The sequence below is a fragment of the Xanthomonas sp. NCPPB 1826 genome, from assembly GCF_056725285.1.
This window is the reverse complement of sequence record NZ_CM161521.1, coordinates 2,813,932-3,044,617: the sequence shown is the minus strand read 5'-3', so window position 1 is coordinate 3,044,617 and position 230,686 is coordinate 2,813,932. Positions and strand designations below refer to the sequence as shown.

Sequence of the window (230,686 nt, the reverse complement as noted above, 5' to 3'; positions counted from 1 at the left end):
TGAGATAGCTCATCAGCCACTCGTCGATGCGGTCGGTGAGCAGCAGCACTTCGATGCCCTTCTTGCGGAAGACTTCCAGGTGCGGGCTGTCCTTGATCTGCGCGTAGCTTTCGCCGGTGAGGTAGTACAGCTTGTCCTGGCCTTCGGCCAGACGACCCACGTAATCGGCCAGGCCCACGCTCTGCGCGCCGGTGGTGTCATGCGTGGAGGAGAAGCGCAGCAGGCCGGCGATCTTTTCGCGGTTGGCGTAATCCTCGGCCGGGCCTTCCTTCAGCGCCTGGCCGAAGTTGCGCCAGAACGTTGCATAGTCGTCCGGCTTGTCCTTGGCCAGCTTCTCCAGCATGTCCAGCGAGCGCTTGGTCAGCGCCGACTTCATCGAGTCGACCACCGGGCCGGACTGCAGGATCTCGCGCGACACGTTGAGCGACAGGTCGGACGAATCCACCACGCCCTTGATGAAACGCAGGTACAGCGGCAGGAACTGCTCGGCCTGGTCCATGATGAAAACGCGCTGCACGTACAGCTTCAGGCCCTTGGCCGAATCGCGGTGATACAGGTCGAACGGGGCGCGGCCGGGCACGAACAGCAGCGAGGTGTACTCCAGCTTGCCTTCGACCTTGTTGTGGCTCCACGCCAGCGGGTTGCCGGCGTCGTGCGCGACGTGCTTGTAGAACTCCTGGTATTCCTCGTCCTTGATCTCGGACTTGGGCCGCGTCCACAGCGCGCTGGCGCGGTTGACCGCTTCCCACTCCGGCTCGGCGGGCGCGTCGGCCTGTTCGCCGTGGTGCTCCTTGCGCATCTCGATCGGCAGGCCGATATGGTCGGAGTATTTCTTGAGGATGCCGCGCAGCGTCCAGCCGTCGGCAAAGCTGTCTTCGCCGTCCTTCAGGTGCAGCACGATGCGGGTGCCACGCTCGGGCTTGTCGACGCTGGCGACCTCGAACTCGCCTTCGCCACGCGAAGACCAGTGCACGCCCTCGTTGGCGGGCAGGCCGGCGCGACGCGAGTACACGTCCACCTGGTCGGCGACGATGAAGGCGCTGTAGAAGCCCACGCCGAACTGGCCGATCAGGTTGGCGTCCTTCTTCTGGTCGCCGCTGAGGTGCTTGAGGAAGTCGGCGGTGCCGGACTTGGCGATGGTGCCCAGATGCGAGACCGCATCCTCGCGGCTCATGCCGATGCCGTTGTCGTCGATGGTGACGGTGCGCGCGTCCTTGTCGTAGTCCACGCGGATGCGCAGCTCGCCGCCGCCTTCCAGCAGCTCCGGCTTCACCAGTGCCTCGAAACGCAGCTTGTCGGCGGCGTCGGCGGCATTGGAGACCAGCTCGCGCAGGAAGATTTCCTTGTTCGAGTACAACGAGTGGATCATCAGCTGCAGCAGCTGCTTGACCTCGGTCTGGAAGCCAAGCGTCTGCTTGTCGGTATCAACGGTCATTGGGGTCGTGCTCCATGGTGGCCCAGGCCGCAACGCGGCCGATGGCCTGGGGGATGAGGCCGTGTGGGGATTTTTCAAGGCGGGCGTGCGCCAGATCGCCTGCGTCCGTGCCGGTCGGGCAGGGTGGTTGCGGCGATCGCGGCGGTATCATGGCCGGCCAACCGTCCTGCCTTGAGCCATGTCGCCATTTGCGCTGCCGCCGTCCTGCACCCGTTCGTTCGCACCCGGCGCGTGGCGATGAGCCGCCCCGCACGGCCGGCGCCACGCGGCGCGGAAGGGCAGGTGCGCATCGTCGGCGGGCGCTGGCGCAATACCAAGCTGGCGGTGCCGGACCTGCCCGGCCTGCGCCCGAGCAGCGACCGCGTCCGCGAGACGGTGTTCAACTGGCTGATGCCGCGCCTGCCCGGCGCGCGCGTGCTGGACCTGTTCGCCGGGTCGGGCGCGCTGGGCCTGGAGGCGGTGTCGCGCGGCGCCGCGCACGCGACCCTGATCGAACGCGACCCTGGCCTGGTGCAGCGCTTGCGCCAGCACGTGACCAGGCTGGATGCGGCCGATCAGGTGCAGGTGCTGCAGGAGGATGCGCTGCGCTGGCTGGAGCGTGCGCCGGTGGCGCAGGCCAGCATCGCGTTCGTCGACCCGCCGTTTGCCGCCGGGCTGTGGCCCAGCGTGCTGGAACGCCTGCCCGCGCACCTGAGCGCCGATGCCTGGCTGTACCTGGAAGGCCCGGCCGAGGTCCCGCCGCAGGTGCCGGCCGGCTGGCATCTGCACCGCGAAGGCGCCACCCAGCAGGTGCGCTATGCGCTGTACCGCCGGGCCGCTGCTACACTGAACGGCGATCCGACCCCGGTAGTTTCCGTATGAGCGTGGCCAATAGCCGCACCGCCGTCTATCCCGGTACCTTCGACCCGATCACCAACGGGCATATCGATCTGGTGAACCGCGCCGCGCCGTTGTTCGAGCGCGTGGTGGTCGGCGTGGCCTACAGCCCCTCCAAGGGTCCGGCCCTGCCGCTGGAGCGCCGCGTGGAGCTGGCCCAGGAAGCACTGGCCGCGCACGCCAATGTGGAAGTGCGCGGCTTCGACACGCTGCTGGCCCACTTCGTGCGCGACATGGGCGCCGGGGTGCTGTTGCGCGGCCTGCGCGCGGTGTCCGACTTCGAATACGAATTCCAGATGGCCAGCATGAACCGCCATCTGATCCCGGAGGTGGAGACGCTGTTCCTCACCCCGGCCGAGCAGTACAGCTTCATCTCGTCCTCGCTGGTGCGCGAAATCGCGCGGCTGGGCGGGGACGTGTCCGGTTTCGTTCCGGCTTCGGTCGTCGAAGCCTTGCGGCAGGTGCGGCAATCCCGCGCGCAGGCCTGATTCTCTAGCAGTCACATCACCACATGCTTTTCAAAGGGAGGAGTTTCATGAAACACACAATGCGCGCGCTGGTGCTCGCTTCGATCGCTGCTCTGGCCGTCACCGCCTGCAAGAAGGAAGAGCCGGCACCGACCGCCGCCGCCGCTCCGGCTGCGCTGACCGCGCCGGCCAAGGACGACAACGCCGGCTGGAAGAAGTACCTGCAGGAAGTGGTCGGCCAGAACCTGGGCACCACCACCAACAGCCCGTTCCTGTATTACTTGCCGCCGGAGTCCGATGCCGAGTTCGCCGGCAGCTACGAGCGTCAGCTGGAAAGCGTCAAGACCGCACTCGCGCGTGGCGTGCAGCCGGGCAACATGCTGGCCTTCGGTTCCTCCGCCTCGACCAAGATGGCCGACCTGATCGACGCCGCGTTCAAGGACGTGCCGGCCGATTCGATGAAGGGCGTGCGCGTGCTGTTCATTGGCAATGCGGCCGAGAATGCGCGGGTGCAGGGCATCGTCCAGCCCAAGGGCGTGGAATACACCTTCGTTGAAGCCAAGTAATGCCGTACCAGGCTGGAGGCGCGGGAGGGCGCGTCCGGCCGCCGTGCGGGATCGCAGCATGCTGCTGATCCCGCTCGCCGTCGGCGCCGGTCCGCTCGGACCGGTTGCCGGCCACACGCATGGCGTTGTCCGTGCATCGCGCTACGCCCCGTGCGTCCGCTTCCGGCAGTACGTTGCGTTCCAGCGCCTGGCGTTGCATCGCGCCGCGCCACATCGCATGGTGGTGCCGATATGTCGCTGAAGATCAACGAGCTCTGTGTCAACTGCGATGTCTGCGAGCCGGCGTGCCCGAACCAGGCCATCTCGATGGGCGAAACCATCTACGTGATCGACCCGGCACGTTGCACCGAGTGCGTGGGCCATTTCGACGAAGCGCAATGCGTGGTGGTGTGCCCGGTCGAATGCATCGACCCGGATCCGGCAATACCGGAAACCCACGATCAACTGCTCGCCAAGCTCATGCAGCTGCAGCGCGACCACCCCGAACTGTACGAACAGGAGCCTCCCGCCCCGTGAGCATCTTTTCCCGACGTTTCTCTTCGCGCGGCCTGTTGCTGCTGGCCCTGGTGCTGGCACCGCCGGCCTGGGCTGCCGATGGCGCCAAGTCTGCAGCAGCCACGACCTCGCCGGTGGCGGGGCACCCGCCCGGTGCGGCGATTGCCAGCGGTCATGCACTGGCCACCGACGCTGGCCTGCAGATCCTGCGCGAGGGCGGCAATGCGTTCGATGCGGCGATTGCGGTGTCGTCCACGCTGGCGGTGGTCGAGCCGATCAGCTCGGGGCTGGGTGGCGGCGGCTTCTTCCTGCTGCACGATGCCAAGACCGGCAAGGACGTGATGCTGGACGCGCGCGAGACCGCGCCCGAGTCGGCCAGTGAGGCGCAGTTCCTCGACAAGCAGGGCGCGCTGGATCGCGACCGCTCGGTCAACGGCCCCTGGTCGGCCGGTATTCCCGGGCTGCCTGCAGCGCTGGTGGAACTGGCCACCAAGCACGGCCGGCTGCCGTTGAAGCAGTCGCTGGCGCCGTCGATCCGCATCGCCAGCGAAGGTTTCCCGGTCTACGCGCGCATGGCCAAGGGCTATGCCTCGCGGCGCGAGGTGATGGAGCGTTACCCCGGCACGCGTGAGGTGTATCTGCGCGGCGGCAAGCCGATTGCCGAAGGCGACATCTTCAAGCAGCCCGAGCTGGCGCATACCCTGCAGCTGCTCGGCGACAAGGGCTTCGATGGCTTCTACAAGGGCGAAACCGCCAGGAAACTGCTGGCCGGCGTCAAGCAGGCCGGCGGGCAGTGGAAGGCCGCCGAGCTCTCCGGGTACCGGGTCAAGCAGCGCACGCCGATCCAGTTCGATTACCGCGGCTGGAAGATCACCACCGCGCCGCCACCATCCTCCGGCGGGATCGCCCTTGCCGCCATGCTGCAGATCCTGGAAGGCTGGGAGCTGGACACGCTGGACGATGCGCACCGCACCCATCTGGTGGTGGAAGCGATGCGCCGCGCCTACCGCGACCGCACCTTCTTCCTGGGCGACCCGGACTTTGTCGCCGTGCCGCAGCGCGTGCTGACCAGCAAGGATTACGCACAAGGCCTGCGCGCCACGATCAACCCGGACAAGGCCACCCCCAGCGATCTGCTGTCGGGCAACCCGACCCCGCTGGAAGACGACGAGACCACGCACTTTTCCATCATCGACGGCGAAGGCAACCGCGTCGGCGCCACCCAGACCGTCAACCTGCTGTACGGCTCGGGCCTGATCCCCAAGGGCACCGGCGTGCTGCTCAACGACGAGATGGACGACTTCGCGCTCAAGCCAGGCACGCCCAATGCCTTCGGCGTGATGGGCTACGCGGCCAACGCACCCAAGCCGGGCAAGCGTATGCTCAGCTCGATGACGCCGACCTTCATGGAATCAGCCGACAAGGTCGCGGTGATCGGCACCCCGGGTGGCAGCCGCATCATCACCATGGTGCTGCTCGGCATCCTGGGCTACGACGCCGGCCTGGACGCGCAGCAGGTCAGCGCCTTGCCGCGCTATCACCACCAGTGGCTGCCGGACGTGATCGAGGCCGAAACCAACGCGTTCTCGCCGCAGACCGCCAAGGCGCTGCAGGCGATGGGCCACGCGCTCAAGCTACCCGGCGACACCGCCGAAGGCGGCCGCGGTTCCAGCCACGTCTGGGGCAACCTGCAGACGGTGGAATGGGACAAGCGCAGCAACGTGCTCACCGGCGGGAGCGATCCGCGCAACCCGGTGGGCAAGGCGCAGGTGCAGCTGGATGCGGCGGCGCGCTGATCGCTGATTGATCGAGATATGCCTGTCCTCGTAGGCGAGGGCAGGCGTGGCCGCAAGGCAGCGGGTGTTGCCTGTCGCATCTGCCGCGCCGTGTCATGGCATGGCATGGCATGGCCTGCGCGATGACCGGTTGGCCGCAGGTACTCGCCACCATCGATGCAGGCACGCGACCGCAGCGATGCATTTCCACGCGGTTGGCTATGCCTGGATTGGACTTGTCGCCCTGCGCCAATGCAGCGACCATCGCGGCATGAACATTTTCCAGACTCTGCTCACCGGCATGGTGATCGCATCGCCCATCGCCGCTTGCGCGGCCGACACCACCGGCGACCAGACCGCAGCGGCAACGGGCGCTGCCATCCACGTCAATCAGCTCGGTTATCTGCCGGGTTCGGCCAAGCTTGCGGTGCTCGGATTGCCGCAAGGCGCGGCGCCCACTGCGGACCGTTTCACGGTCGAGGATGCGCAGGGCCGCCAGGTGCTGGAGGGCAGGCTGCAGGCCGCCGCGCTGTGGGCGCCGGCCGGGCAGCAGGCGCGGGTGGCGGATTTTTCCAGCGTGCGTACAGCCGGCACGTATCGGTTGAAGGTCGATGGGCTGCCGGCATCGGATCCGTTCCCGATTGCGGCCAGCGCGTACCGTCCGGTGCTCGATGCATCGCTGAGGGCGTTCTACTTCAATCGCGCCAGTACCGCGCTGCCGGCGCAGTTCGCCGGGCGCTATGCGCGTGCGGCCGGGCATCCGGATACGCAGGTGCGCATCCACCCTTCGGCGGCATCGGCCACGCGCCCGGCCGACAGCGTGATCAGTGCGCCCAAGGGCTGGTACGACGCCGGTGACTACAACAAGTACATCGTCAATTCCGGCATCAGCACCTACACCTTGCTGGCCGCCTATGAGCAGTACCCGGCGCTGTTCAAGGCGCAGGCCCTGACCATCCCCGACGACGCGCCCGGCGTGCCCGGCATCCTGCAGGAGACCTGGTGGAATCTGGAATGGATGCTGGCCATGCAGGACCCGGCCGACGGTGGCGTGTACCACAAGCTCACCGACAAGCAGTTCGATGGACTGGTGATGCCCGCGCAGACCACGCAACAACGCTATGTGGTGATGAAGGCCACCGCCGCCACGCTGGATTTCGCTGCGGTGATGGCGGCAGCCAGCCGCGTCTATGCGCCATTCGACAAGCAATATCCAGGCGTATCGGCGCGCATGTTGAACGCTGCGCGCAGTGCCTGGGCGTGGGCGCAGCAGCACCCGGATGTGATCTATCGCCAGCCCGACGACGTGCGTACCGGCGGCTACGACGACGCACAGGTGGACGACGAATTCGCCTGGGCTGCGGCCGAGCTGTACGTGAGCACGCGCGAGGACGGCTTCTACGACGCAATGATTGCGCGCAACGTACCGGCCAGCGTGCCGGGCTGGAGCAACGTCGGCGGCCTGGCCTGGATGTCGCTGGCCGAACATCGCGACCGGCTCACCCCGCATGCCGATCGCGCACGCATTACGCGCGAGATTACCGACCTGGCGCAGCGTCTTGCCGATGAGTGGCAGGCCTCGCCCTGGCGTCTGGCGATGACCGACAAAGACTTCGTGTGGGGCAGCAATGCGGTGGTGCTCAACCGCGCGATGATGCTGATGCAGGGCTATCGGCTGACCCGGCAGCGGCCGTATCTGGATGCCGCGCAGTCGCAGCTGGATTACATCCTGGGGCGCAATCCGTTGGGCTTGTCGTTCGTCACCGGCGTGGGGCTGCGCAGCCCGATGCATATCCACCATCGCCCCTCCGAGGCAGACGGCATCGACGCACCGGTGCCGGGCTGGCTGGCCGGTGGTCCGCAACCGGGCCAGCAGGACGCCAAGGACTGCAAGGTGGCGTACCCCTCCAGGCTGCCGGCACTGTCGTACCTGGACAACACCTGCAGTTACGCCAGCAACGAGGTGGCCATCAACTGGAACGCGCCGCTGGTGTATGTGAGTGCGGCGATCCAGGCGTCGACGCGCTGAGGTGGGCGTTTTTCAACGCAATGCCCGATGCCGCCGCCGTTCCTTCTCCCATCGGGAGAAGGTGGCGCGTAGCGCCGGATGAGGGTGCGCCTCAGGGGAGCTACCAATGCCGGCAATGACAAACGCGTCGCCACGTTCCGTCAGAAGTGACTCACCGACTGCTTCGCTCGACGGACCTTCACGCCAATCCCCACTGAGCGCCCCCGGCCCGTGCTCGCGGCGCGGGCGCTTCAAGGCACGCGCGCCAATGGCGCGCAAGCGGAGTCTTCTCGCCCCGCAGGCAGAGGGGCTTCAAGCCACCGCAGCTCACTCCACCCGCGTCCCGAAGATCCGGTCGCCTGCATCGCCCAGGCCGGGCAGGATGTAGCCCTTGTCGTTGAGGTGGTCGTCGATCGCGGCGGTGTAGACCTCCACGTCCGGATGCACGGCTTCCAGTGCCTTGAGGCCTTCCGGTGCGGCGACCAGGAAGATGCCCTTGATCCGCCGCGCGCCGGCGCGCTTGAGCATGTCGATGGTGGCGATCAGCGTGCCGCCGGTGGCCAGCATCGGGTCCAGGATCAGTGCATCGCGCTCTTCCAGGCGGCCGGTGAGGCGTTCGAAGTAGGGCACCGGCTGCAGGGTTTCTTCGTCGCGCTGCAGGCCGACCACGCTCACGCGCGCGGCCGGGATCAGCGCCAGCACGCCGGGCAGCATGCCCAACCCTGCGCGCAGGATCGGCACCAGGGTGATTTTTGCGCCGGCTATCCGCTGCACGGTCACCGGGCCGGCCCAGCCGGGTTGCACGTGCGATTCGGTGTCCAGATTGGCGGTGGCCTCGTAGGCCAGCAGGGTGCCCAGCTCGGTGACCAGTTCGCGGAAGCCCTTGGTGCTCAAGGCGGCATCGCGCAGCAGACCGATCTTGTGCTGGACGAGGGGGTGACGCACTTCGACGATTTTCATGGGCAGCGACAGGCGGGAGAGACCCACAGTGTGCCGCAGCCAGCGGCAGCGTCGCCACACATTGCGCGTGATCGCGCTTGCATATGTCATGTCAGTGAAACGTCGTAGACATAGTGTGCCCACCCATTCTTAACCGATTGGGGAAGCACCCGTGTTGAACAAGACTCCGCTGTGCCTGGCGATCACGCTGACGTTGGCGGCGGCCGCGTGGAGCCCGCTTGCGCAGGCGGCCGAGGGTGCGGCAGCTGCAACCGGTGCGTCCGGCGCGGCGGCCATCGATCTGGAGCGCCTGGAAGTGCGCCCGCAGGTGGAATCGCAGGTGCGCGCAGTCGATCTCAAGCGGGGCTCCGATGCCATCCAGGATGCCGTGGCCTCCGATGCGATGGGCCGCTACCCCGACAAGAATGTTGCAGAATCCTTGCAGCGCCTGCCCGGCGTCAGCGTCACCCGCGATCAGGGCGAAGGCCGCTTCGTGGTGATCCGCGGCCTGGATTCGGCGCTCAACAGCGTCACCATCGACGGCATGACCATGGGCACGCCGGAAGACGGCACGCGCTCGGCACCGCTGGACGTGATTCCGTCCGACTCGACCGAACGCCTGAAGGTGGTCAAGTCGCCGACCCCGGACATGCCGGGCGATTCCATCGGCGGTGCGATCCAGGTCGAGTCCACCTCCGCGTTCGATCGCGATGGCCGCACGCTGCGCGGCTCGATCGAAGGCAGCCACCAGTCGCTGTCGGGCAAGACCAGCCCCAAGGGCGCGTTCAACTACAGCGATATCTTCGACGGCACCTTCGGCGTCGCAGTGGGTGTGAACTACCAGGACCGCGAATTCGAATCCGACAATACCGAAGTGGCCTACGACAGCTTCGACGGCGGTGCGGCCGACGATCTGTTCGCCGGCGAGGTGCAGCGCCGCAAGTACTTCATCGAGCGCACCCGCATGGGTGCCAACCTCAATCTGGACTGGCGCCCCGACGCGGACAACCGCTATTACCTGCGCACGCTGTACAGCCGCTTCGACGATGCCGAAACGCGCCAGCGCACCATCTTCGGCCTGGCCGATGGCCAGGTCAGCGCCAATGGCGATGGCACCTACGAGGTGGCCGACCTGCCGGCCGATTCCATCTCCAAGCGCGTGCGCTATCGCACCAAGAAGGAAGACACCATGGCCTTGAGCGTGGGCGGTGAAAACCGTCTGAGCGCGGCCACGGTGGACTACAAGCTGGGCTACACCAAGACCACCGAGCGCGTGAACGACGAGATGGAGGCGCGCTTCAACTATGACGGCGACGACCTGTCGGCGACGGTCGACCAGAACAGCGGCATTCCGCGCCTGGGCTTTTCCGACAACGGCTGGCAGAGCAACGACGATTTCGTGTTCGACCGCTTCGTGCTTGCGCCCAAGCGGGTGGACGACAGCGAGCGCAGCGCGCAGATCAACGTGCGCTTCGACGGCGAGCATTCCAGCCTGAAGATGGGTGTGCTCGGCCGCTGGCGCGAGCGCGATGTCAATGTGGACGAAAGCGAGCTGCGTCGCGGTCCAGCGATCGATCTGAGCGACTGGACCACCGCCGCACCGGAACACCGCGGCGGTACCCTGGGCGAAAGCATCGGCTCGGACGGCATGCGCCGTTACTGGAACACCTCCGGCAATCTGTACAGTGCGCGCCCGCAGGATGTCGGCGGCAATCTGCAGACCTCGCTGCAGGACGACTACAAGGCCACCGAAGACGTGTTCGCCACCTATGTGATGGGCACCTGGGACATCGGCGCACTGCGCGCGATTGCCGGTGTGCGCGTGGAAAACACCCAGTTCGACGCCATCGGCAATCAGGTCGACGTGGCCGAGAACGGCCGCACCGCCACGGTCACGCCGCGCGAAGCCTCCAGCAGCTACACCAATGTGCTGCCTGGCCTGCATCTGCGCTACGACACCGGCAACGACTGGGTGTTGCGGTTTGCCGCCAACAAGACCTTGTCGCGGCCTGCGTTCGGCGATGTCTCCCCGCGCGTGAGCATCAATCGTGGCGACAACGAGGTGAACGTCGGCAACCCCGATCTCGATCCGTATCGCTCCAGCAACCTGGACCTGTCGTTCGAAAAGTACATCGGCAGCACCGGCCTGATCTCGCTGGGCGTGTTCAACAAGTCGATCGACGACTACATCGTGCAGACCATCAGCACCAACGATGCCGAGTTCCCCGACCTGCAGGTCACGCGCTCGATCAACGGCGACACCGCCAAGGTGCGCGGCGCCGAATTCAACTGGCAGCAGGCGCTGGACTTCCTGCCCGAAGGCTGGAACGGCCTGCTGGTCGGCGCCAGCGCCACCGTGCTGGACAGTGACTTCGATCCCGGCCTGAGCGATCGCGCCGGCGAGGACTTCACCTTGCCGCGCTCGTCCAAGCGCATCTACAGCGGCCACCTGGGCTACGAAAAATACGGCTTCAGTGCGCGGGTTGCGGCGGTGTACCGCAGCGAGTACCTGGACACCATCGGCGAAAGCCGCGCGTACGATATCTATGTCGCCCCGCATACCCAGCTGGATTTCAGCATGAACTACCAATTCAACAGCCACGTCAGCCTGTATCTGGAAGCGCAGAACCTGCTGGACGAACCGCTGGAGCTGTACCAGGGCGTGCCCTCGCGCACGCTGCAGAACGAAGAATACGGCCGCACCTATGCGCTCGGCCTGAAGGTGGCACTGTGATCGCAACGCGCACGCGGCTCCACACAACGTTACTCCACACCACGCTGCTCGCCAGCGCGCTGGCGCTGACCGCCTGCGCCAGCGCACCGGTCGATCGCGAAGCCGACGAGGCATTGCTGAAAGACCCCTTGCTCAGCGAGGCCAAGGTGGCGCACCAGGTGGTGCCGGAGGCCTTCATCACCGCGCTGACCCCGGCCGACAATCTGGATTCGCCGGCCAGCTGGAGTGCGCCCGATGGCAGCCGCTGGTTGATCGCCACCGCCAAGGCCACGCATGCGCTGGTGGTGTTCGATGGCGATAGCGGCAAGCGCCTGCGCGTGGTCGGCGGCAAGGGCAAGGCGCTGGGCAAGCTGGATCGCCCGAACGGGATTTCGGTGGTCGATGATCTGGTGTTCGTGGTCGAGCGCGACAACCGCCGCGTGCAGGTGTTTGCGCTGCCCGACTTCAAGCCGCTGACCAGCTTCGGCCAGGACGAATTGCGCGAACCCTACGGCCTGTGGGTGCGCAAGCACGACGGCGGCTACGAGGTGGTGGTCAGCGACAACTACATGTCGCCGGCCAACAAGGATGTGCCGCCGCCGGTGGCCGAACTCGGTCAACGCTTTCGTCGCTATCAATTGAGCGCTGCGGGGCAGGGCTGGCAATCGCGGCTGACGCAAAGCTTCGGCGATACCAGCGACGCGGGCGCGATCCGGATCGCCGAGTCGGTGTTCGGCGACGAAGCGCATGCGCGCCTGATGATTGCCGAAGAAGATGTCGCCGTGGGTACGCAGTTGCGCGAATACGGCATGGACGGACGCTACCGCGGCCGCAATGTCGGCAGCGGCCTGTTCAAGGCGCAGGCCGAAGGCATGACGCTGTTTGCGTGCAAGGACGGCAGCGGCTACTGGATCGCCACCGATCAGTTCAAGGACCGCAGCGTGTTCCAGGTATTCGATCGCCAGAGCCTGGCGCATGTCGGTGCCTTCGCTGGCCGGGTGACCGCCAATACCGACGGTGTGTGGCTGGATCAACGCGGCGATGCGCGCTTTCCGGGCGGGGTGTTCTATGCCTTGCACGACGACCAGGCGGTGGCGGCATTCGACTGGCGCGATATCGCGCGCACGCTGCGCCTGAAAGAGTGCGCGCCATGAGCGCTGCACGTGCGGCGCTGTCTGCAGCGCTGTTGCTGGGGGCGATGGCGGGCACGCGGTCGTTCGCCGCCGAGCGCGCCGCCGAACCGAATACGCAGGTGCCGGCGGGTTCCAGCCACTATGTTGCCGATGGCTTCCCGGACCGCATCGTCGCCACGCCCGCGCAGGCGGCGGCGACCGGTTTCGCAGTGGCCTGGCGTACCGATGCCAGCGTCGATCAGCCGTGGCTGGAACTGGTGGTTGCCGGCGACTCGCCCGACGTGGGTACGCCGCGCCGTATCCGTGCCAGCACCGCCACGCTGGCCAGCGAAAACGGCAGCTCGCACCACCACCGCGCCGACATCGACGGGCTGAAGCCGGACACGCTGTACGCCTACCGCGTGCAGGGCAACCGTACCTGGGGTGCGTGGAATCATTTCCGCACCGCCGCCAGCCCCGACACACCGCTGACGCTGCTGTACTTCGGCGACACCCAGAACAAGAACCTCAGCCTGGTCTCGCGGGTGATCCGCCAGGCCTGGCGCTCGGCACCGGACGCCAGGCTGGCCCTGTTCGCCGGCGATCTGGTCAGCGGCAAGGACGGCCAGGACGACAACGAATGGGCCGAATGGTTCGAAGCCGGGCGCTGGTTGCTGGAAGGCACCGCAGTGGCGCCGGCGCCGGGCAATCACGAATATCACGAAGAGGGCGACGACACCCCGCAGGCCACGCGCACGCTCGGCAACCACTGGCCGGTGACCTTCGCCCTGCCGCGCAACGGGCCGTCGGCCACGGCGCGCACCAGCTACTGGTTCGACTATCAGGGCGTGCGCATCGCCGTGCTGGACGGCACCTCGGTGCTGGATCTGGGCACCGGCCCGGCACAGGCGCAGTGGCTGGACAAGGTGCTGTCCGACAACCCGCACCCGTGGTCGATCGTGCTGATCCACCAGCCGTTCTTTTCCCCGCGCGCCGATCGCGAGAACCAGAAGCTGGTCGAGCAGGTGCTGCCGGTGATCCGCCGCCACAAGGTCGATCTGGTGCTGCAGGGCCACGACCACACCTACGGCCGGCGCGGCGATGACGCAGGGCAGGCGACGCCGGTGTTCGTGGTCTCGGTGGCCGGGCCCAAGCAGTACCGGCTCTCGGACATGGCGCGCAAGACCATGCGTCCGGTCGGCGAAGACACCCAGCTCTATCAGGTGCTTCGCATCGACAACCAGAAGTTGCGTTACGAGTCGCGCACCGCCACCGGACGTCTCTACGATGCGTTCGAGCTGGAGCGCGGCAGCGATGGCGGCAAGCGGCTGGTAGAGCAGGAAGCCGGGCGCATCGCACCGCGCGATTGCCCGCGCAGCGCAACCCTGAAGGGACGCGCGGATCGGTGCTGGGAGTGAGGTGAGACGACGGCAGCGTGGCGAGGCCAGCCGTGCGGGATGACGAGGCTGTGAGCGAACTTCGGTTCTGGATTGATTGTGCAAATCGGCGGTAGGCGTAACCATTTAAAATTGTGAATTACGTCACACTAATAATGGGACTACTGTTACGGCTGACCGGAGCTCCATCCGGGTAGCCGGCTTCGGTGCGGTGCTTCGGTGGAGGTCTGGTTCCCCCAGCCCGCGAGAGCCCCCCCCATGATTCCCCACGTGTTCCATCTCACTGCGCCGACCAAGCACCTGCTCTGGGAAGAGCGCAAGATCCGGGCCCGCCTGCAGCGGCTGTTGCCGGGCTGGACCTGCCATGTCTGGGACGACGCCGACAACTCCGCACTGATGCGTCGCGCGTTCCCGGAATTCGCCGACCGCTACGAGGCGATACGCTTCGGTGTGATGAAGGCCGACATCGCCCGCTGCGCCTATATGCATAGCTACGGCGGGTTCTATTTCGACACCGATTACAAGCTGCTGCGCACGCTTGGCGCGGACGTACTGGCACAGCAATGCGTGCTGCCGATCGAAGAGGGCGCGCCCGGCAACGAGCAGTTCAAGATCGGCAATGCCGTGTTCGGCTCGGAGGCAGGGCATCCGTTCTGGCGCGCCTTCATCGAGCACATCTTCACCACGCATGCGCCTGAGACGCTGGAAGACCACCGGCAGATTCCGATGATCTCCGGCCCGCGCGGGCTGACGCGTTTCTACAACGCGCATGCCGGCGAGTTTGCCGGCATCGTGTTCCCGGCGCGCGATGCGTTCCATCCGGATCGCACCTGGTTCGGGCTCGGCCACCGTGGCGGCACCGTCGCGGTGGGCTCGCATCTGTGCTGGGCGTCCTGGCGCGGCAAGTCGCCACGCCGGGCCGTGACCAATTACCTGCGCCGCAAGCTGAGCGCCGTGCCGATCTGACCCGGCCGGGCGGGACATCGCCGCGCGCGACGGCAAGGGCGCGCGGTGAGCTTCGGGGCGGCCGCGCACCTGTCCGAGGCGCGCAAGTACTGCCTGCGTCGCCTTGACTTCAAGCGGCTCACAAAACCACGGCGCTCACCGATCAGTGAGCGCAATCGGTACTCGGAATCGGCGTGCACCACTCGGATACCGAAGTTCCTACGCGCCGTCCGCTACAACCTGAGGACGGCTCGCCAAGTCCTGCAGGTGGCTCTCAGGCCGCCTCGGCCTGGGCCTGGCGCGGACCTTCCTTCAGCGCACGCGCGATCAACCCGACCAGCAGATCGAGCTCGTCTTCGTCCATCGCAAAGTGCGGGGTGAAGCGCAGCGAATTCTCGCCGCCATGGATGACGTTGACGCCGCGATGGCGCAGCCACTCTTCGGTGGAACCGGCGCCATAGCACTTGAATTGCGGCGCCAGCTCGCAGGAAAACAGCAAGCCGGTGCCCTGCACCTTGGTGATCAAACCGCCCAGCTCGGACTGCAGTGCCTGCAGCTTGGCGATCGCCTGCGCGCCGCGGCTGCGGATGTTCTCGCGCACCTGCGGGGTGAACAACGCCAGCGTGGCGCAGGCGACATCCAGCGCACGCGGATTGGTGGTCATGGTGTTGCCGTAGGTGCCCTTGCGGTACACCTGCGCGGCGTGTTCGGTCACCGCCAGCACCGACAGCGGGTATTGCGCAGCGTTGAGCGCCTTGGAATAGGTCTCCAGATCCGGCGGGTCGAGCTGCTCGAAGCCGGGGTAATCCACCACCGACAGCACGCCGTGCGCGCGCAGGCCGGCCTGGATCGAGTCCACCAGCAGCAGGCTGCCATGCAGGCGGGTCAGTTCGCGCGCTGCGGCATAGAACGCGGCCGGCAATGCGCGGCCCGGGTCGCCTTCGCCCATCACCGGCTCCAGGAACACCGCCTCGATGAACCAGTGATTGCGCGCGGCCTCGTCGAAGGCGCGCTGCAGCGCCGCCACGTCGTACGGCGCGATCGCGATCACCGAGTCTTCGTCGCGGTAGCTGGCCAGGTACTTGGTGTAGGTCTTGCGGCTGGAATCGGAATACAGGCCGGGGCGGTCGGTGCGGCCATGGAAGCTGCCCTTGACCACCACGCGCTTGATGCTGGCGCCGGCGTGACGCGCGCCCGGGTCGGTGTGCAGCTTGGCGTTGGTATCGACGATGCGCGCGGCCAGGCCGACTGCTTCGGAGCCCGAGTTGAGACACATGAAGCGTGCGAATGGACAGCCGCCGCGGGTATGGCCGATCTCGGCGCGCAGGGCGCGGTCGAGCCGGCGCTGCGCCAGGCTGGGGGTCATCACGTTGGCCATCACCTGCGGACGCGCCATCGCCTCGAGCACCGGCGCGGGGGTGTGGCCGAAGCCAAGCATGCCGTAGCCGCCGGCGTCGTACAGCACCGCGCCCTTGAGCGTGATCACCCAAGGCCCGCGCGCGGCCAGCGCCACGTATGGGGTCACCGCATCGTCGGCGTAGAAATTGATGAAGCCGTCCTGCACCGCATTGATCTGGGCGTCTTCGTCCAGGTCCAGCAGGTCGGCGGCCTCCGCGCGCACCTGCGCGTACTCGGCGGCCGCGGCGTCGATGGCGCTTGCCAGATCCGGGTGGTTGGCGGCCAGACGCACGATGCTGGCATCGTCCAGGCCATCGGTCAGGCGGCGGCCGGCGTGGGCACGCAGCGGGGCGAGCGGGGCGAGGACGGACATGGCGCATCTCCTGCAAGGTGGCGTTCCCTTCCTATTATCGGCAGAAGATCGGCGTTTGGCAGCGTGAATCCGGGCAGGAAGTCGGGTATTTTCGTCGAATCGACGAACCAATTGGGCAAAAGTGAAAATCACTCCCTCCGACGAACGCCTGCTGTCGCTGCTGCGCGAGGACGCGCGCGCCTCCACCGCGCAGATTGCGCGCCGGCTCGGGCTGTCGCGTACCACCGTGCAGAGCCGGATCGAAAAACTCGAACGCGACGGCGTGATCAGCGGCTACACCGTGCGCACCCACGACGCCTACGAACAGGGCCGTATCCGCGCGCATATCCTGATCACCGTGCTGCCCAAGAAGATGCCGGCCGTGGTCAAGGCGCTGCGCGATATCCCGCAGGTGCGCCTGCTGCACTCGGTCAGCGGCGCCTACGACCTGATCGCCCTGGGCGTGGTCGGCGGCGTCAACGAGATGGACGTACTCACCGACGCCATCGGCGCGATCGACGGTGTGGAGCGCACGACGACGTCGATCATTTTGTCAACGAAGTTTGAGCGGTGAGGGGCCGGGATTGGGAATTGGGGATTGGGGATTGGGGATTCGTAAAAGCAGGCTGGCTGGTGTCGGACGCGTTCCGGTCCGCGGATCCTGCTCCTGCGAATCTCCAATCCCGAATCTCCAATCCCCGCCTCACCGCGAATCCCCAATCCCGAATCTCCAATCCCGGCCGCAGTTACAATATCCGGCTCCTCAGCCAACACATCCTGCGGCCTTGAAGAAGTCCGATTTCAACTATTCGCTGCCCGACGAGCTGATTGCCCAGGCGCCGTTGGCCGAGCGGGCGGCCAGCCGCTTGCTGGTGGTGCCGCCGTCGCCGCAGGCGCTGGTCGACCGGCAGGTGCGGGATCTGCCCGAGCTGCTGCAGCCGGGCGATCTGCTGATCTTCAACGATACCCGGGTGATCCCGGCGCGGCTGTTCGGGCAGAAGGCCAGTGGCGGGCGGGTGGAAATCCTAATTGAGCGCTTGCTTGGCGAGCGCGAGGCGCGGGTGCAGATCGGCGCCAGCAAGTCGCCCAAGGCCGGCAGCTGGATCGCGCTGGATGCCGGCGGCCAGGCCGAGGTGCTGGGCCGCGACGGCGAGTTCTATCTGCTGCGCTTCGAGATTCCCACGCCGCTGGAGCACTGGCTGCTGGAAGCCGGGCGCCTGCCGCTGCCGCCGTACATCCGCCGCGAGCCGGGAGTGGAAGACCGCGAGCGCTACCAGACCGTGTTCGCGCGCGAAGTCGGCGCGGTCGCCGCGCCCACCGCCGGGCTGCATTTCGACGAGGCGTTGCTGGCGCGGTTGCGCGAGCGTGGGGTGGAGTTCGGCCATGTCACCTTGCATGTGGGCGCCGGCACCTTCCAGCCGGTGCGCGTGGATGCGCTCGACCAGCACGTGATGCACACCGAGTGGCTCAACGTCGGCGCCGCGCTGGTCGAGCAGGTGCGCCGTACCCGGGCACGTGGTGGCCGCGTCATCGCGGTGGGAACCACCGTGGTGCGCTCGCTGGAAAGCGCCTGGCGCATCAGCGATGCCGCGCCCGAGGGCGAACTGCTGCCGTTCGCCGGCGAAACCCAGATCTTCATCCTGCCCGGCTACCGCATCCGCAGCGTCGATGCGATGGTCACCAACTTCCATCTGCCCGAAAGCACGCTGCTGATGATGGTCTCGGCCTTCGCCGGCCGCGAGCGCATCTTCGCCGCCTATCAACACGCCATCGAACAGCGCTATCGCTTCTTTTCCTACGGCGATGCGATGTTGCTGTGGAGCAGGGATTGGGGAGTCGGGAGTGGGGATTCGTAACAGCACTCCGCTCGCCGCCTTCTCGCTTTTGCCAATCCCGAATCCCCAATTTCCAATCCCGGCCTTTCAATGTCCCGACTCCAGTTCCAGCTCCAAGCCACCGACGGCCATGCCCGGCGTGGGCGTCTGACCTTTCCGCGTGGCACCGTCGAGACGCCGGCGTTCATGCCGGTGGGCACCTATGGCTCGGTCAAGGGCATCCTGCCCGAGCAGATCCGCGCGCTGGGTGCGGAGATCATCCTGGGCAATACCTTCCACCTGTATCTGCGCCCGGGCCTGGATGTGATCGGCGATCACGGCGGGTTGCACGGGTTTGCGCGCTGGGACGGGCCGATCCTCACCGATTCGGGCGGGTTCCAGGTGTTTTCGCTGGCGCATCGCCGCAAGATCACCGAGCAGGGCGTGACCTTCGCCTCGCCCACCGATGGTGCGCGGGTGTTCCTGGGTCCGGAAGAGAGCATGCAGATCCAGAAGGTGCTCGATTCGGACATCGTGATGATCTTCGACGAATGCACGCCGTACCCGGCCACCGAAGAGGTGGCGCGGCGCTCGATGGAGCTGAGCCTGCGCTGGGCGCAGCGCTCGCGGCAGGCGCATGACGGGCTGGGCAACGACGCGGCGCTGTTCGGCATCGTGCAGGGCGGGGTGCATCCGGACCTGCGCAGCCGCTCGCTGGACGGGCTGCAGGGCATCGGGTTCGACGGCTACGCCATCGGCGGGCTGGCGGTGGGCGAGCCGGAGCATGAGCGCAACGCGATGCTGGAACACCTGCATCCGCGCCTGCCGGCCGAGCGCCCGCGCTATCTGATGGGCGTGGGCCGGCCGGAGGACCTGGTCGAGGGCGTGGCGCGTGGTGTGGACATGTTCGACTGCGTGATGCCCACCCGCAATGCGCGCAACGGGCATTACTTCACCTCCTTCGGCACCGTGCGCATCCGCAACGCCAAGTACGAGCGCGACCTGGACACCATCGAGCCGGGCTGCGGCTGCCATGCCTGCAGCAGCGGCTACACGCGCTCCTACCTGCGCCATCTGGACCGTTGCAACGAGATGCTGGCGCCGATGCTGGGCACCCTGCACAACCTCTGGTACTACGAGAAGTTGATGGCCGACCTGCGTGCGGCGATCGCCTCGGGAACCTTTGCCGAGTTCCGGCGGTCCTTCTATGCGGCACGCGGCGCCATCACGCCGCCGTTGCCGGGGGAAACCAGCTGAGACCGGCCGTCCGCGCCCTTGCGCGGACGGTTTGGAACCTGCATGGCATAATTCCCGGCTGTTCCGCTCCGGCGGTACCTGAATAGCGAGCGGCCGGTTGGCGCGCTGGCACCCAAACTAGGATGCACTGAATGAATCTGCTCGATTTCTTGATCCCCGTCGCCCAGGCGCAGGCCACTGGCGGCGCGCCGGCGCCCGGCCCGATGGGAGGCCTGTCCACCTTCGCGTTGCCGATCATCCTGATCGCGGTCATGTACTTCCTGATGATCCGCCCGCAGATGAAGCGCCAGAAGGAGCACAAGTCGCTGCTGGACAAGCTGGCGCGCGGCGACGAAGTCATCACCTCCGGCGGCGTGGCGGGCGTGATCACAGATATCGGCGACAACTTCATCACCGTGGAAGTGGCCGACAACGTGCGCATCCGCGTGCAGAAGAGTGCCGTGGGCCACGTGCTGCCCAAGGGCACGCTGAAGTCTGCCAACTAAGCGGCAACCAACCCGCTGCGCCCACTGTCAGGTGGGCGCAGTCGGTGCCGCGAACCGGCGTTGACCGCCGCATCCACCTGACGACCGCTGGCGCCGTTGTGTTGGCCGCTTGAAGTCGTTCTCACTGCTAGGCGCGCCGCCGGGATGGTGTCGCGCGGGACTGTCGCAATGCTCGAATTTCCTCGCTGGAAGTATTTCCTGATCCTGCTGGTGCTGGCGGTCAGCGCGTTGTACGCGTTGCCCAACATCTACCAGAAGGACCCGTCCGTGCAGATCACCGCCAGCCGCGGTGCCCAGCTCGACGACGCCTTGCGCAGCCGCATCGACGCCGACCTCAAGGCCGCCGGCATCACGCCGAAGGCCGTCACCCGCGAAGGCGACAGCCTGATGGTGCGCCTGCCCAACTTGCAGGCACAGACCCGCGCCAACGACGTGCTGCGCCAGCAACTGGGCGAGAACTACACGGTGGCGCTGAATCTGGCCTCGACCGTGCCGGACTGGCTGGCCAAGCTGGGCGGCCGGCCGATGGTGCTGGGCCTGGACCTGGTCGGCGGCGTGCACTTCGCCATGCAGGTGGACCAGAAGGCCGCGCTGGAAAAGCGCCTGGACGGCTTTGCCGAAGACATCCGCACCACGCTGCGTGACGGCCGTATCGCCTACCGCTCGGTCGAGCGCCGCGGCGACAACAGCATCCAGGTCAGCCTGAGCGAGGGCGCCAGCGTCGACGCCGCGCGTACCGCGCTGGCCAAGTCGCAGCCGACCCTGACCTACGACGTCAGCGGCCAGAACATCTCGGTCAAGGTGCCGGAGGCCGAACTCAAGCAGATCGCCAGTGGCGCGATCGAGCAGAACCTCACCACCTTGCGCAACCGCGTCAACGCGCTGGGCGTGTCCGAACCGACCATCCAGCGCCAGGGCGAGGACCGCATCGTGGTCGAACTGCCCGGCCTGCAGGACACCGCCGAGGCCAAGCGCCTGATCGGCGCCACCGCCTCGCTGGAGTTCCGTGCGGTGGTCGAAGGCAATGCCGAAGACGCCGTGCGCAGCGGCAGCATCCCGCCCGAAGCCAAGGTCTACCGCGTGCGCGATACCGGCGCGCCGGTGCTGCTCAACAAGCGCGCGCTGGTGACCGGCGACCAGATGGTCAGCGCCAGCGTCAGCACCGACCAGAACGGCATGCCAGCGGTGGCGGTGACGCTCAACAACGTCGCCGGCCAGCGCATGCTCGACTACACCAGCGCCAACGTCGGCAAGCTGATGTCGGTGGTCTACATCGAGCGCATTCCCACCGTCAGCATGGTCGACGGCAAGGAAGTGCGCAGCGTGCGGGTCAAGGAAGAGGCGCTGTCGCCCACCCGTATCGCCGGCGTGTTCGGTAAGAACTTCCAGACCACCGGCTTGGAGAAGGTGGAGGCCGAGAACCTGGCCAAGCTGCTGAAATCTGGTTCGTTGGCCGCACCGATGGATTTCGTCGAGGAATACGTGATCGGCCCGAGCCTGGGCGCAGAGAACGTGGAGCGCGGCGTCACTGCGGTGATCTACTCGTTCCTGTTCACGCTGGTGTTCTTCACCGTCTACTACCGCGTGTTCGGCGCGATCACCTCGGTGGCGCTGTTGTTCAACCTGCTGATCGTGGTGGCGGTGATGTCGCTGTTCGGCGCCACCATGACACTGCCGGGGTTTGCCGGTCTGGCCCTGTCGGTGGGCCTGTCGGTGGACGCCAACGTGCTGATCAACGAGCGTATCCGCGAGGAACTGCGACTGGGTGTGCCGGCCAAATCGGCGATTGCCGCCGGTTATGAAAAGGCCGGCGGCACCATCCTGGACGCCAACCTCACCGGCCTGATCGTGGCGGTGGCCTTGTACGCGTTCGGCACCGGCCCGCTGAAGGGCTTCGCGCTGACCATGATGATCGGTATCTTCGCCTCGATGTTCACCGCGATCACCGTGTCGCGTGCGCTGGCGGTGCTGATCTACGGCCGCCGCAAGAAGCTGAAGACCGTCGCCATCTGAGATGCGAGTCCGGCCTTGCCCCTTGCAGCGCGCTGCTAGGGGTAGGGGATGAATCCCTTCGCAAGCGTTGCGCATCCTGACGGTGCGCAACGTCTAAACGGAAGATCTTTTCCATGAAATTGTTCCCGCTCCATCTCATTCCCAACGACACCAAGATCGACTTCATGCGCCTGCGCAAGCCGGTGCTGATCCTGATGCTGGTGATCGCGGTGGCCTCGGTCGGCGTCATCGTCGGCAAGGGCTTCAACTACGCGCTGGAATTCACCGGCGGCACGCTGGTGCAGACCTCGTTCCAGAAGACCGTGGACGTGGACCAGGTGCGTGAGCAGCTGGCCAGGGCCGGCTTCGAGAACGCCCAGGTGCAGAACGCGCGCGGCGGCAACGAAGTGATGATCCGCCTGCAGGCGCGCGAGCAGCACAACAACCGCGACGATGCCGCAACCACCGTCGCCGAAGAAGTGCGCAAGGCGGTCAGCACCGCGCAGAACCCCGCCACCGTGCAGCCGGGCGAGTTCGTCGGCCCGCAGGTCGGCAAGGACCTCGCCTTGAACGGTGTGTATGCCACGGTGTTCATGCTGGTGGGCTTTCTGATCTACATCGCCTTCCGCTTCGAGTGGAAGTTCGCGGTGGTCGCCAGCCTGACCGCCTTGTTCGACCTGCTGGTCACCGTGGCCTTCGTGTCGCTGACCGGCCGCGAGTTCGATCTGACCGTGCTGGCGGGCCTGTTGTCGGTGATGGGCTTTGCGATCAACGACATCATCGTGGTGTTCGACCGCGTGCGCGAAAACTTCCGCGCGCTGCGGGTGGAGCCGCTGGAAGTGCTGAACCGCTCGATCAACCAGACGCTGTCGCGCACGGTGATCACCGCGGTGATGTTCTTCCTGTCGGCACTGGCGTTGTACATCTACGGCGGTGAGTCGATGGAAGGCCTGGCCGAGACGCACATGATCGGCGCGGTGATCGTGGTGATCTCCTCGGTGATCGTCGCAGTGCCGATGCTGAGTATCGGGCCGTTCGCCGTCACCAAGCAGGATCTGCTGCCCAAGGCCAAGGATGTGGAGGCGCTGGCGCGTCGTCCTTGATCGGTTGAGTGGGATGACTCACGAAAAAACCGCGCATTGCGCGGTTTTTTCGTTCCTGGCGTTGGACGCCGTGACTGCAAGGTTGTGCAGTGTGACGCCACGACTCAAGATCGTGAAAACTAGGAATTTCGTCGGGCACGTGATGCTCATCGATACGCAGTGCGTGCAGTAGAGAAACAACAGCGCCGCCAAACGCCTGATTCTGTGTGCCCGCAGTCACCTCGCATCGGTCGCCAAGCGGGTGAGGAACGCCTCGACCTCCGCCTGGCCCATCTGCGCCGGATGGCGCTTGCCGCTGGTCAGGATGAAGCGCGGTATCCGGCTCGGATAAGCCTGCTCGCTGCGCAGGCTGTAGTGCCGAATCCGCAGGCGGTCGCCCAGCCGATTGAGTAGCCAGAGCGGTGGAAGTGCTGTTACGCGAATGTTTTTGGGGTGTATCTCATACGCCTGCCTCCTTGCTGGATAACACCGCAAGCATCCGCATGGTCGCGGCCGCTTGCCATCGTGTAATCCCGTGACCCGGCTAGGATTTCCCCGATTCACAAAGCGCCAGCGATCGAAGATACTCAGCGCAACACCGCATTTCGGCGGTCCAATAGTAGTTAGGCGGCAGGGGAAGACTATAACGGCGGGACGATTGCTGGTGAAAATTGCGCTTCCGAATAGACATCACGAGATTGATGCCGAAGAACTAGAAACGCTTGTTTTGGAGCATCAGTCGGAATTTCATCCGCTATTTGAGCGAGCGATAGATGTTGATGACGCTAGAGTCCAGCTGGTAGATGACAGCGTCGAGATTGAGCAGGTCGAGGTGGATGAAGACGGGAGATCTGGGTGCGTGAGTGTGGAGTTCATGTCCTCGTTTTATGCAGGATGCAAAGACATGGACTCGACAAACTGGCACCAGGAAGACCTGCCTTTTTCCATTGAGAATGGCGTTCTGATCTTTGACATACCCATCCCTGTTCACTGGCGAGTTGATAACTAGGCGCATGCCGCCTAACAATTCATTCAAGCCGAATCCGCTTCTCGGGTCGGCTTAATCATGCATTAGCCCTACAAGGAGCAAGCGTGCACAAGATTGCATTCATCCAAATAAACAAAAATCCAAGCTCAGCGGAACTAAAAGAGCTTCATCGCTTGTTAGATGCAGGGACAGCGACAGTAGGCGATCTGCCTCAAGTTGGGGATTATTTCTCTATTGTCGAAAATCCATTGATAGTTTACGAATGTTTACGCCTAGACAAGAGCGAAACAACCAAGCTAACACCGCATCCATTTGAAGGGCATGAAGCAACCATTTATGCATCTATGCATGCACGCAAAGGGCAGGCCTAACAGTTCGTTCAAGCCGACGCCGCATCGTGGCGTCGACCACGTGCCTGCGCTACGCTAGCACGTGTCCGCTGCCCCGCTGCGGGGCGGCTTAACTCCGGCGTTAGGCCTCAAGGGTAGCAACATGAGTGACGAAGAAGAGCTAATCATCACACCAGTCCCGGCACTAGTAGCTGTTCTCTTTCGCCTGGAACAGGGAAAAGGCTCCGCACTCACAAAAGCTGAGGTGATTGAGGCACGTGATAACTCGACCTGCATCGCTCTTCCTAAATCAGCTTATGAGGCAATGGTCAAAGCACGCGGCTACGACGACATAGACGCGGATCTAGCGTGGGAAGAATGGCTTGGTATCAGGGGCTCACTTCACTCGTCGGATGAAGCCTAACAGTTCATTCAAGCCGACCGCTGCTTCGCAGCGTCGGCTTAACTCTGGCGTTAGGGTTCAGGAGGAAAGTGCTGTGAACTGGAAGCGCATCATTGGATGGTCCGCTCTTCTCATGATCCTAGCCAATGGTATTGGTGTTCTTAGCGGAGTCTGGATGGCTCATTCGGAGATTGATCCGGCGACCATCGATCAACTAGTGGAGAAAGCCCGTCTTTTTCGGCGCGTTGCAATTGGTCTTATTGCAGTCGTCTGCTACTGGCGCCTTGCCGCTGATGCTCCGACTCGTAGAGCCTGGCATGTCATTGCTGCATTCTTGCTAGTACAGCTCATCGACATGGCTCTATCTTTGGCATTCGGTGCACAAGTCAGTGAGTTGATCGAGCCGTGGGGTATGTTGTGCTCTATGTTGTACGCCTTAGCAGGCTACGTTCTAGCAAGACTGAGCCCTAACAATTCATTCAAGCCGAACCCGCTTCGCGGCTCGGCTTAATTCAAACGTTAGCCTTCACTTTGGAGTTCTTCATGCTCTCTGACATTGGATCATGGGCATCGATAGTCTCACTGCCCATAACCATTTGGGTGCTAATCGAGACTCATCGGATCAAAGCGCACTTTGCTGCACGCGCACGCATCCCCGAGATACGAGCGGCCCTTGCCACAGCTTCTCTATCCTATCTAAGCAATATCAAGCCAAATGGCGACATCAATGCCGCATACGAAGACTTGGCAAAGATAATCGCACTTTTGAAGAGCCTTCAAGACAAACCTGCCAAAAAGAGCCTGAGCACACTCAGCGGCACGATTAGCAAAATTAGTCACGTTTGCAACGCTCGACTTGCCAGCCAAAGCGACCTATGGGGCGCTTACACATCGACCATTGAAATCACCACTTCGCTCGAGCAGATCGAGCGTGACATGACTTGGAAGTAGACCATGCCTACAGATTCTGAAATTAATCGGCTACTCAATGCCATGACAAAGGCGACTGTTTCAAACGAATTGTCATGGGACATGGTTCCTGCGCCTGGCGCGCTCGAATCCGGCACAAACGATATTTTTCCGGTCTACCTCCAGACCAAATACAAGTCCCAGGTAGTTGGGCTGTACGAGCGACGATACAAAGATTACTTTTCCGATTTCGATAGCTTTCTTTGGACTTCGCGCATCGGAATTGCCTTCTTCGACCAATTCAGGCGCGTTGCGTGGGAGCACGAAGAGCCAAGCGTTGCGCTCAATAACCTGTTTCAGGTTGCCCGAGATTCCGCCTCTGGAATAGATGACATATTCTCAAATCTGCTCAATTAACAGTGAGGGCTAACAATTAATCCAAGCCTACGCCGTTTCGCGGCACGGCTTAATTCCAGCGTTAGCTTTCACTAAATAAACGGAGATAACTTGAAACTTTTAATACCTTCGTCCAAACAGTTCAAAAGTTGGACTATGCTAAATAGAATTGGCTATGTTGGAGCTGCAATTGGAATATTTGTGGGTTCAGTCCAGCTGATTATCTGGACTATTGGTATTTGCCAATGGCTGGAACCCGCTCCATCGAAGCTGAGTGCTCAAGACCTCCTCACCATTGATCAGAATCCGACTAAATTAGAAATAACGAGGGTAGAAAAAGAAAAAAACAGTTCCAGCGATGAATTAGTAACTTTTACTATAAAAAACACATCTAATGTGACCGCAAAAAATGTCAGAGTAGAATTTTATAATTATGAATCTAATAAATCCCCATATGGTGATGAATTTGCTAACGGCTATAATGGTAATGGAGTAGATATTCGCGCTGGAGAAACTCGCAAGTACAAAGTAGCGTTACTAAGCGACTACGAAAACTTCTTTAATCCTGATGACTCAGGTGCGCTCCTTCTGAGGGTTTCAACAGAAATTCAATCTGAACGACCGTTTGAGTTGGAAGCACTTGCCTGTGGAGTAATCAATGGTGATATACCTCCTTGTACTTTCAGTACCTCGGGCAGGTCTACGGTTGTAGATATTAGATATGGCTCTATCTTTGGGCAAAAGTACCACGTACTAACTCAGTTCTATAATACTTTTCTCAAGGGTGAAGTTAAGTTTCTACCAAAGCTAACAATGCGCTCAAGCAAGGACGCGCCTAGCTGCGCCGCTTAGCTTGTCGTTAGGCCGCGTATGAAGATCACGGATGACCAAACAGATTCTCAATCGCTGGCAGACTTCGGGTCGCTGGCGGCTCAGCTGCTTTGCTCCGGCGAATTCCATGCTCTAGCACAGCAGTTTGGCTACGCGTTGGCTTACGACCGCGACCCAGCTTCTGCGATCCGAGAGGAGCTCAGCTTTAGCCTTGCTGAGATCGGGGCTTCTTCGCTTGGCCAGCCGCCAACCTCGCTGCCTTCCGTAAGCTACTTCAAGCCTAACGACACGGGTCTTTTCGCGCTCATTGAGCAGCTCATTCCCACCGACAGCAGCGGACATGTTCTACTTGAGCTCATTGTCAGTGGGCGGGGCCTGATAAACATGTCGCGCTTGAGCAGGTCAGTGCCGCGGCCTAACAATTCATTCAAGCCGACGCCGCTTCGCGGCGCGGCTTAATTCGGGCGTTAGGCCGTATGAGCGAGATTTCTAGCCGTCCAATGTTGCTGTTCTCACTTCAGCGCGCCCTGCTCGGCGGGGTGCATCCGGAGTTGCGTCAGGCTTCCATCGAGGCTGATCCAATCTCAAAAGTCATTCGGCTCCGCTTTGAGTGCGACGGCGCTCCGTCCGAGGCTGGTCGAGAGAGCTGCTCCTCTGCCGCGACGGAGGTCATCGCTGATTTTCCCGCTCCATGGCGGCTCGATGAGCATCATCTCGTAAGGCCGTCGCCGGGCTCTTTGTCTTCATTAGCTCATGTTGCATATCGGCGTGCAGAACCCCAGCATGCGTTCTAACAATTCATTCAAGCCGACGCCGCTTCGCAGTGCGGCTCAATTCAGGCGTTAGCTGACAGGGGAAACAATGTCGTTTTCACAGCGCATGGGCCTCAAGCCTATCGGGGAGCTAATTCAGACCGACGGAATTGACACCCCGTTGCGAAATGCCTTGTGGGATGCCTTGCACTTGTGCATATGGTCAGAGGCAAAGAATCCTGTGCGGTATGGCCAAGTGACCGGATCAAATGTTGAAACGCTGATCCTTCAACTCTGGCATCGATTCTTCCATCTTCCTCTCGACAGGGTGCCTGACTATATCGGCGATGCCGTTGAACACGTACGTAAATTTCACTTTGGCTGCGACTGGAATGAATGCTACGACCTGCTTGAATTCTGCGTTACGCATGCACCTGACGGCCTCTCTGCGTCGCTGACGAGATTTGCTAATCGCGTCCTCCAGGAACATCTTTCTGGCTACCGAATTGTGGATGGACTGGTAACGCCAATCACAAGCTCTGAAGAGATAGAAAGCATCCAGCAAGCTCTTAGCAACCCCGCCATAAACGCTGGCGCGGCCGCGCACTTCAAGCTCGCTCTCCAAATGCTATCTGATCGCAAGGCCCCGGATCATAGAAATTCGATCAAGGAGTCCATCAGCGCTGTCGAGGCGATCTGCAAAGAGCTAACTAATTACCCTTCTGCGACGCTTGGCCAGGCGCTCAAGCCATTGGAGGACAAGGGCCTAATTCATCCCGCTTTGAAATCTGCCCTATCCAAAATCTATGGATATACCTCGGATTCTGGCGGCATACGTCATGCAATGCTCGATGAGTCGTCGCTGTCGTTTGCTGACTCCAAGTTCATGCTTGTGGCATGCACGGCTTTTGCAAACTATTTGATCGACAAGTCACGCTCCACGGCTGTCAGCTAACAATTCATTCAAGCCGAAGCCGCTTCGCGGCTCGGCTTAATTCAGGCGTTGGGCAGTGGTGGGTCATTACAGCTTCGGCATCCGTCGTCGCGTGATGTTGCGTGTCCAGCGACTGGCTTGCGCGCGACCAGGTGGGCCAATAACGCCTCATTACCTGCGATTGCGTACCGACGCGGCTCATCAAACTCGTCGGCCAGATCCGGCAAATGCGCAAGCCAACCGAGTCGACGCAATGCGTTGCACTGCAGTCAGATGCAACGCACCCGCCACTCACTTCAGGCAGTGGTGCCCCCAAGCATGCGCGCAATAAGCGCAGCTTCTCGACGGGTCACAGATTCCAGTCGATCCGCATGCCTGCGATCAGTGCGTTCTTCAGATCGTTGCTGCGGGTGGGTTCGTTGAACTGGTCGGGGTTGATCACGTAGTGCAGGTTGGGGGCGATGCGCAGGCGCTTGGTGACCTGGATGCCGTAGCTGAGCTCCATCATGATCTGGTTGTCGGCCGGGGTGCCGGTGCCGCCGGCCGAAGCGCGGGCCAGGCGCAGGTTTTCGATCGCTTCGTCGCTGTACTTCTGCTGGGTGATCACAAAGGCGATGTTGTCCTGCGGGCGGCTGGCGAAGGTGCCTTTCTGCACCAGGCCCAGTTGCACGAAGTGGTCCTCGATCGCCTGGCCGCCGGTGCTCTTGAGGATGGCGCCGAACACGGTCAGGCCACGGGCGCCGGACGGATCCGGGTTGGTGACCTGTTGTTCGAAGCGGCCGAACATGCCCGAGCGGCCCTGCTTGTTCTCGTAGCCCAGGCCGCTGAGCACGGCCGGGTTGCCGTTGCGGTCGCGCAGCGGGTCGGTGTAGTCGGAGTTGTCCTGCCAGCCGCCCAGTTCGTACATCGCGGCCATGCTGCCGTCGCCGCCCTTGTTCTTGTAGCCGACCGCGTAAGGCACCACCACACCGGTGGTGTCGTCGGTGCTCCACTTCAGGCCATGCTGGCCGTCCTGGGCCTGCACCGGGTTCACCTCGTAGGCGCCCACATGCACGTAGACCTTGGGCGTGACCCAGGCGGTGGCATGCGCGGCCCAGCTGGACACCGGCCAGTAGGTGAAGTTGCTGGTGCGGAACACGAAGGTAGGATTGCCGCAGGCCGAGTTGCCCTGGAAGTACTGGCACAGGTCCGAGCCGAGGAAATGGATGTTGGCCACGCTGCGGCCGGCCTCCAGTTCCAGGCGGTCGTCGAACAGTTTCTGCAGCAGGGTGAAGTTGGCCAGCCGCGTGCCCTGGCCGCCGTAGATCTCCTGCACCGAGGTGCTGTTGCCGATGCTGCTGTTGGCCAGGTTGGTGCCGTGGCGGTTGGTGACGTACAGCTTGACCGTGGCGCCGCCCCAGCCGAACAGGCGGTCCATGTCGACGTCGGTACCGACCATCAGCTGGCCGGCATAGGCGTCGCCGTTCTTGCGGCCGCCATCGATCATCGATGCGGCTTCGCCGGTGTAACCCAGCTTGAGCTTGAAGGCATCGGCGGCATCCTGCGCGTGGGCGAGCGGGGTCAGCGCCAGTGCCAGCGACAGGCACAGCAGGCGGGGACGGGCATGGCGGGGGGCGAGGACGGTCATGGCAGGACTCCGAACGAAGGAAGGCGTGGCCGGGTGGCGAACGCGACAGCTAGGGGATGGGCAAGCCGCCGGCCGCGCACGAAGGTGCGCAGCGCAGCGGTGAAACCGGTCAGGGGTGGAGCGGGGCGGCGATCAGGCGTGGCGCATGCGCGGGCGGCAAGCGGCAATGGCGAGGTGGCCGAAGGTCAGGCGACCACGTCGGCCACCGGCTTCTTGAGCAGGCGCAGTGCCACCGCGGTGACCAGCACGCCGACCACCAGGGCCAGCACGTAATTGAGCAGGTGGGTCACCGCGTTGGGGATCAGCAGCACGAAGATGCCGCCATGCGGTGCCTTCAACTCGGCACCGGCGGTCATCGAGATCGCGCCGGCCACGGCCGAGCCGATCACCAGCGCCGGGATGGTGCGCAGCGGGTCGCGCGCGGCATACGGGATGGCGCCTTCGGTGACGAAGGCCAGCCCGAGCACGCCGGCGGCCGTGGCCGAGCCGCGCTCTTCCACGGTGAAGCGGTTGCGGAACACCCAGGTGGCCAGCGCGATGCCCAGCGGCGGGGTCATGCCGGCGACCATGGCGGCCGCCATCGGGGTGTAGACCTGGCTGGCGATCAGGCCGGTGGAGAACGCATAGGCGGCCTTGTTGACCGGCCCGCCCATGTCGAAGGCCATCATGCCGCCGAGCAACAGGCCCAGCAGCAACGCGCTGCTGCCCTGCATGCCGCGCAGCCAGGCGGTGAGCCAGGCCAGCAGGTCGGCCACCGGCTGACCGAACACGTACATCATCGCCAGGCCGACCAGCAGGGTGCCCAGCACCGGCAGGATCAGCACCGGCTTGAGTCCTTCCAGGTTGCGCGGCAGGCGGATGTAGCGGTTGAGCGCGGCCACGCCGTAGCCGGCGATGAAGCCGGCGATGATCCCGCCGAGGAAGCCGGCATTGAGGTTGGCCGCGACCAGCCCGCCGATCATGCCGGGCGCGATGCCGGGGCGGTCGGCGATGGAGTAGGCGATATAGCCGGCCAGCGCGGGCACCATCAGGGTGAAGCCGGCCTTGGCGCCGATCTGGAACAGCGACCAGGCCAGCGTGCCCTGGTGGGCATCGTCGCCGGCATAGATGCCACCGAGCGCGAATGCCAGCGCGATCAACAAGCCGCCGGCGGTGACAAAGGGCAGCATGAACGACACGCCGGTCATCAGGTGCTTGTAGGCGCCGGTGCGGCCATTGCCGGTGTTTTCGGCCTTGGCGGCGCCTGCGACCGGCGCCGCGCCGCCGTGCACGCCGGCTTCGGCCAGCGCTTTCTGGATCAAGGCCGGGCCATCGTTGATGGCCGGCTTGGTGCCGCTCTTGAACAGGCGCTTGCCGCCGAAACGGGCCAGGTCGACCTCGCGATCGGCAGCGATCAGCACCAGGTCGGCATCGCGGATTTCCGCGTCGGTCAGGGCGTCCTGCGCCCCGACCGACCCCTGGGTTTCCACGCGGATCTGGTAGCCGAGTTTCTTGGCGGCCTGCTGCAGGCCTTCGGCGGCCATGAAGGTGTGCGCGATGCCGGTGGGGCAGGAGGTGATCGCAACGATGCGCTTGCTGCCGGTGCCCGCGCTTGCTGCGGCAGCCGATGCATTGGCGGCAGCCGGTGCGGCGAGCTGGTTCACCGCGGCGGCCGGGTCGTCCAGCACCGCGCCCAGGCTCAGGCGCAGCAGCTGCGCGTCGCCGAAGCGGGCGGTGTCGGCATCGGCGTCGCCGATCACCAGCACCTGGCTGGCGGCGCTGGCCAGTTCGCCTGGCAATGCGCCGAGCACGCCCTGGTCGCTGCGGATTTCGATCGTCACGCTGCGCCCGGCGGCGGTGGCCGCGCGGCGCAGCGCTTCGGCCGCCAGGACGGCTTCGGTGCTGCGGTCGCCAGCGGCGATGACCACGATGGAAGAGGACATGCAAATCTCCTGCGTTGTTCGGTCGCCGGCAAACGCCGGCGGGATACGTGGTGTCTTGCGCAAAACACCGGCGCGTTGCGCTGGCACTGCCAGCGTTCGCGCCGGCGGTGGCGCTACGAGAGCGGGTCGATGACGATCTCGCCGGCGAGCTTGCGCACCTGCTGCGGGTTCAGCCGGCGCGCATCGCCGCTTTCCAGCCGGCTGACCGAGAACGCGGTCGCCAGCCGTGCGCAACTTTCCAGATCGGTGGACTCGCCAAGCAGCGCCGCGGCCAGGCCGGCCACCATCGCGTCACCGGCGCCCACGCTGCTGCCCTGCGCCAGGCGCGGCGGGCGCGCGATCAGACGCTGGTCGCGCTGCACGAACAGGGCGCCTTCGGTACCCATCGAAATGACCACCAGTTGGATGCCGCGCGCGATCAGTTCGTGCGCGGCGGCGCTGAGGGCGGCACGGTCGCTCAGCGGGCGACCGGTCCAGGCTTCCAGCTCGTGGCGGTTCGGCTTGACCGCGTACGGCAGCGCCTGGCGTTCGGCACCGAGTGCGGCCACCAGCGGCGCGCCACTGGTGTCCAGCAGCACGCGCGCACCGGCGGCGCTGGCCTGGGCCTGCAGCTGCGCCCAGCTGTCGTCCGGCAGGCCGGCCGGCAGGCTGCCCGACAGCACCACCGGCAGGCCGGGGCGCAGCAGCGGGGCGAGGTGATCGGCCACGCCCTGCAGGTGCGGCTGGCCCAGGCGCAGGCCGGGCAGGTTGATGTCGGTGGTGTCGTTGCTGCGCGCTTCGACCAGCTTGAGGTTGGTGCGGGTCTCGCCGGCCACGCGCTGGCAGTGATCGGCAATGCCGCGCTCGCGGAACAGCGCCTCGAACACGCCGGCATTGCCGACCCCGAGCACGCCGAGCGCGGCGACCTGGCTGCCCCAGTCGGCCAGACAGGCGGCCACGTTGATGCCCTTGCCGCCGGCATCGTTGCGCACGCTGCTGGCGCGATGCACCACGCCCGGCTGCAGGCTGTCGAGCTGGATGGTCTGGTCGATCGCCGGGTTCAGCGTCACCGTGATGGCGTGCAGGTTCATGCCTGGCCCTCGCGCTGCGCTTCCAGTGCGCGCACCTGCTCTGCGGTTTCGCAGTTCAGCGCCTGCTCGGCCAACTGCTGCAGCGTGCTCAACGCGGTGCCGCGCAGGCGTGCCTTGACCGCCGGGATGTCGTTGGGCGTCATCGACAGTTCCTGCACGCCCAGTCCGGCCAGCAGGCTGGCGCCGAACGGATCGCCGGCCAGACCGCCGCACACGCCGACCCAGCGGTCGTGTTTGCGCGCACCTTCAATCGTGCTGCGGATCATGCGCAGCACCGCCGGATGCAGGCTGTCGGCTTCGGCGGCCAGCTCCGGGTTCTGGCGGTCGATCGCCAGCACGTACTGGGTCAGGTCGTTGGTGCCGATCGAGAAGAAGTCCGCGTGGAGCGCCAGCACGTCGGCCTGCGCGGCGGCGGCGGGCACCTCGATCATGATGCCGATCGGCACCTCGGGCGCGTCGAGTTCGGCGCGGATGCGCGCGCAGATGGCGCGCAGGGTGATCAGCTCCGGCACCGAGGTGATCATCGGGAACATGATCGACAGCCGCGCCCCGTCCTTGGCGGCGCGGTACAGCGCGCGCAGCTGCGGCTCCAGCAGGTCTGGGCGACGCAGCAGCAGGCGCGCGCCGCGGACGCCCAGGAACGGGTTTTCCTCGTGTGGCAGCTCCAGATGCGCCACCTGCTTGTCGCCGCCGATGTCCAGTGCGCGCACGATCAGCGGGCGGCCGTCCAGCGCCTGCGCCATCGCCAGGTAGGTTGCGTGCTGCTCGTCCTCGCTGGGCGTGCTGCCGCTTTCCAGGAACAGGAATTCGGTCCGCATCAGGCCGACGCCTTCGGCGCCCTGGGTCAGCGCCATTGCGACCTGGTCGGGCAGGTTGACGTTGGCGCCGATGTCGATGTGGTGCCCGTCGCTGGTTTCGGCTGGCAATGCGCGCTGCGCGGCCTCGCGCTCGCGGATCGCCTGCTGCTCGGCGATATGCGTGCGCGCCGCATCCAGATCCAGCTCGAACGGGTTGATGTACAGCCGCCCGCTGCTGCCGTCGATGATGGCGGTGACGCCGTCTTCGATATCCATGAGTTGGCCGCCGGCCGCGACCAGCGCCGGCAGGCCGAGCGTGCGTGACAGGATCGCGGTATGCGAGGTCGGCCCGCCTTGGGCGGTGGCCAGGCCGAGCACGCGTGCGGTGTCCAGGTTGGCGGTGTCCGACGGCGACAGATCGCCGGCCAGCAGGATGCAGGGCTGCTCCGGCAGGTCGGTCAGGCCGGCGCCGGCGGCGGCCGGGTCGAGCTGGGCCAGCACGCGGCGGCCGACATCGCGCAGGTCGGCGGCGCGGCCGGCCAGCACCGGGTTGCCCAGTGCGGCCAGGCCCGAGGCGATCTGTTCCACCGCCTGGTGCCACGACCACGCCACGCCGTGGCCTTCGACCATCAGCTGGCAGGTGCGGGTGATCAGGTCGGTGTCGTTGAGCAGCTCGGCCTGGGCCTTGAAGATCGCCGCGTCCGAGGCGCCGAGCCGGCGCTGGGTGTCGTCCTGGATCGCCGCCAGCTGCTGGCGGGTGCGGGTCAGCGCGTCGTGCAGCAGCGCGCCGCCATCGCCCAGGCCTACCGGTTGATCGGCCACCTCGGTCTGCGCCGCGCGCAGCCGGTGCACGATGCCGATCGCCACGCCCGGGCTGGCGCCGATGCCGACGATGGCCGGTTGCGCCTGCGGCGGCGTCCAGCCGGCCACCGGGGCGGCGCGGCGTTGCGCGGCACGCTCGGCGTCGGCCTTTTCCTGAGCGGTCAGGCTGTCCATCACTGCGCGCAGGCGCTTGAGCAGCGCACCCGCATCAGTGCCTTCGGCCGAGACGGTGATGCTGTCGCCGGCACGCAGGCCCAACTGCAGCAGGCCGACCAGGCTCTTGGCATCGGCGGCCTGGTCGCCGGCGCGCACCTGGGCGCGTGCCGAGAAACCGCGCGCCGTCTCGGCCCAACGGGTGGCCGGGCGGGCGTGCAGGCCGCTGGGGTAGGCGATGGTCCACTCGAATGTTTCGGCCAGATCGGTGGCCGGCGCGGCGCTGGTGTCGGGTGCGCGGTCGCCGGTCAAGGCCGCCACGATCACGCCGGGGTCGTCGGTGGTGAACAGCGCTTCCAGCTGGGCCGGGTCCTGGATCAGGCGGGTCAGCCGGCGCAGCAGGGTGATGTGGGTGTCGGACTGGGCGGCGATGCCGACCACCAGCCGGGTGGTCTGGCCCGGGTTCCATTCCACGCCCTCGGGCAACTGCAGCACCGCGATGCCGTCGCGGCGCACCAGATGGCGGTCTTCGCCGACGCCGTGCGGGATCGCCAGGCCGTGGCCGAGGAAGGTGTTCGCCAGGCCTTCGCGGCGCCGCATGCTGGCGTCGTAGCCCGGCGCCACGCAGCCGGCGGCGACCAGCAACTGGGCGGCCTGCGCGATGGCGTCATCCTTGTCGCGGGCATGCGCACGCAGGCGCACGAGTTCGGGGGTGACGGGGGCGGCTGGCGACGGAGAGGACAAGACGGACTCCGGGGTAGGAACGGGCTGGGCAGTATAGTGGGAACGTTCCCACGTTCCAGGTCAATGTGCGCTGCACAAAAACGTTGTAGTGCTTTCGGGTTAGCATCGAATCAGACACGGCGCCTGGCCCCAGGTGCGCAAATGGAGCGGGAACGGTCCCAGTGAGTATCAGCATCAATGACGTGGCCCGGGTGGCCGGGGTTTCCAAATCGACGGTCTCGCGCGCGCTGGGCACCGGCCCGGTCAGCGAGGAAGTACGGGCCAAGGTCGAGGCGGCGGTGCGCCAGACCGGCTACCGGCCCAACCTGATGGCGCGGCGCCTGCGATCCCAGCAGTCCGGCATCCTGGGGGTGATCGTCGCCGACATCCGCAACCCGTACTTCACCGCGCTGATCCGCGCGGTGGAGGAGGTGGCCTACCGCGCCGGCATGCGCGTGACCCTGTGCAATACCGACGAAGACCCCGAGCGCGAGGCGCTGTACCTGCAATTGATGCAGGAAGAACGCATCACCGGGCTGATCTTCGCGCCGACCCGCAGCACGGTCGGGCGCATGCACGAGCTGGTGCTGGACTACCCGACCGTGCTGGTAGACCGCGCCGGCCCCGGAAGCCGCTACGACAGCGTGGTGCTGGATAACGCCGCGGCCATGGGCGAGCTGGTTGCGCATCTGCAGGTGCAGGGCTATCGGCGCATCGGCGGGCTGTTCGGTACCAGTACCACCGCCACCGAGCGCCGCAACGGCTATCTGGCCGCAATGGCGGTGCCGGGGCTGACGCCGGCCTACCGCGAAGTGGCGCCCACCGCCGAAGCGGCGATCGCCGAAGTCGGCCAATGGTTGGCCGGCGCTGACCGCCCCGACGCCATCGTGACCAGTAACAGCCTGCTGTTGATGGGCGCGCTCAAGGCCGCCCGCACCGCCGGGCTGCGCATTCCCGAGGATCTGGCCCTGGCCGGCTTCGACAACGAGCGCTGGACCGACCTGGTCGAGCCGGGGATCACCGTGGTTGAGCAACCGGTCGAAGACATGGGCCGCGCGGCGATGTCGCTGCTGCTGGAACGCCTGAGCAATCCGCAGCTGCCGATCCGCCGCATGGTGATGACCGGCCGTTGCGTGGTCCGCGGCTCTACCGGCGCGCGCCCGCGCACCTAGCCGCCCTCGTCGTAGGAGCGCACCCGGGCGCGACGGGCGTTACCGGTGAGGCCCGTCGCGCCCGGGTGCGCTCCTACAAAGGCGTGGCGGTTGTCGCGGATCGCGTTGTACGGGTCCTGCCCAAGCACGCCATGTCACCAATCCCCGCCACCCCGTAGGAGCGCCCTTGGGCGCGATGTGCGTTACCGGTAAGGCCTATCGCGCCCAGGGGCGCTCCTACAAGGCGGGCGGTTGTCGCGGATCGCGCTGTGCGGGTCTTGTCCATGCACGCCATGTCACCAATTCCCGCCAACCCGTAGGAGCGCACCCGGGCGCGACGGGCGTTACCGGTACAGCCCGTCGCGCCCCGGTGCGCTCCTACGGACATGACTGCAGCGCAGCCAAAAAAAAGCCCCGGCACTGCCGGGGCTTTTCGTTCTACGCCGTATCCGGATCAGCGATCCGGACGATGCGGGCCAGAGTCGTTCTGCGCGAGCAGGTATTCCTTGGACTGCTCGTCCAGCTTGTCGCCCAGCATGCGGCGCACCACCACGAAGAACAGCGGGATGAAGATCACGCCGAGCACGGTGGCGAACACCATCCCGCCGATCACGCCGGTACCGATGGAGTGACGCGAGTTGGCGCCGGCACCGGTGGAGATGGCCAGCGGCAGCACGCCCAGGATGAAGGCGAACGAGGTCATCAGGATCGGGCGGAAGCGCAGATGTGCCGCTTCCAGCGTCGCCTCGCGCAGCGTCTTGCCTGCCGCACGCTGCTCCACTGCGAACTCCACGATCAGGATCGCGTTCTTCGCCGCCAGGCCGATCACCGTGATCATGCCGATCTTGAAGTACAGATCGTTCGGCAGGCCGCGCAGCATCGAGAAGGTGATCGCACCCAGCACACCGATCGGCACCACCATCAGCACCGCCACCGGAATCGACCAGCTCTCGTAGAGCGCGGCCAGGCACAGGAACACCACCACCACCGACAACGCCAGCAGCAGCGTGGCCGCGTTACCGGCAATGATTTCCTGGTACGACATGCCGCTCCAGTCGAAGCCGAAGCCCGGCGGCAGATCGTTGTTGACGATCTCCTCCATCGCGGTCATCGCCTGGCCGGAGCTGCCGCCCGGGGCCGGGTTGCCGACGATGTTCACCGCCGAATAGCCGTTGTAGCGGTTCAGTGCCGGCGAGGCGTAGGTCCAGTCGGCCTTGACCACATTGCTCAGCGGAATCATCCCCGGCTGACCATCGGCACCGGTGGCCGTGGCGCTGGGGCTGAAGAAGCTGCGCAGCGACTCGGGGCCGGTACGGAACTGGTCGTCGGCACGGATGTTGACGCGCTTGATGCGGCCTTCGGAGAAGTAGTCGTTGACGTAGACAGGCGCCAGCATCAGCTGGATCGAGCTGTAGATGTCGCTGACGTCCAGGCCCATCGACTGCGCCTGCACACGGTCCACGTGCAGCTGCAGCTGCGGCGCGTCTTCCAGGCCGTTCGGGCGTACGCCCACCATGGTGTCCTGCTTTTCCGCCGCCTTGCCCAGCACGATGTTGCGCGCCTGGGTCAAAGCTTGCTGGCCTGCGCCGGAGCGGTCCTGCAGCCACATGTCGAAGCCGCCGAACTGGCCCAGGCCCTGCACGGTGGGCAGGTTGACCACGAAGATCTGCGCGCCCTTGATGCCGTAGAAGGCGCCGTTGAGCTGCTGGATCAACTGCTCGGCAGTGACATCGCGCTCTTCCCACGGCTTGAGCCGGATGAAGCCCATGCCGACGTTTTCGCCCGAGCCCAGGAAGCTGAAGCCGGCGATCTGCAGCATGCCTTCCACGGCCGGCTGCTTCTCCAGCACCGCACGCATCTGCGCGAACGCCTCGTTGGTGCGGATCTTGGTCGCGCCCGGCGGCAGCTGCACGATGGCCACCGCAAAGCCCTGGTCTTCTTCCGGCAGGAAGCTGCCCGGCATGCGGGTGAACAGGAAGCCGCACAGCACCACCAGCACCACGAACACAATCATCCACGGCGGCGAGCGCTTGAGGGTGTGGCCGACCACGCCGACATAGCGATGCGCCAGCTTGTCGTAGTACTTGTCGAAGGTGCGGTAGACCCAGTTCTTCTTGGTCGAGTGGGTCGACTTGAGGAACGCGCCGCACAGCGCCGGGGTGAAGCTCAACGCCAGGAACGCCGAGAACCCCATCGACATGGCGATTGTCAGTGCGAACTGCTTGTAGATCGCGCCCGAAGCGCCCGGTTGCAGCGAGGAGGGGATGAACACCGCCGCCAGCACCACGGTGATGGCCACCACCGCGCCGGTGATCTGGGTCATCGCCTTCTGGGTGGCCGCCTTCGGCTCCAGGTGTTCCTCGCTCATGATGCGTTCGACGTTCTCGATCACCACGATCGCGTCGTCGACCACGATGCCGATCGCCAGCACCATCGCAAACAGCGTCAGCTGGTTGATGGTGAAGCCGATCATGTACATGCCGAAGAACGTGCCCAGCAGCGCGACCGGAATCACCAGCGTGGGGATCACGGTGGCGCGGAAGTTCTGCAGGAACAGCAGCATCACCAGGAACACCAGCACGATGGCTTCCACCAGCGTATGGATCACTTCCTCGATGGAGATGCGCACGAAGGTGGTCGATTCGTACGGCGCAAACCAGGTCACGCCCTGCGGAAAGGTCGGCTGCAGTTCGTCGAGCTTGGCACCGACCGCCTCGGACACGTTCAGGGCGTTGGCACCCGGCAACAGCTGGATACCGAAGGCGCCGGTGGGCTTGCCGTTGTACTGGGTGTCGAAGCCGTAGTTGCTCGGCCCCACGGTGACCCGTGCGACGTCCTTCAACCGCACCGTGGCGCCGTTGTTGTCGGTGCGCAGGATGATGTTCTCGAACTGGTCCGGCGAGCTAAAGCGGCCCTCGGCCGAGACCGTAGCGGTGAAGCTGATGCCTTCCGGGGTCGGGTCGGCGCCCACCGAACCGGCCGCGAACTGCACGTTCTGGTTACGCACCGCGGTCAGCACCTGGGTCGCCGACAGGTTGTAGCCCTGCAGCTTCTCCGGGTTCAACCAGATGTTCATCGCGTACTCGGCGCCGAACTGGTTGGTGCTGCCCACGCCGGGCACGCGCGAGATCTGCTCGAGCACGCGCGAGCCGACGATGTCGTTGAGCGCGTCGCGGTTGATCGACGGGTTGTCCGAGCGCAACGCGGCCACCATCAGGAAGCCGGCGTTGGCCTTGGCCACCACCACACCCTGCTGGGTGACTTCCGAGGGCAGGCGCGGCGTGGCCAGCGACACCTTGTTCTGCACCTGCACCTGCGCGATATCCGCGTCGGTGCCGGTTTCGAAGGTCAACGTAATGGTCACGCGGCCGTTGGCGGCCGAGGACGAGTTGAAGTACAGCAGGTGGTCGATACCGGTGAGCTGCTGCTCGATGACCTGAGTCACCGCTTTTTCGGCGGTATCGGCGCTGGCGCCGGGGAAGTTGGCGGTAACGGTGACCTGCGGCGGGGCGATCGTGGGGTACGACTCGATACCCAGATTCAGGATCGAGATCACGCCCGCAAGCGAGATCAGGATCGCCACCACCCAGGCAAAGACAGGGTGTTCGATGAAAAACTTAGGCATGTCCGGGTTCCGTTACTGCTGCTTGGACTGGGAGTCGGCCGGCTGCGCCGCAGCGTCCGGCTTGGACTGTTCCTGCGCGGCCGGCGCCGCTGCATCGGCCTTGTCGGCCGCCGGTGCGGCCTGTGCGCCGCCACCCTGGGCGGCGGCCGGAGCTGCGCCCGGTGCGCCCGGCTGGCCGCCCTGCGCCGGCTTGTTCGGATCCCACGGCACGCCCTTGGCCGGCTGGCCTTCCTTCGCCTTCTGCACGCCATCGACGATCACCTGGTCGCCCGGGGTCATGCCCGCGGTGACGATCCACTGGCCCTTCTGCTGGCCATCGACGGTGAGATTCTTGCGCACCACCTTGCCGTCCTTGCCCAGCACCAGCGCGTAGGCGCCGGTGGCATCGCGCTGCACGGCCTGCTGCGGCACCAGGTAGGCGTTGTTGCGCTGGCCAAGGCTAGCCTTGAAGGTCACGAACGCGCCCGGCAGCAGCGCCTGCTCCGGATTGGGCAGGGTCGCGCGCAGCGACACCGCACCGGTGCTCGGGTCCACCGTCACCGCCGACACATCCAACGTACCCGGGTGCGGGTACTGCGTGCCGTTGCCCAGTTCCACATTGATGGTGGACTTGCCATCGCCGCTGAGCTGCACGTTGCCGCTGCTCTGGGCCTGGCGCAGGGCGGCCAGTTCTTCGCTGCTCATCGCGAAGTTCACGTACAGCGGGTCGATCTGGTCGACCGTGGTCAGCAGGGTCGCCTCACCGGCGCCCACCAGCGCACCTTCGGTCACGCGCTGGATGCCGGCGCGGCCGGTGATCGGCGAGGTGACGCTGGCAAAGCCGAGCTGGATGCGGGCGGACTGGACCTGGCCGCGTGCCTGCTGCACGTTGGCGCCGGAGGAGCGCTCGGTGGCTTCGGCGTTGTCGATGTCGGCACGCGACACATATTGCTGCGGGGCCAGGCTGCGCGCGCGCTTGGCGGCGACCTGGGCATTGGCGTAGGTCGCCTCGGCGGCGGCCAGCTGGCCTTGCGCCTGCAGCAGCGTGGCCTTCAGCGGCGCCGGGTCGATCTCGAACAGCGGCTGGCCTTCCTTGACGTCGGTGCCTTCGGTGTACAGGCGCTTGAGCAGCACGCCGTCCACGCGCGCGCGCACGTCGGCCGAGCGGAATGCCGACAGCCGGCCGACCAGGTCGCGTTCCAGCGGCAGGGTCTGCGGCTTCATTTCCAGCACCGACACTTCCGGCGGCGGCGGCGCCTGCTGTTGTTCGGGCTTGCTGCAGGCAGCCAGCGCCAGGGTGATGGCACAGGCCAGGCCGAATGTGCGGAGCGGGGCGATCATCAGGAGGAACTCCGTTAGGGTCTTGAAGTGAGAAAGGAAAGCGGGGACAGCGAAGACGTGGCAGCGACCGCGGCAAATGCGCGCAGGAAGGTGTCGACAGCGAATTGCGCCCACTGCTGCCTGGCGGGAAGGCCGGCGCGGTGGGGAACCTGAAAGCGTTGCCGGTCGAAATCCAGACCGACGATCATGCTCAACAGCAGTTCGGCCATACAGTGCGGATCGTCATGGCGCAGCTGGCCGGCCTGCATCGCCTGCTCGAAGCGCTGCGCCAGGCGCTGCTGCATGCCGACGACCCCGTCCTGGAAGATCTGCTGCGACTGATCGGGGAACCGGTGCGATTCGGCTTCCACCAACCGGCAGGTCTGTAACACATCCGGGCGGTTCAGGCGGTCAAGGTGGGCCAGTGCGAAGGCCAGCAGATCCTCGCGCAACTCGCCCGAGGCGGTGCCTAGCGGCACCGTGGCCAGGTGCACATGGTCCTGGAGCACATCGCGCAGCAGGTTTTCTTTACAACCGTAATAACTGTAGAGCGTCTGCTTGGAACAGCCGGCACGCTCGGCCACCGCGTCCATGCTCAGCCGCATGCCGCGCTCGGCAAGCAGCGTATGCACAGCCGCATGGATGCGGCGATCGCAGTCCGAGCGCCGGGCAGCACGGTGGGAACGGGGGGTCATGGCGGTAGACTATACCGTCCAGTTTAGTTTTTAAACAGGCTTGACGGTCGCAGTTCTGTCTGCGCAACGCCTTGTGGCCCAAGCGCCCGGCCGGACTTTGCCGGTTGTGGCGGTCTGGCGGGTGGCCATGCAGGCGCCAATCCGGCGCCGCTGCAGGAATGACAGTCGGGTAGTGCTTTTGCGCCGCGCCGGGGGCGGGCGTCCGACCAGGATTTTGCGCTATGCAGCAAGGCGTCTTCATCCGGCGCCGGTACAATTCAGGTTTTCCACCGAGCATCCCAGCGCTCTCATGACAGCCAAGAAAGCTGCTTCGAAATCGTCCACGACGTCGGTCAAACCGGTCGCCGACCATGCCGTCCCCGTGCTTGCCACCGCGCCGCAAGCGGTCACCCTGGAGCCGGTGTTTGCCGCGTTGCGCAAGCGCTACCCGGCTGCCCGCCAGTCCGAGGTGCAGCTGTTCGCCGCCGACTTCTACCGGCGCATGGAGGAGGACGAGTTCCCCAACCACCCGCCCGAGCAGTGGGCGGCCCTGGCGGCGGACATGCTGGAATTTGCGCGCACGCGCAAGGCCGGCACGGTCAACGTGAGGGTGTTCAACCCGACCCTGAAGAGCCACGGCTACGAGTCGCCGCACACGCTGCTGCAGATCGTCAACGACGACATGCCGTTCCTGGTGGACTCTGTGAGCATGACGCTGTCGGACCTGGGCATCGGCGTGCACGTGCTCGGCCACCCGGTGCTGCGCATTGCGCGCGACAAGGCCGGCAAGCTGGCCGCGGTGGGCGAGGGCAAGAGCGAGTCGCTGATGGTGCTGGAGATCGACCGCCAGCCCGCCGAGGACATGCCCAAGGTGGAAGCGGCGGTGCGCAAGGTGCTGGGCGAGGTGCGCGCGATCGTGCACGACTGGGCGTCGATGCGCGAAAAGATGGTGATGCTGGCTGACGACCTGGCCACCCGCCGCCTGCCGATGGACGACATCAGCCGCCACGAGGCGCAGGAATTCCTGCGCTGGGCGGCGGCCGATCACTTCACCTTCTTCGGCTATCGCGAGTACCGCGTGGAGAAGCAGGACGGCCAGGACGTGCTGGCGCCGGTGGAAGAAACCGGCCTGGGCCTGATGCGCGGCCGCGACACCTCGCCGGCGCGCCCGGTGACCACGCTGGCGGCGCACGGCCTGAACACCTCGGCCAAGCTCAAGGACGCGTTGATCCTGACCAAGACCAATGCGCGCTCGCGCGTGCATCGGGTCGGCTACATGGATTACATCGGCATCCTGGAATTCGATGCCAAGGGCCGCATCGTCGGCGAGCAGCGCTTCCTGGGCCTGTTCACCTCCAGCGCCTACAACCGCCGCCCGTGGGAAATCCCGCTGGTGCGCCAGCGCCACGAATACGTGATGAGCAAGTCCGGGCTGACCCCAAGCAGCCACAGCGGCAAGGCGTTGCGACACATTCTCGAGACGCTGCCGCGCGAGGAGCTGTTCCAGTCCAACGAGGAAGAGCTGTATCGCACCGCGATCGGCATCCTCGGCCTGCAGGAGCGCGTGCGCAGCCGCATGTTCCTGCGTCGCGACAAGTACAGCCGTTTCATCTCCGCGCTGGTGTACATCCCGCGCGAGCGCTTCAACACCGATGTGCGGCTGCGCATCGAAGCCTTGCTCAAGGATGCGCTGCACGGCGAATACATCGATTCCAGCGTGGTGCTGGGCGAGTCGCCGCTGGCGCAGCTGCACCTGATCGTGCGGCCCAAGAGTGGCGAGGCGCTGGAATTCAACACCACCGAACTCGAGTCGCGGCTGGCGCATCTGCTGCGCAACTGGCGCGATGCCCTGCGCGAGGCGCTGGTGGCGCGGCATGGCGAGGTCAATGGCCTGCGCATGGCCGCCAACTTCGGGCGTGCGCTGCCGGCCGGCTATATCGAGGACTCGTCGATCGAATCGGCGGTGTCCGACGTCGAGCATCTGGCCGCACTGGACGGCCCGGACGATCTGCACCTGAGCCTGCAGGAGATCCGTCGCGACGACGGCGTGCGGCTGGACGCCGGCGAGGGCCTGCGCCTGAAGCTATATCGCCAGCTCGACGACATCCCGTTGTCCGATGCGATGCCGATGATGGAGAACATGGGCCTGCGGGTGATCTCCGAGCGGCCGTACCGGCTGCAGGTCGGCGAGACGCCGGTCTACATCCAGGATTTCGAGGTCGAATCGACCTCCGGCAAGATCAATGCGGCCAATGCCGACGCCGGTTTCGGCGAAGCCTTCGAGCGGATCTGGAGCGGCGATGCCGAGAACGACGGCTTCAACCGCCTGATCCTGGCCGCCGGCCTGCACTGGCGGCAGGTCGCGCTGCTGCGCGGCTATTGCAAGTATCTGCTGCAGACCGCGGTGCCGTTCTCGCAGGCCTATGTCGAGGCGACGTTCACCCGTTACCCGCTGCTGGCGCGCCTGTTGGTGGAACTGTTCGAAGCGCGCTTCGATCCGGCCACCGGCAGCGAGACCAAGGCGCAGATCTTTGCCGGGCAGGAACGCCTGCGCGAGGAACTGTCGGTGCTGGCCGGTGACGACGAGGCCACGCTCAAGGCCCTGGAGCCGGTGTTGCAGGCGCGCGGCAGCGACCGCGATGCGCAGCAGGAAGCCACCCGCGCCACGCTGCTGAAGCTGATGGATCGGGTCTCCAGCCTGGACGAGGACCGCATCCTGCGCAGCTTCATCGGTGTCATCGACGCGACGCTGCGCACCAACTATTACCAGACCGACAAGAGCGGCAAGCACGGCCACTGCATCAGCTTCAAGCTCGATTCTTCGATCGTGCCGGACCTGCCCAAGCCGCGTCCGTACCGCGAGATCTTCGTCTACAGCCCACGGGTGGAGGGCGTGCACCTGCGCTTTGGCGCGGTGGCGCGCGGCGGTCTGCGCTGGTCGGACCGGCGCGAGGATTTCCGCACCGAGGTGCTGGGCCTGGTCAAGGCGCAGATGGTCAAGAACACCGTCATCGTGCCGGTCGGTGCCAAGGGCGGTTTCTACGTCAAGCGCTCGCCGGTCGGCGGCGACCGCGATGCGATCCAGGCCGAAGGCATCGCCTGCTACAAGCTGTTCATCCAGAGCCTGCTCGACATCACCGACAACATCGTCGGCGGCAAGATCGTGCCGCCGCCGCAGGTGGTGCGTCACGACCAGGATGATCCGTACCTGGTGGTCGCGGCCGACAAGGGCACCGCCACGTTCTCCGACATCGCCAACGGGCTGGCGCTGGACCACGGCTTCTGGCTGGGCGATGCGTTCGCTTCCGGCGGTTCGGTCGGTTACGACCACAAGGGCATGGGCATTACCGCGCGCGGTGCGTGGGAGTCGGTCAAGCGCCACTTCCGTGCGATGGGGCGCGACTGCCAGAGCCAGGATTTCAGCGTGGTCGGCATCGGCGACATGTCCGGCGACGTGTTCGGCAACGGCATGCTGCTGTCGCGGCATATCCGCCTGCTGGCCGCGTTCGATCACCGGCATATCTTCCTGGATCCCAATCCGGATGCCGCTGCCTCGTTCGCCGAGCGCGAGCGCCTGTTCAAGCTGCCGCGCTCCAGCTGGGCCGACTACGAGGCCAGGCTGATCAGCGCCGGCGGCGGCATCTATCCGCGCACGCTCAAGTCCATCGACATCAGCGCGCCGGTGCGCGAGGTCCTGGGCTTGGAGTCCAACGTCAAGCAGCTCTCGCCCAACGAGCTGATGAACGCCATCCTCAAGGCGCCGGTGGACCTGTTCTGGAATGGCGGCATCGGCACCTACGTCAAGGCGTCCAGCGAGTCGCATGCCGATGTGGGCGACCGCGCCAACAACGGCCTGCGCGTCAACGGCGGCGAGTTGCGCTGCAAGGTGGTGGGCGAGGGCGGCAATCTGGGCCTGACCCAGCTCGGCCGCATCGAGGCCGCGCAGGCCGGTGTGCTGCTCAACACCGACTTCATCGACAACTCGGCCGGCGTGGACACCTCCGATCACGAGGTGAACATCAAGATCCTGCTCAACGACATGGTGCAGGCCAAGAAGCTCACCTACGACGCGCGCAACACATTGCTCGCCTCGATGACCGACGAAGTGGCCGACCTGGTGTTGTGGGACAACTACCGCCAGAACCAGGCGATCAGCCTGATGGAGCGGATGAGCGTCAAGCGTCTCGGCTCCAAGCAGCACTTCATCCGCACGCTGGAACTGCAGGGCCTGCTCGATCGCCAGATCGAGTTCCTGCCGTCCGATGCCGAACTGTCCGCACGCAAGGCGCGCGGGCAGGGCTTGTCGCGCCCGGAGCTGTCGGTGCTGTTGTCGTATTCCAAGCTGGTGGCGTTCCAGCAGCTGCTGGAATCGGATATTCCGGAAGACCCGTATCTGTCGAAGGAATTGCAGCGCTACTTCCCGCAACCGCTGCAGAAAAAGTACGCCGATGCGATGGAGCGTCACCGCCTCAAGCGCGAGATCATCGCCACCGCGGTGACCAACACCACCATCAACCGCATGGGCGCCACCTTCCTGATGCGCATGCAGGAAGACACCGGCCGCAGCATCGCCGAGGTCGCCAAGGCCTACACCATCAGCCGCGAGACGCTGGATGCACGCGCGCTGTGGACGCAGATCGACGCATTGGACGGCAAGGTGCCCGAGTCGGTGCAGATCGATGCGCTGGAAGTGATCTGGCGCCTGCAGCGTTCGTTTGTGCGTTGGCTGTTGCTGCGTCCGGGCCAGATGCCGGGCATCACCGCGGCGGTGGAGCGTTACCACGGCCCGTTCAACGACATCCGTATCGCTTCCGGCGTGCTGTCGGATGCGCAGCGCCCGCAGTACGAAGCCAGCGTGCAGGAATGGCAGGACAAGGGCCTGCCGCCGCAACTGGCGCAGCAGCTGTGCGAGCTGCGTTACCTGGAACCGGCCTTCGACATCATCGAAACTGCGCGCACCCGCAAGCTCAAGCCGGTGGACGTGTCCAAGGTGCATTTCCGCCTGGGCGAAGCGCTGCGCCTGCCGTGGTTGTTCGAGCAGATCGACGCGCTGGAGGTCAACGGCCGCTGGCATGCAGTGGCACGTGGCGTGCTGCGCGACGAGCTGGCCGCACATCAGCGCGCACTGGTGGCGCAGGTGCTGACCCTGCCCGGCAGCAGTGCCGAGGACAAGGTGGCCAACTGGCTGGCACGCGACGATTCCAGTCTGCGCTTCACCCTGGCCATGCTGGCCGATGTGGCCGAGCAGAAGACCCTGGACTACCCGACCGTGTCGGTCGCAGTGCAGCGTCTCGGGCAGTTGGCGGCACACGGGATGTAAGCGTGTGCAGCGAGGTGATGGCGGAGCGAGTGCTTCGTCATCATCCTCGCGGTAGTCAGGTGGCAACGTCGTTGTCTTGCATCAAAGTGCCGCGTTTGGGCTTGATGCTGTGCGCCTCAAACGACGCTTGCTGGTGAGTCGAGCGTGCGGTGCCCTCACCGCACGTGGGACACGCCGTGAATTCGTCCGTGCAGGCCCTTGGCGGCAACAATGCCGCCAAGGGCCCTGCAGACAAGCCGCAGATTGGGTGCCCTGCATCCTGCTTCTTACTTGATCTTGACGACCACCTTGCCCTTGGCGCGGCCTTGCGCCAGGTACTCCAGCGCCTGCTTTGCCTGGTCGAACGCAAACACCTTGTCAATGACCGGGCGGAGGCGTTCGGCTTCGAGCAGTTCGCCGATTTTGGCCAGCTGCGTGCCATTGGGGCGTACGAACAGGAATGAGTAGGCGACGTTGTGCTTGTTCGCTAGACGGATGATCTTGCGGCTCATCATGGCGAAGACGAATTGCAGCACGACATTCAACCGGCGCGCGCGTGCGAAAGCCGCATCCAGCGGCCCGACCAGCGACACGATCCTGCCGCCGGGCTTGAGGATGGCGAGCGATTTTTCGATCGTATCGCCCCGCATCGTGCCAAGCGCGATGTCGTAGCCGCGCAGCACGGTCTCGAAGTCCTGTTGCTTGTAGTCGACCACCTCATCTGCGCCAAGGCTGTTCACCAGCGCGACATTGCCAGTGCTGGTGGTGGTGCCGACGGTGGCGCCGAGGTATTTTGCCAACTGGATCGCGATGGTGCCGATACCGCCGGAACCGGCAGGAATGAATACATTCTGGCCGGGCTGCAGGTCGGCACGTTCCGTCAGGGCCTGCCAGGACGTGAGCGCGACCATCGGCAGCGATGCCGCCTGCACGAAATCCAGATTGGCCGGCTTCAGCGCTGCGGCGCTTTCCGGTACCGCGACATACTCGGCGATGGTGCCGCGGCCAAGATCGAACACGCTGGCAAAAATCGCATCGCCCCGCTTGAAGCGGGTGACGCGGCTGCCGACGTCAATGACGATTCCGGCCACGTCGCTGCCCAGCGTGGCGGGCAGCTCGAACTTCACCACGGGTTTGAAGATGCCGGTGGGAATCATGTTGTCGATCGGGTTCACACCAGCGGCGTGCACCTCGACCAGCAGTTCGTCGGGCTGCAGCATCGGGCGGGCGCGTTCGCTGAAGCCGATGTCGGGAGATTTGCCATAGCGTTTGAAGGTGAGTGCTTTCATCTGGTTCGGGTCCAATGCTGTCGTTGTCTGGATGCGTGGCCGGGCGCGATGCGATCCCCGGCCGCCTTCACCTTTGCGCTGGCAACTGCGTGCCTGCAGCCTGATCGCCATATGGGCGGTTTTGAATCGACGCATCCATGCAGCAGGGCGAATACGCGACGCCTCAGCGCAGGCCCGCAGCGCTTACCGTGGCAAGCGCTGCGGGCGGGTGCGCCGCCGGGCCGGTCAGGCCGCCGGCTGATAGCGCTCGGCTGCGGTGGCCTGGCGGATGTCAGACAGCAGCCCCTGGCGCGCGCCATCCAGTGCGTCCCAACGTTCGGCCACGTGCAGCGGCGGGATGGTGACCAGTTCGCGGCGATCAAAACCAACCAGCGCGGCATCGACCAGTTCGCCCACGTCCATCAGGTCGCTGAGCGTGTTGACGTCGATACCTGCACGCCCCCAGATCTCGGTGCGCGTGCCGGCCGGCAACACGGCTTGCACATACACACCCTTGGCTCCCAGCTCCAGGTGCAGCCCCTGCGACAGGAACAGCACGAAGGCCTTGGTGGCGCCATAGACGCTCATGCCGAATTCGGGAGCGAAGCCCACCACCGAACCGAGGTTGACGATCGCGCCGCTGCCGGACTGCGCAAAGCGCGGCGCAACCGCGGCAGACAGGCGCGTCAACGCGGTGACATTGAGCGCGAGCAGGCGGTCGATCGCCTCGGCGTTCTGCTGCAGGATGCCGCCGGACTGAGCCATGCCGGCGTTGTTGATCAGGATGCCGATCTGCGCGTCGTCGCGCAGGCGGGCTTCCACTGCGGTCAGGTCGGCGGGCTGGGTCAGGTCGGCCTGCAGCACGTCGACGCTGACGCCATGCGCAGCGTGCAGACGCGCCGCCAGCGCATCCAGGCGGGCCTTGTCGCGTGCGACCAGCACCAGGTGGTGGCCACGTTGCGCAAAGCGCTCGGCGTAGACGGCGCCGATACCGGTGGAGGCGCCAGTGATGAGGACAGCGGAAAGTGTGGACATGCAGAATTCCTTGATGACAGTGGATGAAAGACGCCAGGCGAGACAGCCTCAGCCGGCGAGGGACGGGTAGTCGATATAACCTTCGGCGCCACCGCCGTAGAGCGTGGCCGGATTCAACGGCGCCAGCGCTGCGCCGGTGTGCAGACGTTCGACAAGATCGGGGTTGCTGATGAACGGGCGGCCGAAGGCCACCAGGTCGACGTTGCCTGCGCGCAACTGGGCGTTGGCCAGTTCCAGGTCGTAGCCGTTGTTGGCCAGATAGGTACGGGTGAACTTGCTGCGCAGCGCGGCATAGTCGAACGGGGCCGCGTCGCGCGGGCCGCCGGTCGCACCTTCGACCACGTGCAGGTACACGATGCCCAGCGCATCGAGTTGTTCGGCGATGTAGTCGTATTGCGGCTGCGGATCGCTGCCGGAAATGCCGCTTGCCGGCGACACCGGCGAAATGCGCACGCCGGTGCGATCGGCACCGATTTCCTTGCTTACGGCGGCCACCACCTCCAGCAACAGGCGCGCGCGGTTTTCGATCGAGCCGCCGTAGGCATCGGTGCGCTGGTTGGCGCCGTCCTTGATGAACTGCTCCAGCAGGTAGCCGTTGGCGCCGTGGATTTCGACGCCATCGAAGCCGGCGGCAATCGCATTGGCCGCTGCCTGGCGGAAGTCGTCGACGATGCCCGGCAGTTCGTGCAGCTCAAGCGCGCGTGGTTCGGAGACATCGGCAAAGCCGTTGTTAACGAACACCTTGGTCGCCGCGCGGATCGCTGACGGCGCGACCGGTGCGGCGCCGCCCGGTTGCAGGTCGACATGCGACACCCGGCCCACATGCCACAGCTGCACGAAGATGCGCCCACCCTTGGCATGCACGGCGTCGGTGACTGCACGCCAGCCGGCGATCTGCTCGGGCGTGTACAGGCCAGGGGTGTCCTGATAGCCCTGGGCCTGCGGCGAGATCTGGGTGGCCTCGGTGATCAGCAGGCCGGCCGAGGCGCGTTGGGCGTAGTAGGTGGCCGCCAGTGCGCTCGGCACCAGGCCGGCGCCCGCACGGTTGCGGGTCAGCGGGGCCATCACGATACGGTTGGCCAGGGTCAGCGCGCCCAGTGCATAGGGTTCGAACAGCGAAGGGTGGGTCATTGGCGGTGCTCGGAATCAGTGGTTGACAAAGATTACGATCAAAATCTAAAGTGTCAACACTTTGATGACGAATGACATCAAAGTAAGCTGCCGCTCTCACCAGTCCCGCACAAGCACGGAGTGTCCCAACGATGAAAGTGACCAAGGCACAGGCGCAGGCAAACCGGGCGCACGTCGTCGAGACCGCCTCGGTGCTGTTTCGCGAGCGTGGTTACGAAGGGATCGGCATCGCCGATCTGATGGCCGCTGCAGGGTTCACCCACGGTGGCTTCTACAAGCAGTTCCGCTCCAAGGCGGATCTGATGGCCGAATCGGCGGCCTGCGGCCTGGCCAACATCGCCGCGCAGACCGAGCACGTGGACAAGGCGGATTTCGTGAACTTCTATCTGTCGCGCGGACATCGCGACAGCCTTGCCACCGGCTGCACGATGGCTGCGCTGGGCGCCGATGCCGCGCGCCAGCCGGAGGAGGTGCGCGAGGCGTTCGCCGCCGGGGTCGAAAACCTGTTGGCCTCGCTCGACCGCGGCGGCGCTGCGCCCGGTACCGCCGAGGCAGCAGCGGAGCGCGCCAGCAACCTGGACATGATGGCGCACGCCATCGGCGCCATCGTGCTGTCGCGGTCGTGCCCGAACGATTCGCCACTGGCCGACGAAATCATCGCGGTGTGCCGCGACCAGATCCTGTCGTCGTTGCAGGCATCCAACTAACCGACAGGCGTGCATCCGCCACACACGTGGCCGAGCTTTCACCGGTAGAACTGCGTTTTTAGCCAAGCCATCGCATCCCAGTCGCGGCGTGATCGTCACTCGACTGCCGCCCTGTCACTCACTGCACTCAAGGAATTCCAATGACAAGCAAACCCCCTGTTGCGCTGGTGACCGGCGCCTCCTCCGGCATCGGCGAAGCAACTGCCAACGCGTTGGCTGCCGCCGGTTATACGGTGTACGGCACCAGCCGTCGCGGCGCGCAGTCCGGGCAGCGCGCCTTTACGCTGCTGGCGCTGGATGTGACCAGCGATGAATCGGTCGACGCCGCGATCCAGGAGCTGCTGCGACGGGAAGGGCGCATCGACCTGCTGGTCAATAACGCCGGTTTCGGTGTGTCTCCCGCCGCTGCGGAGGAAAGCTCGATCGAGCAGGCCAAGGCCATCCTCGACACCAACTTCCTTGGTGTCGTGCGCATGACGCGCGCAGTGGTGCCGCACATGCGCCGCCAGGGCAGTGGCCGCATCATCAACATCGGCTCGATCATCGGGCTGGTGCCCACGCCGTATGCGGCGCTGTACGCGGCCAGCAAGCACGCGGTGGAGGGTTACTCCGAAGCGGTGGACCACGAGCTGCGCAGCTACGGAATCCGGGTCACGGTAATCGAGCCGGCCTACACCAAAACCCAGTTCGAGGCGAACACTCTCGCCCCGGATGCGCCGCTGGAAAATTACCGTCAGGTGCGTACCCAGGTCGGCCAGGTGGTGGCGCAGGCAATGGCAAGCGCGGACGAGCCCTCTGTTGTGGCCGACGTGGTGGTGAAGGCGGCGCGCGCCCAGCAGCCCAAGGTGCGCTACACCGCGGGCAAGATCGCCGGACAGCTGCAGTTCTTGCGGCGGTTTGCGCCGGCAGGCGTGTTTCAGGCGTTGATTCGCAAGAACCTGCAGCTCGATGCGAAGACGCCACCCGAGACGACGACGCCATCCCACGCCGGATAAGCCCGGCCGACAAACCACTGCAAGTGCCGGCCCTGGCGGTGAGCGCAACAGGTTTCAGCTGCGCCACGCCGGGTTGCACCGCTGCACAAACGAGCCGCAGCGACTGCAGTGTGCATGCCGTTACCATGCGTCGGTGGTGACGCGGTAGCGCGCGGCCTTGACCCCAACAGGAGAAGGCAATGACCTTCAATGCAGTGCTTAGCGTACAGACCAGCGAGCCGGTGGTTACCGGGCTGGTCCGGTTCAACGAAGACGCGTTGATGCCGGGCGAGGTGAGGGTTGCTATCGAGTATTCGACCGGCAACGACCACCACGCGATGATGGTGGCGATGAGCGGAGGTGGCCCGATCATTCGCCATCTCCCGCTGATTCCTGGCATCGATCTTGCCGGTGTGGTCCAAGCGTCCCGCGATGCCGGAATTGCGGTTGCAGACCGGGTGCTTACCAGCGGCCGGGGATTGCATCAGCCCCACTCTGACGGCGAGGCGCGGAAGGTGCAGGGGCGCACGGTCGTGGAGGTGAACGCATGAGCGCGCCGACTGCATCGCGCGCATTTCGCTACCTGGCCACGCTGTCGGGGTTGTCGTTCTTCGCGTTGGGCGCGACGTGGCTGCTGGCGCCTGCGGCCATGCTGGCCAATTGGGGCGTGGCCTTCGACAGTGACGCGCTGGGCGTGCTCGGCCGACGCGCCGCACCGCTGTATGCGGCCATCGGCGTCATGCTGCTGCTGGTGCGAACGGCGCCACCGTCGCCAGGGCGCCGTGCCGTGATTGCGGGCTTTGTCACCGCGTGCCTGTTGCTGGCAGTGCTGGGCGTGGCGGAGTGGGTGGCCGGGCATGTCAACGCCGGCATCTTCGCGGCAGTCGCGATCGAGATCGGCTTTCCGCTGGCGTTCCTGCTGGTGACGCGTGCCGAGGCCGCGTCGCGGCAAAACGACAAGGCGCGATGATGGCAGGCATGGCGGCACCTGTGGGGTGCTGTCATGCGAGTTGGCGGACATGACACGCTGCAAGACTGGTCAACCAAGCGGTGCGGGCAGTTGGCAACTGGATGTGGATGTCGCATGGAAACCGCAGTTGCCGGGGCGGTGCACGCCGATTCCAGTCACGGCTGTGTAGCTGCGCCGGCTACGCAGCCCTGCTGTCAGCCGCTCGAAGCCCGGTGCCCGCTCATTTCCTGCCCGGCATCCTTGTCGAAACGCACATGCCACCAGGTGGCGCTGAGCGAAATCAGGCTGACCACGCAGAACGCCAGCGAAAAATCGCGTTGCGCCGGTTGGGTGTGATCGCCGGCCAGCATCGCCAGCTTGAGGATCATTGCGCCGGCGCAAACGCCGACCGAGAGCATCAGTTGCTGCAAGGTGGTGTACAGGCTGCTGGCGCGGCTCATGCGCGATGCGGGCACGTTTTCGTAGGCGATGGTGTTGTAGGCGGCGAACTGGAACGACATGAACGCGCCGCAGCACAGCAGCAGGCCGAACATCAGCGCCGGCGGCCAGTCGGGCCGGAACAACGCGCACACCATGTAGCCCAGGCTGGCGAGCACACCGTTGCCGATCAGGCTGTTGCGATAGCCGAAGCGGCGCAGCAACTGCGGGGTGATGCTGCGCATCAGCAGTGCGCCGAGCGCGCTGGCCAGGATCAGGCGCCCGCTGTGCGCGGCGCTCATGCCGAAGCCGATCTGGAACAGCAGCGGCAGCAGGAACGGATGCGCGCCCTGGGTGATGCGCATCAACGCACCGCCGATCACCGACAAGCGGAACGAATCGATCCGCAGCAGGCTCAGGTCCAGCAGCGGAGCGGGGTGGTGGCGTGCATGCCACAGATACCCCAGCGCAGCGCTGCCGCCGATGGCCAGCAGCCAGCTCGCGGTGCCGATGCCGTCCTGCTGGCTGACCATTTCCAGGCCGAACAGCAGGCAGCCCAACGCGGTGCCGCACAGCACGAAACCGCGCAGGTCGAAACGTGCCGGTGTGGTTTCGGTGGGAATTTCCGGAATGAAACGGCGTACCAGCAGAAAGCCGGCAATGCCGATCGGCACGTTGATGTAGAAGATCCAGCGCCAGTCCAGATACGAGACAAAAAATCCGCCCAGCGGTGGGCCCAGCATCGGGCCGATGAAGGCCGGCACCAGCGTCCAGGCCATGGCCGACACCAGGTGACGGCGCTCCACCGTGCGCAGCAGGATCAGCCGTCCAAGCGGGGCCATCATCGCGCCGCCGGCGCCTTGCAGTACGCGCGCGGCGACCATGGTGGGCAGGCTGTCGGCCAGCGAACACAGGATCGAGCCGCCGACGAATACCCAGATCGATGCGCCGAACACGCGGCGCAGGCCGAAGCGGTCGGCGATCGCGCCGCTGGCCGGGATCAGCACCGCCAGCGCCAGCAGATAGCTGGTCATGGCGATGCTCATCGCCGGCGCGGCAACGCCGAAATCGCGCGCCAGGGTCGGCAGCGCGGTTGCCAGCACGGTGGCATCCATCTGCTCCATGAAGATGGCGCAGGCCAGGATCAGCGAGATGATGCGGTAATCGGGATAACGCGGCGGCGTGACGCCGGCCTCGGACACGCTGGAGGACATCGGACTCTCGGTTGCGGGGCCGCATCGGTGGCGCACAGATGGCGATCGGACCGGCCCGCGTCGCACGGTGTTGTGCGGCGCAACATGGCTATTGTCCGCCCGCACGAAGCGGTGTTCAAGCACGCGCCAGGCAACACTGCGTACGCATCACAGGGCCGAACACACTGCCAACTTGCTTGGGAGAGCCTACAGCCCACGAGATGGGTGCAAATGCTCGCCCGATCGGCCCGCAAACTGCTCAGCCCGTCCCGATTCCCCAATCCCGATTCCCGATTCCCGGCTCTTCAGGTCCCCGGCGCCGCGCTATCCCAGGCATCCATGATCTGCAGGACCTGCGGCAACGCCTCGCGAAATTGCTGCACCAGGCGCGGTTCCAGTTGTTTGCCTGCCATGCTGTCGAGCTTGCGCATCGCATCGTCCACCGTCCACGGGGCCTTGTAGGCGCGCCGCCCGCACAGCGCATCGAACACGTCGGCCACCGCCACGATGCGCGCCGACTCGGGAATGGCCTCGCCGGCCAGGCCGTTGGGATAGCCGCTGCCGTCCCAGCATTCGTGGTGATGCAGCGCAATTTCCGCAGCCAGCTGAAACACCGGCCCGCGCCCGTGCCGCAGCAGGTCGTGGCCGACCTGCGGGTGCTGGCGCACCACCGAGCGTTCGTGTTCGTCCAGCGCATCGGGCTTGTGCAGGATGTTGCCGGGCACCGCGATCTTGCCGGCGTCGTGCAGGGGCGCGGCATCCTGCAGCAGCTGCGCCCGTTGCGCCGACCAGCCGACCTGCTCGGCCAGCACCTGCGCATAGGCGGCCATGCGCCAGATATGCGCGCCGGTGTCGGCGTCCTGGCCTTGCCCGGCGGTCCCGAGCAGATGGATCGCATCGCGGTAGTGCTGCGCCAGGCGCGCGTTTTCGGCCAGCTTCAACTGGGTGGCGATGCGCGCCTTGAGCAGGGCGGGCGAGTAGGGCTTGCTGACGTAGTCGGCCGCGCCCGCTTCCAGACCGGTGCGTTCGTCGTGCTCGCTGCTGCGCGAGGTCACGAACAGGATCGGGATGGCCGTGCTGGCGGGCTGCTGCTTGAGCGTGCGCGCCACTGCATAGCCGTCCATGTCGGGCAGCTCGACATCCAGCAGGATCAACGCCGGGGTGTGGCGGAGCACCGCCTCCAGCGCTTCGCCGCCGGACTTGGCGAACACCAGCGGGAAATCGTCGCGCAGCAGCTGGCGCAGGGTGGCCAGGTTGCTGGATTCGTCGTCGACACACAGCAGGGGGCGATGCGGCATGGAGGCTCCTTGCCAGCCGGCGTGGTGCGCGGTCAGCGCAGGTGAGTGGCTTGCCAGTCGCGCAAGGTGGCCTCGGCGCGACGGAAGTCGAAATCTTCCACCGCACGCTGCAGTGCTTCCTGCAGGTTGCGCGGCAGATGCGGCGCGCAGATCAGCAGCGCGTGGTCGATCTTGTCGGCATCGTCGCTGCCCAGGGCCGCTTCCAGGATCTGCACGCTGTCCGCGTCCAGCGCAGCATCGTCATCGCCTGCTTCGGCGTCGCTGTCGCCGTGTTGCAGGAAGGCGTGGATCGCCGCGGCGGTACGCTGCATGGTGTCCTTGAGTGCGAGCAGTGCCGAGGTGATGTCGTGGCCCTGCTCGATGCGGGTTTCCAGGTCGCTGGCGGCACCGGCCAGGGCTGGCAATGCCAGCGACCCGGCCGCGCCGCGCAGCTTGTGCGCCAGCGCACCGATCGCCGGCAGCTCGTTGCGGCGCAAATGCTCGGCTGCGGCCTCGGCCGGGTCGGGGTTGTCGCGCAGCAGTTTGAGCAGATAGCGCTCGTACGGTTCGCGCTCGCGCCACAGGCTGCGTGCACGCGCCGCATCCAGCACCTCCGGGTCGGCGTGTTCCCACTCGGGGCCGCCCTGCACAGCGGCCTCGTGCGGCAGCGACGGGATGCGCCGCACACCCGGCTGCAGGAAGTGGCGGATGGCGGTGACCAGTTCCTCCACATTGAACGGCTTGGCGATGAAACCGTTCATGCCGGCCTCCAGCGCTTTCTCCTGTTGCGGGCGAAAGGCGCCGGCAGTCAGCGCGATCACCGGCAGGCTGGCCAGCGCGGGGATCTGCCGCAGCCGCCGCGTGGCTTCATAGCCATCGACCACCGGCATCTGCACGTCCATCAACACCAGCTGGAACAGCTCCGGCGCACGCCGCAGCGTGTTGATGGCCTGTTCGCCGTCGTGGGCGACCGTGACCATGGCGCCTTCGCCTTCGAGAATGCGCTGCGCCACTTCGCAGTTGATTTCGCTGTCGTCCACCAGCAGCAGATGCGCGCCTTCCAGCCGCCGCGCCACGAAGGTGGGCGCCACCGGCCGCGCGCCGGGGCGTTCGTGGACCAGCTGCTCCACCAGCCGGTGCAGCGCCGCGCTGGTGACCGGCTTGGTCATCACCGCATCCAGGTCCTGTTGCTCGGGATGCTGTTCCAGCAGGCGCCGCTCGTAGGCGGTGACCATGACGATCACCGGATGCGGGCCGGGCACGGCGCGTGCGCGGATCTGCCGCGCGATCGCCACGCCGTCGATATCGGGCATGCGCCAGTCGAGCAGGAAGATGTCGTAGGGCTCGCTGGCCTGTTCAATCGCCTGCAGGGCGGCCTGGCCGCTGGCGACCGCATCCACGCGCCAACCGAGTTCGGTGGCGATGCGCACCAGGTTGTTGAGCGCCGCATCGTGGTCGTCGGCGATCAATACCCGCGGCATCGCTTCCGGCGGCAGCGCTGGCAGCTCGCGCTGGGCCAGCGGCGGGGCGGATTTTTCCAGCGTCACCACGAAATAGAACTCGCTGCCGCGGCCGGGCACGCTTTCCACCTCCAGCTCGCCGCCCATCAATTCGATCAGGCGCCGGCTGATGGTCAGGCCCAGGCCGCTGCCGCCGTAGCGCCGGCTGGTGGAGGTGTCGGCCTGCAGGAACGGCGAGAAGATCAGGCTCTGCTTTTCCTTGGAAATGCCGATGCCGGTGTCGCGCACCGAGAACAGCAGCTTGAGCTTGTTCGGATCGCCGCTGGGGAAGCGCCGCACCGATAGCACCACTTCGCCCTGCTCGGTGAACTTGATCGCGTTGCCGACCAGGTTGACCAGCACCTGGTTGATGCGCAGCGCATCGCCGAGCAACCAGCGGCAGTCGCGCGGCAGCGGTTCGACGATCATTTCCACCGGTTTGGTGCTGAGCGAGGAACGCATCAGGTCGGCGATGTTGTCGAACAGTTGGTTGAGGTCGAACGGTGCGCGTTCCAGATCGATGCGCCCGGCCTCGATCTTGGAGAAGTCCAGGATGTCGTTGATGATCTCCAGCAGCGAGCGCGCGGAGCGGTCGATCTTGGTCACCATGTCCTGCGCCGCACCGGGCAGTTCGCTGCGCTGGAGCAGGTACAGCATGCCCAGGATCGCGTTCATCGGCGTGCGGATCTCGTGGCTCATGTTGGCCAGGAAATCGGACTTGGACTGGTTGGCGCTCTTGGCCGCGTCCATCGCCAGGCGCAGTTGCTTCTCGTGCAGTTTCTGCTCGGTCAGATCCACCGCCATGCCCAGGTAACCGATCACCTGGTCGTTATCGTCGCGCAGGGTGCTCAGGGTCAGCAGCACCGGCAGGCGGCGGCCTTCGTGGCTGACGTAGGTCCATTCGCTGGTGTCGCTGCGGCCCAGGCTGGTCAGCGCAGCGATCGCCTCCAGCGTATGCGCCACCGGCGCGCCGGTCTGCTCGGAGAGCAGGTGCGCGCGCTCCTGCAGTTCCTCCTGCTCGATGAACTGACCGGCCTTGCGGCGGCCGATCACCTCGTCGGCGTTGTAGCCCAGCAGTTTTTCCGCGGCGCGATTGAACAGCGTGACAAAGCCGCCGGAGTCGGTGGCGATGATGGCAAAGCCGGCGTGCGCCAGGATCGCGCGGTGCAGCGCGGAGAACTTCATCAGCTCGCTGGTGCGTTCGGCGACCTGATGTTCGAGCGATGCATTCAGCGCGACGATGCGCTGGTGCGCACGCACCCGCTCGGAGATGTCGCGGAAGAAATGCGAGTGCCCGCTCAGGGTGGCATCGCGTTCGATGATCGGGGCCTTGCTGGCCAGCACATGGACCAGATGCCCATCGCGATGGCGCATGCTCAGCGCCGCCGAGGTATCGACCGAATGGCCTTCGTCGGCATGCTCGATGTCGGGAATCGCATACGGCTGCGGCGACAGCAGCATCGTCAGGTTCTGGCCGATCGCCTCGTCCGCGCTGTAGCCGAACATCGCTTCGGCAGCGGGATTCCAGTGGGTGATGTGTCCGTCCGGGGTCTCGGCAACGATGGCTTCGCTGGAATGGCTGACCAGTGCCGCCAGCTCCATCTGTTTGCGCAGCACTTCCTCGCGCCGCAGGCCGTTGCTGAAATACAGCACCAGCAATGCCGCCAGCAGCACCGACACGCCCAGCACCAGGCCGCCGATCAGCCACGGCGAGGTCTGGTTGAGCGAGGCCAGGAAGCTGGCGGTGGGGTGGGCGGTGATGATCCAGGTGCGGCCGTAGATCTGCAGTTGCTGCACCACCGGCGGGCGGCGCGCGCTGTCGCTGGACGGCGTGCCGCTGCGGAAGAAGTTGTGGGTGGGCTCGTTCCGGTCGGACAGATCCAGCGCCACGTCGTCGCGCTCGCCCAGGGTGCTTTGCACCATCTGCTCGACGCTGAAGGGCGCATACACCCAGCCACTGGTCGCGGCCATGCGCTGTTGCGGCGTCTGCAGCGGCATGCCTTCGCGATACACCGCCAGCAGCACCAGGAATCCGCTCTCGCTGGGAATGCGATAACCGGACAGCGAGATCGGCGAGGTCATGATCGGCACGCCGCTGCGTGCGGCCTGCAGTGCCGCTGCGCGGCGACGCGGCTCGGAGGCGATGTCCAGGCCGATCGGACGGTTGCCCGAGGACTCCGGTTCGAAATACAGCACGATGTAACGCTCGCCGTCCCAGGGCTCCAGCGGCCGGCGCTTGATGTCCGGTGCGCCGTCGGCGCGCGCGGCCTGCAGGAAGGCCTCTTCGTCGGCGGGCGCGACGCGATGGATGTAGCCGTAGCCCAGCACGCCGGGAAACTCGCGCGCGTAATCGCGCGAGCGGCTGTACAAGGTGAAGCGGTCGCGACCGATGACATCCTTGCCGGCGCCGATCACCGCGCCACGCGCGCCGCGCAGCCCGTGTTCGAAGGTATACATGCGCTCGCTGATGTTGCGTGTCAGCGTGCGCACCACATAGTTGAAACGCTGCTCGCGCTCGAGCTCGTTATGTCGTTGCAGCGACAGGCCGGCAGAAATGGCGGCGATCAGACCTGCGGCGAGAATCAGCAGGGCCCCGATCGATGCACGACGCCCGTATTTTCTGCGCAGATCCCAGCGGCCATTCGGCATTTCTGTTCCCTTGCCTTGCCTGTTGCGTGCCCGGTGTGCTGGCCGACAGCGAAGTCGGTCTCGTGGTGGCGCCTGACGATCATCAGACTACGTGCAGTCTCCCCGGCGTCCGCACGTGCGTCCGGTGGGCGATCAACGTCATTGCCAATGCATCAGAACGCCAGCCAGATCGATAATGCGTGAAGGGCAAGGCCGATCAGTCCGCCCACCAACGTTCCATTGAACCGAATGTATTGCAGATCGCGTCCGACACCCAATTCCAATTGTTCGACGAGGTGACGTTCGTCCCAACTTTTCATCGTCGACGCGATATGGTCGGTCACCGATGCGCGCAAGCGTGTGGTGAGTTTGTCGGCAGCCTGCAACATGTGCTGGTTGAGCGCTTCGCGCAGCGAGGGATCCTGCGACAAGGCCTGGCCGAGCGATTGCATGGAGCGCTCCATATGCGCGGCCATCGACGATTCCTCACGCGCCAGGTCGTTGCGCAGTGCATCGCGAATCTCGCCCCACAGACCTTGCACGTAGTCCTGCAAGGCCGGATGTTCGATCGCGCGCTGCTTGAGTTCTTCCACGCGCTCGGCCATTGCCGGCTCGTCGCGCAGGCGCGCGATGTAGCGTTGCAGCCAGGCTTCATAGTCGAGCCTGATTGGATGCTCGGGCGTCTTGAGGATGTCCTGCAACTCCTCGATCGCCGCACGCGCCATGCGGTCGGCCAGGCTGTCGCCGATCTCCTCGATCGGCTTGACCCAGTTCACCGTGCCGACCAGCTTGGGCCACTCGCGCCGCGCGTAACGCACGATCAAGGCCGAGGCGCGCGTCTTGACCTGCTCCTGATCCAGCCACTCGCCCAGGCGCAGCAGCACCTCGTCCAGCAATTTCTGATGCCGGCCATCGGTGGTCAGCAGCGCCATCACATCGCCGACGGTGGCGGCAGCATTCCATTTGCGCAGACGGTCGACCACGAAGCGCTGGATCGCGCGGCGCACCGCGGCCTCGTCCAGCAGCTCCAGCGCCTGCAGCATCCAGCTGCGCGCCATCTGCGCGAGCATGCGCGCCTGTTCGGGTTTGGCCAGCCATTCGCCCAGGCGGCTGGCCGGGTCGAACACGCGCAGTTTGTCCATCAACGCCTCGGGGGCGAGGAACTGGTCGCGCACGAACACCGCCAGGCCGTCGGCCAGACGGTCCTTGCCGCGCGGCAGGATGGCGGTGTGCGGAATCGGCAGGCCCATCGGGCGGCGGAACAAGGCCACCACCGCGAACCAATCGGCCAGTGCGCCGACCGTGGCCGCTTCGCAGAAGGCCGAGACCCAGGCCCAGATGCCTTGTTCGCCCATCAGGTGGCTGACGACGAAGCCGGCGAACATGGCCAGCAGCAGGGCTACAGCCAACAGCTTCATGCGCTGCAGCTGGGCACGACGGGGATCGACGGGGCGGGGAGTGCTAACGCTTGGTTCCATCTGCGCAGTGTACCCAGTCGCCGGAGCAGGGCATGTCCACGGCCGGGCTTAATGGCCAGGTAGGAGCGCGCCTGAGCGCGACGGGGTTACCGGGAACGCCACGTCGCGCCCTGGTGCGCTCCTACGGGTGGTTGCGGCGATCGCGGCTGCCGTTCGCGGTGGTGGTTGATAGGTTCTGTAGGAGCGCGCCTGAGCGCGACGGGGTTACCGGGAACGCCACGTCGCGCCCGGGTGCGCTCCTACGGTGATGCACCGTCTGGCACTTAGCCGCGCAGGCGCTCCAGCTGCGATTGCAGCGCGGTCACCTTGGCCTGCAGCGCGGCGTTTTCGTTTTCCAGTTCGCTGACGCGGCGTTGCAGGGCTTTCATGTCGCGGCGTTCGGCTTCGCCGCCTTCGGCCTCGTCGGGCTTGGGTTTGCGCTTGGCGTCGCGTACGCGCTTGGCAGCCTGTTTGAGCTCGGCCTTGCCGGCCTGCGCGGCGGCGCGTTGCTCGTCCTCGGACAAGGTGGCCACGGCAGCGGCGGCGCTGATCGAAATCTCGCCGGCCTTGACCGCCTGCACCACTTCCGGGGCGGCCTGCTTGTGGATGCGCTCGATCATCACCACCTGGTTGTTGCTCAGGCGGGCCTCGCGCGCCAGCTCGGCGCGGCTGACCGGGGTGGAGGTCTCTTCCCACGGTGGGCTGTCGCTGTCCGCGGCCGCCGGCGTGGCGTCGTGGTCGATGCCGGTGGCCGGCTGCTCAATGTCGGCAACCGCCAGCGCTTCGGCAGCGGCGTCGGCGTCGCGCTGGCTGCGCTGGCGCGCGGCCAGGATCTCGCGCTTGCGCAGCGCCAGCACGCCACGCTGGAAGTCCGACACGCTGCGCCGGCCCAGGTGCTGCTCGATCATCCACAGCTGCACATCCTGCATCGACTGGAAGCGCGGGTTCTGCACGGTCTGGAACGGCAGGTCGTGCTTCTGGCAGATGCCATAGCGGTTGTGGCCATCCACCAGCACGTCGCCCCACAGCACCAGCGCATCGCGGCAGCCTTCGGCCAGCAGGCTGCGCTCCAGCGCCTCGTGTTCGTCGGGCGTCAGCGGGTCGATGTAGGCCTTGAGTTCTTCTTTGACAACGATGTTCATGCGGCAACTGCGGGGAAGTGCGGGGCCGGCATTGTAGTGAGCCTGCCCCGGCTTTGCGCGCTTGACCGCGCCGCGTGCCGGCGTTACGCGCGGGCGCCTGTGTCCTGGTCGTCAGGCGGTGCTGCGCAGGATCTTCGCCAGCGTTTCGACCATCTGCCCGATCTGCTCGGGGGTGACGATCAGCGGCGGTGACAGCGCGATGACATCGCCGGTGACGCGCACCAGCAGGCCGCCGTCGTGGAAGCAACGCTCGAACACCTCGTAGCCGCGTGCGCCGGGCGCGCCGTCGCGTGGCGCCAGCTCGATCGCGCCGATCAGGCCGATGTTGCGGATGTCGATGACGTGCGGCAGTCCGCGCAGGCTGTGCAGCGCGTCTTCCCATTGCGGGCCCAGCGTGGTCGCACGGTCGAACAGGTGTTCTTCGGCGTAGGTGTCCAGCGTAGCGATCGCCGCGGCGCAGGCCAGCGGATGGCCGGAATAGGTGTAGCCGTGGAAGAGCTCGATCGCGTTCTGCGGCCCCTGCATGAAGGCCGCGTGGATCGCATCGGCCACCAGGGCCGCGCCCATCGGCACGCTGCCGCTGGTCAGCCCCTTGGCGGCGGTAATCAGGTCGGGCGTGACGCCGAAGCGTTGCGCTGCGAATGCTTCGCCGACCCGGCCGAAGCCGGTGATGACCTCGTCGAACACCAGCACGATGCCGTGGCGGTCGCAGATGCCGCGCAGCCGCTGCAGATAACCTTCCGGCGGCAGGATCACTCCGGCCGAGCCGGATACCGGCTCGACGAAGACCGCAGCAATGGTCGAGGCGTCGTGCAGGGTGATCAGGCGTTCCAGATCGTCGGCCAGCTCGGCGCCGTGCGCCGGCAGCCCGCGCGTGTAGGCATTGCGTTGCAGATCCAGCGTATGCCGCAGATGGTCGGTGCCGGCCAGCAGGGGGCCGAACCATTTGCGGTTGTTGGGCAGCCCGCCGATCGACATGCCGCCGAAGCCGACCCCGTGATAGGCCTTCTCGCGCCCGATGAAGCGGGTGCGCTGGCCCTCGCCGCGCAGGCGGTGGTAGGCCAGCACGATCTTCATCGCGCTATCGACCGCCTCCGAGCCGGAGTTGGTGAAGAACACATGGCCCAGGCCCGGCGGTGCGATCGCAGCCAGCCGCTGCGCCAGCACGAACGGTAGCGGTGAACCCATTTGGAAGGTCGGTGCGAAATCCAGCGTGCCGGCCTGCTCACGGATCGCCGCCACGATGCGCTCGCGGGCGTGGCCGGCATTGCAGCACCACAGCCCGGCGGTGCCGTCCAGGATCTGGCGGCCGTCGACATCGCGGTAGTACATGCCGGCAGCGGAGGCCAGCAGGCGCGGGCGTGCCTTGAACTGGCGGTTGGCGGTGAACGGCATCCAGAACGCGTCCAGGTGCGCCGGTGCCTGCAGCGCGTGCGCGCCATCGCGCGGAGGGTGGTCGTGCATGGCGGACTCCGTCGCTGGAAAGCGTCCGACTGTACGGCCACCACGCGTCGGCCGTCACCCCGGCCGAGCGCGACGGCGAGCACGATTTGCGGACCCGCATGCGCCGATCCGCATGGACTAGTCAATTAGTCGCAACGTCGGCCGCTAAGCTCTGGGAACGCCTTGTGGCGCAGGCCATGACGGGTTTTTGACTGGCTGCGGGGCGCGCCGAAGCATTGCAAAGATTCAACGATCGCCGATGATGCGCCAGACGAGTGCCAGTTGGGCCTGGTAGTCGCCGCTGCCCTTATCGCAACACGTCAATCGATCGCAGCCATCAATCGTTTTCGGGACCAACGACACCGCCTGCGCGCAGCCGTCCTGTCGGGCGCTCCGAACACACTTCATCGCACTTTTTAGGGGAACGGGAATGACACAAGGGTCCACCGTGGCGAGCGCCAACGGCGCAGACGCCGGCCTGCTGTCCAAGGAGCGCATCGTTGCGCGTCCGGGCTTCAATCGTTGGTTGGTACCGCCGGCGGCACTGGCGATCCACCTGTGTATCGGCATGGCCTACGGCTTCAGCGTGTTCTGGCTGCCGCTGTCCAAGGCGCTGGGCATCACCGAGGCGATCGCGTGCCCGGCCGACATGGGCCTGTTCGCGCGCATGGTCGCCACCACCTGCGACTGGAAGATCAGCGAGCTGCAGTGGATGTACACGCTGTTCTTCGTGCTGCTGGGCTGCTCGGCGGCGATCTGGGGCGGCTGGCTGGAACGTGCCGGCCCGCGCAAGGCCGGTGTGGTCTCGGCGCTGTGCTGGTGCGGCGGGCTGGTGATTTCGGCGGCCGGCATCCACTTCCATCAGATCTGGATGCTGTGGCTGGGTTCGGGCGTGATCGGCGGCATTGGTCTGGGCCTGGGCTACATCTCGCCGGTGTCGACGCTGATCAAGTGGTTCCCGGACCGTCGCGGCATGGCGACCGGCATGGCGATCATGGGCTTCGGTGGCGGCGCGATGATCGGCAGCCCGCTGGCCGATGCGCTGATGCGTCACTTCGCCACGCCGACCTCGGTGGGCGTACTGGAGACCTTCCTGGTGATGGCGGCGCTGTACTTCGTCTTCATGATGGCCGGCGCGTTCGGCTACCGCGTGCCGCCGAGCGGCTGGACCCCCGCCGGCTGGACCGCGCCGGTGGCCAGTAACAACGCCATGATCACTGCCAACCACGTGCACGTGAGCAAGGTCTGGGGCATCCCGCAGTTCTGGCTGCTGTGGGGCGTGCTGTGCCTGAACGTGTCGGCCGGCATCGGCGTGATCGGCATGTCCTCGCCGATGCTGCAGGAAGTGTTCGGCGGCCGGTTGATCGGGGTGGATGTCGGCTTCGGCAGTCTGGATACGGCGCAGCTGGCCAGCATCGCGGCCATCGCGGCCGGCTTCACCGGCCTGCTCAGCCTGTTCAACATCGGCGGGCGCTTCTTCTGGGCCAGCATGTCCGACAAGCTCGGCCGCAAGAACACCTACACGCTGTTCTTCGTGCTGGGCATCTGCCTGTACGCGGCTGCGCCGTCGGCCGGCGGTGTGGGCGGCATCGCGCTGTTTGCGGGCATCTTCTGCATCATCCTGTCGATGTACGGCGGCGGCTTCGCCACCATTCCGGCATACCTGGCCGACCTGTTCGGCACCCAGATGGTCGGCGCCATCCACGGCCGCCTGCTGACCGCCTGGGCCACCGCCGGCATCCTCGGTCCGGTGGTGGTCGGCTACATGCGCGAGTACCAGCTGGCCCACGGCAGCCCGCCGTCACAGGTCTACAACACCACCATGTACATCCTCGCCGGCATGTTGGTGCTCGGTCTGATCTGCAACCTGTTGGTGCGCCCGGTGGCCGCGCGTCATTTCATGACGCCGGAAGAACTGGCGCGCGAGAAGCAGCTGGCGCACGAGAAGGTGGACCGCAGCGGCAAGGCGGTGCTGCCGCCGGAGCAGATGGCGCGCATCGGGCATGGCGGCAACCCCGCCCTGGTCGCGCTGGCCTGGCTGGCGGTGGGCGTGCCGATGTCCTGGGGCATCTGGGTCACGCTGCAGAAAGCCTTCGTGCTGTTTCATTGAGATGAGATGACACTTCCGTCTTCCCGTTCCGTGCGCGCCGGCAGTGTGGTGCGCACGGTTGTCCGCCACCGCGGCGGCGGCAACGCCACGGTGCAGGACATGGTGGCGGCCGAAATGCCGGTCGCGTTCAACTACAACGGCGTGCCGTTCGCGGTGATGATGGCCACGCCGGAAGACCTGGAAGATTTTGCATTCGGGTTCTCGCTGAGCGAGGGCATCGTCGACCAGCCGCAGGATCTGCGGGTGGTGGCGGTGGAGACGTTTCTGGAAGGCGCTTCGCTGCAGATCGAGATCCCGCCCGAACGTGCCGCCGCGCTGGACCGGCGGCGGCGCAATCTGGATGGCCGCAGCGGTTGCGGGGTGTGCGGCAACGAATCGATCGAAGCAGTGTTGCGTGTGCCGCCGGTGTTGCAATCGTCGCTGCAGATCGATGTGGATGCATTGGCGCGTGCGTTGGATGCGTTGCATGCGCAGCAGCCGATCGCCGCACAGACCGGCGCGGTGCATGCCGCCGGTTGGGCCGATGCACACGGTGTGGTGCGCTACGTGCGCGAAGACGTCGGCCGGCATAACGCGCTCGACAAGTTGATCGGTGCGCTGGCGCGGGAGCGCGTCGATGCATCGCAAGGGTTTGCGGTGGTGACCAGCCGCGCCAGTTACGAAATGGCCATGAAAGCCGCGCAGGCCGGGATCCCGCTGCTCGCAGCGATTTCGGCACCGACCGCGCTGGCGATCAGCCTGGCCGACAGTGCGGGACTGACCCTGATCGGGTTTGCCCGCGATCACGATTGTGTCGTTTACAGCCATCCGCAGCGCCTGAATCTGGGCGTTGGCGTGGGAGAGCCCGCATGAGCAAGAAGACCATCCAGCAATACGACAATCCCGCCGGCGGCTGGGGCGCATTGCGCTCGGTTGCCAAGCATCTGATGGAACAGGACATCGCGGTGCAGGGCGCCAAGACGCTGCTGCACGCCAACCAGCCGGACGGTTTTGACTGCCCCGGCTGCGCCTGGCCCGACCGCGATCACACCTCCACCTTCGAGTTCTGCGAGAACGGCGCCAAGGCCGTCGCGGCCGAGTCCACGGCGCGCCGCGCCGGGCCGGAGCTGTTCGCCTCGCACAGCGTCAGCCTGCTGTCGCAGTACAGCGATTACTGGCTGGAAGGGCAGGGCCGGCTGACCCAGCCGATGCGTTACGACGCGGCCACCGATCATTACGTGCCGGTGAGTTGGGACGAGGCCTTCGCGCAGATCGCCGGGCATCTCAACGGGCTGGCATCGCCGGACGAGGCGATCTTCTACACCTCCGGGCGTACCAGCAACGAGGCGGCCTTCCTGTATCAGTTGTTCGTGCGCGAGTTCGGCACCAACAACTTCCCCGACTGCTCCAACATGTGCCACGAGCCGTCCGGTACCGCGCTGCGTTCGCAGATCGGCGTGGGCAAGGGCACGGTGTCGCTGCACGATTTCGAACTGGCCGATGCGATCTTCATCTTCGGCCAGAATCCCGGCACCAATCACCCGCGCATGCTTGGCGAGTTGCGTCAGGCTTCCAAGCGCGGCGCAGCGATTGCGGCATTCAATCCGTTGCGCGAGCGCGGGCTGGAGAAGTTCGCCGACCCGCAGGACAAGCTGGAGATGCTGCACAACGGCTCCACCCGCATCGCCTCGGATTATTTCCAGCTCAAGATCGGCGGCGATCTTGCCGCGGTCAAGGGCATCATCAAGCATGTGCTCGAGCGCGACGCACAGGCCCAGCGCGACGGCACGCCACGCCTGCTGGATCTGGAATTCATCGAGGCCCACACCGCCAACTTCGACGTTTTCGCTGCCGAGGTGCATGGCGAATCCTGGGACACCATCGTCGAAGAGTCCGGGCTGGACGAAGCGGCGCTGCGCAAGGCCGGCGAACTCTATCTCAATGCCGAACGCGTGATCGCCTGCTGGGGCATGGGCATCACCCAGCACAAGCATTCGGTGGCCACCATCCACATGATCACCAACCTGCTGTTGCTGCGCGGCCATCTGGGCCGGCCGGGCGCGGGCGTGTGCCCGGTGCGCGGGCACAGCAACGTGCAGGGCGACCGCACGATGATGATCTACGAAAAGCCGCCGGCCGCGTTCCTGGACAAGTTGCAGACGGTGTTTGGTTTTGCGCCGCCACGCGAGGATGGCTTCGACACCGTCGGCGCGATCGAGGCGATGCTGGACGGGCGCGGCAAGGTGTTCTTCGCGATGGGTGGCAATTTCGCCGCCGCCACGCCGGATACCGACGCCACGCATCGCGCGCTGCGCAATTGCGAATTGACTGTGCATGTCACCACCAAGCTCAATCGCAGCCATCTGGTGCACGGGCGCGATGCGCTGATCCTGCCATGCCTGGGCCGTACCGAAATCGACATCCAGGACGCCGGCTCGCAAGGCGTGACGGTGGAAGATTCGATGAGCATGGTGCACCTGTCGGCCGGCATCAATCCGCCGGCCTCGCCGGAGCTGTTGTCCGAGCCGGCGATTGTGGCGCGGCTGGCCGAGGCGACCCTGGGTGCGCGCAGCGCGATACGCTGGCGTTGGCTGGTGGGCGACTACGACCGCATTCGCGACCTGATTGCCCAGGTGTTCCCCGATTTTGCCGACTTCAACCAGCGTGTGCGGGTGCCGGGCGGCTTCCGCCTGTCCAACACCGCGCGCGATCGCCAGTGGGTGACACCCGAAAAGCGCGCGGTGTTCAAACCGCACGCGGTGCCGACCGACAACCCGATCCATCGTGCACGCCGTAGCCACACTGAGCAGATGGTGTTTACGCTGGCCACCACGCGCTCGCACGATCAATACAACACCACCATCTACGGGCTGGACGATCGCTATCGCGGCGTGTTCGGCGAGCGCCGCGTGCTCTTCATCAATGGCGCGGATATCGCCGCGTTGAACATGAGGGCCGGCGACTGGGTGGACCTGGAGAGCCTGTGCGAGGACGGTGTGCATCGCGAGGCGCGCCGCTTCCTGCTGGTGGACTACAACATTCCGCGCGGCTGCCTGGCGGCGTACTACCCGGAAACCAACGCGCTGGTGCCGCTGTCCAGCTTCGCCGACGAAGCGCGCACGCCCACCTCCAAGTCGATTCCGGTGATCGTGCTGCCGCACCGCGCCGAAACCGCCGATGCAGCGCCACGCGACATCGGAGCGGTGCTTGTCCGCTGATCCGCAGCTCACCGCGCTGCTGCTTGCCGCGTTGGCCGACACGCCCGAGGGCGTGTCGCTGGCGCGCCTGTGCAAGCAACTGGGCGTGCGCATGAGCGTGCTGCTGCGCACCCTGGCGTGGCTGGGCAGTGCCAGCCTGGATGGTCAGCCTGGCCCGGGCTGGATCCAGGTGGAAGACCGCGGCGAGCGCCAATTTGCAGTGCTGACGGATCTCGGGCTGGCAGCGCATGCGCAACGTGCAATGACGCAAACGCAGCCGTGCGACTGAGTAACTTGCTGGTTCTTCCCGGCTGAGGAGAGCGGGAGACTGAAGCCTCTTCACCTGCACGGGAAGTTCGATCAGACGCAACCTGATCCGAACAACGCGGGCCACGCTTTGCTTGCAACCAACCACACCGACCACCTCGACAGGTCCTTGGCCGCTCACCGTCGCGGGACCTTACGCGGCATGGATGCCGCGTAAGAGCCTACAGGGACGTACTTGCGGCGTGTCCCGCGATGGTGGGCGGCCAAGGGCCCTGCAGCAAAGTCGCAGACCCGACGCTCTGCAAGCGATCTATCAGCACTATCCGACCACTCCAAGACCCACCGAGCTCTTCAATGGTGGCGCCGTTATGGATGCAGTCGAAGGCTTGGGTCAAAAGCCTGGTTGATCGAGCGTGCGGTGTCCTCACCGCTTGCGGGACACGCCGTGAATCCGTCCGTGGAGGCTCCTCGGCGGCATCCATGCCGCCGAGGGTCCCGCAACCGGCAAGGACACCGCACCAGAGAGTTGGTCGGCTGCTTTCCTCAAAGCTTATTTCTCGGCTTGCGGTGGGAAGATGAGACGTTTGTAAGTCGCGTGTTGAAAGCCTGTTGCTCGGCCTGCATCGGGAGCTGATCGGGTGCAACGCGATCCGAACAACGCGCATCAAGCACTGCTCTTACCGCGCACACCGACCACCTCGACAGGTCCTTGTCCGCTCACCGTCGCGGGACCTTACGCGGCATGGATGCCGCGTAAGAGCCTACAAGGATGTACTTGCGGCGTGTCCTGCGATGGTGGGCGGGCAAGGGCCCTGCAACAAGGCCACAGAACAGTCGCTCTAACAAGCATCTATCAACACTGCCCGGCGACTCCAACGCAACCGAGATTCCGAAAGACATCAGGCTGCCACTGTCCGCAAATGCAAGCAGTCACGGCTGTAACCTTTCGTGAGCAGGTTGGCCTGCGCAAACCGTTGCTGCAATCTGCCAGAATCGGCTGACTTGTCTTGTCTGGATGCCGATCAACGATGACTGCTGCTGCGCCGCTTGCTGCTCCCATCAATTCGCCCGCGCGCGTGCTGTTCGCCAGTCTGATCGGCACCACCATCGAGTTCTTCGATTTCTACATCTACGCCACCGCCGCGGTGTTGGTGTTCCCGACGCTGTTCTTTCCGGCGGGCGATGGTAGCGCGGCGATGCTGCAGTCGCTGGCGACGTTTGCGGTGGCCTTTATCGCGCGGCCGGTGGGCTCGGCGGTGTTCGGCCATTTCGGCGACCGGATCGGTCGCAAGGCTACCCTGGTGGCGGCGCTGCTGACGATGGGCCTGTCCACCGTGGCGATCGGCTTGCTGCCCAGTTACGCCCAGATCGGCGTGTTCGCACCTGCGTTGCTGGCGCTGTGCCGCTTTGGCCAGGGCCTGGGGCTGGGCGGCGAGTGGGGCGGGGCCGTGCTGCTTGCCACCGAAAATGCGCCGCCCGGCAAGCGCGTGTGGTACGGCATGTTTCCGCAGCTGGGTGCGCCGCTGGGCTTTCTGTTGTCCACCGGCACCTTTCTCGGCATGGGCGCGGTGCTCGACGATGCGCAGTTCATGCAATGGGGCTGGCGGGTGCCGTTTCTGGCCAGCGCATTGCTGGTGCTGACCGGCCTGTGGGTGCGCCTGAGCATCACCGAGACGCCGGACTTCCAGAAGACCCTGGACCACAAGACGCGCGTGCGCCTGCCCTTGGGGACGGTGATCTCGCAGCACTGGCCGGCGCTGATCATCGGCACGCTGGGCGCATTCGCCACCTTCGTGCTGTTCTATCTGATGACGGTGTTCGCGCTGGGCTACGGGACCAAGACCCTGGGCTACGACAAGGAACAATTCCTGCTGTTGCAGATGGCGGGGATCGTGTTTTTCGCGATCGGCATTCCGCTGTCGGCTAGGTTCGGCGACCGGCATGGCGCGCCGCTGGCGATGATGCTGGCCAGTGTGGCAATCATCGCGTTTGGGTTGGCATTCGCGCCGCTGTTCCAGGCCAATCACCCGTTGCAGGTACTCGCGTTCCTTGCACTGGGCTTCTTCTTCATGGGCCTGACCTACGGCCCCTGCGGAACGCTGCTGGCCGAGTTGTATCCCACCGAAGTGCGCTATACCGGGGCCTCGCTGTCGTTCAACCTGGCCAGCATCCTGGGGGCGGCACCGGCGCCGTACGTGGCCACGCAACTGGCCGCACGCTATGGCGTGCAGGCGGTGGGGCAGTATCTGGGCGCCGCGGCGGTGTTGAGCCTGCTGGCGTTGGTCGTGGCCCGCAGATCGCGTCGGCGGGTTGGCGTTTGAAGGTGGGCGCGGGGCGGCGTCATCGGTGAGGCGGATTGCGCCCAGGTGCAGAGTGGTCGCTAGCGGAACAGGCGCTTGAGTGTGCGTCCCAGCCAGTTGCCGTGCTGGTGGCTGCGCGCGAACTGGTCCAGATGTGCGATCACCTGCGGCGCATAGGCCTGGTCGTCGCCGCGGATATGGTTGAACAACCAGCGTGAGAGCATGCTGCGGAGTTCGTCGCAGACGTCTTCGCCGGCCTGGAACCGCAGCCGGTACTCGCCGACACGTTTGCCGAAGACCTCGTGCACACGCTTGTGCGCCAGGCTGAAGGGGTAGCCGGCTTCCTCCATCAGTTCTTCCTCGAAGGCAAAGTGCGACAGCGTGTAGTCGATCAATTCGTCGATCACCTCGGCCACTGCCAGGCGTTGCAGGCTGGCGTGCGCGGCATGCAGCTGATTGATCATTTCCACGATGCGCCGGTGTTGGTGATCGATGACCTCGATCCCGGTGTTGAGGTCGTCCTGCCAGACCAGCAAAGCCATCATTCGCCCTTGTTCCATACAATGAGGGCACGATAGGCGTGCGTGATTGCCAACGCGTTGATCTGGATCAAATCCGGCTACGGCAAGCGGGCGGCGTGCGTGCTGCGTAGCGATTCTGTGTCGCCGGCGATACCGCCGGGTCGGGCGCGCCGCCGGCCGTGCAGCGCACGAACCTGCGCCGCTCAGCTGGCCAGACGCACCTGGTTGCGGCCGCCAGCCTTGGCCAGGTACAGATACTTGTCCGCCTCGCCCAGCAGATGGTGCAGCGACTGGCCGTCTTCGGTGGCGATGCATACGCCGATGCTCACCGTCATGCTGAGGGTTTCATCGCCGATCCGCACGCGCAGTGCGCTGATGCGTTCGCGCAGGGTTTCGAAGTAGCTGGTGGCGTTGGCGGCATCCAGCCCCGGGACCAGCAGGCAGAATTCTTCGCCGCCAAAACGCGCCACCAGATCCTGCGGCCGCGCATGACTGGAGACCGACGCGGCCACCGCGCGTAGCGCCTGGTCGCCGGCTTCGTGGCCCCAGGTGTCGTTGATGTGCTTGAAGTGGTCGATGTCCAGCATCGCCGCGGTGACCGTCTGCTCCTGCGACAACAGGGTGGGGATCACCCGCTGGCTTTGTTCCAGGAAATAGCGCCGGTTGGGCAGGCCGGTGAGGAAGTCGCGGGTGGCCAGGTCCTGCAGCGTGCCGATCAATTCCAGCTGGTCCACATTCTGCGACACACGGCAGAAGAACTCTTCGCGCGAGAACGGCTTGCGCAGGAAATCGTTGGCGCCGTTCTTGAGGAAACGCGGGATCAGCGACGAGTCGCTGTTGCCGGAGATGCCGATCACCGCGACCTTGTCGCGCGAACGGATCGCACGCAGCCTGCGGGTGAATTCCACCCCTTCCATGCCGGGCATTTCCTGGTCGACGATGGTCAGGCGGATGCCGGGGTCGCGCTCGATCGCCTGCAGGCCGGCCGCACCGTCGGCTGCCAGCACCACGCGGTAGCCGTACATCGACAGCAACGCGGCCGCATAGGTCCGTGCGGACAGGGAATCGTCCACCACCAGCGCGGCGATGCGGCGATTGCGCTCCAGGCGTTGCACCAGCCAGGCCAGATATTCGATGCTGCCGGGCGCGTTCTTGAGCACGTAATCGATGATCTGCTGCTGCAGCACACGCTGGCGCAGATCCTCGTCATAGACGCCGCTGACCACTACTGTGGGCAGCTTGCGCGAGAGGAAGAATTCCACGACCTTGTCGCGGTCGCCGTCCACCAACACCAGGCCGGTCAGGACCAGAAACCAGCCGTCTTCTTCGTCCAGTACACGGGCGGCTTCTGCCAGCGTCGATACGACCGTGACCGGCAGCTCCACACGTTGCTCGATGGCCTCACGCAGCATGCTGGTGAAAGTACGCGAGTTCTCCACCAGCAGCACGCGTTGCGGCAGGACTGCGCTTTCACTATTGCGATGTAGGGTACCTGGGGACATCGGCTGGCCGTGCGGATCGAACCGTCATACCAGCTAACGGCCCTGCTCGCCAAAACTTGAGCGCCTCGTCTCAAAGTGCCCAAGACGGCGCCTATTCACCACAACGCATCGCGCAGCCGGTACCAACTCATCGCCGCCACCAGCAGCGGCGTGCGCAGCAGGCGCCCACCGGGGAAAGGCCGATGCGGAATCCGTGCGAACACGTCCAGCCGTCGGCTCTGGCCGGCGATGGCCTCGGCGATGACCTGGCCGGCCAGGCCGGTGGCGGCGACGCCATGCCCGGAGAATCCCTGGGCGAAATACACGTTGGGCCCCAGTCGGCCCCACTGCGGGGCGCGATTGCGCGAGATGTCCACGTAGCCGCCCCACAGTGTTTGCAGCGGCACGTCGCGCAGTTGCGGGAAGACCGTGTGCATGCGCCGTGTCATCAACCGATCCAGGCCGGGCGGCGGGCGCGAGGAGTAGCTGGCGCGTCCGCCGAACAGCAGCCGGTGGTCGGCGCTGAGCCGGTAGTAGTCCAGCGCCCAGTTGGTATCGGCGACTGCCATGTCGTTGGCGATCAGCGCGCGTGCACGGGCCTGGCCCAGCGGCGGCGTCGCACCGACATAGGTGCCCACCGGCATGATGTGGCGCTCCAGCGCCGTGGAAATGCCCTGCAGCAGGGCATTGCCGGCGATCACGCCGAACTCGGCGCTGACGCTGCCCTGGTCGGTCTGCATGGTCACGCGCGTGCCGTGCTCCAGCCGGGAGACGGGCGAGGCCTCGTGGATGCGCACGCCGGCCGCCAGCGCTGCGCGCGCCAGGCCCAGCGCATAGGCCAGCGGATGCAGATGGCCGCTGGCCGGGTCGAACATCGCGCCCAGGTAGAGCGGGCTGTCCAGCACCTGCCGCGTACGCGCGCGGTCCCACCATTCCAGCGGGTAGTCGTAGCGCTCGGCCATGCGCATGATGCCGTGCTGCAAGGCCCGCACCTGGCGCGGCTTCAGCGGCACGTGGGCGTGGCCGTCGCGCCAGTCGCAGGCGATGGCGTGGCGGTCGATGCGTGCGCGCAGCAGGCGCATGCCGTCGCGCGAGAAGTCGAACAGCCGCCGCGCGTCGGCATCGCCGACCAGCGCTTCCAGGGTTTCCTGCTCGCAGCCGTAGCCGACGATGGCCTGGCCGCCGTTGCGCCCGGAGGCGCCCCAGCCGATGCGCCTGGCCTCCAGCACGATGACCTTGTAGCCGGCCTCGGCCAGGGCGAGCGCGGCGGTGAGGCCGGTGTAGCCGGCGCCGAGGATGCAGACATCGGCACGTTGGACGCCCTGCAGGCATGGCTGCTCCGGCAAGGCCGGCGTGCTGCGGGCGTACCAGCTGTCGGGATAGCCGTTACCCGACGGATCGGCAGGCGGCAGCGATGTGGCCGGGCCGTCCATCAGACGATCCGCAGGTACCGGGCGTAATCCAGATCCGGCACCTGCGCCTGGTAGTCGAGCAGCTCGCGCTGTTTCTGCTGGCCGAACACGTGCTGGAACTGGCTGCCGAACTGCGCGCCGACAAAGTCGCTGGCGCTGAATGCATCCACCGCGGCTTGCCAGGTGCGCGGCCGAAAGACCGCTTGCGCATAGGCATTGCCGGTGACTGGCGCGCTGGGCTCGCCGGGATGTTGCAGGCCGTCCAGCATGGCGGCCAGCACGGCGGCGGCGGCCAGGTACGGATTGGCATCGGCGCCGGCGATGCGATGTTCGATGCGGGTGTTGCGTGCATCGCTATGCGGGATGCGTAGCGCCACGGTGCGGTTGTTGAAGCCCCAGCTCGCATCCAGCGGCACGAAGGCATTGCTGACGAACCTGCGGTAACTGTTGGCGTGCGGCGCGAACATCAGCAGCGAGGCATCGGCGTGCCGCTGCAGGCCGGCGATGGCATGGCGCAGGCGGTCGGCGGGCGCATCGACGCTGCCGGCAAACACGTTGTGCCCGTCGGTATCGAGCAGGCTCACGTGCAGGTGCAGGCCGCTGCCGGCCTGGCCGGGAAACGGCTTGGCCATGAAGCTGGCGAGCTTGCCCTGCTGCTGCGCAATCGCCTTGATGGTGCGCTTGAGCAGGATCGCCTCGTCGCAGGCGGCCACCGCATCGGCGCGATGCTGCAGGTTGATTTCGAACTGGCCGGGTGCGTACTCGGCCACGGCGGTGTCGGCCGGGATGCCTTGCTGGCGGCAGGCAGCAGTCACCGCGTCGGTGAAGGTGCGCTGGTCGTCCAGGTCCTGCAAGGAATACACCTGGGTGCTGTCGCTGCGTGCACCGGTCTGCGGGTCGCGTGGCGTCTGCGGGCGTCCCTGCGCATCGGGCACCGCGTCGAACAGGTAGAACTCCAGTTCCACCGCCATGACCGGGGTCAGGCCGAGCGCAGCAAAACCGTGCAGCACGCGCTGCAAGACCGCGCGCGGCGCGACCTCGAACACGTTGCCGTCCGGCTGATGCATCGCCAGCAGCAGCTGCGCCATCGGCCGCGGTGCCCACGGCACCGGGCGCAGCGAGCCGGCGATGGGCCGGCAGATACGATCGGCATCGCCGATGGCGTAGCCCAGCCCGGTTTCCTCGACGGTATTGCCGGTGATGTCGGTAGCGATCAGCGACATCGGCAGGCACACGCCATCGCGATAGACCTTGCCCAGGACTTCGGCTGTCACACGTTTGCCACGCAGCACGCCATTGGTGTCGGGCAACAGCAGATCGACCGCTTCGCAGCCATCGATCCGCGCCAGCGTGGCGGCATCGGTAGCGGGCAAGCACGCGACGGAGTTCTCGGAAACCATGGGCACCACCTGCAAGGTCGCCGCTCAGACTAGCAAAGCACATGTGATCGTTCGCAACAGTGCGCGTGTGGACCCTGGCAATGCAGGTGGCCGCACGGTAAGTTCGCAGGCATCGGCAACGCACCCGATCAACCCATGACGACCACGCGCTGACAAGTCGTCGCGGTCGGAGGGATGCAGGTGATGCGCAAGCCGACAGCTGCGCGCCACATCTGCCCTGTACAGTGCCAGCGCCCGCCTGGTGGCGAGCGCCGACGTGATGCAGCCGCGTTCAACCGGGAGATCCGCATGGCTGTCGTTCCACTGGTCGGGTTGCCGACCGATCGCATCCAGCAAGGGCCGCATCCGTTTCTGGCCACCGGCGAGAAGTACATCCGCGCGGTGGTGGACGCGGCCGGGGCGATGCCGGTGCTGTTGCCGAGCCTGCAGCCCACGCTGGATGCGCGCGCTTGGCTGGATCGCCTGGATGGCCTGTTGCTGACCGGTGCGGTGAGCAATGTCGAGCCGCATCACTACAGCGACGAGCCGAGCTGGGAGGGCAATCCGCACGACCCGGCGCGCGATGCCACCAGCCTGGGGCTGATCCCGCAGGCACTGGCGCGTGGCCTGCCGGTGCTGGCGATCTGCCGCGGGCTGCAGGAGGTCAACGTGGCGCTGGGCGGGCGCCTGCATCAACGCGTGCATGACGTGCCCGGTCTGGCCGATCACCGCGAAGACCGCGCCATGCCGCTGGACACGCAGTACGGTCCGGCGCATCCGGTGCAGCTGCACCCCGGCGGCCTGCTGGCCGGCATGAGCGACAGCGCGCAGGTCACGGTGAACTCGCTGCACGGGCAGGGCATTGCACGCCTGGCCGATGGCCTGCTGATCGAGGCAACCGCGCCGGATGGCCTGATCGAAGCCTTTCGCGGCCCCGGGCCGGGCTTTCTGCTCGCGGTGCAGTGGCATCCGGAGTGGCGTGTCACACAGCATCCGTTCTACCGTGCCATCTTCCAGGCCTTCGGCGAGGCCTGTCGCCAATACGCCGCTCGACGCGGTCAGTGAGGTTGCATGTCGATCCGCACCCGTTCGCGCACATCCACGCCCAAGCAGCCCGAGAGCGCGCTGCGCCGCTGGCTCAAGGACCGTCACATCACCGAGGTCGAGTGCCTGGTGCCGGATATCACCGGCAACGCACGCGGCAAGATCATTCCGGCGGACAAGTTTTCGCACGACTACGGCACCCGGCTGCCGGAAGGCATCTTCGCCACCACCGTCACCGGCGATTTCCCGGACGATTACTACGAGCTGACCTCGCCATCGGATTCGGACATGCATCTGCGCCCGGACGCGTCCACCGTGCGCATGGTGCCGTGGGCGGCCGATCCCACCGCGCAGGTCATCCACGATTGCTACACCAAGGACGGCCAGCCGCACGAGCTTGCCCCGCGCAATGTGCTGCGGCGCGTGCTGGACGCCTATGCCGAAGCCAAGCTGCAACCGGTGGTGGCGCCGGAGCTGGAATTCTTCCTGGTGCAGAAGAACACCGACCCGGACTTCCCGTTGTTGCCGCCGGCCGGGCGCTCGGGTCGGCCGGAGACTGCGCGGCAGTCGTATTCGATCGATGCGGTCAACGAGTTCGACCCGATCCTGGACCTGATGTACGACTACTGCGATGCGATGGAACTGGATGTGGATACGCTGATCCACGAATCCGGCGCCGCGCAGCTGGAGGTCAACTTCACCCACGCCGATGCGCTCTCGCGCGCCGATCAGGTGTTCCTGTTCAAGCGCACCATGCGCGAGGCCGCGTTGCGGCATGGTGTGTATGCGACGTTTCTGGCCAAGCCGATGGAGACCGAGCCGGGCAGTGCGATGCATATCCATCAGAGCCTGCTGCATGCCGGCACCGGCAAGAACGTGTTCAGCGGCAAACGCGAAGGCGGCTTCAGCGACACCTTTGCACACTATCTCGGTGGCCTGCAGAAATACATTCCGATGGCGATGGGGCTACTGGCGCCCAACGTCAATTCCTACCGGCGGCTGATGTTCGGCGAGGTGTCGCCGAGCAATGTGCTGTGGGGCTTCGACAATCGCACCTGTGGGCTGCGGGTGCCGATCGATGTGCCGCAGAACATGCGGGTGGAAAGCCGCTTTGCGGGCTCCGACGCCAATCCGTACCTGGCGATGGCGGCGACCCTGGCTTGCGGGCTGCTCGGCATCCGCGAGAAGCTCGAGCCGACCGCGCCGATCAGCAGCAACGGCAAGGAGCAGGGCTACGATCTGCCGCGCTCGCTGGGCGAGGCGCTGGACGGTCTGGAGGGCTGCGAGGCCTTGCAGGAGATGCTGGGGCGGCGCTTCGTGCGCGCCTACATCTCGGTCAAGCGCAAGGAGTACGAGACGTTCTTCCGCGTGATCAGTTCGTGGGAGCGGGAGTTCCTGTTGTTGAATGTGTGAGGCATATGCGTTTCGCACAGCGTGCCGCGCCGTTCCCTTCTCCCCTCGGGAGAAGGTGCTCGGAGGGCGGATAAGGGCAGGTCGTCTGGCCATGGTCCAGACCCACGTGCATTGCTGGCGTCCGATGCGTTTTGCCCCAGCTGCCTTTCGTAATGCCACTGCATTCGCGCCACTGGCGTGAGCCACCTTCCGGAGCAAGCCGTGCACCCCACTGTGTTGGAAACCTTGCAGCAACTCGATGCCGCCCATCACCTGCATCCGTTCAACGATAACGCGGCGTTGGCCGAAAAGGGCACGCGCATCCTGACACGCGGCGAGGGCGTGTATGTCTGGGACGCGCAGGGCAACAAGTTGCTGGATGCGTTCGGCGGCTTGTGGTGCGTGAATGTCGGCTACGGGCGCAAGGAGCTGGCACAGGCGGCGGCGCGGCAGATGGAACAGCTGGCGTACTACAACAGCTTCTTCCAGTGCACCACCGAGCCCACTATCCATCTGGCTGCCAAGCTGGCGGAGCTGACGCCGGGCGATCTGAACCATGCGTTCTTCGCCAACTCCGGGTCGGAGGCCAACGACACCATCCTGCGGCTGGTGCGGCATTTCTGGGCGGTGCAGGGGCAGCCGGAAAAACGCATCTTCATCGGCCGTCATGACGGCTATCACGGCACCACCATGGCCGGTGCCAGCCTGGGCGGCATGCGCGGCATGCACAGGCAGGGTGGCCTGCCGATTCCGGATATCCACCACATCGCACCGCCGTATCACTTCGGCGACGGCGGGGAGATGGACCCGGAGGAGTACGGACTGCTAGCGGCGCGTCGGCTGGAAGACCGGATCCTGCAACTCGGGCCGCAAAACGTGGCGGCGTTTATCGGTGAACCGATCATGGGCGCGATCGGGGTGTACATCCCGCCGCGCAGCTACTGGCCGGAAATCGAGCGCATCTGCCGGCGCTACGATGTGCTGCTGGTGGCCGACGAGGTGATCTGCGGGTTCGGGCGTACTGGTGCCTGGTTCGGTGCGGATTATTTCGGCTTCCAGCCCGACGTGATGACGCTGGCCAAGGGCATCACCTCCGGTTACATCCCGTTGGCGGCGGCGATGTTCAACGATCGCGTGGCCGGCGTGCTCAAGGCGCAGGGTGGCGAGCTGGCGCACGGCGGCACCTATGCGGGGCATCCGGTCTGCGCGGCGGTGGCGCTGGAGAACCTGCGCCTGCTGCAGGACGAAGGCATCGTGGACACCGCGCGTACCCGGATCGCGCCGTACCTGGCGCAGCGCTGGGCTGAGCTGGGCGAGCACCGGCTGGTCGGCGAGGCGCGTATCGCCGGCCTTGTCGGGGCACTGGAACTGGTGCCGGACAAACGCCGGCGTGGGGTCTATTTCCCCGAACGCGGTCGGGTCGGTGCGCTGTGCCGCGATTTCGCGCTGCGGCGCGGGCTGATCCTGCGTGCCACCTACGATGCGATGCTGCTGTCGCCGCCGTTGATCATCACCTGCGAGCAGGTCGATGAGCTGTTCGACAAGGCCTGGGCGGCGCTGAACGATACTGCGCAGGCGCTGGGCATCGTTGCCGCCTAAGCCGGCCGGCGCACGTCAAGTTTTGCCGGTCGCGCACACCCGCCAGCGCGGTCGGCAGAGCCGCTTGCGGCGCCGGCCGCGCCGGCCAGCGGGTCCGTATGGTTGGTATCCGCCACGCCGCGCTGTGCAAACACAACCACCATGGGTAGGCTGGCCCTTCGACCGGCCGCATCCCGGCCCGCCCTGATCGCGCTGCCCTGGAGACCTGCATGACGCTGCGACTGCTCGCCCTGACGCTGTCCACCACCTTGCTGGCCGCCTGCGGTGGCAGCAATGCACCCGGCGGTGCCGAGGCGCAGGCCAAGGTGCTCAATGTCTACAACTATTCGGACTACATCGCCGAAGACACCATTCCCGCGTTCGAGAAGAGCACCGGCATCAAGGTCACCTACGACGTGTTCGACAGCGACGAGATGGTGGAAACCAAGCTGCTTGCCGGTGGCAGCGATTACGACGTGGTGGTGCCCACGCTGAACTTCTTCGGCCGGCAGATCCAGGCCGGCGTGTTCCTGCCGCTGGACAAGGCCAAGATCCCCAATCTGGCCAATCTGGACCCCGACATCATGCGGCGCATTGCCGCGCAAGACCCGGGCAACGCCTATGGCGTGCCGTACATGATCGGCACAACCGGCATCGGCTACAACGTGGACAAGCTCAAGGCGATCTTCGGCAACACCGAGGTCGCCAACAGCTGGGACCTGGTGTTCAAGCCGGAAAACCTGTCCAGGTTGAAGGACTGCGGCGTGACCCTGCTGGACACGCCCTCGGACCTGATTCCGATCGCGCTCAATTATCTGGGCCTGGATCCGCACAGCAGCGTGCCGGCCGAGATCGAGCAGGCTGCTGCGCTGATCAAGACGATCCGCCCGTACGTACAGAACTTTCATTCCAGCCAGTACGTGACCTCGCTGGCCAATGGCAACACCTGTCTGGCGGTGGGCTGGTCGGGCGACATCATCCAGGCGCGCGACCGTGCGGTGGAAGCCGGCAACGGCATCAAGGTGGCCTATGCGATCCCCAGGGAAGGCGCGCCGCAGTGGTTCGACATGCTGGCCATTCCCAAGGACGCCAAGCACCCCGACAACGCCTACGCCTTCATCAACTATCTGTTGAAGCCGGACGTGGCCGCGGCCAACAGCAACTTCATCCACTACGCCAACCCGGTGCGCACCGCCACGCCGCTGGTGGACGCGGCGATCCGCAACGACCCCACTATCTACCCGCCGCCGGAGGTGACCGCCAAGATGTTCACCTATGCGATCAATCCGCCCGAGGTGGACCGGCTGTACACGCGGCTGTGGACCGAGATCAAGACCGGTCGCTGACGACGCAGGCATTCCTCCATTCCTGTAACAACGCCTGCCATTCGCGCATTTGGAAGTCCGAGCGCGCGCTGACTGCGGTCATCACGCAATCTGTACCGGGCGGTTCAAATAATTGTATGGTTGCGCCGCCTTCGCCGAGCCGCTGATGCGGCCCGTCGTTGCGCGCGCCTCGCCCACGACACAGGACGCCTCACCTTGAGCAACCACGACCAGCAGTCCAACGACGGCCAGCCTTCGGGCACGGATGCGCAAGGCACCGGCGCGCACAACGAGCAGGAGCCGCCCAAGCCCTCGCCGTTGAAGAATCCCAAGGTCAAATGGACGCTTATCGTGGTCGGGGTGCTGGTGGTGCTGCTGCTGGTGATCTGGCTGGCCTATTACCTGATCAAGGGCCGCTACATGCAGGACACCAACAATGCCTACCTGCAGGCCGACTCGGTGGCCGTGGCGCCGCGGGTCAGCGGCTACGTGACCAATGTGATGGTGGGCGACAACCAGATCGTGGAAGCCGGCCAGCCGCTGCTGCAGATCGACGACCGCACCTACCAGGCGACCCTGCAGCAGGCCGAAGCCGCGATCGCCGCGCGCCAGGCCGATATCGCCGCAGCCACCGCCAATGTGTCCGGGCAGGAGTCGGCGCTGGTGCAGGCGCGTAGCCAGGTGACCTCGGCAGCGGCAAGCCTGACCTTCGCCCAGGCCGAAGTGAAGCGCTTCGCCCCGCTGGCCGCCTCCGGCGCCGACACCCACGAACACCAGGAAAGCCTGCAGCACGAACTGCAACGCGCACGCGCCCAGTACCAGGCCGCGCAGGCACAGGCCAAGGGCGCGCAGAGCCAGATCCTGGCCAGCAACGCGCAGCTGGAGCAGGCCCAGGCCGGCCTCAAGCAGGCCAGCGCCGATGCCGACCAGGCCCGCGTGGCGGTGGAAGACACCTTGCTGACCAGCCGCATCCACGGCCGCGTTGGCGACAAGACCGTGCAGGTCGGCCAGTTCCTCGGGGCCGGCACCCGCACCATGACCATCGTGCCGCAGGAATCGCTGTACCTGATCGCCAATTTCAAGGAAACCCAGGTCGGCCTGATGCGTCCCGGCCAGCCGGCCGAGATCGAGGTCGATGCCTTGTCGGGCGTCAAGCTGCACGGCAAGGTCGAGAGCCTGTCGCCGGGCACCGGCTCGCAGTTCGCGTTGCTGCCGCCGGAAAATGCCACCGGCAACTTCACCAAGGTGGTGCAGCGCGTGCCGGTGCGCATCCGCGTGCTGGCCGGCGACGAGGCGCGCAAGGTGCTGGTGCCGGGCATGTCGGTCGAGGTCACCGTGGACACGCGCTCGGCCAAGGACGCCAAGCAACGGGCCGAGGAGGAATCTGATCGCGTGCAGGCGCAGGAGCGCGCGCGATGAATGCAACGGCAGCCACCGGCCCGCGTGCCGGCGGCAGCGCGCAGCGCGAGAAGGCCGAGCCGGGCGCCTGGCTGGCGGTGCTGGCCGGCACCATCGGCTCGTTCATGGCGACGCTGGACATCTCCATCGTCAACGCGGCGCTGCCCACCATCCAGGGCGAGGTCGGCGCCAGCGGCACCGAAGGCACCTGGATCTCCACCGCGTATCTGGTTGCCGAGATCATCATGATCCCGCTGACCGGCTGGTTCGTGCGCACGCTGGGCCTGCGCAATTTCCTGCTGATCTGCGCGGTGATGTTCACCGCGTTTTCGGTGGTGTGCGGGCTGTCGACCTCGTTGACGATGATGATCATCGGACGCGTGGGGCAGGGCCTGGCCGGTGGTGCGCTGATTCCGACCGCGCTGACCATCGTCGCCACCCGCCTGCCGCCGAGCCAGCAAACGATGGGCACCGCGCTGTTCGGCATGACCGTGATCATGGGCCCAGTGATCGGCCCGCTGCTCGGCGGCTGGCTCACCGAGAACGTCAGCTGGCACTACGCCTTCTTCATTAACGTGCCGATCTGCGTCGGCCTGGTGGCCTTGCTGTTGCTCGGCCTCAAGCATGAAAAAGGCGACTGGGCCGGCCTGCTCAATGCCGACTGGCTGGGCATCTACGGCCTGACCGCCGGCCTGGGCGGGCTCACCGTGGTGCTGGAGGAGGGCCAGCGCGAGCGCTGGTTCGAATCCAGCGAGATCAATACGCTGAGCGTGATCGCGCTGAGCGGGTTCATCGCATTGGTGATTTCGCAATTTCGCCGGCGCGCGCCGGTGATCCGGCTGTCGCTGCTGCTGCACCGCAGTTTCGGTGCGGTGTTCGTCATGATCATGGCGGTGGGAATGATCCTGTTCGGCGTCATGTACATGATTCCGCAGTTCCTGGCGGTGATCTCCGGCTACAACACCGAGCAGGCCGGCTACGTGCTGCTGCTGTCGGGCCTGCCTACCGTGCTGCTGATGCCGATGATGCCCAAGCTGCTGGAGGTGGTGGACGTGCGCATCCTGGTGATCGCCGGGCTGATCTGCTTTGCCGCAGCCTGCTTCGCCAATCTGTCACTGACCGCCGACACCGTGGGCATGCATTTTGTCGCTGGCCAGTTGTTGCAGGGCTGCGGCCTGGCGCTGGCGATGATGTCGTTGAACCAGGCGGCCATTTCGTCTGTGCCGCCCGAGCTGGCCGGCGATGCGTCGGGCCTGTTCAACGCCGGCCGCAACCTGGGCGGCTCGGTGGGGCTTGCGCTGATCTCCACTTTCCAGGAGCGCCGCATGACCTTCCATACCGAAACCATCGGCAGCGCGATCACCGCCAATTCCTCGCGCGCGCAGGATTTTCTTTCCGGCTTGACTGCGCAGATGCAGGGCAGCGCCGGCGGCGAGGCGGCCATTCGCTCGGTCGCGCAGCTGGCGCGCCTGGTGCAGCAGCAGGCCCTGGTGATGACCTATAGCGATCTGTTCTGGATCTTCGGCGTGATCGTGGTCTGCACGATTCCGCTGGCCTTTTTGCTCAAGCCGTTACCCAAGGGGGCGCACCTTGCAATGCACTGATTCCATGCGCCTGATCCGCATGCCCCTGGCTGCGGCGTTGAGCGTGGTTTTGCTCGGCGGCTGCATGCTCGGCCCCAACTACACCAAGCCCCCGGCGGTGGCCGACACGGCGGTGCAGGCGCCGGCCTTGCATCGCGCCGCTGGCGCCGACGTGGTCGCTGCCGCGCCGTTGAGTCATTGGTGGGAGCAGCTGCAGGACCCGACCCTTACCCAGCTGGTCACCCAGGCCCTGGCCGACAGTCCCAACCTGCGTGCGGCGCAGGCGCGGCTGCGCGCCAACCGCGCACTAGCCAGCCAGCGCCGTGCCGAGCGCCTGCCCAAGCTCAACGCCAGCGCGGTGTATGCGTATGCCGAGCCGCCGCAGACCATCGTCGATACGCTGGGCGGCTTGCAGAACGGCCAGAACGGCCAGCCACCGGCACAGGGCAGCGAGGCGCTGGATCTGGAAAAGACCCAGATCTACAGCGCCGGTTTCGACGCCAGCTGGGAACTGGATTTCTTCGGCCGCCGCCGTCGCGCCGCCGAAGGCGCGCTGGCACAGGCGCAGGCCTCGGAGGCCGAGCTGGCCGATGCGCAGGTGCAGCTGGCAGCCGAAGTGGGGCAGGTGTACCTCAACTACCGCGGCTTGCAGGCGCGGCTGGCGATCGCCGATGCGAACCTGGACAAGATCGGGCAGACCCTGCGCCTGACCCAGCAGCGCCGCGAGCGCGGCGCGGCCTCGGACCTGCAGGTCGAACAGATCGCCACGCAAGTGCAGCAGCAACAGGCGCAGCGCCTGCCGTTGGAGATGCAATCGCAGGAAGCGCTGGACCAGCTGGCGCTGATGGTGGGGCGCGAGCCCGGCGCGCTGGACGCGCAGTTGAGCGCGCCTCAGCCGTTGCCGATGCTGCCCACGCAGGTGCGCGTGGACGATGCCGGCGCTCTGATCCGTCGCCGCCCCGACGTGCGCAAGGCCGAGCGCGAACTGGCTGCCTCCAGCGCGCAGATCGGCGAGGCGTTGAACGGGTATTTTCCGCAGGTGAGCCTGCTGGGCGGCCTGAGCTGGGTCGCCGGCTCGCCCAGCGATTTCAATTCCGACGCCTTGACCACGCTGGCGGTGCCGATGCTGCGCTGGTCGATCTTCGACTTCGGCCGCACCAAGGCACAGGTGGAGCAGGCGCGTGCCGGCAACGCCGGCCGCGAGGCGGCGTACGAGGGCGCGGTGCTGGCTGCGTTGCAGGATGCCAATTCGGCATTGGCGCGCTTCGGCTCGGCGCGCAAGCAACTGGTGGTGGCGCGGCAGGCCGAAGCCTCGGCCACGCGTTCGGCCGGCTTGATGCAGCAACGGCGCGATGCCGGTGCCACCTCGTCGATCGATCTGCTCGACGTGCAGCGCCAGCAGCTGTCCGCGCAGGACGCCGCCGCACAGGCACAGGTGCAGTTGCTGGTGAACTACGTCGCGCTGCAGAAGAGTCTGGGTCTGGGCTGGAGCGCGCCGGTGCCGGAGCCACGCTGATCGATGCCCGTTGCGGCGGGCGTCGGCGCTTTGTTCGCGCTAGGGTGTCGCTCTGCCATCGCAGACACCGTGTTGCTGCAGCGCCCGCGTCGGCAGGCGGTCACCCGATGTAGCAAGTCGTCGTCGGCTCGCTGCAGGCGAGACGCCTGGACGCAAATGGACGAGTGCTGATGTCGCACCAAGCACTGGCGGCGCCGGCGTTCTGAGGTGCACAGTCGTTGCCGGGCCACGCTTTGCAATCGAGAGGATCCATGGCAGTTACCGAGGCCGCAGCGGCGCCGCTTTCCCCTGGCGACAACGCCTATCTGAGCATCAGCGAGGTCCGCAAGGAATTCGATGGCGTCGTCGCGGTCGACGATGTCAGCCTGCAGATCCGCAAGGGCGAGATCTTCGCGCTGCTGGGCGGCTCGGGCAGCGGCAAGTCCACCCTGCTGCGCTGCCTGGCCGGTTTCGAGCGGCCGACCAAAGGCCGCATCGTGCTCGATGGCCAGCCGATCGACGGGTTGCCGCCGTACGAGCGCCCGATCAACATGATGTTCCAGTCGTATGCGCTGTTTCCGCACATGAGCGTGGAGCAGAACATCGCCTTTGGGCTGAAGCAGGAAGCCTTGTCCAAGCCGGCGATCGCGGCGCGCGTGGGCGAAATGCTGGAGCTGGTGCAGCTTGGCAGCCTGGCCAGGCGCAAGCCGCATCAATTGTCCGGCGGGCAGCAGCAACGCGTGGCGCTGGCGCGCTCGCTGGCCAAGCGGCCCAAGCTGCTGTTGCTGGACGAACCGATGGGCGCACTGGACAAGAAGCTGCGCGCGCAGATGCAGCTGGAACTGGTCAACATCATCGAGACCTCCGGCGTCACCTGCGTCATGGTCACCCATGATCAGGAAGAGGCCATGAGCATGGCCACCCGTATCGCGTTGATGGACCAGGGCTGGATCCAGCAGGTCGGCACCCCGGACGAAATCTACGAGCAACCGGCCAACCGGTTCGCTGCCGACTTCATCGGCTCGGTCAATCTGATCGACGCGGTGATCGTCGAGGACAAACCCGACTACGTCGGCCTGAAGGCGTCGGCCTTCGACGCCAATATCCGGATCGGCCACGGCATCACCGGTTTCGAAGGGCAGGCGGTGGCGTTCGCGCTGCGCCCGGAAAAACTGGTCATCGGCAAGGACGAGCCGGCCCAGGCCTGCAACAAGGCGCAGGGCGTGATCGAGGACATCGCCTATTTCGGCAGCCATTCGGTCTATCACGTGCGCCTGCCTGGCGGTTTCAAGCTGATGGCCAACTTCGCTAACCGTCAGCGCTGGGCCAGCGAAGCGCTGACCTGGGGCGACACCGTCTGGCTGAGCTGGGGCGAGGACGACGGCGTGGTGCTCACCGCATGAGGCGCCTGATCCGCGCATTGCCCGGGGCGCGCTGGGGCGTGATCGCCGCACCGTATCTGTGGCTGCTGGTGTTCTTTGCGATCCCGTTCCTGATCGTGCTGAAGATCTCCTTCGCCGAGCGCGCCACCGCGATGCCGCCGTACACGCCGCTGTTCGCCGTTGCGGCCGATGGGGCGGTGAGCCTCAAGCTGCATCTTGGCAATTATCTGGTCATGCTGCGCGACAACCAGTACCTGGCGGCGTATGCGAGTTCGATCAGGATCGCCGCGCTGTCGACCGTGTTTGCGCTGTTGATCGGCTACCCGATGGCCTATGTCATTGCGCGTCTGCCGCTGGCCACGCGCAATGTGGCGATGATGCTGGTGGTGCTGCCGTCGTGGACCTCGTTCCTGATCCGCGTCTACGCCTGGATCGGCATCCTCGACGGCAACGGCCTGCTCAATCAGGCGCTGCTGGCGCTGGGAGTGATCCGCCAGCCCTTGCAGTTGCTGTACACACCGCTGGCCGCCTACATCGGCATCGTGTACTGCTATCTGCCGTTCATGGTGTTGCCGTTGTACGCCAATCTGGTCAAGCACGATGCGCGCCTGCTCGAAGCCGCCTACGACCTGGGCGCGCGGCCGTGGCAGGCCTTCGTGCGCATCACCTTGCCGCTGTCGCGCAACGGGATCGTGGCCGGCTGCATGCTGGTGATGATCCCCGCTGTGGGCGAGTTCGTGATTCCGGAAATGCTGGGCGGGCCGGACACCTTGATGATCGGCCGCGTGCTGTGGGGCGAGTTCTTCAATAATCGCGACTGGCCGGTGGCCGCTGCGGTGGCCACGGTGATGTTGCTGCTGTTGCTGGTGCCGATCGTGCTGTTCCACCGTTATCAGCAGCGCGAGCTGGAAGGGCGGCTGACATGATGCGCGCCTCGCGCGGTGGTCGCGTGCTGGGTGGCAGTGTCCTCGCGCTGGGCTTCGGCTTCCTGTATCTGCCGATCCTGTTGCTGATGGTCTACTCGTTCAACGCCTCGCGCCTGGCGATGGTGTGGGGCGGTTTTTCCACGCGCTGGTATGGCGAATTGCTGCGCGATCGCCAGTTGCTGGAGGCGGCCTGGGTCAGCCTGCAAGTCGCGTTCTGGACCGCCTGTGCATCGACGGTGCTGGGGACGATGGCGGCGTTGGCGATGGTGCGCATGCGGCGTTTTCCCGGCAAGACCCTGTTCGGTGCATTGATCACCGCACCGCTGGTGATGCCGGAAGTGATCATCGGCCTGTCGATCCTGTTGTTGCTGGTTTCGATGGGCAGTGTCCTTGGGATCGCACCGCGTGGCGCAGTGGCGATCTGGGCGGCGCATGTCACTTTCACCGTCTCGTTCGTGACGGTGGTGATTTCCTCGCGCCTGCAGGAACTGGATCGCTCGCTGGAAGAGGCGGCGATGGATCTGGGCGCGACACCGCTGAAGGTGTTCTTTCTGATCACCTTGCCGATCATCGCTCCCGCATTGGCATCGGGCTGGCTGCTTGCATTCACGTTGTCGCTGGACGACGTGGTGATCGCCAGCTTCCTGGCCGGGCCCAGTTCGACCACCTTGCCGATCAAGGTGTTTGCGTCGGTGCGGCTGGGCATCAGCCCCAAGATCAACGCACTTGCCACGCTGATGGTGCTGGCGGTGTCGATCGCCGCAGTGATCGGCTGGTGGCTGCTGGCGCGCAGCGAAAGACGCCGTCAGCGCGATGCGCAACAGGCGCTGCAAGCTGCTTCCTGAGCAGGCACCAACATGGGGGTGGCGAATGCATCGCCACCAGCGGCGGCCAGACGGCTGCGAACGCCGACGCCACCGACATCCACAATGGCTGCACGCCGATTGCGGATGCCTGCGGCGGCTAGCGGACGCCGGACACGGCAGTTGGTTGGGCCGCTGTTACCTGGCCGGAGGCGTGTACCCGCTATCCCAGGGCTGCGGCTTGGTCAGGTAGCACTGATACTCGGCGCTGATGTCGTAGCCCTGTTGCTCGACCTTGGGTTGTTCGTCGGCGCGATCCTTGTCCCTGTTCTTGCCGTTCTTGTCGCCGTCGTCCTTGGATTTCTGCTTGCTCGGATAGATCGTGACCATGTTCGGCGACGAGTGCGCGGTAACGAATTGGCGGATGGCGGTGTCCGAGCAGGCACGCAGTGCCTCTTCTTCGCAGGGTTGGCTGGGATTGGGCAGCGTGTTGGTGCAGCTCACGGTGACAAATCCGTTCGGGCCGGGGCGCGGGCCGTGCAGCATGTCCTGCAGGACGGCGCATCCCGGCAGGCAGGCGCCGATGCCAAGTACAACTAGAACAATCAGATCCCGGCGCATCGTGGTGGTCTTCCGTGAATGGATGAAGCTGCCAAGTGCCGAATGCTAGAGCATTTTTGTGCGGTGGGACGGTCGGGACAGGGCAGGGCTGCTTTCGTTCGCGTGTCCGGGAGCGGTATTCCGGCTGCCAGTGATCGCGAGCGGTGCGATGGAGGTGCGGCATTGCGTCGCGGCGTGGGTAAACACAGCGTTGCAGCGATTTGCTGCGGTTGTGACGCGGCTGCAACTTGCCGGCGACTAGCATGGCGGGCCTGTAACAGGAGACCGTCATGTCCTACGACACCGTCAACCCGGCCAATGGCCAGGTCGAACACACCCAGCACACCCTGGACGCTGCCGCCATCGAGGCGCGTCTGGCTGCGTCCGCCAAGGCATTTCCGCAATGGGCGGCGCTGCCGTTGGCCGAGCGCGGCGCGCTGCTGCGCCGGGTCGGCGAAGAGCTGACCCGGCGGCGCGACGACCTGCAGCGCATCATGACTGCCGAGATGGGCAAGCTGCGCCACGAGGCGCTGGCCGAGGTGGACAAGTGCGCGCAGGGCTGCGCCTATTACGCCGAACATGCAGCCGACTACCTGGCGCCGCGCGATATCCCGACCGAGGCGCAATCCAGCTATGTGCGCTACGAGCCACTGGGCTGCGTGTTTGCGGTGATGCCATGGAATTTTCCCTTGTGGCAGGCGTTCCGTTTCCTGGCCCCGGGTCTGATGGCCGGCAATGTCGCGCTGCTCAAGCACGCCAGCAATGTGCCGCGCTGCGCCGATGCGATGAAGGAGGTGCTGGATGCCGCCGGTATTCCGCCCGGCGTGTTCGATGTGCTGCATATCGACAACGACCAGGCTGCAGATGTGTTGCGTGACGATCGCATCGCCGCAGTAACGCTGACCGGCAGCGAGCGCGCCGGACGTTCGCTGGCTGCAAATGCGGGCGACCAGTTGAAGAAGTGCGTGATGGAACTCGGCGGCAGCGACGCGTTCGTGGTGCTGGAAGACGCCGACCTGGAGCACACCGTCGCCTCCGCCGTGCAGTCGCGGTTCGACAACAGCGGGCAGACCTGCATCGCCGCCAAGCGCTTCATCGTGGTGGACGTCATCGCCGATCGCTTCATCGAACGCTTCGTTGCCGCTGCCTCCCAGCGCGTGCTCGGCGACCCGCAACAGGAGGGCACCACGCTGGCGCCCATGGCCCGCGCGGATCTGCGCGACGAGCTGCACAAGCAGGTGCAACACAGCGTGCAAAAGGGCGCCAAGGTGCTGCTGGGCGGCGAACCGGTGCCCGGTTCGCATGCAGGCTATCCGGCCACCATCCTCGATCATGTTGCCCCGGGCATGCCGGCTTACGAAGAGGAGTTTTTCGGCCCGGTCGCATCGGTCATTCGCGTGCGGGATGAAGCAGAAGCGGTACGCGTGGCCAACGACACCAGCTTCGGCCTGGGCGGCAGCGTGTGGACCTCCGATGCCAAGCGCGGCGAACGCGTCGCGCAGCAATTGCAGTGCGGTGCGGCGTTCGTCAATTCGGTGGTCAAGAGCGACGTGCGGCTACCGTTCGGCGGCATCAAGCGCTCGGGCTTCGGCCGCGAGCTGGCCGAGCACGGCATCCACGAGTTCATGAACATCAAGACGATCTATGTGGCTTGAGTGCGGGGATTGGGGATTCGGGATTGGGGATTCGTAAAAGCAGGCAGCCTTCCTTCTCCCTCTGGGAGAAGGTGCCCGAAGGGCGGATGAGGGTACGTGCAGCACGCGCGACACAGTCACACGTCCTGCTCTAACCAATCCCGAATCCCCACTCCCAAATCCCAGCCGCAAAGCGGCCTAAAGCCACCGCGCTCGCTTGAACAGGCGATAGAGCACCAGGCACGAGGCGACCACGCCGGCTACCAGCAGCGGGTAGGCATAAGGTTTGTCCAGTTCGGGCATGTGGGTGAAATTCATGCCGTACCAGCTGGTGATCAGGGTGGGCGCGGCCAGCAGCGCGGCCCAGGCGCCCAGGCGTTTGACGGTTTCGCCCTGGGCCAGGGTCACCATCGACAGGTTGACGCTCAGCGCGGTACCCAGCATTTCGCGCAAGGTGTCGATGGCGTCGTTGATGCGCACGGCATGGTCGAGCACATCGCGCAGGTAGATGCCGACCTCGTCATGGATCAGCGAACCGGGGTTGCGCTTGAGGTGCGAGAGCACGTCCTGCAATGGCGCCACCACCAACCGCATCTTGTTGAGTTCGCGCTTGAGCTCGTACAGGCGCACCACGGTTTCGCGCTTGTAGTTGTCGGCGAAGATGTCCTTTTCCAGGCCTTCCAGCGTGTCGCGGAACTCGTCCATGATCGGCAGGTAGTTATCGACCACGAAGTCGAGCACGCCATACAGGCAGAACGAGGCGCCCATGCGCAGCATCGCCGGTTCGCGTTCGACCCGGTGCCGCACCGGCGTGTACGACAGCGATGCGCCATGGCGCACCGTCAACAGAAAGCGCGCGCCCAGAAACGCGTGCGTCTCGCCATAGCGGATGCGCTCGTTGACCAGTTGTGCGGTGTTGACCACCACGAACAAGGAGTTGCCGTAGCTCTCGGCCTTGGGCCGTTGGTGCGCCTTGAGCGCATCCTCGATGGCCAGATCGTGCAGGCCGAACTCATCCTGCAGCTTGTGCAGCACCGATTCCTGCGGCTCGTACAGGCCGACCCAGACGAAGCCATCCGGGCGCTGCAGCACGTCGCTGATCTGCTCCAGGCTGATGTCGTGGCGCTCGCCCTGGCCGTCGTAATAGGCGCAGGTGATGACGCAGGAGGGGTTGTCCGGATGGCGGCCGTGGTGGTTCATGGGCGCATCCTGGATCAGCGCGTGCGGACGGACAAGTCACGCCGCCGCAACGCGATGGCGAGCGCGGTGTGGATCGGCAATAGCAGCATTACCCACTGCAGGTTGTCCTGCGCCTGGAACGACAGCCAGTGGATCAGCAGGGCCAGCAATGCAGCGGCGGCCACCACCCAGCGCAGCACATCGAACCAGCGCCCGGGCCGGCGCCCGCGCAGCACGGCGATGCCGCCGATCAACAGCAGCATGCACAGCGGGTTGACCAGCAACAGGTTGCGATTGGCCCAGGCCGACTGATGCGCGGTGAAACCCCACAGATACACCAGCAAGCCGCCGCCGATCGCGCACAGCAGCCAGTACGGCAGGGCGAAGGCGGCCAGCACGCGTTGCCGGCGACCGAGTGCCAGCACGCCGGCAGCGACGATTAGCCCGGTCAGCAGCCATGGCCACCAGTGGCGCTGCTGTTCGGCCGGCTCCGGTGCGATGCGATGCGGCAGCAAGACCTGGGTGGACTGCACCAACGGGCGGCCGGCGCCGTTGTGCACCTGGGTCAGGCTGTCGGCCAGGCGCATCGGCACGAAGGCTTCTTCCCAGCGCGACAACGGGCGGTCCGCATACGGCCCCAGGCCCAGGTCGAAGCCCAGCCACATCCACGGGGCAGGGGAGGCCAGGCGCACCGCTTCGCTGCGGAAGGTGTTGCCGCGCGAGCGCCCGGCCAGTTGCGATTTCAACGTGCCACCCATGGCCCGGTCCAGCGTGTCGCGGACCATGGTGGCGCAGTTGGCCACGAAGTAATCGTAGTGGTAGCGCGCGTTCTCGGGCTGGCTGCGGATGGCCAGCCCGTCAGCCAGCGCGCGCGCCTGGTCCGGTGGCAGGTCCAGCCACTGGATGCTGACGCCGCGGCCGACCGCACGATATTGCTGCAGGTCTTCTTCCAGCGGCAACGCGACCAGGTAATACATCATCTCGCCGCGCGCAAAGCGGGGGACGAAATCCGGCTCGCCGGGGTCGAAGAAGCCAAAGTTGTACGAGGTGGCCTGCCCGGTGACGGGATCGACCACCACGATGGCATCGTGGCCGAAGCGCTCGAAGAACACCTCGCCCGGCTGCATGGTGACCACGCCGACCCGCGGTGCCGGCACAGCGGCCTGGGCAGGCGCCGGCTCGGTGGCCTGGGCCATGGCGGCGGGTGCCACCAACCACGCCAGCAACAGCAGCAGACACGCCGCCGCGCAGCGCCCGATGCTGCCGCGTCCTGGCGCTGCAGCACTCACGCGGTACCAACGGTTCAAGCGTCGTCCTGCGGGTCTGGCGGCAGAATGGTCACGTGGAAGGCGTGCACACGCCGCGCATCGGCCTTGGCCACACGGAAGGCAAAGCGCCCCAGCGTCAGCTCTTCGCCGGTTTCCGGCAGGTGGCCGATCGCATCGGTGACCAGGCCGCCGACGGTGTCGTACTCGTCGTCGGGGAAGTCGGCACCAAAGCGCTCGTTGAAGTCTTCGATCGGCGTCAGCGCATCGACCACATAGCGGCCGTCGGCCTGGATCGCGATCAGCGAATTCTCGTCTTCGGCATCGTCGTGCTCATCGTCGATCTGGCCGACGATCTGCTCCAGCACGTCTTCGATGGTGACCAGCCCGGCGACGCCGCCGTACTCGTCCACCACGATCGCCATGTGGTTGCGCGACAGCCGGAACTCCTTGAGCAGCACGTTGAGCTTCTTGGACTCGGGGATCAGCACCGCCGGGCGCAGCAGTTCGCGCACGTTGCCGGGGCCGTTGTCGGCAACCACGCCGCGCAACAAGTCCTTGGCCAGCAGGATGCCGAGCACCTCGTCCTTGTTCTCGCCGTGCACGGGGAAGCGCGAATGGCCGGATTCCACCACCTGCTTCATCAGGTCGATGAAGCGCGCCTCCACCGGCAGCGAGACCATCTGCGAGCGCGAGATCATCACGTCGCCCACGGTGAGCTCGGACACGGAGATTGCGCCTTCCATCATGCGCAAGGTGTCTGCAGCGATGAGACCGTCCTGTTCGGCGGTCCGCAGCAGCGCGACCAGTTCGTCGCGAGTATGGGGTTCGCCAGAGAAGGCAGCGCTCAGGCGCTCGAGCCAGCTACGGCGTTTTTCGGGTGTTTCTTGGGATTGGCTACTGTCGTCTTCGGACATCGTGACGTGGGACGGCACCCGGCAAACCAGGCGATAGCCGCCAGTCTAACAGGAAGCCGCTAAGGCGCTGTGGACGGGGCCGGGGCGGGCGCTGCGCTTCAGGGCAGGTCCAGGCTGTAGCCGCAGCCGACCACGGTCTTGCCCGGATGCGACTTCACGTTGGAGACGCTGAGCACGATCGATTCGATCATCGCCTCGCCGGTCTTGGGGTTGGTGGTGTCTTCGCTGACCAGCTCGCGGCCGTACATGACCTTGTCGGCGTTATCCACGCCCAGTTCCAGGTTCAGCTGTTTGGCCAGCGGGCGCGGGTCGGGCAGGTCCAGCAGCGCCATGACGCTGGCGCCGGAGAACGCGATGTGGGTGGTGCTGTGGCCGAACACGCTGATCGGCGTGTTGAGCGTGTACTCGGTCATGAACAGGTTGGCCTGGTCCAGCGGCGTCCAGCCCAGCGCCACCGCCTTGAGCGGGTCGGCCAGCACCGGTGCCAGCGCGTTGAAGTCGCCGATGCGCTGGCGGCATTCGATCAGGGCCGGCAGGTCGGGGCGTGCCGGCGCGGCCTGCGCCCAGGCACTGGAGCAGGCCAGCAACAGCAACGCGGTGGCGAGGCAGGCCCGCATCAGCGCTCTCCCGCGTACGGGTCGTCGATGCCGAGATCGGCCAGGATCTCGCGTTCGAGTTGCTCCATCGCATCGGCTTCCTTGTCGTCTTCGTGGTCCCAGCCGAGCAGATGCAGGGTGCCGTGCACGGTCAGATGGGCGTAATGCGCGGCCAGCGACTTGCCTTGTTCTGTCGCCTCGCGCGCCACCACCGGCGCGCAGATCACCAGATCGCCGAGCAGCGGCATCTTGATGCCCTTGGGCAGGCCCTCGGGTAAATCGGCCGGGAAACTCAGCACATTGGTGGCGTAATCCTTGCCACGGTAATGATGGTTGAGCGAGCAGCCTTCCTTCTCGTCGACAATCCGCACCGCCAGGTCGGCCTCGCGGATGCGTCCCTTCAACGCAGCGGCCACCCACTTGCGAAAACTCACCGCCGACGGCAGACCGGCGCGCGGCAGCGCATAACTGACAGCGACGTCGAGGCGGACAGGTCCACGGGTCATGGCGAGAGTTTCCTGGGCAGAGGGTCAGCGCGTGCAGGTGATCAGCAGTATCACCACAGGCCCGTTGGCCACGCGGTAGCTCGAACTGCCGATCGGGCCGCGCCCGCAGCCGTGATTGTAATCCCGCACCCGCAAGCTTGAAACGAATCCTGGCTGGTCATGCAGCCAGACCGCAGCGATACCGCTTTCCAGGAGTCCGCCGACCAGCGACTGGCTTGAGCGATGCGCGTGCTGGATCGGTGAGCTTTCGCAGCCGCGTGCATCCGTGACCGTTCCCGGTAGATCGAGCAGCCAGCGCGCGCTGCGACCTTGCTGCCAAGCACTGAGTCGTACGCGATCGTTCCCTGCCGGCATATCGCCGCGCCCCTGTTCCGCCAGCCTCTCCAAGTGCGCTGTTGGGATGCTGATGCTGGCTTGTTCGGCGGCCAGCGACACACAGGGGCGCGCCACCTGTGTCGCCGGGATCACATCGCGATCCACGATCGGGATTCCCGGAAGCAGCGGCGCTTCGGTGGCCCCGAGCGATGCCGCCGTGACCAATCCGCTTGCCAACATTAAGCTGGCAAGGAATAGCCTCATTCAGCGTCGTTCTTGATCGCAGCATCCTGCTGATCGCGCTTTTCATAGGCCGTGACGATGCGCTGCACCAGCGGGTGGCGCACCACGTCGCGCGCTTCGAAGAAGGTGAAGCTGGCGCCGTCCAAATCGCGCAGCACCTCGATCGCGTCGCGCAGGCCAGACTTAACGTGCTTGGGCAGGTCGATCTGGGTCAGGTCGCCGGTGACCACCGCAGTGGAGCCGAAGCCCAGCCGGGTCAGGAACATCTTCATCTGCTCGATGGTGGTGTTCTGTGCCTCGTCCAGGATCACGTAGGCATCGTTGAGCGTGCGGCCGCGCATATAGGCCAGCGGCGCGATCTCGATGACGTTCTTTTCCAGCAGCTTGACCACTTTTTCCACGCCCAGCATTTCGTAGAGCGCGTCGTAGAGCGGGCGCAGATACGGGTCCACCTTCTGGCTGAGATCGCCGGGCAGGAAGCCCAGCTTCTCGCCGGCTTCCACCGCCGGGCGCACCAGGATCAGCCGCTGTACGCGCGACTCGTTCAGCGCCTCGACCGCGCTGGCCACGGCCAGGAAGGTCTTGCCGGTACCGGCCGGGCCGATGCCGAAGTTGATGTCGTGCGTGGCGATCGCATGCAGGTACTTGGCCTGGTTGGCGCCGCGGCCGCGCACGGTGCCGCGTTTGACCTTGATCGCCACGTCCTGGGCCACGTAGGAACGATCGACCACCTGCTCGACATTGGCATCGTTCAAGCGCAGGTGGATGGCGTGGTTGTCGAAGGTGGTGGAGGCGGCTTCCTCGTACAGGGCGGTCAGCAGCGTCTGCGCAGCGGTGATCGCCGGCTCCGGGCCGGTGACGCGGAAGACGTTGCCGCGGTTGGCGATCTCCACGCCGAGCTTGAGCTCGATCTGGCGCAGGTGCGCGTCGAACGGGCCGGCCAGGTTGGCCAGGCGCTCGGTGTCGTCGGGTTCCAGGGTGAAGTCGCGATGTGCAGGTGAATTCATGATCGGATCGGACCGCGCACGCATGCGCTGGTCGGTTGGGCGGCAGACGAGGGTAGCGCGCAGCGCGTGATCCCACCAACACGCCGGGCCGCCGCAAGCGTGTGGTCTGGCCGGTAACTAGTGGCGTGCGCGGGTTTTCCACAATCGCTGTGGAGTCACGCATCACTAACCTGTGGATAAAACTGGTGGCGCCTACTCGCACAAGGTCCGGCAGGGACATGGCGAAAAAATCACCACTGCGGTGGCGGTTGTCCACAAGCGGTGTGGATCGAATCCGGCAAAGCCTGTGGGTAAGTGCTCGCACGCCTTATGCCGCAAGGCGTTGCAGACAGGTGGTGAAATTTTGATCACTTACCTTGTGTGCCGTGTGACCAGGGAGGTCGGTGTCGTTGTTGTGCGCGATCACGACCATGCCTGGCGTATGCGAGCAATGCGCGCCGTTGTTGACCTAAACCGACCACGGCTTAGTAGCGCGCAGATGCTGGAGCGCCGATCGGCGAATGCAGTGCGGCAAGCAATCAGCTGCGTGCTTGCCGACGATCGAGGTGCGAGGCAGGACGCGCGTGACCTCAACGCAATTGCCAGCGTGTTGCACGCACGCAGCTACGCAAAGCAACGCAACAACGATGGCAGGCAGACGCAGCATCGCGTGTCCGGCCGCTGGATACGAGACCAGTGACCAACCAGCGCGTACCTTCCAGTCAGCACGACGCGATGCATGCCGTGGCGCCCCGCGCCCCGGCACCTATGCGGCATCAGCTTTCGCTGTCGTCCACCTGGATAAGACCACGCAGCGAATTGCTCATCGCCTCGGTGATCAGGACATCGACGAACTGCCCGATCAGGCGCGGATTGCCGGGGAAATTCACCGGGCGCATGTTCTCGCTCTTGCCGGTCAATTCGTTCGGATCGCGCCGCGACGGGCCTTCCACCAGCACCCGTTGCACGCTGCCGACCATGGACTGCGAAATGCGTGTGGCGTGCGCGTTGATCTGCGCCTGCAAACGCGCAAGCCGCGCCTGTTTGACGGCTTCCGGCGTGTCGTCCTGCAGGTCCGAGGCCGGCGTGCCGGGACGCCGCGAATACACGAACGAGAAACTCTGGTCGAAGCCCACGTCCTCGATCAGCTTCATGGTCTTTTCGAAATCCGCTTCGGTCTCGCCGGGAAAACCGACGATGAAGTCCGAGCTGATCGAGATATCCGGACGCACCGCGCGCAGCTTGCGGATCTTGGACTTGAATTCCAGCGCAGTGTAGCCGCGCTTCATCGCCGACAGGATGCGGTCGCTGCCGGCCTGCACCGGCAGATGCAGGTAATTGGCCAGCTGCGGCACGTCGCGGTACGCATCCACCAGCGAGTCGGAAAATTCCAGCGGATGCGAGGTGGTGAAACGGATACGGCCGATGCCCTCGATCTGCGCGATGGTGCGGATCAACAAGCCCAGATCCGCGTATTGCGCCGCGTCGCCGGCATCGGCGCCGTACGCACCGCGATACGCGTTGACGTTCTGGCCGAGCAGGTTGATCTCGCGCACGCCTTGCGCCGCCAGCTGCGCCACCTCCACCAGCACGTCCTCGAACGGCCGGCTGACTTCTTCGCCACGGGTGTAGGGCACCACGCAGAACGAGCAGTACTTGGAGCAGCCTTCCATGATCGACACGAACGCCGACGGGCCCTCGGCGCGCGGCTCGGGCAGGCGATCGAACTTCTCGATTTCCGGAAAGCTGATGTCCACCTGCGACTTGCCCGATTCGCGCCGTGCGCGGATCAGCTCCGGCAGGCGATGCAGGGTCTGCGGGCCGAACACCAGATCCACGTAGGGCGCGCGCTTGACGATGGCCTCGCCTTCCTGCGAGGCCACGCAGCCGCCCACGCCGATGATTACCGGCTTGCCGCCGGCTTTCAGCGCCTTCCAGCGGCCCAGCTGGCTGAACACCTTTTCCTGCGCCTTCTCACGGATGGAGCAGGTGTTGACCAGCACCACGTCGGCGTCTTCGGGGTTGTCGGTCAGCTCCAGGCCTTCGGAGGCAGCGAGCACGTCGGCCATCTTGGCCGAGTCGTACTCGTTCATCTGGCACCCGTGGGTCTTGATGTAGAGCTTGCCGCGCACCACGGCAGGCGCCGATGGGCGGGCCACCGGCAGCGGCAACAGGGCAGGTGCGTCCACGGCGGTGGCCGCGGACAGGTCGGAAACGGATGTCCCGGGCATGGCGCTTATTCCAGGCGGGTAGAAGATAGCCGCACAGTTTACCCGCTTGCGCCGGGCCCGTCCGTTTGGTCAGGCCTTGGCGTTGGTGGCCTCGGCACGCGCGAACGCCGGCCGGTCGGCCATGCGGGCGATGTAGGCGCGGGTGCTGGCAGGTGGGTCGATCAGGCCGAAATCGACCATCCAGCCCAGCGCGCCGCCCCACAGCACATCGGCTGCGCTGCAGCGCTGGCCCAATAGATAGTCGCCCTTGGCCAGCTGCGTATCGATCACCTGCAGCACCGTGGCGCAGTCGGCGTAGGGCGAGATCGAGCGCGGCGGCGCATCGCGCTTCATTGCGCGGTCGATGATCGCCGGCTCGAACGCCGAGCCGTAGAAGGCCAGCCAGCGTAGGTAGGCGCCGCGATCGGCATCGCCCGGCGCCGGCGACAGCCCGGCTTCCGGATACAGCTCGGCCAGATACTGGTAGATCGCGCCCTGTTCGGTGACCACGCTGTCGCCATGCCGGATCGCCGGAATCTTGCCCATGGGGTTGATCGCCAGGTACGCGGGCGCGAGTTGCTCGCCTTTTTCCAGGTTGACGATCTGCAGGTCGTAACTGGCGCCGAGCTCTTCCAGCAGCACCAGCACGCCGCGCGAACGCGAGCGGGGATTGTGGAACAGGGTGATGTGGCGCTGGTCGGACATTGCGGTTTCCTTGGTGGATACGGCAGGCAGAGGGACGAGGTGCCAGGCAATCCTACGCAGCTATTGCGGACAGTTTCTGTCCGCAATACGGTAATGCGATGGCCTCGACCGCTGCCCGCTTGTTGCGTCTGCTTGCGCTGCTGCAGGGCGGCCGCAGCTGGTCGGGCGTGGCGCTGGCCGAGCGGCTGGAGCTGCATCCGCGCAGCGTGCGGCGCGCGATCGAGCGCCTGCGCGAGTTGGGTTACCCGGTGCATGCCGTGCCCGGCGCCGGTGGCGGCTACCGGCTGGGGCAGGGTGCAGCCGCCCTGCCGCTGTTGTTCGAGGAGGACGAGGCGCTGACGGTGGCGATCGCGCTGCGTGCAGCGGCTCCGGCGATACGCGACATGGATGCGGCGGCGGCGCGGGTGCTGCGCAAGCTCGATCCGCTGTTGCCGCGGCGCAGCGGCCAGCGTGCCAGTGCTGCGCATGCGGCCACCGCCAGTCTACCGGTCACCGGGGAGGCGGGTGCCCTGGTGGATGCGGCGCTGCTGGCGCATCTGACCAGCGCCTGCCGCGACCGGGTCACGCTGCGGCTGGACTATCGCCGCCACTCCGGTGCCCCGATCACGCGTTGCGTCGAGCCGGCCCTGCTGGTGAATTACGGGCGGCGCTGGTATCTGCTGGCCTGGGATTGCGAGCGCCAGGACTGGCGCACCTTGCGCGCCGACCGCATCGACCGCATCGACCGGGCCGAGACGACCGGCGCGCAATTCGCCGCTCGCGCACTGCCGGAGGAGCCACTGCAACTCCTGCGCAAGGCGATCGGCGAGTCGCCGTTTCCGTGCCGGGCCAGGGTACGCCTGCACGGCACGCTGGAGGCACTGGCGGCGCGCATCCCGCCCTGGCTGGGCGCGCTGGAAGCCGACGGGCCGGCGCATTGCTGGCTGGGCCTGGGCGCGCCGAGCATGCCGGCGCTGGCGGCCAACCTGCTGCTGATCGACCTGCCGTTCGATGCGATCTGCCCGGATGCCGTGCGCTTGCCGCTGGCCGAGGCGCTGAACGCGTTGCAGACGCGGCTGGAGCCACTGCCCGGATAACCGCGGCGGCCACTTGGCAAGCCCCAGCCAAGCTGGGACACTCCGCCGCATGAAGGGGATGTCAAGATTGCTGGGGCTGTTACTTGTCACGTTACCGGCAGCGCCGGTCTGCGCCGGCACCTTGTACAAGTGTGTCAGCGGCGACGGAATCACCAGCTACCTGAGCAAGCGCCAGAGCGGCGCGACCTGTAGCGTCATCAGCAGCTACACCCCCGAGCGATCCGCGCGCCGCGCGCCGCCGGCCATGGCTCGCCCGGCGCAGGGCATGGCCGCCGGCCCGGAGCGCGCCAGCACCTCGATCGACAGCGGCGCGCCGGCCACCATCATCAGTCAGCCGGTTGGCCAGGCGCCACGCCGCGCTGCCGAGGTCGCCTCGGCGGTGACGACGCGCGCGCTGCCGGTGTCGGAGACCTCGGTCGTGCAAGCGCCCGCCACCGCGGTCAATCCGCGCCGGGTGGTCAGCGGGCAGGTCTATTCGTATATGAAGGACGGCGTGCGTCACTACACCAGTGCGCGCCCGCGTCAGGTCGCCAGCATCGAAGGCCTGCGCACCATCCATTACAGCTTCATCGAAACCTGTTACGCCTGCGCGGCCAAGCCCGGCGTCAATTTCGGTGCGATCCGGCTCAATACCAACGCCTATCAGCAGGAAATCACCGCGGCCGCGCGCGAGTTCGGGGTCGAGGAAGCGATCGTGCGCGCGATCATTCATGCAGAGTCGGCCTACAACCCGCTGGCACTGAGCCGGGCCGGCGCGCAGGGGCTGATGCAGTTGATGCCCGGCACCGCGCGCCGCTTCGGCGTCAGCGATGCCTATGATGCAACGCAAAATATTCGCGGTGGCGTGCAATATCTTTCGTGGTTGCTGAAGCGCTTCAACGGCGATCTCACGCTCGCCGCTGCCGGCTACAACGCAGGCGAGGGCGCGGTGGATCGCTATGGCGGCGTGCCGCCTTACAGCGAGACCCAGCGCTATGTCCAACGCGTCGGCGTGCTGGCCGGACGCTATCGTGGGCAGAATACGGCGGCCAACTGAGCCGTGTGCTTTGCACGCAGCTGCGCGCGCTGCGGCCTGCTTTGACCGTCACCAGCCGAGACGGATGTCATGCGGCCATCAGGCCGCGCAGGCCGCCATCGCACCGGCGCGATAGTGCAGCCAACGCGCAGCATGTCTGCAACTGGCGCGGTCTTTTTTGTCAGCACTGGGTCACAGCTGTCCGCCTTGCGCAGGGCTGGCGCGTGATGCGGTCGACGCGTGCCTGCATCCAGTGTTTGCACTGCGCCAGTCCGACTGCGTACATTGCGTTGTCTGTGCATTAAGCGTTCCGCTACACTGCGGTCGATTCATCGCGGCTGGACCCCCCGCCAGCCGTTGGCAGCCTCACGCTACCTAATCAAGATCGGAGAGCCGGATGGCCAACGATGGGGTTAACGCACCTGCTGATATCGGGCGTCGTCGGTTCTTGACCGCGACAACGGCCGTGGTCGGTGCGGTCGGAGCAGGATTTGTCGCGGTTCCGTTCGTGAAGTCGTGGAATCCCAGCGCACGCGCCAAGTTGGCCGGTGCCCCGGTGACCGCCGACATCAGCGCCTTGCAGGAAGGGCAACGGCTGGTTCTGGAATGGCGCGGTCAGCCCATCTGGATCGTCAAGCGCTCCAAGGCGATGCTCGACGCACTGCCATCGCTGGATGACCGGCTCAAGGATCCCAAGTCGGAGAACAAGGACCAGCAGCCGGACTACGTGCTGAAGAACCCCGAGTACCGCTCGATCAAGTCCGACATCTCGGTGCTGGTCGGGCTGTGCACGCATCTGGGCTGCTCGCCGGAAATGGTCGCCGAGATCCGCCCCGAGCCCTACGACCCGCAATGGAAGGGCGGCTACTTCTGCCCCTGCCACAAGTCGCGCTTCGACATGTCCGGCCGCGTCTTCGACGGCGTGCCGGCACCGATCAATCTGCTGGTGCCCCCACACCACTACGTGGACGACAACACCCTGGTGATCGGCGTCGATCCCGACGGTGCCGGTACGTCGGCCAACAGCACGGGGGCTGCCTGATGAGCAATATCCTGGTCCGTACCGCCAACGGTGTGTTCGATTGGGTCAACGAACGCGCGCCCGGGCTGATGCCCATGTACCGCAAGCACGTCAGCGAGTACTACGCGCCGAAGAACTTCAACCTCTGGTACTACTTCGGCTCGCTGGCCATCGTGGTGCTGGTCAACCAGATCGTCACCGGCATCTTCCTGACGATGCACTACAAGACCAGCGCGGCCGATGCGTTCGCCTCGATCGAATACATCATGCGCGACGTGGAGTGGGGCTGGCTGATCCGCTACATGCACAGCACCGGCGCCTCGCTGTTCTTCATCGTGGTGTATCTGCACATGTTCCGCGGGCTGATGTACGGCAGCTACCAGAAGCCGCGCGAGCTAGTGTGGATTCTCGGCATGCTGATCTACCTGGTGCTGATGGCCGAAGCCTTCATGGGCTACGTGCTGCCGTGGGGGCAGATGTCGTTCTGGGGCGCGAAGGTGATCATCTCGCTGTTCGGCGCCATCCCGGTGATCGGCAACGGGCTGACCGAATGGATCATGGGCGACTATCTGCCTGGCGATGCCACGCTCAACCGCTTCTTCGCGCTGCACGTGATCGCACTGCCGCTGGTGCTGTTGCTGCTGATCGTGCTGCACATCGGCGCGCTGCACGAGGTGGGCTCCAACAATCCCGACGGCGTGGAGATCAAGAAGGGGCCCAAGGGCAACCGCTGGGACGCGCACAAGCCGGCCGACGGCATCCCGTTCCATCCGTATTACACGGTCAAGGATCTGGTCGGGGTCGGCTTCTTGCTGTTGATCGCGGCCTTCATCATCTTCTTCGCGCCGGCGTTCGGCGGTTTGTTCCTGGAGCACGACAACTTCACCGAGGCCAATCGCCTGGTGACCCCGGAGCACATCAAGCCGGTCTGGTACTACACGCCGTATTACGCAATGTTGCGGGTGGTCCCCAACAAGCTCGGCGGCGTGCTGGTGATGTTCTCGGCGATCGCGATCCTGTTCCTGGTGCCATGGCTGGATCGGGCCAAGGTGCGCTCGATCCGCTACCGCGGCTGGATCTCCAAGGTCGCGCTCGGCGTGCTGGTGGTGTGCTTCGTGTGGCTGGGCGTGATCGGCTCCGGTCCTGGCACCGACGCACACGAAACCTATGTCGGGCGCGTGCTGACCTTCCTGTACTTCGCCTTCTTCATCACCATGCCGGTGTGGACGCGGCTGGACAAGACCAAGCCGGTGCCGGAGCGGGTGACCACCCATGACTAATTCCAACATGAGGTCATGGAGGTCGCGCGTGGTCGCCCTGCTGTGCGGGCTGACCCTGGCCGCAGGGGCGCTGGCAGCCGAAGGCGGGAAGGTGCAGCAGGCCGGCAACGACCTGAGCGACCGTGCCTCGCTGCAGCGTGGCGCGCAGTTGTTCATGAACTACTGCTCCGGCTGCCACTCGCTGAAATACCTGCGCTATTCGCGCATGGCCAGCGATCTGGGACTGAGCGAGGAAGAGGTCATGACCAACCTCAACTTCACCGGCGCCAAGATCGGCGAACACATCGAAGGCACCATGCCGCACGATGCGGCCACCAAGTGGTTCGGCAAGGCGCCGCCGGATCTGACCTTGATCGCCCGCGTGCGTGGCACCGACTGGGTCTATACCTACCTCAAGTCGTTCTACCTGGATCAGACCCGCCCGCTGGGTTGGAACAACCAGCTGTTTCCGAATGCCTCCATGCCCAACCCGCTGTGGGAGCTGCAGGGCCTGCAGCAGGCGCAGTTCGGCCCGCCCGACAAGGCGACCGGCGACAAGCCGGTGCAGGCGCTCAAACTCGGTCAGCCAGGGCGACAGACGCCGGTCGAGTTTGATCAGACCGTGCGCGATATCGCCAACTTCCTCGAATACGCCGGCGAACCGGCGGCCTTGAAGCGGCAGAGCATGGGCGTGTGGGTGATCCTGTTCCTGGCCTTGCTCACCTTCATGGCCTACCTGCTGAAGAAGGAATACTGGAAGGACGTGCACTGACCGGTCTGCAGGCCGGTCATCGGCTGCAGAGCGCGACGGCCATGCATGCGCAAACCATGCAACGGCTGCAGCAAACCGACCGCTGCGCCCCTCTCCCCGCAGGAGAGGGGTTGGGGTGAGGGTCGGCAAGCAATCAACGCGTCGGTTGACGACGAATCACCTCTGCCGTATCCGATGTCGTGCACCGGCGGTCGCACCGTTGCGACACGCGCACGTGACCGGAAGCTGCATCTCGGCGCAACAAGCGGCCTGTCCGGGCATTAATCGGCCCTATCACTCTTGGCTTTTGCGTGACGTGATTGCACACTCGAAGGACCGTGGTGACGGTCGGCGTTGGGCCGGCCGCGCCGATGCGGCCGGCGGATTCCGGTCGTCGGAGAGCCTTGAATGGCGACGAGTGTGCGTATGCGGAATACCTTGACTTTGTTTTCGTCCAACGACGACGTGTTGTGCCACCGGGTCCGTCTGGTCCTGGCGGCGAAAGGGGTGACCTACGACCTGGTGCCGGTCGACCCGCAAAATCCCCCGGAAGATCTGATCGATCTCAATCCCTACCATTCGGTCCCGACCCTGGTCGAACGCGACCTGGTGCTGTACGCGGCATCGGTGGTCAGCGAATACCTGGACGAGCGCTACCCGCATCCGCCGTTGATGCCGGTCGACCCGCTCTCGCGCGCACGTCTGCGTCTGGCGATGCTGCGGATCGAGCACGACTGGGTGCCGCAGGTGCAGGCCATCCAGCTCGGCAACAAGACCCAGGCCGAGGCCGGCCGTAAGCGCCTGAAGGAACTGCTCACCGCGTCGGTGCCGCTGTTCAAGGCCAGCAAGTTCTTCCTCAATCCGGAAATGAGTCTGGCCGATTGCGCGATGGCGCCGATCATCTGGCGACTGGACGCGTTGGAGATCGGTTTGCCCAAGGACGGCAAGGCGATCGAAGACTACGGCAACCGGATCTTCCGCAATCCCGGCTTCATCCGCAGCCTGACCGATCAGGAAAAGAAACTGCGCGACCTGCCGGGCTGATGCGACGGCTGTATGCCAACAGACCGACGTCCCATCGCGCAGCCGCCGCTGCGGGCCGTGTGCGGGTAAAATGACGTCATGAGCGAAGATTTCCCCCGCATGACCAGCCATCGCCCGTACCTGCTGCGGGCCTTGGTCGAATGGATCAACGACAACGGCATGACCCCGCACGTCCTGGTGGACGCTGGGCTGCCCGGCGTGCAGGTGCCTGCCAGTGCCGTCAAGGACGGCCGCGTGGTGCTGAACATCGCCGAGCGCGCCGTGGTCGGGCTGCAGGTCGACAACGAAAGCGTGCAGTTCACCGCGCGCTTTGGCGGCGTCAGTTATCCGGTGATGGTGCCGATGGCCGCGGTCCTTGCGGTGTATGCACGCGAGACCGGGCAGGGCATGGCCTTGCCGGACGATATCCCCGGCACCAGCACCGAGCCGCCGGATCCAGGTGCACCGCCGCCAAGCGCGCCCACGCCGGACGAGCCGCCAAGCGCGGGCAAGCGTCCGCATCTGCGCGTGGTCAAGTAAGCAAGCACGGACGCGCATCGCGCGTCCGTACGTTGTTGCGCCATGTACGCGTGTGGCTTGCATCGCACGTGTTTCCACCAAAGCACGCCGTTGCATGTGTGCATCGGCGTCGTGGATAGCGGCAGCAACGCGGATCTTCAGTCGCGCGGCACTGCATGCAGGCCAAGTGCCTGCAGACGCATATATCGACCCAATCGCGGTCAGTTCAGGCGCTGATGGTCCGGGCTCAACGGCGTCACCGTGGCCACCTGCGGTCCGGTGAAGGCGATCAATTGATCGCCGCGCAGCACCAGGCGGCCGCTATGACGGTCGATGCCGTCGTAGGAATACTCGAACCGGAACGTCCGCTCGAAGCCCAGCCAGCCATTGGGCTTGCGGCAGATGCGGATGTTGGTGGAATGCACGCTCTGATCCAGCCATTGCACATCGGCGGCGCGGCAGGCATTGCGGCCGAGGATATCGGCACGTTCGGCCGCCGCGCGCGAGGAGTTCCAGAACGCGTACAGCGCGGCGCCGGCAATCATGAAGAGAATAAGGCTGGGCATGGCGTCAATGTGCCATGGCCTGCGCCCGATCGACAATCGTCGCGCCGGGCCGCAGCGTTGCGTTGATGGCTGGTGGCTGGCGACCCGATGTGCCGGCCGGCATCCGCCGCTTGTGCAGGCATCCCTTCGCTGCACCAGCAACGGCTGTCGTCACGTCGCGCAAGTGCTCGGCATCGCGCGCGGTAGAACTGGAGTTGACGGGAAGGTTGCAGCAGGTCGAATCGGTGCAGCGGACGCGCCAATTTGGCCGCTGCGCAGTCAGGCCGACAGCCGCTTTAACCATTCACCGCCATTCCCGGGCTCGACTTGTGTCGGGCGCAGCGCAACCCCATCCATTGGACTTCGCCCCGTTGAATCCACACGCCGCGTCTGGCCTGGCATCGCGGCCTGCGGCATTGCCTATGCATCCTGTCCTGCAGCAGTTCCATCCTGTCGTGGCTGCGTGGTTCGCGCAGACCTTCGCTGCGCCCACGCCGGCGCAGATTGCCGCGTGGCCGGCGATCCAGGCCGGACGCCACACGCTGGTGGCCGCGCCGACCGGCTCGGGCAAGACGCTGACCGCGTTCTTCGCGGCCATCGACGCGTTGATCCGCGATGGCCTGGCCAATGGCGGCGCGCTGCCGGACGAAACCCGGGTGGTCTACGTGTCGCCGCTGAAGGCGTTGTCCAACGACATCCACCTCAATCTAGATGCGCCGTTGCAGGGCATCCGCACGGCGCTGGTCGCGAGCGGCTTGCCGGATGTGGCGGTGCGCACGGCGGTGCGTACCGGCGACACCCCGCAACGCGAGCGCGCACAGGCGCGCCGCACGCCGCCGCATGTCCTGGTGACCACGCCGGAGTCGCTGTATGTGCTGTTGGGCTCGGCCTCCGGGCGCACTGCGTTGCGGCATGTGCGCACCGTCATCGTCGATGAGATCCATGCGGTGGCCGCGGACAAGCGCGGTAGTCATCTGGCGCTGACCCTGGAGCGATTGCAGCGGCTGGCCGAGCGCCCGATCACCCGCGTCGGGCTGTCGGCCACGCAGAAGCCGATCCAGACCGTGGCGCAGTTCCTGGTCGGGTCGGGCGATGCCGGCCAGCCGCCGCAGTGCGAGATCGTCGATATCGGCTACACCCGCAGGCGCGATCTGGCCCTGGCCCTGCCGCCGACGCCGCTGAGCGTGGTGATGTCCAACGATCAGTGGCTGCAGGTGTATGCCGATGTCGCCACGCTCGCGCAGCAGCATCGCACCACGCTGGTGTTCGTCAACACGCGGCGCATGGCCGAGCGCGCTGCGCGCCATCTTGGCGATCTGCTCGGCAAGCAGCGCGTCGCCGCGCACCACGGCAGCCTGTCGCGCGAAACGCGTCTGCTGGCGGAGCAGCGGCTCAAGGCCGGCGACCTCACCGTGCTGGTGGCCACCGCATCGCTGGAACTCGGCCTGGATATCGGCGATGTGGACCTGGTCTGCCAGCTCGGTTCGCCGCGTTCGATCGCCACCTTCCTGCAGCGTGCCGGACGCTCCGGGCATGCGGTCGGCGGCACGCCGAAGGCGCGCCTGTTTCCGCAGACCCGCGACGAGCTGGTCGAATGCGCCGCGCTGCTGGACAGCGTGCGCCGCGGTGAGCTGGACGCCTTGCGCATTCCGCTGGCGCCGATCGATGTGCTTGCACAACAGATCGTGGCCGAGGCTGCGTGCGAGGACTGGGACGAAGATGCGCTGTTCGCCTTGGTGCGACGCGCCTGGCCGTTCGCGCAGCTGAGCCGCGCGAGCTTCGATGACGTGGTGCGCATGCTGTGCGACGGCTTCAGCACACGGCTCGGGCCGCGTGCAGGCTACCTGCATCGCGATGCGGTGCATCGACGCCTGCATGCGCGCCGCGGCGCACGCATGACTGCGCTGACCTCCGGCGGCACCATCCCAGAAACCGGCGACTACAGTGTGGTGCTTGAGCCGAAGGCCGAAAAGATCGGCACGGTGAACGAGGATTTCGCGGTCGAAAGTCTTACCGGCGATGTGTTCCAGCTCGGCAATGCCAGCTACCGCATTCTGCGTGTGGATGCCGGGCGCGTCCGGGTGGAAGACGCCAAGGGCGCGCCACCGAATATCCCGTTCTGGCTGGGCGAGGCGCCCGGCCGCAGCGACGAATTGTCGGCGGCGGTATCGCGTCTACGCGGCGAGATTGCGCTGCGGCTGGATAGCCCGCCACATCCGGCGGCCTGCGACTGGCTGCACACCGTGCTGGATCTCTCGGTGGAAGCGGCACGCCAGCTGGTCGACTATCTCGCCCATGCCTGCACCGCGCTGGGCGCGATGCCGACCCAGCAGTGCCTGGTGATGGAGCGCTTCTTCGATGCCAGCGGCGGCACCCAGCTGGTGATCCACTCGCCGTACGGCAGCCGCATCAATCGTGCCTGGGGGCTGGCGTTGCGCAAGCGCTTCTGCCGCACCTTCAACTTCGAACTGCAGGCCGCCGCGACCGAGGATGCGATCGTGTTGTCGCTGTCCACCAGTCATAGTTTTGCCCTGGAGGAGGTGGCGCGCTACCTGCATTCGTCATCGGCCGAGCATGTGTTGATCCAGGCCTTGCTGGATGCTCCGCTGTTCGGCGTGCGCTGGCGCTGGAATGCGACCAATGCGATGGCGCTGCCGCGCTTTGCCGGTGGCAACAAGGTCGCGCCGCAACTGCAACGGATGAAGTCGGAAGATCTGCTGGCGACCGTGTTCCCCGATCAGGTCGCCTGCGCGGAAAATCTGGTCGGCGAGCGCGAGGTGCCGGATCATCCGTTGGTGACGCAGACACTGGAAGACTGCCTGCATCAGTCCATGGACAGCGAGGGCTGGTTGCAGGTACTGCGCGGGCTGGAGTCGGGGGCGATCACGCTTGTCGCGCGCGATCTGGCGGCACCGTCGCCACTGGCGGCCGAAGCCTTGAATGCGCGGCCGTACGCATTCCTGGACGACGCACCGCTGGAAGAACGCCGCACCCAGGCCGTGCAAAGCCGTCGCTATACCCCGCAGAGCAGCGACGACCTGGGGCAGCTCGATCCCGAGGCGATCGCCTCAGTGCGCGAACAGGCCTGGCCGCAGCCGCGCGATGCCGAAGAAATGCACGAAGCATTGGTCGGCCTCGGCGTGCTTCCGGTCGATGAAGCGGGCGATGCGCACTGGCAGGGCTGGTTGGCTGCACTTGCAGGCGATGGGCGTGCCAGCTGTCTTGCGTTCGACGGTGTGCCTGCGCTGTGGATCAGTGCCGAGCGCATCGACTGGTTTGCCCCACTGTATCCGCACGCCGTTGCGCTACCGCCGCTGCAGGCGCCGGCAGATTGCCGCGTTGCCGACTGGCAGCGCGACTGGGCCGTGCGCGAGCTGCTGCGCGGCCGCCTGTCTGCGGTCGGCCCGGCGCAGGTGCCGGCCCTGGCCGGCGCCTTACACCTGCCCGAGTCCGAGATCGTGCTTGCCCTGGCCGCCCTGCAGCGCGAGGGCTATGTCATGGCCGGCCATTTCAGCGCGCAGGCGCCGTCGGAAGAATGGTGCGAACGTCATCTGCTGGCGCGCATCCATCGCTATACCTTGGGACGGTTGCGTCGCGAGATCGAGCCGGTGGCACAACGCGATTACGCGCGGTTCCTGTTCGAGTGGCAGCACCTCGACAGTGCCAGCCGGGTGGCGGGGCCGGATGCACTGGCCGGCGTGGTCGGGCAGCTGGAAGGCTTCGAGGCGCCTGCGGTGCTGTGGGAGAGCGAGCTGCTGCCGGCACGCGTGCGCGACTATCAACCGGCCTGGCTGGACGAGCTGTGCACCGCCGGGCGCACCGTGTGGGCGCGGCTGCGGCCCGGTGGTGGCCGTAGCGGTGCCGCGCTGCGCAGCACGCCGATCGTGTTGCTGCCGCGTCGCGAGGCGCAGCGCTGGAGCAGCCTGGCACGCGATGCCGACGACGCGCCGCTGGGCTCGCGCGCGCAACGGGTGGCCGAGGTGCTGCAGCAGCAGGGCGCCTTGTTCTTCGACGAGATTGCCGATGCGGCCCGCCTGATGAGCACCGAGCTGGAAGATGCCCTGAGCGAACTGGTGATGCGTGGGCGTGCGCATTGCGACAGCTACGCCGGGCTGCGCGCGCTGCTGGTGCCGGCCTCCAAGCGTCCCTCGGCGCTGTCGCGCCACCGGCGCCGCGCCAGCGCGCTGGGCATTCGCGATGCCGGCCGCTGGGCGCCGGTACGCGCGCTGCCGGAGCTGCCGCTGGCCGAAGCCGGCGAGCGCCACCAGGACATGCTCGAACATGTGGCGCATACCTTGTTGCGGCGCTACGGCGTGGTCTGCTGGCGGCTGCTGGAGCGCGAGGCAGCGTGGTTGCCGCCGTGGCGCGAGTTGCTGCGCATGTATCAGCGGCTGGAAGCGCGTGGCGAGATCCGTGGCGGGCGTTTCATCGCCGGGCTGTCCGGCGAGCAGTTCGCGTTGCCGGATGCGATTGCGGCGCTGCGCCGCGTGCGTGCACAGGCCTTGCCGCAGCAGTGGGTATGCGTCAGTGCGAGCGACCCGAGCAATCTGTTGGGCAGCGTCCTGCCGGGCGAGCGCGTGGCGCGCGTGCCGGGCAACCGTGTGGCGTATCTCGATGGCCTGCCGATGGCGGTGTGGGCGGCAGATCGCTTCCAGCCGCTGCAGGACCTGAGCGAGGAACAGGCCGAGCAGGCCCTGCGCCTGCTGCAGCGTGGACCGGGCGCCGCCGAGCAGACGCCGATGGAGCAATGGCTGGCTCAGTCGCCCGGCAGCAGCGCGCGTGCGCCGGTCGCGCGCGGCAGCGGACGCGACAGATAGGGATTGTCCGCGACCACCCAGCGCCACGGCGCATCCACCGCCTTGCGGATGCCGATGCGCGGCGTCGCCAACGCTGCGGAGGGCGGCGGCAGGCCGTCGTCCTCGATCCACAGGCGTGCGCCTGCGTCGGTCAGATCCAGCCCGTTGTCCGTCGCGCTCACCCCGAACGCCTGGGCCAGGCGACCGGGACCGGTGGTCAAGGTCTTGAGTGGAGCGGCGTTGCGCGCGGCCTGCATGGCTGCGATCCCGGCCAGCGGTTCGAGCGCGCGGATCAGCACCGCATGCCCGGGCGCACCGCCGCACACCGCGTTGATTGCCCAATGCATGCCGTAGATGAAATACACATACAGATGCCCCGGTGCGCCGAACATCACCTGCGTGCGCGGGGTCATGCCGCGAAACGAATGCGCGGCCGGATCTTCGCTGCCGCAATACGCCTCGACCTCGGTGATGCGGCCGCGGCGTCCGTCCGCGCTGACCAATACCTTGTTGAGCAAGCGCGGCGCGACCTGGCGGGCATCGTGCGCATAGAAGCTGCGTGGAAGTGCTTGCAATGACATGCGCCAAGCCTAACCGCGCAGTCGTGATGTCCCAGCGGACTGTTCCGGACACGGCAGGAACCAGGGGTAGGAATTTTCCGAACGCGGACCGTACGAGCGCGTGACCGGTCACAAAAGCGCATATCCGATGGTGTGAATACGCGGTTAAGTGCCGTTTGCGTCTCAAGCGCGTTTTGGCCTCGCCGATAGCCATTAGCGATTGGTTAGACAAGCCGCACACAGTGAGCGGCACCCGCACCAGGCCACCGGGCGACCCTGCGACGCAGGTCGCGCATGCACCACCTTCAAGAGAACTCCCCAATGTTAGGCAACTTCAGAATCGGAACCAGGCTGATCGTGGCGTTCCTGATCGTCTCGGCGATCGGCGCATGCATCGGGTGGGTGGGTTATTCCAACTCCGGTCGGATCAGCGACCTGTCGACCTCGCTTTACGAGCGCGAGCTGCTCGGCTTGTCGAACGTCAAGGAGGCCAACATCAATCTGATCTACGCCGGCCGCGCACGCGCCAACCTGTTGCTGGCCAGCAGCGCCGAAGAGCGCCAGTCGCATGTGCAGAACATCGACAAGTACACCGCCAAGGTGGTCGATTACATGACGCGCGCGCGTTCCAGCTTCCAGACCGAGGAAGGCAGGAACAAGCTGGCGCAGTTCGACCGCGCCTGGCAGAAATACCTGGAAGAGCGCGGCCGCTTCATCGACGCCGCCAACCGCGAAGCCTTGCGCGACGCCAACCCGGAACTTGCCGAACTCTCGCGTGCGGTGCGTGCCAGCTCGGATGAAGTCGATACCTTGATGACCGATCTGAGCGGCCTGCGCGAGCGCAGCGCTGCCTCGGCCAATGCCGAAGCCGGCAGCATCCATGCGCGCAGCTCCAAGCTGCTGATGGCCATCATCTGCGGCGGCGTGCTGCTCGGCGCGGTTCTCGGCGTGGTGATCAGCCGCAGCGTCACCGGCCCGATCCGCCGCGCGGTGACGGTGGCCAACGGGCTGTCCGAAGGCGATCTGACCATGCGCATCGACGTGCATGGCCGCGACGAAACCGCGCAGCTGCTCGAAGCGATGCGCACGATGGTGCAGAAGCTGTCGCAAGTGGTCGGCGAGGTCAACACCAGTGCCGAAACCCTGGCCAGCGCGTCGGAAGAAGTCAGCGCCACCGCACAGTCGTTGTCGCAGGCCGCCAGCGAACAGGCCGCCGGTGTGGAAGAGACCAGTGCCTCGCTGGAGCAGATGACCGCATCGATCAGCCAGAACACCGAAAACGCCCGCATCACCGATGGCATGGCCACGCAGGCCGCGAAGGAGACCATCGAAGGCGGCGAAGCGGTGGTCGCCACCACCCAGGCGATGAAGCAGATCGCGCAGAAGATCGGCATCATCGACGACATCGCGTATCAGACCAATCTGCTCGCGCTCAATGCAGCGATCGAAGCGGCGCGCGCCGGCGAACATGGCAAGGGCTTTGCCGTGGTGGCCGCCGAGGTGCGCAAGCTGGCCGAACGCAGCCAGGTGGCCGCGCAGGAGATCGGCGAGGTGGCCAGTTCCAGCGTCGAACTGGCCGATCGCGCCGGCCGTCTGCTCGACACCATCGTGCCCAGCATCAAGCGCACCTCGGACCTGGTGCAGGAGATTTCCGCGGCCTCCGAAGAGCAATCCTCCGGCGTCAGCCAGATCAATTCGGCGGTGGTGCAGCTGAGCCAGACCACCCAGCAGAATGCCAGTGCGTCGGAAGAACTGGCCGCCACTGCCGAGGAAATGAGCGCACAGGCCGAGCAGCTGCAGCAGAGCATGGCGTTCTTCCGCCTGGGCGGGCAGGGGCCGGCGAGTACGCCGCCCAAGCGCGGCAAGGTGGCGGTTGCACGCCCGGCACGTGCGCCCGGTGCGCGCGGCTGGCGCAGCGCCGCGGCACCTGCCTATGCGATGTCCGAGGGCCCGGACGAAGGCCAGTTCGCCCGCTTCTGAGAGACCGATCGATGACTGCACAGACCCCCGATGTGATGCCTGGTGACGCCGATGCGGCGGCCCAGTACCTGACCTTCCAGCTGGATGGCGAAACCTTCGCCATCAGCATTCTTGGCATCCGCGAAATCATCCAGTACCGCGCACCCACGCCGGTGCCGTCGATGCCGGCCTGCGTGCGCGGGGTGATCAACCTGCGCGGTGCGGTGGTGCCGGTGGTGGATCTGCAATCGCGGCTGGGGCGTGCCGACAGCGCGATCGGCAAGCGCAGCTGCATCGTGATCCTGGCCACCGAGCAGGCGCAGGGAACGCAGGTGATCGGGGTGCTGGTCGATGCGGTCAACGCGGTGATCGAACTGGCCGATCAGGACATCGAAGCGGCGCCATCGTTCGGCACGCATATCCGCCGCGACCTGCTGCGCGGCATGGGCAAGGTGGGCGAGCGCTTCGTGGTGCTGCTGGAGATGGAGCAGGTGCTGCAGGTGGACGAAATTGCCGGCAACACCGATGCGCTGGCAGCCTGAGTCTGGCCAAGCGCAGCTGGCGATACGGCTGCGCCGCCTGACCGCTGATCGCTACACGCGTCAGCCGCCCAGACAGGCGCGCTGGCGGGTGTGTGTACACTGCGTTGGTAATTGGAAAGACTGCAGCCCTACACCGGCATCGACTTAGCTACCTGAGGCGGGGTCGTGTCGATCAGCGCCCTGCTGGCCTACCTCGCCGAGCCCACGCGCGGTCTGCCGCTCAGTCCTGCAGATGCCAGCCATTGAAGCGCTGCACGCGATTGCGTCCATTGCCGATCGCGCCCTGCAGGGCGTGCCGCGCGCGCGCCAGCAAGGCATTGCTGTCGAGCGAGGCACCGGCTGCCACCTCGACCAGCCCTGCGCTGATCGTCAGTGCGCCGGCTGGCCAGCTGGCCGCTTCGATCGCCTTGCGCACAGCCTCGATCAGCTCCATTGCCTTGGTTGCCGCTGTTTCCGGCAAGGCAATACAGAGTTGATCCCGGCTCAATCGTGCCACCGTGGCGGCATCCGGCAACTGCGCTTCGATCACCCTGGCAGCCTGGATCAGCGTTGCATCCGCCGCCGCGGCGCCCGCCTGCAATCTCAGCCGTTTGAAGCCATCCAGCTCGATCAGCGCCAGGGCGAGCGATGGCGTGGCGGCAGTGGGTGAGCTTTGTGCGTGTGTCTGCAGCGCATGCTCCAGACCGGCGCGGTTCCACACGCCAGTGAGTTCGTCGCGCAGCGCGTCCAGCTCGACCAGCTTGGCCGCACGCCGCAGCTCGATGGTGTCGACGACCTGCCGTGCCAGCGCCTGCAGTGCGTCGCGCTCGGCCACCGACAGGCGCCGGGGTGTGCGATCCAGCACGCACAGCGTGCCCAGCGCGATCCCATCGGAGGTCAGCAGCGGGGCGCCGGCATAGAAGCGGATCTGCGGCTCGCCGGTGACCAGCGCATTGCCCACAAAGCGCGCATCCTGGTGGGTGTCGCCCACCTCCATCACCTGGTCGGGTTCGAGGATCGCATGCGCGCAGAACGACAGCTCGCGCGGGGTTTCGCGTGGCGCCATGCCCAGCTTCGACTTGAACCACTGGCGCTGCGTGTCGATCAGCGAAATCAGGGCCATCGGCGTCCCACAAACCTCGGCCGCGCTCGAGGTGAAGGCGTCATAGACCGGCTCCGGTGGAGTGTCCAGCAGCTGGTAGTCCTGTAATGCAACCAGACGTTCGTCTTCGTTCGCCGGCAGCCGCGCCGCAACGGCGGCGTTGCGCGGCAGCAGCGTCGCGTGGAAGAGGTGCAACGCGGACGCGTCAGGAATCTGCATGGATAGACCACCGGAACAAGGCGCCGTCAGGCGATGGATATGCGCGTGGCGCTGCCGTGTCTGGGCCCATCGCACGCGTTGGTTGGCGCAGAGCTCATCCACCCCAGCGGATGACGCCCGTCACCGATCTTGCCACATCATGCAGGGCAGGTCAGCGGCAGCGACTCCCCGCTGACGCGCTGCAGAATCGCCCTGCCTGGCGTCTCATTCGCCCTGGCCGTCGTTACCCTTGGGGCGGCGGGTCTGTTCGTCATGGATCTGCATGTCCTTCTGCCCGAGGCGCTGCTTGGCGGCCTCATCCTGTTTGCGATCCTGCTGGCTCTCCGAAACACCGTACTGATTGTCGGCGGCCTTGTCGGGCTGGCTCTGCTTGTTGCTCATGGCTTGCGTCCGGCGTGATGATGAAACGGACGTTAGCGCGCTCGATGTGATCCTGGCGACATGGCCGTACCGGGGCCTGGCATGCACCAGGCCGACGCGCTGCCGATGCAGGGGCCCAGAACGGAAAAGCCCCGGAAACATGACGTTTCCGAGGCCTTTACGATTGAAGCAATGGTGGAGCGGAAGGGGATCGAACCCTCGACCTTCGCGATGCGAACGCGACGCTCTCCCAGCTGAGCTACCGCCCCACGTGCCTGGATTCTAACCACATGTCGCGCGATTCGCCAAGCAGGCCGGCGGCCTGGATCGCCGCCCGGGGGCGCGATCCTGCGGCAATCACTCGCGAACCAGCGGGAACTTGAGGTCCGGGTTCTTGGCCTTCCATTCCTTGTACGACACCGAGCCTTCCCAGGCGGCGAAGGCCTTGGGCGTGCGGCCGCGGCCGGACCAGGTCTCGCCGGTGTGCGGCAGTTCGTACTTCGGCTTGACTTCGCTGCGGCCGCTCTTGACCACTTCCTTGCGTGCAGCGGTGGTGCCCAGGTAAGCGGCAATATCGTTGCGCTGCTTGGTATTGAAGTGGCCGGCAAACTGCTCAAGCAGCGAGACGATGGTGGCATGCGCAGAGGATGCCTCACTCGCGCGCTCGGTCTTTTCCTGTTCTTCCAGCTTCTGCAGCTCGTCCAGCAGCTTGGCTTTGGCTTGTGCGATGGAATCCAGTTTGGAAGTGGTATTGCTCACAGAGGTATGGCCTCGGAATAAGGGGGTGGAGACGTTGCCCAATGGGCACGCGTCATTATGGCATGTGGCCCGGGGGCGGCCGTTGCGTGTGCCTGCACCTGCACATGACGCGAGCAGGCTATTCACAGGGTCTGGTCGCGGGTTCGCAGTGTCCTGGCGAGGTCGCCGAGCATGCTTTCGCAGGCGGCGACCCCGGCCGTAACGATACAGCAGCAGGCCAGGCGGGATGACATCTCCGTGCGGCGCCGGCCAGAGATTGACTGCATGATGGCCAACCATGTCCGATGGACTGCGCCGGTTTCGATAGCGCGCTGTGCAAGGGCAGATGCGGCAATGGAAGAGGATGCTGCTCGAATTTCTGATCTGATCCACGGCCGGCGATGTGCAGACGCAGCTGGCGTACGGCCGTCTGCGCCTTGCCCGCATCACCACGGCCGCGTGGGATGCGTGGCCTAGCGACCACTGCATCACCTCACTGCGCTGCAGCGTCTTCCAGCAACGGCGTCAGCTGCGCTTCCAGCGCGTCGCGGCGCCATTGCCCCAGCGGTGCGGGCCAGCTGCGCTGTTCGATCAGGGTTTCCAGATGCCGGCGCGAGGCCAGGATGCCGTCGGGCAATCCCAGCTCGCGGCTGCGCTGGGCCACCGCATCCTGCAGGCGCTTGAGCACGGCCTTGTTGCCGTCGGTGGCCGCCTGCGCCAGCGGTGCATGGTCCTCGTCGGGCAGCGGCGTGTTGAGCGCTTCCCACACTGCGGCGGCGAGCTTGCGCGGCGCCTTGGGAAACTTGTCGAACTGGCGCAGCAAGGCATCCAGATCGGCAGGCGGAAAGCGCGCCAGCTGGCTGGCCAGTTCGTTGTCCAAAATCCAGCTGCGCGGGCGATCGCTCTGGCGCGCCTGCAGGTCGCGCCAGCGCAACAGGCGCAACAGGCGGCGCTGCGCTGCAGGCTCGAGGAACTGCGCGGTGCGCAGGCTCACATGCGGCCAGCGCTCGCCATCGTCATGCTCCACCGTGGCGAGCAGGCGCTCGGCGTCTTCGGCCAGCCAGTCCAGGCGACCCTGTTGGGTCAGGCGGCGGGTGAGTTCGTCATGGATGGCGAACAGGTAACGCACATCGTCGGCAGCGTATTCCAGCTGCGCCGGCGACAGCGGGCGACGCATCCAGTCCGAGCGGGTCTCGCCCTTGGTCAGCAAGGTGCCGGTCACTTCCTGCACCAGTTTCTGGTAGCCCATGCCACCACCCACGCCTGCCAGCGCGGCGGCGATCTGGGTATCGAACAACGGCCGCGGCAATACCCCGCACGCACATTTGAAGGTGACCAGATCCTCGCTGGCGCTATGCATCACCTTGACGATGTCGGTGGCGGTCAACCACTCCGCGAGCGCCGCGTTCATGCCCGGGATCAGTGGGTCGATCAGCAGGATCTCCTCGCCGATGGCCATCTGCACCAGCGCCAGTTGCGGCCAGTAGGTGCGTTCGCGAATGAATTCGGTATCCAGGCCAATGCGGGACGGGCGCGACGCCTGCAGGCGTTCGCTCAGCTCGGAGGGGTGGGTGATCCAATGGGGCACGTGATTTCCGTCGACAGCAAGGGTTTGCGCAGAACGCGCAGAATAGCCTAACGTCGCGATCGCCTGTCGTGCGGCAGAGCACTGGAAGGAGCAGGTGGTGGGTGAGTGCGGTAACCGGATCGCAGCGTGGGCATTGGTTGCGCTAAGCGTGTGCGCCTGTTCGCGGACACCGACGCCAGCGCCTGCCGCTGCGCCGCAACCTGCTGCCGCCGCCGCGGTGCCGAGCAAGCCGAATGTGTCCATCGGTGGCGAAGAATCCGCCGAAACCGTGGCGCAATGGCAGCCGCCGCCAGTGGACCTGGGCGATGAGCCGCTGGCGCAGGTGCGCAAGCGCGCCGACCAAGCATTGAAGGACGATCGGCTCTATCGCGACGCCGACGATGCGATTCCGCTGTATCTGGCAATCCAGCAACGCGCCGACGGCAAGGACGCGGCCAGCCGGCGCGGGCTGGAGCAGGCGCGGCGTCGGTTGATCGAGCGCGGCCAGGCGCTGATCGCGCAGACCGACCGTCAGGACAGCGCGCTGGAACAGGCGCGTGAGTTGGCCATCGTGGCGCTGGCGCTCGCTCCGCAGGACCCGACGGTGCGTGCACTGCAGCGCGCAGTGGAAACCGCACAACGGGTGCTGAGCTTCAACCGTGCCGGCGAGGAGGATCTGCGTGGCGGCCGCCTGGGCGAGGACGGCAACGGGGCGCTGGTGAACTTTCGCGATGCGGCGCAGCTGGATCCGGACAACCCGCGCACGCGCCAGGGGCTGGCTGCGGTGGAAAGCGGCCTGCTGGCACGCGCCGAGCAGGCGGCCGAGGCGAGCGACTTCATCGGCGCACGCTACTGGTTGCAGATGGCCGGGCAGGTGCGTGAGCGCGCACCGACCATTGCCGATGCACGTGCGCGCATCGAGCGCATGCGTCGTGCCCAGATCGCCGCCTTGCACGACGCCGGCCTGCACGATCTCACCTCGCCCCGCGGCCTCAAGGCGGCTGGCGAAACACTGGCCGAGGTGCTGCGCATCGCCGACCCGGGCGATGCGGTGGCCGGCGATCTGCGCCGGCGGCTGGAACTGGCCACCCATTACGGCAGCTTTCGCCCCGGGCAGGTGTTCACCGACGGGCTCAAGGTTGGCGGGCGCGGTCCGCAGATGATCGTGGTGCCGCATGGCGCGTTCCAGATGGGCGCCAGTGATGCCGAGCCCGGCGCCTCCGACAACGAGCGCCCGGCGCATTACGTGCGTTTTGCGCGCGGGTTTGCGTTGTCGATCACCGAAGTGACGGTTGCCGAATTCCGCCAGTTCGTCGAGGCGACCGGTGCGCGCCCGCGTGCCACCCGGCGCGGGCATTCGGTGGTGTACGACGAGCGCAGCGGCAACTTCATCCGCCGCAGCGGGGTGGATTGGCAGTCCGACTACAACGGTGCGCAGGCCGCGCCCAACAGCCCGGTGATGCACGTCAGCATCCGCGACGCCGAAGCCTATGCGAGCTGGCTGTCGGAACAGACCGGCCGCCACTACCACGTGCCCAGCGAGGCCGAGTTCGAATACGCGGTGCGCGCCGGCACCACCGGGCGCTATCCCTGGGGCAATGCCGGCTCGCCGCCGCTGGATGCGGGCAACTTCACCGGCGGCAACGATGTCTCGCGCAGCGGCCGGCACTGGAACAACGGCTTTGTCGGCTACGGCGACGGTTTCTGGGGCCCGGCGCCGGTCGGCAGCTTTCGCGCTAATGCCTGGGGGCTGCACGACATGGGCGGCAACCTGAGCGAGTGGGTGGCCGATTGCTGGCATGCCAGCTATCGACGCGCGCCGGCCGACGGTGCCGCCTGGTTCAACCCCGGCTGCCGGCAGCGCATGATCCGCGGCGGCAGCTGGGCCAACTCGCCGCAGCAGACGCGTGCGGCCTGGCGGCAGTCGCAGGATTCGGACAGCACCAGCGCACGGATCGGCTTCCGGGTGGCGCGCGGGATCTAGGGCGCAACTGTAAGTCAGTGCGCATGCGTGGTTTGCGGCTGCACGGTGATCGATCGCCGTGCGGTCCGGATGGCTTGCGCACCCCGCAGTGCCGAGCCTTTACCGCCGCAGGACCAGGACGCGCAGGCTTAACCGCAGCGAACACTGCCCGCGATCGCCATGGAACCGGTTGGCTTGGTCGCGGTCCAAGCGCCAGCGCTTGCGAGGATTGCGGTGATGGGCTGGGGAATCAAGGTGTTTCGTTGGGTCATCGCGGTACTGCTGATTGGCGGTAGCGGCTACGCCGTGGCGCGCCATCTGCAGGACGGAAATACCGCCGGGCATTACCGCTCGGTGGAGTTGCTACGTCCGGAAGGCACGCCGAAGGCCATGGTGGTGCTGTTGCCCGACAGCGGCCATGCGCAGGACGGCCAGCGGCTTGCGGAGATGCTGAGCAACGACGGCGCGCTGGTCGCGGTGGTCGATACCGCCAGCTATCGCGAACGGGTGCGCGCGCATCACGCAGCCTGCAGTTCCCTGGCCGACGATGCCGAACGATTGGGCAAGAAGTTGCTGCGCGCCGAGCATGTCGACGCGTTCCTGCCGCCGGTCCTAGTGGGGCAGGGCGATGGCGCGGTGCTGGCGCGGCAGGCGCTGGCCTCGGCCGCGCCCGACGTGCTGGGTGGCGCGGTTGTCGCCGATGGCGACGCCAGCGATGGTGGCCTGGCCTGCTCGCGCGACGTGCCCGATGCCAATCAAGGCTTCCTCGACGACCTGGTCGACGCTGCCAGCCCCCTGCAGATCGCTGCGGCCACCCGGGGCCATTTCCTGACGGCCCAGGCGCAGGGCGTGGGCGATCTGCCGCTGGTCGAACTGCATGCGCCGGGCAGCGATCGCATGGTGGTCATGCTGTCCGGCGACGGCGGCTGGCGCGAATTGGATAAGGGCATTGCCGCGCAATTGCAGCAGCAGGGCGTGTCGGTGGTGGGCTGGAACAGCCTGCGCTACTTTTGGGCCAGCCGCACGCCGCAGCAGGTCGGGGCGGACCTGGATCGGGTGATCGCGATCTATCAACAGCGTTGGCATATCCACCACGTCGCGCTGGTGGGCTACTCGTTCGGCGCCGATGTGCTGCCGTTTGCCTATCCCGAGCTGTCGCCGCAGCAGCGCGCATCGGTGCAGTTTGTCAGCCTGCTCGGCCTTGCCCATCAAGCCGATTTCAAGGTGCGTGTCGGTGGCTGGCTTGGCTGGCACAACGATGCCGAGCGCGATGTGGAGCCGGCGATCCAGTCGCTGGACGCGCATCGCCTGCAATGCATCTACGGCGATCAGGAAAAGGACACGCTGTGCCCGGAGTTGCGCGCGCGTGGCGTGCAGGTGGTGGCGCGTCCGGGCGGGCATCACTTCGACCATGATCCGGTGGTGCTGGCCGGGCTGCTGATGCAGGGCTGGCAGCAGGCGGCGCAGACGCCCAGTCACGGTTAGAGAGCCGGTGACGCCCTCTGATCTGTACGCGGAGCGGTCAGCGGCGCGTTGAAAGGTTGATCCAGGCTTGGCCCGCCTGGGCGAAGTGGATAGCGCCGCCCAGGCGCGCCCTCTGTGCAAATCCACGGCGCTGCTCGGGCGACCGCCCTGCAGCTCATCGTTATCGCGACAAAGCGATGCGTGTGCGCTTGCTGATCGCCCGCGGCAACCACGCAGCAAGCGTGGTTGCCGCCGTCAGTCGTCGTTGCCTGGTTCGACCCGCACTTCGATGCTGCCATCGGCCAGCTGCGCACGCAGGCGCTCGCCGGCGCTGACCTCGGCGGCGCTGCGCACCACGCTGCCATCGGCGGGGCGGGTCACGATGGCATAGCCACGCGCCACCGTGGCGAGCGGGCTGACCGCTTCCAGCGAGCGTGCCAGGCTGCGCAGCCGCAGTTGGTCATGCTGCAGGCGCCGCTGCATCGCTGCCTGCGGATGCAGTGCGCGCAGTCGTTGCTGCAGCCTGGCCAGATCGCGTTGCGGGTTATGCGCGTGCAGGCGCGCCTGCGTCCGTTGCAGGCGTGCCTGCAGACGCTCCAGCACCTGGGTCATGCGCGCGCGCAGCTGGCGGCCGGCGTCCTGCTGCCGGCGTTGCAGCAACTGCAGCCGCGCCTGCGGGCTATGCGCACGCAGGCGCAGGGCGAGCCGGTCGGCACGCTGCATCGCATTGCCCAGCGCGTGCTGTTGCAGCTGGGCCATGCGGGCATGCGCACGCCGCACGCGCGCGACCAGCTCGCGCTGATCGGGCACCAGCAGTTCTGCCGCCACCGAGGGCGTGGGCGCGCGCACGTCGGCCACGAAATCGCTGAGGCTGAAGTCGGTCTCGTGCCCGACCGCCGACACCACCGGCGTGTGCGCGGCGGCAATCGCGCGGGCCAGGCGTTCGTCGTTGAAGGCCCACAGGTCTTCCAGCGAGCCACCGCCGCGGGTGATCAGAATGACGTCGTAGCGCCCGGAGGCATCGGCGCGCTGCAGCAACGAGGTGATCTGCGCCGCGGCGCTGTCGCCCTGCACCAGCGAGGGCAGCAGGTCCACTTCCAGCAACGGAAAGCGGCGCGCCAGGACGCTGAGTACGTCGCGCACCGCCGCACCGCTGGGCGAGGTGATCACTGCCAGCCGCCGCACATGCGCCGGCAACGGCTGCTTGCGCTCGGCATCGAACAGGCCCTCGGCGGCTAGGCGCGCACGCAGTTCGTCGAAGGCCCGGCGCAGGGCGCCTTCGCCAGCCTCTTCCATGTGGTCGAGTACCAGCTGGTAGTCGCCGCGCGCTTCGTACAGCGTGAGACGTCCGCGCGCGAGCACGCGCAGCCCTTCGCGCGGCTGGAACTTCAGCCAGGTGCTCTTGGGCTTGAACATCGCGCAACGGATCTGCGCGCGCGCGTCCTTGAGCGTGAAGTACAGATGGCCCGAGGACGGGCGCGTGACGCTGCTCAGCTCTGCCTCCACCCAGACCAGCGGAAAGCTGCCTTCCAGCAGGTCGCGTGCCAGCGTGTTGAGCTGGCTGGGGGTGAGGATCTGTTCGTTGCGGTCGGCCATCGCCGCATTATCCCGCAGCGGCGATGTGCATGCGTGAGCGCATCGGGCGGGAACTCACAAGCCGTGTTGCGCCAGCGCCCAGCCCACGTGTTCGCGTACCAGCTCCGAGGCGTCCTGGCGGCGCGCTTCCAGCGCCGCCAACACCTCCGGCGTACCGGGCGCATTGCCCAGGCCGACCGCGATGTTGCGCAGCCAGCGTTGATGGCCGCTGCGACGGATCGGGCTGCCTTCGGTGCGGCGCAGGAACTCGTCTTCGTCCCAGGCGAACAGCTGCGGCAGCGTCGCCACATCCAGCTCGTTGCGGGCGCGGAAATCGGCTTCGTCGGTGCGCTGGGCGAACTTGTTCCAGGGGCAGACCAGCTGGCAGTCGTCGCAACCGAAGATGCGGTTGCCGATCGGCTTGCGCATCTGCTCGGGAATCGCGCCCTCGTGTTCGATGGTGAGATAGGCGATGCAGCGGCGCGCATCCAGCCGGTACGGGGCGATGATGGCCTGGGTCGGGCAGACGTCGATGCAACGCGTGCAGGTGCCGCAATGCGCGGTGGCCGGGGTGTCGATGGGCAAGGGCAGATCGAGGTAGATCTCGCCCAGGAAGAACCACGAGCCGCCATTGCGATCGATCAGGCAGGTGTGTTTGCCGATCCAGCCCAGCCCGGCATTGCGCGCCAGTGCGCGCTCCAGCACCGGTGCCGAATCCACGAAGACCCGATAGCCGAACGCGCCGACTTCGCCCTGGATACGCTCGGCCAGTTTCTGCAGCCGGTTGCGCATCAGCTTGTGGTAATCGCGCCCCAGCGCGTAGCGCGCCACGTAGGCGCGGCGGCCGTCGTGCAAGGTGTTCCAGGCCTCAGTGTCGTCCTTGCGGCCGTAGTCCATGCCGACCGACAGCACGCGCAAGGTGCCCGGCACCAGCTCCTGCGGGCGCGAACGCTTGTCGCCGTGCTGGGCCATCCAGTGCATGGTCCCGTACAGGCCTTCTTCCAGCCAGCTGCGCAGATGCGCCTCGTCTTCGCCGAGCTCGATGCCGGTGATCCCGCAGCGTTGAAAGCCGGACTCGCGCGCGAGCGCACGGATGCGCGCGGCAGCGTCGGTGGGGTCGGGGCGGGCAAGGACGGCAGACATGGCGACAAGTATAGAATTCCCGGCATGTACGCAACGCTCGATCTTTACGACACCGCCGCCGCGCGCAGGCTGGACACGCAGGCCACCACGCTGCTCGGCGGCGACGGCTACATCTTGATGCAGCGCGCCGGGCAGGCCGCCTGGCAGCATCTGCTGGAACGCTGGCCGCAGGCGCGCCGCATCGTGGTGGTCTGCGGCACCGGCAACAACGGCGGCGATGGCTATGTGCTGGCACGCCTGGCGCAGCGGGCCGGGCGCCAAGTGCAGGTGGTGCATCTTGCCGAGCACGGCCCGGCCTCGCCGCTGGCGCAACGCGCCTGTACCGACTATCTGGGCGTGGGCGGTGCGATCGAGCTGTTTCCCTCGCCGCTGGCGCAGGCCGATGTGATCGTCGATGCGCTGTTCGGCATCGGCCTCAACCGCGCGCCCGACGCCGAGACCACCGCCTTGATCGACGCCATCAACGCCGCCGGTGTGCCGGTGCTTGCGCTGGATGTGCCCAGCGGCATCGATGCCGATCATGGCGTGGCCTTCGGTGCCGCGGTGCGCGCGCAGGCCACCTTGCAGTTCATCGTGCCGCACCTGGGGCTCTATACCGGTGATGCGCTGGAGCTTGCCGGTACGCGTGCAACCGCGTCGCTGGACGTGCCGGATGCTGCGTTCGACGGCCTGGCGCCGGCCGCGCACAGCTGGGACATCGACGCCCTGGCCGCGCAGTTGCGCCCGCGGCGACGCAATACGCACAAGGGCGAGTCCGGTCGCGTGCTGTGTGTCGGCGGCAACCTCGGCAGCGGCGGCGCGGTCATGCTCACCGCCGAAGCGGCCCTGCGCAGCGGGGCTGGGCTGGTGCAGGTCGCCACTCGCGCCGAGCACGTCGCGCCGCTGCTGGCGCGCTGCCCGGAAGCGATGGTGCGTGCGGTGCAGGCTGACGAGGACATCGCCGCATTGGCTGACGCCGCCGACGTGGTCGCGTTGGGTCCGGGCCTTGGACAGGACCACTGGGCGCAGCAGTTGTGGCGCGCGGTGCTGGCCTCGAACAGCGCCGTCGTCATCGATGCCGACGGCCTGAATCTGCTGGCCGCCAATCCGGTGCCGGCACGCGGCCCGCGCGTGCTGACCCCGCATCCCGGCGAGGCCGGCCGGCTGCTGGGGATCTCGACCAGGCAGGTTCAGCAGGATCGGCTGGCTGCCGCGGACGCATTGGCCAAACGTTTCGATGCAGTGGTGGTGCTCAAGGGCGCCGGCAGCGTGATCGCCGCGCCGCACGCAGTGCCGCGCATCATCGATGCCGGTAATCCGGGCATGGCGGTCGGCGGCATGGGCGACCTGCTGACCGGCGTGATCGCAGCCTTGCTAGCCCAGGGCTGGTCGCCCTTCGATGCCGCCAGCCTGGGCGCCTTGTTGCATGCCTGTGCCGGCGATGCAGCGGCGCGCGCGGGCGAGCGCGGCCTGCTGCCGACCGATCTGCTGCCCGAACTGCGCCGCCTCGCCAATGCCGGAGCCATTGCATGAGCCAACTCAGCGCACACCTGGTCGATGCGCAGGCCACCGAAACCCTGGGGCAGGCCCTGGCCGCGGTGCGGCCCACCCGCGCGATGGTGCAACTGCACGGCGATCTCGGCGCAGGCAAATCCACATTGGCGCGCGCCTTGCTGCGCGCGCTCGGCGTCACCGGGCCGATTCGCAGCCCCACCTACACGCTGGTCGAGCGCTATCCACTCGGCACTGGCGACGAGGCCTGGCACCTGGATCTGTACCGCATCGGGCAGGCCGGGGAACTGGATTTTCTCGGGCTCGACGAGGGCAGCGCCAGCCTGTGGCTGGTCGAATGGCCGGAACGTGGCGCAGGCGCATTGCCGCCGGTGGATCTGGACGTGGAACTGGCGGTCGACGGCGAGGGGCGCAGCGTGACGCTGCTGGGTCGTAGCGAAACCGGGCGCGACTGGCTGGCGCGGCTATCGGAGCTGCCCGAGTTGCAGTCCCTTTTTGTCAGCTCACAGGAAGAATGAACGCCAGGTTGTGGATTATTAAGGGAAATCACCTTGCAATTCACACGTTTGGGTGATTGAATCCAGCGCCATGACACCGGGGTTCCGCCAGTTCTGCGTTTCCGCCCTGACCGCCAGCCTCAGCCTGGCGGTTTTTGCTGCGTGGGCCGGCGAAATCAAGGGCGTGGGCGTCAGCACCGGTGCCACCGGCACGCGTGCGGAGATCCAGCTCGCCGGTAGCGGCGGATTCAAGACGCTGTCGCTGGCCAACCCCAATCGGCTGGTGGTGGACTTTCCTGATTCCTCGGGTGTGCGTGGCCTCAAGCTGCCGCCTGCTGCCGGCCTGGTGACATCGGTGCGTACCGGTCAACCGGTGCCGGGCACCTTCCGGGTGGTATTCGAGCTGGCAACGCCGGTGACGCCGTTGAAGCCGCAGATGCAGACGCTGGGCAGCGCATCGACGTTGGTGATCGAGTGGCCAGGCGATCCGCCGGCTGCCGGCACGGTGGCCACCACCACAGCACCTGCCGCGCTGCCGCCGCCGCGCCCGGCCAATGCACAATCCGAAGCCGCCCGCGCAACCGCTGCGTTGGCGGCGTCTGCGCAGCGTGCGTCGGTGGTGCCGCCTGCTCCGGCGCCCGCACCGTATGTGCCTGCGTCGGCCATGCCCAGCGTGACTCCGGCACCGGTACCGACCACGGTCGCCACCGGCGTGCCGACACCGCGTCCAGGCACTGCCACGACCGCGGTGACGACCAGCACGGCCGCGCCAGCCAGCACCGCCGGCACTACCCCGAATCGCGTCGCCGGTGCCTCGCCGGCCTCGGCGCTGCCAGGCAACGCCGCATCGCCGGCTGCGATCTTGAATGGCGGCAACGCGCCGCTAGGCGCTGCATCCGCTAATGCCATGCCCGCCTCGCCGAATGCGACTGCCGGCAGTGTCGTCGCGGCGGACAGCGATGATTTGCCGCCGCGTCCGGTGCTGCCCAGCGAGGCCTCGCGGATCAAGATGGCACCGGGCATGCGGCCGCTGATCGTCGCCATCGATCCGGGTCACGGCGGCCAGGATCCTGGTGCGATGGGTCCCACCGGCAAGCGCGAAAAAGACGTCACCCTGGCGGTCGGCCGCGAACTGGCACGCCAGATCAATGCCACGCCCGGCATGAAGGCCTACCTGACGCGCGATACCGACGTGTTCATTCCGCTGCCGATGCGCGCGCAGAAGGCGCGCGCCGCCAAGGCCGACATCTTCATCTCCATCCATGCCGACGCTGCCGAAAACCGCAGTGCGACCGGCTCCTCGGTCTATGTGCTGTCGACCAAGGGCGCCTCCTCGCAGCGTGCGCGCTGGCTGGCCGACAAGGAAAATGCCGCCGACCTGGTCGGCGGCGTGCGTCTGCAGCAGACCGAAAGCACGCTGGCCAATGTGCTGCTGGACCTGGCGCAGAGCGGCCACATGAAGGCCTCCGAAGATGCGGCAGGGCATGTACTCGGCGGCCTCAAGCGGATCGGCAACAATCACAAGCCGCAGCTGGAACGCGCCAACTTTGCGGTGCTGCGTACCTCCGATATGCCGGCGATGCTGGTGGAAACCGCCTTCATTTCCAATCCGGACGAAGAGCGCCGGCTGATCGATCCGGCCTACCAGCGCAAGATCGCCTCGGCCGTGCTGGATGGCATCGATACCTTCTTCACCCGCCAGCCGCCGCCGGGCACCCTGTTTGCCGCGCGCGCACAGGCCGAAGCCGATGCCAGCGCTGGCACCGTGGCCGGCGGCAGCCGCTGAGCCGCTCGGCTATCATTCCGCACTGATTCCCTGATGACGGCGCCTGCGCGCCGCCGGATTGCCGTGCCGACGTCTGTCTTGCCTGTTACACCCCCGATGCGCTCCGCGGTCTGCGTCCAGCGCGAGCGCCTGTGCTGATGGCGATCCGTCAGCTCCCCGAGATCCTGATCAACCAGATTGCCGCCGGCGAAGTCGTCGAGCGGCCTGCGTCCGTGGTCAAGGAACTGGTCGAAAACGCACTCGATGCCGGCGCCACCCGCGTGGATATCGAGCTGGAAGAGGGCGGCGTGCGGCTGATCCGTATCCGCGACAACGGTGGCGGCATCACCCCCGACGAACTGCCGCTGGCGGTGTCGCGGCATGCCACCAGCAAGATCGCATCGCTGGACGATCTGGAAACCGTGGCCACGCTCGGATTCCGCGGCGAAGCCCTGCCGTCGATCGCCTCGGTCAGCCGTTTTACGCTGACCTCGCGCCGCCACGATGCCGAACATGGCTCCGCACTGGAGATCGATGGCGGGCGCCTGAGCGAGGTGATGCCACGCGCGCACGCGCCCGGCACCACGGTCGAAGTGCGCGAGCTGTTCTTCAACGTGCCGGCGCGACGCAAGTTCCTGCGTGCCGAGCGCACCGAGCTGGGGCATATCGAAGAATGGTTGCGCTCACTCGCGCTGGCGCGCCCGGATGTGGAATTGCGGGTCTCGCACAACGGCAAACCGTCGCGTCGCTACAAGCCGGGCGATCTGTATTCGGATGCGCGGCTGGGCGAAACCCTGGGCGAGGATTTCGCGCGGCAGGCCTTGCGCGTCGATCACAGTGGCGCCGGCCTGCGGCTGCATGGCTGGGTCGCGCAGCCGCATTACTCGCGCGCCAGTACCGACCAGCAGTATCTCTACGTCAATGGCCGCTCGGTGCGCGATCGCAGCGTCGCGCACGCGGTCAAGATGGCCTATGGCGATGTGCTGTTCCATGGTCGCCAGCCGGCCTACGTGCTGTTCCTGGAACTGGATCCGGCGCGCGTGGACGTCAATGTGCATCCGGCCAAGCACGAGGTGCGTTTCCGTGAGGCGCGGCTGATCCACGACTTCGTCTACCGCACCTTGCAGGACGCGCTGGCGCATACGCGTGCCGGTGCGATGCCCAACAGCGTCGGCACCGAGGGCGCCAGCGACGCGGTTTCGGCGTCGGGCGGCATGCTCGACCGTCCAAACTACGGTGCCGGAAACGGCAGTGGCGGCGGTGCCGGCTACGGTCAGTGGACGCCATCGCAGACCCCGCTGGGCCTGCGCGTGGACGAGGCGCGTGCGGCCTACAGCGCGCTGTATGCGCCGCCGTCCAGTGGCGCGCAGCAGCAGTCTGCCGCCTTGCCGGAGGGCGCCGGGATGGGCTTGCCGGCGACTGCCGCGGACAGTGGCGTGCCGCCGCTGGGGTATGCCGTCGCGCAGTTGCACGGCATCTACATCCTGGCCGAGAACGCCGAAGGCCTGATCGTGGTGGACATGCACGCCGCGCACGAACGCATCGGCTACGAGCGGCTCAAGAACGCGCACGACAGCATCGGCCTGCACGCACAACCGCTGCTGGTGCCGATGACGCTGGCGGTGGGCGAGCGCGAGGCCGACACCGCCGAGCGCGAAGCCGACACGCTGGCCAGCCTAGGCTTCGAGATCACCCGCGCCGGCCCGCAGTCACTGCATGTGCGCAGCATTCCCGCGCTGCTTGCCAATGCCGACCCGGAGGCGTTGTTGCGCGATGTGCTCGGCGATCTGCGCGAGCATGGCCAGAGCCGGCGCATTGCCAGTGCGCGCGACGAACTGCTCTCCACGATGGCGTGCCATGGCGCGGTGCGCGCGAACCGGCGCCTCACCGTGCCGGAAATGAACGCACTGCTGCGCGATATGGAAGTCACCGAGCGCTCGGGGCAATGCAACCATGGCCGACCGACGTGGGCACGGTTTACGCTGGGCGAAATCGATCGCTGGTTCCTGAGGGGGCGCTGATGGCTGTATTGCACAAGGGGAACCACTGGCTGCTCGGCATGCTGGTGTGTGCGGCGCTGGCCGGCTGCGGCAAGGATGCACCGCCACCGGCAGTACCGGCCGCACTCGACAAGGCCTTCCTGGCCGACAACGCGGCTTGGCGCGAAGCGCGCCTGACCGAGTTGCGCGCGCCCGATGGCTGGACCAGCCTGGTCGGCCTGCACTGGCTGTCGCTGAAGGCGCATTACATCGGTAGCAGTGCCGACAGCGGCATCAGGCTGGCGGTCGGGCCGCCCAAGATGGGCATGGTCGCGACCGAGGCCGACACGGTTTGGTTCGTGCCCGAGCGCGGCGCAGCATTGACCGTCGACGGCAAGCCGCTGACCGGCAGGATCCGCTTCCAGTCCGATCGCGACCCGCAGCCAACCTTCATCCATTTCGATGACGGCAAGGGCGTGTTGAGCCTGATCCATCGCGGTGACCGCAACGCGCTGCGGGTCAAGCATGCCGACGCGCCATCGCGCAGCCACTTTGCCGGGCTGGATTACTGGCCGGTCGATCCGTCCTGGCGCATCAGCGCGCGTTATGTGCCCAACGATGTCGGCAAGACCATTCCGATCGTGGACATCGTCGGCATCAGCAGCGAACAGCCCAACGCCGGGGCAATCACCTTTGAGCGCGATGGCAAGGCGTATCGGCTGGAGACCATCGGTGAACCCGGGCGGCCGATGTTCGTGGTGTTCGCCGACCGCACCAGTGGGCACGGCAGCTATCCGGCCGGGCGCTTTCTCGACCTGGACGTGCCCGACGCCTCCGGGCATGTGGTCGTCGATTTCAATCGTGCCTACAACCCGCCGTGCGCGTTCACTCCGTTTGCGACCTGTCCGCTGCCGCCGCCGGAAAACCGCATCGACCTGGCGGTGTCGGCCGGCGAGAAGACCTACAAGGTGCCGCACTGACGTGGAGACCAACGTGGTGAAGGTAAGCATGCGCACCCGGCTCGCAGCCTGGAGCAGCAGTGCGGTCATCGCTCTGGCGTTATGGAGCGGGGCGGTCGCGCCGACTTGGGCGCGTGCCGGCAACGAGGCTCTGGCCGGTCCGCCGGTGCCGCTGTTGTGGAAGGTCGATGGCAAGGGCGGCACGCTGTATCTGCTGGGTTCGTTCCATGTGCTCAAGCCCAGTGATTACCCGTTGTCGCCGGATGTGATGCAGGCCTTCGCCAAGGCCGACCGGCTGGTGTTCGAACTGCCGCCCTCCGATGCGCAATCGCCCGAACTGGCCGGCCGCATGCTGCAGGCGGCGCGGCGCAGCGACGGGCGTCGCCTGCAGGATGCACTGGATCCGAAGACCTGGCAGGCGCTGACCACCTACGCCCGCAAACACGGGATGCCGGTGGACAGCCTGCAGCCCCTGGAACCCTGGTTCGTGGCGCTGACGATCAGTCTGGCGGAGATGAGCCGGCAAGGCATGGACCCGAACGCCGGGCTGGACCATTACCTGATGGCGCAGGCACAGGCGAGCGGCAAACCGGCCGATGGGCTGGAGCGGGCCGAAGAGCAGATTGCCTTGCTCGATGGCATGTCGCCGACCGAACAGCATCAGCTGCTGGAGGAATCGCTGGACGATGCGGGCGCCAACGATCAGCTGCGTGAGCTGCACGCGGCCTGGCGCAGTGGCGATGTGCGTACCCTGTCCACGCAGATGGCCGAAGAAATGCGGCATCACTACCCAGCGCTGTATCAGGACATCAATGTCGAGCGTAATGCGCGCTGGGTGCCGCGGCTGGAGCAGCGGCTGGGCAAGGGCAGCGGGACCACGCTGGTGGTGGTCGGTGCGCTGCACCTGCTGGGAAGCGATGGCGTGGTGGAGCGTCTGCGCGCGCGTGGCTATCACGTGGAGCGGATCTGCTCGGCCTGCGCGGAGCAGGCCGGCCGCTGATTGGCTGCGCCCTGGAGCGGCTCACGCTCCAGGCGCCGCGCCTGTCTTACCCGCGGTTGCGGGCCTTACCGGTGGTGCCGGCGCTACCGGCCGTGCCATGCGTGCCGGTGCCCATCGGGCCGCTGCCCATGCCGCTGGCACCCGGCGGCGGCGTACCAGGGCCGCCCGGACGGCCGAAGCCAGCGCCGAAGTTGCGCTGGAATTCCTGCCACAACTCCAGGTTGCGCTCGGTCAGTTGGTTCATCATCGCCCACGGGGTCTGCCCGAGCAGGTTGCCCATCTGTTGGCGGAACTGCTGCTGCTGATCCAGGAACACCTGCATGCTGCGTTCCAGGTAGTTACCCATGAAGCCCTGCAGCGAGTCGCCGTAGAAACGGATGATCTGACTCAGCAACTGGGTCGACAGCATTGGCTCGCCGTCCTGTTCGCGGTCGGCAATGATCTGCAGCAAGACCGCGCGGCTGAGGTCTTCGCCACTCTTGGCGTCGCGTACCTCGAATTCTTCGCCGTCGATGATGAGCTGACGCACATCCTCGATGGTGATGTAGCTGGAAATTTCCGTGTCGTAGAGACGGCGATTGGGATACTTCTTGATGATGCGAAGTCCGGCCATGGAACGTTCACTCACAACGATAGTGCGCGCAGGATGGCGCACCGCAGCAGCCCTTGCAACCGCCACAAGGCCTTATTTTCTTAAGTAGACACCTAAAAAATGTTGCGCAGCATGATTTTCAAGGGTTTTTATGCTGCATCGCAAAGTTGCAGCAAACTTCACCAGCCCATGTGGTGGCCGCCGTTGATATCCAGATTGGAGCCGGTGATCCAGGCGGCCTCTTCCGCAACCAGGAATGCCACCGCATAGGCGATTTCTTCCGGCCGGCCCAGGCGGCCAGTGGGGATATCGGCAACGATCTTGGCGCGCACCTCTTCCGGGACCGCCATCACCATGTCGGTGGCCACATACCCCGGCGACACGGTATTGACGGTGACCCCGAACGCGGCATTTTCCCGCGCCAGCGAGATGGTGAAGCCGTGCATGCCGGCCTTGGCAGCCGCGTAATTGGCCTGCCCGTACTGGCCCTTCAGGCCATTGATCGAGCTGATCTGGATCACCCGTCCCCAGCCGCGCTGGCGCATGCCTTCGATCACCGGGCGGGTGACGTTGAACACCGAGTTGAGATTGGTGTTGATGACGTCGTGCCATTGCTCGGCAGTCATGCGGTGGAAGGTGGTGTCGCGGGTGATGCCGGCGTTGTTGACCAGTATTTCGATCGGCCCCAGCGCTGCCTGGACGTCCTCCACCAGGCTGCGCGCATGTTCGGAGGACGCCACATCGCCGCGGAACAGGGCGATGTCGTAGCCCTGGGTCTGCATGCGCTGCTGCCACGCCTGGGCCTTTTCGGCATTGCGGAAGTTGCTGGCCACCCGGTGGCCCTGGTCGGCCAGGCGCTTGCAGATGGCAGTGCCGATACCGCCGGTGCCGCCGGTGACCAATACGACGCGAGATGTCATGACGACTCCAATGGACAGGTAAGACTGGGGGCGGGCGGGGCACAGGCGCGCTGCCTGGCCCGACGCCGGTGCCGGGGCGCAATTCTAGTCACGCCGGGGCTGCGATGCGCGTCCGTCCGCGTCCAGATGCAGGTGCCGGGGCAACCGCAGTGGCGAAAAATGCTGCGCCGCATGCTGCAGCAAGGTGTCCAGCGCCGCCCGGCGCGGCAAGGCTGCCGGCTGCTGTCCCAGCACGGCCCAGGCGGCGTGCAGGGCCGGTTGCGGATCGGCGTCGTCCAGCGCAGGCGCAGCGTGCGACTTGGACAGCTTGCGGCCGGTGTGATCCAGGATCAGCGGCAGGTGCAGATAGCGCGGTTGCGGCAGGCCCAGCGCGCGCTGCAGCAGCAACTGGCGCGGCGTGGAGTCGAGCAGGTCGGCGCCGCGCACGACATCGGTGATGGCCTGCGCGGCATCGTCGACCACCACCGCCAGCTGGTACGCCCAGTAGCCATCGGCGCGGCGCAGCACCACGTCGCCGACCTCGGTATGCACGTCCTGCACCACGTGACCCTGCAGCGCGTCGTCGAAGCCGACCGGCGGCTGTGGCGGCACCCGCAGGCGCACCGCCCGGCGGACGCCCAGCGGCGCCACGCAGGCGTGGTGGATGCCGCCCATGCCGGCAAGGTCGGCCCGGCTGCAGCTGCATTCGAACGCCAATCCCGCCTCCAGCAAGGTGGTGACGGCGGCGGCGTACTGTGCGTGGCGCTCGGATTGATACAGCACCGGCAGGTCCGAGTGCAGGCCGAAGGCGGCCAGCGTGCGCAGCTGGCGCGCGGAGGCGCCGGGTTCGGCACGCGGCGGATCGATGTCTTCTATGCGCACGCACCACTGACCGCCGGCGTGCCGCGCGAGCAGCCAGCTGCCGAACGCCGCCAGCAGGGAGCCGAAGTGCAGCGGGCCGGTCGGGGAAGGCGCGAAGCGGCCGCGGTAGGGGAGAGCTGGCATGATCGGCTGAATCGTCGGTCAGGTGATCGCTTGATTTCAAGCGCTGACGACCGCAGATCTGCTGCAGCTCATCTTGCTCGCGTGGAGTCGTCGCACCATGTTCAACCGCATTTTCCTGTTCCTGCTGACCAATTTTGCGGTGCTGGTGCTGGCCGGCATCGTGATGTCGGTGCTGGGCGTCAATCCCGCGCAGATGAGCGGCTTGCTGGTGATGGCGGCCGTGTTCGGGTTCGGCGGCTCCTTCATCTCGTTGCTGCTGTCCAAGTTCATGGCCAAGCGCAGCACCGGCGCGCAGGTGATCAGCGAGCCGCGCACGCCGACCGAGCGCTGGCTGCTGGCGACGGTGCGCCGTCAGGCCGAGGCGGCCGGCATCGGCATGCCGGAAGTGGCGGTCTACGACGGCCCGGAGATCAATGCCTTCGCCACCGGCGCCAACCGCAACAACGCGCTGGTGGCGGTGTCCACCGGGCTGCTGCAGAACATGAGCCAGGACGAGGCCGAGGCGGTGCTGGGCCATGAAATTGCGCATGTCGCCAATGGCGACATGGTCACCATGGCCTTGCTGCAGGGCGTGCTCAATACCTTCGTGATCGTGCTGGCGCGCGTGGTCGGCGGCGTCATCGACAGCGCCATGTCGGGCAATCGCGACGGTGGCCGCGGCTTTGCCTACTACATCATCGTGTTCGTGCTGGAGATGGTGTTCGGCCTGTTCGCGACGATGATCGCGATGTGGTTCTCGCGGCGCCGCGAATTCCGCGCCGATGCCGGTGGCGCGCAACTGGCGGGCCGCGGCAAGATGATTGCCGCACTGGAACGCCTGTCGCTCAACCATGGCCAGAACAGCCTGCCTTCGCAGGTGCAGGCGTTCGGCATTTCCGGCGGCGGTGGCGATGGGTTGCGCCGGCTGTTTCTGAGCCACCCGCCGCTGTCCGAGCGTATCGCCGCGCTGCGCGCCGCCAACGGTGCGGCGATGTAAGACGGTAGCGCCAACCCATGTGTGCCGCCCAACAAAAAACCCGCGTGCTGCGGGTTTTTTGTTGGCTGGAGCGCGGCGGCAGTGATGCGCTACGGCGGCAGGTCTCAGCCGAACTCGTAGTTCATCAACGGCCCGGTCGGGGCGACGAAATCGCCTTGCACATAGTCCACCCCGGCGCTGAAGAAGGTGCTCATCGACTGCGCATCGGCCACGAACTCGGCCACGGTGAGGATGCCGGCTGGCTGCGCGCGCGAGGTGATCTCGCGGATCTTTTCCTGGCTTTCGCGCGCCGAGGCCACTTCGCCGGTGATGCCGCGATCGAGCTTGAGGAAGGCCGGCTGGAAATGCGCCAGCAGCTGGAACGAGTCCAGGCCCGAGCCGAACTGTTCCAGCCCGACCTTGCAGCCCATCGCCGACACCGCCGCCAGGAACTGCTGGGCATTGCGCAGATGGGTGAACACCTTCGATTCCGGCGTCTGCAGCCACAGCCGTTCACCCGGCACGCCGTACACGGCCAGCTGCTCGCGGATGATGTCGATCATCTGCGGATCGGAGAACGAGTTGGGCCCGATGCGTACCAGCAGGTGCGTCCTGTGTCCTGCACGTTGCCGCTCGCCGAGCTGGCGGATCGCGCGCGCCACCACCCAGCGGTCGATCTCGGTGATCAGATCGTGTTCTTCGGCGATCGCCATGAAGGCGTTCGGCGACATCATCTCGCCGTTGCGCTCCAGCCGCAGGAAGGCCTGGTACAGCTCCAGCGGCTCGCCCTGCAGGTTGAGCACCGGCTGGTAATGCAGCAGGAAGCCGTCGCCGACCAGCGCCTCGCGCAGTTGCTGCACCCAGCGCTCGATGCGTTCCTCTTCGGCCCGGTCGGCTGCTGCCGGGTCGTAGATGCTGACCGCATTGCCGCCGAGCTCGGCGGTGGTGCGCACCGCCTCGGTGCCGCGGTTGAGCACCTGGCCGATGCTGGCGATCTTCTCGCCGATCTGCACCCCGCCGATGCTCACCGTCACCGTGGCCGAACGCGCGCCGATGCTGAAGACGTGCTGCGCAAAGGCGTCACGTACCAGCTCCGCCAGTGCATGCGTGCGCGCGTAATTGCCGTCCATCAACAATGCAAAGCTGTGCTCGCCGAAACGCGCGGCGACCACGCTGTCGTCGCTTACGCTGGCCACATGTGCGGCCAGCGCGGCGATCAGCGCGTCGGCCGAATCCAGGCCGATCTCGGGCAGCAGGCGCGCGTAGTGGTCGGGCTCGATCAGCAGGAAGCCGGACTGGCCTTCGCTGCGGCCGGCGCGCGCCACCGCCTGTTCCAGCGCCACCATGAAGGTGGGGCGGTTGAGCAGGCCGGTGACCTGGTCGCGCTGGCGCAGGTCCTCGACCTCGCGCGCCAGCTCCGGGTCGAATTCCTCGCGACGGCGGAACACCACCTGGATGCACGGCTCGCCTTCGTAGGTCGCGGTGGCGAACTCCATCGTCGCCGGGAAGGTGTCGCCTTCGAGCCGGCGCGCGTCGACCTTGTACTGCGCCGGCGGCGGCTCGCCCTTGGACATCGCCTTGAGCAGCTGCTTGAAGTCGTCGACGTACTGGGCGGCGATCATGTCCAGCAGCGACACGCCCTCGACATCGTCGAACGACTCGAAGCCGAACATGTCCAGATACGCCTCGTTGGCGCGGATGTGCATGCCTTCGTGCACGTAGGCGATCGGGTCGCGCGAGGAGGCGATCAGGGCATCGCAGCGCCGTTCGGTCTCGCGCATCTGTGCCTCGATGCGGCGCAGGCCACGGCGTGCCTGCAGGTCGGCCCATTCCGAGCGCACCAGCGCCAGCAGGTGTTCGGGGCGATGACGCAGCACGATGGCGCGAATGCCATGTGCCGCGGCCTCGACCAGCGCGTTTTCCTCGATCCGCTCGGCCAGCAGGATGATCGGAATATCCTTGCCGCTGCCGGCGATCTGCTGGTGCAACGCGCTCATCGGGATCTGCAGCGCCTGCCCGTGCAGGGCCAGGTCGATCTGCCCCGACAGCATGCTGGCGAGCTCTTCCGGTGTCTGTGGCCGCGACGGACGCACTGCGATGCCGCCGTTGCGCAGCGCGGTCACGATCGCCTCCGCGCTTTCGACGCTGTCGTCGACGATCATCAGGCGGAGGGTGAGATCTTTGCCTTTTTGCATGCGCGTTTCCCTAGCGACGGGCTTTAATACACGAAGGAACTCGGCTGCGTCCATGTCTGTGGACAAGGCCGCATCCGGGGTGAGACTCAGGCCACGTTTCCATGTGTTGAAGCTGATATCAGGCCACGCTCCCGGCGGCATGGCCGGACGCCCATGCCCACTGAAAGTTGTAGCCGCCCAACCAGCCGGTCACATCCAGTACCTCGCCGACGAAGTACAGGCCGGCCACCAGGCGCGACTCCATGCTCGCACTGGAGACCTGGTTGGTATCGACACCTCCCAGCGTTACTTCAGCGGTGCGATAGCCTTCGGTTCCACTGGCGATCAGCGGGAAGGCGGCCAGCAGGTCCGCTGCGGCCTGCAACTGCGGCGGGTCGAGCTGGCGGACCGGCTTGTCCGGCAACCACACCTCGCACAGGCGCTGGGCGAACCGCCGCGGCAGCACGTCGGCCAGCACGTTGCGCAGTTCGGTGGCGCCACGCTGATTTTTCTGGTCGCGCAGCCAGGCCGCGGCGTCCTGGCCGGGCAGCAGGTCCAGGCGCAGGTCGTCGCCGGGCTGCCAGTACGAGGAGATCTGCAGGATGGCCGGGCCGCTGACGCCGCGGTGGGTGACCAGCATGAAGTTGCGGAAGCTGACCCCGTTGCACTGCGCCTGGACCGGTAGCGCCAGCCCGGACAGGTCCTGCAGCCGTTCCTGGTGCTTGCCGCTCAGGGTCAGCGGCACCAGCCCGGCACGCGTCGGCAACAGCGTGTGGCCGAACTGCTGGGCCAGCGCATAGCCGAAGCCGCTGGCGCCCATGCTCGGAATCGACAGCCCGCCGGTCGCTACGATCAGCGACTGCGCCTGCACGCGTCCCTGGCTGGTCTCCACGCTGAAGCCGTCGCTGCCGCGCTGCACCGATTGCACCTTGCAGTCGGTACGCACCTGCACGCCCGCCGCCTCGCACTCGTCCAGCAGCATGCGCACGATCTGCTTGGACGAGATGTCGCAGAACAGCTGGCCCAGCTCTTTCTCGTGATAGGCGATGCCGTGGCGCTCGACCATCTCCACGAAATCCAGCGGGCTGTAGCGGGCGAGGGCGGACTTGCAGAAGTGGCGGTTGGCCGAGAGGAAGTTGCCCGGCGTGGTGCCGGTATTGGTGAAGTTGCAGCGGCCGCCACCGGACATCAGGATCTTCTTGCCGACCTTGTTGGCATGGTCGATCACCAGCACCTGGCGGCCGCGCCGGCCAGCAGTGAAGGCACTCATCAGTCCGGCCGCGCCGGCACCGATGACCAGCACGTCGCAACGCATGCTCATTCGGCCGGGGCTTGCCGCACCATCGGGGTCAGGGTGACGCTGCCGTGGTCGGCCAGCATCTGCACCTCGCCGTCCTGGATGATCACGTCGAAGCGCATGCCGCGCTGGATCAGCGCGCCCAGCGCTTCGGTGGCCTGCGAGTCCAGCTCGATCACACGCAGGTTGCGCTGCCGGCTAAGCGCGTTGGCCTGCTTCTTCCACCAGGTTTCGGTGGCCTGGCCGCCATAGCCGATCACCACCGCCTCGCGCGACCGATTGCAGGCCTTGCGCACCCGGCTTTCGTCCGGCTGGCCGAGGTCGATCCACAGGTCCGGGTCGCCGGTGTAGTCGCGCCGCCACAGGTCGGGTTCGTCCTCGTTGCTGAGGCCGCGGCCGAATTCCAGGCGGTCGTCGGCGAACAGCGCGAACGCCAGCAGCCGCACCATCAGGCGCTCGTCGGTTTCGGAGGGGTGCTGGGCCAGGGTCAACGAATGGTTGGCGTAGTAGCCACGGTCCATGTCGCTGATCTGGAGTTCCGCCCTGCGGACGGTGGCGGTAAGGGCCATCAGGATGCCGGTTGCAAAGGGCATTTATGATACGCCCCCGTTGCAATGCCGGCGTGTTGCGGTCAGCGCCGCGCCATCTCGGCCAGCCAACGGTCCAGCTGGGCGGCAAATGCCTGGCGGTCGCGCGGGTGCAGGGCCGCGGGCCCGCCGGTGACCACGCCGGCGCCGCGTAGTTCTTCCAGAAAGCTGCGGACCGACAGGCGCTCGTTGATGCTGTCGCGGGTAAACGGCTCGCCACGCGGGCTGACGGCGGCCGCGCCCGCCTCCAGTGCGCGAGCGGCCAGCGGAATGTCCTGGGTGACGACCAGGTCGCCTGCGGCCACCCGTGCGGCAATGGCATCGTCGGCCGCGTCCGCTCCTCCAGGCACCTGCAGCGCACGCACGTGGGCCAGGCGAGGGGTGGGCAGGAAATGATTGGCGACCAGCGTTACCGCGGTGCCGGTACGTGCGGCGGCGCGGAAAAGGATGTCGCGGATGACTGCGGGGCAGGCATCGGCATCGACCCAGATATGCGGGCGGGACAGCAGGGGAGGCGTATTCATGTGCTGAAATCGAGAGGGAAGGGGCCTGACAGGTGGTCAGATTCGGCCTGACAGTAAAAAATTTGACGCAAGGTGTCGCTTTTTGCTGGGAACGCGAGTACTGTGCACGCACTGTGTTTGCAAGGGTCACCGTGAATCGTGGCCTGATGCAGCCGGATCGTTACAGATCTCGCTTCATCGTTCCGCTTTACCAACGCCTGCAACTCAGTCTCAGCTCCGGCTTTTCGGACGCTGCGATTTATCCATCTATAGTTCAGGAGTTTGTAAATGTCAGATCGTCAGAGCGGTACCGTGAAGTGGTTCAACGATGCCAAGGGCTTCGGCTTCATCACCCCGGAAAGCGGCCCGGACCTGTTCGTGCACTTCCGTGCCATCCAGGGCACCGGCTTCAAGTCGCTGCAGGAAGGCCAGAAAGTGACCTTCGTCGCCGTGCAGGGCCAGAAGGGCATGCAGGCTGACCAGGTGCAGGCGGTCTAATCCGTCTGCAACCGTAAGGTTGCCAAAAACGCCGGTCGCGCAAGCGACCGGCGTTTTTTATTGGGCGCGATTTGATCAGTGCCGCAGGCAGCGTCGGGCGGTTCGACCCGCTCAGGTGAGCGCAGCGACGACACGCCAGTCGGTAGCATGTGCGCTTTCCGCGTGCAGCCTCTTCCATGATCACTGTCCACCATCTCAACAATTCCCGTTCCCAGCGCGTGCTGTGGCTGCTGGAGGAACTGGCGCTGCCGTACCAGATCGTGCGGCATGAGCGCGATCCCAAGACCATGCTGGCGCCGGCGGCATTGCGTGCCATCCATCCGCTCGGCAAGTCGCCGGTGGTTGTCGACGGCGATCTGACCGTGGCCGAGTCCGGCGCGATCCTGGAGTTCCTGACCGAACGCTACGACACCGAATGCGCGCTGTCGCCGCCGCCGCGGCCGCTGGAGTCGCCGGAGCGCCTGAAGTTCCGTTACTGGATGCATTACGCCGAAGGCTCGGCAATGCCGCCGCTGCTGATGACGCTGATCTTCGGGCGGATTCGCAGTGCGCCGATGCCGTTCTTCGCCAAGCCGATCGCACGTGCAATCGTGGACAAGGCCATGTCCGGCTTTGTCGGTCCGCAGCTCAAACTGCATCTGGACTGGATGGAGCAGTCGCTGCAGGCAAGCGAATGGTTTGCCGGTGAGCGCTTCACCGCAGCCGACATCCAGATGAGCTTCCCGGTGCAGGCCGCCGCTGCACGTGGCGGCGGGCTGGAAAGCTATCCGCGTCTGCGCGCGTTTCTCGCGCGCATCGAAGCGCGTCCGGCGTACCAGGCCGCGCTGAAGAAGGGCGGCCCGTTCGAGCTGATGGGGCGCAAGCCCGCCGAGTGACGTTGCGGTATGCGCCCAGGGAAGCTACAGGTCACCGTGCTTCGACGGTGTCCTGCCAGGGTTAGGCGAATCCCCAATCCCGACTCCCCAATCCCGTACCGCCCAATCAAGGCGCCCGACATTGCCGCAGGAACTGCAGCGTGTCGCGCAGCACGGGCGAGCGCTCGGGCGGTTTGCGCAGCGCCAGCACGATGCCGAGATGGCCCATGCCCGGGTAGACCTTCAACTCGGCCGTGCCGCCCTTGCGTTGCAGGGCGTGCTGCAACGAGGTGCTGTTCTGCAGCTCGACCACGCGATCGGCATCGCCATGCAGTAGCAGCATCGGCGGTTCGTCGCCGCCGACATAGCGCACCGGCTGCGATTGCTGTTGCGCGGCCGGTGCCTCGCCGAAGATCTCGATCAGCTCCGGGTCGGTCAGCGGCAGGAAGTCGTAGGGCCCTGCCAGACCCACCACCCCGCACAGTTGTCGGGGTTGCAGGCCTTGCACCTGCAGCCAGCGCGCGTCGGTACCCAGCAGCGCGGCCATATGCGCGCCGGCGGAGTGGCCCATCACCGCCAGGCGCGTCGGGTCGCCACCGTAGTCGTGCGCATGCCGATAGCCCCAGGCGGTGGCGCCGGCAGCGTCGGACATGAAGCCCTGCAGGCCGACCTGCGGATACTTGCGGTAGTCGGCCACCATCGCCACCACGCCCTGGCGCGCGAGCGCGCGTCCGACCCAGCGATAGTTGGCGCGCGTCCCGCGCTTCCAGGTGCCGCCATAGAAGAACACCACCACCGGTGCATCCACCGCGCCGCGCGGCTGGTAGACGTCCAGGGCCAGACCATGCGCCGGATCGAACACCTGGTCGCGGTGCTCGACAATGCCGTCGCGGCTGGAGGCGGCGTTGATGCCGCCAAAGAACACGCTGCTGCAGGCAGTCAGTGTCAGCGAGCCGAGCAGCAGCAGGGCGGGGCGAAACCAGCGGGAAGTGCGCGAGGGCATGGGCGATGTCGTTTGAGGGGCGGGGAGGAATAACGCGGCGGATGTTGCCTGCGTGTGCAGGACGAGCCCGTTTGCTGGCGGCCAGCTGCTCGAAGATACGGTACGTGCGCAACACCGGATGCGTGGTTGCCCATGCGAAGTTCACTGTCGTTGGCCTACGCTGGCATGCATGACGACTCTGCAGTTTGACAACCGCCTGCGCCAGCAGCTGCCCGGTGATTCCGAACAAGGTCCACGCCGCCGCGAGGTACGCGCTGCATGGTCGACAGTGATGCCGACGCCGGTGGCCGCGCCGCGCCTGCTGGCGTATTCGGCCGATGTCGCCCAACGGCTGGGGCTGGATGAGGCCCAGATCGGCAGCGCGCAGTTTGCCGAGGTATTCGCCGGCAACGCGCTGTACCCGGGCATGCAGCCGTGGGCGGTCAATTATGGCGGGCACCAGTTCGGCCATTGGGCCGGCCAGTTGGGTGATGGCCGCGCGATTTCGCTGGGCGAGGCAATCGGGGTCGATGGCGGTCGCTACGAGTTGCAGCTCAAGGGCGCCGGTCCGACACCTTATTCGCGCGGTGCCGATGGCCGGGCGGTATTGCGCTCGTCCATTCGCGAATTCCTGTGCAGCGAAGCGATGCATCATCTGGGCGTGCCGACCACGCGTGCGCTGAGTCTGGTCACCACCGGCGATGCGGTGGTGCGCGACATGTTTTACGACGGCCGGCCGCAGCGCGAGCCGGGCGCGATCGTATGCCGGGTGGCGCCGTCGTTCATCCGCTTCGGCAACTTCGAGTTGCCCAGTGCGCGCGGCGATCTGGCGCTGCTGCGGCAATGGGTGGACTTCACCATCGCGCGTGATTTCCCACAGCTGCAAGGTGCTGGCGAGGCGCTTTACGCAGCCTGGTTCGCGCAGGTCTGCGAGCGCACCGCGCTGATGGTGGCGCACTGGATGCGGTTGGGCTTCGTGCATGGGGTGATGAACACCGACAACATGTCGATCCTGGGGCTGACCATCGATTACGGCCCCTACGGCTGGGTCGACGACTACGACCAGGACTGGACGCCGAACACCACCGATGCGCAGGGCCGTCGCTACCGCTTCGGCACCCAGCCCCAGGTCGCCTATTGGAACCTGGGGCGCCTGGCGCAGGCGCTGGCGCCGCTGTTCGCCGACCAGGTGCAGTTGCAGCTGGGGCTGGACCGCTTCCGCGATACCTACCTGGCCTGCGATCGCCGCGACACTGCCGCAAAGTTGGGTCTGGCCGACTGCCGCGACGAGGATCTGCAGTTGATCGATGCGCTGCGCGCGTTGATGCACAACGCGGAAATGGACATGACGCTGACCTTCCGCGGCCTGATCGCGTTGGTGCCGGAGCATCCGGATCCCGATCTGTTGCGTGAGGCGTTCTATGACCAGGACAAGCGCCTCGCGCATGCCGCGCAGCTGCAGGACTGGCTGCTGCGCTACGCTGAGCGGCTGCAGCAGGACACGTTGTCGCCGGAGGTGCGGCGCGAACGCATGCGCCTGGCCAACCCGCGCTATGTGCTGCGCAACTATCTGGCGCAGCAAGCGATCGATCTGGCCGAGCAGGGCGATCCGTCCGGCGTAGAAGAGTTGCTGGAGGTCATGCGGCACCCGTACGACGACCAGCCGGGCCGCGAGGCGTTTGCCGCACGGCGGCCGGACTGGGCGCGTGACCGCGCCGGTTGCTCGATGCTGTCCTGCAGTTCCTGACGCGCTCAGATGCAGGTATGTCGTAAACGCGGCGCCGCAAGTCCGCGCAGCCTAGAATAGGGTGGTCCCCACCGGCCTAGACGCCACCACCACCATGACTGACTGCACCCGCTGCGCCGGCACCAATTCTTCCGGACCCAACCAATGGTCCGAGCGAATCCGCGACATCGCCGATTTTCCCAAGCCGGGCATCGTCTTCAAGGACATTACGCCGCTGCTGTCGGATGGCCCGGACTTCGCCTCGGCGCTGGACGAGATGGCGCAGCCCTGGCGCACCACGCCGCTGGATGCGGTGCTGGGCATCGAGGCGCGCGGTTTCATCCTGGGGTCGGCGCTGGCGCGCGAACTACGTACCGGCTTTGTGCCGGTGCGCAAGCCCGGCAAACTGCCCGGGCGTACGCTGGTCCAGGAATATGCGCTGGAATACGGTACCGACCGCATCGAAATGCACGAGGACGCGTTGCCACGCGGCGCGCGCGTGTTGATCGTCGACGATGTGCTTGCCACCGGCGGTACGCTGCGCGCGGCCTTGGGTCTGGCCGCACAGCTGGAGCTGGAAGTGGTCGGCGCGGCGGTGCTGGTCGAACTGCTGGCGCTGCAGGGCCGTGAGAAATGGGCCAATGACGTGCCGTTGCTGGCTACCTTGAGCTATTGATCCAGGCAGCTTGCTGATCGAGCAGCTTGCCGATCAGGCTTTCTGAAAACAGGAATGCGCAAGCGTGCGCATCCCTGTGGAGCGTGCGGCAGACGCTATCGCTGCCGCTCGATCGGTTGGTCGGCAGGGTCGCTGCCGCGCGTTGATTACAGCTTGCTGACCCGGAACCGGCGTCCCTTGATCTTGCCTGCATGCAGATGCGCCAGCGCCTTGGCGACCTGCGCGCGGGCGATGGCGACATAGGAGCGGGTGGGGAAGATCGCGATCTTGCCGATCGCCGCGCCCGATAGTCCGGCTTCGCCGGTCAGCGCGCCGAGGATGTCGCCGGCACGCAGCTTGTCGGTCTTGCCGCCGTCGATGCGCAGCGTGGTCATGGCCGCCTGCGGCAGCTGCGCCGGGCGGGCGGTGGCCAGGGGCGCGCGCGACCACTTCAGCGGCTGGCCCTGTTCGGCTTCCAGCGCCTGCGCGCGGCCGCTCTCGCGCGGGGCCACCAGGCTGAGCGCCAATCCGCGCTTGCCGGCGCGCGCGGTGCGGCCGATGCGGTGGCGGTAGGTTTCGGTATCGGTGGGCAGCTCGTAATTGACCACTGCCGACAGGTCTTCCACGTCGAGCCCGCGTGCGGCCACATCGCTGGCCACCAGCACGTTGCAGCTGCGGTTGACGAAGCGCACCAACACTTCGTCGCGGTCGCGCTGTTCCATGTCGCCGTGCAGGGCGAGCGCGGAGAAGCCGAACTCCTGCAGCGAGCCGGCCACCTCGTCCACTTCCTTGCGGGTATTGCAGAACACCACGCTGGATTCGGGATTGAAGCGCAGCAGCAGGCCGGCGACGGCCTTTTGCCGGTAGGTCGGGTCGACCTCGAAGAATTGCTGGTCGATTTCCGGCGCGTTGTCGGCGCCCTCAACGGTGATTTCGACCGGGTCCTTGAGGATCTCGCGCGCCAGCGTGCGGATGATGTCCGGGAAGGTGGCCGAGAACAGCAGGCTCTGGCGGTGCTTGTCACAGCGGCTGGCGATCTCGCGGATGGGTTCTTCGAAGCCCATGTCGAGCATGCGGTCGGCCTCGTCCAGCACCAGCGTGCGCACCCCGCCCAGATGCAGGGCGCGCTTGCGGGCCAGTTCCTGGATGCGGCCGGGCGTGCCGACCACCACTTGCGGGTCGTGCGCTTCCAGCGAGGCCAGCTGCGGGCCGAGCGGCATGCCGCCGGTCAGCACCACCAGCTTCATGTTGGGGATGCCGGTGGCCAGCTTGCGCAACTGCTTGCCGACCTGATCGGCCAGCTCGCGGGTGGGGCACAGCACCAGCGCCTGCGCGCGGGTCAGCGCCGGGTCGAGCTTCTGCAGCAGGCCCAGCCCGAAGGCGGCGGTCTTGCCGCTGCCGGTCGGCGCCTGGGCGATGACGTCCAGCCCCTGCAGGATCGGCGGCAGGCTCTGTGCCTGGATGGGTGTAAGGACGGTGTAGCCAAGGGCGTCGATGCCGGGGGCCAGGGCCGGCGACAGCGGCAGCGCGGAGAATTCGTTCATGGCGCATTTTAGCCCGGGATTGGGCAGTAGGGATTCGGGATTCGTCACCGCGACAGCGTGCGCTTTTGCCAATCCCGAATCCCCAATCACCAATCCCGTACAATTACGCCATGCCTTTAATTACTCTGCAAAGCGTCGACTACAGCGTCGGCGGCCCCTTGTTGCTGGAAAAAACCGACCTCACGATCGAGCCGGGCGAGCGTATCGCCCTGATCGGCCGCAACGGCGCCGGCAAATCGACCTTGATGAAACTGATTGCCGGCGAGCTCAAGCCCGACGACGGCGAAGTGCGCGTGCAACAGGGCGTGCGCATCGCGCGGCTGGAGCAGGAAGTGCCGCAGGGCACCGGCGGCAGCGTGTTCGATGTGGTGGCCGACGGCCTGGGCGAGCTGGGTCATTGGCTGGCCGAGTTCCATCAACTCAGCCATGCCGAGGTGTTCAATGCCGACGCGTTCGGCAAGGTGCAGGCCAAGATCGATGCGGCCGACGGCTGGGCGCTGGATCAGCGCGTCAGCGAGACGCTGACCAAGCTGGAACTGGACGGCGATGCGGAGTTTGCGCGGTTGTCCGGCGGCATGAAGCGGCGCGTGCTGCTGGCGCGCTCGCTGGTGTCCTCGCCGGATGTGCTGCTGCTGGACGAGCCGACCAACCATCTGGACATCGAAGCCATCGACTGGCTGGAGTCGTTCCTGAAGAACTGGAACGGCAGCGTGTTGTTCGTCACCCATGACCGGCGCTTCCTGCGTGCGTTGGCCACCCGCATCGTCGAGATCGATCGTGGTCAGGTCACCAGCTGGCCGGGCGACTGGGCCAATTACGAGCGGCGCCGCGAAGAGCGGCTCAATGCGCAGGCGCAGGAAAACGCGCGCTTCGACAAGATGCTGGCGCAGGAAGAAATCTGGATCCGTCAGGGCATCAAGGCGCGGCGTACCCGCGACGAAGGCCGTGTGCGGCGTCTGGAATCGATGCGCAACGAGCGCGTGCAGCGCCGCGACCTGACCGGCAATGTGCGCATGGAAGTCTCGCAGGGCGAGTCCTCTGGCAAGAAGGTGATCGAGGCCAAGGAAGTCGGTTTCGCATTCGGCGCGCGCACGATGGTCAAGGATTTTTCGACCATCATCCAGCGCGGCGACCGCATCGGGCTGATCGGCCCCAATGGCAGCGGCAAGACCACCTTGCTGAAGTTGCTGCTGGGCGATCTGCAGGCGCAGCAGGGCGAGATCCGCATCGGCACCAATCTGCAGATCGCCTACTTCGATCAGTACCGTTCCACGCTGCGCGAGGACTGGAGCGCGATCGAGAACGTGGCCGAAGGCCGCGACTTCATCGAGATCAACGGCAAGCGCAAGCATGTGCATGCGTATCTGCAGGACTTTTTGTTCACCCCCGAGCGCGCACGTGCGCCGATCACCCGGCTGTCCGGTGGCGAGCGCAATCGGCTGCTGCTGGCCCGCCTGTTCGCGCAGCCGTCCAACCTGCTGGTGATGGACGAACCGACCAACGATCTGGACGTGGAAACGCTGGAGCTGCTGGAAGAGCTGCTGGGCGAGTACACCGGCACCTTGTTGCTGGTCAGCCATGACCGCGACTTCCTCGACAACGTGGTGACCTCCACGCTGGTGATGGAGGGCGAGGGCCTGATCGGCGATTACGTCGGCGGGTACAGCGATTCGTTGCGTCAGCGTCGCACCCCGGCGCCCAACGCGATGGCGGTCGCCAAGGCATCGGCGACGGCGGCGGCGACTACGTCGGTGGCGGCTGCGCTGCCGGCCGATGCCGCGCCCAAGCGCAAGCTCAGCTACAAGGACGCGCGTGAGCTGGAGCAATTGCCGGCGTTGATCGAAACCCTGGAGCAGCAGGTTGCGGCACTGACCGAGGCGATGAACGACCCGGCTTTCTACCAGCGCGACAGTGCGGCGATGGCCGCGCATACCGCCGCATTGGGCGATGCGCAGGCTCGGCTGGATGCAGCGTTCGCGCGCTGGAGCGAACTGGATAGTTGACGGTCGGGCCGGTGCGCGACTGCGTGCCGGCCTTGTGGATGTGTGGAGCGATAACTGGCACCACGCCTCCCACTACAGGGGTGGCAGCCGTGGGGCAGCGCGTCGCGTAAAACACGCGCTGGATACGCACCGGTGAACACCGATCACCAACACGCTGTGTTGATCGTGCTGTGTCCCGTGATTGCGGGATGCGTCTGGCAGGCAGCGCCTAGTCGCAGGCACTCGCAGGCGCCACGAATGCCGCAAACGTCAGCCCGCGTGCAGCCCAGGCGGTGGCGGCTTCGTCGAGGATATCCAGCAAGGTGTCGCGGTCGTTCGGTGCAGTGCGGGCTAGCGCATCGGCGCCGTCGATCAGCAACGCATAGCCATGCGACGCCGGCAGCCACGCCAGATCGCGCAAGGCATCGGAGAGCGCGTCCCAGTTGCGGCCGAAGCCGGCCGGGAAGTCCAGCTGGGTGGCCAGACGCATCAGCAACCTGTGCTTGTCGCTGCAACTGGCCAGGTCCACGCGCAGGATGTGCAGGCCTGCATCGCGTGCGAGGGCCGCCATGGTGTCCAGGTCGTCGGTCTCGGCCTGGTAGACGCCCGATTGCTGCGGGTCGGACAGGTCCAGCGCGAAGTCACCTGCGCTCATGGCGCCTGCTCCGGGGCCGGGCCCTGGAACGATCTGAAACTCTGGTAATGATCGTCGCTGTAATACCACGCCTGCGGTGGCGTACCGCCGGTGACGATGCGGCGCGCACCGCGATCGGGACTGCCTGGGGTTTCCACGGTGTATTCGTGGTAGTAGCCGCGCGGACGCTCGGGCAGGCGCTGCTCACGATTGCCGAACACGCTGCCGTCCTGCGGATGCGGGAATGGCCCGCCGCGCTGGATCAGCACGATCGTGGCCATGGCCTCGGTTGGCAGAAACCCCGGCAACGCTTGTTGCTGCGGTGAGCGTTCGACCGGTGCTGCCGCGGCGATCGGCGCGCTGAGCTGCGGCGCGAAGTGCGGCTTGGGTGTCTGCATCGCGCGCATGCCCCACAACCCGGCGACGAGCAGCACGATGGCGACGATCAGCAAAGCGGGCTTGCGCATGACGTTTCCGGAAGCAGGGTGTTGGGACGGCAGAGCAAGTATGCCGCTGCGCGACTGTGTCGACTTTGAACGCGCCGGGCGGCGGGACGGTTCACGCCCAAGTAACCGGGGCATGGTGCAAGGTGTGCAGCGAACACGACGCGGCATGCGATGGGATGAAGTTTCCCTGCCAATACCCTTGGTAAGCGTCGTCGCCGTCCTTACCATCTACCCCGCAACGCCCGGTCTTCGCCGGGCGGCAAGTCCAGGAGACACGCATGGCCTACACCCTCCCGCAGTTGCCCTACGCCTACGACGCGCTGGAACCCAACATCGATGCGCAGACGATGGAAATCCATCACACCAAGCATCACCAGACCTACATCAACAACGTCAACGCGGCGCTGGAAGGGACCGAGTACGCCGACCTGCCGGTGGAAGAGCTGGTGTCCAAGCTGAAGAGCCTGCCGGAAAACCTGCAGGGCCCGGTGCGCAACAACGGTGGTGGCCACGCCAACCATTCGCTGTTCTGGACCGTGCTGTCACCCAATGGCGGCGGTGAGCCCAAGGGCGAGGTCGCCAAGGCGATCGACAAGGACATCGGTGGTTTCGAGAAGTTCAAGGAAGCCTTCACCAAGGCCGCCGTCAGCCGTTTCGGCTCGGGCTGGGCCTGGCTGAGCGTGACCCCGGACAAGAAGCTGGTGGTGGAAAGCACCGCCAACCAGGACAGCCCGCTGTTCGAAGGCAACACCCCGATCCTGGGTCTGGACGTGTGGGAACACGCGTACTACCTGAAGTACCAGAACCGTCGTCCGGAATACATCGGCGCGTTCTACAACGCAGTGAACTGGGAAGAAGTCGAGCGCCGCTACCACGCTGCGATCGCCTGAAGTCCTGCATCAGCGCTAGGTTCCACGTAGCGCTATGACTGCGGCACCCAACGCACAAGGCCGGGAGCGATCCCGGCCTTGTGCGTTTTGCTGCGGGCTGTCGTAGGAGCGACCCTGGTCGCGAGGGGCTTTGCTGGGAAAGCCCCGTCGCGCTCGGGCGCGCTCCTACGGTGTGCGGCGCCGATGGGCTTTGCATCGAACTGGAACGCACAAGGCCGGGAGTGATCCCGGCCTTGTGCGTTTGCTGCGCGCTGTTGTAGGAGCGACCCTGGTCGCGAGGGGCTTTGCCGGGAAGGCCCGTCGCGCTCGGGCGCGCTCCTACGGTGTGCGGCGCCGATGAGTTTTGCATCGAGCTTGAACGCACAAGGCCGGGAGCGATCCCGGCCTTTTGCGTTTGCTCCGCGCTGTTGTAGGAGCGACCCTGGTCGCGAGGGCTTTGCTGGGAAAGCCCCGTCGCGCTCTGGCGCGCTCCTACGATGTGCGGGCGTCGACCAGAACTTGGGTCGGGCAGCGATCAGAACTTGGCGTCGAACTCGCGGGCGTAGCCGGTGTTGACGATGACCTTCTGCAGCGCGTCGCTGATCTTGATGTTGCCGGCCACGATCTGCTGCGTTTCCGGGCCCATGTTGTCCATGCGCGGCGGGGTGGCACCCTTGTAGTCGCAGACGCGGCCACCGGCTTCACGCACCAGCAGCACGCCGGCCGCGATGTCCCAGGCTTTGACGCCGGCCTCGAAATACGCATCGGCGCGGCCGCAGGCCACGTAGGCCAGATCCAGCGCGGCAGAACCGGTACGACGCACATCCTCGGCCTGCACCAGCAACGCATCGACGCACTTCAGTTGTGCACTGGTGCGTGCGCGCTCGCGCGGCGGGAAGCCGGTGTGGACCATCGCGCCTTCCAGGTCCTTGCGTTCGGCGATGCGGATGCGGCGGTCGTTGAGCACCGCGCCGGCGCCGCGGCTGGCGGTGAACAGCTCGTTGCGCAGCGGGTCGAAGATCACCGCGTCGGTGGGCTCGCCGTTTTCCACCAGCGCGATCGACACGCAGTAATGCGGGAAGCCGCGCAGATAGTTGCTGGTGCCGTCCAGCGGATCGATGACCCAGGTGTAGCGGCCACTCTTGCCACCTTGCACACCACCTTCTTCGCCGAACACGGCGTACTCGGGGTAGCCGCGCTTGAGTTCCTTGATGATGACCTTCTCGGCATCGGCATCGACTTCGCTGGCGTAGTCCATGCGGCCTTTCTGCACCACGTTGAGCGCATCGAGCTTGTTGATACCGCGCAACAGCACATTGCCGGCGAGGCGGGCGGCTTTGACCATGACGGTGACGGCGGGTTTCTGCATGGTTAAAGCTCCCGTGAAGGCAGAATCGAAAATGGCGAAGGTAAAAGAGCGGTCCGGCACCAAAGCCGGCCGCGCAGTTTACCATCTACGACCGAATCGCTCCCCAATCTCCGTTCATGTCCGTCAGCCAGCGCATCCGTTTCGTTCTTGTCGGCACCCAGCATCCAGGCAACATCGGCGCCGCCGCGCGCGCGATGAAGACGATGGGGGTGTCGCGCCTGGTGCTGGTGGCGCCGGAGCGTGCGCTCGACGAAGACGCCTATCGGCGTTCGGCCGGTGCCGAGGACGTGCTCGGCGAGGCGCCGATCTTCGCCACCCTGGCCGAGGCCGTGGCCGATTGCACCCTGGTGATCGGCTGCACCGCGCGTGCGCGCCGGGTCGCACTGGAAGAGCTGCCGCCGGACGAGGGCGCGCGCCGTGCCTGGGCCAAGGCCGGCGAACCGGCCGAGGTGGCGATCGTGTTCGGTCGCGAGCGTACCGGCCTGACCAATGACGAGCTGCAGCTCTGCCACGCGGCGCTGCATATCCCCTCCGACCCGGCGTTCAGCTCGCTCAATCTGGCGGCGGCGGTACAGGTCGTGGCGTACGAGGTGCGGCTGGCGCAGCTGGCGGCCGGCGAAGCGGAGGCTGCACCCGCCGCGGCGGCCGGCGCGCTGCGCGAGGGCCCGGCCAGCCATGCCCAACTGGAAGGCATGTTCGGCCAGCTGGGCCAGACCCTGGACGAGATCGACTTCCACAAGGGACGCGCGCCGGAGTCGGCGATGCGCAAGCTGCGGCGGCTGCTGTTGCGCGCGGACATGAGCGAGCAGGAAGTGCGTTTGCTGCGCGGCATTCTGTCCGATGCGCAGCGCATGGCCATGCTGGCAAAGCGCAACGGAAACTGACGTCTGTCACATCTCGAAAGATTCGGCTAGGCTGTCGGCGGCTCTAGGGGAGTGTCCGTTTTGCGCGGTCTACGATGGTGTCTGATTGCCTGCGGGCTGTTGGCCGGGGCAGGCTTTGCCGCGACGGCGACAGCGGCGCCTTCCCCGGTATTGGTGCTTGGACGGATCAGCGACGATCCCGCCACGCATTACGCGCAACTCAAGCCCCTACTGGACTACGTGGTGCCCCGCATGCACGAGGTCGGTATCCGCCGTGGCGAAATCCTGATGGCGCCGGATGCACGGCAGATGTCCAGTTACCTGCGGCGTGGCCGCGTCGACTGGGTCAGTGAAACCACCGGTGCGGCAATGCTGCTGGAACAGCGCGGCAGTGCGCACCCGCTGGTGATGACCGAGCGCGGCGGCCTGCGCGAGTTCCATACGGTGTTCTTCGTTCGTCGCGACAGCCCGATCCAGTCGCTCAAGCAGTTGCGCGGCCACACCTTGGCGTTGCAGAACGCCTCCTCCACCAGCGGCTATCTGCTGCCGATGCTGGAGCTGGTGCGCAACGGCATCGCCTGCGATGTGCTGCTGTCGCCGGACGACAGCCAGGTGCCGGGCTCGGTGGGTTACCTGATGGTCGGCTCGAAATTGAATATCTCCGCCCTCGTGCATCAGCACCTGATCGATGCGGGCGCTTTCAGCAACGCCGACTGGGACGACGAACGCCATCTGCCGCAGGTGTTCAAGCGCGACTTCCGTATCGTGCATCGCAGTGCGCCGGTGCCGCGCGCAGTGGAGATGGTGCGCACCGGCATGGATCCGGCGGTGGAACGGCGGCTGCGCGTGGTGCTGCTGCAGGCGGCCGCCGACCCCAAGGCCGGGCCGGCCCTGAAGCGCTTCTTCGGCACCACCGCCTTCCACCCGCTGGATGCTGCCAGCCGTCGGCGCCTGGATGCGCTGAGCGCCGGCTTGCACCGTGTCAGGGATCAAGTGGAATGACTCAGGTGCGCTTCGGGCTGCAGGCACGCTTTCTATTGGTGATGGCGCTGACGCTGCTGTTGGTCGGTGCAATCCTGGCGTCGCTGCTGCAGCGCCAGAGCGCGATGCAGCGCGAAGTGCGCGGGCTCAGCGCGCAGATCCTGCACGAGCTGTTCGATCGCAGCCTGCGCACGCGTGGCGAGACCCTGGCCACCGAGCTGGCGAACGGCCTGGCCAATCCGTTGTACTACTCCGACCTGGGCGCGGTGGGGGCGCTGGTGCGCAATGCCTCGCGGCAGCAGGTGGTCAGCTACGTGCTGGTGTTCGATCGACGCGGCCGGCTGGTGCACGACGGCTCGCCCAATCTGCAGCGTTACGGCCAGGCCATGACCGACCCGCTCGCGGCCAGGGCGGTGACCGCGCGGGCCATGCTGTTGCAATCCACGCCGGAAGTGCTGGACGTGACGGTGCCGATCAAGATCGGCGACCAGCGCATCGGCGGGGTGCGGGTGGGCATGTCGCGCGAGCGGGTGCGCAGGATCGAATCCGGCGCCAACCTGACCCTGGTGCAGAACCTCAACGCGATCGGCAAGCGCGATCTGGGCTGGCTGCTGGTGCTGCTGGCCGCGCTGGTGGCGCTGGGGGTGCTGTTGGCCATCTACGTGCAGCGCACCCTGGTGGCGCCGGTGCGGTTGCTGGCGGCGGCCGCGCGCCAGATCGAGCGTGGCGACTATGCGGTGCAGCTGCCCCCGCATCCGCGCAACGACGAGATCGGCGAGTTGATTTCCGCCTTCGGCCGCATGAGTGAGAGCATCGCCCGGCACGATCGCGAGGTGCGCCACATGGCTTACACCGATGCGCTGACCGGGCTGACCAACCGGCTGGGGTTCCGCGAGGGCCTGGACCATCTGCTCAACACCGCCCGCAGCACCGACAGCAAGCTGGCGCTGCTGTTCGCCGATATCGACGACTTCAAGCGCGTCAACGACACGCTGGGCCACGAGGCCGGCGACGAGGCGCTGCTGCAGTTCGCCAGCCGCATCAGCCGCGCGGTCGGTGCGTTGGGCGGCGACGATGCGATCCTGGCGCGCTTTGGCGGCGACGAGTTCGTGATCCTGCTGCAGAACGGCGATGTCAGCCTGCTTGCCGCCCAGCTGGCGGACCGGCTGGTGCACGAATTGAGCCGCCCCTTGAATGTGCAGGGCCGGGAGGTGTTCCTGGGCACCTCGATCGGTATCACGCTGTTCCCCGACGATGCCAGCAATGCCACTGCGTTGCTGAAGAACGGCGACATCGCGATGTACCAGGCCAAGGTCGCCGGCAAGAACTGCCATCGCTTCTACAGCCGCGCCGCTGATCATGCGGTGGAGCGGCGCGTGCACATGGAGCACGAACTGCGCGGGGCCTGGGATCGCGACGAGTTGCGGCTGGTCTATCAGCCGATCTACCGCACCAGCGACCGGGTGCTGGTGGGGGTGGAAGTGCTGTTGCGCTGGCAGCACCCGGCGCTGGGCACGATTGCGCCATCCACCTTTATCGATATCGCCGAGCAGAGCGGCCTGATCGAGGTGATCGGCCCCAAGGTGCTGCGCGCGGCCTGCCTGGAAGCGGCGCAATGGCCGGTGGTGGGCGAGGGCTTGTTCATCTCGGTCAACGTCTCCCCGCGTCAGCTGCGCAGTGGCGACCTGATCGACACCGTGGCCGAGTGCCTGGCCGAGTCCGGCCTGCCGGCCGCGCGCTTGCACCTGGAGCTGACCGAAACGGCGGTGATCGGCGACGAAATGATGGCCGCCAGCCTGCTCGATCAATTGCACCGCACCGGCGTGAAGGTGTGGCTGGACGACTTCGGCACCGGTTTCTCCGGCTTGAGCCATCTGCGCCAGGTGCCGGTGGACGGGGTCAAGATCGACAAGAGTTTCATCGCCGACCTGCAGCGCGACCCGGACGATCTGGCGCTGACCACGGCCATCATCGGCATGGCGCATTCGCTGGGCATCACGGTGGTGGCCGAGGGGATCGAGCAGGAAGCGCAGTTCAACCTGCTGCGCGAGCGTGGCTGCGACCTGGGCCAGGGCTACTGGTTCAGCCGCCCGCTGAGCCCGGCTGACATGGTCAAGCTGATCGCCGCAGGCTGAGCAGCGTAGGAGCGCACCCGGGCGCGACGAAGCATGACCGGTAACGCCCGTCGCGCCCGGGTGCGCTCCTACGATCCGATGTGTTTGAGAGCTGGGTGGTTACAGCGGCCGTTTACCGGTGTCGCCGGGAATTTCGCGCACCAGGCGCGGCACCAGGTAGCCGGACAGGCGCGTGGCCAGCTCGGTGTGCAGCGCGCGCGCGCGCGCATCGTCCACTTCGAAATGCGCCACGCCGGCCACCCGGTCGAGCTGGTGCAGGTAATACGGCAGCACGCCGGCGGCGAAGCTGCGTTCGCTCAGGGCTGCCAGCGCGTCCACGCTGTCGTTGACGCCGCGCAGCAGCACGGCCTGGTTGAGCAGCTGCGCGCCGGCCCCGCGCAGGGCGCGCATGGCATCGTCCACGGCGGTATCGAATTCGTTGGCGTGGTTGGCATGCACCACGAAGGCCACCGGCCACGGCAGGCTGCGCAACCAGGCCAGCAGCGGCGCGTCGACACGCTCGGGCAGCACGATCGGCAGCCGGCTGTGGATGCGCAGGCGCTTGATGTGGCCGATGGCGGCCAGCGCATCGGTGAGTTCGGCCAGCTTGCCGGTCGCCAGCGACAGTGGGTCGCCGCCGGACAGCAGCACTTCGTCGATGCCGGGGTCGGCCGCGATCGTGGCGACCGCGTCGCGCCAGCCGTCGCGCGCGGCGGTTTCCTCGGCATACGGGAAGTGGCGGCGGAAGCAGTAGCGGCAGTGCACCGCGCAGCTGCCGGTGGCGATCAGCAGCGCGCGGCCGCGGTATTTCTGGATCACCCCGTCGGCGGTCTTGGCGGCGCCATCGCCGACCGCATCCAGGCCGAAGCCGGGCACCGGACGCATTTCATCGTCCAGCGGCAGCACCTGGCGCAGCAGCGGGTCGTGCAGGTCGCCACGGCGCATGCGCGCCACGAATGCCTGCGGCACCCGCAGCGGGAACTGGGCGGCAGCCGCGTCGCTGATCCCGGCCGCCTGCGCCTCCAGGCCCAGCAACGCCAGCAGCGCGCGCGGGTCGCGCACGGCGTCGCGCCACTGCTGCTGCCAGCGTGGCGGTTGCAGGGTGGGAGGCGGAGATGGCTGCAAGGCGAGGGGGGCTGCGGGTATCATGTGCGGTCACAAAACCAATGCCCGCCGGTTGCGGCGGGCGCCCCATTCTAATCCGACCTGCCACGGCCTGTGGCAGGTCGTGGTCTTATCGAGGAGCTGCACCATGGCCACTGTTGGCATGAACGACGTCAAGAACGGCATGAAGATCCTGGTCAACAACGAGCCGGCGGTCATCACCGAGACCGAATACGTCAAGCCGGGCAAGGGCCAGGCCTTCACCCGCATGAAGTACCGCTTCATCAAGTCCGGTCGCGTGGTCGAAATGACCATGAAGGCGACCGACGACGTGGAAGTGGCCGACGTGGTCGATACCGACATGCGCTACCTGTACAGCGATGGCGAGTACTGGCACTTCATGGACCCGGAAACCTTCGAGCAGGTGCAGACCGACAAGGCCGGCATGGGTGGCGCCGACAAGTGGCTCAAGGGCGAGGAAGACTGCATCGTGACGCTGTGGAACGGCACGCCGATCTGGGTGCAGCCGCCGAACTTCGTCGAGCTGAAGATCACCGAGACCGATCCGGGCGTGCGCGGCGATACCTCCGGCGGCGGCGGCAAGCCGGCGACGCTGGAAACTGGCGCGGTGGTGCGCGTGCCGCTGTTCGTCAACCAGGACGAAATCATCAAGGTCGACACCCGCTCGGGCGAATACTCGGCGCGCGTCAAGTAAGACGATGCGTCCGGGACACTGGCCTGATCGAGCGGGACGCGGTGCCAGTGTCGTGTTGGGGCTGTGGGGTGCGCTGCTCGCGTGCCCGGCCTTTGCGCAATCGGCTGCCGCAACCTGCGATGCCGATGACGTGGCCGCCGTTGCGGCCATTGCAACGTCCGGCGTCGTGGGCGGCGCTGCCGCCGCGGTGCCGGTCGACCGTCTGGTGGCCCAGACCTGTAAGCCGTGGCCGAATGACCCGGCGATCCGGTTGGCCGCAATCGCATTTGCCGGCGATGCGGAGAGCGTGCCTGGCGAGCGCGACCTCGAGTTGCGCGTGGCCATGCTTGATGCCGCCAGCGGCAAGGTGCTGGCGTTCTACGCGCAGGCAATGGGCGAGGACGCCGCCTTCGAACTCGCTGCCGACAGCCTGCGCCTGGACACCGCGCGCTACGACCTGGCCACGGGCGTGCGTGCGATCGGCGTGGTGGTGCACAGCGCCGCGCGCGGGCCCAGCTGCCCGGATTTTTACAGCAACCAGGCATTGACCCTGATGGTGCGCGAGGGGCGCAGTCTGCGCCCGGTGCTGCAACGCGATCTCTATGCGTGGCAACGTGTGAAAGGCGAGCCGTGCAGTCTGGGCAAGGGCGATGTGATCACCGAAGTGGCCAATCTGAGCGTGAGCATGGCGCCGCAGGTACACGCCGGCTACGCGGACATCGTGCTGACAGCCAACGTGGCTACCGTGGAGAGCGCCGCTGGCAGCGACACCGATACCGAACGCACCCGTCGCGTGCGCCAGGTGCTGCGCTACGACGGCCAGCGCTATGTGCCTGTGGCCGGTGGCGATCCCAGCTGGCCGTTCGACAATTAACCTTTTATGGATCCGCTCATGACCAATGCCCCTCCCGAAGTCTGCGACCTGTTGATCGAAGCCGGCTACGTCGTGCCGATCGAGCCGCATGCGGTGGTGCTCGACGATCACGCGGTAGCGGTGCACAACGGCGTCATCGTGGCGATCCTGCCGACCGCCGAGGCGCGCCTGCGGTTTGCGCCGACGCAGACCGTCTCGCGCCCGGAGGCGGCCTTGATCCCGGGCCTGGTCAATGCGCATACGCATAACCCGATGACGCTGCTGCGTGGCGTTGCCGACGATCTGCCACTGATGGTGTGGCTGCAGCAGCACATCTGGCCGGTGGAAGCGGCGGTGATCGGGCCGGAATTCGTCGCCGACGGCACCACGCTGGCGATCGCCGAAATGCTGCGTGGCGGCACCACCTGCGTCAACGAGAACTACTTCTTCGCCGATGTGCAGGCGGCCGTGTACAAGCAGCACGGGTTCCGTGCGCTGGTCGGCGCGGTGATCATCGATTTCCCCACCGCCTGGGCATCGTCGGACGACGAATACTTCGCACGGGCCGGCGAGCTGCACGACCAGTGGCGCGACGATCCGCTGATCAGCACCGCCTTCGCGCCGCATGCGCCGTACACGGTCAACGACGCCAACTTCGAACGCGTGCGCATGCTGGCCGACCAGCTGGATCTGCCGGTGCATCTGCACACGCACGAAACCGCGCAGGAAGTGGCCGATTCGGTTGCCCAGTACGGGCAGCGCCCGCTGGCGCGGCTGGACCGCCTGGGGCTGGTCAACGACCGCCTGATCGCCGTGCACATGACCCAGCTCACCGAGGCGGAAATCCACCTGTGCGCCGAGCGCGGCGTCAGCGTGGTGCATTGCCCGGAGTCCAACCTCAAGCTCGCCTCGGGCTTTTGCCCGGCCTGCGCGCTGCAACGTGCCGGCGTGAACCTGGCGATCGGCACCGACGGCTGTGCCAGCAACAACGACCTGGACATGTTCAGCGAGAACCGCACGGCGGCGATCCTGGCCAAGGCAGTGGCCAACGATGCCACCGCACTGGACGCGGCCACCACGCTGCGCGCGGCCACGTTGGGCGGCGCGCGCGCGTTGGGCTTCGGCGACAGGATCGGCTCGATCGAAATCGGCAAGCAGGCCGATCTGGTCTGCGTGGATCTGTCCGCACTGGAGACCCAGCCGCTGCATCATGTGCTGTCGCAACTGATCTACGCCGCCGGCCGTCATCAGGTCACCGATGTGTGGATCGCCGGCAAGCCCAAACTGGTGCAGCGCGAGCTCATCGACATGGACACCGCTGCCCTGGTCGCCAATGCGCGGCAGTGGCGCGAGCGCATCCGCACCGTCCGCGCCTGAGCGCGCGTCACCCCATCACGGAGCTCCGCATGAATCCGAATCCCCAACCCAATTCCAGCAACTTCCATCAGAGCGAGCTGGACAAGTTCGCGGCGCTGGCCAACCGCTGGTGGGATGCCGACGGCCCGCAGAAGCCGCTGCATGCGCTCAATCCGGTGCGCCTGGACTATGTGTGCGCACGGCTGGGCCTGGCCGGCGCGCGTGTGCTCGATGTCGGCTGCGGTGGCGGTCTGCTCAGCGAGTCGATGGCGCGTCTGGGCGCGCAGGTCACCGCGATCGATCTGGCGCCGGAGCTGGTCAAGGTGGCGCGCCTGCACAGCCTGGAATCGGGCGTGCAGGTGGATTACCGCGTGCAGTCGGTGGAAGACCTGGCCGCCGAACAGCCGGGCAGCTTCGATGCGGTGACCTGCATGGAAATGCTCGAACACGTGCCGGACCCGACCGCCATCATCCGCGCCTGCGCCAGCCTGCTCAAGCCGGGCGGCAAGCTGTTTTTGTCCACGCTCAACCGCACCCCGGCCGCGTTTGCGCTGGCGGTGGTCGGCGCCGAATACATCGCGCGGCTACTGCCCAGGGGCACGCATCACTACAAGGATTTCATCAAGCCGGCAGAGCTTGCGGCGTGGTTGCGCAGTGCCGAACTGCAGCTGGAAGACGTCAGCGGCATGGTGTATGAGCCGTGGCGCAATCGTGCGCGCCTGTCGTCGCGGACCGAGGTCAATTACCTGGCTTATGCGGTGAAGCCGTGACGGGCGGGGATTGGGCAGTGGAGATTCGGGATTCGCAACGGCACGTGCGTGTTTGATGTCGGCCGAATCGCAATTTACCGATGACCGCGGGCCAGCGCAGAGTAGCGGGGCGTCAATGAAGTTTCCGCGTGCGGTGTTGTTCGATCTGGATGGCACCTTGCTCGATAGCGCGCCGGACATGCTGGCGACCGTCAACGCGATGCTGGATGCGCGCGGGCGTGCGCCGATGGCGCTGGCGCAGTTGCGTCCGGTGGTGTCCAAGGGCGCGCGCGCGATGCTGGCGGTGGCGTTTGCCGACCTCGATGCGGTCGAGCGCGATGCCTTGGTGCCGGAATTCCTGCGTCGTTACGAGGCCTTGATCGGCACGCAGTCGCAGCTGTTCGACGGTGTCGAAGAACTGCTGCTGCGGCTGGAGCGTGCCGGTTGCATCTGGGGCGTAGTCACCAACAAGCCTGAATATCTGGCCCGGCTGATCCTGCCGCAACTGGGGTGGGAGCAGCGCTGCGCGGTGCTGATCGGCGGCGATACGCTGGCCGAGCGCAAGCCGCATCCGCTGCCCTTGCTGACAGCTGCCGAGCGCATCGGGGTTGCGCCGGCGCACTGCGTCTACGTCGGCGACGACGAGCGCGACATCCTGGCCGCGCGCGCGGCGGCGATGCCGTCGGTGGCGGTGTTGTGGGGCTATCGCCTGCACGACGACGAGCCGTCGCGCTGGCAGGCCGACGTCCTCGTCGCGCAGCCGCAGACGCTGTGGGATGCCGTGGCGTGGCCGCAGACCTGATCTTCTTTCGCTTTTTTCTGGACCCGCCATGAGCCAATCCAGTGCTCTCGACAGTTTTCTCGACAAGTGGCGCACGCGCTGGCCGGAATGGTCGGTTGCCGAGCCCTTCATTCCCGAACCGCAGCGACGCCTCACGGCGGCCTGGTTTGCGCTGCTGCAGGAATGGGAAGACATCATGAACATCGCCGGCGACCCGTTGCCGGCCGACGCCAAGCTGGCATGGTGGCAGCAGGAGCTGCGCGACTGGTCGCAGCAGCGTTCGCGCCATCCGCTGGGGCGCGTGCTGGAGCCGGTGCCTGCGCCATGGGCGCAGCTGGCCGACACCTTGCCGGCCATGCAGGACGCCCGTGCGCAGCCGCAATCGTTGCAGCAGGCGTTGGCGAGATTGCGTGCCTTCGCCGAGGCCGTGGTCGGCGTGGAAGCCGCGCTGTTTGCGCGCACCCAGCCTGGCGATGCCACCGCGGTGGCGCTGCAATGGCTGGACGCACGCCAGCGTGTGGCCGGCGACAGCGCCGCACCCGGCGACATGACGCTTGCCGCATGGCGCACGCAATTGCTGCGCGCCTGGCCGCGCAAACCGGCGTTGGCGCGCCCGCACCGGGTATGGTCGCGGCTGGCGCGCCTGCGCCTGCAGCGCGAGCTTGCCGGCAAGGCAGCGTATCCACCGCCCGTGCAGCAGTTGTGGCATAGCTGGCGTGCTGCCAGCGGCGCGGACTAGGAGCGGCTAACAAAACGTCGCGAGCGGTCGTCAGGTGAGTGCGGCTGGCGCGCGGTGAGCGGAGTGTACGGGTGGTACATGCTGATACCGAGCATTGGCTGCGCGGCCTGAAGCTAGCGCGGTAGTTTTGTTGGCGGTTCCAAGTCTCGATTGCTCTACGCGTTGTGCATCAGGGCTTGTGAGGTGCGGTAGATCAGCGGTGGAGCGGTCGATCTGCGGCTTGGCTGCGAGGCCCTTGCCCGCCCACCGTCGCGGGACACGCCGCAAGTACGTCCGTGTAGGCTCTTACGCGGGATCCATGCCGCGTAAGGTCCCACGACGGTAGACAGGCAAGGACCAGTCCAGATGGTCGGTGTGCAAAGCTAAGAGCAGTGCGTTGCGCGTTGTCCGAGCATGACGCGCCTACTCGAGGTCTAACGGACACCGCTACTAGCGGCTTTTTTTTTGCGGCCACCGACCAACTCCCTGGTGCGGTGTCCTTGCCGCTTGCGGGACCGTGTGGCGGCATGGATGCCGCCACCGAGCCCCTAGGGATGGGTTCACGGCGTGTCCCGCAAGCGGTGGGGGCGCCGCGCCCTCGATCAGCCGAGTTTTGATGCATGCTTGAATCGTCTGATCGCAGCATCGCTGCCACTCAAGCGCAAGATCAGATCGGCGAATCGGGCAATACCGAGTGGTAGGCAATGAACGCGTCATTGCACTGCAGTGGTGTGCCCGGTCCGGGCTTGCCTTGCAGTTGCACATCGTTGGGCACCGATTCGGATAGCTGATCGAAGAAGCTCACCGGGCCGCCCTTGAAGCTGAAGTGCGTCGCGCCCGGATTGCTGGCCGGCCCACCGAAGTGCGGTTGCGCGAACGAGATCGGCCCGCCCTCCAGTACCACGTTGTCCAGCGACAGGGTGATGGGCAAGGTCGTGGTCGCATCGCGATACCCATAGAAGCTCAGCTCGCCGCCGCCGAACGCCTTGGAACCCAGCGAGTGCACATTGGTCAGCGCAATGCCGTTGAAACTCGGCAGTTTGCTGCGCACCGCCGCGTTGGCATAGTTGGCGTCGAACACCAGCGGCCGGGCAACCCCGCGCATGCAGACGTTTTCGAAGCTGATGTCGTAGACCTGGCCGCCGCGCGTGCCATCGGATTTGATGCGCAAGCCGTTGGCCGAATACGGGTCTCTCGCGACATCATTCGCGTCGAAGCCATCGATGCTCAAGCCGCGCACGGCGATGTGGCGCATGCCCGCATCGGTTTCGCTGCCCAGCGAAAAACCATGCGTGTAGTAGAACTGGTTGTATGCGAACAGCATGTTTTCCGAGGCGATGCTGCGCTTGCTGCTGGCATGCGCCTTGATCGCCACGCCGTCATCGCCGGTGCCAATGTAGGAGTACGCCAGCAAAACCTTCTTCGACTGGCCCGGATCGAAGCCGTCGGTGTTCTTGGCCGTTTCGGGCGTGAAGCAACTGGCGTGCGCAGTGACGTCGGGCGTTGTGCCGGCCGGGCAGCGATAATCGGGGCGCGAGTAGACCAGGCTGGGTGCAAGAATCTTGATGCCCCACGCGGTCAGGCCGACCACGTTGTCGGTGGTGACATGGAAGTTGGGCGAGTTTTCCAGGGTGATGTCGTACAGGGTGAAGTCGCTGCTGTCGTCGATCTGCAGCAGCCGCGGTACGTGCTGGCTCAGTCCTTTGCTGACATTGAGATAGGCCAGATCCCACCAGCTGGCGGTGCCTGCATTGGGGCCGGCGGTGAGCGTGCTGCCGCCGCGGCCGTCGATCTTGCCGGCACCCACGATCCCGCTGTTGGCGGTATCGGCGACGTGGATCAGCGGGTTGCAGGATTTGGCCTTGTCGCTGGTCGCGGTGCCGCAGGTGCCAAGACCATTGTCGTAATCCTGCGGATTGCGCGAGCCGAACAAGGTGACGCCGCGGTCGATCCACAGCGTGACCTTGCTCTTGATCGTCAGCGGGCCACTCAAGAAGCCGGACTCGCCGGCATCGCCGGGCATCAGGCGCACCGCGCTGCCGGCCGGGCAATCATCGATGGCCGCCTGCAAACGCGCGGTGTCGCGCTTGGACTGCGCGGGATCTGCATCGAGCGCGTCCAGCGAACCGGCAACCGGCGTCAACGCGGCCTTGAGCGTTGCGCAGACCTGCGTCGGCAGTGTCGGTTGCTGGATCACGCCCCAACTGGTGGAAATGCTGTGCGCGGTATCGGGCGCGCCCGCTGTATGCGGCCGCGCGGCGCTGGCCTGGAATGTCGTCAGACCAAGCAGCGCGAGCGTCAACGGCGCAAGCGCTGGAAAGGGGCAATCGGACTGCATGGGATGCTCCGGGAGTGGGATGCGAAAGTCGTTGTCGATCAGTCAAAGGTGCGCCGCCTGGGTGTTGCAGTCGCATGACAGCGATCATCAACACACGTCGTCAGCGCGCCAGCCATCTCGCTTGCCACCGCACTTGGCTGGCGGCGAGCGACGAGCAAGGTTGGCCTCTTGCGTCCAGGTACGCTGCCGGCTGGGCGAATTCAGCACCGCATTGCCGAAGGCGCTGCAGCATTGCCGCAATCGGAGGCAACAAAAACGCCTGCCGGCTCACCGCATCACACGGCGTGCCGACAGGCGAGGGTGGCAACGTCAACGCGTTGCGACGTGGTGCCTCAGGGCAACCTGGCGTGGCGAACCATCAGTCCGCGCTGCCGGCACCGCTATTGCCGTATTCGTAGAACCGGTTGGCCGAATTGGCGCAGTTGCTGCTGCAGTACGGGCGGCTGACGGTGGAGGCATTCCACGGTGCGGTCTTGCGGATGTGGCTGCCCAGGCTGGAATTGCGCACCGTGACCTGGCCATTGGGTGAGGTGCCGTTGACGTAGGCGGACAGGCTGCTGATGCCTTCGTCCCAGGCACGCCCGAGGTAGGTCTGGTTGTCGGGTGATCCGGAGCCGGCGACGAAGCGGCTATTGATCGCCAGGAACCCGTGGGCGCTGCCCGGGCGTGTGCTCGGCGCAAAGATGTAGCCGCCACGGCTGCTGCCCAGGCGCGCGCCGGCCGAGCGGATGGTGGCGTTGTCGAACACGCCCACACCCGAGCCGAAGATGAAGTCGACATCGCCTTCGATCGTGCTGTTCTTGAAATAGGCGCGGATCACATTGGCGGCATTGGTCGCACTGATCAGCAAGGTGTCCTGATTGCCGGTCACCAGCACGTCTTCGAAGCTGGCCTGGTCGCCACGCACCGCCAGCGCGACCGCCGACTGGTTGTTGTCCTGGTAGGTGCCTTCGACATAGTTGTTGTCCACGCGCAAATGACGCGCCTGGAAGCCGGCGGCGCGCACGGTCAGTGTCGCGCTGTTGGAGGTGCCCACCGTGGTTGCCGCTGCATTGCTGGCACAGGGATGACTTGCGGTGCCGGCCGGCTTGGGCGTCGGGTTGGCGTTGTTGAAGCGGATGACGGTGTCGGTGGTGTTGGTGCCCAGGCCGAATACGGTCAGCGGCGGCGCGTTGGTCGGCACGCAAACCAGTTCGGTATAGGTGCCGGCCTTGATGCTGATGTAGCGACGGGTGCTGCCGCCGGCAGCGACAGCGGCATCGATCGCCGACTGCACGGTGCGGTAGCGCGTGGAGCCATCGGCGGCGACGGCGAAGTCTGCGCTGAACAGCGCCACCCCTGCAGTGGGATTCCAGTTGTCGGTGACCAGGGCGGTGATCGGGCCGGCCTTGGCCAGGGCCTTGGAGATGGTGTACGTGCTCGCCTCGCTACTGGTGAGTTGTGGGCGGCTGGCCGTGCCGGTCAAGGCGGTGGCATCGGCACTGACAAGGCTCAGCAGGACGGCGGCGATACAGGTCGTGCGCAAGGGTGATGCAGACATGAGTGGCGCTCTCTCGGAAGGGACGCAGACGATTGATGGATACGCTTCAACCGCCGGACGTCGCGTGCATGTGCCGCAAGCATGGCGCAGCATGCGATCGGCGGATGCCGGTCACCGCGTCTGGGTGTCCCTGGATGGCGGAGCAATCGGCGGAGCGATCTTACTGACGTGGTCGCTACAGCGGCGCGGCGTTCAGATGCAATGTTCAAGAGCTTTAGTGGCATCACGCTCTACAACGTGACTGCGTCGCAAACAGGCACATGGGCTGTCGTGATTTATGCAGGTGCACCATTTCACCGGAGGCGATCGCGTTGCCGCCATGTGCAGGCAGGAGTGCGCATCGTCACATGCCGTGGGCGGGGAGACTTCCAGACTGAGTCACCCGCGTAAACACGCGCATGTGAGACATCGAGATGGCAGATCCCAAAGAGCTGCAGGAAAAATTCTGGAAAGCCCTGAAGTCCGATCGCACCGTGATGCTGGGCCTGGATGGCGTGGAAGACGGGCATGCCCGCCCGATGACCGCGCAGATCGAAGGCGACAGCGGTGGTCCGATCTGGTTCTTCACCTCCAAGGACAATGCGCTGATTGCCATGCTGGGGCAGGGCCGCCGCGTCATCGGCGCCTTCAGCAGCAAGGGGCATGACTTATTCGCCAGCATCAGCGGCTCGTTGCGCGAAGACACTGACCCGGCCGTGGTCGAGCGCCTGTGGAACCCGCATGTGGCTGCCTGGTACGAAGGCGGCAAGGACGATCCCAAGCTGGCGCTGCTGCGTCTGGACACCGATCACGCGCAGATCTGGCTCAACGGCTCCAGTCTGTTGGCCGGTATCAAGGTGTTGTTCGGCGTTGACCCGAAAAAGGATTACCAGGACAAGGTGGCGGACGTTCCGCTGCGCTGAGGCCTGTCGCACGCCTGCACGATCTTCGCGATGGTGCAGGCGTTCCCATTACAGTGTTGTCGCTTGCGTAAGCGCCGATCCAGTTGTGAGGCTGGATCGGCGCTGTCAGCCTGGATTGCATACAAGAACGGTCATGGCACTGCGCGTTCACGCGCTGCCTGACAGAGGAGAAACAAGATGCAACAGATCGAAATCGGCCAGATGGTGTTTCTGCGCGATGGCGAAGTCGGCGTCGGTGCCGTCCGCGAGGTGCGCAAGGATGGCGCCGAGCTGGTCATCAATATCGAGAACGGGGGCGACTTCGTGCTGCCTGCGTCGGTCGTGCGTGATGTGCATTCCGGCAAGGTGATGCTGGATGTCGAGCAACTGCCGGAAGAGGTACGCAATGCCCTGCGCCATCCGCACGACAACGAGTTGCCGACCAGCACCTATGCGGCCAGCGACCCGCACGATGGCGCGCTTACCTAAGTCGGCTAACTACGAACTAGGTTCAAAAGTCCGGCCGCATCCCATCGGGAAGTAAGAATGTGCGCGGCGCGGCATCGGACGGGCCCGCCGACGGCAGGGCCGGTTGCTCGGCCTCGTCCTTGAGTTGCACGCCGGACAGCCTACGTCGGAACGATTCACGCAGCAGGTACGCAAGCTTGTGCGTCGCTTCGGCGTAACTCAGTCCTTCGGCGCGGATATTGGAGATGCAATTGCGCGCGGCGTCGGTCAGGCCGACGCGTGGGGTATAGGTCAGATACAGGCCCAGGCTGTCGGGCGAGCTCAGCCCTGGCCGCTCGCCGATCAACACGATCACCAGACGCGCCTTGAGCAGTTCGCCGACCTCGTCGCCGATGGCGACGCGGCCTTGCGCAATCAACGCCACCGGCGCCAATGACCAGCCTTCGTGCGCAGCCAGCGCGTCGATATGCTCCAGCATCTGCGCCGCATGCCGGTGCACCGCCAATGCGGAGAGTCCGTCGGCGACCACCACCGCGACATCGTGCCCGCCGCCATGGACCGCGGTCAGGCCACGCAGATGCGCGGCTGCATCCTCGCCCAGGCGCCGGCCCAGATCCGGACGTTGCAGATAGGTGTGCCGGTCGACCGCTGCGCTGTGCAGCAGAATGCTGTTCCGCCCGCGCTGTTGCAGCGCTGCCTGCAGCGGCTGTGGATCGAATGCCAGATGCACCGCATCGCGCGCCTGCGCGTGCGCAAGCTGGAAATCCAGATGCGCCGCGGTCGGCAGGCTGGTGCCGACGCGCCCCAGCGCGACGCGCGCCGGTGTGAGCTGACGCAGCTGCGCCCAGGCATCGCGCGGAGGAGTGGTGGGGCTGCTCATTGCACGCTGCCGGCGTTCAATTGCTCCAGCGCACGCCGGAATGGTGCGGGAAGCTCGCTGCCGAGTTCGAAACGGCCATCGCGCAGGCGCAGGATGCCTTGCTGTTCCAGCCAGTGTTCGAACTCGGGCGCAGCGCGCAGCCCGAGCGCCTGGCGCGCATACAGCGCATCGTGAAACGAGGTGGTCTGGTAGTTGAGCATCACATCGTCGGAGCCGGGAATGCCCATGATGAAGTTGATGCCGGCGGTGCCGAGCAGGGTCAGCAGCACGTCCATGTCGTCCTGGTCTGCTTCGGCATGATTGGTGTAGCAGATGTCGCAGCCCATCGGCACGCCCAGCAGCTTGCCGCAGAAGTGATCTTCCAGCCCGGCTCGGATGATCTGCTTGCCGTCGTAGAGATATTCCGGGCCGATAAAGCCCACCACGGTGTTGACCAGCAGCGGCTTGAACTGCCGCGCCACGGCATAGGCGCGCACCTCGCAGGTCTGCTGATCGACGCCATGATGCGCATTGGCCGACAACGCGCTGCCCTGGCCGGTCTCGAAATACATCACGTTGTCGCCGACGCTGCCGCGTCGCAGCGACACCCCGGCGTCATGGCCTTCCTGCAGCAGCGCCAGATTGATGCCGAAGCTGGCATTGGCCGCTTCGGTGCCGGCGATCGACTGGAACACCAGGTCCACCGGCACACCGCGGTTGATCGCGTCGATGGTGGTGGTGATGTGCGCCAGCACGCAGGACTGCGTGGGGATCTGGTAGCCGGCGATCACCGCATCGAGCATGCGCAGCAACGCGGTGGTGGCGGCCAGGCTGTCGCTGGCAGGATTGATGCCGAGCACCGCATCGCCATTGCCGTACAACAGGCCATCGAGCACGCTGGCGGCGATGCCGGTGGCATCGTCAGTAGGGTGGTTGGGCTGTAGGCGCGTGGACAGACGACCACGCAAGCCCAGCGTGTTGCGAAAGCGCGTGACCACCCGCGTCTTCTGCGCGACCAGGATCAGGTCCTGCACGCGCATCAACTTCGAGACTGCTGCCACCATCTCCGGCGTCAGTCCGGGCGCCAACGCGGCCAGTGCCGCTTCGTCGGCCTGCGCACTCAACAGCCAGTCGCGAAAGCCACCGACGGTGAGATGCGCCACCGCGGCAAATGCGGCCGCATCGTGCTGGTCGACGATCAGGCGGGTGACCTCGTCCGATTCGTACGGCACCACCGCTTCATCGAGGAAGTGACGCAGCGGCAGGTCCGCCAGCGCCATCTGCGCGGCCACCCGCTGCAGCCCGGAGTCGGCGGCGAGCCCGGCCAATTGGTCGCCCGAGCGCGGCGGCGTGGCCTTGGCCAGCAAGGTCTTGAGATCGGCAAACTGGAAGCGCTCGCCGCCAGCGGTAAACGCGAACCCGCTCATCTGGCACTGGCCGCAGGCGTGGCCTGGCTGCGCAAGCTCAGCACGCAACACAGCGCACCGAACAACAGCAGGCCCACGAAGATCAGCGCCACGATCGGGTTGAACCAGACCATCGCCACCAGACACACCAGCGCCAGCAGCAGCGCGATTGCCGGCACCACCGGATAGCCCGGCGCACGAAAGCTGCGCTCCAGCTTGGGTTCGGCGCGGCGCAGCTTGAACAGGCTGAGCATGCTCATCACATACATCACGATCGCACCGAACACCGACATGGTGATCATCGCCGCGGTCAGCGACATGCCCTGGATCTTGACCACGCTGTCGCTGCAGATCGCCGCGATGCCGATCGCGCCGCCGGCAAGAATCGCGCGATGCGGCGTGCGAAAGCGCGACAGCCTGGCCAGCCCGTGCGGCAGGAACCCGGCACGCGCCAACGCAAAGAACTGCCGCGAATAGCCCAGGATGATGCCGTGGAAGCTGGCCACCAGGCCGAACAGGCCGATCCACACCAGCATATGCAGCCAGGTCGAGCTGTTGCCGACCACGGCCTTCATTGCCTGCGGCAACGGGTCGTTGATGTTGGAGAGCTGACGCCAGTCGCCGACCCCGCCCGCAAACACCATCACGCCCAGCGCCAGCACCACCAGGGTCAGGATGCCGGCGATGTAGGCGCGCGGAATCGTGCGCTTGGGGTCCTTGGCCTCTTCGGCCGCCATCGCCGCGCCCTCAATCGCCAGAAAGAACCAGATCGCAAACGGAATCGCGGCAAAGATGCCGGAAATGGCGGCCGGGCCGAATACATCGCTACCGGCCCAGCCATTGGCGGCAAAGCGCGCAACGCTGAAGCCCGGTGCCACCACGCCCATGAACACCAGCAGCTCGATCACCGCCAGCAAGGTCACGATCAGCTCGAAGGTGGCGGCGATCGCCACGCCGAGGATGTTCAAGCCCATGAAGATTGCATACGCGCCGATCGCGGCGATGCGCGGGTCCAGGGTCGGGAACTGCACGTTGAGATAGGCGCCGATTGCCATCGCGATGGCCGGCGGCGCGAACACGAATTCGATCAGCGTGGCCAGGCCCGCCAGCATGCCGCCGTAGGTCCCGAATGCGCGCAGGCTGTAGGCGAACGGCCCGCCCGCATTGGGGATGGCGGTGGTCAGCTCGGTAAAGCTGAAGATGAAGCAGGTGTACATCACCGCGACCAGCAGCGTGGTCACCAGAAAACCCAGCGTGCCGGCGGTGCCCCAGCCGTAGCTCCAGCCGAAATATTCGCCGGAAATCACCAGACCCACGGCGATCCCCCACAGTTGCCAGGTGCCCAGGGTGGGTTTGAGTTGCTCGTTGCGCATGTCGCACATCTCCTGCGGTCGGGGGAGGGGAGATGACGCAGGTCCGGCGGCTAGGCACCGGACCGACGGCCAGTGACCGATCGTCCACCGATGCCTGGCGAGGATCGACGGTCGTTCCGGTTATACCCCAAAGCCCTGCGGCGAACACACGCGCACGGGTGGGTCGCAGACACCATGCCGCCGCCCGGCAGCACTGCCGGCACACCGCGCGCGCTAGCTATTTGCTGCGCTCAAGCACCAGCAGCGGATCGATGCGCACATCGAACCAGTTCATCCCCCAATGCAGATGCGGCCCGGTCGCGCGCCCGGTGGCACCGACCGCGGCAATCACCTGGCCTTGCTCCACCCGGTCGCCCACCTTCACGTCGATGCGCGACAGGTGCAGAAAATTTGAGCTCACCCCGAAGCCATGGTCCAGCAACACGGTGCCGCCGGTCAGATACAGGTCCGGTGCGGCAAAGGTCACCACGCCGGCAGCCGGCGCCTTGACCGGCGTGCCGGTGGGCACGGCGATGTCCATGCCCGAGTGGCCGGCACCGGGCTGGCCGTTGTAGACCCGCGCATTGCCGAAGCGCCCGCTGATGCGGCCCTGCACCGGCCAGATGAAGGGCTGGGCGAAATCGGTGCGGGCATCGTCGCGGTCGCGCGCGGCGGTGACCTGCGCCTGCTCGCGCTTGATCCGCTCGGCGATCGCCGCAGGCGGATTGACCGTCTTGGGCGGCACGCCGTTGACGCGCTCCACCGGCCAGTCGCGCGGCGTCACCGCGATGCTGGCGGTCTGTTTGCTGCCATCGGGCCGGGTGATCTGCATCTGCAACGGGGCGCTGGCGTCGCGGCCGATGCCGAACACCACGCTGCCATAGCCGCTGACCCGCAAGCTGCGGCCGGCGTACTGCACCTGGCTGCCCGCCGGCACCTTGCCGATCACCAGCGCGCCCTGCGAAGCGCTTTGCGGAAATACCATCTCCGTAGCGTCGGCAGACTGCGCAGCGACGCTGCCGGCAGCGAGCGAGAGCGGCGCCAGCGCAAGCCAGGCGCCAAACAGGGCTGCGCGCATCAGCGGTCGAAGGTCAGGCGTTGACCGGCGGCAACGCCAATCAATTGTTCGCCATCCCACACCTGCTGGCCGTTGACCCAGGTCGCGGCGATGCGCGAACGGAACGTGGTGCCTTCGAACGGCGACCAGCCGCACTTGGACAGCACCTGCTCGCGCTTCACGGTGAACGGGGTGTTGTCGATCATCACCAGGTCGGCGAAATAGCCTTCGCGCAGGAAGCCGCGTTCTTCCACATCGAACAACTGTGCCGGCGCATGCGCGAACTTCTGCACGATGCGGGTGATCGGCAGCTTGCCCTCGTGCACCAGCTCCAGCGCGGCCACCAACGCGTACTGCACCAGCGGCAGGCCGGAGGGCGCCTGTGCGTAGGGCTTCTGCTTTTCTTCCCAGGTATGCGGCGCATGGTCGGTGGCGAGCACGTCGATGACGTCCTCGGTCAGCGCCTGGATCAGCGCCAGGCGGTCGTCGGCGTCCTTGATCGCGGGGTTGCACTTGATCAGGTTGCCCAGCCGCGCGTAATCGCTGCGGTCGAAGCGCAGGAAGTGGATGCAGGTCTCGGCGGTGATGCGCTTGCGCAGCTTGCCCTCGGCATCGACCAGCGGGCCGGCTTCGAACAGCGCCAGCTCGTCGGCGGTGGAGATATGCAGCACGTGCAGGCGGGTGTTGTGCTTGCGCGCCAGCGATACCGCCAGCAGCGAGGACTTCAGGCAGGCCTCGCGCGAGCGGATGTCTGGATGCATCTCCGGGGTCAACGCGTCGCCGTACTTCTCTTTGTACTGCGCCAGCGTCGCATCGATGGTGGGGGTGTCTTCGCAGTGGGTGATGATCGGCGTCGGCGCGTCGCGGAAGATCGCATCCAGCGTCTCGGGGTTGTCGACCAGCATGTTGCCGGTGGAGGCGCCCATGAACACCTTGATGCCCGGGGCGGTCTTCGGGTCCAGCGTCTGGATCGCGGCCAGATTGTCGTTGCTGGCGCCCATGTAGAAGCCGTAGTTGGCCCAGGCGCGCCCGGCCGCCGCGTCGTACTTGGCCTGCAGTGCGGCTGCGTCCAGGGTCGGCGGATTGGTGTTGGGCATGTCCATGAAGCTGGTCAGGCCACCGGCCACCGCGGCGCCGGATTCGGTCGCGATATCGCCCTTGTGGGTCAGGCCGGGCTCGCGGAAGTGCACCTGGTCGTCGATCATGCCCGGCAGCACCCAGCGTCCGGCCGCGTCTACCACGGTGTCGCCTGCGGCTGGGGCGATCTTGCTGGCGATCTTGGCGATGCGGCCGGCTTCGATCAGCAGATCGGCGTCGAATTCCTTGCCTTCATTGACCAGGCGGGCGTTGACGATGAGGGTTCGGCTCATGGATGAGGTCCTTTACAACTGCAGGAAGGGGAAACGGGCGAGGACCCGGACGCAGGCGCGTCGGGGACGGGATCGAACCCGCCCGGATGAAAGGGATGGCAGCGGCCGAGCCGGCGTGCGGCCAGCCAGCAACCGCGCAGCGGGCCGAAGCGGCCGATCGCGGTCATCGCATATTCCGAGCAACTGGGCGCAAAACGGCAGCGCGGCCCCAGCAGGGGGCTGATGAACCGCTTGTAGAAGCGCAGCAGCGCGATGAGCAGGCGTGAGATCACTTGCCAATGATATGCCACTTGGATTAATACGTGGTTGCCGGGGGTCCGTGGGGTAAGCTATAAAGGCCCGCTTTCCCGGGCCCCGGGGGAACCAAGGATGAGCGTTTCGTGGCTGCTAAAAAACCTGCAAAAAAGGCCGTAGAGGCCGCCAAGAAGTCCGCCAAACCCGTTGCGAAGAAGGCAGCGGCGCCTGCCGCTGCAAAACCGGCCGCCAAGCAGGCGACGCCGGCTGCCAAGCAAGCGGTTGCCAAGAAGGCAGCTGCGAGCAAGACCGCGGCCAAGCCGGCGCCGGTCGCCAAGACCGCAGCGTCCAAACCCGCGGCCGCCAAACCTGTAAAATCTCCTGTCGCCAAGAGTGCTGCCAAGCCGGCGGCGAACAAGGCAGCTCCGGCTGCCGCCAAACCGGCCGCCAAGCCGGTGGCGCCCAAGTCCGTACCGAAGCCGGCTACCAAGTCGACTCCGGCCAAGTCAGTCCCGGTCAAGGCTGAAAAGCCCGCGCCCGCACCGGCCTCCAAGGCCGTCCCTGCGAAGCCGGCAAAGCCTGCGACCCCGCCACTTAAGAATCCCGTGCCCGTTTCGAAATCTTCAGCAAAAACGCCAACCAAAACCGAAGCCCCCGCCAAGCCCGCCGCGACCCGTCCGGTCGGCAAGGTGGCCGTGGCTGTGACCTCCAAGCCGGCCAGCCCGACTCCCAAGACCAAGTACAAGGTGGTCGAGTACAAGACCGATGAAGCCACCGGTCGTCCGATCCTGCCGCAGGGCTACAAGCCTGCAGCCGATGAGGAGTACATGAGCAAGCTGCAGCAGGAGTACTTCCGTCAGCGTCTGCAGAGCTGGCGCAACGACCTGGTCGAAGAGTCCAAGCAGACCATCGAAAACCTGCGCGAAGAAGTGCGCGACATCGGCGACGAGGCCGAGCGTGCCACGCGCGAGACCGAGAACTCGCTGGAGCTGCGCACCCGTGACCGTCACCGCAAGCTGATCGGCAAGATCGACAGCACGCTCAAGCGTCTGGAAGACGGCGACTACGGCTATTGCGTGGACACCGGCGAAGAGATCGGCATCGACCGCCTGGAAGCGCGTCTGACCGCCGAGCGCACCATCGACGCCCAGGAGCGTTGGGAGCACCTGCAGAAGCAGCAGGGCGACTGATCGTTCGACAGGGTCCAGGCCTTGTCCGTCGACTGAAAGACCCCGCCATGTGCGGGGTTTTTTATGCGCATCGTGCAAGCGCAACGGGCGTTGCAGCCATCGACACGCCTGGCGCGTGTCGTGCGGCCAGGCATGTCGATTGGGTGATGTCGATCAGACCTGCGGCACCACTGCAGACCTCACTGCAGGTCGCGCAGATCCAGCTTGCGCAGCTTGGGCGCCTTCCACGCGGTGGTGGCGACCACGCCCAGGGTCACGCAGCCGCCGATCACCACCGCCGGCACCAGGCCGACCAGGCGTGCCATCACGCCGTCGTAGAACGCACCCAGCTCGTTGGACGAGCCGATGAAGATGCCGTTGATCGACGACACCCGGCCGCGCATCGCATCGGGCGTGGCCAGCTGCAGGATGGTCTGGCGCACCACCACCGACACCCCGTCGCACATGCCGTAGACCAGCAGGATCGCCGCCGACAGCCAGAAGTGCCGCGATAGGCCGAAGGCGATCGTGCACAGCCCGAAGCCGGCTACCGACAGCATCAGGATGCGCCCGGCATTGCGCTGCAGGGGGTGTCGCGCCAGCCACACCCCGACCACGATCGAACCCAGCGCCGGGGCGCCGCGCAGGATGCCCAGCCCTTCCGGGCCGTAATGCAGGATGTCGTGGATGAAGGCCGGCAGCATCGACACCGCGCCGCCCAGCAGCACCGAGAACATGTCCAGCGCCATCGCGCCCAGCATGATCTGGTTGGACAGCACGAACTGCGCGCCTTCGGCGATGCTGCGGAAGATCGGCGCACGCGGGCCTGCGTTGACCGGCTCGCTGACACGCAGCAGCGCCAGCGCCAGGATCGCCACCAGCGCCACGCCGGCGGCCACGCCATAGGCCAGGCCCTTGCCGCCCCATCCGACCAGCACGCCGCCCAGCGCCGGGCCGATCACCATGCCGGCCTGGAAGGTGACGCTGCCGATGCTGGCGCCGCGGGCGAACGCCTCGCGCGGCAGCGCACGTGCGAACAGCGCGTTATAGACCGGCGACAGGAACGAGCGCGCTGCACCGGTCAGCGCGATGGCCGCGTAGATCGGCCACACGCCCTGCACCGGCAGCCAGCCATGGGTGATGGCCAACAGCAGCAACGCGGTGGCGACCAGGCCCAGCACCGCGACCATGCCGAGGCGTCGGCGCGGCAGATGATCGACCAGATAGCCGGCAAACGGCGCGATGCAGAAGAACGGCAGGATCTCCGCCAGGCCGATCAGCCCGAGCGAGAGCGGATTACGGGTGATCTCGTAGATATGCCAGCCGACCGTGACCGCGACGATCTGGTACGACAGCATCGCCGCCACGCGATACAGCAGCACCAGGCCGAAGCCGGGGTGGGCCAGCAGCGTACACAGCGAAGCGGCGGGCGAGGGCGTCGGCGTGCTCACTGCTGGGCGCGGGCGGTGTCGCGGATGAAGGCCAGCATTGCCGCCACGCCATTGCTGCGGGTCGGCGACAGATGCTTGGCCAGCCCGATGCCGGCGATGTAGTCCGGCTCGGTGGCCAGGATCTCCTGCGCGCTACGCCCGGAATACACGCGCAAGGCCAGATAGATCAGCCCGGAGACGATCGCCGAGTCGCTGACGGCATGGAAGTCCAGCCGCTCGGCATTGCCTTCCGGCACGATCCATACCATCGACTGGCAGCCATGCAGACGGTGTTCTTCGGTCTTCCACTGTTCGGGGAAGCTGGGCAGCTTGCGGCCCAGGTCGATCAGGTACTGGTAGCGTTCGGACCAGTCGCCGAAGAAGGAAAACTCCTCGGCAATGGCGGCCTGTGCGTCGACGGCGGTGGGTTCAAGCGGGAAGGGGGTGGTGGTCATCAAAAAATCCAGAATCGGTCGGTGATAGCGCTGCCCGGCGACACCGCAATGGTGCCCCTCTCCCGCAGGGGCGAGAAGGCGCGGCACGCGCGCCATTGGCGCGCATGCCTTGGAGCGCCCGCGCCGCCAGCGCGGGCCGGGGCGCGGAGCGGGGGTTGGGATGAGGGTACGGGCGAAACCTCGCTGGAATTCGATGCGGGTGGCTTCGCTCTTACCGCAAGGAAGGTGCATGTGGCTGCGCTCGCACCCTCATCCGCCCCTGCGGGGCACCTTCCCCCAAAGGGAGAAGGAAGGAAGGTCATGCGCGCTTCCAGCGCACGCCTTGCGGGGTGTCTTCCAGCACGATGCCTTCGTCGGCCAGCTGCGTGCGGATGGCGTCGGCGCGGGCGAAATCCCTGGCTTTCTTGGCGGCATTGCGTTCTTCGACCAGCGCCGTGATGCGCGCATCGTCGCCGGCGTCGGTGCCGCGCGAGAACCAGTCGGCCGGATCCTGCTGCAGCAATCCCAGCGCCAGGCCTGCGCCGAGTAGCCGCGACTTCAGGCCGGACAGCTCGGCGGTGCCTACCGATGCGTCGCTGCCTCGAGCAAGCTGGGTGCGCAGCGCGCGGGCCTCGGAGGCGATGCTGGCGATGACCGACAGCGCAAGCGGAGTGTTGAGGTCGTCGTCGAGCGCGGCTTCCACCTCGTCAGGAATCGTGGCCGGCTGTGCGGGGGCGATCCCGGCAGCGTGTTCGGCCGCGGCCAGGTCGCGCAAGGTGCCGTAGAGCCGGTCCAGCGTGTTCTTGGCCTGTTCGATCAGGCCATCGGACCAGTCCAGCGGCTGCCGGTAGTGCGCGCTCAGCAGCGCGTAACGCAACGCCTCGGGCGGGTGCCGGGCGATCAGGTCGTGCACGGTCTCGATGTTGCCCAGCGACTTGCTCATCTTGGCGCCGCTGAAGTTGAGCATGCCGTTGTGCAGCCAGAACCGCGCAAAGGTGGCTCCGCCATGCGCGCACTCGCTCTGCGCGATCTCGTTCTCGTGATGCGGGAACTGCAGGTCCACGCCGCCGGCATGGATGTCGATGGTCGGGCCCAGGTGCGCGGCAGCCATCGCCGAGCATTCGATATGCCAGCCCGGGCGGCCGCGGCCCCAGGGCGAGTCCCAGCCGGGCAGCTCGTCGCTGGAGGGCTTCCACAGCACGAAGTCGCCGGGGTCGCGCTTGTATGGCGCCACGTCCACGCGCGCGCCGGCCAGCATCTCGTCCGGGTCGCGGCGCGAGAGCTTGCCGTAGTGCTCAAAGCTGGCCACCGCGAACAGCACATGGCCTTCGGCGGCATAGGCATGCCCGTTGGCGATCAGCTGCTCGATCATCGCCACGATCTGCGGGATATGCGCGGTCGCTTCCGGTTCGATGTCCGGCGGCTGCACGCCGAGCGCGGCCATGTCCTGGCGGTAGATCGCGGCGAAGCGGTCGGTGATGGTCGAGATCGGCACGCCCTGCGCCTGCGCGGCGGCGTTGATCTTGTCGTCCACGTCGGTGATGTTGCGCGCGTAGCGCAGCGCGCCATAGCGCCGGCGCAGCAGGGCGGCCAGCACATCGAACACGACCGGGCCGCGGGCGTTGCCGATATGCGCGTAGTTGTAGACGGTGGGGCCGCACACATACAGGGTGGGGCTGGACGGATCGAGCGGTGCGAACGGCTCGACCCGCCGCGTCAGGTTGTTGTGCAGGCGCAGGCTCATCGGCATCTGAAAAAGGATAACCGGGCGATTCTAGCCGGTCGCGGCGGTGTGGCGAACCAACCGCACGCGCGCAGCAGCACCGGTGACTGGATGGGCTGCGTTCAGCCCAAGGGATCGCAAGCTCCATACACTTACGTATTGCCTGGCTGCGCCCTCCTGGTACTGATGCGACCTTCCCCGTTCTTCCTGCTGCTCTGTGTGTTCGCCTGGCAGGCATCGTCAGCGCACGCGGCAGAAACCGATCCCAAGAACCGGGTGGTGGTGATCGAGAACGTGAAGCTGGATTACGCGCAGGTGCTCAATGTCGAGCCGGTCTACCAGACCCTGCGTGCCACCCGCATTGAAGAACAATGCGAGGCCGAGCAGGTCGCACCGGTGGTCGTGGCACCGGCCGAGGACGAGGGCCGCATTAACCGGATGGTGGATTCGGTCAAGGAGATGTTCTCCCGTCGCCCCGAGCCGGCGTCCGTGCCGATGGCGGTGCCGCCGACCAGCACGCGGCGCAACTGCCGGGTGGTGGAGGTGCCGCGCGAGTTCCGGCGGCCGATCGCCTTCGACGTGGATTACGTCTACAAGGGCACCAAGTACCGTTCGCGGCTGCCGGAAGACCCGGGCAACCGGCTGCGCATCCGCGTGTCGGTCACCCCCTACATCCCCGACGCTATCGTCGCGCCGCCGCGCTGAGCTGCACGGCGGTTGCGCCGTACCCGCATGCATGCGAGGATTCGCGCCCTATGTATGCAAACGCCTTTCAGCACGACACCAGCGCCGCCCGGATGGCCTCCGGCATGACCTCGCGTGCCCGCCGACCGGAATCCCACATTTTCGCTGGGTGACCGGAGCGTTTTGCTGTTCCGCCGTTGAAAACCCAGCCCGCAGGCTGGGTTTTTTCGTTTTGACGTCACAAAAGTTTCAACCGCAAGAAACGCGCATGTCGCGCACCCCGTCGCTCCTGGCGGACCACGCAGCAGAAGCACGCAGCACAAGGATCGATCGATGTCACTGAAGCACTTCTTGAACACCCAGGACTGGAGCCGCGCCGAACTGGACGCGCTGTTGACCCAGGCCGCGTTGTTCAAACGCAACAAGCTGGGAAGCGAGCTGAAGGGCAAGTCGATCGCGCTGGTGTTCTTCAACCCGTCCATGCGCACCCGCACCAGCTTCGAGCTGGGCGCGTTCCAGCTGGGCGGGCATGCGGTGGTGCTGCAGCCGGGCAAGGACGCCTGGCCGATCGAGTTCAATCTGGGCACGGTGATGGATGGCGACACCGAGGAGCACATCGCCGAAGTGGCACGGGTGCTGGGCCGTTATGTCGACCTGATCGGCGTGCGCGCGTTCCCGAAGTTCGTCGACTGGTCCAAGGACCGCGAGGACCAGGTGCTCAGGAGCTTTGCCAAGTATTCGCCGGTGCCGGTGATCAACATGGAGACCATCACCCACCCGTGCCAGGAGCTGGCGCACGCGATGGCGTTGCAGGAACACTTCGGCACCCAGGATCTGCGCGGCAAGAAGTACGTGCTGACCTGGACCTATCACCCCAAGCCGTTGAACACCGCGGTGGCCAATTCCGCGCTGACGATCGCCACCCGCATGGGCATGGACGTGACCCTGCTGTGCCCGACGCCGGACTACATCCTGGACCCGCGCTACATGGACTGGGCAGCGCAGAACGTGGCCGAAAGCGGCGGCTCGCTGCAGGTCAGCCACGACATCGACAGTGCCTACGCCGGTGCCGACGTGGTGTATGCCAAGAGCTGGGGCGCGTTGCCGTTCTTCGGCAACTGGGAGCCGGAAAAGCCGATCCGCGACCAGTACCAGCACTTCATCGTCGACGAACGCAAGATGGCGCTGACCAACAACGGCGTGTTCTCGCACTGCCTGCCGCTGCGTCGCAACGTCAAGGCCACCGACGCGGTGATGGATTCGCCCAACTGCATCGCCATCGATGAAGCCGAGAATCGCCTGCATGTGCAGAAGGCGATCATGGCTGCCCTGGTGGGCCAGGGCAGCCGGGATTCGTGATTGGGGATGTGGGATTCGCAACGGCGAACCCGGCTCCCGACCCAACCTAGTCAACTTCTAAAGAGACCCCCATGTCGCAGCAGATCGCTTCCACCAATCCCGAATCCCCACTCTCCAATCCCGGCACAAAGAAGGACATCGTCCTGGCGTTTTCCGGTGGCCTGGATACCAGCTTCTGCATTCCGTATCTGCAGGCGCAGGGCTATGCGGTGCACACCGTGTTTGCCGATACCGGCGGGGTGGATGCCGAGGAGCGTGATTTCATCGAAAAGCGCGCGGCCGAACTCGGTGCCGCCAGCCATGTCACCGTCGATGGCGGCCCGGCCATCTGGCAGGGCTTCGTCAAGCCGTTCGTGTGGGCGGGCGAGGGCTATCAGGGCCAGTACCCGTTGCTGGTGTCCGACCGTTACCTGATCGTCGACGCCGCGCTCAAGCGCGCCGAGGAACTGGGCACGCGCAGCATCGCGCACGGTTGCACCGGCATGGGCAACGACCAGGTGCGTTTCGACCTGGCAGTGAAGGCACTGGGCGATTACCAGATCGTGGCGCCGATCCGCGAGATCCAGAAAGAACACACCCAGACCCGTGCCTACGAGCAGAAGTACCTGGAAGAGCGCGGCTTCGGCGTGCGCGCCAAGCAGCAGGCCTACACCATCAACGAGAACCTGCTCGGGCTGACCATGTCCGGCGGCGAGATCGACCGTTGGGAAGCGCCGGGCGAGGGTGCGCGCGGCTGGTGCGCGCCGCGCAGCGAGTGGCCGGTCGAGCCGCTGACCGTCACCCTGAAGTTCGTCGAAGGCGAGGCCGTTGAACTCAATGGCAAGGCGCTGCCGGGCGAGCAGATCCTGGCCCAGCTCAACAAGCTGTTTGCACCCTACGGCGTCGGCCGTGGCGTCTACACCGGCGACACCGTGATCGGGTTGAAGGGCCGCATCGTGTTCGAAGCGCCGGGCCTGATCTCGCTGCTGACCGCGCACCGCGCGCTGGAAGATGCGGTGCTGACCAAGCAGCAGAACCGCTTCAAGCCGGATGTGGCGCGCAAGTGGGTGGAGCTGGTGTACGAAGGCTTCTATCACGACCCGCTCAAGACCGACATCGAGGCATTCCTGAAGTCGTCGCAGGCCAAGGTCAATGGCGAGGTCACGCTGGAAACCCGCGGTGGTCGCGTCGATGCGGTGGCGGTGCGTTCGCCGCACCTGCTCAACACCAAGGGCGCGACCTATGCGCAGTCGGCCGACTGGGGCGTGGAGGAAGCGGAAGGCTTCATCAAGCTGTTCGGGATGAGCTCGACGCTGTACGCCCAGGTGAATCGCTGAGGATCCAAAGCCCCTCTGCCTCCGGGGCGAGAAGGCACGGCGTACTCGCCACTGGCGCGCGTGCCTTGGAGCGCCCGCGCCGCAAGCGCGGGCCGGCGCGCGGAGCGGGGGGGGGGGAGGGTAGGAGCGAAGCCTCGTGCAGTTAAACAGTGCGAGAGCTTCGCCCGCACTCGCCCGCTGAGATTTTGGCTTCACCAGGCTTCGCCCGTACCCTCATCCGCCCCTTTGGGGCACCTTCTCCCGGCGGGAGAAGGGTGGCCTGGATGCGCTGTAGACGTTGTTCGCGCAGCCTCGCACCACGGTGCAGTTGTGACTTTTGTTAGCCGCCACTTCGGACCATTGATCAAACCGACATGACCGATCTACTCGCCTCCACCCTCGAACACCTGGAACAGCTGGTGTCCTTCGACACCCGCAATCCGCCGCGGGCGATCGCTGCCGAGGGTGGCATCTTCGATTATCTGCGCGCGCAGCTGCCCGGTTTCCAGGTCGAGGTGATCGACCACGGTGCCGGTGCGGTCAGCCTGTATGCGGTGCGCGGCACGCCCAGCTACCTGTTCAACGTGCATCTGGACACGGTGCCGGATTCGCCGCACTGGAGCGCCGATCCGCACGTGATGCGGCGTACCGACGATTGCGTGATTGGCCTGGGCGTCTGCGACATCAAGGGTGCGGCAGCGGCGCTGGTGGCGGCGGCCAATGCCGGGCAGGGCGATGCGGCCTTCCTGTTTTCCTCCGACGAGGAAGCCAACGACCCGCGTTGCATCGCCGCGTTCCTGGCGCGCGGCGTGCCGTATGAGGCGGTGCTGGTTGCCGAGCCGACCATGAGCGAGGCAGTGCTGGCGCATCGCGGCATCAGCTCGGTGCTGATGCGGTTTGCCGGGCGTGCCGGGCATGCCTCGGGCAAGCAGGATCCATCCGCCAGTGCGTTGCACCAGGCGATGCGCTGGGGTGGCAGGGCGCTGGATCACGTCGAGTCGCTGGCGCATGCGCGTTTCGGCGGCCTGACCGGCCTGCGCTTCAACATCGGTCGGGTCGAGGGCGGCATCAAGGCCAACATGATCGCGCCGGCGGCCGAGCTGCGTTTCGGCTTTCGTCCGCTGCCGTCGATGGACGTGGACGGTTTGCTGGCGACGTTTGCCGGATTTGCCGATCCACACGCGGCGCATTTCGAAGAAACCTTCCGTGGGCCGAGCCTGCCGTCCGGCGATATCGCGCGGGCCGAGGAACGCCGCCTTGCCGCCCGCGATGTCGCCGATGCGCTGGACCTGCCGATCGGCAATGCAGTGGATTTCTGGACCGAGGCCTCGCTGTTTTCGGCTGGCGGTTACACCGCCCTGGTCTATGGCCCCGGCGACATCGCCCAGGCGCACACCGCCGACGAGTTCGTAACGCTTGCGCAGCTGCAGCGTTACGCCGAGTCGGTACATCGCATCATCAACGGCTCAAACTGAAGCCGCGTTCCGCGCCCAGGCGCGGCCATTCCTCTCTTCGATCACGGCAATGTCCCTCTCCGCACAGCCCCACAAACAGACCCGCCAGACCATCGTGCGCCTGCTTTCGAGCATGGCCAGCGCCAAGGAAATCAGCCAGTACCTCAAGCGTTTTTCGCAGCTGGATGCCAAACGCTTTGCGGTGGTCAAGGTGGGCGGCGCGGTGCTGCGCGACGATCTGGACGCGCTGACCTCGTCGCTGTCGTTCCTGCAGGAAGTGGGGCTGACCCCGATCGTGCTGCATGGCGCCGGCCCGCAGCTGGATGCCGAACTGTCGGCGGCCGGCATCGAGAAGCGCACCGTCAACGGCCTGCGGGTGACCTCGCCGGAAGCGCTGGCGATCGTGCGCAAGGTGTTCCAGGCCTCCAACCTCAAGCTGGTCGAGGCGCTGCAGCAGAACGGCGCGCGTGCGACCTCGATCACCGGCGGCGTGTTCGAAGCGCAGTATCTGGACCGCGACACCTACGGCCTGGTCGGTGAGGTCAAGGCGGTCAACCTGGCGCCGATCGAAGCCAGCCTGCAGGCCGGCTCGATCCCGGTGATTACCAGCCTGGGCGAGACGCCGAGCGGGCAGATCCTCAACGTCAACGCGGATTTTGCCGCCAACGAACTGGTGCAGGAGCTGCAGCCGTACAAGATCATCTTCCTCACCGGCACCGGCGGTCTGCTGGATGCCGATGGCAAGGTGATCGACTCGATCAACCTGTCCACCGAGTTCGACCACCTGATGCAGCAGCCGTGGATCAACGGCGGCATGCGGGTGAAGATCGAACAGATCAAGGATCTGCTCGATCGCCTGCCGCTGGAGTCGTCGGTGTCGATCACCCGGCCGGCGGATCTGGCCAAGGAACTGTTCACCCACAAGGGCTCGGGCACGCTGGTGCGGCGCGGCGAGCGCGTGCTGCGCGCGACCTCCTGGGACGAGCTGGACCTGCCGCGGCTCAGGACCCTGATCGAATCCAGCTTCGGCCGCACGCTGGTGCCCGATTACTTCAGCAACACCAAGTTGCTGCGCGCCTATGTCAGCGAGAACTACCGCGCCGCGGTGATCCTCACCGACGAAGGCATGCTGGGTGCAAGCGCGCTGATCTACCTGGACAAGTTCGCCGTGCTCGACGACGCCCAGGGCGAAGGCCTGGGCCGTGCGGTGTGGAACGTGATGCGCGAGGAAACCCCGCAGTTGTTCTGGCGCTCGCGTCACAATAACCAGGTCAACATTTTCTACTACGCCGAGTCCGACGGCTGCATCAAGCAGGAGAAGTGGAAGGTGTTCTGGTACGGGCTGGAGAACTTCGAGCAGATCCAGCACTGCGTGGCGCATTGCGCGACGCGTCAGCCGACGCTGCTGGGCTGAGTACGATGGCGCCCGTCGCATTGCCAGCGCTTTGGCGCGAGCTGCCCACGCTACGCGGGCAACACGCAACACTGGAACCATTGCAGGCTGCGCATGCCGATGGTCTGCGCGCTGCGCTGGGCGATGGGGCCTTGTCGCGGCTGTGGTACACCGGCGTGCCGGCACCGGCGCAAGTGGACGACTACGTGGACGCGGCCTTGGATGCGCAGGCCGACGGGCGGGTGCTGCCTTACGTGGTACGCGATGCGGCCGGCGAGGTCGTCGGCTGCACACGCTATTACGGGCTGGATACGACAGTGCCCAAGCTGTCGATCGGCTACACCTGGTACGCGCCGCGCGTGCAGCGCAGCGGCGTCAATACCGACACCAAGCGGATGCTGCTGCAGCACGCCTTCGAGACGCTGGGCTGCCTGAGCGTGGTGTTCGAGACCAGTTGGTTCAATCACACCTCGCGCGCGGCGATTGCGCGGCTCGGTGCAAAGCAGGACGGCGTGCTGCGCAATTACACCCGTCACCCTGACGGCACGCCGCGCGACACCGTGGTGTTCTCCATCATCGATACGGAATGGGCCGGGGTCAAACGCCACCTGCAGTTCCGCCTGGAAGCAAACGCATGACTGTTCAAACAACGACCATCGGCATCGTCGGGGCCCGCGGGCATACCGGATCGGAATTGATCAAGCTGGTGGCGGCACACCCGCATCTGCAGCTGTTGTTCGTGTCCTCGCGCGAGCTGGCCGGGCAACCGGTGGCCGAGCACAACACGGCGTATCGCGGCGAGCTGCGCTACGAGAGCCTGGATGCCGATGCGGTGGCCGCCAAGGCCGCCGACGTGGTGATCCTGGCATTGCCCAACGGCAAGGCCGAGCCCTTCGTCGCGGCGATCGATGCGGCCAGGCCGCAGACGCTGCTGATCGATCTGTCGGCCGATTACCGCTTCGATCCGGCCTGGTATTACGGGCTGCCGGAGCTGACGCGCGGCAGCTACGCCGGGCAGCGACGCATCAGCAATCCGGGCTGCTATGCCACCGCGATGCAGCTGACCATCGCGCCCTTGCTCGACCAACTGGCCGGCCCGCCGCAGTGTTTCGGCGTGTCCGGGTATTCCGGCGCGGGCACCACGCCGTCGGACAAGAACAACCCCGAGTTGCTGGCCGATAACCTGATGCCGTATGCGCTGACCAACCACATGCACGAGCGCGAAGTCTCTGCGCAGCTCGGTGTGCCGGTGGAGTTCATGCCGCATGTGGCGCCGCATTTCCGTGGCATCACCATGACCGTCAACCTGTGGCTGCAGCAAGCGCTGACGCGTGAGCAGATCCAGGCCCGCTACACGCAGCGTTACGCCGACGAGCCGTTGATCGAGATCGTCGATGAAGCGCCGTGGGTCAGCCGCATCGCCGGCAGGCATGGCGTGCAGATCGGCGGCGTGACGCTGGCGCCGGGCAACAAGCGCGTGGTGGTGGTGGCAACGCTGGACAACCTGCTCAAGGGCGCGGCGACGCAGGCGATGCAGAATCTCAATCTGGCGTTGGGCTGGGACGAATTGACTGCGATTGGCTGATGATGCGAGTCCCTCGCAAGAGCCCGCACTTCCTTGTGCGGGGATTCAAAGGTGCGAGTCCCTCGCAACAGCCCGCACATCCATGTGCGGGGATTTAAGCTGACAATTTATTTCGAGACGCTTTCCGATGACCAATCTGTTGTGGCAAAAACCCGGCGTGGCGGTGGACGCCAAGATCCAGAGCTTCCTGGCCGGCGACGACGTCATCCTGGACCGCGAGTTCTTCCTGTACGACATCGCTGCCAGCAAGGCGCATGCGCAGGGACTGCAGCACATCGGCATCCTGTCGCTGCAGGAGCTGGGCGGACTGAGCGAGCAGCTCGACCTGCTGGCGGCCGATTTCCGCAGCGGCGCGTTCGTGCTGGACGAGCGCTACGAGGATTGCCATTCGGCGATCGAGGCGCGCCTGACCGAACGGCTGGGCGATGCCGGCCGCAAGATCCACACCGGGCGCAGCCGTAACGACCAGATCCTGGTCGCCACCCGTCTGTGGTTGAAGGACAAGCTGCAACGCGTGGCCGAGCTCGGCGCGGAGATCGCCAAGGTGGCGCTGGACCGCGCGCAGGCAGAAGCCGCGTTGCCAGTGCCGGGCTATACGCATATCCAGCGTGCGGTAGTGTCCTCGGCCGGCATGTGGTGGGCGGGCTGGGCCGAGGCCTTTATCGACGACGCGGTGCGTGCGGCCGATACCTTGCGCCTGGTGGACAGCAATCCGCTCGGTACCGCCGCCGGCTACGGCGTCAACCTGCCGTTGGACCGTGCACACACCACTGCCGAGCTGGGCTTTGCACGCCTGCAGGTGTCGCCGATCTATGCGCAGCTCTCGCGTGGCAAGTACGAACTGGCCGCGCTCGAGGCGCTTGGCAGCGCAACACTGGACCTGCGCCGGATTGCCTGGGATCTGTCGTTGTTCACCAGTGGCGAGTTCGCCTTCGTCGCGTTGCCGGCGCAATACACCACCGGCAGCTCGATCATGCCGAACAAGCGCAACCCCGACGTGATCGAACTGATGCGCGCCACCCACGCCAGCGTGGCCGCGGCGCGGACCGAGATCGAACAGCTGCTGTCGCTGCCGTCGGGCTATCACCGCGATCTGCAGAGCAGCAAGGGCGCCATCGTGCACGGCTTCGGGCGCGGCTTGGCGGCACTGGAACTGCTGCCTGCCCTGCTGGCCAATCTGGAATGGCGCCCGGACAAGCTGCGTGCGGCGATCGATTCGGGCATGTACGCCACCGACGTGGCGGTGGAAGCGGCGGTTGCCGGCGTGCCGTTCCGCGAGGCTTACAAGGCGGCCGCGGAATCGGCCGACACCGCAGGGCAGGGGCGCACGCCGGAAGGCAGCCTGGCCGCCCGCGTCTCGCCAGGCGCCGCCGCAGATCTGCAGCTGGACGTCCTGCGTGCCCGCTGGCAGGCGCTGGTCTGATGGCCGTGATCAGCACCGACACCGCCGAGCATTACCCCTGGGGCGAAGCCAGCGACGGCTGGCACCTGTTGCGCGACCCCAACCTGAGCGTGCTCGAAGAGCACATGCCGCCCGGCGCGGCCGAGCTGCGTCACCGGCATAGCCGCGCACGGCATTTTTTCTATGTGCTGGCCGGCGAGGTGATGCTGCAGCTGGATGGCGAGCAGCATGTGCTCGGGGTCGGGCAGGGCCTGCATGTGCCGCCCGGTTCCACCCATCAGATGCACAACCTGTCCGAGATGGAAGCGCGCTTTCTGGTGATTTCCACGCCGTTCGGCCGTAGCGAGGCAACACCCGACAAGGAGGCAGGCTGATGGCCACGCGCTATCTGGTAGTGGCGATGCGCAAGCCGGATTTTCCGGCGGATGTGGTGCAGCCGCATCGCGCATTTCTCGACACGCTGCGGGCGGCCGGGCAGCTGGAACTGACCGGCGGCTTCAGCGATGGCAGCGGTGGCGCGTATGTATTGATCAACGTCGCCAGCCTGGAGGACGCGCAGCAGATCGTCGCGCGCGATCCATTGGCGCTGCGCGATGCCTCCACGCTGACCGTCCATGAGTGGAACACGCACTGAGCAGGTTGTCGCCATGAGCACGCCCATCGCCACTGCTGCGTCATTTACCGAGCAGGCGCTGCCGCCGTGGCGACGCGCGGTGCTCAAGGTCGGCAGCAGCCTGCTCGCCGCCGATGGCGGCGGCCTGTCGCCGCGCTTTGCGCTGGGGCTGGCGCAGTTCGTCTCGGCCAACCTGATGGCCGGGCGCGAGCTGGTGATCGTGTCGTCGGGCGCGGTGGCGGCCGGCCGCGCGATCCTGCCGAAGGCTGCCGAGGCCGGTGCGCCGATCGCCGCGCGCCAGGCGCTGGCTGCGCTGGGGCAGGCACAGTTGATCGCGCTCTGGCAGCGCTTTTTCGAGCGCCCGGTGGCGCAGGTGTTGCTCACCCACGACGACCTGCGTAACCGCCGCCGCTATCTCAACGCACGCGCCACCCTGGGCGAGTTGTTGCGGCTGGGCGCGTTGCCGGTGATCAACGAAAACGACACCGTGTCGGTGGACGAGCTCAAGCTGGGCGACAACGACAACCTGGCCGCGATCGTCGCCGCCCTGGTCGATGCCGATGCCTTGTTCATCGCCACCGATATCGATGGGTTGTACAGCGCCGACCCGCGCAGCAATCCGCTGGCGCGGCCGCTCGACGAGGTGGCCGAACTCACCGCCGAGGTGCTGGCGATGGCCGGCGGCAGCGGCAGCAGCGTGGGCACCGGCGGCATGCGCACCAAGCTGGAAGCCGCCGCAAAGGCCGGCGCGGCCGGCATCGAAACCTATCTGTTCAACGGCCGCAATGGCGATGTGGTGCGGGCACTGGCGCAGGATCGCCTGCACGGCACGCGTATCCACGCCGCACGCACGCGCATCGCCGCCCGCAAGTACTGGCTGCGGCACGCGCCGGTGGAAGCGGGCGCGATCCTGATCGATGCCGGTGCCGCCGCCGCACTGACCGACAAGGGCGCCTCGCTGCTGCCGGGCGGCGTGGCCGGTGCGCAGGGCGATTTCCGGCGTGGCGACATGGTGGAGATCTACCTGCGCGATGACGCCGGCGAGCGCTGCCTGGCACGTGGCGTCAGCCAGTACTCGGCGCTGGATATCCGCCGCATCGCCCGCCGCCACTCCCGCGAGATCGAGCCCGTGCTCGGTTACAGCTACGGCGAGAATGTGGTGCATCGCGATGATTTGGTGCTTTTGTAGCGGGGATTGGGGAGTCGGGATTGGGGATTTGCAAACGCATGTGCACCGCGTTTCCCTACGTTGCCTCCGTGTCCCGACGACTGATTCCCTGTGGTGATAAAACGGTGTTGCCGCTTTTGCCAATCCCCAATCCCCAATCCCGACTCCCCAATCCCGGCCCTCCAATGACCATCAAAACCCTAGCCCTGCAATGCCGTGATGCCGCGCAAGTGCTGTCGCAACTGTCCGCGTCTGCCAAGCAGGCCTTGCTGGAGGCGATGGCGGCGGCGCTGGAACAGGATGCGGCGGTGATCCTGGCGGCCAATGCGCGCGATCTGGAGGCGGCGCGTGCGAAGGGCGTGGGGACGGCGATGCTGGATCGTCTGGCACTGGACGACAGGCGCCTGGCCGGCATCGCCGCCGCACTGCGCGAGGTGGCGCAACTGCCCGATCCGGTCGGCCAGGTCACGCGCGAGGACGTTCGCCCCAATGGCATCGTCGTGCAGAAGGTGCGCGTGCCGCTGGGGGTGATCGCGATGATCTACGAGGCGCGCCCGAATGTGACCGCCGATGCGGCAGCGCTGTGCATCAAGGCCGGCAACGGCGTGATCCTGCGTGGCGGCTCGGAAGCGATCCACTCCAACACCGCGATTGCGCGCACCCTGCGGCGCGCCTTGCGCGAGGCCGGCGTGCCGGAAGCGGCGTTGACCCTGGTCGAGGATCTGCGCCGCGAGACCATGCTGGAGCTGCTGCAACTCAGCGACATCGTCGATCTGGCGATTCCGCGTGGTGGCGAAGGGCTGATCCGCTTCGTCGCCGAGCATGCGCGCGTGCCGGTGATCAAGCATTACAAGGGCGTGTGCCATCTGTTCGTGGATGCATCGGCGGACGTGGATCTGGCGGTGCGTCTATTGGTCGATGGCAAGGCCAGCCGGCCCTCGGCCTGCAATGCGCTGGAGACCTTGCTGGTACATGCCGACATCGCTGCGCGCTTTCTGCCGCTGGCCGCGCAAGCCCTGCGCGAACGCAAGGTGGAGCTGCGTGGCGATGCGGCCACGCGCGCAGTGTTGCCCGACGTCGCAGCTGCCAGCGACGACGACTACGCCGCCGAATTCCTCGACCTGATCCTGGCGATCCGGGTGGTGCCGGATCTGGACACCGCGCTGGCGCATATCCGCCAGTACGGCTCGGACCACACCGAAGTGATCGCCACGCAGGATGCCGCCAACGCCGAGCGGTTCGTGCAGTCGCTGCGCTCGGCGGTGGTGATGGTCAACGCCTCCTCGCGTTTCTCCGATGGCGGCGAGCTTGGCCTGGGCGCGGAGATCGGCATCTCCACCACGCGCCTGCATTCCTACGGCCCGATGGGCCTGGAGGCGCTGACCGTGGAGCGCTTCGTGGTGCGGGGCCAGGGCCAGGTACGGCACTGATCGGCGATACGCAGGCCAGCCACCCGGCTATCACGGCCTACCCGGCAACCACGACCTTTGACACTCCCCCGGCAGGCCGCGCTCTGCCTACAGTCGACGACTGCCCCCGTACGTTCCGGAGTCGTTGATGCGCCGTTTTGCCGCCTGCCTGCTCGCCACCGCCATTGCCGCCGCCACCGGCAGCGCGCTGGCGCAAACCTCGCCGATGACGCCGGACATCACCGGCAAGCCGTTCGTGGCAGGTGATGCCGCCAACGACTACATCAAGCGCGAGGTGATGATTCCGATGCGCGACGGGGTCAAGCTGCATACGGTGATCGTGCTGCCCAAGGGCGCGCGCAATGCGCCGATGGTGCTGACGCGCACGCCGTACAACGCCAGCGGCCGCACCGAGCGCATGGCCTCACCGCACATGAAGGACCTGCTCGCGCAGGGCGACGACGTGTTCGTCGAAGGCGGCTATATCCGCGTGATCCAGGACGTGCGCGGCAAGTACGGCTCCGAAGGCGATTACGTGATGACCCGGCCGCTGCGTGGTGCGCTCAATCCCAGCGAGGTCGACCATGCCACCGATGCCTGGGACACCATCGATTGGCTGGTGAAAAACGTCAAGGAATCCAACGGCAAGGTTGGCATGATCGGCTCGTCCTACGAAGGCTTCACCGTGGTGATGGCGTTGACCAACCCGCACCCGGCGCTCAAGGTCGCGGTGCCGGAAAGCCCGATGATCGACGGCTGGATGGGCGACGACTGGTTCAACTACGGTGCGTTCCGCCAGGTCAACTTCGACTATTTCACCGGCCAGCTCACCCAGCGCGGCAAGGGCAGCGGCATCGCGCGGCAGGGCCATGACGACTACAGCAACCTGCTGCGCGCCGGCTCGGCCGGCGATTTCGCCAGGGCCGCGGGCCTGGAACAGCTGCCGTGGTGGCACAAGCTCACCGAACACGCCGCCTACGATGCGTTCTGGCAGGAGCAGGCGCTGGACAAGGTGATGGCGCGCACCCCGCTCAAGGTGCCGACCATGTGGTTGCAGGGGCTGTGGGACCAGGAGGACATGTGGGGCGCCATCCATAGCTACGCGGCGATGGAGCCGCGCGACCGCAGCAATACGCTCAACTACCTGGTGATGGGGCCGTGGCGGCACAGCCAGGTCAATTACGACGGCAGCGCGCTGGGCGCATTGAATTTTGACGGCGATACCGCGCGCCAGTTCCGCCACGACGTGCTGCGCCCGTTCTTCGATCAATACCTGGTCGATGGCGCGCCCAAGGCGAGCACGCCGCCGGTGTTCATCTACAACACCGGAGAGAATCACTGGGACCGTCTGCAGGCCTGGCCGCGCAGCTGCGCCAAGGGCTGTGCGTCGAGCAGCAAACCGCTGTACCTGCAGGCCGGCGGCAAGCTGTCGTTCCAGCAGCCGGCGGCAGGCCAGCCGGGTTTCGAGGAGTACGTGGCCGACCCGGCCAAACCGGTGCCGTTCGTGCCGCGCCCGGTGGACTTCGGCGATCGCAGCATGTGGACTACCTGGCTGGTGCAGGACCAGCGCTTCGTCGACGGCCGCCCGGACGTGCTGACCTTCGTCACCGAACCGCTGACCGAACCCCTGCAGATCGCCGGCGCACCGGAAGTGCATCTGCAGGCCTCCACCAGCGGCAGCGACAGCGACTGGGTGGTGAAACTGATCGACGTGTATCCGGACGAGATGGCGTCCAGTCCCAAGATGGGCGGCTACGAGCTGCCGGTGTCGCTGGCGATCTTCCGCGGCCGCTATCGCGAGAGTTTCAGCACGCCCAAGCCGCTGGCGTCCAATCAGCCGCTGGCGTTCCAGTTCGGCCTGCCGACCGCCAACCACACCTTCCGGCCGGGCCACCGGGTGATGGTGCAGGTGCAGTCCAGCCTGTTTCCGCTATACGACCGCAATCCGCAGACCTACGTGGACAACATCTTCTTCGCCAAGCCCGGCGATTATCGAAAGGCTACCCAGCGCATCTATGTGAGCCCCGAGCAGCCCAGCTACATCAGTCTGCCGGTACGCTGACCATAAATAAACGGTTGCGGTTGATTTTTATAATTGCCAATGTCAGTGTTAGCCTAGATAACGTACTAGTTGGTAAGTAAATTTAAATGGTTTTTAAAGAGTGAAAGGTGAAGTTGTGGAGTTTTTTAGTTTCATTGCTTGGTTTAACCATATTTTAGAAAGCTAGTTTGTGGTTTCTAGGAGAGTAAGTGTGCAAGTATCTCCCGGCGAAGGCTGGGAATACTCAAGGCGGGAAATTTTTTTTCCGGGAAGTTGAGCGGCAAGTAAGCTGGCGAAAGATGCTTTACCAAATTCATTTGTCAGGCTTACATAGACAATGTCAAACTTGCAGTTGTTCGAAAGCGCTTCTTTTACGCTAAAATAAGCGGTGCTTCCCTGCACGCCAATGCGCTCAACTTGTCGATTGTAGTCCGTGGCCGCAAATGCAGTCGAACTGTAAAAAAATGTAACCAATAGTGAAAAAAATGCATTTGATTTCATTTTATTTTCCTATGTGTGTGTATTTATTGTCATGCAAGTTGATTCGATTCGACGGCCGTGTGACCATGACTCGGGCGTCCTTATCTACTTGTTTATTGTGAGAGCTAATTCTTGCTTATGTTAGTATTGCTATCGCCGTTACGGACGATGTGATCTCGCGCAGCTGTTCTGGCGAAGTACTGGTATGTCATATTTTATTGGTGCAAGCAATGACTTGTCATTCTATTGCAAGCATGATCACATCAATCGATGTCAGCTGCGGGCATATTAGGTTTGATGATCTCAGAATTCGATTCGTGATCTACACGGTGCAGTGGACGAGCAGCTACATCAGTCTGCCGGTACGTTGACCGCGCGGGCGCCGCGTGGCGGCGGCGCCCAGACGTCTTCCAGCAACTGTGGGCGGCAGGCCACCCAGGCGGCCGCCAGCTGCACCAGGATGCAGATCACCAGGAAGACGAACGGCGAGGTCCAGCCGCCGTTGTGTGCGTGCAGCCAGCCGAACAGGAACGGCCCCAGGCAGCTCACCGCATAGCCCATGCCCTGCGAGAACCCGGACAGGGCCGCCGAGCCGGCCGCAGTGCGGCTGCGTTGATTGACCAGCACCAATGCCAGCGGGAAGGTGCTCGGCCCCAGGCCGAGCAGGGTCACCCACAGGATCGGCGCGGCCAGCGGCGCCCACCACAGCCCGGCAAACGCGACCAGATGGCAGGCCGCGCACAGCAGCACGATCGGAAACGGGTTGCGCATGCGGACCGCCAGCGCCGGCATGGTCAAGGCGCCGACCATGCCCAGTGCCGCGAACAGCGCCACCATGGTGCCGCCGAACGCGGGCGAGGCGCCGGCTTCGCGCAGCAGCGTCGGCAACCAGGTGAACATCGAATAGGTGACCAGCGAGGTCATGCCGAAGGTCACCGCCATGCTCCAGCCCAGGGCGGTGCGTGCCACGCGGCCCTCGGCCTCGGGTGTGGGCGTGACCGGTGCCGGCCCGGTCGCGCGGATGCGGCGGTGGCTGGTGTGCACCATGGCCCAGGCCGCCAATGCCAGCAGTGCCGGCAACACCCACACCACCATCGAGCTGCGCCAGCCCAGCGCATCGGCCACCGGTACCGCCAGCAGTGCCGGCAGCAGGGTGCCGACCTGCAATACGGTGATGTAGAGCGTGCTGACGCCGCCGACGCGATCGCCGAAATAGCGCTTCACCAGCGGCGGCAACACCACGTTGCCCATGCCCATGCCGGCCAGTGCCACCAGCGAACCGATCAGCAGTCCGGCAGTGCCCGGCAGCAGCGGGCGCAACACCAGGCCGACAGTGGCCAATGCCATCGACAGCAGCGCCGTGCGCAGCAGGCCGAAGCGGCGCAGCAAGGCCGGCGTGGCCACACCGGTCAGTGCGAATGCAGCCGTCGGCAACATGCCGAGCGCACCCATGGTGGGCGCGCCGAATGCGTACTCGTCGGCAATGCGTTCCAGCAGCGGCGTCAGCGACGTCACCGCGGTACGCAAGTTGAAGGCGGACAACAAAATGGCAGCCAGCACCAAGCCGCGACCACGCAACCGGGCGGACGGGGAGGCAGCGGCAATGACAACAGACATGACAGACCATCCGCACTGCGCGCATGCATGCGCCAGCGCCTGAAAACACAAAACCGGCACGAGGCCGGTTTTGTGTTTTGAAACTGGTCGGGGAGACAGGATTCGAACCTGCGACCTCTACGTCCCGAACGTAGCGCTCTACCAGACTGAGCTACACCCCGAAGGAGCCGCGTATGTTACATAGGGAATGCGGAATCGGCAAGCATCTAGCGAAAATAATTTTACTGATGCGGTTGGCCACGCTCCGGCTCGCGTGCTTCGAACCACATGCCGTTGAGCACGGCCGCCAGTGCGGCCAGACCGGTGCCGAGGATCCAGGCGAAGTACCACATAGTTGTTCTCCTTGAGTCGTTGAAACAGGTGCGAGGTTGTTGCCTGCTGCGAGCGCGATGCATCTGTGCATCGCAACGCGCAGCGGGCATGCTCAATAGGCGTTTGGATTGGCCGAGAGTTCGTCGGCGGTGACCTTGCCCTTGAGCACGCGATAGACCCAGCTTGTGTAGGCCAGCACGATCGGCATGAACAGCGTGGTCGCCAGCAGCATGATCCACAGCGTCAGGCGGCTGCTGGAGGCATCCCACAGCGTCAGGCTTGCGCTTGGTGCGGTGGACGAGGGCAACAGGAACGGGAACAACGCAAAGCCGACGGTAAAGACGATGCCGACGATGGCGCAACCCGAGGCGATGAACGCCAGGCCGCCGCGACGCACACGCAACAGCAGCGCATTCATCGCCAGCCCGACCAGGCCGACCAGCGGTGCCATCAATGTGGCCGGCATGCTGCTGTAGTTGTGCAGCCAGCCGCCGGCCGCGGTGAGTGCGGCGGTCTTGCCGAGCGGATTGGTCGGCGCATCGGTGGCCAGGAGCGAAGTCACTGCATAGCCCGGCAGACCCAGCGCCACCCATGCACCGGCGGCGGCAAACAGCGCCACCGCGCAGAGCGCGGCGATGCTGCCGAAACGCGCCGCACGCTCGGCCACCGGTCCGTCGGTCTTGAGTACCAGCATCGCCGCGCCGTGCGCCATCAACATCGCCACGCTGAGCAGGCCGGCGAGCAGCGCGAACGGCGTCAGCAGCCCGAACAGGTTGCCGGTATAGAACGTGCGCATGCTGGCGTCGAAGTGGAACGGCACGCCGAGCAGCACATTACCGACCGCCACGCCCATGATCAGCGCCGGAATGCAACCGCCGACGAACAACGCCCAATCCCAGTTGCTGCGCCAGCGCTGGTCGGCCAGCTTGCCGCGGAACTTGAACCCGACCGGGCGCAGGATCAGTGCGAACAGGATCAGGAACATCGCCAGATAAAACCCGGAAAAACTCACCGCATACAACGGCGGGAATGCGGCGAAGATCGCGCCGCCGCCCAGGATCAACCAGACCTGGCTGCCTTCCCAGACCGGGCCGATGGTGTTGATCACCAGCCGGCGTTCGGCATCGTTGCGGGCAACCAGCGGCAGCAGGGTGCTGACGCCCAGATCGAAGCCGCCCATCACCGCGTAACCGGACAGCAATACGCCGAGCAACAGCCACCAGATCACGCGCAATGTGGTGTAGTCGAGCAAGATGAAATCCATGGTTGTGTCTCCTGGCTTACGGTGCGCCGCCGGCCAGTGCGCCGGTGCTCAATGGGGCGTTGGGTGAGGACGTGTGGGGCGAGCTGTTGTGTGGCGACGGGGTGCGTTGACTCGGTGGAAACAGCGCATCCGGGCCCTTGCGGATGGTGTTCAGCGACAGCTTGATCGCGATCACCAGCAGCGTGGTGTACAGCGCGGTGAAGCCCACCAGGGTCAACACGATTTCGTACAGATCCAGTCCCGAGGCGGCGTAGAAGGTCGGCAGCACGCCTTCCACCGCCCACGGCTGGCGGCCGTACTCGGCCACGAACCAACCGCACTCGATCGCGATCCACGGCAGCGGCAGGCTCCACAGCGCCAGGGTCAGGAACCAGCGCTTTTCCTGGAAGTTGTGCTTGCAGGCGAACCAGAACGCGATGGCGAAGAAGGCGATCAGGTAGATGCCGATGGCGGCCATGATGCGGAAGGTCCAGAACAGCGGCAGCACCCGCGGCACGGTGTCCATCGCGGCCTGGGCGATCTGCTGCGGCGTGGCATTGCCGATATCGTCGCGATAGCGCTTGAGCAGCAGGCCGTGGCCCAGATCCTGCCAATGCGCATCGAAGACCTTGCGCGCTTCGGCATCGTCCTTGTTGGCGCGGATGCGCTCCAGCGCGCCGTAGGCGATCTGGCCGCCGCGGATGCGATGCTCGGCACGGCCGACCAGTTCCAGGATGCCGGGGATCGGCTGGTCCAGCGAACGTGTGGCGATCAAGCCCATCAGGTACGGGATCTTGACCGCGTAGTCGTTGCGATGTGTCTGCTGGTTGGGAATGCCGAATGCGGTGAAGTCGGCCGGCGCGGCTTCGGTTTCCCACATCGCCTCGATCGCCGCCAGCTTCATCTTCTGGTGCTCGTTGGCGGCATAGCCGCTCTCGTCGCCGAGCACCACCACCGACAGCGACGACAACAGGCCGAACGCGGCAGCCACCGCGAACGAACGCCGCGCCATCTCCACATGGGTGCCGCGCAGCAGATAGAGCGCGCTGATCGCCATCACGAACACCGCGCCGAGCACGTAGCCGGCGCTGACGGTGTGCACGAACTTGGCCTGTGCCACCGGGTTGAACAGCACCGCCATGAAATCGACCACTTCCATGCGCATGGTGTCCGGGTTGAACACCGCGCCGGTCGGGTTCTGCATCCAGCCGTTGGCGATCAGGATCCACAGTGCCGAGAAGTTGCTGCCCAGCGCCACCAGCCAGGTGGTGGCCAGATGCTGCACCTTGCTCAGCCGGTTCCAGCCAAGAAAGAACAGGCCCAGGAAGGTCGCCTCCAGAAAGAACGCCATCAGGCCTTCGATCGCCAGCGGCGCACCGAAGATGTCGCCGACGTAATGGCTGTAGTACGACCAGTTCATGCCGAACTCGAATTCCATCACGATGCCGGTGCCCACGCCCATGGCGAAGTTGATGCCGAACAGCACGCCCCAGAACATGGTCATGCGCCGCCAGATGTCCTTGCCGGTCATCACATAGACGCTTTCCATGATGCCGAGCAGGAACGACAGGCCCATGGTCAGCGGCGGAAAGATGAAGTGGTACATCGCGGTGACTGCGAACTGCAGCCGCGACAGTTCAACAACTGTCGAGTCGATCATGGCGGGTGGGCCTGGTTGGGTGTCGATGAAGGAATGCAGCCGATCATCTGCGCTTGCCGCGACACGCGCGTTGATCCAGATCAATGCCGAGGCGGGCGGGTGCGGCACAATGCGCAGCCCGTAGCGGGAAGTGGCGACTTACAATCGCTTGCAACACGATGTCTTCCTTGAGAGCGATGTGAGCCAGCCCAGCGTGCGAGCCAGCGAAACGCCAGCCCAGCGCCGTCAACGCGGCCAATGGCTGGATGCACTGGCGGCCCCGGCCACGCGTGCGCGGCGCCTGGCCGGCGTGGCGGTGGCGGTGTCGGGCGTGCTGCTGCTGGCGCAGGCGGCGGCGATCGCGTGGTTGCTGCAGGCGGTGCTGGTGCAGCATCTGGCGCTGGCGCAGTTGCGTGACGTGGGGGCGGGGCTGGTCTGTGCGCTGGTCGGGCGCGCGCTGCTCAATGCCTGGGCGCAGTCGCTGACCGGCGAGGTGGCCGATGTGGCCAGGCGCGAATTGCGTGCCCGCATCGCGCGCCGCCTGGTGCAGCATGGGCCGGTGTGGCTGCGCCGGCAGCGCAGCGGCGAACTGGGCGAATTGAGCCTGGCGCATACCGATGCGCTGGAGGGTTACTTCGTCGGCTACCAGCTCGCACGCACCGAGATGCTGCTGGTGCCGCCGCTGATCCTGATCGCGGTGTTTTCGGTCGACTGGGTGGTGGGCCTGGTGCTGCTGCTGACCGCACCGCTGATTCCGTTTTTCATGATGCTGGTGGGCTGGGGCGCCGAAGCCGCCGGGCGCGACCAGCTGAGCGAGCTGGCGCGGATGGGCGGGCACTTTGCCGATCGCCTCAAGGGCCTGGGCCTGCTGCGCGTGTATGGCCGCGGCGAGGCCGAGTTGAGCGGCATTGCCGCGGCGGCCGAAGGCGTGCGCGAGCGTTCGCTCAAGGTGCTGCGCATCGCCTTCCTGTCGTCTACGGTGCTGGAATTCTTCGCCTCGGTGAGCGTGGCGATCGTGGCGCTGTACTTCGGCCTGACCTATCTGGGCATGCTGGATCTGCACGGCTTGCCGACGCTGGGCGCGGGCATGTTCTGCCTGCTGCTGGCGCCGGAATTCTTTGCGCCGTTGCGGCGGCTGGCGGCGCATTACCACGACCGTGCCAATGCGCTGGCGGCGGTGGCCGAAGCCGAGCGCCTGCTGGAAGGCTTCGCGCCGCCATCGGCAGCGCCACCGATGACGGTGCCTGCCTTGCGCGCACTGGAACCGGCCCAGGCACACGCCCCGCTGCTGCAGGCGCGCGATCTCGCGCTACGGCCGCCGGGCGCGCCGCACACGGTGGTCGCGCATTTTTCGCTGACCTTGCAGCCCGGGCAGCGCGTGGCGGTGATTGGCGCCAGCGGCAGCGGCAAGAGCACCTTGCTGGAGGGCCTGGCCGGCTGGCTGGCGCCGGAGGCCGGCAGCGTGGTGCTGCGGCCGGGGACCCGCATCGGCTATGCCACGCAGCGGCCGTATCTGTTTCACGGCAGCATCGCCGACAACCTGCGCCTGGCTGATCCGCAGGCCGGCGCTGCGCGCCTGCACGCGGTGGCCGACGCCGCGCAGGTGCTGCGCTTTGCCGCGCAGCTGCCTGCGGGCCTGGACACGCAGATCGGCGAACGCGGCTTCGGGCTGTCCGGTGGCGAAGCACGGCGCGTGGCCCTGGCGCGGCTGTTGCTGCGCGAGCCAGACCTGTTGCTGCTGGACGAACCCACTGCCTTCCTCGATCCGGACACCGAAGCGGAGTTGCTGCGCACCCTGGGCGTGTTCGCACGCGGTCGCGCGGTGGTGCTGGCCACGCACAGCGCGGCGGTGATGCGCTGGGCCGATACGGTGATCGACCTGCGCGGCGCCACTGTCACCGCGGAGCTGCCATGAACGGCACACAGCCCGACCGTCTGCGCGATGTGTTTCGCCGGCATGCCTGGCGGCTGCTGTTGTCGGCGCTGTTGGTGCTGGTCACCATGCTGGCTGGCGTGGGCCTGCTCGGCGTGTCCGGCAGTTTCCTGACCGCCGCCGCCTTGGCCGGTGTCGCCGGCATGGGCAGCGGCTTCAACTTCTTTTCGCCCTCGGCCGGCATTCGCGCGCTGACCTTTGCGCGCATCGTTTCGCGTTATGGCGAAAAATTGATCGGCCACGACGCCACGCTGCGCATCGCCCGCGATCTGCGCGTGTGGTTCTTTCGCCGCGCGTTGCCGCTGGCGCCGGGCCGCCTGTCGGCCACGCGCACCGGCGATCTGCTGGCGCGGTTGATGTCCGACATCGGCGAGGTCGATGGCGTGAGCGTGCGCGCGTTGGCGCCGTTGAGCGCATTGCTCGGCATCTGGGTGGCCGGTGTGGTGGCAGCGGCGCTGATCTATCCGCCGGCCGGCGTGTTGCTGGTGGTGCTGGGCGTGGTTATCGGCGGCGTGGTGCCGTGGCAGGTGGCGCGCGGCGGTGCGCAGCGCGAACAGCTGCGCGCCCGGCAACGCACCGCCTTGCGCACGCAGGCGTTCGAGGGGCTGGAAGGTGCGGCCGATCTCGCTGCGGTGGATGCGCAAGGTGCCTGGCTGCATCAGGTCGATGCAATGGCGGCGGCGGTGGTCGATGGCGATCGCCTGCAACGCCGTCGCCTGATCAGCGGCAATCTGCTGCATGCGGTCTGCGGCGTTATTGGTCTGGCCGGCATGTTGTGGCTTGGGTTGAGCGCGGCAGAACGCGGATTGATTGCTGCGGAAATGGCGGCCGGGCTGGTGTTCCTGACCATGGCATTGCTGGAGGTCTGGGCCGGCGCCGGGCTCGCCTTGCAGGCGCTGCAGAGCGCGCGCGTTGCGGCCAGGCGCCTGCAGTCCATCGTCGACCAGGCGCCGTCGGTCGTTGATCCGTCGCAGCCAGTGGATGCGCCACGCAGCGGTACGCTGCGCCTGCAACAGGTTAGTTTTGCGTGGCCGGGCAGCGGACGTGCGCTGCTGCAGGCGCTCGATCTGAGCCTGGCGCCTGGCGAGCGCATCGCCATCAGCGGCGACAGCGGCAGCGGCAAGAGCAGCTTGTCCGCAGTGCTGTTGCGGCTGTGGGACCCGCAGGCCGGGCAGGTGACCTACGCCGATATCGACCTGCGCCACTTCGCGCAGGCGCAATGGCATCAACGCATCGCCTGGCTGCCGCAGAATGCCCCGGTGTTTGCCGGCACGGTGCGCGACAACCTGCTCATCGGCGATGCCGGCGCAGGCGATGCGGCCATGTGGAACGCGCTGGACCAGGTGCGTCTGCGCGCCTGGGCCACCGCGCAGAACGGTCTGGACACCTGGGTCGGCGAAAACGGCGCCACGCTCTCGGCCGGCCAGGCGCGCCGGCTGGCGCTGGCGCGCGCCTTGCTGCGCGAGGCGCCGATCCTGCTGCTGGACGAACCCACCGACGGCCTGGATGTGGATACCGCGCACGCCTTGCTGCTGGATCTAGCTGCCGCGCTGGGCGAGCGCAGCCTGGTGATGATCACCCACGACAGCGTGCCCGATGGCGTGGTGCAGCGGCGTTATCGCCTGCGGGCCGGTGCGCTGGAGCCGTTGGCCTGAGGATGCTGTTGCCGGTTTGCACTGACCGGTTGTGCGCATGTATCACGCAGGCGCCGCTCACCCCAGCAATGCGTGGAGTGCTGCCATCAGCGCAGGTTGGCGGCATGCCCAATACAAGGCGGCGACGTTCACTACGACAGTGATCCAGAACCGCAGCTGGAAGGCTGCCTTGCTGGATTTATGCCGGAACAGTGCCTGCGCCAGCAGCGCGCCCGGCCAGCCGCCGAGCAGTGCGATGAGGTGCAGGGTGGCTTCCGGGGTGCGTTGTCGGCCGCGTTGGGCTGCGCTCTTGTCGAGCCGGTAGACCAGCATCGCCAGCATGCTTGCAGCCGCGTACCACAGCGCCAGCAGCGCCGGCAGGCGGCCTGCAACCACCGTCGCGGTCATGCCGATCAGGAACAGCAGGGCCAGCGTCTTGCGCGGCAGGCTCTGCTGCCGTGACGGACCACGCCGCCGTTGCGCAGGTCTGGAAATCAGCAAGCATCCAGGAAGTTGCGTACCGCCGGCCCGAAGCGTGCGAAATCGACCAGGAAGGCATCGTGGCCTTGTGGCGAATCCAGGCCGATGAAGTGTGCCTCGGCACCGCCGACGCGCAGGCCTTCGGCGATCTGTTCCTGCTGCTGCACGGGGAACAGGATGTCGGTGTTGGCACCGATCGCCAGCGCCCGCGCGATACGGATCTGCGCCAGGCCGGCCAGCACCGTGGCGTCGGTCGAGATGCCTGTATCCGGCCTGGCGGCGACAGCAGTGTCGTCGGCTTGCGTGCCATCGACACGCGCGTCGATGGCCAGGCTGTCGTCGACATACTCGGCCAGATCGAACCAATCCATCGAGCGGCTTAGATACAGATAGCAGTTGGGATCGAAGAAGCGCACGAAGCGGCGCGCATGGCCTTCCAGATAACTTTCGACCTGGAATTCCAGGCCGAACGGATCGTCGGCAGCCTGCTCCGAATCCAGCCGCACGCGGCCGAAGCGGCCATCCCATTCCAGTGCCGAGCGGTAGGTGATCACGCCGAGCTTGCGCGCCATGCGCATGCCCGATTCCGGGTAACGTGTGTCGTCGTAGTGGCCGCCGTTCCAGTGCGGGTCCAGGCGGATGGCTTCGCGCTGCAGCGAGCGGATAGCGATCGAGAACGGCAGCGCCTGCGCACTGCCGGAGATATTGATATGGCTGCGCGCGATGCCGGGGTGGCGCAGCAACAACGCCAGTGCGGTCATGCCGCCCATCGAGTTGCCGATCAGGCAGGCCAGTTGTTCGATGCCCAACGCGCGCACCACGTCGGCTGCGGCATCGGCCACATCTTCGATCGACAGTTCCGGGAAACCCAGGCGATACCGCGTGCCGGTGGCAGGGTCGATCGACGCCGGGCCGGTCGAGCCCTTGCAGCTGCCCAGGGAATTGACGCAGACCACGAACCAGCGTTCGGTATCGATTGGCTTGCCAGGCCCCAGCATCGCTTCCCACCAGCCCGGCTCCGGATTGGCCTGATTTGCCGCGGCATGCGCATTCGGCGACAGGCCGGTGACGATCAACACCGCATTGCTGTGATCGGCTGCCAGCGTGCCCCAGGTTTCGTAGGCGACACGCGCCTGCATCAGCACGCCACCGCGCTTCATCGGAAACGGCGAGGGCAGCGCGTGGAACAGCGTGCCGGGAGGAATGAATTCAGTCATGCGGCAATTCTATCTGCCATGGCAGGTGCCGGGGTGCAGGATGGGATTCGGGAATGGGGATTCGGGAATTGGGAATCGGTTTGAGTCGTTGCTCTGTGTGATGCCACTCTGCAGAGCGGCGGATCTGTGGTTTGGTTGCAGGGCCCTTGCCCGCCCACCCTCGCAGGACACGCCGCAAGTACGTCCGTGTAGGCTCTTACGCGGCATCCATGCCGCGTAAGGTCCCGCGACGGTAGGCGGACAAGGACCAGTGGAGATGGTCGGTGTGCGTGGTTTTCAAAACCACAGCCGACTCACTCTGGTGCGGCGTCATGGTTGATTGCGTCGCGTCGACACGTGGTTGCCGATCAGCGACCGATCACGAGCTCCACCGGCGCGGCAGTGGACAGTTCCACCATCACCGGCACGCTTTCGACGTCATCGGCCTGGCGCATCGCGTTGCCGCTGCGCGACAGCCGTGCCAGCACCTGCACGGTGTCCAGCGACGACAGCCTGCGCGTGGGCATCGGGCTGTCGCCGTCGTCCAGGGTGATGGTCAACGGCAGCTCGCTTAGCGCGTGTTTTTCCACCGCTACCGGCATCGGCGTGTCGGCGGCGCGCGCAATCACGAAGACGCTGGTGTCGCCCGGCAACCCGGCGCGTTTGGCGAACTCGGCATCCAGCGTCACGCGCACCTGGATGCGTTTGCCGCTGGCTGCATCGGCGGCAGGCGTAGCCGGCGTCTGGATCGGCGCCAGCCTGGCTTCCTGGCGCGCGGCGTTGATCTGTTCCAGCAGGCCGGGGCGGGTAGATGCATCCACCACGCGCAGCAACGGCTCCCAGGTCTCGCTGGCCTTGGCCGGTTCACCGGCCTGGCGCTGCACCACGCCCAGGAACCAGCGTGCGCGTTGATGGTCCGGTTGCACCGCCAGCGCATGTTCCAGCAGACGCATGGCCTGTGGATCCGGGCGCCCGCTGTCGTCGGCGAGCATGCGCGACTGTGCGGCCGCCACCAGCACATCCGGCTCGTCCGGACGCAACGCGACGGCGCGCGCAAACGCATCGCGCGCCTCGGCGAATTTCTGTTGGCTGGAGAGCGAGCGCCCCAGCAATACCCAGCCTTCGGCCTGATCGGGATTGCGCGCCAGTGCGGCGCGCAGTTGCACGATGGCTTCATCCAGCGAGCGTGGCGTGGCCGGCCGCTCGGCCGGCGCCTGAATCGCGCTCGGCGTGCCGACCAGCCAGTACAGCGCCGCGCTCGCCGCCAGCAGCAACACCGCGATGCTGGCGGTCAGCCCGCGTGCCTCGCGCCATAGCGGCCGCAGCGCCACGCCGAAGACGAGCAGGGCCAGTACCACCACCGCAATGACGAAGCCGGCCATCACCACTCCTGCTCATCGGCGGGCAGGGCAGGCGCAGCCACGCTGCGTCGGCGCACCAGCAACACAATGGCGCCAGCGCCCAGCAACAACACCAGCAGCGGGCCGAACCACAGCAGCCAGGTGCGCGATTCCACGCGCGGGCGGTACAGCACGAACTCGCCATAGCGCGCGACCAGGAACTGGCGGATCTGCGCATCGCTGCGGCCTTCGTGCATCAGCGCCAGCACTTCGCGGCGCAGGTCCTGGGCAATCTGCGCATTGGAATCGGCCAGCGACTGATTCTGGCACTGCACGCAGCGCAGCTCGGCGGTGAGGGCATGGAAGCGTGCTTCTTCTTCGGCCGAGGCATAGCGCAGCGGCGCCGGGTCGCCGACCGGCTGGGCCAGCGCCAGCCAGGGCAACAGCAGCAGCGTCAGCAGCCAGGCGCGCATCATTGCTTGGCGTGCAGGTCCGGAGCGGCACTGGGCGAGCGCTCGATCTTGCTCAGCACCGGAATCAGCTGCGTGTCGATGATGGATTGGGTGAGCATGCCGCTGTACTTCCAGCGCACCACGCCGCGCCCGTCGACCAGAAAGGTCTCCGGTGCCGCAGCGATGCCGAAGTCGATCGCGGTACGGCCGTCCTTGTCGGCGACCACCAGCAGGTAGGGGTTGCCCAGCTGTTCGAGCCAGCGCAGCGCATCGTTGCGCTCGTCCTTCCAGTTGTAGCCGATCACGCGCACGCGCTTGGTCAGCGCAAAGCGGCTCAGCACCGGGTGCTCCTCGCGGCAGGCCGGGCACCAGCTGCCCCACACGTTGATGATGTACGGCGCGCCGCGCAGTTCGCGCGCATGCACCACGATGCTGGGGTCGTGCAGCAGCGGCAGCGCGAACTCCGGCGCCGGCTTGCCGATCAGCGCAGAGGGCAGGGCATCGCGATCGTCCTGACCGGAGCGCACCACCGCATAGACCAGCAGCGCTGCCAGCGCGAGCAGCAGCACGATGGCACCCACCAGAACCGCAGTGGGCAGGCGGGGTGAACGTGACTCAACCATCTTGGATCTCCGGAGAACGACGAAAACGCCGGTCGGCCGCGGTGACCAGGCCGCCAAGCGCCATCAGCAGCGCCCCCAGCCAGATCCAGCGGACAAACGGTTTGAGGTGGACGCGGACCGCCCAGGCCTGATTGCCCAGGGGTTCGCCAAGCGCGACATACAGGTCGCCGAACGGGCCGGGACGGATGGCCGCCTCGGTCAAGGTCTGCCCGCCGCTGGCGTAGCGGCGTTTTTCCGCATGCAGCAGGCCGACCGGCGCATCGTCCTTGAACACCTGCAGATTGGCACGGTCGGAGACGTAATTGGGCCCGCGCAGTTCTTCGACATTATCGAAGTGCAGCGCGTAGCGGCCGATCTGCATCTGCTGCCCGGGCGCCAGTGCGACCTCGCGCTGCAGGCTCAGTGATTCCACCAGCAACGCACCGGCCAAAAACACCGCCACGCCCAGGTGCGCCAGCAGCATGCCCAGCATTTCGGCAGTGAGCTTGCGGCCCTTGGCCGCGCGCCGCGTCCACAGGAAACGCAGCGTGCCCAGCAGTACCCAGGCCGCGCCGGCCACGCCGAGTGCCGCCTTCCACTGGCCCTGCGGCGCGGCGAACCAGGTCAGCACGCCTGCGGCAACCGCCAGGCCTGCCCACGGTGCGAGCATCGCCAGCGGGCGCGAGGGCTGCTCGCGCTGCCAGCGGGTCAGCGGGCCGAACGGCAACAGCGCCACCAACGGCGCCATCAGCACCAGGAACAAGGTGCCGAAGTAGGGCGGCCCCACCGACAGCTTGCCCAGGCCCAAGGCGTCGGCCAGCAGCGGATACAGCGTGCCCAGCAACACCATCGCGCAGGCGCAAGCGAGCAGCAGGTTGTTCAATAGCAGCAAGGTTTCGCGCGAGCTGCCGGCGAATGCGCGGCGCGGGTCATCGACCAGCGACAGGCGCGGCGCACGCAACGCGTACAGCAGCAGCGAACCACCGACCACCGCCAGCAGGAACACCAGGATGAACAAGCCGCGCGACGGGTCGGCCGCAAACGCATGCACGCTGGTCAGCACGCCCGAGCGCACCAGGAAGGTGCCCAGCAACGACAACGAAAAGGCGGCGATCGCCAGCAGCAAGGTCCAGCTGGCGAAGCTGCCGCGCTTTTCGGTGACCGCCTGCGAATGCAGCAGCGCGGTGCCGACCAGCCATGGCATGAAACTGGCGTTTTCCACCGGGTCCCAGAACCACCAGCCGCCCCAGCCCAGTTCGTAATACGCCCACCAGCTGCCGAGCGCGATGCCGACGGTGAGCATGGCCCAGGCCACGTTGGTCCATGGCCGCGTCCAGCGCAGCCAGCGTGCATCCATGCGGCCTTCCAGCAACGCGGCGATGGCGAAGGCGAACGGCACCGCAAAGCCGACATAGCCGCAGTACAGCATCGGCGGATGGATGATCAGCCCCGGGTCCTGCAATAGCGGATTCAGGTCGGCGCCTTCCAGCGGCACCGGCAACAAGCGCGCGAACGGATTGGAGGTGAACAGCAGGAACGCCAGGAAGCCGATGCTGACCAGCGCCATCACCCCGAGCACGCGCGCCACCACCTGCGCGGGCAACTGCCGCGACCACAGCGCCACCGCCCCGGTCCACAGCGCCAGCACCAGCGTCCACAGCAATAATGAGCCTTCGTGCGCACCCCATACCGCCGAGTAGCGATACATCACTGGCAGCAGGCTGTTGGAATTCTCGGCGACATAGCGCACCGAAAAATCCTGCACCAGGAAGGCATGCGTCAGCAGCGCGAAGGCCGCTGCGATCAGGCCCAGCTGCAGCAACGCGGCCGGCCGCGCGACCGCCATCCAGCTGCTGCGCCCACGCTGCGCACCGGCCAGCGGCAGCGCGGCCTGCACCAGGGCCACCAGCAAGGCCAGAATCAGCAGGAAGGTGCCGAGCTCAGGCAGCATCGGGTTGGCGCGTTGGCGAGCATGCAGTGATACGAGGATTGCGGGCGCAGTGCAGAGGCGTCATCCCTGCCGCGTCTGCATGCGCCTGGCCAGGCATCGCGACATCGTCGGCCACGCAAGCAAGCTGCAAGCGATCACAGCGCAGCGAGGCGAACGTTTTGACCCCTGCCATCAACGCAGCGCTCCGGCCTGGTCTGCGGCCGCCGGCACGTCGTGCTTGCGGTGCGCGCTGCCCATCTTGTCGGCGACTTCCTTCGGCATGTAGGTCTCGTCGTGCTTGGCCAGCACATCTTCGGCGACGAAGACGCCGTTCTGCATGCGTCCGGTTGCCACCACGGCCTGGCCTTCGCGAAACAGATCCGGCAGGATGCGGTCGTAACGCACCGGCAACTGTGCATCGCCATCGGTGACGCGGAATTGCGCTTCCAGCGAACCGGACGCACGTTGGAACGAGCCTTTCTCCACCATGCCGCCGAGCCGGAAGCGCGCATGCTCGCCGGCGTCGCCGCGCAGCACTTCCGACGGTGTGTACAGATAGGCCACGTTGCGCTGCAGTGCCATCGCCACCAGCGCGGTCGCCAGGCCGCCGGCCAGCACCAGTGCGATCACCAGCCAGATGCGGCGGCGCCGTTGCGGGTTCACCGGATCAGCTCCGCATCGCTGGGCACCGCGCGCTTGCGCTCGCGCAGACGCCGCGCCTGTGCGATCTTCAACGCGCGGCGCAGCTGCCAGCGGCCGGCGATCAGGTCCCACAGCAGCACCAGCACGAATACCGCATAGGCGGCGATGACGTAGGGCAGGTAGCTCATGCCGCGCCCTCCGGCGCATCGCGCACGATCCAGGCCTTGCCGGCCTCGCGGCGCAGGTTGTCGGCGCGCGCACGCGTCAGCAGCGAGCCGGCGAACCAGAACTTGGTGCCGATCACCATCAGCCACAGCGGCAGCAGCATGCTCGCATCGATGCTGGAGGGGCCGAGCAGGCGGATGCTCTGGCCCTGATGTAGCGAGTTCCACCACACCACCGAATAGCGGATCACCGGCAGCAACGCCACGCCGACGATCGCCAGCAAGGCGGCCGCGCGCGCGGCCTGACGGCGATCGTCGATGGCCTGGTACAGACCGATCACGCCCAGATACAGGAACAGCAGGATCAGCTCGGTGGTCAGGCGCGGGTCCCAATCCCACCAGGCGCCCCACATCGGCTTGCCCCAGATGCTGCCGGTCAGCAGGGTGATCACGGTGAACGCCGCGCCGATCGGCGCGCAGGCCATCGCCAGGATTTCGCAGATCTTGATGCGCCAGATCAGCGCGATCGCCGCGTACACCGCCATCAGCCCGAACACGAACAGGCTCATCCACGCGCTCGGCACATGGATATACAGAATGCGGAAGCTATCGCCCTGCTGGTAGTCGGCCGGCACCGCAAACAAGGCCTGCCAGATGCCCACGCTCAGCAACACCGCGGCCAGCGCGTAGCACCACGGCGCCCAGCGCGCAGTGAAACGGTCGAAGATCGGAGGCGAGGCGAGTTGGTGAAACCAGCGGGCGACGACGTTCATGCGATGGCAGCAGCCTTTGGAATGGCATTGGCTCTCGAAACAGCAACAACGCAATGAGTGGAGCGTCTTGTCGACAGCGTCTCGACCGCAGGGCTCAACTCAAGGAAATCCGGATCGCGGCAGCCGCAGCCAGCGGTGCCAGCACCACGCCGATCACCAATCCGGCGCCCAGCAACAACAACGCACCCACTGCATCCTGTCCTTGTCCGCTGGCCGCAACACTGCCGGCACCGAACACCAGCACCGGCACATACAACGGCAACGCCAGCAACGCCACGAGAATACCAGAGCGTTTCATCGTCACCGTCAGCGCCGCAACCACGGCACCAAGCAGGCTCAGAAGCGGTGTGCCCAGCGCCAACGATGCCAGCAGCACCGGTAGTTGGTCATGTGGCAGGTGCAGCAATTCGCCCAGCAGCGGCGTCACCGCGATCAACGGCAGCGCGCTGGTCGCCCAATGCAGCAGCACGCGCACCGCGATCAGCCACGCCAACGGCACCGGCGCCAGCAGCCATTGCTCCATCGAGCCGTCTTCCACATCGCTGCGGAACAGCGCATCCAGCGACAGCAGGCCGGCCAGCAACACCGACAGCCACAGCACCGCCGGTGCGGCCTGCGCCAGCAGGTCCGGGCGACCGCCCAGGCCCAGCGCGAACAACACCACGATCAGCAGGGCGAACAGCGCCGGCTGCAAGGCGTCGCTGCGACGGCGCCACAGTAGCTGCAGGTCGCGGCTGAGCAGCGCGCGCGCGGCCTGCCACAGCGAGGGTCGTGGCGAATGCAGGCTCATGCCGCCGCCTCCAGCGTGAGCATGCGCGTGCGCACCGGCGGCGCCGCATAGGCGCCGTGGGTGGTGACGAGCGCCGCGCCACCGCCTCGCAGGTGCGCGGAGATCATCCGGTTGACCAGGGTGATGCCGTCCAGGTCCAGGTTGGCGTAGGGCTCGTCCAGCAGCCACAGCGGGGCCGGCGACAACCACAGCCGCGCCAGCGCCAGGCGCTTGCGCTGGCCGGCCGACAGCTGCCGTACCAATGCATCCTCGTAGCCGGCCAGGCCGACGATGGCCAGCGCGCTGCCGGGCATCTGTTTGGCGCGGCGGCCATGCAGGCCGCACAAGAAGTGCAGGTTCTCCAGCGTGCTGAGATCGGCCTTCAGCCCCGGCAAATGGCCCAGATAGGCCATGAAGCGGCTGCGGTCGCCGCGCCGCGCGGTCTTGCCGTCGATCTCGAGCTGCCCGCGCTCCACATGCAGCAGCCCGGCCAGCACCCGCAGCAGCGTGGTCTTGCCGGCGCCGTTGTCGCCTTGCACCAGCAGCGCCTCGCCGGCATCGACATGGAAATCCAGCGGGCCGAACACCGGCTCCTCGTTGCGGCTGAAAGCCAGCGCGCGCGCCGCCAGCAGCGGTGGCGCAGTGTGCAGCGGTTCGATCATCGGCGCAGCGGGCTCCCGTCGCAGGACGGCATGGGGTGGGCGAGGCAGGGCGCGCATTGTAGCGACGATGGCGCGCTGCCGGGGGCGCGTTCGGCGGCGTGATGTGTCCGGGAACGCTGTTTTGCACCGGCCGGGCGCAACCGCCTGGCGGCTTTGCGTACACTCGCGGTCCCCCCGTTTGTTGCCCGGACAGGCCCGATGCCCCTCACGACCAAGCTGCCCAAGGTGGGCACCACCATCTTCACCGTCATGTCGCAGCTGGCGGCCGAACACGGCGCGGTGAATCTGGGCCAGGGTTTTCCCGATTTCGCGGTGCCGCAGCGGCTGGTCGATGAACTGACCAAGGCCATGGCGGGCGGCCACAACCAGTACCCGCCGATGACCGGCGTTGCGGCTTTGCGCCAGGCCATCGCCGGCAAGGCGCAGCGCTGCTACGGCGCGCAGGTCGATGCCGACAGCGAGATCACCGTCACCAGCGGAGCCACCGAGGCGATCTTCAACGCCATCCACGCGGTGGTGCGTGCAGGCGAGGAGGTCATCGTGCTGGACCCGGCCTACGACTGCTACGAGCCGGCGATCGACCTGGCCGGCGCGCGCGCGGTGCACGTGGCGCTGGACCCGCAGACCTTCGCCATCGATTGGCCGGCGCTGCGCGCGGCGATCACGCCGAAGACGCGCCTGCTGATGATCAACTCGCCGCACAATCCCTCCGGCGCGATGCTGTCTGCCGATGACATGCAGATGCTGACCGAGCTGCTGCGCGGCAGCGACATCTTCCTGCTCTCGGACGAGGTGTACGAACACATCGTGTTCGACGGCCGCCGCCACGAATCGGTGTTGCGCTGGCCGGAACTGCGCGAGCGCGCGTTCGTGATTTCCAGCTTCGGCAAGACCTATCACTGCACCGGCTGGAAGATCGGCTACGCCATCGCGCCGCCGGCACTGAGTGCCGAGTTCCGCAAGGTGCACCAGTACAACACCTTCACCAGCTTCGGCCCGGCCCAGCACGCATTCGCCGCGATGATCCGCGACGAACCCGAACACGACGAGCAGCTCGGCGCGTTCTACCAGGCCAAGCGCGACCGTTTCCGCGAACAGTTGCTGACCACGCGCCTGAAGCCGTTGCCGGTGCCCGGCGGCTATTTCCAGCTGGTCGACTATTCGGCGATCAGCGACCTGCCCGACACCGAGTTCGTGAAGTGGCTGACGGTGGAAAAGGGCGTGGCCGCGATTCCGCTGTCGCCGTTTTACGAAACCGCGCCGCAAGGACAACGACTGGCGCGGCTGTGCTTCGCCAAGAACGATGCGACGCTGGATGCGGCGATCGCGCGGTTGCAGCAGCTCTGAAGCGCTGGGAATGGGGAATCGGGATTGGGGATTCGTAACGGCGGTTGGTCGTTTGTTGACGAGTTCGCAGAAAGCCGATGACAGGAAGCCACCCGAAACCCGCCGTTCGAATCCCAAATCCCCACTCCCGAATCCCGAGCCTTCAATGCACGACCTGCGCATCTCACTGATCCAAGGCGACACCCGCTGGCATGACCCGGCCGGCAATCGCGACTATTACGGTGCGTTGCTGGAGCCGTTGGCCGGGCGGACCGATCTGGTGATCCTGCCGGAGACCTTTACCAGCGGGTTCTCCAACGACGCCATCGACAAGGCCGAGGACATGGACGGGCCGACCGTGGCCTGGGTGCGTGCGCAGGCGGCGCGGTTGGGTGCGGCCGTCACCGGTAGCGTGCAATTGCGCACGCCCGAAGGCGTGTTCAACCGGCTGCTGTGGGCCACGCCGGACGGGGCGCTGCAGTATTACGATAAGCGCCATCTGTTCCGCTTCGGCAACGAGCACCTGCGCTACGCGGCCGGGCGCGATCGCCTGACGGTGGAGTGGAAGGGCTGGCGGATCAATCCGCAGGTCTGCTACGACCTGCGCTTTCCGGTGTTCTGCCGCAATCGTTTCGATGTCGAGCGGCCGGGCCAGCTGGATTTCGATCTGCAACTGTTCGTCGCCAACTGGCCGTCCGCGCGTGCCTATGCATGGAAGACGCTGCTGCGCGCACGCGCGATCGAGAACCTGTGTTTTGTCGCGGCGGTCAACCGCGTTGGCGTCGACGGCAATCAGCTGCACTACGCCGGCGACAGCGCCGTGATCGATTTCCTCGGCCAGCCGCAGGTGGAAATCCGCGAGCAGCCGCAGGTGGTCACCACCACCCTCAGCGCTGCCGCCCTGGCCGAACACCGCGCACGCTTCCCGGCGATGCTGGATGCGGATGAATTTGTGATACGGGATTAGGGATTAGGGATTGGTGCAAGCAGGCAAGGCACAGCTATCCGTTTGCCCGCTGTTGCGAATCCCCAATCCCCAATCCCCGCTACTCACCCAACTTGATCTCGTAGATCTTCGGCCACCGCTTGCCGGTGACGAACAGGCGATCGTGCTCGGCGTCGTAGGCGATGCCGTTGAGTACATCGTTGCTAGGGTCGCTCAGGGTGTCGGCGTCCGGCACCAGCGCCTTTAAGTCGATCCAGGCGATCACCTTGCCGCTGGCCGGGTCGATGCGTGCGATGCGGGTGGTCAACCAGACGTTCGCCAACAGCTCGCCGCTGACCCATTCCAGTTCGTTGAGATTGTCCAGCGCCTTGCCGCCGGCAGTGACCTTGATGCTGCCGACCTGCTGCAGCGTCTGCGGATCCAGCCGTCGAATGCGGGCAGTGCCATCGCTCATGTACAGGCTGCTGTCGTCGCGGGTCAGCGCCCAGCCCTCGCCGAAATAACTGAACTGCGTGCGCGGTGTCAGCGTGGCCAGGTCGTAGACAAACCCGCGCTGGTTGCGCCAGGTCAGCTGGATCAGGCGATCGTGCCAGGCCACGATGCCTTCGCCGAAAAACGGCGCCGGTGTCGAGGCCTGCTGCAGGACGCGGCCGGTCTCCAGCTCGACCTTGCGCACGCTGGACTGGCCCAGTTCGCCGGTGCTCTCGTACAGGTAGCCGTCGAGATAGAACAGGCCTTCGGTAAAGGCGGCGGTGTCGTGCGGATAGGTGCGCACGACGGTATAGCCCTGGGTCGGGATGGTCTCGCCGCAGTGGGCGAGGGTGGGCAGCAGCAGGGCGGCGAAGAGCAGGCTGTAGGCGGTGCGTTGCATGCTGCAATCATCCCATGCCGCCGTCGCAGACTGTGGCGGCGCAGGCCGCCGGCCGGCGAAATAATGATTCGCTGAACGGTCGCATGCGCGGTGCCGGCATGTTGTCGCGGCTGCCACATCGGCGCTGCTAGGCTCGGCGCCACGTTCACCAACCGGAATGCCCGCATGATCAAGTCCCTTTCCCTCCTCGCGCTGCTGGGCGCCGCAACGCTTGCACCGCAGGCGCAGGCCGCCGGCAACATCGACTGCCAGCTGTCGTTCAACCTGTCGGGCTGGTCGGTGTTCTACAAGACCGCCAGCGGCACCGGCACCATCAAGTGCGACAACGGCGCGGTGATTCCGGTCAAGATCTCCAGCAAGGGCGGCGGCCTGACCGTCGGCAAGTCCAAGATCGTCGGCGGCCGCGGCACCTTCTCCGGTGCCTACAGCCTCAATGATCTGTTCGGCACCTACGCGGCGGCAGAAGCGCATGCCGGCGTGGTCAAGTCCAGCACAGCACAGGTGGTCACCAAGGGCGACATTTCGCTGGCCCTGGCCGGCACGGGCGAGGGCGTCGATCTGGGCGTGGCGGTGGGCAACTTCGTCATCGAGCGTCGCAAGTAAGACGCTGCGCAGTGCAGCGCAGGCGTCGCGAATGGTCGACGCCTGCCGGCACGCGCAACGCCAGCACAGGGCGCTCCCGCGCTGACGTGTTACGACCTCGGTGTTGCTGCTACGGCAAGCAGCTGCAAGGCTGCGTAGGCACGGAAGCAACAACAAAAAAAGGCCCTTTGCAGGGCCGTTTTTTATTGCGCGTGCCGCAGCTTAGCGACCGCGATTACCACCGCCGCCTGGCGGGCGACGATTGCCGCCACCCGGGGGACGACCACCCGGGCCGCCGGGTCCACGCGGCGCGCCGCCCGGGCCACCCGGACCGCGATTGCCGCCCGGACCACGGTTGCCACCGGGGCCGCCCGCACGTGCGCCGGTCGGGCGACCGGCCGCAGGACGTGCCGCGCCATACGGGCTGAAACCCGGGTTGGCGTGATCGGACGGGAAGCTCGGTGCGTTGCCCGGATGACCGTACGGGTGCTTGCGCTGACCCTGGCCCTGACCCTGCGACTGGCCCTGTCCGCCACCGGCGCCGCCACGCCCCGCGCCGCCTGCGCCGGGACGGGCATTGCCCGCGCCGCCACCTGGACGTGCGCCGCCCGGACCCTTCTTCGCGTACGGGCGTGCCTGGCCGGTGCCGGGGCCGCTGGGGCCGGCATTGCGGTGACCGCTCGGCCCGGTGCTCACGCCATCGGGCACGTACCAGCTGCGGAACGCGGCCGGGTTGCCGTCCGGCAGGGCGCGGTCGCCCTTGCCGGGAGCGCGCTGCTTGAACGGGCGCTGCTGCGACTGCTTGGCCGCCGCTTCGCCGCTGACGGTGAGGCCACCGCGGAAACCGCCCGGCTTGCCACGGCCACGGCCGCCGCGATCTTCGCGCAGGTTGTCGAAGCGACGCAGTTCACGGCCTTCGTCGGCGCCGGAGGTCTGGCCGTTGACGTAGGCATTGCTGCGGCCATCGCGCGAGACGTGCACGGTGGACTTGGCGGCGCGGCGCTGGCCGATCACCGGCTGCAGCGTCAGCGCCGACGGCGCGCCTTCTTCCAGCTTGAGTTCGGCGCGCAGGCTGTCGACCTTGTCCTGTGCCACTTCGATCGACTGCCCACGCAGCAGTTCGCGCGGCAGGGAGATCTTGCCGTAGCGGCTGCGCTTGAGGCGACTGACCTGGCAACCCTGCGACTCCCACAGGCGACGCACTTCGCGGTTGCGGCCTTCCTTGACCACCACGCGGAACCAGTCGTGCGAGTCGGTGCCGCCGATGCGTTCGATCTCGTCGAACTTGGCGCCGCCGTCTTCCAGCAGCACACCGCGCGACAGGCGCTCGATGATGGCGTCGGAGACCTTGTCCTCGCCTTCCGGGGCGCGTACGCGCACCACGTATTCGCGCTCGACCTCGTAGGAGGGGTGCATCATCGCGTTGGCCAACTCACCGTCGGTGGTCAGCAGCAGCAGGCCGGTGGTGTTGATGTCCAGGCGGCCGATGGCGATCCAGCGCGAGCCTTTCAATGCCGGCAGCGACTCGAACACGGTCGGGCGGCCTTCGGGGTCTTCGCGCGTGGTCACTTCGCCTTCGGGCTTGTTGTAGATCAGTACGCGCGAGGGCTCGGTCAGCGCGCTGGCCACGAAACTGCGGCCATCCAGCTCGATCTTGTCGCCGCTGCGCACCGACATGCCGGTCTGCGCGACGGCGCCATTGACCTTGATCAGGCCATCGGCAATGCGCTGTTCCAGCGCGCGGCGCGACCCCAGGCCGGCCTGGGCCAGCACCTTGTGCAGGCGCTCTTCCAGCTTGGGTGCTTCGGGCGCGCTGTCGCGCTTGAGGGAAAGCTTGTTCAACGACAGCTTGCGGGGGGTGTCACTCATGTGTCTGGCTCCGGCCGACGCGTTCTGGGTCGGCCTCTGGGTCGGAATCGGCTTCGTCAACAGCCACGGTCGTCGTCGCGACGGCGTTGTCTTCGTCTTCGTTCACTGCATCCGCGCGCGTTCCCGGCGCGGTGTCGGGGTCGCCCTCACGGGCGTCATCTGGGTCCAACGGATTCGGGTCCTGCGCCGAGGCATGCTCGGGGTGTTGCGGTGTGTCGTTACTGGATTCATCGGCGCTGGCGTGGTCATCGACCGCGTCGGCGTGGTGTTCGTGTGCGTCGTCGACTGCAGTGCCTGGGCTGGCAGTCTGGTCGCTGTTGTCTACGTCAACATCGGCATCGCCATCGGCATCAACGGCCAGCTCGGTATCGGCATCGACGTGCGTTGTGTCGTCGCTGTCGCTGGTTGCATCGGTGGTGCTGTCCGATGCCGGCAGCACATCCTCGGCATCGCGGTGTTCCGGCGCAGCGTCGACCGGGTCGGCATCCGCGTCAGCAGCTGCATCCGCCGCCGCGTCAGTCCGGGCGGCAATCGCCGCATCGGCGCCGGCGCCGTCTGCATCCGCCCTATCCGGGTCTGGATCTGTCTCCGGACCCGCTTCAGCATGCTCCGCACCCATCGCCGCCGACGCCGGGACCGCGCCATCCAGTTGGCCGTCGCGGTCCAACGGCAGCTGCGGTTCCAGCTCGGCAATGTCCTTCAACTCAGACAATGGCGGCAGCTCGTCCAATCGCTTGAGCCCGAAGTAATCCAGAAAGCCCTTGGTGGTGCCGAACAGGGCCGGCTTGCCGGGAACGTCACGGTGGCCGACCACGCGGATCCACTCGCGTTCTTCCAGCGCCTGGATGATGTTGCTGCTGACCGCCACGCCGCGCACCTGCTCGATCTCGCCGCGGGTGATCGGCTGGCGGTAGGCGATCAGCGCCAGGGTTTCCAGCGTGGCGCGGGTGTACTTGGTACGGCGCTCGGTCCACAGTCGGGCGACCCAGCCATGCACGTCCGCCTTGACCTGGAAGCGGAAGCCCGAGGCCACCTCGACCAGCTCCACGCCGCGCTCGGCGCAGCCGTCGCGCAGCAGTTCCAGCGCGCGCTCGACGCTGCCGGGCGGCGCAGGTTCTTCTTCCGGAAACACGCCCTGCAGCTGCGCCAGCGTCAGCGGCTGGCTGCTCGCCAGCAGGGCGGCTTCGATAATGCGGGTGATCAACGCTTGATCCATTCGGTGATCGGCTTCAGAGGGGTTCGTTGGCGGCATCGCTGTCATCGAATTCGCTGGAGAATTGCAGCGGCGCATTGGTATTGCCCAAGGCCAGCGACTTCACGTAGATCGGCGCCAGCGGCGCCTCCTGCACGATGTCCAGCAATTGCTCCTTGGCCAATTCGAGCAGCGCCAGGAAGGTGACCAGTACGCCGAGCTTGCCTTCTTCGGCCGTGAACAGCGATTCGAAACGGTAGAACCTGCCATCGTCCAGACGGCTCAGCACATCGCCCATGCGCTGGCGCACACTCAGCGCCTCGCGCTTGATCGCATGGCCGGTGAACAGTTCGGCGCGTTTGAGCACGTCGTACAGCGCCATCAGCATTTCTTTTAGTTCCACCGGCGGCGGCAGCTTGACCGCGGCGCGCTCGGGCAGATGCGCCTGCACCGGCGCGCTGTCGCGGCCCATGCGCGGCAGGGTGTCCAGATCCTCGGCAGCCTGCTTGAAGCGTTCGTATTCCTGCAGCCGGCGCACCAGCTCGGCGCGCGGATCGTTTTCTTCGCCTTCCTCGCTGGGCGGGCGCGGCAACAGCATGCGCGACTTGATCTCGGCCAGGATCGCGGCCATCACCAGATATTCGGCCGCCAGTTCGAAGCGCAGCTCCTGCATCACGTTGATGTAATCCACGTACTGCCGGGTGATCTCGGCGACGGGGATATCCAGGATGTCCAGATTCTGCCGGCGGATCAGATACAGCAGCAGGTCCAGCGGACCTTCGAAGGCATCCAGGATGACTTCCAGCGCGTCCGGCGGAATATACAGATCCTGCGGGATCTGCAGCACCGGTTGCCCATGCACCACCGCCAGCGGCATTTCCTGCTGCTGTGGCGGCGCGCTCGTGGCTGGCGGATTCGCGTCGTGCGCGAGTTCGGAATTCATCAGGTCGACATCGGGTCTTACGGTCGCCGGCCGCGGTCTGAGCCGCGCCTGCAGGGCTTTGCCTTGAATTATTGCGATCAATGTCGTGCCCGTGCCGGCACGATCCTACAAATCCACATACAACGTGCGCCGCGTGGCATGCGGCGACGGAACAGCGAGGAGGTCGTCTACGCGGGTCGGCGGTGGGCAGCGAATCGGTCGTCGAGGAGGCGTGGGGCCTGGGCCGACGGGCCGCTGCGTCCGATTGCGTGTGCAGTGGTGGCAAGGGTAATGCGTGCGCGGGGGCGGTGTCCAGCGCTGAGGCGGCTAGAATCCCGGGGCTGTTCTTCACGTCTTGGGCGAGGTGGCCTATGTGGTACGTAATCGAAGGGTATGACCGGGCCGACGCACTGGCGGCCCGGCAGCAGGCGCGACCGGCGCATCTGGCCCGTTTGCAGGCGCTGGCGGCGGCAGGTCGCTTGCTGGTGGCCGGCCCATGCCCGGCGATCGATGCCGAGGATCCGGGCCCGGCCGGTTTCAGTGGCAGCGTGGTCATCGCCGAGTTCGACGCGCTCGACGACGCCCGCGCCTGGGCCGATGCCGATCCGTATGTCGAGGCGGGCGTGTACGTTCGCACCGAGGTCCGCCCGTTCCGCCGGGTGCTGCCATGAGCCGGGTCGAGCGGATCCGTACCGCGCTGCAGGCGGCGCTGGCGCCGACCGAGCTGGAGGTGGTGGACGACAGCCATCGCCACGCCGGGCATGCCGGCGCGCGCGACGGGCGTGGGCATTTCAATGTGCGCGTGGTCAGCGCCGCCTTTGCCGGCAAGCCGCCGCTGGCACGGCACCGCGCGGTGTATGCCGCGGTCGGCGAGATGATGCAGACCGATATCCACGCGCTGTCGATCGAGGCGATCGCGCCGGGCGAGGCAGGGTAACCAGGCCACTCAACCCGCCGTCGTAGGAGCGCACCCGGGCGCGACTGGACTTGACTGATACCCCGTCGCGCCCGGGTGCGCTCCTACGGGGGCGACCGCTTCCTGCGCAGCGGACCAAACCGCTCCAACCGTGATCGCCGTCGACCTGCATCCGTGGACACATGGGCGGTATTTGTTGCGTCGCAACACATTGCTTCACGTATTCATCACTTGCAGATGCTTGATCTGTAAGCGTTTTCACGGGCGTGAAGACAGGGGTTTACGCCTTCGTATGAAAACGCTTACAGTCCGCGCCAGTTTTGGGAACTCGGTCGCGGAGGGCGACACGAATGGCCAAGGGTGCGGTCACCATCAAAGATGTCGCCAGGGAAGCACAGGTCTCCGTTGCAACGGTGTCGCGTGCGCTCAACGGGCATGACAACGTCGCCGGGCCGGTGCGCCAGCTGGTGCAGGACGTGGCCGCGCGGCTGCGCTACAGCCCGCATGCGGCAGCCCGCAGCCTGAGCAGCCGACGCACCCAGACCCTGGGCGTGGTGCTGCCGGACCTGTATGGCGAATTCTTTTCCGAGCTGATCCGCGGAATCGATGGTGCGGCACGCGCCGCCGGCCAGCATCTGCTGGTGTCCAGTTACCACGGCGACCCGGAGGCGCAGGGCAGGGCATTGCAGTCCATGCGCGGGCGCGTGGATGGTCTGCTGGTGTTGTCGCCGTATGCCGAGCAGCCCGGGTTCCTCACCGACAACCTGCCGCAGGCGCTGCCCACGGTATTGATCAACGCGCACGTTCCCGGCGATGCCTATCCGGTGCTGAGCATCGACGACCACGCCGGCGCGATGGCGATGACCGAACATCTGTTGTCGGCCGGACATCGGCGCATCGCCTTCATCGGCGGTCCGGTGCTCAACTTCGATGCGCGCGAACGCCTGCGCGGCTTCCGCGATGCCATCGCCGCCTACGGCGATACCGCGCAGGGCATCGAATTCCCCGGCGACTTCGACGAGGCCTCTGGCCACCGCGCCGGGCAGGCGATGCTGGCCGGCGGCGCGCTGCCCGACGCGGTATTCGCCGCCAACGACATGACCGCGCTGGGCTGCCTGTACGCGTTTGCCCAGGCCAATGTCTCGGTGCCCGGCGACGTGGCACTGGCCGGTTTCGACGATATTCCACTGGCCCGTTTCGTCCACCCGGCGCTGACCACGATGCGGGTCAGCATCGCGCGCCTGGGCGAGCAGGCGATGTCCCGGCTGATGCGGCTGGTGGACCAGCCCGGCCGCGATGACGGCATCCGCCAACTGCTCACGCCCGAGCTGGTGATCCGCGCCTCCTGCGGCGCCGGCGAGCCCGGCCCCTGAGGTTTCCTGCCCGCTGACCCTTTTCGCGGACGTTCTGTCCGCTCCCGCTGCCCCCCGCAGCGGTCGTTCCTGCAAGTCGCAACGCCACAACAACAATCTGTACCGATCCCTGGAGGGACCAATGCGCCACCACTACCCCCATTCCGCCAGTCCGGCGCGCAAGCTGCTCAGCTGCGCCCTGGCCAGTTGCCTGTTGCTTGGTGCCGCACCGGCCTTTGCGCAGAGTGCTGCGGCGACCATCCGCGGCCAGGTCACCGTCGACTCGGCACCTGCCAGCCAGGCCCAGGTCACTGCGACCAATCTCGCCACCGGCCTGACCCGCACCGTGCAGGTCAGCAACGGTGGCTACTCGCTCGGCGGCCTGCCGCCGGGTTCGTACCGCCTGGACGTCACCGCCAACGGCCAGACCACCTCGCAGAACGTCACCGTGCAGGTCGGCCAGACCGCAACCCTGAACCTGGGTGTCGGCGGCGAACCGGCCACGGCTGACGGTGGTAACGCCACCACGCTGGACGCGGTGCAGGTCAAGGCTCCGCCGGTACTGGTGGAAACCCGTACCTCCGAGAACGCCACCTACATCTCCAACGTGCAGATCCAGAACCTGCCGCGTGCCACGCGCAACTTCCTGGAACTGGCCGACACCGTGCCGAACGTGCAGTTCACCCGCGAGGCCAACGGCACCACCAAGGTGCGCTCGGGCGCTACCTCGGCCGAAGGCACCAACGTCTACATCGACGGCGTGAGCCAGAAGAACTACGTGCTGACCGGCGGCGTCAGCGGCCAGGATTCCAGCCGCGGCAATCCGTTCCCGCAGTCGGCGATCGGCGAGTACAAGGTCATCACCTCCAACTACAAGGCCGAGTTCGACCAGGTCAGCGGCGCGGCCATCGTGGCCTCGTCCAAGTCCGGTACCAACGATTTCCACGGCAGCTTCTTCTGGGATACCAGCAACGACAGCTGGCGCGAAGAAAGCCCGCTGGAAAAGCGCGCCGGCGTGCGTGACGACTTCGAGGAAACCCAGTACGGCGCCACCTTTAGCGGCCCGATCCTGAAGGACAAGGCGCATTTCTTCGTCGCCTATGAAGCCAAGGAATACACCACCCCGAACGTGGTGATCCCCGGTTCGATCTATTCGGACCGCGTCGATCAGCTGCCCACGCAGTTGCAGCCGCTGGTCGCCACCTACAGCACGCCGTTCAAGGAAGACCTGTACTTCGCCAAGATCGACTGGACCATCGGCGACAACAGCCTGTTCGAGCTGAGCGGCAAGTACCGCAAGGAAGACGAGCTCAACGACGTCGGCGGCACCTCGACCCTCGAGCACGGCAGCATCAACGGCCAGGAAGAAAAGCGCGCCAACCTGCGTTGGCAGTACAGCGGCGCCAACTTCCTCAACGAAGCCAACCTCAGCTACGAGAGCGCGTTCTGGAACCAGGCGCCGATCAACAACGGCACCGGTTATGTGCTGAGTTATGCGCCAGTGCGCGGCATCGAGGACGAAGTGCTGTCCGCCGGCGCCGGCAGCAGCTTCCAGCGCAAGGGTCAGAAGGGCTGGACCTTCCAGGACGATTTGACCCTGAACAGCCTGGAATGGCACGGCGCGCACACCGTCAAGATGGGCGTGAAGTTCAAGAGCATCGATCTGGATTCCACCCAGTTCAATCCAGCCAACCCGCAGTACTACTACAACATCCTCGGCGATCTCGAAACGCCGTACCGGGTGCGCTTCGGTGCGCCGCTGGTCGAAGGTGGCGGTTCGGTGGTGTCCAAGAACAAGCAGTACGGCATCTACCTGCAGGACGACTGGGAGGTCAACGAGCACTGGACCCTGAACCTGGGCGTGCGCTATGACTACGAAGAAACCCCGGCGTTCCTGGACTTCGTGACCCCGTCCGACGTCGCCGGTGCGCTGCAGAACTGGCCCAACCTGCAGAACGCCAACTACGACATCAACAACTTCATCAGCACCGGCAACAACCGCAAGGCATTCAAGAATGCCTGGCAGCCGCGCCTGGGTGCCTCTTACGACCTGTTCGGCGATCAGGCTCACGTGATCTATGGCGGTGCCGGCCGTGCCTACGACCGCAACATCTTCGATTACCTGGCGCTCGAGCAGCTCAACAACTCGTTCAAGTCCTACAGCTATTACTTCACCAACCCCAACAACCAGAATAGCCAAGCCTGCCTGGGCGACCCGTGCGTGGCCTGGAATCCGGCTTACAACACCCAGGAAGGTCTCGACGCACTGGCGGCAACCAGCAGTGGCGGCGGCGGTCGCGAGGTCTACCTGATCGACAACAACATCAAGACCCCGTACTCGGATCAATTCAGCATCGGCATGCGCAACATGGTGCCGCTGTGGGGCCAGGACTGGTTCACCGACGTGACCCTGAGCCGCATCGAAAGCCATGACGGCTTCGCGTTCGTGCGCGGCAACCGTCTGCCGGACGGGTCGTTCTTCCAGCCGGGCACCACTTCCGGCTCGCCGACCGACGGCCCGGATGGCTATAGCGCCATCGTGCTGGGGACCAACGGCGTGGAAACCCGCAACAACCAGCTCGCCCTGCAGGTCGAAAAGCCGTTCGACGAGGAGTCCGGCTGGGGCCTGACGGTGGCCTACACCTATTCCGATGCCAAGGAGAACCGCCAGTTTGGCGAGCATTACGCACTGGACCGCGAGCGCGTTGAAGACTACGGCTGGCGCGAGGCCGGCGGCATTCCGAAGAATCGCCTGGTGGTCACCGGCATCTACGAGCTGCCGTACGAGATCAAGCTGTCCGGCAAGCTGTCGCTGGCCAGCCAGACCGCGCGCTACGGGCAGAACTGCCTGGCCGGCAACGACCAGTGCTACATCGTGCAGTTCAAGCCGGACGGTACGTTGGGCTACAAGGAGTTCAGCATCGCCGCCAATAAAGAGTGGGATACCGGCGCAGGTGTCAAATTCAACGTGCGTGCGGATATCCTCAACGTGTTCAATTGGGTGAACTACGCCAACTTTAACGGCGAGACCGGGACACTCGGAGACTTGAACACGGCTTACGGCACCCCGACCGGCGTGCTGGCGTCGCCGATGCGTACCTTCCGACTGGCCTTCGGCCTGAACTGGTGAGGTACTCGACCGCCCCGGCAGCTGCCGGGGCGGTCGAACTCGGCGCTTGGATAGGGTAGGTTGGCGTGCGAGATGTAATCGATTACACAAGTGGGGGGCGGATGAACAGGGGCAGGACTTCGTATTGGTTGACGATTCCACTATTGCTGGGCGCGCTGGTGCTGGCGTCCTGCAAGCAGGCCGAGGAACCCAAGGTGGCTGAAAAGAAGGCGCCGGTGAAAGTCATCCTGGTGGAAGCGCAGCTGCCACCCAAGCCGGTCAAACCCGCGCTGCCGCCGCTGTTCTCGGACATCGAGCGCCGCACCTTCCAGTTTTTCTGGGACACCACCAACGAACTCAATGGGCTGTCGCCGGACCGCTTTCCGTCGCGCCCGTTCGCCAGCATCGCCTCGGTGGGGTTCGCGCTGACCGCGTACCCGATCGGCATCGAGAACGGCTGGGTCAGTCGCAATCAGGCGATCGACCGCACCCTGACCACACTCAAATTCTTCCGCGATGCGCCAATGGGGCCGCAGCGGACCGGTAGGGCCGGGTACAAGGGCTTCTACTACCACTTTCTGGACATGCAGCAGGGCAACCGTTACGACAGCTGGGTCGAGCTGTCGAGCGTGGATACCGCGCTGCTGATGATGGGCGTGCTGTTCACCCAGTCGTATTACGACGGCGACGACCCGCGCGAAAAGGAGATCCGGCAGATCGCCGATGCGCTGTACAAGCGCGTGGACTGGCGCTGGCTGCAGCAGCGCGCACCGCTGATCTCGATGGGCTGGTTCCCCGAGAGCGGCTTCATCGACCACGATTGGATGGGCTACAACGAGGCGATGATGTTGTACATCCTCGCGCTGGGCTCGCCGACCCATGGCGTGGACGTGGATGCCTGGACCAGCTGGACCCGCACCTACAACAACGACTGGGGTGTCTACCAGGGCCAGGAATACCTGTCCTTCGGCCCGCTGTTCGGTCACCAGTACAGCCATGTCTGGATCGACTTCCGCGATATCCAGGATCAGTACATGCGCGAACGCGGCATCGACTATTTCCTCAACAGCCGCCGCGCCACCCTGGCCCAGCGCGACTACGCCATCGACAACCCGATGAAGTGGAAGGACTACGGCGAGAACGTCTGGGGCCTGACCGCGGGCGACGGCCCGCAGAACACCAGCCAGGAATACCGTGGCGAGCAGCGCCAGTTCCGCCACTATTCCTCGCGCGGCGCCGGCCTGCGCGAGAACTTCGACGACGGCACCATCGTGCCGTCGGCGGCGATCTCCTCGATCGTGTTCGCCCCGGAAGTGGTGATCCCGGCCACCGAGGAAATGCACAAGCGCTATGGCGACTTCCTGTATTCCAGCTACGGCTTCCTGGACTCGTTCAATCCCAGCTTCAACTACGACATTCCGCTCAAGACCGGGCGCATGGTGCCGGACCGTGGCTGGGTGGCCAGCGACTACATCGCCATCGACCAGGGCCCGATCCTGGCGATGATCGCCAACTACCAGAACGAATTTGTCTGGACCGTGATGAAGAAGAACCCCTACATCCGGGCCGGTCTGGAACGCGCCGGCTTTACCGGCGGCTGGCTCACCCCCGAAGGCGAGCCGCAGCCGGCGCCGCAGAAGGACGAGCAAAAGGCCGCCGCCCGCGCGCTGGGCATGGCCGAGTCGCGTGCCGCCGCCGCCCAGGCCCAGCAAGACCCCTCGCAACGCCAAAAACCCGAGTAATCCGTGCGCCTTTTGAAACTGTTGATGATCTCCGCCGCACTGTGTGTGGGTGTGGCGGGATGCGAACGCTCCGACCCCGGCAAGACCACCGTGCGCTTCTGGGCCATGGGCAAGGAGGCCGAAGTGGTCGCCGAGCTGGTGACCGAGTTCGAGAAGCAAAACCCCGACATCCATGTGGATGTGCAGAACATCCCGATGACGGCGGCGCACGAAAAACTGCTGACCGCCTTTGCCGCCGATGGCTTGCCGGACGTGTGCCAGCTCGGCAACACCTGGCTGCCGGAGTTCGCCTTGCTGGACACGCTGGAACCGATGCAGCCGTATGTGGCGCGTTCCAGGATCGTCGACCCGCAGGATTATTTCCCCGGCGTGTGGGACACCAACCTGGTCGACGGCACCCTGTATGGCGTGCCGTGGTATGTGGACACCCGGCTGCTGTTCTATCGCAAGGACCTGCTGCGCGAGGCCGGCTATAGCGAGATGCCCAAGACCTGGGCCGAGATGGAACAGGTGATGGCGGCGATCAAGCGCAAGGTCGGCCCGGACCGCTACGCCATCCTGATGCCGCTCAACGAGTTCGAGCAGCAGCTGTCGTTCGCGCTGCAGCAGGACGACCGCCTGCTGCGCGACCACGACAACTACGGCAACTTCCGCGGCGAGGGCTTCCGCAAGGCGCTGGGCTTCTACGACACCATGTATCAGAAAGGCTGGGCGCCGAAGGTCTCCGAGACCCAGGTCTCCAACGTCTGGTACGAGTTCTTCAACGGCTATTACGCGTTCTATCTGTCCGGCCCGTGGAACGTGCGCGAGTTCAAGCTGCGCCAGCCGCCGGGCATGGAAGGCAAGTGGGGCACTGCGCCGCTGCCGGGGCCCAACGGTCTGGGCGCGGGCATTGCCGGCGGTTCCAGCCTGGTGATCTTCAAGTCGTCGCAGCACAAGGACGCCAGCTGGAAGCTGATCGAATACCTGTCGCAGCCGCAGGTGCAGGCGCGCTTCCACGCCATCATCGGCGACCTGCCGCCGCGCCGCAGCACCTGGAAGTTGCCCTCGCTGGCCAACGACGAACTGGCGCATGCCTTCGGCGACCAGCTGGAGCGGGTCAAGGCCACGCCCAAAGTGCTGGAGTGGGAGCGCATCGTGCAGGAAATGCGCCTGGTGACCGAACGCGTGGTGCGTGGCGGCCAATCACATGAGGCCGCCGTGCAGGAACTGGATAAACGCGTGGACGAGATTCTGGCCAAGCGCCGCTGGATCTTCGAACAGGAGGGCGGGCATGTCGGTCCGGCTGGTGAATCGGCAACGCCTGCGGCGACACCTGCCGCAGCGCCAGCACCGGCAGCGGGCGAGGGAGCGGCACGATGATGAAGCGTAATTCCGTCGCCGGCTGGGTGTTCGCCGCGCCGTCGATCCTGGTGCTGGGCATGTTCTTCGGCGTGCCGGTGTTCGCCGCGCTGGTGCTCAGCGTCACCGACTTCGATCTGTACGCGCTGGCCGACAGCGGCCATCTGCGCTTCGTCGGCCTGGGCAACTACATCGACCTGCTGCAGACGCCGCTGTTCTGGAAGTCGTTGTGGAACACCACGTATTTCGTGCTGCTGGGCGTGCCGATGTCGATCGGCGTGTCGCTGGGCGCGGCATTGCTGCTCAATGCCAAGGCCTCGCGCTTCAAGGCGTTGTTCCGTACCGCCTTGTTCGCCCCGGTAGTGACCACGCTGGTGGCGGTGGCGGTGATCTGGCGCTATCTGTTCCACATCAAATACGGCCTGGTGAACTTCGGTCTGAGCCATCTGGGCATCGCCCCGATCGACTGGCTGGGCGACCCGCGCTGGGCGATGCCGACCATCATGCTGTTCGCGGTGTGGAAGAACTTCGGCTACAACATGGTGATCTTCCTGGCCGGGCTGCAGGCGATCCCGCAGGACCTGTATGAGGCCGCGCGCATCGATGGCGCCTCGCGCTGGAAGCAGTTCCTGCATATCACCCTGCCGATGCTCGGCCCGGTGCTGATGGTGGTCGGGGTGATCACCATCTCCGGCTATTTCCAGCTGTTCGCCGAGCCCTACGTGATGACCCGCGGCGACCCACTGCAAAGCACCGTGAGCGTGCTGTATTTCATGTTCGAGGAAGGCTTCAAGTGGTGGAACCTCGGCCGCGCGTCGGCGGTGGCGTTCCTGTTGTTCCTGATCATCCTGGCAGTGACCACCGTGATGCTGCGCTTTGGCCGCAAGAGGGATTTGATATGAGTCGTGATGTCGGCCAATCGCGCTGGAATGGCGTGCTGATCAACGGTGGCCTGCTGCTGCTGGCGCTGGTCAGCCTGGCGCCGCTGCTGTGGATGCTGTCGGTGTCGTTCATGCCCACCGGCGAGGCCAGCCGCTTCCCGCCGCCGATGCTGCCCTCGGCGTTCACCACCGCCAACTACCACGAACTGTTCGCGCGCACCGGCATGGCGCGCAACTTCGCCAACAGCCTGATGGTGTCCGGGCTGATCACGCTCGGTTCGCTGCTGATCAACACCATGGCCGGCTATGCGTTCGCCAAGCTGCAGTTCGTTGGCCGCGAGCGCATCTTCAAGATCCTGATGGCCGCGTTGGTGATCCCGGCGCAGGTGGCGATGCTGCCGTTGTTCCTGTTGATGAAGCAGCTGCATCTGGTCAACAACATCGGCGGGGTGGTGGTGCCGGCGCTGGCGACGGTGTTCGGCATCTTCCTGGTGCGCCAGTACGCGCGCAGCATTCCCGATGAACTGATCGAGGCCGCGCGCATCGACGGCGCCAGCGAGATGCGGATCTTCTTCCAGATCGTGCTGCCGATGCTCAAGCCGGTGCTGGTCACCTTGACCATCTTCACCTTTATGGGCTCGTGGAACGATTTCATGTGGCCGCTGATCGTGCTGACCGACCAGGAGCAGTACACCTTGCCGGTGGCGCTGGCCGCACTGTCGCGCGAGCACATCATGGACGTGGAGCTGATGATGGCCGGCGCAGTGGTGACG

At 66.2% G+C, this 230,686-nt stretch carries 196 protein-coding genes, 2 tRNA genes, 1 other RNA gene and 2 pseudogenes (2 of these 201 running past the window's edge); 112 read left to right on the top strand and 89 right to left on the bottom strand.

Annotated elements, in window-relative coordinates:
- Nucleotides 1-1,435: the 5' portion of a molecular chaperone HtpG gene (gene htpG / locus AC1PLA_RS12870; RefSeq protein WP_046343176.1), read on the bottom strand. It extends 470 nt beyond the left edge of the window; 1,435 of the gene's 1,905 nt are visible here — the first part of the coding sequence; the start codon lies at nt 1,433-1,435; the stop codon falls past the left edge of the window.
- A gap of 171 nt (nt 1,436-1,606) precedes the next feature.
- Here htpG and rsmD point away from each other — a divergent pair, with 171 nt between their 5' ends.
- From rsmD to AC1PLA_RS12835, 7 genes are all read left to right on the top strand, one after another.
- Entirely contained in the window at nt 1,607-2,296 is a 690-nt protein-coding gene (gene rsmD, locus AC1PLA_RS12865) for a 16S rRNA (guanine(966)-N(2))-methyltransferase RsmD (RefSeq protein WP_180969259.1), read from the top strand.
- Nucleotides 2,293-2,799: a pantetheine-phosphate adenylyltransferase gene (coaD, locus tag AC1PLA_RS12860; protein ID WP_006448932.1), complete on the top strand. Its 507-nt coding sequence runs from the start codon at nt 2,293-2,295 to the stop codon at nt 2,797-2,799. Before rsmD ends, coaD begins: the two co-directional genes overlap by 4 nt.
- 47 nt (nt 2,800-2,846) lie before the next feature.
- The gene (locus AC1PLA_RS12855) at nt 2,847-3,344 is read left to right on the top strand and encodes a hypothetical protein (protein ID WP_026064505.1); all 498 of its coding nucleotides are present in this window, start codon (nt 2,847-2,849) and stop codon (nt 3,342-3,344) included.
- Nucleotides 3,345-3,402: 58 nt separating this feature from the next.
- A complete protein-coding gene (locus tag AC1PLA_RS12850) occupies nt 3,403-3,585 on the top strand; it encodes a hypothetical protein (RefSeq protein WP_481104675.1) in 183 nt (60 codons plus the stop codon).
- Nucleotides 3,576-3,860: a YfhL family 4Fe-4S dicluster ferredoxin gene (locus AC1PLA_RS12845; RefSeq protein ID WP_003489796.1), complete on the top strand. Its 285-nt coding sequence runs from the start codon at nt 3,576-3,578 to the stop codon at nt 3,858-3,860. The genes AC1PLA_RS12850 and AC1PLA_RS12845 overlap by 10 nt, the downstream gene beginning before the upstream one ends.
- Complete coding sequence (gene ggt, locus AC1PLA_RS12840; RefSeq protein ID WP_481104674.1) at nt 3,857-5,635, top strand: gamma-glutamyltransferase; 1,779 nt, start codon at nt 3,857-3,859, stop codon at nt 5,633-5,635. The genes AC1PLA_RS12845 and ggt overlap by 4 nt, the downstream gene beginning before the upstream one ends.
- 250 nt (nt 5,636-5,885) lie before the next feature.
- Entirely contained in the window at nt 5,886-7,643 is a 1,758-nt protein-coding gene (locus AC1PLA_RS12835) for a glycoside hydrolase family 9 protein (RefSeq protein ID WP_481104673.1), read from the top strand.
- Nucleotides 7,644-7,949: 306 nt separating this feature from the next.
- Here the strand turns inward: AC1PLA_RS12835 and upp are convergent, their stop codons facing one another.
- Entirely contained in the window at nt 7,950-8,582 is a 633-nt protein-coding gene (upp, locus tag AC1PLA_RS12830) for a uracil phosphoribosyltransferase (RefSeq protein WP_024940024.1), read from the bottom strand.
- A gap of 151 nt (nt 8,583-8,733) precedes the next feature.
- On the opposite strand from upp, the gene AC1PLA_RS12825 reads away from it, so the two are divergent.
- The 4 genes from AC1PLA_RS12825 (at nt 8,734) to AC1PLA_RS12810 (ending at nt 14,749) form a co-directional block, all read left to right on the top strand.
- Complete coding sequence (locus tag AC1PLA_RS12825; protein ID WP_181100895.1) at nt 8,734-11,295, top strand: TonB-dependent receptor; 2,562 nt, start codon at nt 8,734-8,736, stop codon at nt 11,293-11,295.
- The gene (locus tag AC1PLA_RS12820; RefSeq protein WP_481104672.1) at nt 11,292-12,428 is read left to right on the top strand and encodes a phytase; all 1,137 of its coding nucleotides are present in this window, start codon (nt 11,292-11,294) and stop codon (nt 12,426-12,428) included. The genes AC1PLA_RS12825 and AC1PLA_RS12820 overlap by 4 nt, the downstream gene beginning before the upstream one ends.
- Entirely contained in the window at nt 12,425-13,804 is a 1,380-nt protein-coding gene (locus tag AC1PLA_RS12815) for a purple acid phosphatase family protein (protein WP_481104671.1), read from the top strand. The genes AC1PLA_RS12820 and AC1PLA_RS12815 overlap by 4 nt, the downstream gene beginning before the upstream one ends.
- A gap of 237 nt (nt 13,805-14,041) precedes the next feature.
- The gene (locus AC1PLA_RS12810) at nt 14,042-14,749 is read left to right on the top strand and encodes a glycosyltransferase family 32 protein (RefSeq protein ID WP_047125170.1); all 708 of its coding nucleotides are present in this window, start codon (nt 14,042-14,044) and stop codon (nt 14,747-14,749) included.
- Nucleotides 14,750-15,002: 253 nt separating this feature from the next.
- Here AC1PLA_RS12810 and AC1PLA_RS12805 read toward each other — a convergent pair whose 3' ends face one another.
- Nucleotides 15,003-16,499 (bottom strand): aminotransferase class III-fold pyridoxal phosphate-dependent enzyme, encoded by a 1,497-nt coding sequence (locus AC1PLA_RS12805; protein WP_481104670.1) that lies wholly within the window; start codon nt 16,497-16,499, stop codon nt 15,003-15,005.
- 121 nt (nt 16,500-16,620) lie between these two features.
- On the opposite strand from AC1PLA_RS12805, the gene AC1PLA_RS12800 reads away from it, so the two are divergent.
- From AC1PLA_RS12800 to secF, 6 genes are all read left to right on the top strand, one after another.
- On the top strand, nt 16,621-17,052 hold the full coding sequence (locus AC1PLA_RS12800) for an Lrp/AsnC family transcriptional regulator (RefSeq protein WP_016903291.1): 432 nt from the start codon (nt 16,621-16,623) through the stop codon (nt 17,050-17,052).
- A gap of 211 nt (nt 17,053-17,263) precedes the next feature.
- A complete protein-coding gene (gene queA, locus AC1PLA_RS12795; RefSeq protein ID WP_481104669.1) occupies nt 17,264-18,334 on the top strand; it encodes a tRNA preQ1(34) S-adenosylmethionine ribosyltransferase-isomerase QueA in 1,071 nt (356 codons plus the stop codon).
- A 69-nt stretch (nt 18,335-18,403) separates the two neighbouring features.
- Nucleotides 18,404-19,549, top strand: coding sequence for a tRNA guanosine(34) transglycosylase Tgt (tgt, locus tag AC1PLA_RS12790; RefSeq protein WP_102254349.1), 1,146 nt, complete (start codon nt 18,404-18,406; stop codon nt 19,547-19,549).
- A gap of 131 nt (nt 19,550-19,680) precedes the next feature.
- Nucleotides 19,681-20,034, top strand: coding sequence for a preprotein translocase subunit YajC (gene yajC / locus AC1PLA_RS12785; RefSeq protein WP_016903294.1), 354 nt, complete (start codon nt 19,681-19,683; stop codon nt 20,032-20,034).
- A 168-nt stretch (nt 20,035-20,202) separates the two neighbouring features.
- Nucleotides 20,203-22,047: a protein translocase subunit SecD gene (gene secD, locus AC1PLA_RS12780; RefSeq protein WP_039516458.1), complete on the top strand. Its 1,845-nt coding sequence runs from the start codon at nt 20,203-20,205 to the stop codon at nt 22,045-22,047.
- Between the two features lie 113 nt (nt 22,048-22,160).
- Complete coding sequence (secF, locus tag AC1PLA_RS12775; protein WP_126967467.1) at nt 22,161-23,129, top strand: protein translocase subunit SecF; 969 nt, start codon at nt 22,161-22,163, stop codon at nt 23,127-23,129.
- 168 nt (nt 23,130-23,297) lie between these two features.
- Here secF and AC1PLA_RS12770 read toward each other — a convergent pair.
- Nucleotides 23,298-23,552: pseudogene (locus AC1PLA_RS12770) on the bottom strand (phage integrase N-terminal SAM-like domain-containing protein); the annotation flags it as partial.
- A 220-nt stretch (nt 23,553-23,772) separates the two neighbouring features.
- Here AC1PLA_RS12770 and AC1PLA_RS12765 point away from each other — a divergent pair.
- The 10 genes from AC1PLA_RS12765 (at nt 23,773) to AC1PLA_RS12720 (ending at nt 28,671) form a co-directional block, all read left to right on the top strand.
- A complete protein-coding gene (locus tag AC1PLA_RS12765) occupies nt 23,773-24,117 on the top strand; it encodes a hypothetical protein (RefSeq protein ID WP_481104668.1) in 345 nt (114 codons plus the stop codon).
- An 83-nt stretch (nt 24,118-24,200) separates the two neighbouring features.
- Nucleotides 24,201-24,467, top strand: coding sequence for a hypothetical protein (locus AC1PLA_RS12760; RefSeq protein WP_426787914.1), 267 nt, complete (start codon nt 24,201-24,203; stop codon nt 24,465-24,467).
- A gap of 121 nt (nt 24,468-24,588) precedes the next feature.
- On the top strand, nt 24,589-24,849 hold the full coding sequence (locus AC1PLA_RS12755) for a hypothetical protein (RefSeq protein ID WP_481104667.1): 261 nt from the start codon (nt 24,589-24,591) through the stop codon (nt 24,847-24,849).
- 73 nt (nt 24,850-24,922) lie between these two features.
- Nucleotides 24,923-25,339, top strand: a complete 417-nt coding sequence (locus tag AC1PLA_RS12750) for a hypothetical protein (RefSeq protein ID WP_426787916.1) — start codon at nt 24,923-24,925, stop codon at nt 25,337-25,339.
- A gap of 32 nt (nt 25,340-25,371) precedes the next feature.
- Complete coding sequence (locus tag AC1PLA_RS12745) at nt 25,372-25,779, top strand: hypothetical protein (RefSeq protein WP_481104666.1); 408 nt, start codon at nt 25,372-25,374, stop codon at nt 25,777-25,779.
- Nucleotides 25,780-25,782: 3 nt separating this feature from the next.
- Nucleotides 25,783-26,154, top strand: coding sequence for a hypothetical protein (locus AC1PLA_RS12740; protein WP_426787918.1), 372 nt, complete (start codon nt 25,783-25,785; stop codon nt 26,152-26,154).
- 90 nt (nt 26,155-26,244) lie between these two features.
- The gene (locus AC1PLA_RS12735) at nt 26,245-26,985 is read left to right on the top strand and encodes a hypothetical protein (protein ID WP_481104665.1); all 741 of its coding nucleotides are present in this window, start codon (nt 26,245-26,247) and stop codon (nt 26,983-26,985) included.
- 18 nt (nt 26,986-27,003) lie between these two features.
- Nucleotides 27,004-27,423 (top strand): hypothetical protein, encoded by a 420-nt coding sequence (locus AC1PLA_RS12730; protein ID WP_426787920.1) that lies wholly within the window; start codon nt 27,004-27,006, stop codon nt 27,421-27,423.
- 17 nt (nt 27,424-27,440) lie between these two features.
- Complete coding sequence (locus AC1PLA_RS12725; protein WP_481104664.1) at nt 27,441-27,758, top strand: MafI2 family immunity protein; 318 nt, start codon at nt 27,441-27,443, stop codon at nt 27,756-27,758.
- 67 nt (nt 27,759-27,825) lie between these two features.
- Nucleotides 27,826-28,671 carry an AbiJ-NTD4 domain-containing protein gene (locus AC1PLA_RS12720; protein WP_426787922.1) on the top strand — a complete coding sequence of 282 codons (846 nt, stop codon included), beginning with the start codon at nt 27,826-27,828 and terminating at the stop codon, nt 28,669-28,671.
- 328 nt (nt 28,672-28,999) lie between these two features.
- Here AC1PLA_RS12720 and AC1PLA_RS12715 read toward each other — a convergent pair whose 3' ends face one another.
- The 4 genes from AC1PLA_RS12715 to ptsP form a co-directional block, all read right to left on the bottom strand.
- A complete protein-coding gene (locus tag AC1PLA_RS12715) occupies nt 29,000-30,277 on the bottom strand; it encodes a carbohydrate porin (protein WP_481104663.1) in 1,278 nt (425 codons plus the stop codon).
- Between the two features lie 185 nt (nt 30,278-30,462).
- The gene (locus tag AC1PLA_RS12710) at nt 30,463-32,199 is read right to left on the bottom strand and encodes a PTS fructose transporter subunit IIC (RefSeq protein ID WP_115042307.1); all 1,737 of its coding nucleotides are present in this window, start codon (nt 32,197-32,199) and stop codon (nt 30,463-30,465) included.
- Between the two features lie 113 nt (nt 32,200-32,312).
- Complete coding sequence (pfkB, locus tag AC1PLA_RS12705) at nt 32,313-33,269, bottom strand: 1-phosphofructokinase (protein ID WP_481104662.1); 957 nt, start codon at nt 33,267-33,269, stop codon at nt 32,313-32,315.
- Complete coding sequence (ptsP, locus tag AC1PLA_RS12700; protein ID WP_481104661.1) at nt 33,266-35,785, bottom strand: phosphoenolpyruvate--protein phosphotransferase; 2,520 nt, start codon at nt 35,783-35,785, stop codon at nt 33,266-33,268. Before ptsP ends, pfkB begins: the two co-directional genes overlap by 4 nt.
- Before the next feature lie 161 nt (nt 35,786-35,946).
- Here ptsP and AC1PLA_RS12695 point away from each other — a divergent pair, with 161 nt between their 5' ends.
- Nucleotides 35,947-36,936: a LacI family DNA-binding transcriptional regulator gene (locus AC1PLA_RS12695; RefSeq protein ID WP_104554161.1), complete on the top strand. Its 990-nt coding sequence runs from the start codon at nt 35,947-35,949 to the stop codon at nt 36,934-36,936.
- 433 nt (nt 36,937-37,369) lie between these two features.
- Here the strand turns inward: AC1PLA_RS12695 and AC1PLA_RS12690 are convergent, their stop codons facing one another.
- Genes AC1PLA_RS12690 through AC1PLA_RS12680 form a run of 3 tightly spaced genes read right to left on the bottom strand, consistent with a single transcriptional unit; the run spans nt 37,370 to nt 42,534 of the window.
- A complete protein-coding gene (locus AC1PLA_RS12690) occupies nt 37,370-40,540 on the bottom strand; it encodes a multidrug efflux RND transporter permease subunit (protein ID WP_039522023.1) in 3,171 nt (1,056 codons plus the stop codon).
- A gap of 12 nt (nt 40,541-40,552) precedes the next feature.
- Nucleotides 40,553-41,860, bottom strand: a complete 1,308-nt coding sequence (locus AC1PLA_RS12685; protein ID WP_481104660.1) for an efflux RND transporter periplasmic adaptor subunit — start codon at nt 41,858-41,860, stop codon at nt 40,553-40,555.
- Nucleotides 41,861-41,874: 14 nt separating this feature from the next.
- Complete coding sequence (locus AC1PLA_RS12680; protein ID WP_481104659.1) at nt 41,875-42,534, bottom strand: TetR/AcrR family transcriptional regulator; 660 nt, start codon at nt 42,532-42,534, stop codon at nt 41,875-41,877.
- A gap of 289 nt (nt 42,535-42,823) precedes the next feature.
- On the opposite strand from AC1PLA_RS12680, the gene AC1PLA_RS12675 reads away from it, so the two are divergent.
- On the top strand, nt 42,824-47,833 hold the full coding sequence (locus AC1PLA_RS12675; RefSeq protein ID WP_481104658.1) for an NAD-glutamate dehydrogenase: 5,010 nt from the start codon (nt 42,824-42,826) through the stop codon (nt 47,831-47,833).
- Between the two features lie 266 nt (nt 47,834-48,099).
- Here the strand turns inward: AC1PLA_RS12675 and AC1PLA_RS12670 are convergent, their stop codons facing one another.
- From AC1PLA_RS12670 to AC1PLA_RS12660, 3 genes are all read right to left on the bottom strand, one after another.
- Entirely contained in the window at nt 48,100-49,101 is a 1,002-nt protein-coding gene (locus AC1PLA_RS12670) for an NADP-dependent oxidoreductase (protein ID WP_065050182.1), read from the bottom strand.
- Between the two features lie 225 nt (nt 49,102-49,326).
- Nucleotides 49,327-50,115: an SDR family NAD(P)-dependent oxidoreductase gene (locus tag AC1PLA_RS12665; protein ID WP_102254344.1), complete on the bottom strand. Its 789-nt coding sequence runs from the start codon at nt 50,113-50,115 to the stop codon at nt 49,327-49,329.
- Between the two features lie 48 nt (nt 50,116-50,163).
- Nucleotides 50,164-51,246, bottom strand: a complete 1,083-nt coding sequence (locus AC1PLA_RS12660; RefSeq protein ID WP_127159061.1) for an alkene reductase — start codon at nt 51,244-51,246, stop codon at nt 50,164-50,166.
- Between the two features lie 131 nt (nt 51,247-51,377).
- Between AC1PLA_RS12660 and AC1PLA_RS12655 the strand changes: the two genes are divergently transcribed.
- From AC1PLA_RS12655 to AC1PLA_RS12640, 4 genes are all read left to right on the top strand, one after another.
- Nucleotides 51,378-51,953 carry a TetR/AcrR family transcriptional regulator gene (locus AC1PLA_RS12655; RefSeq protein ID WP_481104657.1) on the top strand — a complete coding sequence of 192 codons (576 nt, stop codon included), beginning with the start codon at nt 51,378-51,380 and terminating at the stop codon, nt 51,951-51,953.
- 140 nt (nt 51,954-52,093) lie between these two features.
- Nucleotides 52,094-52,948, top strand: coding sequence for an oxidoreductase (locus AC1PLA_RS12650; RefSeq protein WP_022559377.1), 855 nt, complete (start codon nt 52,094-52,096; stop codon nt 52,946-52,948).
- A gap of 179 nt (nt 52,949-53,127) precedes the next feature.
- Nucleotides 53,128-53,478 carry a hypothetical protein gene (locus AC1PLA_RS12645; protein WP_481104656.1) on the top strand — a complete coding sequence of 117 codons (351 nt, stop codon included), beginning with the start codon at nt 53,128-53,130 and terminating at the stop codon, nt 53,476-53,478.
- Nucleotides 53,475-53,897 carry a hypothetical protein gene (locus tag AC1PLA_RS12640; RefSeq protein WP_481104655.1) on the top strand — a complete coding sequence of 141 codons (423 nt, stop codon included), beginning with the start codon at nt 53,475-53,477 and terminating at the stop codon, nt 53,895-53,897. Before AC1PLA_RS12645 ends, AC1PLA_RS12640 begins: the two co-directional genes overlap by 4 nt.
- Nucleotides 53,898-54,091: 194 nt before the next feature.
- Here the strand turns inward: AC1PLA_RS12640 and AC1PLA_RS12635 are convergent, their stop codons facing one another.
- From AC1PLA_RS12635 to aptA, 6 genes are all read right to left on the bottom strand, one after another.
- A complete protein-coding gene (locus AC1PLA_RS12635; RefSeq protein WP_481104654.1) occupies nt 54,092-55,528 on the bottom strand; it encodes a DHA2 family efflux MFS transporter permease subunit in 1,437 nt (478 codons plus the stop codon).
- A gap of 284 nt (nt 55,529-55,812) precedes the next feature.
- Complete coding sequence (locus AC1PLA_RS12630; protein WP_211913982.1) at nt 55,813-56,805, bottom strand: HD-GYP domain-containing protein; 993 nt, start codon at nt 56,803-56,805, stop codon at nt 55,813-55,815.
- 32 nt (nt 56,806-56,837) lie between these two features.
- Nucleotides 56,838-60,932 (bottom strand): CHASE domain-containing hybrid sensor histidine kinase/response regulator, encoded by a 4,095-nt coding sequence (locus tag AC1PLA_RS12625; protein ID WP_481104653.1) that lies wholly within the window; start codon nt 60,930-60,932, stop codon nt 56,838-56,840.
- A 152-nt stretch (nt 60,933-61,084) separates the two neighbouring features.
- Nucleotides 61,085-62,389, bottom strand: coding sequence for a DUF445 domain-containing protein (locus AC1PLA_RS12620; RefSeq protein WP_047128865.1), 1,305 nt, complete (start codon nt 62,387-62,389; stop codon nt 61,085-61,087).
- 263 nt (nt 62,390-62,652) lie between these two features.
- A complete protein-coding gene (locus tag AC1PLA_RS12615) occupies nt 62,653-63,510 on the bottom strand; it encodes a plasmid replication/partition related protein (protein WP_104554171.1) in 858 nt (285 codons plus the stop codon).
- Between the two features lie 111 nt (nt 63,511-63,621).
- Nucleotides 63,622-64,974 carry an omega-aminotransferase AptA gene (aptA, locus tag AC1PLA_RS12610; RefSeq protein WP_481104652.1) on the bottom strand — a complete coding sequence of 451 codons (1,353 nt, stop codon included), beginning with the start codon at nt 64,972-64,974 and terminating at the stop codon, nt 63,622-63,624.
- A gap of 409 nt (nt 64,975-65,383) precedes the next feature.
- On the opposite strand from aptA, the gene AC1PLA_RS12605 reads away from it, so the two are divergent.
- The 5 genes from AC1PLA_RS12605 (at nt 65,384) to AC1PLA_RS12585 (ending at nt 72,827) form a co-directional block, all read left to right on the top strand.
- Entirely contained in the window at nt 65,384-67,063 is a 1,680-nt protein-coding gene (locus AC1PLA_RS12605) for an OFA family MFS transporter (RefSeq protein WP_047125188.1), read from the top strand.
- A gap of 6 nt (nt 67,064-67,069) precedes the next feature.
- Nucleotides 67,070-67,915, top strand: a complete 846-nt coding sequence (gene fdhD, locus AC1PLA_RS12600; RefSeq protein ID WP_481104651.1) for a formate dehydrogenase accessory sulfurtransferase FdhD — start codon at nt 67,070-67,072, stop codon at nt 67,913-67,915.
- A complete protein-coding gene (locus AC1PLA_RS12595; protein ID WP_481104650.1) occupies nt 67,912-70,260 on the top strand; it encodes an FdhF/YdeP family oxidoreductase in 2,349 nt (782 codons plus the stop codon). Before fdhD ends, AC1PLA_RS12595 begins: the two co-directional genes overlap by 4 nt.
- Nucleotides 70,250-70,528 carry a hypothetical protein gene (locus AC1PLA_RS12590; protein ID WP_481104649.1) on the top strand — a complete coding sequence of 93 codons (279 nt, stop codon included), beginning with the start codon at nt 70,250-70,252 and terminating at the stop codon, nt 70,526-70,528. The genes AC1PLA_RS12595 and AC1PLA_RS12590 overlap by 11 nt, the downstream gene beginning before the upstream one ends.
- 1,006 nt (nt 70,529-71,534) lie before the next feature.
- Nucleotides 71,535-72,827, top strand: a complete 1,293-nt coding sequence (locus AC1PLA_RS12585) for an MFS transporter (RefSeq protein WP_039526810.1) — start codon at nt 71,535-71,537, stop codon at nt 72,825-72,827.
- A 59-nt stretch (nt 72,828-72,886) separates the two neighbouring features.
- Here the strand turns inward: AC1PLA_RS12585 and AC1PLA_RS12580 are convergent, their stop codons facing one another.
- From AC1PLA_RS12580 to AC1PLA_RS12565, 4 genes are all read right to left on the bottom strand, one after another.
- Entirely contained in the window at nt 72,887-73,348 is a 462-nt protein-coding gene (locus AC1PLA_RS12580; RefSeq protein ID WP_039526813.1) for a bacteriohemerythrin, read from the bottom strand.
- A 182-nt stretch (nt 73,349-73,530) separates the two neighbouring features.
- Nucleotides 73,531-74,829 (bottom strand): diguanylate cyclase, encoded by a 1,299-nt coding sequence (locus AC1PLA_RS12575; RefSeq protein ID WP_039512053.1) that lies wholly within the window; start codon nt 74,827-74,829, stop codon nt 73,531-73,533.
- Between the two features lie 95 nt (nt 74,830-74,924).
- Complete coding sequence (locus AC1PLA_RS12570; protein ID WP_184229374.1) at nt 74,925-76,241, bottom strand: NAD(P)/FAD-dependent oxidoreductase; 1,317 nt, start codon at nt 76,239-76,241, stop codon at nt 74,925-74,927.
- Nucleotides 76,241-77,620, bottom strand: a complete 1,380-nt coding sequence (locus AC1PLA_RS12565; protein ID WP_481104648.1) for a glutamine synthetase family protein — start codon at nt 77,618-77,620, stop codon at nt 76,241-76,243. The genes AC1PLA_RS12570 and AC1PLA_RS12565 overlap by 1 nt, the downstream gene beginning before the upstream one ends.
- A gap of 288 nt (nt 77,621-77,908) precedes the next feature.
- On the opposite strand from AC1PLA_RS12565, the gene AC1PLA_RS12560 reads away from it, so the two are divergent.
- The 10 genes from AC1PLA_RS12560 (at nt 77,909) to AC1PLA_RS12515 (ending at nt 90,567) form a co-directional block, all read left to right on the top strand.
- The gene (locus tag AC1PLA_RS12560; protein ID WP_211920234.1) at nt 77,909-78,664 is read left to right on the top strand and encodes a gamma-glutamyl-gamma-aminobutyrate hydrolase family protein; all 756 of its coding nucleotides are present in this window, start codon (nt 77,909-77,911) and stop codon (nt 78,662-78,664) included.
- 6 nt (nt 78,665-78,670) lie between these two features.
- Complete coding sequence (locus tag AC1PLA_RS12555; protein WP_039521987.1) at nt 78,671-80,056, top strand: glutamine synthetase family protein; 1,386 nt, start codon at nt 78,671-78,673, stop codon at nt 80,054-80,056.
- A gap of 201 nt (nt 80,057-80,257) precedes the next feature.
- Nucleotides 80,258-81,634: an aspartate aminotransferase family protein gene (locus AC1PLA_RS12550; RefSeq protein ID WP_481104647.1), complete on the top strand. Its 1,377-nt coding sequence runs from the start codon at nt 80,258-80,260 to the stop codon at nt 81,632-81,634.
- A 209-nt stretch (nt 81,635-81,843) separates the two neighbouring features.
- Nucleotides 81,844-82,959, top strand: coding sequence for a polyamine ABC transporter substrate-binding protein (locus tag AC1PLA_RS12545; protein ID WP_047130335.1), 1,116 nt, complete (start codon nt 81,844-81,846; stop codon nt 82,957-82,959).
- A gap of 195 nt (nt 82,960-83,154) precedes the next feature.
- Nucleotides 83,155-84,357, top strand: coding sequence for an HlyD family secretion protein (locus AC1PLA_RS12540; protein WP_481104646.1), 1,203 nt, complete (start codon nt 83,155-83,157; stop codon nt 84,355-84,357).
- A complete protein-coding gene (locus AC1PLA_RS12535; RefSeq protein WP_039813772.1) occupies nt 84,354-85,940 on the top strand; it encodes an MDR family MFS transporter in 1,587 nt (528 codons plus the stop codon). Before AC1PLA_RS12540 ends, AC1PLA_RS12535 begins: the two co-directional genes overlap by 4 nt.
- Nucleotides 85,941-85,944: 4 nt before the next feature.
- Nucleotides 85,945-87,435, top strand: a complete 1,491-nt coding sequence (locus AC1PLA_RS12530; protein ID WP_481104645.1) for an efflux transporter outer membrane subunit — start codon at nt 85,945-85,947, stop codon at nt 87,433-87,435.
- 251 nt (nt 87,436-87,686) lie between these two features.
- A complete protein-coding gene (locus tag AC1PLA_RS12525; protein ID WP_104573478.1) occupies nt 87,687-88,817 on the top strand; it encodes an ABC transporter ATP-binding protein in 1,131 nt (376 codons plus the stop codon).
- Nucleotides 88,814-89,722, top strand: a complete 909-nt coding sequence (locus AC1PLA_RS12520; protein ID WP_104573477.1) for an ABC transporter permease subunit — start codon at nt 88,814-88,816, stop codon at nt 89,720-89,722. The genes AC1PLA_RS12525 and AC1PLA_RS12520 overlap by 4 nt, the downstream gene beginning before the upstream one ends.
- Nucleotides 89,719-90,567 carry an ABC transporter permease subunit gene (locus AC1PLA_RS12515; RefSeq protein WP_065050152.1) on the top strand — a complete coding sequence of 283 codons (849 nt, stop codon included), beginning with the start codon at nt 89,719-89,721 and terminating at the stop codon, nt 90,565-90,567. The genes AC1PLA_RS12520 and AC1PLA_RS12515 overlap by 4 nt, the downstream gene beginning before the upstream one ends.
- Nucleotides 90,568-90,723: 156 nt before the next feature.
- Here AC1PLA_RS12515 and AC1PLA_RS12510 read toward each other — a convergent pair whose 3' ends face one another.
- Nucleotides 90,724-91,146, bottom strand: coding sequence for a hypothetical protein (locus AC1PLA_RS12510; RefSeq protein WP_046343096.1), 423 nt, complete (start codon nt 91,144-91,146; stop codon nt 90,724-90,726).
- 269 nt (nt 91,147-91,415) lie between these two features.
- Here AC1PLA_RS12510 and AC1PLA_RS12505 point away from each other — a divergent pair, with 269 nt between their 5' ends.
- Nucleotides 91,416-92,780 carry an NAD-dependent succinate-semialdehyde dehydrogenase gene (locus tag AC1PLA_RS12505; RefSeq protein WP_481104644.1) on the top strand — a complete coding sequence of 455 codons (1,365 nt, stop codon included), beginning with the start codon at nt 91,416-91,418 and terminating at the stop codon, nt 92,778-92,780.
- Nucleotides 92,781-92,957: 177 nt separating this feature from the next.
- On the opposite strand, the gene AC1PLA_RS12500 is transcribed toward AC1PLA_RS12505, so the two are convergent.
- From AC1PLA_RS12500 to AC1PLA_RS12460, 9 genes and pseudogenes are all read right to left on the bottom strand, one after another.
- Nucleotides 92,958-93,959 carry a magnesium and cobalt transport protein CorA gene (locus AC1PLA_RS12500; protein ID WP_016901627.1) on the bottom strand — a complete coding sequence of 334 codons (1,002 nt, stop codon included), beginning with the start codon at nt 93,957-93,959 and terminating at the stop codon, nt 92,958-92,960.
- 14 nt (nt 93,960-93,973) lie between these two features.
- Nucleotides 93,974-95,245: a lipoprotein N-acyltransferase Lnb domain-containing protein gene (locus tag AC1PLA_RS12495; protein ID WP_481104643.1), complete on the bottom strand. Its 1,272-nt coding sequence runs from the start codon at nt 95,243-95,245 to the stop codon at nt 93,974-93,976.
- Nucleotides 95,242-96,120 (bottom strand): HlyC/CorC family transporter, encoded by an 879-nt coding sequence (locus AC1PLA_RS12490; protein WP_024939270.1) that lies wholly within the window; start codon nt 96,118-96,120, stop codon nt 95,242-95,244. Before AC1PLA_RS12490 ends, AC1PLA_RS12495 begins: the two co-directional genes overlap by 4 nt.
- Before the next feature lie 98 nt (nt 96,121-96,218).
- Nucleotides 96,219-96,737, bottom strand: a complete 519-nt coding sequence (locus tag AC1PLA_RS12485) for a hypothetical protein (protein WP_039521973.1) — start codon at nt 96,735-96,737, stop codon at nt 96,219-96,221.
- Complete coding sequence (ybeY, locus tag AC1PLA_RS12480; RefSeq protein ID WP_481104642.1) at nt 96,737-97,222, bottom strand: rRNA maturation RNase YbeY; 486 nt, start codon at nt 97,220-97,222, stop codon at nt 96,737-96,739. Before ybeY ends, AC1PLA_RS12485 begins: the two co-directional genes overlap by 1 nt.
- Before the next feature lie 24 nt (nt 97,223-97,246).
- Nucleotides 97,247-97,801: a hypothetical protein gene (locus AC1PLA_RS12475; protein ID WP_481104641.1), complete on the bottom strand. Its 555-nt coding sequence runs from the start codon at nt 97,799-97,801 to the stop codon at nt 97,247-97,249.
- A complete protein-coding gene (locus tag AC1PLA_RS12470) occupies nt 97,798-98,787 on the bottom strand; it encodes a PhoH family protein (protein WP_481104640.1) in 990 nt (329 codons plus the stop codon). The genes AC1PLA_RS12475 and AC1PLA_RS12470 overlap by 4 nt, the downstream gene beginning before the upstream one ends.
- A gap of 755 nt (nt 98,788-99,542) precedes the next feature.
- A complete protein-coding gene (gene miaB / locus AC1PLA_RS12465; protein WP_026064129.1) occupies nt 99,543-100,997 on the bottom strand; it encodes a tRNA (N6-isopentenyl adenosine(37)-C2)-methylthiotransferase MiaB in 1,455 nt (484 codons plus the stop codon).
- A 38-nt stretch (nt 100,998-101,035) separates the two neighbouring features.
- Nucleotides 101,036-101,624 (bottom strand): annotated as a pseudogene (locus AC1PLA_RS12460) (glutathione S-transferase family protein).
- A 155-nt stretch (nt 101,625-101,779) separates the two neighbouring features.
- On the opposite strand from AC1PLA_RS12460, the gene AC1PLA_RS12455 reads away from it, so the two are divergent.
- The 7 genes from AC1PLA_RS12455 to AC1PLA_RS12425 all read left to right on the top strand — a co-directional run bounded on the left by AC1PLA_RS12455 (nt 101,780) and on the right by AC1PLA_RS12425 (nt 108,366).
- Nucleotides 101,780-102,757 (top strand): helix-turn-helix transcriptional regulator, encoded by a 978-nt coding sequence (locus AC1PLA_RS12455; protein WP_481104639.1) that lies wholly within the window; start codon nt 101,780-101,782, stop codon nt 102,755-102,757.
- Between the two features lie 49 nt (nt 102,758-102,806).
- Nucleotides 102,807-103,793, top strand: coding sequence for a lytic transglycosylase domain-containing protein (locus AC1PLA_RS12450; RefSeq protein ID WP_481104638.1), 987 nt, complete (start codon nt 102,807-102,809; stop codon nt 103,791-103,793).
- Nucleotides 103,794-104,169: 376 nt separating this feature from the next.
- On the top strand, nt 104,170-104,814 hold the full coding sequence (gene petA / locus AC1PLA_RS12445; RefSeq protein ID WP_026064126.1) for a ubiquinol-cytochrome c reductase iron-sulfur subunit: 645 nt from the start codon (nt 104,170-104,172) through the stop codon (nt 104,812-104,814).
- Nucleotides 104,814-106,073 (top strand): cytochrome b, encoded by a 1,260-nt coding sequence (locus AC1PLA_RS12440; RefSeq protein WP_024939276.1) that lies wholly within the window; start codon nt 104,814-104,816, stop codon nt 106,071-106,073. The genes petA and AC1PLA_RS12440 overlap by 1 nt, the downstream gene beginning before the upstream one ends.
- Entirely contained in the window at nt 106,066-106,824 is a 759-nt protein-coding gene (locus AC1PLA_RS12435) for a cytochrome c1 (protein ID WP_481104637.1), read from the top strand. The genes AC1PLA_RS12440 and AC1PLA_RS12435 overlap by 8 nt, the downstream gene beginning before the upstream one ends.
- Before the next feature lie 387 nt (nt 106,825-107,211).
- Complete coding sequence (locus tag AC1PLA_RS12430) at nt 107,212-107,847, top strand: glutathione S-transferase N-terminal domain-containing protein (protein WP_024939278.1); 636 nt, start codon at nt 107,212-107,214, stop codon at nt 107,845-107,847.
- A gap of 78 nt (nt 107,848-107,925) precedes the next feature.
- Nucleotides 107,926-108,366: a ClpXP protease specificity-enhancing factor gene (locus AC1PLA_RS12425; RefSeq protein WP_016901612.1), complete on the top strand. Its 441-nt coding sequence runs from the start codon at nt 107,926-107,928 to the stop codon at nt 108,364-108,366.
- Between the two features lie 200 nt (nt 108,367-108,566).
- Here AC1PLA_RS12425 and AC1PLA_RS12420 read toward each other — a convergent pair whose 3' ends face one another.
- Nucleotides 108,567-108,947: a DUF3301 domain-containing protein gene (locus AC1PLA_RS12420; RefSeq protein ID WP_039516191.1), complete on the bottom strand. Its 381-nt coding sequence runs from the start codon at nt 108,945-108,947 to the stop codon at nt 108,567-108,569.
- Between the two features lie 365 nt (nt 108,948-109,312).
- Between AC1PLA_RS12420 and AC1PLA_RS12415 the strand changes: the two genes are divergently transcribed.
- Nucleotides 109,313-113,707, top strand: a complete 4,395-nt coding sequence (locus AC1PLA_RS12415) for a DEAD/DEAH box helicase (RefSeq protein ID WP_481104636.1) — start codon at nt 109,313-109,315, stop codon at nt 113,705-113,707.
- On the opposite strand, the gene AC1PLA_RS12410 is transcribed toward AC1PLA_RS12415, so the two are convergent.
- Nucleotides 113,647-114,267: a DNA-3-methyladenine glycosylase gene (locus AC1PLA_RS12410; RefSeq protein ID WP_481104635.1), complete on the bottom strand. Its 621-nt coding sequence runs from the start codon at nt 114,265-114,267 to the stop codon at nt 113,647-113,649. The two genes, AC1PLA_RS12415 and AC1PLA_RS12410, sit on opposite strands and share 61 nt — an antisense overlap.
- 300 nt (nt 114,268-114,567) lie before the next feature.
- On the opposite strand from AC1PLA_RS12410, the gene AC1PLA_RS12405 reads away from it, so the two are divergent.
- Complete coding sequence (locus tag AC1PLA_RS12405; RefSeq protein WP_104622786.1) at nt 114,568-116,226, top strand: methyl-accepting chemotaxis protein; 1,659 nt, start codon at nt 114,568-114,570, stop codon at nt 116,224-116,226.
- Nucleotides 116,227-116,237: 11 nt separating this feature from the next.
- On the top strand, nt 116,238-116,747 hold the full coding sequence (locus tag AC1PLA_RS12400) for a chemotaxis protein CheW (protein ID WP_024939283.1): 510 nt from the start codon (nt 116,238-116,240) through the stop codon (nt 116,745-116,747).
- Between the two features lie 220 nt (nt 116,748-116,967).
- Here the strand turns inward: AC1PLA_RS12400 and AC1PLA_RS12395 are convergent, their stop codons facing one another.
- The 5 genes from AC1PLA_RS12395 to rnd all read right to left on the bottom strand — a co-directional run bounded on the left by AC1PLA_RS12395 (nt 116,968) and on the right by rnd (nt 120,733).
- A complete protein-coding gene (locus AC1PLA_RS12395) occupies nt 116,968-118,047 on the bottom strand; it encodes a sensor domain-containing diguanylate cyclase (protein ID WP_481104634.1) in 1,080 nt (359 codons plus the stop codon).
- A 204-nt stretch (nt 118,048-118,251) separates the two neighbouring features.
- A complete protein-coding gene (locus AC1PLA_RS12390; RefSeq protein ID WP_481104633.1) occupies nt 118,252-118,428 on the bottom strand; it encodes a hypothetical protein in 177 nt (58 codons plus the stop codon).
- Between the two features lie 172 nt (nt 118,429-118,600).
- Nucleotides 118,601-118,676, bottom strand: a tRNA-Ala gene (locus AC1PLA_RS12385).
- An 88-nt stretch (nt 118,677-118,764) separates the two neighbouring features.
- The gene (locus tag AC1PLA_RS12380; RefSeq protein ID WP_039516171.1) at nt 118,765-119,166 is read right to left on the bottom strand and encodes an H-NS histone family protein; all 402 of its coding nucleotides are present in this window, start codon (nt 119,164-119,166) and stop codon (nt 118,765-118,767) included.
- Between the two features lie 472 nt (nt 119,167-119,638).
- Nucleotides 119,639-120,733 (bottom strand): ribonuclease D, encoded by a 1,095-nt coding sequence (gene rnd / locus AC1PLA_RS12375; protein WP_481104632.1) that lies wholly within the window; start codon nt 120,731-120,733, stop codon nt 119,639-119,641.
- 97 nt (nt 120,734-120,830) lie between these two features.
- Here rnd and AC1PLA_RS12370 point away from each other — a divergent pair, with 97 nt between their 5' ends.
- Together AC1PLA_RS12370 and AC1PLA_RS12365 are read left to right on the top strand one after the other, a co-directional pair.
- Nucleotides 120,831-122,696 carry an SUMF1/EgtB/PvdO family nonheme iron enzyme gene (locus AC1PLA_RS12370; protein ID WP_481104631.1) on the top strand — a complete coding sequence of 622 codons (1,866 nt, stop codon included), beginning with the start codon at nt 120,831-120,833 and terminating at the stop codon, nt 122,694-122,696.
- A 216-nt stretch (nt 122,697-122,912) separates the two neighbouring features.
- Nucleotides 122,913-124,160, top strand: a complete 1,248-nt coding sequence (locus AC1PLA_RS12365) for an AcvB/VirJ family lysyl-phosphatidylglycerol hydrolase (RefSeq protein ID WP_481104630.1) — start codon at nt 122,913-122,915, stop codon at nt 124,158-124,160.
- Nucleotides 124,161-124,394: 234 nt separating this feature from the next.
- Here the strand turns inward: AC1PLA_RS12365 and xseA are convergent, their stop codons facing one another.
- Both xseA and queG read right to left on the bottom strand, forming a co-directional pair.
- Nucleotides 124,395-125,735 carry an exodeoxyribonuclease VII large subunit gene (gene xseA, locus AC1PLA_RS12360; RefSeq protein ID WP_046343070.1) on the bottom strand — a complete coding sequence of 447 codons (1,341 nt, stop codon included), beginning with the start codon at nt 125,733-125,735 and terminating at the stop codon, nt 124,395-124,397.
- Between the two features lie 54 nt (nt 125,736-125,789).
- The gene (gene queG, locus AC1PLA_RS12355) at nt 125,790-126,857 is read right to left on the bottom strand and encodes a tRNA epoxyqueuosine(34) reductase QueG (RefSeq protein WP_481104629.1); all 1,068 of its coding nucleotides are present in this window, start codon (nt 126,855-126,857) and stop codon (nt 125,790-125,792) included.
- Nucleotides 126,858-126,881: 24 nt separating this feature from the next.
- Between queG and AC1PLA_RS12350 the strand changes: the two genes are divergently transcribed.
- From AC1PLA_RS12350 to AC1PLA_RS12325, 6 genes are all read left to right on the top strand, one after another.
- Complete coding sequence (locus tag AC1PLA_RS12350; protein ID WP_481104628.1) at nt 126,882-128,369, top strand: NAD(P)H-hydrate dehydratase; 1,488 nt, start codon at nt 126,882-126,884, stop codon at nt 128,367-128,369.
- Entirely contained in the window at nt 128,366-128,866 is a 501-nt protein-coding gene (gene tsaE / locus AC1PLA_RS12345; RefSeq protein ID WP_053051127.1) for a tRNA (adenosine(37)-N6)-threonylcarbamoyltransferase complex ATPase subunit type 1 TsaE, read from the top strand. The genes AC1PLA_RS12350 and tsaE overlap by 4 nt, the downstream gene beginning before the upstream one ends.
- A gap of 70 nt (nt 128,867-128,936) precedes the next feature.
- Nucleotides 128,937-130,631, top strand: a complete 1,695-nt coding sequence (locus AC1PLA_RS12340; RefSeq protein ID WP_481104627.1) for an N-acetylmuramoyl-L-alanine amidase — start codon at nt 128,937-128,939, stop codon at nt 130,629-130,631.
- 137 nt (nt 130,632-130,768) lie between these two features.
- Complete coding sequence (gene mutL / locus AC1PLA_RS12335) at nt 130,769-132,631, top strand: DNA mismatch repair endonuclease MutL (RefSeq protein WP_481104626.1); 1,863 nt, start codon at nt 130,769-130,771, stop codon at nt 132,629-132,631.
- Nucleotides 132,631-133,569, top strand: a complete 939-nt coding sequence (locus AC1PLA_RS12330; protein ID WP_481104625.1) for a DUF1684 domain-containing protein — start codon at nt 132,631-132,633, stop codon at nt 133,567-133,569. The genes mutL and AC1PLA_RS12330 overlap by 1 nt, the downstream gene beginning before the upstream one ends.
- 28 nt (nt 133,570-133,597) lie before the next feature.
- On the top strand, nt 133,598-134,548 hold the full coding sequence (locus tag AC1PLA_RS12325) for a TraB/GumN family protein (protein WP_481104624.1): 951 nt from the start codon (nt 133,598-133,600) through the stop codon (nt 134,546-134,548).
- A 46-nt stretch (nt 134,549-134,594) separates the two neighbouring features.
- Here the strand turns inward: AC1PLA_RS12325 and phaR are convergent, their stop codons facing one another.
- From phaR to gluQRS, 3 genes are all read right to left on the bottom strand, one after another.
- Nucleotides 134,595-135,161 (bottom strand): polyhydroxyalkanoate synthesis repressor PhaR, encoded by a 567-nt coding sequence (phaR, locus tag AC1PLA_RS12320; protein ID WP_039526896.1) that lies wholly within the window; start codon nt 135,159-135,161, stop codon nt 134,595-134,597.
- 158 nt (nt 135,162-135,319) lie between these two features.
- Nucleotides 135,320-136,060, bottom strand: coding sequence for a beta-ketoacyl-ACP reductase (phbB, locus tag AC1PLA_RS12315; protein ID WP_024939297.1), 741 nt, complete (start codon nt 136,058-136,060; stop codon nt 135,320-135,322).
- A gap of 84 nt (nt 136,061-136,144) precedes the next feature.
- Nucleotides 136,145-137,044 carry a tRNA glutamyl-Q(34) synthetase GluQRS gene (gene gluQRS, locus AC1PLA_RS12310; RefSeq protein WP_481104623.1) on the bottom strand — a complete coding sequence of 300 codons (900 nt, stop codon included), beginning with the start codon at nt 137,042-137,044 and terminating at the stop codon, nt 136,145-136,147.
- 97 nt (nt 137,045-137,141) lie between these two features.
- On the opposite strand from gluQRS, the gene htpX reads away from it, so the two are divergent.
- A complete protein-coding gene (gene htpX / locus AC1PLA_RS12305) occupies nt 137,142-138,020 on the top strand; it encodes a protease HtpX (RefSeq protein WP_104554203.1) in 879 nt (292 codons plus the stop codon).
- A 104-nt stretch (nt 138,021-138,124) separates the two neighbouring features.
- Here the strand turns inward: htpX and AC1PLA_RS12300 are convergent, their stop codons facing one another.
- From AC1PLA_RS12300 to AC1PLA_RS12285, 4 genes are all read right to left on the bottom strand, one after another.
- Nucleotides 138,125-140,194 carry a GGDEF/EAL domain-containing response regulator gene (locus AC1PLA_RS12300; protein WP_481104622.1) on the bottom strand — a complete coding sequence of 690 codons (2,070 nt, stop codon included), beginning with the start codon at nt 140,192-140,194 and terminating at the stop codon, nt 138,125-138,127.
- 118 nt (nt 140,195-140,312) lie between these two features.
- Entirely contained in the window at nt 140,313-141,494 is a 1,182-nt protein-coding gene (locus AC1PLA_RS12295) for a BaiN/RdsA family NAD(P)/FAD-dependent oxidoreductase (protein WP_016904531.1), read from the bottom strand.
- Nucleotides 141,491-142,039 carry a YaeQ family protein gene (locus AC1PLA_RS12290; protein ID WP_024939301.1) on the bottom strand — a complete coding sequence of 183 codons (549 nt, stop codon included), beginning with the start codon at nt 142,037-142,039 and terminating at the stop codon, nt 141,491-141,493. The genes AC1PLA_RS12295 and AC1PLA_RS12290 overlap by 4 nt, the downstream gene beginning before the upstream one ends.
- A 62-nt stretch (nt 142,040-142,101) precedes the next feature.
- Nucleotides 142,102-142,581, bottom strand: a complete 480-nt coding sequence (locus AC1PLA_RS12285) for a YaiI/YqxD family protein (protein WP_481104621.1) — start codon at nt 142,579-142,581, stop codon at nt 142,102-142,104.
- A 267-nt stretch (nt 142,582-142,848) separates the two neighbouring features.
- Between AC1PLA_RS12285 and AC1PLA_RS12280 the strand changes: the two genes are divergently transcribed.
- On the top strand, nt 142,849-143,058 hold the full coding sequence (locus AC1PLA_RS12280; protein ID WP_006451993.1) for a cold-shock protein: 210 nt from the start codon (nt 142,849-142,851) through the stop codon (nt 143,056-143,058).
- Nucleotides 143,059-143,234: 176 nt separating this feature from the next.
- Nucleotides 143,235-143,933: a glutathione S-transferase gene (locus AC1PLA_RS12275; protein ID WP_047125232.1), complete on the top strand. Its 699-nt coding sequence runs from the start codon at nt 143,235-143,237 to the stop codon at nt 143,931-143,933.
- 106 nt (nt 143,934-144,039) lie between these two features.
- Here AC1PLA_RS12275 and AC1PLA_RS12270 read toward each other — a convergent pair whose 3' ends face one another.
- The gene (locus tag AC1PLA_RS12270) at nt 144,040-144,915 is read right to left on the bottom strand and encodes an alpha/beta hydrolase (protein ID WP_411758075.1); all 876 of its coding nucleotides are present in this window, start codon (nt 144,913-144,915) and stop codon (nt 144,040-144,042) included.
- 169 nt (nt 144,916-145,084) lie between these two features.
- On the opposite strand from AC1PLA_RS12270, the gene AC1PLA_RS12265 reads away from it, so the two are divergent.
- Both AC1PLA_RS12265 and AC1PLA_RS12260 read left to right on the top strand, forming a co-directional pair.
- The gene (locus tag AC1PLA_RS12265; protein ID WP_481104620.1) at nt 145,085-146,641 is read left to right on the top strand and encodes a protein adenylyltransferase SelO; all 1,557 of its coding nucleotides are present in this window, start codon (nt 145,085-145,087) and stop codon (nt 146,639-146,641) included.
- Nucleotides 146,642-146,735: 94 nt separating this feature from the next.
- On the top strand, nt 146,736-147,296 hold the full coding sequence (locus AC1PLA_RS12260; protein ID WP_053051362.1) for an adenine phosphoribosyltransferase: 561 nt from the start codon (nt 146,736-146,738) through the stop codon (nt 147,294-147,296).
- Nucleotides 147,297-147,442: 146 nt separating this feature from the next.
- Here AC1PLA_RS12260 and dbpA read toward each other — a convergent pair whose 3' ends face one another.
- On the bottom strand, nt 147,443-148,819 hold the full coding sequence (gene dbpA, locus AC1PLA_RS12255) for an ATP-dependent RNA helicase DbpA (RefSeq protein WP_104559569.1): 1,377 nt from the start codon (nt 148,817-148,819) through the stop codon (nt 147,443-147,445).
- A gap of 110 nt (nt 148,820-148,929) precedes the next feature.
- On the opposite strand from dbpA, the gene AC1PLA_RS12250 reads away from it, so the two are divergent.
- Nucleotides 148,930-150,822, top strand: coding sequence for an ATP-binding cassette domain-containing protein (locus tag AC1PLA_RS12250; RefSeq protein ID WP_104559570.1), 1,893 nt, complete (start codon nt 148,930-148,932; stop codon nt 150,820-150,822).
- A gap of 208 nt (nt 150,823-151,030) precedes the next feature.
- On the opposite strand, the gene AC1PLA_RS12245 is transcribed toward AC1PLA_RS12250, so the two are convergent.
- Nucleotides 151,031-151,456, bottom strand: coding sequence for a barstar family protein (locus AC1PLA_RS12245; RefSeq protein ID WP_024940420.1), 426 nt, complete (start codon nt 151,454-151,456; stop codon nt 151,031-151,033).
- Nucleotides 151,453-151,902 carry a guanyl-specific ribonuclease gene (locus tag AC1PLA_RS12240; protein ID WP_016904848.1) on the bottom strand — a complete coding sequence of 150 codons (450 nt, stop codon included), beginning with the start codon at nt 151,900-151,902 and terminating at the stop codon, nt 151,453-151,455. The genes AC1PLA_RS12245 and AC1PLA_RS12240 overlap by 4 nt, the downstream gene beginning before the upstream one ends.
- 257 nt (nt 151,903-152,159) lie before the next feature.
- Here AC1PLA_RS12240 and AC1PLA_RS12235 point away from each other — a divergent pair, with 257 nt between their 5' ends.
- A complete protein-coding gene (locus tag AC1PLA_RS12235; protein WP_016904847.1) occupies nt 152,160-152,771 on the top strand; it encodes a superoxide dismutase in 612 nt (203 codons plus the stop codon).
- A gap of 514 nt (nt 152,772-153,285) precedes the next feature.
- Here AC1PLA_RS12235 and AC1PLA_RS12230 read toward each other — a convergent pair.
- Nucleotides 153,286-154,119, bottom strand: coding sequence for an inositol monophosphatase family protein (locus AC1PLA_RS12230; protein WP_039521909.1), 834 nt, complete (start codon nt 154,117-154,119; stop codon nt 153,286-153,288).
- 116 nt (nt 154,120-154,235) lie between these two features.
- On the opposite strand from AC1PLA_RS12230, the gene AC1PLA_RS12225 reads away from it, so the two are divergent.
- Genes AC1PLA_RS12225 through AC1PLA_RS12215 form a run of 3 tightly spaced genes read left to right on the top strand, consistent with a single transcriptional unit; the run spans nt 154,236 to nt 158,098 of the window.
- Nucleotides 154,236-155,003, top strand: coding sequence for an RNA methyltransferase (locus tag AC1PLA_RS12225; protein WP_016905057.1), 768 nt, complete (start codon nt 154,236-154,238; stop codon nt 155,001-155,003).
- A gap of 51 nt (nt 155,004-155,054) precedes the next feature.
- A complete protein-coding gene (locus AC1PLA_RS12220) occupies nt 155,055-155,984 on the top strand; it encodes a phosphate/phosphite/phosphonate ABC transporter substrate-binding protein (protein ID WP_164741597.1) in 930 nt (309 codons plus the stop codon).
- A complete protein-coding gene (locus tag AC1PLA_RS12215; RefSeq protein WP_039526933.1) occupies nt 155,981-158,098 on the top strand; it encodes a putative bifunctional diguanylate cyclase/phosphodiesterase in 2,118 nt (705 codons plus the stop codon). The genes AC1PLA_RS12220 and AC1PLA_RS12215 overlap by 4 nt, the downstream gene beginning before the upstream one ends.
- 99 nt (nt 158,099-158,197) lie before the next feature.
- Here the strand turns inward: AC1PLA_RS12215 and epmB are convergent, their stop codons facing one another.
- Nucleotides 158,198-159,226, bottom strand: a complete 1,029-nt coding sequence (epmB, locus tag AC1PLA_RS12210) for an EF-P beta-lysylation protein EpmB (RefSeq protein ID WP_065031584.1) — start codon at nt 159,224-159,226, stop codon at nt 158,198-158,200.
- 103 nt (nt 159,227-159,329) lie between these two features.
- Here epmB and efp point away from each other — a divergent pair, with 103 nt between their 5' ends.
- The 6 genes from efp to AC1PLA_RS12180 all read left to right on the top strand — a co-directional run bounded on the left by efp (nt 159,330) and on the right by AC1PLA_RS12180 (nt 164,353).
- Nucleotides 159,330-159,896 (top strand): elongation factor P, encoded by a 567-nt coding sequence (gene efp / locus AC1PLA_RS12205; protein WP_007962665.1) that lies wholly within the window; start codon nt 159,330-159,332, stop codon nt 159,894-159,896.
- 52 nt (nt 159,897-159,948) lie between these two features.
- Entirely contained in the window at nt 159,949-160,749 is an 801-nt protein-coding gene (locus AC1PLA_RS12200; RefSeq protein ID WP_481104619.1) for a PA3715 family protein, read from the top strand.
- A gap of 18 nt (nt 160,750-160,767) precedes the next feature.
- Nucleotides 160,768-162,105, top strand: coding sequence for a TRZ/ATZ family hydrolase (locus AC1PLA_RS12195; RefSeq protein WP_024940415.1), 1,338 nt, complete (start codon nt 160,768-160,770; stop codon nt 162,103-162,105).
- 29 nt (nt 162,106-162,134) lie between these two features.
- Nucleotides 162,135-162,854 (top strand): bifunctional 2-polyprenyl-6-hydroxyphenol methylase/3-demethylubiquinol 3-O-methyltransferase UbiG, encoded by a 720-nt coding sequence (ubiG, locus tag AC1PLA_RS12190; protein ID WP_481104618.1) that lies wholly within the window; start codon nt 162,135-162,137, stop codon nt 162,852-162,854.
- 115 nt (nt 162,855-162,969) lie between these two features.
- Nucleotides 162,970-163,635, top strand: coding sequence for a phosphoglycolate phosphatase (locus AC1PLA_RS12185; protein WP_481104617.1), 666 nt, complete (start codon nt 162,970-162,972; stop codon nt 163,633-163,635).
- A 28-nt stretch (nt 163,636-163,663) separates the two neighbouring features.
- Nucleotides 163,664-164,353 carry a squalene/phytoene synthase family protein gene (locus AC1PLA_RS12180; RefSeq protein WP_024940412.1) on the top strand — a complete coding sequence of 230 codons (690 nt, stop codon included), beginning with the start codon at nt 163,664-163,666 and terminating at the stop codon, nt 164,351-164,353.
- Nucleotides 164,354-164,357: 4 nt separating this feature from the next.
- On the opposite strand, the gene AC1PLA_RS12175 is transcribed toward AC1PLA_RS12180, so the two are convergent.
- From AC1PLA_RS12175 to AC1PLA_RS12165, 3 genes are all read right to left on the bottom strand, one after another.
- Nucleotides 164,358-164,433, bottom strand: a non-coding RNA gene (locus tag AC1PLA_RS12175) — sX9 sRNA.
- Nucleotides 164,434-164,999: 566 nt separating this feature from the next.
- A complete protein-coding gene (locus AC1PLA_RS12170; protein WP_481104616.1) occupies nt 165,000-166,670 on the bottom strand; it encodes a glycoside hydrolase family 28 protein in 1,671 nt (556 codons plus the stop codon).
- A gap of 358 nt (nt 166,671-167,028) precedes the next feature.
- On the bottom strand, nt 167,029-168,168 hold the full coding sequence (locus tag AC1PLA_RS12165; protein ID WP_245230811.1) for a putative acyl-CoA thioester hydrolase: 1,140 nt from the start codon (nt 168,166-168,168) through the stop codon (nt 167,029-167,031).
- Nucleotides 168,169-168,623: 455 nt separating this feature from the next.
- On the opposite strand from AC1PLA_RS12165, the gene AC1PLA_RS12160 reads away from it, so the two are divergent.
- Both AC1PLA_RS12160 and AC1PLA_RS12155 read left to right on the top strand, forming a co-directional pair.
- Nucleotides 168,624-169,112, top strand: coding sequence for a pyridoxamine 5'-phosphate oxidase family protein (locus AC1PLA_RS12160; protein ID WP_024940409.1), 489 nt, complete (start codon nt 168,624-168,626; stop codon nt 169,110-169,112).
- Nucleotides 169,113-169,289: 177 nt separating this feature from the next.
- On the top strand, nt 169,290-169,580 hold the full coding sequence (locus AC1PLA_RS12155; protein ID WP_047125245.1) for a hypothetical protein: 291 nt from the start codon (nt 169,290-169,292) through the stop codon (nt 169,578-169,580).
- Between the two features lie 22 nt (nt 169,581-169,602).
- Here AC1PLA_RS12155 and eutC read toward each other — a convergent pair whose 3' ends face one another.
- From eutC to yidD, 6 genes are all read right to left on the bottom strand, one after another.
- Nucleotides 169,603-170,439 carry an ethanolamine ammonia-lyase subunit EutC gene (eutC, locus tag AC1PLA_RS12150; RefSeq protein ID WP_481104615.1) on the bottom strand — a complete coding sequence of 279 codons (837 nt, stop codon included), beginning with the start codon at nt 170,437-170,439 and terminating at the stop codon, nt 169,603-169,605.
- A complete protein-coding gene (locus AC1PLA_RS12145) occupies nt 170,436-171,845 on the bottom strand; it encodes an ethanolamine ammonia-lyase subunit EutB (RefSeq protein WP_481104614.1) in 1,410 nt (469 codons plus the stop codon). Before AC1PLA_RS12145 ends, eutC begins: the two co-directional genes overlap by 4 nt.
- Nucleotides 171,842-173,206 carry an ethanolamine permease gene (eat, locus tag AC1PLA_RS12140; protein ID WP_481104613.1) on the bottom strand — a complete coding sequence of 455 codons (1,365 nt, stop codon included), beginning with the start codon at nt 173,204-173,206 and terminating at the stop codon, nt 171,842-171,844. The genes AC1PLA_RS12145 and eat overlap by 4 nt, the downstream gene beginning before the upstream one ends.
- Before the next feature lie 208 nt (nt 173,207-173,414).
- A complete protein-coding gene (locus AC1PLA_RS12135) occupies nt 173,415-174,254 on the bottom strand; it encodes a M23 family metallopeptidase (RefSeq protein ID WP_481104612.1) in 840 nt (279 codons plus the stop codon).
- Nucleotides 174,254-175,603, bottom strand: coding sequence for a dihydroorotase (locus AC1PLA_RS12130; protein WP_481104611.1), 1,350 nt, complete (start codon nt 175,601-175,603; stop codon nt 174,254-174,256). The genes AC1PLA_RS12135 and AC1PLA_RS12130 overlap by 1 nt, the downstream gene beginning before the upstream one ends.
- Nucleotides 175,600-175,893, bottom strand: coding sequence for a membrane protein insertion efficiency factor YidD (yidD, locus tag AC1PLA_RS12125; protein WP_039521874.1), 294 nt, complete (start codon nt 175,891-175,893; stop codon nt 175,600-175,602). Before yidD ends, AC1PLA_RS12130 begins: the two co-directional genes overlap by 4 nt.
- 90 nt (nt 175,894-175,983) lie before the next feature.
- Between yidD and dksA the strand changes: the two genes are divergently transcribed.
- Complete coding sequence (gene dksA / locus AC1PLA_RS12120; RefSeq protein WP_104589891.1) at nt 175,984-177,027, top strand: RNA polymerase-binding protein DksA; 1,044 nt, start codon at nt 175,984-175,986, stop codon at nt 177,025-177,027.
- Between the two features lie 179 nt (nt 177,028-177,206).
- On the opposite strand, the gene AC1PLA_RS12115 is transcribed toward dksA, so the two are convergent.
- From AC1PLA_RS12115 to cysS, 3 genes are all read right to left on the bottom strand, one after another.
- A complete protein-coding gene (locus AC1PLA_RS12115; protein WP_481104610.1) occupies nt 177,207-178,457 on the bottom strand; it encodes an MFS transporter in 1,251 nt (416 codons plus the stop codon).
- On the bottom strand, nt 178,454-178,891 hold the full coding sequence (locus AC1PLA_RS12110) for a SufE family protein (protein WP_016903219.1): 438 nt from the start codon (nt 178,889-178,891) through the stop codon (nt 178,454-178,456). Before AC1PLA_RS12110 ends, AC1PLA_RS12115 begins: the two co-directional genes overlap by 4 nt.
- A gap of 298 nt (nt 178,892-179,189) precedes the next feature.
- Entirely contained in the window at nt 179,190-180,614 is a 1,425-nt protein-coding gene (gene cysS, locus AC1PLA_RS12105; protein ID WP_481104609.1) for a cysteine--tRNA ligase, read from the bottom strand.
- Between the two features lie 186 nt (nt 180,615-180,800).
- Here cysS and AC1PLA_RS12100 point away from each other — a divergent pair, with 186 nt between their 5' ends.
- The 13 genes from AC1PLA_RS12100 to AC1PLA_RS12040 all read left to right on the top strand — a co-directional run bounded on the left by AC1PLA_RS12100 (nt 180,801) and on the right by AC1PLA_RS12040 (nt 195,017).
- Nucleotides 180,801-181,298, top strand: a complete 498-nt coding sequence (locus tag AC1PLA_RS12100) for a hypothetical protein (RefSeq protein WP_481106196.1) — start codon at nt 180,801-180,803, stop codon at nt 181,296-181,298.
- A gap of 312 nt (nt 181,299-181,610) precedes the next feature.
- A complete protein-coding gene (locus AC1PLA_RS12095; RefSeq protein WP_104569960.1) occupies nt 181,611-182,636 on the top strand; it encodes an N-acetylornithine carbamoyltransferase in 1,026 nt (341 codons plus the stop codon).
- A gap of 71 nt (nt 182,637-182,707) precedes the next feature.
- The gene (locus AC1PLA_RS12090) at nt 182,708-183,952 is read left to right on the top strand and encodes an argininosuccinate synthase (RefSeq protein WP_481104608.1); all 1,245 of its coding nucleotides are present in this window, start codon (nt 182,708-182,710) and stop codon (nt 183,950-183,952) included.
- A gap of 353 nt (nt 183,953-184,305) precedes the next feature.
- Nucleotides 184,306-185,406, top strand: coding sequence for an acetylornithine deacetylase (locus tag AC1PLA_RS12085; RefSeq protein ID WP_481104607.1), 1,101 nt, complete (start codon nt 184,306-184,308; stop codon nt 185,404-185,406).
- A gap of 49 nt (nt 185,407-185,455) precedes the next feature.
- A complete protein-coding gene (locus AC1PLA_RS12080) occupies nt 185,456-186,799 on the top strand; it encodes an acetylglutamate kinase (RefSeq protein ID WP_046343012.1) in 1,344 nt (447 codons plus the stop codon).
- 5 nt (nt 186,800-186,804) lie between these two features.
- A complete protein-coding gene (locus tag AC1PLA_RS12075) occupies nt 186,805-187,416 on the top strand; it encodes a GNAT family N-acetyltransferase (protein WP_481104606.1) in 612 nt (203 codons plus the stop codon).
- Complete coding sequence (gene argC / locus AC1PLA_RS12070) at nt 187,413-188,363, top strand: N-acetyl-gamma-glutamyl-phosphate reductase (RefSeq protein WP_481104605.1); 951 nt, start codon at nt 187,413-187,415, stop codon at nt 188,361-188,363. The genes AC1PLA_RS12075 and argC overlap by 4 nt, the downstream gene beginning before the upstream one ends.
- Before the next feature lie 127 nt (nt 188,364-188,490).
- A complete protein-coding gene (locus AC1PLA_RS12065) occupies nt 188,491-189,786 on the top strand; it encodes an argininosuccinate lyase (protein ID WP_102254280.1) in 1,296 nt (431 codons plus the stop codon).
- Complete coding sequence (locus AC1PLA_RS12060) at nt 189,786-190,139, top strand: cupin domain-containing protein (RefSeq protein WP_039521854.1); 354 nt, start codon at nt 189,786-189,788, stop codon at nt 190,137-190,139. The genes AC1PLA_RS12065 and AC1PLA_RS12060 overlap by 1 nt, the downstream gene beginning before the upstream one ends.
- On the top strand, nt 190,139-190,399 hold the full coding sequence (locus AC1PLA_RS12055; RefSeq protein ID WP_043087828.1) for a YciI family protein: 261 nt from the start codon (nt 190,139-190,141) through the stop codon (nt 190,397-190,399). The genes AC1PLA_RS12060 and AC1PLA_RS12055 overlap by 1 nt, the downstream gene beginning before the upstream one ends.
- Before the next feature lie 13 nt (nt 190,400-190,412).
- A complete protein-coding gene (proB, locus tag AC1PLA_RS12050; RefSeq protein ID WP_166768585.1) occupies nt 190,413-191,567 on the top strand; it encodes a glutamate 5-kinase in 1,155 nt (384 codons plus the stop codon).
- A gap of 164 nt (nt 191,568-191,731) precedes the next feature.
- Nucleotides 191,732-192,976: a glutamate-5-semialdehyde dehydrogenase gene (locus tag AC1PLA_RS12045; protein WP_481104604.1), complete on the top strand. Its 1,245-nt coding sequence runs from the start codon at nt 191,732-191,734 to the stop codon at nt 192,974-192,976.
- Nucleotides 192,977-193,103: 127 nt separating this feature from the next.
- Complete coding sequence (locus AC1PLA_RS12040) at nt 193,104-195,017, top strand: CocE/NonD family hydrolase (RefSeq protein WP_481104603.1); 1,914 nt, start codon at nt 193,104-193,106, stop codon at nt 195,015-195,017.
- 162 nt (nt 195,018-195,179) lie between these two features.
- Here the strand turns inward: AC1PLA_RS12040 and AC1PLA_RS12035 are convergent, their stop codons facing one another.
- From AC1PLA_RS12035 to AC1PLA_RS12010, 6 genes are all read right to left on the bottom strand, one after another.
- Complete coding sequence (locus AC1PLA_RS12035; RefSeq protein ID WP_184363879.1) at nt 195,180-195,497, bottom strand: hypothetical protein; 318 nt, start codon at nt 195,495-195,497, stop codon at nt 195,180-195,182.
- Nucleotides 195,498-195,827: 330 nt separating this feature from the next.
- A complete protein-coding gene (locus AC1PLA_RS12030; RefSeq protein ID WP_166768801.1) occupies nt 195,828-197,054 on the bottom strand; it encodes a CynX/NimT family MFS transporter in 1,227 nt (408 codons plus the stop codon).
- Between the two features lie 123 nt (nt 197,055-197,177).
- Nucleotides 197,178-197,254, bottom strand: a tRNA-Pro gene (locus tag AC1PLA_RS12025).
- 60 nt (nt 197,255-197,314) lie between these two features.
- Nucleotides 197,315-197,425 carry a cytochrome bd-I oxidase subunit CydX gene (cydX, locus tag AC1PLA_RS12020; RefSeq protein ID WP_024939993.1) on the bottom strand — a complete coding sequence of 37 codons (111 nt, stop codon included), beginning with the start codon at nt 197,423-197,425 and terminating at the stop codon, nt 197,315-197,317.
- A gap of 92 nt (nt 197,426-197,517) precedes the next feature.
- Nucleotides 197,518-198,669, bottom strand: a complete 1,152-nt coding sequence (gene cydB, locus AC1PLA_RS12015; RefSeq protein WP_039516027.1) for a cytochrome d ubiquinol oxidase subunit II — start codon at nt 198,667-198,669, stop codon at nt 197,518-197,520.
- A gap of 16 nt (nt 198,670-198,685) precedes the next feature.
- On the bottom strand, nt 198,686-200,308 hold the full coding sequence (locus AC1PLA_RS12010; RefSeq protein ID WP_481104602.1) for a cytochrome ubiquinol oxidase subunit I: 1,623 nt from the start codon (nt 200,306-200,308) through the stop codon (nt 198,686-198,688).
- Between the two features lie 148 nt (nt 200,309-200,456).
- Here AC1PLA_RS12010 and cydD point away from each other — a divergent pair, with 148 nt between their 5' ends.
- Together cydD and cydC are read left to right on the top strand one after the other, a co-directional pair.
- Nucleotides 200,457-202,202, top strand: coding sequence for a thiol reductant ABC exporter subunit CydD (cydD, locus tag AC1PLA_RS12005; protein ID WP_481104601.1), 1,746 nt, complete (start codon nt 200,457-200,459; stop codon nt 202,200-202,202).
- A complete protein-coding gene (gene cydC, locus AC1PLA_RS12000) occupies nt 202,199-203,875 on the top strand; it encodes a thiol reductant ABC exporter subunit CydC (protein WP_481104600.1) in 1,677 nt (558 codons plus the stop codon). The genes cydD and cydC overlap by 4 nt, the downstream gene beginning before the upstream one ends.
- Nucleotides 203,876-203,932: 57 nt before the next feature.
- Here cydC and AC1PLA_RS11995 read toward each other — a convergent pair whose 3' ends face one another.
- From AC1PLA_RS11995 to ccmA, 11 genes are all read right to left on the bottom strand, one after another.
- Nucleotides 203,933-204,355, bottom strand: coding sequence for a DUF1294 domain-containing protein (locus AC1PLA_RS11995; protein WP_115511076.1), 423 nt, complete (start codon nt 204,353-204,355; stop codon nt 203,933-203,935).
- Complete coding sequence (gene metX, locus AC1PLA_RS11990; RefSeq protein ID WP_481104599.1) at nt 204,349-205,551, bottom strand: homoserine O-acetyltransferase MetX; 1,203 nt, start codon at nt 205,549-205,551, stop codon at nt 204,349-204,351. The genes AC1PLA_RS11995 and metX overlap by 7 nt, the downstream gene beginning before the upstream one ends.
- Nucleotides 205,552-205,898: 347 nt before the next feature.
- Complete coding sequence (locus tag AC1PLA_RS11985; protein ID WP_481104598.1) at nt 205,899-206,912, bottom strand: tetratricopeptide repeat protein; 1,014 nt, start codon at nt 206,910-206,912, stop codon at nt 205,899-205,901.
- Entirely contained in the window at nt 206,912-207,346 is a 435-nt protein-coding gene (locus tag AC1PLA_RS11980) for a cytochrome c-type biogenesis protein (RefSeq protein WP_039527010.1), read from the bottom strand. Before AC1PLA_RS11980 ends, AC1PLA_RS11985 begins: the two co-directional genes overlap by 1 nt.
- Nucleotides 207,343-207,945 (bottom strand): DsbE family thiol:disulfide interchange protein, encoded by a 603-nt coding sequence (locus tag AC1PLA_RS11975; protein ID WP_024939984.1) that lies wholly within the window; start codon nt 207,943-207,945, stop codon nt 207,343-207,345. Before AC1PLA_RS11975 ends, AC1PLA_RS11980 begins: the two co-directional genes overlap by 4 nt.
- Nucleotides 207,938-209,875 carry a heme lyase CcmF/NrfE family subunit gene (locus AC1PLA_RS11970; protein WP_211913933.1) on the bottom strand — a complete coding sequence of 646 codons (1,938 nt, stop codon included), beginning with the start codon at nt 209,873-209,875 and terminating at the stop codon, nt 207,938-207,940. The genes AC1PLA_RS11975 and AC1PLA_RS11970 overlap by 8 nt, the downstream gene beginning before the upstream one ends.
- A gap of 171 nt (nt 209,876-210,046) precedes the next feature.
- Complete coding sequence (gene ccmE / locus AC1PLA_RS11965; protein ID WP_039515161.1) at nt 210,047-210,517, bottom strand: cytochrome c maturation protein CcmE; 471 nt, start codon at nt 210,515-210,517, stop codon at nt 210,047-210,049.
- Entirely contained in the window at nt 210,514-210,684 is a 171-nt protein-coding gene (locus AC1PLA_RS11960) for a heme exporter protein CcmD (protein WP_024939981.1), read from the bottom strand. The genes ccmE and AC1PLA_RS11960 overlap by 4 nt, the downstream gene beginning before the upstream one ends.
- Nucleotides 210,681-211,433, bottom strand: coding sequence for a heme ABC transporter permease CcmC (ccmC, locus tag AC1PLA_RS11955; RefSeq protein ID WP_481104597.1), 753 nt, complete (start codon nt 211,431-211,433; stop codon nt 210,681-210,683). Before ccmC ends, AC1PLA_RS11960 begins: the two co-directional genes overlap by 4 nt.
- Before the next feature lie 94 nt (nt 211,434-211,527).
- Nucleotides 211,528-212,223 carry a heme exporter protein CcmB gene (gene ccmB / locus AC1PLA_RS11950; RefSeq protein WP_481104596.1) on the bottom strand — a complete coding sequence of 232 codons (696 nt, stop codon included), beginning with the start codon at nt 212,221-212,223 and terminating at the stop codon, nt 211,528-211,530.
- Complete coding sequence (gene ccmA, locus AC1PLA_RS11945; RefSeq protein ID WP_481104595.1) at nt 212,220-212,864, bottom strand: heme ABC exporter ATP-binding protein CcmA; 645 nt, start codon at nt 212,862-212,864, stop codon at nt 212,220-212,222. The genes ccmB and ccmA overlap by 4 nt, the downstream gene beginning before the upstream one ends.
- 198 nt (nt 212,865-213,062) lie before the next feature.
- On the opposite strand from ccmA, the gene AC1PLA_RS11940 reads away from it, so the two are divergent.
- Nucleotides 213,063-214,211 carry a pyridoxal phosphate-dependent aminotransferase gene (locus AC1PLA_RS11940; protein WP_481104594.1) on the top strand — a complete coding sequence of 383 codons (1,149 nt, stop codon included), beginning with the start codon at nt 213,063-213,065 and terminating at the stop codon, nt 214,209-214,211.
- A gap of 145 nt (nt 214,212-214,356) precedes the next feature.
- Complete coding sequence (locus AC1PLA_RS11935; protein ID WP_481104593.1) at nt 214,357-215,157, top strand: amidohydrolase; 801 nt, start codon at nt 214,357-214,359, stop codon at nt 215,155-215,157.
- A gap of 79 nt (nt 215,158-215,236) precedes the next feature.
- Here AC1PLA_RS11935 and AC1PLA_RS11930 read toward each other — a convergent pair whose 3' ends face one another.
- A complete protein-coding gene (locus AC1PLA_RS11930; protein ID WP_481104592.1) occupies nt 215,237-216,007 on the bottom strand; it encodes a glutaminyl-peptide cyclotransferase in 771 nt (256 codons plus the stop codon).
- A gap of 165 nt (nt 216,008-216,172) precedes the next feature.
- On the opposite strand from AC1PLA_RS11930, the gene AC1PLA_RS11925 reads away from it, so the two are divergent.
- Nucleotides 216,173-216,610, top strand: coding sequence for a hypothetical protein (locus AC1PLA_RS11925; protein ID WP_010372925.1), 438 nt, complete (start codon nt 216,173-216,175; stop codon nt 216,608-216,610).
- 201 nt (nt 216,611-216,811) lie between these two features.
- On the opposite strand, the gene AC1PLA_RS11920 is transcribed toward AC1PLA_RS11925, so the two are convergent.
- The 3 genes from AC1PLA_RS11920 to AC1PLA_RS11910 are packed head-to-tail and all read right to left on the bottom strand — an operon-like array spanning nt 216,812 to nt 220,593.
- Nucleotides 216,812-218,458: a pseudouridine synthase gene (locus tag AC1PLA_RS11920; RefSeq protein ID WP_039527028.1), complete on the bottom strand. Its 1,647-nt coding sequence runs from the start codon at nt 218,456-218,458 to the stop codon at nt 216,812-216,814.
- Nucleotides 218,451-219,749 (bottom strand): SMC-Scp complex subunit ScpB, encoded by a 1,299-nt coding sequence (gene scpB, locus AC1PLA_RS11915; RefSeq protein WP_481104591.1) that lies wholly within the window; start codon nt 219,747-219,749, stop codon nt 218,451-218,453. The genes AC1PLA_RS11920 and scpB overlap by 8 nt, the downstream gene beginning before the upstream one ends.
- Nucleotides 219,688-220,593, bottom strand: a complete 906-nt coding sequence (locus AC1PLA_RS11910; protein WP_039527033.1) for a segregation and condensation protein A — start codon at nt 220,591-220,593, stop codon at nt 219,688-219,690. The genes scpB and AC1PLA_RS11910 overlap by 62 nt, the downstream gene beginning before the upstream one ends.
- A gap of 350 nt (nt 220,594-220,943) precedes the next feature.
- On the opposite strand from AC1PLA_RS11910, the gene AC1PLA_RS11905 reads away from it, so the two are divergent.
- The 8 genes from AC1PLA_RS11905 to AC1PLA_RS11870 all read left to right on the top strand — a co-directional run.
- Nucleotides 220,944-221,243 (top strand): YciI family protein, encoded by a 300-nt coding sequence (locus AC1PLA_RS11905; RefSeq protein WP_016904541.1) that lies wholly within the window; start codon nt 220,944-220,946, stop codon nt 221,241-221,243.
- A complete protein-coding gene (locus tag AC1PLA_RS11900; RefSeq protein ID WP_016904540.1) occupies nt 221,240-221,509 on the top strand; it encodes a BolA family protein in 270 nt (89 codons plus the stop codon). Before AC1PLA_RS11905 ends, AC1PLA_RS11900 begins: the two co-directional genes overlap by 4 nt.
- A gap of 329 nt (nt 221,510-221,838) precedes the next feature.
- Nucleotides 221,839-222,861, top strand: coding sequence for a LacI family DNA-binding transcriptional regulator (locus AC1PLA_RS11895; protein ID WP_481104590.1), 1,023 nt, complete (start codon nt 221,839-221,841; stop codon nt 222,859-222,861).
- A gap of 121 nt (nt 222,862-222,982) precedes the next feature.
- On the top strand, nt 222,983-225,970 hold the full coding sequence (locus AC1PLA_RS11890) for a TonB-dependent receptor (protein ID WP_039521809.1): 2,988 nt from the start codon (nt 222,983-222,985) through the stop codon (nt 225,968-225,970).
- Nucleotides 225,971-226,071: 101 nt separating this feature from the next.
- Entirely contained in the window at nt 226,072-227,691 is a 1,620-nt protein-coding gene (locus AC1PLA_RS11885) for a glucoamylase family protein (protein ID WP_039527041.1), read from the top strand.
- Nucleotides 227,692-227,694: 3 nt separating this feature from the next.
- Nucleotides 227,695-229,053, top strand: a complete 1,359-nt coding sequence (locus AC1PLA_RS11880) for a sugar ABC transporter substrate-binding protein (RefSeq protein ID WP_104559599.1) — start codon at nt 227,695-227,697, stop codon at nt 229,051-229,053.
- Nucleotides 229,050-229,934 (top strand): carbohydrate ABC transporter permease, encoded by an 885-nt coding sequence (locus AC1PLA_RS11875; RefSeq protein ID WP_024940601.1) that lies wholly within the window; start codon nt 229,050-229,052, stop codon nt 229,932-229,934. Before AC1PLA_RS11880 ends, AC1PLA_RS11875 begins: the two co-directional genes overlap by 4 nt.
- Nucleotides 229,931-230,686, top strand: partial view of a carbohydrate ABC transporter permease gene (locus AC1PLA_RS11870; protein ID WP_016904891.1) — the 5' portion only. It continues 81 nt past the right edge of the window; the window shows 756 of its 837 coding nt (coding positions 1-756); the start codon lies at nt 229,931-229,933; the stop codon falls past the right edge of the window. Before AC1PLA_RS11875 ends, AC1PLA_RS11870 begins: the two co-directional genes overlap by 4 nt.

Coding starts and splice junctions, on each gene's coding strand:
- AC1PLA_RS12410 (WP_481104635.1), bottom strand. CDS start 114,267: ATGTCATTGCAAGCACTTCCACGCAGCTTCTATGCGCACGATGCCCGC.
- AC1PLA_RS12065 (WP_102254280.1), top strand. CDS start 188,491: ATGACCAATCTGTTGTGGCAAAAACCCGGCGTGGCGGTGGACGCCAAG.
- AC1PLA_RS12640 (WP_481104655.1), top strand. CDS start 53,475: ATGAGCGCGCCGACTGCATCGCGCGCATTTCGCTACCTGGCCACGCTG.
- upp (WP_024940024.1), bottom strand. CDS start 8,582: ATGAAAATCGTCGAAGTGCGTCACCCCCTCGTCCAGCACAAGATCGGT.
- phaR (WP_039526896.1), bottom strand. CDS start 135,161: ATGGCCGGACTTCGCATCATCAAGAAGTATCCCAATCGCCGTCTCTAC.
- AC1PLA_RS12250 (WP_104559570.1), top strand. CDS start 148,930: ATGCCTTTAATTACTCTGCAAAGCGTCGACTACAGCGTCGGCGGCCCC.
- AC1PLA_RS12670 (WP_065050182.1), bottom strand. CDS start 49,101: ATGAAAGCACTCACCTTCAAACGCTATGGCAAATCTCCCGACATCGGC.
- queG (WP_481104629.1), bottom strand. CDS start 126,857: ATGTCTGCCGTCCTTGCCCGCCCCGACCCCACCGACGCTGCCGCGCGC.
- AC1PLA_RS11895 (WP_481104590.1), top strand. CDS start 221,839: ATGGCCAAGGGTGCGGTCACCATCAAAGATGTCGCCAGGGAAGCACAG.
- AC1PLA_RS11935 (WP_481104593.1), top strand. CDS start 214,357: ATGCACGACCTGCGCATCTCACTGATCCAAGGCGACACCCGCTGGCAT.
- fdhD (WP_481104651.1), top strand. CDS start 67,070: ATGACACTTCCGTCTTCCCGTTCCGTGCGCGCCGGCAGTGTGGTGCGC.
- AC1PLA_RS11875 (WP_024940601.1), top strand. CDS start 229,050: ATGATGAAGCGTAATTCCGTCGCCGGCTGGGTGTTCGCCGCGCCGTCG.
- AC1PLA_RS12110 (WP_016903219.1), bottom strand. CDS start 178,891: ATGACCACCACCCCCTTCCCGCTTGAACCCACCGCCGTCGACGCACAG.
- AC1PLA_RS12235 (WP_016904847.1), top strand. CDS start 152,160: ATGGCCTACACCCTCCCGCAGTTGCCCTACGCCTACGACGCGCTGGAA.
- AC1PLA_RS12520 (WP_104573477.1), top strand. CDS start 88,814: ATGAGGCGCCTGATCCGCGCATTGCCCGGGGCGCGCTGGGGCGTGATC.
- AC1PLA_RS12745 (WP_481104666.1), top strand. CDS start 25,372: ATGCTCTCTGACATTGGATCATGGGCATCGATAGTCTCACTGCCCATA.
- AC1PLA_RS11980 (WP_039527010.1), bottom strand. CDS start 207,346: ATGATGCGCGCCTGGCTGCTGACGCTGCTGCTGTTGCCCTGGCTGGCG.
- AC1PLA_RS12545 (WP_047130335.1), top strand. CDS start 81,844: ATGACGCTGCGACTGCTCGCCCTGACGCTGTCCACCACCTTGCTGGCC.
- AC1PLA_RS12655 (WP_481104657.1), top strand. CDS start 51,378: ATGAAAGTGACCAAGGCACAGGCGCAGGCAAACCGGGCGCACGTCGTC.
- secD (WP_039516458.1), top strand. CDS start 20,203: ATGCTCGAATTTCCTCGCTGGAAGTATTTCCTGATCCTGCTGGTGCTG.
- AC1PLA_RS12080 (WP_046343012.1), top strand. CDS start 185,456: ATGTCCCTCTCCGCACAGCCCCACAAACAGACCCGCCAGACCATCGTG.
- AC1PLA_RS12625 (WP_481104653.1), bottom strand. CDS start 60,932: ATGCCGAATGGCCGCTGGGATCTGCGCAGAAAATACGGGCGTCGTGCA.
- pfkB (WP_481104662.1), bottom strand. CDS start 33,269: ATGAACCTGCACGCCATCACGGTGACGCTGAACCCGGCGATCGACCAG.
- AC1PLA_RS12470 (WP_481104640.1), bottom strand. CDS start 98,787: ATGAATTCACCTGCACATCGCGACTTCACCCTGGAACCCGACGACACC.
- AC1PLA_RS12755 (WP_481104667.1), top strand. CDS start 24,589: ATGAGTGACGAAGAAGAGCTAATCATCACACCAGTCCCGGCACTAGTA.
- AC1PLA_RS12290 (WP_024939301.1), bottom strand. CDS start 142,039: ATGGCCCTTACCGCCACCGTCCGCAGGGCGGAACTCCAGATCAGCGAC.
- AC1PLA_RS12565 (WP_481104648.1), bottom strand. CDS start 77,620: ATGGTTTCCGAGAACTCCGTCGCGTGCTTGCCCGCTACCGATGCCGCC.
- AC1PLA_RS12245 (WP_024940420.1), bottom strand. CDS start 151,456: ATGAGCGCAGGTGACTTCGCGCTGGACCTGTCCGACCCGCAGCAATCG.
- coaD (WP_006448932.1), top strand. CDS start 2,293: ATGAGCGTGGCCAATAGCCGCACCGCCGTCTATCCCGGTACCTTCGAC.
- tgt (WP_102254349.1), top strand. CDS start 18,404: ATGTCCCGACTCCAGTTCCAGCTCCAAGCCACCGACGGCCATGCCCGG.
- AC1PLA_RS12055 (WP_043087828.1), top strand. CDS start 190,139: ATGGCCACGCGCTATCTGGTAGTGGCGATGCGCAAGCCGGATTTTCCG.
- AC1PLA_RS12525 (WP_104573478.1), top strand. CDS start 87,687: ATGGCAGTTACCGAGGCCGCAGCGGCGCCGCTTTCCCCTGGCGACAAC.
- tsaE (WP_053051127.1), top strand. CDS start 128,366: ATGAGCCAACTCAGCGCACACCTGGTCGATGCGCAGGCCACCGAAACC.
- AC1PLA_RS12485 (WP_039521973.1), bottom strand. CDS start 96,737: ATGCGGGCCTGCCTCGCCACCGCGTTGCTGTTGCTGGCCTGCTCCAGT.
- cydC (WP_481104600.1), top strand. CDS start 202,199: ATGAACGGCACACAGCCCGACCGTCTGCGCGATGTGTTTCGCCGGCAT.
- AC1PLA_RS12635 (WP_481104654.1), bottom strand. CDS start 55,528: ATGTCCTCCAGCGTGTCCGAGGCCGGCGTCACGCCGCCGCGTTATCCC.
- ccmB (WP_481104596.1), bottom strand. CDS start 212,223: ATGAGCCTGCATTCGCCACGACCCTCGCTGTGGCAGGCCGCGCGCGCG.
- AC1PLA_RS12585 (WP_039526810.1), top strand. CDS start 71,535: ATGACTGCTGCTGCGCCGCTTGCTGCTCCCATCAATTCGCCCGCGCGC.
- AC1PLA_RS12260 (WP_053051362.1), top strand. CDS start 146,736: ATGACTGACTGCACCCGCTGCGCCGGCACCAATTCTTCCGGACCCAAC.
- AC1PLA_RS11985 (WP_481104598.1), bottom strand. CDS start 206,912: ATGGCCGGCTTCGTCATTGCGGTGGTGGTACTGGCCCTGCTCGTCTTC.
- AC1PLA_RS12645 (WP_481104656.1), top strand. CDS start 53,128: ATGACCTTCAATGCAGTGCTTAGCGTACAGACCAGCGAGCCGGTGGTT.
- AC1PLA_RS12330 (WP_481104625.1), top strand. CDS start 132,631: ATGGCTGTATTGCACAAGGGGAACCACTGGCTGCTCGGCATGCTGGTG.
- AC1PLA_RS12710 (WP_115042307.1), bottom strand. CDS start 32,199: ATGTCCTCTTCCATCGTGGTCATCGCCGCTGGCGACCGCAGCACCGAA.
- proB (WP_166768585.1), top strand. CDS start 190,413: ATGAGCACGCCCATCGCCACTGCTGCGTCATTTACCGAGCAGGCGCTG.
- AC1PLA_RS12275 (WP_047125232.1), top strand. CDS start 143,235: ATGATCACTGTCCACCATCTCAACAATTCCCGTTCCCAGCGCGTGCTG.
- AC1PLA_RS12455 (WP_481104639.1), top strand. CDS start 101,780: ATGGCCTCGACCGCTGCCCGCTTGTTGCGTCTGCTTGCGCTGCTGCAG.
- AC1PLA_RS12415 (WP_481104636.1), top strand. CDS start 109,313: ATGCATCCTGTCCTGCAGCAGTTCCATCCTGTCGTGGCTGCGTGGTTC.
- aptA (WP_481104652.1), bottom strand. CDS start 64,974: ATGCACGACCACCCTCCGCGCGATGGCGCGCACGCGCTGCAGGCACCG.
- AC1PLA_RS11905 (WP_016904541.1), top strand. CDS start 220,944: ATGTGGTACGTAATCGAAGGGTATGACCGGGCCGACGCACTGGCGGCC.
- AC1PLA_RS12145 (WP_481104614.1), bottom strand. CDS start 171,845: ATGAGCGGGTTCGCGTTTACCGCTGGCGGCGAGCGCTTCCAGTTTGCC.
- AC1PLA_RS12180 (WP_024940412.1), top strand. CDS start 163,664: ATGAGCCAATCCAGTGCTCTCGACAGTTTTCTCGACAAGTGGCGCACG.
- AC1PLA_RS12805 (WP_481104670.1), bottom strand. CDS start 16,499: ATGTCCGTCCTCGCCCCGCTCGCCCCGCTGCGTGCCCACGCCGGCCGC.
- AC1PLA_RS12425 (WP_016901612.1), top strand. CDS start 107,926: ATGAGCGAAGATTTCCCCCGCATGACCAGCCATCGCCCGTACCTGCTG.
- AC1PLA_RS11970 (WP_211913933.1), bottom strand. CDS start 209,875: ATGCTGCCTGAGCTCGGCACCTTCCTGCTGATTCTGGCCTTGCTGGTG.
- AC1PLA_RS12680 (WP_481104659.1), bottom strand. CDS start 42,534: ATGACCCCCCGTTCCCACCGTGCTGCCCGGCGCTCGGACTGCGATCGC.
- AC1PLA_RS12815 (WP_481104671.1), top strand. CDS start 12,425: ATGAGCGCTGCACGTGCGGCGCTGTCTGCAGCGCTGTTGCTGGGGGCG.
- AC1PLA_RS12660 (WP_127159061.1), bottom strand. CDS start 51,246: ATGACCCACCCTTCGCTGTTCGAACCCTATGCACTGGGCGCGCTGACC.
- AC1PLA_RS12510 (WP_046343096.1), bottom strand. CDS start 91,146: ATGCGCCGGGATCTGATTGTTCTAGTTGTACTTGGCATCGGCGCCTGC.
- eat (WP_481104613.1), bottom strand. CDS start 173,206: ATGTGCGACATGCGCAACGAGCAACTCAAACCCACCCTGGGCACCTGG.
- AC1PLA_RS12535 (WP_039813772.1), top strand. CDS start 84,354: ATGAATGCAACGGCAGCCACCGGCCCGCGTGCCGGCGGCAGCGCGCAG.
- efp (WP_007962665.1), top strand. CDS start 159,330: ATGGCCACTGTTGGCATGAACGACGTCAAGAACGGCATGAAGATCCTG.
- metX (WP_481104599.1), bottom strand. CDS start 205,551: ATGACTGAATTCATTCCTCCCGGCACGCTGTTCCACGCGCTGCCCTCG.
- mutL (WP_481104626.1), top strand. CDS start 130,769: ATGGCGATCCGTCAGCTCCCCGAGATCCTGATCAACCAGATTGCCGCC.
- AC1PLA_RS12685 (WP_481104660.1), bottom strand. CDS start 41,860: ATGATCGCCCCGCTCCGCACATTCGGCCTGGCCTGTGCCATCACCCTG.
- cydX (WP_024939993.1), bottom strand. CDS start 197,425: ATGTGGTACTTCGCCTGGATCCTCGGCACCGGTCTGGCCGCACTGGCG.
- AC1PLA_RS12620 (WP_047128865.1), bottom strand. CDS start 62,389: ATGGAACCAAGCGTTAGCACTCCCCGCCCCGTCGATCCCCGTCGTGCC.
- AC1PLA_RS11960 (WP_024939981.1), bottom strand. CDS start 210,684: ATGAGCTACCTGCCCTACGTCATCGCCGCCTATGCGGTATTCGTGCTG.
- AC1PLA_RS12075 (WP_481104606.1), top strand. CDS start 186,805: ATGGCGCCCGTCGCATTGCCAGCGCTTTGGCGCGAGCTGCCCACGCTA.
- AC1PLA_RS12430 (WP_024939278.1), top strand. CDS start 107,212: ATGGCGACGAGTGTGCGTATGCGGAATACCTTGACTTTGTTTTCGTCC.
- AC1PLA_RS12595 (WP_481104650.1), top strand. CDS start 67,912: ATGAGCAAGAAGACCATCCAGCAATACGACAATCCCGCCGGCGGCTGG.
- AC1PLA_RS12675 (WP_481104658.1), top strand. CDS start 42,824: ATGACAGCCAAGAAAGCTGCTTCGAAATCGTCCACGACGTCGGTCAAA.
- AC1PLA_RS12340 (WP_481104627.1), top strand. CDS start 128,937: ATGACACCGGGGTTCCGCCAGTTCTGCGTTTCCGCCCTGACCGCCAGC.
- AC1PLA_RS12575 (WP_039512053.1), bottom strand. CDS start 74,829: ATGTCCCCAGGTACCCTACATCGCAATAGTGAAAGCGCAGTCCTGCCG.
- AC1PLA_RS12270 (WP_411758075.1), bottom strand. CDS start 144,915: ATGCCCTCGCGCACTTCCCGCTGGTTTCGCCCCGCCCTGCTGCTGCTC.
- ybeY (WP_481104642.1), bottom strand. CDS start 97,222: ATGACCCGTGGACCTGTCCGCCTCGACGTCGCTGTCAGTTATGCGCTG.
- AC1PLA_RS11925 (WP_010372925.1), top strand. CDS start 216,173: ATGATCAAGTCCCTTTCCCTCCTCGCGCTGCTGGGCGCCGCAACGCTT.
- AC1PLA_RS12630 (WP_211913982.1), bottom strand. CDS start 56,805: ATGCCGCATCGCCCCCTGCTGTGTGTCGACGACGAATCCAGCAACCTG.
- AC1PLA_RS11920 (WP_039527028.1), bottom strand. CDS start 218,458: ATGAGTGACACCCCCCGCAAGCTGTCGTTGAACAAGCTTTCCCTCAAG.
- AC1PLA_RS12690 (WP_039522023.1), bottom strand. CDS start 40,540: ATGCCTAAGTTTTTCATCGAACACCCTGTCTTTGCCTGGGTGGTGGCG.
- AC1PLA_RS12505 (WP_481104644.1), top strand. CDS start 91,416: ATGTCCTACGACACCGTCAACCCGGCCAATGGCCAGGTCGAACACACC.
- AC1PLA_RS12230 (WP_039521909.1), bottom strand. CDS start 154,119: ATGCAGAAACCCGCCGTCACCGTCATGGTCAAAGCCGCCCGCCTCGCC.
- ubiG (WP_481104618.1), top strand. CDS start 162,135: ATGAATCCGAATCCCCAACCCAATTCCAGCAACTTCCATCAGAGCGAG.
- AC1PLA_RS12665 (WP_102254344.1), bottom strand. CDS start 50,115: ATGTCCACACTTTCCGCTGTCCTCATCACTGGCGCCTCCACCGGTATC.
- AC1PLA_RS11930 (WP_481104592.1), bottom strand. CDS start 216,007: ATGCAACGCACCGCCTACAGCCTGCTCTTCGCCGCCCTGCTGCTGCCC.
- AC1PLA_RS12615 (WP_104554171.1), bottom strand. CDS start 63,510: ATGAACATCGTTGTCAAAGAAGAACTCAAGGCCTACATCGACCCGCTG.
- AC1PLA_RS11910 (WP_039527033.1), bottom strand. CDS start 220,593: ATGAATTCCGAACTCGCGCACGACGCGAATCCGCCAGCCACGAGCGCG.
- ccmC (WP_481104597.1), bottom strand. CDS start 211,433: ATGAACGTCGTCGCCCGCTGGTTTCACCAACTCGCCTCGCCTCCGATC.
- cydB (WP_039516027.1), bottom strand. CDS start 198,669: ATGGATTTCATCTTGCTCGACTACACCACATTGCGCGTGATCTGGTGG.
- AC1PLA_RS12450 (WP_481104638.1), top strand. CDS start 102,807: ATGAAGGGGATGTCAAGATTGCTGGGGCTGTTACTTGTCACGTTACCG.
- AC1PLA_RS12835 (WP_481104673.1), top strand. CDS start 5,886: ATGAACATTTTCCAGACTCTGCTCACCGGCATGGTGATCGCATCGCCC.
- AC1PLA_RS12185 (WP_481104617.1), top strand. CDS start 162,970: ATGAAGTTTCCGCGTGCGGTGTTGTTCGATCTGGATGGCACCTTGCTC.
- AC1PLA_RS12300 (WP_481104622.1), bottom strand. CDS start 140,194: ATGCAAAAAGGCAAAGATCTCACCCTCCGCCTGATGATCGTCGACGAC.
- AC1PLA_RS12725 (WP_481104664.1), top strand. CDS start 27,441: ATGAGCGAGATTTCTAGCCGTCCAATGTTGCTGTTCTCACTTCAGCGC.
- AC1PLA_RS12400 (WP_024939283.1), top strand. CDS start 116,238: ATGACTGCACAGACCCCCGATGTGATGCCTGGTGACGCCGATGCGGCG.
- miaB (WP_026064129.1), bottom strand. CDS start 100,997: ATGCCCGGGACATCCGTTTCCGACCTGTCCGCGGCCACCGCCGTGGAC.
- eutC (WP_481104615.1), bottom strand. CDS start 170,439: ATGAGCAGCCCCACCACTCCTCCGCGCGATGCCTGGGCGCAGCTGCGT.
- AC1PLA_RS11885 (WP_039527041.1), top strand. CDS start 226,072: ATGAACAGGGGCAGGACTTCGTATTGGTTGACGATTCCACTATTGCTG.
- AC1PLA_RS12720 (WP_426787922.1), top strand. CDS start 27,826: ATGTCGTTTTCACAGCGCATGGGCCTCAAGCCTATCGGGGAGCTAATT.
- xseA (WP_046343070.1), bottom strand. CDS start 125,735: ATGGCCGACCGCAACGAACAGATCCTCACCCCCAGCCAGCTCAACACG.
- AC1PLA_RS12435 (WP_481104637.1), top strand. CDS start 106,066: ATGACTAATTCCAACATGAGGTCATGGAGGTCGCGCGTGGTCGCCCTG.
- AC1PLA_RS12555 (WP_039521987.1), top strand. CDS start 78,671: ATGTCGATCCGCACCCGTTCGCGCACATCCACGCCCAAGCAGCCCGAG.
- AC1PLA_RS12085 (WP_481104607.1), top strand. CDS start 184,306: ATGACCGATCTACTCGCCTCCACCCTCGAACACCTGGAACAGCTGGTG.
- AC1PLA_RS12390 (WP_481104633.1), bottom strand. CDS start 118,428: ATGAGCAACAAGCAGAGCCAGCCCGACAAGGCCGCCGACAATCAGTAC.
- AC1PLA_RS12580 (WP_039526813.1), bottom strand. CDS start 73,348: ATGGCTTTGCTGGTCTGGCAGGACGACCTCAACACCGGGATCGAGGTC.
- AC1PLA_RS12560 (WP_211920234.1), top strand. CDS start 77,909: ATGGCTGTCGTTCCACTGGTCGGGTTGCCGACCGATCGCATCCAGCAA.
- gluQRS (WP_481104623.1), bottom strand. CDS start 137,044: ATGCCAGCTCTCCCCTACCGCGGCCGCTTCGCGCCTTCCCCGACCGGC.
- AC1PLA_RS12035 (WP_184363879.1), bottom strand. CDS start 195,497: ATGAAATCAAATGCATTTTTTTCACTATTGGTTACATTTTTTTACAGT.
- AC1PLA_RS12605 (WP_047125188.1), top strand. CDS start 65,384: ATGACACAAGGGTCCACCGTGGCGAGCGCCAACGGCGCAGACGCCGGC.
- AC1PLA_RS12730 (WP_426787920.1), top strand. CDS start 27,004: ATGAAGATCACGGATGACCAAACAGATTCTCAATCGCTGGCAGACTTC.
- cysS (WP_481104609.1), bottom strand. CDS start 180,614: ATGAGCCTGCGCCTGCACAACAACCTGACGCGGCGGGTCGAGCCGTTC.
- AC1PLA_RS11900 (WP_016904540.1), top strand. CDS start 221,240: ATGAGCCGGGTCGAGCGGATCCGTACCGCGCTGCAGGCGGCGCTGGCG.
- phbB (WP_024939297.1), bottom strand. CDS start 136,060: ATGACATCTCGCGTCGTATTGGTCACCGGCGGCACCGGCGGTATCGGC.
- AC1PLA_RS12265 (WP_481104620.1), top strand. CDS start 145,085: ATGACGACTCTGCAGTTTGACAACCGCCTGCGCCAGCAGCTGCCCGGT.
- AC1PLA_RS12395 (WP_481104634.1), bottom strand. CDS start 118,047: ATGCAGATTCCTGACGCGTCCGCGTTGCACCTCTTCCACGCGACGCTG.
- AC1PLA_RS12060 (WP_039521854.1), top strand. CDS start 189,786: ATGGCCGTGATCAGCACCGACACCGCCGAGCATTACCCCTGGGGCGAA.
- AC1PLA_RS12295 (WP_016904531.1), bottom strand. CDS start 141,494: ATGAGCATGCGTTGCGACGTGCTGGTCATCGGTGCCGGCGCGGCCGGA.
- AC1PLA_RS12225 (WP_016905057.1), top strand. CDS start 154,236: ATGTCCGTCAGCCAGCGCATCCGTTTCGTTCTTGTCGGCACCCAGCAT.
- AC1PLA_RS12160 (WP_024940409.1), top strand. CDS start 168,624: ATGGCAGATCCCAAAGAGCTGCAGGAAAAATTCTGGAAAGCCCTGAAG.
- AC1PLA_RS12240 (WP_016904848.1), bottom strand. CDS start 151,902: ATGCGCAAGCCCGCTTTGCTGATCGTCGCCATCGTGCTGCTCGTCGCC.
- AC1PLA_RS12130 (WP_481104611.1), bottom strand. CDS start 175,603: ATGAGCCGAACCCTCATCGTCAACGCCCGCCTGGTCAATGAAGGCAAG.
- AC1PLA_RS12440 (WP_024939276.1), top strand. CDS start 104,814: ATGAGCAATATCCTGGTCCGTACCGCCAACGGTGTGTTCGATTGGGTC.
- AC1PLA_RS12040 (WP_481104603.1), top strand. CDS start 193,104: ATGCGCCGTTTTGCCGCCTGCCTGCTCGCCACCGCCATTGCCGCCGCC.
- AC1PLA_RS12010 (WP_481104602.1), bottom strand. CDS start 200,308: ATGATCGACTCGACAGTTGTTGAACTGTCGCGGCTGCAGTTCGCAGTC.
- AC1PLA_RS12855 (WP_026064505.1), top strand. CDS start 2,847: ATGAAACACACAATGCGCGCGCTGGTGCTCGCTTCGATCGCTGCTCTG.
- AC1PLA_RS12350 (WP_481104628.1), top strand. CDS start 126,882: ATGTACGCAACGCTCGATCTTTACGACACCGCCGCCGCGCGCAGGCTG.
- dbpA (WP_104559569.1), bottom strand. CDS start 148,819: ATGAACGAATTCTCCGCGCTGCCGCTGTCGCCGGCCCTGGCCCCCGGC.
- argC (WP_481104605.1), top strand. CDS start 187,413: ATGACTGTTCAAACAACGACCATCGGCATCGTCGGGGCCCGCGGGCAT.
- AC1PLA_RS12045 (WP_481104604.1), top strand. CDS start 191,732: ATGACCATCAAAACCCTAGCCCTGCAATGCCGTGATGCCGCGCAAGTG.
- AC1PLA_RS12095 (WP_104569960.1), top strand. CDS start 181,611: ATGTCACTGAAGCACTTCTTGAACACCCAGGACTGGAGCCGCGCCGAA.
- AC1PLA_RS12715 (WP_481104663.1), bottom strand. CDS start 30,277: ATGACCGTCCTCGCCCCCCGCCATGCCCGTCCCCGCCTGCTGTGCCTG.
- AC1PLA_RS11940 (WP_481104594.1), top strand. CDS start 213,063: ATGCCCCTCACGACCAAGCTGCCCAAGGTGGGCACCACCATCTTCACC.
- epmB (WP_065031584.1), bottom strand. CDS start 159,226: ATGATACCCGCAGCCCCCCTCGCCTTGCAGCCATCTCCGCCTCCCACC.
- AC1PLA_RS12740 (WP_426787918.1), top strand. CDS start 25,783: ATGCCTACAGATTCTGAAATTAATCGGCTACTCAATGCCATGACAAAG.
- AC1PLA_RS12170 (WP_481104616.1), bottom strand. CDS start 166,670: ATGCAGTCCGATTGCCCCTTTCCAGCGCTTGCGCCGTTGACGCTCGCG.
- AC1PLA_RS12285 (WP_481104621.1), bottom strand. CDS start 142,581: ATGAATACGCCTCCCCTGCTGTCCCGCCCGCATATCTGGGTCGATGCC.
- AC1PLA_RS12570 (WP_184229374.1), bottom strand. CDS start 76,241: ATGGACGGCCCGGCCACATCGCTGCCGCCTGCCGATCCGTCGGGTAAC.
- AC1PLA_RS12810 (WP_047125170.1), top strand. CDS start 14,042: ATGATTCCCCACGTGTTCCATCTCACTGCGCCGACCAAGCACCTGCTC.
- AC1PLA_RS11890 (WP_039521809.1), top strand. CDS start 222,983: ATGCGCCACCACTACCCCCATTCCGCCAGTCCGGCGCGCAAGCTGCTC.
- AC1PLA_RS12325 (WP_481104624.1), top strand. CDS start 133,598: ATGCGCACCCGGCTCGCAGCCTGGAGCAGCAGTGCGGTCATCGCTCTG.
- AC1PLA_RS12845 (WP_003489796.1), top strand. CDS start 3,576: ATGTCGCTGAAGATCAACGAGCTCTGTGTCAACTGCGATGTCTGCGAG.
- htpX (WP_104554203.1), top strand. CDS start 137,142: ATGTTCAACCGCATTTTCCTGTTCCTGCTGACCAATTTTGCGGTGCTG.
- ccmA (WP_481104595.1), bottom strand. CDS start 212,864: ATGATCGAACCGCTGCACACTGCGCCACCGCTGCTGGCGGCGCGCGCG.
- AC1PLA_RS12475 (WP_481104641.1), bottom strand. CDS start 97,801: ATGAGGCTATTCCTTGCCAGCTTAATGTTGGCAAGCGGATTGGTCACG.
- AC1PLA_RS12215 (WP_039526933.1), top strand. CDS start 155,981: ATGACTCAGGTGCGCTTCGGGCTGCAGGCACGCTTTCTATTGGTGATG.
- AC1PLA_RS12195 (WP_024940415.1), top strand. CDS start 160,768: ATGACCAATGCCCCTCCCGAAGTCTGCGACCTGTTGATCGAAGCCGGC.
- AC1PLA_RS12850 (WP_481104675.1), top strand. CDS start 3,403: ATGCTGCTGATCCCGCTCGCCGTCGGCGCCGGTCCGCTCGGACCGGTT.
- AC1PLA_RS12515 (WP_065050152.1), top strand. CDS start 89,719: ATGATGCGCGCCTCGCGCGGTGGTCGCGTGCTGGGTGGCAGTGTCCTC.
- AC1PLA_RS11975 (WP_024939984.1), bottom strand. CDS start 207,945: ATGGTTGAGTCACGTTCACCCCGCCTGCCCACTGCGGTTCTGGTGGGT.
- AC1PLA_RS12530 (WP_481104645.1), top strand. CDS start 85,945: ATGCGCCTGATCCGCATGCCCCTGGCTGCGGCGTTGAGCGTGGTTTTG.
- petA (WP_026064126.1), top strand. CDS start 104,170: ATGGCCAACGATGGGGTTAACGCACCTGCTGATATCGGGCGTCGTCGG.
- AC1PLA_RS12365 (WP_481104630.1), top strand. CDS start 122,913: ATGGGCTGGGGAATCAAGGTGTTTCGTTGGGTCATCGCGGTACTGCTG.
- AC1PLA_RS12405 (WP_104622786.1), top strand. CDS start 114,568: ATGTTAGGCAACTTCAGAATCGGAACCAGGCTGATCGTGGCGTTCCTG.
- AC1PLA_RS12490 (WP_024939270.1), bottom strand. CDS start 96,120: ATGTCCGAAGACGACAGTAGCCAATCCCAAGAAACACCCGAAAAACGC.
- AC1PLA_RS12500 (WP_016901627.1), bottom strand. CDS start 93,959: ATGAACCACCACGGCCGCCATCCGGACAACCCCTCCTGCGTCATCACC.
- AC1PLA_RS12090 (WP_481104608.1), top strand. CDS start 182,708: ATGTCGCAGCAGATCGCTTCCACCAATCCCGAATCCCCACTCTCCAAT.
- AC1PLA_RS12650 (WP_022559377.1), top strand. CDS start 52,094: ATGACAAGCAAACCCCCTGTTGCGCTGGTGACCGGCGCCTCCTCCGGC.
- AC1PLA_RS12135 (WP_481104612.1), bottom strand. CDS start 174,254: ATGCGCGCAGCCCTGTTTGGCGCCTGGCTTGCGCTGGCGCCGCTCTCG.
- secF (WP_126967467.1), top strand. CDS start 22,161: ATGAAATTGTTCCCGCTCCATCTCATTCCCAACGACACCAAGATCGAC.
- AC1PLA_RS12155 (WP_047125245.1), top strand. CDS start 169,290: ATGCAACAGATCGAAATCGGCCAGATGGTGTTTCTGCGCGATGGCGAA.
- scpB (WP_481104591.1), bottom strand. CDS start 219,749: ATGCGCCGCTGCAATTCTCCAGCGAATTCGATGACAGCGATGCCGCCA.
- yajC (WP_016903294.1), top strand. CDS start 19,681: ATGAATCTGCTCGATTTCTTGATCCCCGTCGCCCAGGCGCAGGCCACT.
- AC1PLA_RS12280 (WP_006451993.1), top strand. CDS start 142,849: ATGTCAGATCGTCAGAGCGGTACCGTGAAGTGGTTCAACGATGCCAAG.